This is a genomic window from Kribbella sp. NPDC005582 (assembly GCF_040605415.1).
Taxonomy (GTDB): domain Bacteria; phylum Actinomycetota; class Actinomycetes; order Propionibacteriales; family Kribbellaceae; genus Kribbella.
In genome coordinates this window covers 560,154-783,279 of sequence record NZ_JBEXCU010000001.1, presented here as the reverse complement: position 1 = coordinate 783,279, position 223,126 = coordinate 560,154, and the positions used below count along the sequence as shown (strand labels likewise).

At 68.2% G+C, this 223,126-nt stretch carries 228 protein-coding genes and 3 tRNA genes (1 of these 231 running past the window's edge); 129 read left to right on the top strand and 102 right to left on the bottom strand.

Annotated features, from left to right (window positions below):
* On the bottom strand, positions 1-1,576 hold the 5' portion of the coding sequence (locus ABZS29_RS03895; protein ID WP_355458294.1) for a M4 family metallopeptidase. Its footprint begins 725 nt before the window's first position; the window shows 1,576 of its 2,301 coding nt (coding positions 1-1,576); it begins with the start codon at positions 1,574-1,576; its stop codon lies off the left edge, out of view.
* A gap of 230 nt (positions 1,577-1,806) precedes the next feature.
* Between ABZS29_RS03895 and ABZS29_RS03890 the strand changes: the two genes are divergently transcribed.
* Complete coding sequence (locus ABZS29_RS03890) at positions 1,807-2,607, top strand: alpha/beta hydrolase (protein ID WP_355458293.1); 801 nt, start codon at positions 1,807-1,809, stop codon at positions 2,605-2,607.
* Positions 2,608-2,611: 4 nt separating this feature from the next.
* Here the strand turns inward: ABZS29_RS03890 and ABZS29_RS03885 are convergent, their stop codons facing one another.
* Both ABZS29_RS03885 and ABZS29_RS03880 read right to left on the bottom strand, forming a co-directional pair.
* Positions 2,612-3,211 (bottom strand): superoxide dismutase, encoded by a 600-nt coding sequence (locus ABZS29_RS03885; RefSeq protein ID WP_355458291.1) that lies wholly within the window; start codon positions 3,209-3,211, stop codon positions 2,612-2,614.
* 192 nt (positions 3,212-3,403) lie between these two features.
* A complete protein-coding gene (locus ABZS29_RS03880) occupies positions 3,404-4,348 on the bottom strand; it encodes an NADP-dependent oxidoreductase (protein ID WP_355458289.1) in 945 nt (314 codons plus the stop codon).
* A gap of 63 nt (positions 4,349-4,411) precedes the next feature.
* Here ABZS29_RS03880 and ABZS29_RS03875 point away from each other — a divergent pair, with 63 nt between their 5' ends.
* Positions 4,412-4,771: a helix-turn-helix domain-containing protein gene (locus tag ABZS29_RS03875; protein ID WP_355458287.1), complete on the top strand. Its 360-nt coding sequence runs from the start codon at positions 4,412-4,414 to the stop codon at positions 4,769-4,771.
* Between the two features lie 142 nt (positions 4,772-4,913).
* Here the strand turns inward: ABZS29_RS03875 and ABZS29_RS03870 are convergent, their stop codons facing one another.
* Positions 4,914-5,249 carry an alpha/beta hydrolase gene (locus tag ABZS29_RS03870; protein WP_355458285.1) on the bottom strand — a complete coding sequence of 112 codons (336 nt, stop codon included), beginning with the start codon at positions 5,247-5,249 and terminating at the stop codon, positions 4,914-4,916.
* Entirely contained in the window at positions 5,246-6,163 is a 918-nt protein-coding gene (locus ABZS29_RS03865) for a class I SAM-dependent methyltransferase (RefSeq protein WP_355458283.1), read from the bottom strand. Before ABZS29_RS03865 ends, ABZS29_RS03870 begins: the two co-directional genes overlap by 4 nt.
* A 220-nt stretch (positions 6,164-6,383) precedes the next feature.
* Here ABZS29_RS03865 and ABZS29_RS03860 point away from each other — a divergent pair, with 220 nt between their 5' ends.
* The gene (locus tag ABZS29_RS03860; protein WP_355460816.1) at positions 6,384-9,371 is read left to right on the top strand and encodes a glycine--tRNA ligase; all 2,988 of its coding nucleotides are present in this window, start codon (positions 6,384-6,386) and stop codon (positions 9,369-9,371) included.
* A gap of 179 nt (positions 9,372-9,550) precedes the next feature.
* Here the strand turns inward: ABZS29_RS03860 and ABZS29_RS03855 are convergent, their stop codons facing one another.
* Positions 9,551-10,558, bottom strand: a complete 1,008-nt coding sequence (locus ABZS29_RS03855) for a GDSL-type esterase/lipase family protein (RefSeq protein ID WP_355458281.1) — start codon at positions 10,556-10,558, stop codon at positions 9,551-9,553.
* A gap of 55 nt (positions 10,559-10,613) precedes the next feature.
* Between ABZS29_RS03855 and ABZS29_RS03850 the strand changes: the two genes are divergently transcribed.
* Positions 10,614-11,576 (top strand): pyridoxal-phosphate dependent enzyme, encoded by a 963-nt coding sequence (locus tag ABZS29_RS03850; RefSeq protein WP_355458279.1) that lies wholly within the window; start codon positions 10,614-10,616, stop codon positions 11,574-11,576.
* Complete coding sequence (locus ABZS29_RS03845) at positions 11,573-12,481, top strand: ribonuclease Z (protein WP_355458278.1); 909 nt, start codon at positions 11,573-11,575, stop codon at positions 12,479-12,481. The genes ABZS29_RS03850 and ABZS29_RS03845 overlap by 4 nt, the downstream gene beginning before the upstream one ends.
* A 15-nt stretch (positions 12,482-12,496) precedes the next feature.
* Here ABZS29_RS03845 and ABZS29_RS03840 read toward each other — a convergent pair whose 3' ends face one another.
* Entirely contained in the window at positions 12,497-13,321 is an 825-nt protein-coding gene (locus tag ABZS29_RS03840; protein ID WP_355458276.1) for an alpha/beta hydrolase, read from the bottom strand.
* Positions 13,322-13,337: 16 nt separating this feature from the next.
* The gene (locus tag ABZS29_RS03835) at positions 13,338-14,267 is read right to left on the bottom strand and encodes a YafY family protein (protein WP_355458275.1); all 930 of its coding nucleotides are present in this window, start codon (positions 14,265-14,267) and stop codon (positions 13,338-13,340) included.
* Positions 14,268-14,329: 62 nt separating this feature from the next.
* On the opposite strand from ABZS29_RS03835, the gene ABZS29_RS03830 reads away from it, so the two are divergent.
* Positions 14,330-15,481: an epoxide hydrolase family protein gene (locus ABZS29_RS03830; protein ID WP_355458273.1), complete on the top strand. Its 1,152-nt coding sequence runs from the start codon at positions 14,330-14,332 to the stop codon at positions 15,479-15,481.
* Here ABZS29_RS03830 and ABZS29_RS03825 read toward each other — a convergent pair.
* Positions 15,478-16,308: an oxidoreductase gene (locus tag ABZS29_RS03825; RefSeq protein WP_355458271.1), complete on the bottom strand. Its 831-nt coding sequence runs from the start codon at positions 16,306-16,308 to the stop codon at positions 15,478-15,480. The two genes, ABZS29_RS03830 and ABZS29_RS03825, sit on opposite strands and share 4 nt — an antisense overlap.
* Positions 16,309-16,383: 75 nt before the next feature.
* On the opposite strand from ABZS29_RS03825, the gene ABZS29_RS03820 reads away from it, so the two are divergent.
* From ABZS29_RS03820 to ABZS29_RS03790, 7 genes are all read left to right on the top strand, one after another.
* Positions 16,384-16,941 (top strand): TetR family transcriptional regulator, encoded by a 558-nt coding sequence (locus tag ABZS29_RS03820; RefSeq protein ID WP_355458269.1) that lies wholly within the window; start codon positions 16,384-16,386, stop codon positions 16,939-16,941.
* Positions 16,942-17,023: 82 nt separating this feature from the next.
* Positions 17,024-18,676 carry a trypsin-like peptidase domain-containing protein gene (locus ABZS29_RS03815; RefSeq protein ID WP_355458267.1) on the top strand — a complete coding sequence of 551 codons (1,653 nt, stop codon included), beginning with the start codon at positions 17,024-17,026 and terminating at the stop codon, positions 18,674-18,676.
* Between the two features lie 698 nt (positions 18,677-19,374).
* Positions 19,375-20,703 (top strand): MFS transporter, encoded by a 1,329-nt coding sequence (locus ABZS29_RS03810; RefSeq protein ID WP_355458265.1) that lies wholly within the window; start codon positions 19,375-19,377, stop codon positions 20,701-20,703.
* Entirely contained in the window at positions 20,700-21,233 is a 534-nt protein-coding gene (locus ABZS29_RS03805; RefSeq protein ID WP_355458264.1) for a TetR family transcriptional regulator, read from the top strand. Before ABZS29_RS03810 ends, ABZS29_RS03805 begins: the two co-directional genes overlap by 4 nt.
* 194 nt (positions 21,234-21,427) lie before the next feature.
* On the top strand, positions 21,428-25,033 hold the full coding sequence (gene metH / locus ABZS29_RS03800) for a methionine synthase (RefSeq protein WP_355458262.1): 3,606 nt from the start codon (positions 21,428-21,430) through the stop codon (positions 25,031-25,033).
* A gap of 44 nt (positions 25,034-25,077) precedes the next feature.
* On the top strand, positions 25,078-25,566 hold the full coding sequence (locus ABZS29_RS03795; RefSeq protein ID WP_355458260.1) for a GNAT family N-acetyltransferase: 489 nt from the start codon (positions 25,078-25,080) through the stop codon (positions 25,564-25,566).
* 61 nt (positions 25,567-25,627) lie between these two features.
* A complete protein-coding gene (locus tag ABZS29_RS03790) occupies positions 25,628-26,467 on the top strand; it encodes an HAD family acid phosphatase (protein ID WP_355458258.1) in 840 nt (279 codons plus the stop codon).
* On the opposite strand, the gene ABZS29_RS03785 is transcribed toward ABZS29_RS03790, so the two are convergent.
* The gene (locus tag ABZS29_RS03785; protein WP_355458256.1) at positions 26,455-27,129 is read right to left on the bottom strand and encodes a TetR family transcriptional regulator; all 675 of its coding nucleotides are present in this window, start codon (positions 27,127-27,129) and stop codon (positions 26,455-26,457) included. The genes ABZS29_RS03790 and ABZS29_RS03785 overlap by 13 nt on opposite strands.
* 95 nt (positions 27,130-27,224) lie before the next feature.
* On the opposite strand from ABZS29_RS03785, the gene ABZS29_RS03780 reads away from it, so the two are divergent.
* Entirely contained in the window at positions 27,225-28,157 is a 933-nt protein-coding gene (locus tag ABZS29_RS03780) for an SDR family oxidoreductase (protein ID WP_355458254.1), read from the top strand.
* The gene (locus ABZS29_RS03775; protein ID WP_355458252.1) at positions 28,154-28,915 is read left to right on the top strand and encodes a methyltransferase domain-containing protein; all 762 of its coding nucleotides are present in this window, start codon (positions 28,154-28,156) and stop codon (positions 28,913-28,915) included. Before ABZS29_RS03780 ends, ABZS29_RS03775 begins: the two co-directional genes overlap by 4 nt.
* On the opposite strand, the gene ABZS29_RS03770 is transcribed toward ABZS29_RS03775, so the two are convergent.
* Positions 28,900-29,430: a GNAT family protein gene (locus tag ABZS29_RS03770; protein WP_355458250.1), complete on the bottom strand. Its 531-nt coding sequence runs from the start codon at positions 29,428-29,430 to the stop codon at positions 28,900-28,902. The two genes, ABZS29_RS03775 and ABZS29_RS03770, sit on opposite strands and share 16 nt — an antisense overlap.
* A gap of 60 nt (positions 29,431-29,490) precedes the next feature.
* On the opposite strand from ABZS29_RS03770, the gene ABZS29_RS03765 reads away from it, so the two are divergent.
* On the top strand, positions 29,491-29,784 hold the full coding sequence (locus tag ABZS29_RS03765; RefSeq protein WP_355458248.1) for a hypothetical protein: 294 nt from the start codon (positions 29,491-29,493) through the stop codon (positions 29,782-29,784).
* On the opposite strand, the gene ABZS29_RS03760 is transcribed toward ABZS29_RS03765, so the two are convergent.
* Both ABZS29_RS03760 and ABZS29_RS03755 read right to left on the bottom strand, forming a co-directional pair.
* A complete protein-coding gene (locus ABZS29_RS03760; protein ID WP_355458246.1) occupies positions 29,781-30,314 on the bottom strand; it encodes a dihydrofolate reductase family protein in 534 nt (177 codons plus the stop codon). The genes ABZS29_RS03765 and ABZS29_RS03760 overlap by 4 nt on opposite strands.
* An 8-nt stretch (positions 30,315-30,322) precedes the next feature.
* On the bottom strand, positions 30,323-31,747 hold the full coding sequence (locus ABZS29_RS03755) for a polysaccharide lyase 6 family protein (RefSeq protein WP_355458245.1): 1,425 nt from the start codon (positions 31,745-31,747) through the stop codon (positions 30,323-30,325).
* A 218-nt stretch (positions 31,748-31,965) separates the two neighbouring features.
* Here ABZS29_RS03755 and ABZS29_RS03750 point away from each other — a divergent pair, with 218 nt between their 5' ends.
* From ABZS29_RS03750 to ABZS29_RS03730, 5 genes are all read left to right on the top strand, one after another.
* Entirely contained in the window at positions 31,966-32,793 is an 828-nt protein-coding gene (locus ABZS29_RS03750) for an SAM-dependent methyltransferase (RefSeq protein ID WP_355458243.1), read from the top strand.
* A 174-nt stretch (positions 32,794-32,967) separates the two neighbouring features.
* Positions 32,968-33,741: a hypothetical protein gene (locus tag ABZS29_RS03745; RefSeq protein WP_355458241.1), complete on the top strand. Its 774-nt coding sequence runs from the start codon at positions 32,968-32,970 to the stop codon at positions 33,739-33,741.
* Positions 33,738-34,109: a YciI family protein gene (locus ABZS29_RS03740; protein WP_355458239.1), complete on the top strand. Its 372-nt coding sequence runs from the start codon at positions 33,738-33,740 to the stop codon at positions 34,107-34,109. Before ABZS29_RS03745 ends, ABZS29_RS03740 begins: the two co-directional genes overlap by 4 nt.
* A 103-nt stretch (positions 34,110-34,212) precedes the next feature.
* Positions 34,213-34,794, top strand: a complete 582-nt coding sequence (locus tag ABZS29_RS03735) for an adenylate kinase (protein ID WP_355458237.1) — start codon at positions 34,213-34,215, stop codon at positions 34,792-34,794.
* Between the two features lie 77 nt (positions 34,795-34,871).
* Positions 34,872-35,882, top strand: coding sequence for a biotin/lipoate A/B protein ligase family protein (locus ABZS29_RS03730; protein ID WP_355458235.1), 1,011 nt, complete (start codon positions 34,872-34,874; stop codon positions 35,880-35,882).
* Here ABZS29_RS03730 and ABZS29_RS03725 read toward each other — a convergent pair whose 3' ends face one another.
* From ABZS29_RS03725 to ABZS29_RS03705, 5 genes are all read right to left on the bottom strand, one after another.
* Positions 35,883-36,512: a dihydrofolate reductase family protein gene (locus tag ABZS29_RS03725; RefSeq protein WP_355458233.1), complete on the bottom strand. Its 630-nt coding sequence runs from the start codon at positions 36,510-36,512 to the stop codon at positions 35,883-35,885.
* 67 nt (positions 36,513-36,579) lie between these two features.
* Positions 36,580-37,077, bottom strand: a complete 498-nt coding sequence (locus ABZS29_RS03720) for a DUF1707 domain-containing protein (protein WP_355458231.1) — start codon at positions 37,075-37,077, stop codon at positions 36,580-36,582.
* A complete protein-coding gene (locus tag ABZS29_RS03715; protein WP_355458229.1) occupies positions 37,074-37,742 on the bottom strand; it encodes a PadR family transcriptional regulator in 669 nt (222 codons plus the stop codon). The genes ABZS29_RS03720 and ABZS29_RS03715 overlap by 4 nt, the downstream gene beginning before the upstream one ends.
* Before the next feature lie 130 nt (positions 37,743-37,872).
* Positions 37,873-38,595, bottom strand: coding sequence for a DUF2993 domain-containing protein (locus tag ABZS29_RS03710; RefSeq protein ID WP_355458227.1), 723 nt, complete (start codon positions 38,593-38,595; stop codon positions 37,873-37,875).
* 57 nt (positions 38,596-38,652) lie between these two features.
* A complete protein-coding gene (locus tag ABZS29_RS03705; RefSeq protein WP_355458225.1) occupies positions 38,653-39,594 on the bottom strand; it encodes an NAD-dependent epimerase/dehydratase family protein in 942 nt (313 codons plus the stop codon).
* Positions 39,595-39,673: 79 nt separating this feature from the next.
* Between ABZS29_RS03705 and ABZS29_RS03700 the strand changes: the two genes are divergently transcribed.
* Positions 39,674-40,702: a hypothetical protein gene (locus ABZS29_RS03700; protein WP_355458223.1), complete on the top strand. Its 1,029-nt coding sequence runs from the start codon at positions 39,674-39,676 to the stop codon at positions 40,700-40,702.
* Here the strand turns inward: ABZS29_RS03700 and ABZS29_RS03695 are convergent, their stop codons facing one another.
* From ABZS29_RS03695 to smpB, 3 genes are all read right to left on the bottom strand, one after another.
* Positions 40,703-40,972, bottom strand: a complete 270-nt coding sequence (locus tag ABZS29_RS03695; RefSeq protein WP_355458221.1) for a hypothetical protein — start codon at positions 40,970-40,972, stop codon at positions 40,703-40,705. It abuts the gene before it with no gap.
* Positions 40,965-41,432 carry a DUF5994 family protein gene (locus ABZS29_RS03690; RefSeq protein ID WP_355458219.1) on the bottom strand — a complete coding sequence of 156 codons (468 nt, stop codon included), beginning with the start codon at positions 41,430-41,432 and terminating at the stop codon, positions 40,965-40,967. Before ABZS29_RS03690 ends, ABZS29_RS03695 begins: the two co-directional genes overlap by 8 nt.
* A 163-nt stretch (positions 41,433-41,595) precedes the next feature.
* Complete coding sequence (smpB, locus tag ABZS29_RS03685) at positions 41,596-42,075, bottom strand: SsrA-binding protein SmpB (RefSeq protein ID WP_355458217.1); 480 nt, start codon at positions 42,073-42,075, stop codon at positions 41,596-41,598.
* Between the two features lie 90 nt (positions 42,076-42,165).
* Here smpB and ABZS29_RS03680 point away from each other — a divergent pair, with 90 nt between their 5' ends.
* From ABZS29_RS03680 to ABZS29_RS03670, 3 genes are all read left to right on the top strand, one after another.
* Positions 42,166-42,492, top strand: a complete 327-nt coding sequence (locus ABZS29_RS03680; protein ID WP_355458215.1) for a hypothetical protein — start codon at positions 42,166-42,168, stop codon at positions 42,490-42,492.
* A gap of 103 nt (positions 42,493-42,595) precedes the next feature.
* Positions 42,596-43,075 (top strand): hypothetical protein, encoded by a 480-nt coding sequence (locus ABZS29_RS03675; RefSeq protein ID WP_355458213.1) that lies wholly within the window; start codon positions 42,596-42,598, stop codon positions 43,073-43,075.
* 90 nt (positions 43,076-43,165) lie between these two features.
* On the top strand, positions 43,166-43,837 hold the full coding sequence (locus ABZS29_RS03670; RefSeq protein WP_355458211.1) for a GAF and ANTAR domain-containing protein: 672 nt from the start codon (positions 43,166-43,168) through the stop codon (positions 43,835-43,837).
* 20 nt (positions 43,838-43,857) lie between these two features.
* Here ABZS29_RS03670 and ABZS29_RS03665 read toward each other — a convergent pair whose 3' ends face one another.
* Positions 43,858-44,871, bottom strand: coding sequence for a sigma-70 family RNA polymerase sigma factor (locus ABZS29_RS03665; protein ID WP_355458209.1), 1,014 nt, complete (start codon positions 44,869-44,871; stop codon positions 43,858-43,860).
* A gap of 145 nt (positions 44,872-45,016) precedes the next feature.
* Between ABZS29_RS03665 and ABZS29_RS03660 the strand changes: the two genes are divergently transcribed.
* Positions 45,017-45,724: an SDR family NAD(P)-dependent oxidoreductase gene (locus ABZS29_RS03660; RefSeq protein WP_355458207.1), complete on the top strand. Its 708-nt coding sequence runs from the start codon at positions 45,017-45,019 to the stop codon at positions 45,722-45,724.
* Positions 45,725-45,803: 79 nt separating this feature from the next.
* On the opposite strand, the gene ABZS29_RS03655 is transcribed toward ABZS29_RS03660, so the two are convergent.
* Complete coding sequence (locus tag ABZS29_RS03655) at positions 45,804-47,555, bottom strand: M4 family metallopeptidase (protein ID WP_355458205.1); 1,752 nt, start codon at positions 47,553-47,555, stop codon at positions 45,804-45,806.
* A gap of 193 nt (positions 47,556-47,748) precedes the next feature.
* On the opposite strand from ABZS29_RS03655, the gene ABZS29_RS03650 reads away from it, so the two are divergent.
* On the top strand, positions 47,749-48,726 hold the full coding sequence (locus tag ABZS29_RS03650; RefSeq protein WP_355458203.1) for a LysR family transcriptional regulator: 978 nt from the start codon (positions 47,749-47,751) through the stop codon (positions 48,724-48,726).
* 65 nt (positions 48,727-48,791) lie between these two features.
* Here the strand turns inward: ABZS29_RS03650 and ABZS29_RS03645 are convergent.
* The 5 genes from ABZS29_RS03645 to ABZS29_RS03625 all read right to left on the bottom strand — a co-directional run bounded on the left by ABZS29_RS03645 (position 48,792) and on the right by ABZS29_RS03625 (position 52,202).
* Positions 48,792-48,864: transfer RNA gene (locus ABZS29_RS03645), tRNA-Arg, on the bottom strand.
* Positions 48,865-48,888: 24 nt separating this feature from the next.
* Positions 48,889-50,190 (bottom strand): S1 family peptidase, encoded by a 1,302-nt coding sequence (locus ABZS29_RS03640; protein WP_355458202.1) that lies wholly within the window; start codon positions 50,188-50,190, stop codon positions 48,889-48,891.
* A gap of 92 nt (positions 50,191-50,282) precedes the next feature.
* Positions 50,283-50,894: an META domain-containing protein gene (locus tag ABZS29_RS03635; RefSeq protein WP_355458200.1), complete on the bottom strand. Its 612-nt coding sequence runs from the start codon at positions 50,892-50,894 to the stop codon at positions 50,283-50,285.
* Entirely contained in the window at positions 50,891-51,385 is a 495-nt protein-coding gene (locus ABZS29_RS03630) for a SigE family RNA polymerase sigma factor (protein WP_355458198.1), read from the bottom strand. Before ABZS29_RS03630 ends, ABZS29_RS03635 begins: the two co-directional genes overlap by 4 nt.
* Before the next feature lie 217 nt (positions 51,386-51,602).
* Positions 51,603-52,202 (bottom strand): hypothetical protein, encoded by a 600-nt coding sequence (locus ABZS29_RS03625; RefSeq protein WP_355458196.1) that lies wholly within the window; start codon positions 52,200-52,202, stop codon positions 51,603-51,605.
* A 175-nt stretch (positions 52,203-52,377) separates the two neighbouring features.
* Between ABZS29_RS03625 and ABZS29_RS03620 the strand changes: the two genes are divergently transcribed.
* Genes ABZS29_RS03620 through ABZS29_RS03610 form a run of 3 tightly spaced genes read left to right on the top strand, consistent with a single transcriptional unit; the run spans position 52,378 to position 53,837 of the window.
* Entirely contained in the window at positions 52,378-53,067 is a 690-nt protein-coding gene (locus ABZS29_RS03620; protein WP_355458194.1) for a hypothetical protein, read from the top strand.
* 9 nt (positions 53,068-53,076) lie between these two features.
* On the top strand, positions 53,077-53,217 hold the full coding sequence (locus ABZS29_RS03615; RefSeq protein ID WP_355458192.1) for a hypothetical protein: 141 nt from the start codon (positions 53,077-53,079) through the stop codon (positions 53,215-53,217).
* Positions 53,214-53,837 carry a hypothetical protein gene (locus ABZS29_RS03610; RefSeq protein WP_355458190.1) on the top strand — a complete coding sequence of 208 codons (624 nt, stop codon included), beginning with the start codon at positions 53,214-53,216 and terminating at the stop codon, positions 53,835-53,837. Before ABZS29_RS03615 ends, ABZS29_RS03610 begins: the two co-directional genes overlap by 4 nt.
* On the opposite strand, the gene mscL is transcribed toward ABZS29_RS03610, so the two are convergent.
* From mscL to ABZS29_RS03595, 3 genes are all read right to left on the bottom strand, one after another.
* Positions 53,834-54,235, bottom strand: a complete 402-nt coding sequence (gene mscL / locus ABZS29_RS03605; RefSeq protein ID WP_355458188.1) for a large conductance mechanosensitive channel protein MscL — start codon at positions 54,233-54,235, stop codon at positions 53,834-53,836. The genes ABZS29_RS03610 and mscL overlap by 4 nt on opposite strands.
* A 70-nt stretch (positions 54,236-54,305) precedes the next feature.
* On the bottom strand, positions 54,306-54,917 hold the full coding sequence (locus ABZS29_RS03600; protein ID WP_355458186.1) for a hypothetical protein: 612 nt from the start codon (positions 54,915-54,917) through the stop codon (positions 54,306-54,308).
* Between the two features lie 54 nt (positions 54,918-54,971).
* Entirely contained in the window at positions 54,972-55,313 is a 342-nt protein-coding gene (locus ABZS29_RS03595) for an FmdB family zinc ribbon protein (protein ID WP_355458185.1), read from the bottom strand.
* A gap of 135 nt (positions 55,314-55,448) precedes the next feature.
* Here ABZS29_RS03595 and ABZS29_RS03590 point away from each other — a divergent pair, with 135 nt between their 5' ends.
* Positions 55,449-57,995, top strand: coding sequence for a penicillin acylase family protein (locus ABZS29_RS03590; RefSeq protein ID WP_355458183.1), 2,547 nt, complete (start codon positions 55,449-55,451; stop codon positions 57,993-57,995).
* Here ABZS29_RS03590 and ABZS29_RS03585 read toward each other — a convergent pair.
* Positions 57,992-58,531, bottom strand: a complete 540-nt coding sequence (locus ABZS29_RS03585) for a 5-formyltetrahydrofolate cyclo-ligase (protein WP_355458181.1) — start codon at positions 58,529-58,531, stop codon at positions 57,992-57,994. The genes ABZS29_RS03590 and ABZS29_RS03585 overlap by 4 nt on opposite strands.
* Before the next feature lie 67 nt (positions 58,532-58,598).
* Between ABZS29_RS03585 and ABZS29_RS03580 the strand changes: the two genes are divergently transcribed.
* From ABZS29_RS03580 to ABZS29_RS03535, 10 genes are all read left to right on the top strand, one after another.
* Positions 58,599-59,987 carry a UTP--glucose-1-phosphate uridylyltransferase gene (locus ABZS29_RS03580; RefSeq protein WP_355458180.1) on the top strand — a complete coding sequence of 463 codons (1,389 nt, stop codon included), beginning with the start codon at positions 58,599-58,601 and terminating at the stop codon, positions 59,985-59,987.
* Positions 59,987-60,460 carry a GNAT family N-acetyltransferase gene (locus ABZS29_RS03575; protein WP_355458179.1) on the top strand — a complete coding sequence of 158 codons (474 nt, stop codon included), beginning with the start codon at positions 59,987-59,989 and terminating at the stop codon, positions 60,458-60,460. The genes ABZS29_RS03580 and ABZS29_RS03575 overlap by 1 nt, the downstream gene beginning before the upstream one ends.
* Positions 60,461-60,470: 10 nt before the next feature.
* A complete protein-coding gene (gene glp, locus ABZS29_RS03570; RefSeq protein WP_355458178.1) occupies positions 60,471-61,697 on the top strand; it encodes a gephyrin-like molybdotransferase Glp in 1,227 nt (408 codons plus the stop codon).
* The gene (moaC, locus tag ABZS29_RS03565; RefSeq protein WP_355458177.1) at positions 61,694-62,173 is read left to right on the top strand and encodes a cyclic pyranopterin monophosphate synthase MoaC; all 480 of its coding nucleotides are present in this window, start codon (positions 61,694-61,696) and stop codon (positions 62,171-62,173) included. The genes glp and moaC overlap by 4 nt, the downstream gene beginning before the upstream one ends.
* A complete protein-coding gene (locus tag ABZS29_RS03560) occupies positions 62,170-62,658 on the top strand; it encodes a MogA/MoaB family molybdenum cofactor biosynthesis protein (protein WP_355458175.1) in 489 nt (162 codons plus the stop codon). The genes moaC and ABZS29_RS03560 overlap by 4 nt, the downstream gene beginning before the upstream one ends.
* Positions 62,658-63,275 (top strand): GNAT family protein, encoded by a 618-nt coding sequence (locus tag ABZS29_RS03555; RefSeq protein WP_355458173.1) that lies wholly within the window; start codon positions 62,658-62,660, stop codon positions 63,273-63,275. The genes ABZS29_RS03560 and ABZS29_RS03555 overlap by 1 nt, the downstream gene beginning before the upstream one ends.
* Positions 63,276-63,372: 97 nt before the next feature.
* Positions 63,373-64,185, top strand: coding sequence for a hypothetical protein (locus ABZS29_RS03550; RefSeq protein ID WP_355458172.1), 813 nt, complete (start codon positions 63,373-63,375; stop codon positions 64,183-64,185).
* A gap of 76 nt (positions 64,186-64,261) precedes the next feature.
* Positions 64,262-64,334 (top strand) — tRNA-Ala (locus tag ABZS29_RS03545).
* A 265-nt stretch (positions 64,335-64,599) separates the two neighbouring features.
* The gene (locus tag ABZS29_RS03540) at positions 64,600-65,562 is read left to right on the top strand and encodes an SAM-dependent methyltransferase (RefSeq protein ID WP_355458170.1); all 963 of its coding nucleotides are present in this window, start codon (positions 64,600-64,602) and stop codon (positions 65,560-65,562) included.
* Between the two features lie 109 nt (positions 65,563-65,671).
* On the top strand, positions 65,672-66,109 hold the full coding sequence (locus tag ABZS29_RS03535; RefSeq protein WP_355458168.1) for a DUF6069 family protein: 438 nt from the start codon (positions 65,672-65,674) through the stop codon (positions 66,107-66,109).
* A 2-nt stretch (positions 66,110-66,111) separates the two neighbouring features.
* Here the strand turns inward: ABZS29_RS03535 and ABZS29_RS03530 are convergent, their stop codons facing one another.
* Entirely contained in the window at positions 66,112-66,504 is a 393-nt protein-coding gene (locus ABZS29_RS03530; protein ID WP_355458166.1) for a nuclear transport factor 2 family protein, read from the bottom strand.
* Positions 66,505-66,565: 61 nt separating this feature from the next.
* On the opposite strand from ABZS29_RS03530, the gene ABZS29_RS03525 reads away from it, so the two are divergent.
* Entirely contained in the window at positions 66,566-66,952 is a 387-nt protein-coding gene (locus ABZS29_RS03525; protein ID WP_355458164.1) for a helix-turn-helix domain-containing protein, read from the top strand.
* Here the strand turns inward: ABZS29_RS03525 and ABZS29_RS03520 are convergent.
* Entirely contained in the window at positions 66,949-67,350 is a 402-nt protein-coding gene (locus ABZS29_RS03520) for a GNAT family N-acetyltransferase (protein ID WP_355458162.1), read from the bottom strand. The two genes, ABZS29_RS03525 and ABZS29_RS03520, sit on opposite strands and share 4 nt — an antisense overlap.
* 78 nt (positions 67,351-67,428) lie before the next feature.
* On the opposite strand from ABZS29_RS03520, the gene ABZS29_RS03515 reads away from it, so the two are divergent.
* The 8 genes from ABZS29_RS03515 to ABZS29_RS03480 all read left to right on the top strand — a co-directional run bounded on the left by ABZS29_RS03515 (position 67,429) and on the right by ABZS29_RS03480 (position 78,418).
* Positions 67,429-67,845 (top strand): Fur family transcriptional regulator, encoded by a 417-nt coding sequence (locus ABZS29_RS03515; RefSeq protein ID WP_355458161.1) that lies wholly within the window; start codon positions 67,429-67,431, stop codon positions 67,843-67,845.
* Between the two features lie 57 nt (positions 67,846-67,902).
* Positions 67,903-70,146: a catalase/peroxidase HPI gene (katG, locus tag ABZS29_RS03510; RefSeq protein WP_355458160.1), complete on the top strand. Its 2,244-nt coding sequence runs from the start codon at positions 67,903-67,905 to the stop codon at positions 70,144-70,146.
* Positions 70,147-70,237: 91 nt separating this feature from the next.
* A complete protein-coding gene (locus tag ABZS29_RS03505; protein ID WP_355458158.1) occupies positions 70,238-70,744 on the top strand; it encodes a helix-turn-helix transcriptional regulator in 507 nt (168 codons plus the stop codon).
* Positions 70,741-71,241 (top strand): nucleotidyl transferase AbiEii/AbiGii toxin family protein, encoded by a 501-nt coding sequence (locus ABZS29_RS03500; RefSeq protein WP_355458156.1) that lies wholly within the window; start codon positions 70,741-70,743, stop codon positions 71,239-71,241. The genes ABZS29_RS03505 and ABZS29_RS03500 overlap by 4 nt, the downstream gene beginning before the upstream one ends.
* A gap of 79 nt (positions 71,242-71,320) precedes the next feature.
* Positions 71,321-72,757: a GuaB1 family IMP dehydrogenase-related protein gene (locus tag ABZS29_RS03495; protein ID WP_355458154.1), complete on the top strand. Its 1,437-nt coding sequence runs from the start codon at positions 71,321-71,323 to the stop codon at positions 72,755-72,757.
* A gap of 298 nt (positions 72,758-73,055) precedes the next feature.
* Positions 73,056-73,820: a hypothetical protein gene (locus tag ABZS29_RS03490; RefSeq protein ID WP_355458152.1), complete on the top strand. Its 765-nt coding sequence runs from the start codon at positions 73,056-73,058 to the stop codon at positions 73,818-73,820.
* 32 nt (positions 73,821-73,852) lie between these two features.
* Positions 73,853-74,836, top strand: a complete 984-nt coding sequence (locus ABZS29_RS03485; RefSeq protein WP_355458151.1) for a LuxR C-terminal-related transcriptional regulator — start codon at positions 73,853-73,855, stop codon at positions 74,834-74,836.
* A 78-nt stretch (positions 74,837-74,914) separates the two neighbouring features.
* Complete coding sequence (locus tag ABZS29_RS03480; RefSeq protein ID WP_355458149.1) at positions 74,915-78,418, top strand: discoidin domain-containing protein; 3,504 nt, start codon at positions 74,915-74,917, stop codon at positions 78,416-78,418.
* 187 nt (positions 78,419-78,605) lie between these two features.
* On the opposite strand, the gene proS is transcribed toward ABZS29_RS03480, so the two are convergent.
* From proS to ABZS29_RS03430, 10 genes are all read right to left on the bottom strand, one after another.
* Positions 78,606-80,018 carry a proline--tRNA ligase gene (proS, locus tag ABZS29_RS03475; RefSeq protein WP_355458148.1) on the bottom strand — a complete coding sequence of 471 codons (1,413 nt, stop codon included), beginning with the start codon at positions 80,016-80,018 and terminating at the stop codon, positions 78,606-78,608.
* A 45-nt stretch (positions 80,019-80,063) separates the two neighbouring features.
* Positions 80,064-80,978 (bottom strand): TAXI family TRAP transporter solute-binding subunit, encoded by a 915-nt coding sequence (locus ABZS29_RS03470; RefSeq protein WP_355458147.1) that lies wholly within the window; start codon positions 80,976-80,978, stop codon positions 80,064-80,066.
* A gap of 44 nt (positions 80,979-81,022) precedes the next feature.
* Positions 81,023-82,372, bottom strand: a complete 1,350-nt coding sequence (locus ABZS29_RS03465) for a HAMP domain-containing sensor histidine kinase (protein WP_355458145.1) — start codon at positions 82,370-82,372, stop codon at positions 81,023-81,025.
* Positions 82,369-83,022: a response regulator transcription factor gene (locus tag ABZS29_RS03460; RefSeq protein WP_355458143.1), complete on the bottom strand. Its 654-nt coding sequence runs from the start codon at positions 83,020-83,022 to the stop codon at positions 82,369-82,371. Before ABZS29_RS03460 ends, ABZS29_RS03465 begins: the two co-directional genes overlap by 4 nt.
* 4 nt (positions 83,023-83,026) lie before the next feature.
* Complete coding sequence (locus tag ABZS29_RS03455; protein ID WP_355458142.1) at positions 83,027-84,340, bottom strand: MFS transporter; 1,314 nt, start codon at positions 84,338-84,340, stop codon at positions 83,027-83,029.
* Positions 84,341-84,430: 90 nt separating this feature from the next.
* The gene (locus ABZS29_RS03450; RefSeq protein WP_355458140.1) at positions 84,431-86,647 is read right to left on the bottom strand and encodes an NADP-dependent isocitrate dehydrogenase; all 2,217 of its coding nucleotides are present in this window, start codon (positions 86,645-86,647) and stop codon (positions 84,431-84,433) included.
* A gap of 52 nt (positions 86,648-86,699) precedes the next feature.
* On the bottom strand, positions 86,700-87,371 hold the full coding sequence (locus ABZS29_RS03445; RefSeq protein WP_355458138.1) for a pentapeptide repeat-containing protein: 672 nt from the start codon (positions 87,369-87,371) through the stop codon (positions 86,700-86,702).
* A gap of 175 nt (positions 87,372-87,546) precedes the next feature.
* Complete coding sequence (locus ABZS29_RS03440) at positions 87,547-88,389, bottom strand: ROK family protein (RefSeq protein WP_355458136.1); 843 nt, start codon at positions 88,387-88,389, stop codon at positions 87,547-87,549.
* A gap of 50 nt (positions 88,390-88,439) precedes the next feature.
* Complete coding sequence (locus ABZS29_RS03435) at positions 88,440-89,165, bottom strand: hypothetical protein (RefSeq protein WP_355458134.1); 726 nt, start codon at positions 89,163-89,165, stop codon at positions 88,440-88,442.
* A complete protein-coding gene (locus ABZS29_RS03430; protein WP_355458132.1) occupies positions 89,162-89,695 on the bottom strand; it encodes a SigE family RNA polymerase sigma factor in 534 nt (177 codons plus the stop codon). Before ABZS29_RS03430 ends, ABZS29_RS03435 begins: the two co-directional genes overlap by 4 nt.
* A 74-nt stretch (positions 89,696-89,769) precedes the next feature.
* Between ABZS29_RS03430 and ABZS29_RS03425 the strand changes: the two genes are divergently transcribed.
* From ABZS29_RS03425 to ABZS29_RS03350, 16 genes are all read left to right on the top strand, one after another.
* Complete coding sequence (locus ABZS29_RS03425) at positions 89,770-90,603, top strand: alpha/beta hydrolase (protein ID WP_355458130.1); 834 nt, start codon at positions 89,770-89,772, stop codon at positions 90,601-90,603.
* A 62-nt stretch (positions 90,604-90,665) separates the two neighbouring features.
* Positions 90,666-91,187: a hypothetical protein gene (locus ABZS29_RS03420; RefSeq protein ID WP_355458128.1), complete on the top strand. Its 522-nt coding sequence runs from the start codon at positions 90,666-90,668 to the stop codon at positions 91,185-91,187.
* A 54-nt stretch (positions 91,188-91,241) separates the two neighbouring features.
* Positions 91,242-91,931, top strand: coding sequence for a YcnI family protein (locus ABZS29_RS03415; protein WP_355458126.1), 690 nt, complete (start codon positions 91,242-91,244; stop codon positions 91,929-91,931).
* A gap of 2 nt (positions 91,932-91,933) precedes the next feature.
* Positions 91,934-92,443 carry a copper resistance CopC family protein gene (locus ABZS29_RS03410; RefSeq protein WP_355458124.1) on the top strand — a complete coding sequence of 170 codons (510 nt, stop codon included), beginning with the start codon at positions 91,934-91,936 and terminating at the stop codon, positions 92,441-92,443.
* On the top strand, positions 92,440-93,462 hold the full coding sequence (locus ABZS29_RS03405) for a CopD family protein (protein ID WP_355458122.1): 1,023 nt from the start codon (positions 92,440-92,442) through the stop codon (positions 93,460-93,462). Before ABZS29_RS03410 ends, ABZS29_RS03405 begins: the two co-directional genes overlap by 4 nt.
* Positions 93,463-93,508: 46 nt before the next feature.
* A complete protein-coding gene (locus ABZS29_RS03400; RefSeq protein ID WP_355458120.1) occupies positions 93,509-94,012 on the top strand; it encodes a MarR family winged helix-turn-helix transcriptional regulator in 504 nt (167 codons plus the stop codon).
* 81 nt (positions 94,013-94,093) lie between these two features.
* Positions 94,094-94,663: an NAD(P)H-dependent oxidoreductase gene (locus ABZS29_RS03395; protein WP_355458119.1), complete on the top strand. Its 570-nt coding sequence runs from the start codon at positions 94,094-94,096 to the stop codon at positions 94,661-94,663.
* A gap of 186 nt (positions 94,664-94,849) precedes the next feature.
* Positions 94,850-96,382 (top strand): ABC transporter substrate-binding protein, encoded by a 1,533-nt coding sequence (locus ABZS29_RS03390; RefSeq protein ID WP_355458117.1) that lies wholly within the window; start codon positions 94,850-94,852, stop codon positions 96,380-96,382.
* On the top strand, positions 96,383-97,321 hold the full coding sequence (locus ABZS29_RS03385) for an ABC transporter permease (RefSeq protein WP_355458115.1): 939 nt from the start codon (positions 96,383-96,385) through the stop codon (positions 97,319-97,321).
* Positions 97,318-98,121, top strand: a complete 804-nt coding sequence (locus tag ABZS29_RS03380; protein ID WP_355458113.1) for an ABC transporter permease subunit — start codon at positions 97,318-97,320, stop codon at positions 98,119-98,121. The genes ABZS29_RS03385 and ABZS29_RS03380 overlap by 4 nt, the downstream gene beginning before the upstream one ends.
* Before the next feature lie 98 nt (positions 98,122-98,219).
* The gene (locus ABZS29_RS03375) at positions 98,220-99,707 is read left to right on the top strand and encodes an ATP-binding cassette domain-containing protein (RefSeq protein WP_355458112.1); all 1,488 of its coding nucleotides are present in this window, start codon (positions 98,220-98,222) and stop codon (positions 99,705-99,707) included.
* A complete protein-coding gene (locus tag ABZS29_RS03370; RefSeq protein ID WP_355458110.1) occupies positions 99,704-100,756 on the top strand; it encodes a pyridoxal-phosphate dependent enzyme in 1,053 nt (350 codons plus the stop codon). The genes ABZS29_RS03375 and ABZS29_RS03370 overlap by 4 nt, the downstream gene beginning before the upstream one ends.
* A gap of 10 nt (positions 100,757-100,766) precedes the next feature.
* Positions 100,767-101,522, top strand: a complete 756-nt coding sequence (locus ABZS29_RS03365; RefSeq protein WP_355458109.1) for a phytanoyl-CoA dioxygenase family protein — start codon at positions 100,767-100,769, stop codon at positions 101,520-101,522.
* Entirely contained in the window at positions 101,519-102,322 is an 804-nt protein-coding gene (locus ABZS29_RS03360; RefSeq protein WP_355458107.1) for a DUF364 domain-containing protein, read from the top strand. The genes ABZS29_RS03365 and ABZS29_RS03360 overlap by 4 nt, the downstream gene beginning before the upstream one ends.
* The gene (locus ABZS29_RS03355) at positions 102,319-103,533 is read left to right on the top strand and encodes an MFS transporter (protein WP_355458105.1); all 1,215 of its coding nucleotides are present in this window, start codon (positions 102,319-102,321) and stop codon (positions 103,531-103,533) included. Before ABZS29_RS03360 ends, ABZS29_RS03355 begins: the two co-directional genes overlap by 4 nt.
* Before the next feature lie 20 nt (positions 103,534-103,553).
* Positions 103,554-104,237 carry a DUF1707 domain-containing protein gene (locus ABZS29_RS03350; protein ID WP_355458103.1) on the top strand — a complete coding sequence of 228 codons (684 nt, stop codon included), beginning with the start codon at positions 103,554-103,556 and terminating at the stop codon, positions 104,235-104,237.
* Here ABZS29_RS03350 and ABZS29_RS03345 read toward each other — a convergent pair.
* Positions 104,234-105,922 (bottom strand): phospholipid carrier-dependent glycosyltransferase, encoded by a 1,689-nt coding sequence (locus ABZS29_RS03345; RefSeq protein ID WP_355458101.1) that lies wholly within the window; start codon positions 105,920-105,922, stop codon positions 104,234-104,236. The two genes, ABZS29_RS03350 and ABZS29_RS03345, sit on opposite strands and share 4 nt — an antisense overlap.
* 50 nt (positions 105,923-105,972) lie before the next feature.
* Between ABZS29_RS03345 and rsmI the strand changes: the two genes are divergently transcribed.
* Both rsmI and metG (ABZS29_RS03335) read left to right on the top strand, forming a co-directional pair.
* Positions 105,973-106,827, top strand: coding sequence for a 16S rRNA (cytidine(1402)-2'-O)-methyltransferase (gene rsmI / locus ABZS29_RS03340; RefSeq protein WP_355458099.1), 855 nt, complete (start codon positions 105,973-105,975; stop codon positions 106,825-106,827).
* Positions 106,828-106,855: 28 nt separating this feature from the next.
* The gene (gene metG, locus ABZS29_RS03335) at positions 106,856-108,421 is read left to right on the top strand and encodes a methionine--tRNA ligase (protein ID WP_355458097.1); all 1,566 of its coding nucleotides are present in this window, start codon (positions 106,856-106,858) and stop codon (positions 108,419-108,421) included.
* A gap of 8 nt (positions 108,422-108,429) precedes the next feature.
* Here metG (ABZS29_RS03335) and ABZS29_RS03330 read toward each other — a convergent pair whose 3' ends face one another.
* Together ABZS29_RS03330 and ABZS29_RS03325 are read right to left on the bottom strand one after the other, a co-directional pair.
* Positions 108,430-109,623, bottom strand: coding sequence for an FAD-dependent oxidoreductase (locus ABZS29_RS03330; protein WP_355458096.1), 1,194 nt, complete (start codon positions 109,621-109,623; stop codon positions 108,430-108,432).
* An 86-nt stretch (positions 109,624-109,709) separates the two neighbouring features.
* Positions 109,710-110,654, bottom strand: coding sequence for an RNA polymerase sigma-70 factor (locus ABZS29_RS03325; protein ID WP_355458094.1), 945 nt, complete (start codon positions 110,652-110,654; stop codon positions 109,710-109,712).
* A gap of 96 nt (positions 110,655-110,750) precedes the next feature.
* On the opposite strand from ABZS29_RS03325, the gene ABZS29_RS03320 reads away from it, so the two are divergent.
* The 10 genes from ABZS29_RS03320 (at position 110,751) to ABZS29_RS03275 (ending at position 121,238) form a co-directional block, all read left to right on the top strand.
* Positions 110,751-111,662: an NADP-dependent oxidoreductase gene (locus ABZS29_RS03320; RefSeq protein WP_355460814.1), complete on the top strand. Its 912-nt coding sequence runs from the start codon at positions 110,751-110,753 to the stop codon at positions 111,660-111,662.
* A gap of 41 nt (positions 111,663-111,703) precedes the next feature.
* Positions 111,704-113,458, top strand: coding sequence for a methionine--tRNA ligase (metG, locus tag ABZS29_RS03315; protein ID WP_355458092.1), 1,755 nt, complete (start codon positions 111,704-111,706; stop codon positions 113,456-113,458).
* 24 nt (positions 113,459-113,482) lie between these two features.
* Positions 113,483-113,902, top strand: coding sequence for an SRPBCC domain-containing protein (locus tag ABZS29_RS03310; RefSeq protein ID WP_355458091.1), 420 nt, complete (start codon positions 113,483-113,485; stop codon positions 113,900-113,902).
* A 5-nt stretch (positions 113,903-113,907) separates the two neighbouring features.
* On the top strand, positions 113,908-114,822 hold the full coding sequence (locus ABZS29_RS03305; protein WP_355458090.1) for a TatD family hydrolase: 915 nt from the start codon (positions 113,908-113,910) through the stop codon (positions 114,820-114,822).
* Positions 114,822-115,436 (top strand): nitroreductase family protein, encoded by a 615-nt coding sequence (locus ABZS29_RS03300; protein ID WP_355458089.1) that lies wholly within the window; start codon positions 114,822-114,824, stop codon positions 115,434-115,436. The genes ABZS29_RS03305 and ABZS29_RS03300 overlap by 1 nt, the downstream gene beginning before the upstream one ends.
* A 190-nt stretch (positions 115,437-115,626) precedes the next feature.
* Positions 115,627-116,748 (top strand): transglycosylase family protein, encoded by a 1,122-nt coding sequence (locus tag ABZS29_RS03295; protein ID WP_355458088.1) that lies wholly within the window; start codon positions 115,627-115,629, stop codon positions 116,746-116,748.
* An 80-nt stretch (positions 116,749-116,828) separates the two neighbouring features.
* Positions 116,829-117,662 carry a 16S rRNA (adenine(1518)-N(6)/adenine(1519)-N(6))-dimethyltransferase RsmA gene (gene rsmA / locus ABZS29_RS03290; protein ID WP_355458086.1) on the top strand — a complete coding sequence of 278 codons (834 nt, stop codon included), beginning with the start codon at positions 116,829-116,831 and terminating at the stop codon, positions 117,660-117,662.
* Positions 117,663-117,679: 17 nt separating this feature from the next.
* A complete protein-coding gene (locus tag ABZS29_RS03285) occupies positions 117,680-118,612 on the top strand; it encodes a 4-(cytidine 5'-diphospho)-2-C-methyl-D-erythritol kinase (RefSeq protein ID WP_355458084.1) in 933 nt (310 codons plus the stop codon).
* Between the two features lie 147 nt (positions 118,613-118,759).
* A complete protein-coding gene (locus ABZS29_RS03280) occupies positions 118,760-120,640 on the top strand; it encodes a translation factor GTPase family protein (RefSeq protein WP_355458083.1) in 1,881 nt (626 codons plus the stop codon).
* Between the two features lie 118 nt (positions 120,641-120,758).
* Positions 120,759-121,238 (top strand): DUF2199 domain-containing protein, encoded by a 480-nt coding sequence (locus tag ABZS29_RS03275; protein WP_355458081.1) that lies wholly within the window; start codon positions 120,759-120,761, stop codon positions 121,236-121,238.
* Between the two features lie 2 nt (positions 121,239-121,240).
* Here the strand turns inward: ABZS29_RS03275 and ABZS29_RS03270 are convergent, their stop codons facing one another.
* On the bottom strand, positions 121,241-121,669 hold the full coding sequence (locus ABZS29_RS03270; protein ID WP_355458079.1) for a hypothetical protein: 429 nt from the start codon (positions 121,667-121,669) through the stop codon (positions 121,241-121,243).
* Between the two features lie 264 nt (positions 121,670-121,933).
* On the opposite strand from ABZS29_RS03270, the gene ABZS29_RS03265 reads away from it, so the two are divergent.
* Together ABZS29_RS03265 and ABZS29_RS03260 are read left to right on the top strand one after the other, a co-directional pair.
* Positions 121,934-122,416 carry a DUF4265 domain-containing protein gene (locus tag ABZS29_RS03265; protein ID WP_355458077.1) on the top strand — a complete coding sequence of 161 codons (483 nt, stop codon included), beginning with the start codon at positions 121,934-121,936 and terminating at the stop codon, positions 122,414-122,416.
* Positions 122,417-122,573: 157 nt separating this feature from the next.
* Positions 122,574-124,364, top strand: coding sequence for an ABC-F family ATP-binding cassette domain-containing protein (locus ABZS29_RS03260; RefSeq protein WP_355458075.1), 1,791 nt, complete (start codon positions 122,574-122,576; stop codon positions 124,362-124,364).
* Positions 124,365-124,833: 469 nt separating this feature from the next.
* On the opposite strand, the gene ABZS29_RS03255 is transcribed toward ABZS29_RS03260, so the two are convergent.
* Entirely contained in the window at positions 124,834-125,331 is a 498-nt protein-coding gene (locus ABZS29_RS03255; RefSeq protein ID WP_355458073.1) for a MarR family transcriptional regulator, read from the bottom strand.
* A 101-nt stretch (positions 125,332-125,432) separates the two neighbouring features.
* On the opposite strand from ABZS29_RS03255, the gene ABZS29_RS03250 reads away from it, so the two are divergent.
* Together ABZS29_RS03250 and ABZS29_RS03245 are read left to right on the top strand one after the other, a co-directional pair.
* The gene (locus ABZS29_RS03250) at positions 125,433-126,215 is read left to right on the top strand and encodes a methyltransferase domain-containing protein (protein ID WP_355458071.1); all 783 of its coding nucleotides are present in this window, start codon (positions 125,433-125,435) and stop codon (positions 126,213-126,215) included.
* Positions 126,212-126,559 carry a VOC family protein gene (locus tag ABZS29_RS03245; protein ID WP_355458070.1) on the top strand — a complete coding sequence of 116 codons (348 nt, stop codon included), beginning with the start codon at positions 126,212-126,214 and terminating at the stop codon, positions 126,557-126,559. Before ABZS29_RS03250 ends, ABZS29_RS03245 begins: the two co-directional genes overlap by 4 nt.
* A 46-nt stretch (positions 126,560-126,605) precedes the next feature.
* On the opposite strand, the gene ABZS29_RS03240 is transcribed toward ABZS29_RS03245, so the two are convergent.
* The 8 genes from ABZS29_RS03240 to ABZS29_RS03205 form a co-directional block, all read right to left on the bottom strand.
* The gene (locus ABZS29_RS03240) at positions 126,606-129,029 is read right to left on the bottom strand and encodes an FtsX-like permease family protein (RefSeq protein ID WP_355458068.1); all 2,424 of its coding nucleotides are present in this window, start codon (positions 129,027-129,029) and stop codon (positions 126,606-126,608) included.
* A gap of 37 nt (positions 129,030-129,066) precedes the next feature.
* On the bottom strand, positions 129,067-129,846 hold the full coding sequence (locus ABZS29_RS03235) for an ABC transporter ATP-binding protein (protein WP_355458066.1): 780 nt from the start codon (positions 129,844-129,846) through the stop codon (positions 129,067-129,069).
* 109 nt (positions 129,847-129,955) lie between these two features.
* Positions 129,956-130,627 carry a response regulator transcription factor gene (locus ABZS29_RS03230; protein WP_355458064.1) on the bottom strand — a complete coding sequence of 224 codons (672 nt, stop codon included), beginning with the start codon at positions 130,625-130,627 and terminating at the stop codon, positions 129,956-129,958.
* Positions 130,624-131,808 carry a histidine kinase gene (locus tag ABZS29_RS03225; RefSeq protein ID WP_355458062.1) on the bottom strand — a complete coding sequence of 395 codons (1,185 nt, stop codon included), beginning with the start codon at positions 131,806-131,808 and terminating at the stop codon, positions 130,624-130,626. Before ABZS29_RS03225 ends, ABZS29_RS03230 begins: the two co-directional genes overlap by 4 nt.
* Before the next feature lie 180 nt (positions 131,809-131,988).
* Complete coding sequence (locus ABZS29_RS03220) at positions 131,989-132,630, bottom strand: TetR/AcrR family transcriptional regulator (protein ID WP_355458061.1); 642 nt, start codon at positions 132,628-132,630, stop codon at positions 131,989-131,991.
* A 58-nt stretch (positions 132,631-132,688) separates the two neighbouring features.
* A complete protein-coding gene (locus tag ABZS29_RS03215; protein ID WP_355458059.1) occupies positions 132,689-133,681 on the bottom strand; it encodes an acyl-CoA desaturase in 993 nt (330 codons plus the stop codon).
* Positions 133,682-134,025: 344 nt separating this feature from the next.
* Positions 134,026-134,514, bottom strand: a complete 489-nt coding sequence (locus tag ABZS29_RS03210) for an HIT family protein (RefSeq protein WP_355458057.1) — start codon at positions 134,512-134,514, stop codon at positions 134,026-134,028.
* Positions 134,501-135,040: a GNAT family N-acetyltransferase gene (locus tag ABZS29_RS03205; RefSeq protein WP_355458056.1), complete on the bottom strand. Its 540-nt coding sequence runs from the start codon at positions 135,038-135,040 to the stop codon at positions 134,501-134,503. The genes ABZS29_RS03210 and ABZS29_RS03205 overlap by 14 nt, the downstream gene beginning before the upstream one ends.
* A 90-nt stretch (positions 135,041-135,130) precedes the next feature.
* On the opposite strand from ABZS29_RS03205, the gene ABZS29_RS03200 reads away from it, so the two are divergent.
* On the top strand, positions 135,131-135,784 hold the full coding sequence (locus ABZS29_RS03200) for a class I SAM-dependent methyltransferase (protein ID WP_355458055.1): 654 nt from the start codon (positions 135,131-135,133) through the stop codon (positions 135,782-135,784).
* 19 nt (positions 135,785-135,803) lie between these two features.
* Positions 135,804-137,219, top strand: coding sequence for a serine hydrolase domain-containing protein (locus ABZS29_RS03195; protein ID WP_355458054.1), 1,416 nt, complete (start codon positions 135,804-135,806; stop codon positions 137,217-137,219).
* Here ABZS29_RS03195 and ABZS29_RS03190 read toward each other — a convergent pair.
* Both ABZS29_RS03190 and ABZS29_RS03185 read right to left on the bottom strand, forming a co-directional pair.
* The gene (locus tag ABZS29_RS03190) at positions 137,216-137,455 is read right to left on the bottom strand and encodes a hypothetical protein (RefSeq protein ID WP_355458052.1); all 240 of its coding nucleotides are present in this window, start codon (positions 137,453-137,455) and stop codon (positions 137,216-137,218) included. The genes ABZS29_RS03195 and ABZS29_RS03190 overlap by 4 nt on opposite strands.
* A 12-nt stretch (positions 137,456-137,467) precedes the next feature.
* The gene (locus ABZS29_RS03185) at positions 137,468-137,854 is read right to left on the bottom strand and encodes a VOC family protein (RefSeq protein WP_355458050.1); all 387 of its coding nucleotides are present in this window, start codon (positions 137,852-137,854) and stop codon (positions 137,468-137,470) included.
* A 32-nt stretch (positions 137,855-137,886) separates the two neighbouring features.
* On the opposite strand from ABZS29_RS03185, the gene ABZS29_RS03180 reads away from it, so the two are divergent.
* Complete coding sequence (locus ABZS29_RS03180; protein WP_355458049.1) at positions 137,887-138,201, top strand: hypothetical protein; 315 nt, start codon at positions 137,887-137,889, stop codon at positions 138,199-138,201.
* Here the strand turns inward: ABZS29_RS03180 and ABZS29_RS03175 are convergent.
* The 4 genes from ABZS29_RS03175 to ABZS29_RS03160 form a co-directional block, all read right to left on the bottom strand.
* Positions 138,198-138,800: a muconolactone Delta-isomerase family protein gene (locus ABZS29_RS03175; RefSeq protein WP_355458047.1), complete on the bottom strand. Its 603-nt coding sequence runs from the start codon at positions 138,798-138,800 to the stop codon at positions 138,198-138,200. The two genes, ABZS29_RS03180 and ABZS29_RS03175, sit on opposite strands and share 4 nt — an antisense overlap.
* Positions 138,801-138,941: 141 nt before the next feature.
* Complete coding sequence (locus ABZS29_RS03170) at positions 138,942-139,739, bottom strand: alpha/beta hydrolase (RefSeq protein ID WP_355458045.1); 798 nt, start codon at positions 139,737-139,739, stop codon at positions 138,942-138,944.
* Positions 139,740-139,773: 34 nt separating this feature from the next.
* Entirely contained in the window at positions 139,774-140,073 is a 300-nt protein-coding gene (locus ABZS29_RS03165; protein ID WP_355458043.1) for a hypothetical protein, read from the bottom strand.
* Positions 140,074-140,102: 29 nt separating this feature from the next.
* Positions 140,103-140,435 carry a VOC family protein gene (locus ABZS29_RS03160; RefSeq protein ID WP_355458042.1) on the bottom strand — a complete coding sequence of 111 codons (333 nt, stop codon included), beginning with the start codon at positions 140,433-140,435 and terminating at the stop codon, positions 140,103-140,105.
* 133 nt (positions 140,436-140,568) lie between these two features.
* Between ABZS29_RS03160 and ABZS29_RS03155 the strand changes: the two genes are divergently transcribed.
* From ABZS29_RS03155 to ABZS29_RS03140, 4 genes are all read left to right on the top strand, one after another.
* Positions 140,569-141,810, top strand: coding sequence for a hypothetical protein (locus tag ABZS29_RS03155; RefSeq protein ID WP_355458040.1), 1,242 nt, complete (start codon positions 140,569-140,571; stop codon positions 141,808-141,810).
* Positions 141,811-141,924: 114 nt separating this feature from the next.
* The gene (glmU, locus tag ABZS29_RS03150; protein ID WP_355458039.1) at positions 141,925-143,397 is read left to right on the top strand and encodes a bifunctional UDP-N-acetylglucosamine diphosphorylase/glucosamine-1-phosphate N-acetyltransferase GlmU; all 1,473 of its coding nucleotides are present in this window, start codon (positions 141,925-141,927) and stop codon (positions 143,395-143,397) included.
* A 13-nt stretch (positions 143,398-143,410) separates the two neighbouring features.
* On the top strand, positions 143,411-144,391 hold the full coding sequence (locus tag ABZS29_RS03145; protein WP_355458037.1) for a ribose-phosphate diphosphokinase: 981 nt from the start codon (positions 143,411-143,413) through the stop codon (positions 144,389-144,391).
* Positions 144,392-144,405: 14 nt separating this feature from the next.
* Positions 144,406-145,167 (top strand): DUF1932 domain-containing protein, encoded by a 762-nt coding sequence (locus tag ABZS29_RS03140; protein ID WP_355458035.1) that lies wholly within the window; start codon positions 144,406-144,408, stop codon positions 145,165-145,167.
* Here ABZS29_RS03140 and ABZS29_RS03135 read toward each other — a convergent pair.
* From ABZS29_RS03135 to ABZS29_RS03095, 9 genes are all read right to left on the bottom strand, one after another.
* Positions 145,160-145,762: a hypothetical protein gene (locus tag ABZS29_RS03135; RefSeq protein ID WP_355458034.1), complete on the bottom strand. Its 603-nt coding sequence runs from the start codon at positions 145,760-145,762 to the stop codon at positions 145,160-145,162. The two genes, ABZS29_RS03140 and ABZS29_RS03135, sit on opposite strands and share 8 nt — an antisense overlap.
* Positions 145,759-146,409, bottom strand: a complete 651-nt coding sequence (locus ABZS29_RS03130) for a hypothetical protein (RefSeq protein ID WP_355458032.1) — start codon at positions 146,407-146,409, stop codon at positions 145,759-145,761. Before ABZS29_RS03130 ends, ABZS29_RS03135 begins: the two co-directional genes overlap by 4 nt.
* Before the next feature lie 68 nt (positions 146,410-146,477).
* Entirely contained in the window at positions 146,478-147,119 is a 642-nt protein-coding gene (locus ABZS29_RS03125; RefSeq protein WP_355458030.1) for a choice-of-anchor M domain-containing protein, read from the bottom strand.
* Positions 147,116-147,760 (bottom strand): choice-of-anchor M domain-containing protein, encoded by a 645-nt coding sequence (locus ABZS29_RS03120; protein WP_355458029.1) that lies wholly within the window; start codon positions 147,758-147,760, stop codon positions 147,116-147,118. Before ABZS29_RS03120 ends, ABZS29_RS03125 begins: the two co-directional genes overlap by 4 nt.
* A 16-nt stretch (positions 147,761-147,776) precedes the next feature.
* Positions 147,777-148,637, bottom strand: coding sequence for an anchored repeat-type ABC transporter permease subunit (locus ABZS29_RS03115; RefSeq protein WP_355458027.1), 861 nt, complete (start codon positions 148,635-148,637; stop codon positions 147,777-147,779).
* Positions 148,634-149,380, bottom strand: coding sequence for an anchored repeat-type ABC transporter ATP-binding subunit (locus tag ABZS29_RS03110; RefSeq protein WP_355458026.1), 747 nt, complete (start codon positions 149,378-149,380; stop codon positions 148,634-148,636). Before ABZS29_RS03110 ends, ABZS29_RS03115 begins: the two co-directional genes overlap by 4 nt.
* Complete coding sequence (locus tag ABZS29_RS03105) at positions 149,377-150,123, bottom strand: choice-of-anchor M domain-containing protein (RefSeq protein WP_355458025.1); 747 nt, start codon at positions 150,121-150,123, stop codon at positions 149,377-149,379. The genes ABZS29_RS03110 and ABZS29_RS03105 overlap by 4 nt, the downstream gene beginning before the upstream one ends.
* Positions 150,120-151,658: an anchored repeat ABC transporter, substrate-binding protein gene (locus tag ABZS29_RS03100; RefSeq protein WP_355458023.1), complete on the bottom strand. Its 1,539-nt coding sequence runs from the start codon at positions 151,656-151,658 to the stop codon at positions 150,120-150,122. The genes ABZS29_RS03105 and ABZS29_RS03100 overlap by 4 nt, the downstream gene beginning before the upstream one ends.
* A complete protein-coding gene (locus ABZS29_RS03095; RefSeq protein WP_355458021.1) occupies positions 151,655-154,231 on the bottom strand; it encodes a choice-of-anchor M domain-containing protein in 2,577 nt (858 codons plus the stop codon). Before ABZS29_RS03095 ends, ABZS29_RS03100 begins: the two co-directional genes overlap by 4 nt.
* A gap of 306 nt (positions 154,232-154,537) precedes the next feature.
* Between ABZS29_RS03095 and ABZS29_RS03090 the strand changes: the two genes are divergently transcribed.
* From ABZS29_RS03090 to ABZS29_RS03070, 5 genes are read left to right on the top strand one after another with little or no spacing between them, the layout of a single operon-like run.
* The gene (locus tag ABZS29_RS03090) at positions 154,538-155,161 is read left to right on the top strand and encodes a 50S ribosomal protein L25/general stress protein Ctc (protein WP_355458019.1); all 624 of its coding nucleotides are present in this window, start codon (positions 154,538-154,540) and stop codon (positions 155,159-155,161) included.
* 43 nt (positions 155,162-155,204) lie between these two features.
* Complete coding sequence (gene pth, locus ABZS29_RS03085; protein WP_355458017.1) at positions 155,205-155,780, top strand: aminoacyl-tRNA hydrolase; 576 nt, start codon at positions 155,205-155,207, stop codon at positions 155,778-155,780.
* A gap of 22 nt (positions 155,781-155,802) precedes the next feature.
* Positions 155,803-159,426 carry a transcription-repair coupling factor gene (gene mfd, locus ABZS29_RS03080; protein WP_355458016.1) on the top strand — a complete coding sequence of 1,208 codons (3,624 nt, stop codon included), beginning with the start codon at positions 155,803-155,805 and terminating at the stop codon, positions 159,424-159,426.
* 28 nt (positions 159,427-159,454) lie between these two features.
* Complete coding sequence (locus ABZS29_RS03075) at positions 159,455-160,081, top strand: hypothetical protein (RefSeq protein WP_355458014.1); 627 nt, start codon at positions 159,455-159,457, stop codon at positions 160,079-160,081.
* 8 nt (positions 160,082-160,089) lie between these two features.
* Positions 160,090-161,097 carry a MazG family protein gene (locus ABZS29_RS03070; protein ID WP_355458012.1) on the top strand — a complete coding sequence of 336 codons (1,008 nt, stop codon included), beginning with the start codon at positions 160,090-160,092 and terminating at the stop codon, positions 161,095-161,097.
* An 8-nt stretch (positions 161,098-161,105) separates the two neighbouring features.
* On the opposite strand, the gene ABZS29_RS03065 is transcribed toward ABZS29_RS03070, so the two are convergent.
* Entirely contained in the window at positions 161,106-161,546 is a 441-nt protein-coding gene (locus ABZS29_RS03065; RefSeq protein ID WP_355458010.1) for a hypothetical protein, read from the bottom strand.
* Between the two features lie 69 nt (positions 161,547-161,615).
* On the opposite strand from ABZS29_RS03065, the gene ABZS29_RS03060 reads away from it, so the two are divergent.
* The 10 genes from ABZS29_RS03060 (at position 161,616) to ABZS29_RS03015 (ending at position 171,761) form a co-directional block, all read left to right on the top strand.
* Complete coding sequence (locus tag ABZS29_RS03060) at positions 161,616-162,449, top strand: LysR family transcriptional regulator (protein WP_355458008.1); 834 nt, start codon at positions 161,616-161,618, stop codon at positions 162,447-162,449.
* Entirely contained in the window at positions 162,446-162,985 is a 540-nt protein-coding gene (locus ABZS29_RS03055) for a tRNA 2'-phosphotransferase (protein WP_355458007.1), read from the top strand. The genes ABZS29_RS03060 and ABZS29_RS03055 overlap by 4 nt, the downstream gene beginning before the upstream one ends.
* A 39-nt stretch (positions 162,986-163,024) precedes the next feature.
* Positions 163,025-164,305: a phosphopyruvate hydratase gene (gene eno, locus ABZS29_RS03050; RefSeq protein WP_355458005.1), complete on the top strand. Its 1,281-nt coding sequence runs from the start codon at positions 163,025-163,027 to the stop codon at positions 164,303-164,305.
* 16 nt (positions 164,306-164,321) lie between these two features.
* Positions 164,322-164,927, top strand: coding sequence for a septum formation initiator family protein (locus tag ABZS29_RS03045; RefSeq protein ID WP_355458003.1), 606 nt, complete (start codon positions 164,322-164,324; stop codon positions 164,925-164,927).
* Between the two features lie 4 nt (positions 164,928-164,931).
* Complete coding sequence (locus ABZS29_RS03040; RefSeq protein WP_355458001.1) at positions 164,932-165,414, top strand: DUF501 domain-containing protein; 483 nt, start codon at positions 164,932-164,934, stop codon at positions 165,412-165,414.
* A complete protein-coding gene (locus ABZS29_RS03035) occupies positions 165,407-166,324 on the top strand; it encodes a Ppx/GppA phosphatase family protein (protein ID WP_355457999.1) in 918 nt (305 codons plus the stop codon). Before ABZS29_RS03040 ends, ABZS29_RS03035 begins: the two co-directional genes overlap by 8 nt.
* A 171-nt stretch (positions 166,325-166,495) precedes the next feature.
* Positions 166,496-168,508: an MMPL family transporter gene (locus ABZS29_RS03030; protein ID WP_355457998.1), complete on the top strand. Its 2,013-nt coding sequence runs from the start codon at positions 166,496-166,498 to the stop codon at positions 168,506-168,508.
* Positions 168,505-169,728 carry a histidine kinase gene (locus tag ABZS29_RS03025; protein WP_355457997.1) on the top strand — a complete coding sequence of 408 codons (1,224 nt, stop codon included), beginning with the start codon at positions 168,505-168,507 and terminating at the stop codon, positions 169,726-169,728. Before ABZS29_RS03030 ends, ABZS29_RS03025 begins: the two co-directional genes overlap by 4 nt.
* 41 nt (positions 169,729-169,769) lie before the next feature.
* Entirely contained in the window at positions 169,770-170,936 is a 1,167-nt protein-coding gene (locus ABZS29_RS03020; RefSeq protein ID WP_355457995.1) for an amidohydrolase family protein, read from the top strand.
* A 9-nt stretch (positions 170,937-170,945) separates the two neighbouring features.
* Positions 170,946-171,761, top strand: coding sequence for a uracil-DNA glycosylase (locus ABZS29_RS03015; RefSeq protein WP_355457994.1), 816 nt, complete (start codon positions 170,946-170,948; stop codon positions 171,759-171,761).
* Here the strand turns inward: ABZS29_RS03015 and ABZS29_RS03010 are convergent.
* On the bottom strand, positions 171,758-172,831 hold the full coding sequence (locus ABZS29_RS03010; RefSeq protein WP_355457992.1) for a serine hydrolase domain-containing protein: 1,074 nt from the start codon (positions 172,829-172,831) through the stop codon (positions 171,758-171,760). The genes ABZS29_RS03015 and ABZS29_RS03010 overlap by 4 nt on opposite strands.
* Before the next feature lie 190 nt (positions 172,832-173,021).
* On the opposite strand from ABZS29_RS03010, the gene ABZS29_RS03005 reads away from it, so the two are divergent.
* Entirely contained in the window at positions 173,022-174,845 is a 1,824-nt protein-coding gene (locus tag ABZS29_RS03005; protein WP_355457990.1) for a GTP-binding protein, read from the top strand.
* 5 nt (positions 174,846-174,850) lie between these two features.
* A complete protein-coding gene (locus ABZS29_RS03000) occupies positions 174,851-175,441 on the top strand; it encodes an AAA family ATPase (protein WP_355457988.1) in 591 nt (196 codons plus the stop codon).
* On the opposite strand, the gene ABZS29_RS02995 is transcribed toward ABZS29_RS03000, so the two are convergent.
* The 4 genes from ABZS29_RS02995 to ABZS29_RS02980 all read right to left on the bottom strand — a co-directional run bounded on the left by ABZS29_RS02995 (position 175,431) and on the right by ABZS29_RS02980 (position 177,810).
* Positions 175,431-176,318 carry an aminoglycoside phosphotransferase family protein gene (locus tag ABZS29_RS02995; RefSeq protein ID WP_355457986.1) on the bottom strand — a complete coding sequence of 296 codons (888 nt, stop codon included), beginning with the start codon at positions 176,316-176,318 and terminating at the stop codon, positions 175,431-175,433. The genes ABZS29_RS03000 and ABZS29_RS02995 overlap by 11 nt on opposite strands.
* 325 nt (positions 176,319-176,643) lie before the next feature.
* A tRNA-Leu gene (locus ABZS29_RS02990) sits at positions 176,644-176,724 on the bottom strand.
* Between the two features lie 16 nt (positions 176,725-176,740).
* Positions 176,741-177,307: a peptide deformylase gene (locus ABZS29_RS02985; RefSeq protein ID WP_355457984.1), complete on the bottom strand. Its 567-nt coding sequence runs from the start codon at positions 177,305-177,307 to the stop codon at positions 176,741-176,743.
* A complete protein-coding gene (locus tag ABZS29_RS02980) occupies positions 177,304-177,810 on the bottom strand; it encodes an ACT domain-containing protein (RefSeq protein ID WP_355457982.1) in 507 nt (168 codons plus the stop codon). The genes ABZS29_RS02985 and ABZS29_RS02980 overlap by 4 nt, the downstream gene beginning before the upstream one ends.
* A 105-nt stretch (positions 177,811-177,915) precedes the next feature.
* On the opposite strand from ABZS29_RS02980, the gene ABZS29_RS02975 reads away from it, so the two are divergent.
* Together ABZS29_RS02975 and ABZS29_RS02970 are read left to right on the top strand one after the other, a co-directional pair.
* Complete coding sequence (locus tag ABZS29_RS02975) at positions 177,916-179,028, top strand: histidine kinase (RefSeq protein ID WP_355457981.1); 1,113 nt, start codon at positions 177,916-177,918, stop codon at positions 179,026-179,028.
* The gene (locus ABZS29_RS02970) at positions 179,025-179,681 is read left to right on the top strand and encodes a response regulator transcription factor (protein ID WP_355457979.1); all 657 of its coding nucleotides are present in this window, start codon (positions 179,025-179,027) and stop codon (positions 179,679-179,681) included. The genes ABZS29_RS02975 and ABZS29_RS02970 overlap by 4 nt, the downstream gene beginning before the upstream one ends.
* Before the next feature lie 35 nt (positions 179,682-179,716).
* On the opposite strand, the gene ABZS29_RS02965 is transcribed toward ABZS29_RS02970, so the two are convergent.
* Both ABZS29_RS02965 and ABZS29_RS02960 read right to left on the bottom strand, forming a co-directional pair.
* Complete coding sequence (locus ABZS29_RS02965; RefSeq protein WP_355457977.1) at positions 179,717-181,024, bottom strand: NAD(P)/FAD-dependent oxidoreductase; 1,308 nt, start codon at positions 181,022-181,024, stop codon at positions 179,717-179,719.
* A gap of 283 nt (positions 181,025-181,307) precedes the next feature.
* Complete coding sequence (locus tag ABZS29_RS02960) at positions 181,308-181,784, bottom strand: GNAT family N-acetyltransferase (RefSeq protein WP_355457976.1); 477 nt, start codon at positions 181,782-181,784, stop codon at positions 181,308-181,310.
* A gap of 156 nt (positions 181,785-181,940) precedes the next feature.
* Here ABZS29_RS02960 and ABZS29_RS02955 point away from each other — a divergent pair, with 156 nt between their 5' ends.
* Both ABZS29_RS02955 and ABZS29_RS02950 read left to right on the top strand, forming a co-directional pair.
* Positions 181,941-182,771, top strand: a complete 831-nt coding sequence (locus ABZS29_RS02955; protein WP_355457974.1) for a Bax inhibitor-1/YccA family protein — start codon at positions 181,941-181,943, stop codon at positions 182,769-182,771.
* Positions 182,772-182,848: 77 nt separating this feature from the next.
* Complete coding sequence (locus tag ABZS29_RS02950; RefSeq protein ID WP_355457972.1) at positions 182,849-183,919, top strand: VOC family protein; 1,071 nt, start codon at positions 182,849-182,851, stop codon at positions 183,917-183,919.
* Between the two features lie 65 nt (positions 183,920-183,984).
* Here the strand turns inward: ABZS29_RS02950 and ABZS29_RS02945 are convergent, their stop codons facing one another.
* The 3 genes from ABZS29_RS02945 to ABZS29_RS02935 all read right to left on the bottom strand — a co-directional run bounded on the left by ABZS29_RS02945 (position 183,985) and on the right by ABZS29_RS02935 (position 186,194).
* Complete coding sequence (locus ABZS29_RS02945) at positions 183,985-184,215, bottom strand: DUF4287 domain-containing protein (RefSeq protein WP_355457970.1); 231 nt, start codon at positions 184,213-184,215, stop codon at positions 183,985-183,987.
* 92 nt (positions 184,216-184,307) lie between these two features.
* The gene (locus tag ABZS29_RS02940) at positions 184,308-185,072 is read right to left on the bottom strand and encodes a glycoside hydrolase family 16 protein (protein WP_355457968.1); all 765 of its coding nucleotides are present in this window, start codon (positions 185,070-185,072) and stop codon (positions 184,308-184,310) included.
* 87 nt (positions 185,073-185,159) lie between these two features.
* Positions 185,160-186,194: an SGNH/GDSL hydrolase family protein gene (locus ABZS29_RS02935; protein WP_355457966.1), complete on the bottom strand. Its 1,035-nt coding sequence runs from the start codon at positions 186,192-186,194 to the stop codon at positions 185,160-185,162.
* A gap of 77 nt (positions 186,195-186,271) precedes the next feature.
* Between ABZS29_RS02935 and ABZS29_RS02930 the strand changes: the two genes are divergently transcribed.
* Positions 186,272-187,645 carry a cystathionine beta-synthase gene (locus ABZS29_RS02930; RefSeq protein ID WP_355457964.1) on the top strand — a complete coding sequence of 458 codons (1,374 nt, stop codon included), beginning with the start codon at positions 186,272-186,274 and terminating at the stop codon, positions 187,643-187,645.
* 237 nt (positions 187,646-187,882) lie between these two features.
* On the opposite strand, the gene ABZS29_RS02925 is transcribed toward ABZS29_RS02930, so the two are convergent.
* From ABZS29_RS02925 to ABZS29_RS02915, 3 genes are read right to left on the bottom strand one after another with little or no spacing between them, the layout of a single operon-like run.
* A complete protein-coding gene (locus tag ABZS29_RS02925; protein ID WP_355457963.1) occupies positions 187,883-189,334 on the bottom strand; it encodes an NAD(P)/FAD-dependent oxidoreductase in 1,452 nt (483 codons plus the stop codon).
* Positions 189,335-189,375: 41 nt separating this feature from the next.
* Positions 189,376-190,596, bottom strand: coding sequence for a lactate racemase domain-containing protein (locus ABZS29_RS02920; RefSeq protein WP_355457961.1), 1,221 nt, complete (start codon positions 190,594-190,596; stop codon positions 189,376-189,378).
* On the bottom strand, positions 190,593-191,351 hold the full coding sequence (locus ABZS29_RS02915) for a hypothetical protein (RefSeq protein WP_355457960.1): 759 nt from the start codon (positions 191,349-191,351) through the stop codon (positions 190,593-190,595). The genes ABZS29_RS02920 and ABZS29_RS02915 overlap by 4 nt, the downstream gene beginning before the upstream one ends.
* A 33-nt stretch (positions 191,352-191,384) precedes the next feature.
* On the opposite strand from ABZS29_RS02915, the gene ABZS29_RS02910 reads away from it, so the two are divergent.
* Entirely contained in the window at positions 191,385-191,873 is a 489-nt protein-coding gene (locus ABZS29_RS02910) for an NUDIX domain-containing protein (protein WP_355457958.1), read from the top strand.
* Here the strand turns inward: ABZS29_RS02910 and ABZS29_RS02905 are convergent.
* Together ABZS29_RS02905 and ABZS29_RS02900 are read right to left on the bottom strand one after the other, a co-directional pair.
* Positions 191,861-192,610 (bottom strand): GNAT family N-acetyltransferase, encoded by a 750-nt coding sequence (locus tag ABZS29_RS02905; RefSeq protein WP_355457956.1) that lies wholly within the window; start codon positions 192,608-192,610, stop codon positions 191,861-191,863. The two genes, ABZS29_RS02910 and ABZS29_RS02905, sit on opposite strands and share 13 nt — an antisense overlap.
* Before the next feature lie 52 nt (positions 192,611-192,662).
* Positions 192,663-193,160: a GNAT family N-acetyltransferase gene (locus tag ABZS29_RS02900; protein WP_355457954.1), complete on the bottom strand. Its 498-nt coding sequence runs from the start codon at positions 193,158-193,160 to the stop codon at positions 192,663-192,665.
* A 95-nt stretch (positions 193,161-193,255) separates the two neighbouring features.
* On the opposite strand from ABZS29_RS02900, the gene ABZS29_RS02895 reads away from it, so the two are divergent.
* Complete coding sequence (locus tag ABZS29_RS02895) at positions 193,256-193,753, top strand: DinB family protein (RefSeq protein WP_355457952.1); 498 nt, start codon at positions 193,256-193,258, stop codon at positions 193,751-193,753.
* Between the two features lie 49 nt (positions 193,754-193,802).
* Here ABZS29_RS02895 and ABZS29_RS02890 read toward each other — a convergent pair whose 3' ends face one another.
* Positions 193,803-194,216: a hypothetical protein gene (locus tag ABZS29_RS02890; protein WP_355457951.1), complete on the bottom strand. Its 414-nt coding sequence runs from the start codon at positions 194,214-194,216 to the stop codon at positions 193,803-193,805.
* Positions 194,217-194,458: 242 nt separating this feature from the next.
* Here ABZS29_RS02890 and ABZS29_RS02885 point away from each other — a divergent pair, with 242 nt between their 5' ends.
* Positions 194,459-195,019, top strand: coding sequence for a histidine phosphatase family protein (locus ABZS29_RS02885; RefSeq protein WP_355457949.1), 561 nt, complete (start codon positions 194,459-194,461; stop codon positions 195,017-195,019).
* On the opposite strand, the gene ABZS29_RS02880 is transcribed toward ABZS29_RS02885, so the two are convergent.
* The 3 genes from ABZS29_RS02880 to ABZS29_RS02870 form a co-directional block, all read right to left on the bottom strand.
* Entirely contained in the window at positions 194,997-195,440 is a 444-nt protein-coding gene (locus ABZS29_RS02880) for a hypothetical protein (RefSeq protein WP_355457948.1), read from the bottom strand. The genes ABZS29_RS02885 and ABZS29_RS02880 overlap by 23 nt on opposite strands.
* 153 nt (positions 195,441-195,593) lie before the next feature.
* Positions 195,594-196,232, bottom strand: coding sequence for a peptide-methionine (S)-S-oxide reductase MsrA (gene msrA, locus ABZS29_RS02875; protein WP_355457946.1), 639 nt, complete (start codon positions 196,230-196,232; stop codon positions 195,594-195,596).
* An 87-nt stretch (positions 196,233-196,319) separates the two neighbouring features.
* Entirely contained in the window at positions 196,320-197,762 is a 1,443-nt protein-coding gene (locus ABZS29_RS02870) for a PLP-dependent aminotransferase family protein (RefSeq protein WP_355457944.1), read from the bottom strand.
* 62 nt (positions 197,763-197,824) lie between these two features.
* Between ABZS29_RS02870 and ABZS29_RS02865 the strand changes: the two genes are divergently transcribed.
* On the top strand, positions 197,825-198,493 hold the full coding sequence (locus ABZS29_RS02865; protein WP_355457942.1) for a hypothetical protein: 669 nt from the start codon (positions 197,825-197,827) through the stop codon (positions 198,491-198,493).
* Positions 198,494-198,555: 62 nt separating this feature from the next.
* Here ABZS29_RS02865 and ABZS29_RS02860 read toward each other — a convergent pair whose 3' ends face one another.
* Genes ABZS29_RS02860 through ABZS29_RS02845 form a run of 4 tightly spaced genes read right to left on the bottom strand, consistent with a single transcriptional unit; the run spans position 198,556 to position 202,500 of the window.
* Entirely contained in the window at positions 198,556-199,548 is a 993-nt protein-coding gene (locus ABZS29_RS02860; protein WP_355457940.1) for a hypothetical protein, read from the bottom strand.
* 10 nt (positions 199,549-199,558) lie between these two features.
* On the bottom strand, positions 199,559-200,140 hold the full coding sequence (locus tag ABZS29_RS02855) for a hypothetical protein (protein ID WP_355457938.1): 582 nt from the start codon (positions 200,138-200,140) through the stop codon (positions 199,559-199,561).
* A gap of 33 nt (positions 200,141-200,173) precedes the next feature.
* Entirely contained in the window at positions 200,174-201,910 is a 1,737-nt protein-coding gene (locus tag ABZS29_RS02850; protein WP_355457936.1) for a hypothetical protein, read from the bottom strand.
* Between the two features lie 8 nt (positions 201,911-201,918).
* A complete protein-coding gene (locus ABZS29_RS02845) occupies positions 201,919-202,500 on the bottom strand; it encodes a hypothetical protein (protein ID WP_355457934.1) in 582 nt (193 codons plus the stop codon).
* 215 nt (positions 202,501-202,715) lie between these two features.
* Here ABZS29_RS02845 and ABZS29_RS02840 point away from each other — a divergent pair, with 215 nt between their 5' ends.
* From ABZS29_RS02840 to ABZS29_RS02830, 3 genes are all read left to right on the top strand, one after another.
* Positions 202,716-203,870, top strand: coding sequence for a cystathionine gamma-synthase (locus tag ABZS29_RS02840; protein ID WP_355457932.1), 1,155 nt, complete (start codon positions 202,716-202,718; stop codon positions 203,868-203,870).
* Between the two features lie 168 nt (positions 203,871-204,038).
* Positions 204,039-205,403 (top strand): glutamate mutase L, encoded by a 1,365-nt coding sequence (locus ABZS29_RS02835; RefSeq protein ID WP_355457931.1) that lies wholly within the window; start codon positions 204,039-204,041, stop codon positions 205,401-205,403.
* Between the two features lie 31 nt (positions 205,404-205,434).
* The gene (locus tag ABZS29_RS02830) at positions 205,435-206,688 is read left to right on the top strand and encodes an AI-2E family transporter (RefSeq protein ID WP_355457929.1); all 1,254 of its coding nucleotides are present in this window, start codon (positions 205,435-205,437) and stop codon (positions 206,686-206,688) included.
* 104 nt (positions 206,689-206,792) lie between these two features.
* Here the strand turns inward: ABZS29_RS02830 and ABZS29_RS02825 are convergent, their stop codons facing one another.
* Together ABZS29_RS02825 and ABZS29_RS02820 are read right to left on the bottom strand one after the other, a co-directional pair.
* Positions 206,793-208,412, bottom strand: a complete 1,620-nt coding sequence (locus ABZS29_RS02825; protein WP_355457927.1) for an MDR family MFS transporter — start codon at positions 208,410-208,412, stop codon at positions 206,793-206,795.
* A complete protein-coding gene (locus ABZS29_RS02820; protein ID WP_355457926.1) occupies positions 208,409-208,996 on the bottom strand; it encodes a MarR family transcriptional regulator in 588 nt (195 codons plus the stop codon). Before ABZS29_RS02820 ends, ABZS29_RS02825 begins: the two co-directional genes overlap by 4 nt.
* 184 nt (positions 208,997-209,180) lie before the next feature.
* On the opposite strand from ABZS29_RS02820, the gene ABZS29_RS02815 reads away from it, so the two are divergent.
* The gene (locus ABZS29_RS02815; protein WP_355457924.1) at positions 209,181-209,969 is read left to right on the top strand and encodes a type II CAAX endopeptidase family protein; all 789 of its coding nucleotides are present in this window, start codon (positions 209,181-209,183) and stop codon (positions 209,967-209,969) included.
* Positions 209,966-210,691 (top strand): SDR family oxidoreductase, encoded by a 726-nt coding sequence (locus ABZS29_RS02810; protein WP_355457923.1) that lies wholly within the window; start codon positions 209,966-209,968, stop codon positions 210,689-210,691. The genes ABZS29_RS02815 and ABZS29_RS02810 overlap by 4 nt, the downstream gene beginning before the upstream one ends.
* Here ABZS29_RS02810 and ABZS29_RS02805 read toward each other — a convergent pair.
* Positions 210,688-212,238, bottom strand: coding sequence for an amidohydrolase family protein (locus ABZS29_RS02805; protein WP_355457921.1), 1,551 nt, complete (start codon positions 212,236-212,238; stop codon positions 210,688-210,690). The two genes, ABZS29_RS02810 and ABZS29_RS02805, sit on opposite strands and share 4 nt — an antisense overlap.
* A 56-nt stretch (positions 212,239-212,294) precedes the next feature.
* Here ABZS29_RS02805 and ABZS29_RS02800 point away from each other — a divergent pair, with 56 nt between their 5' ends.
* A complete protein-coding gene (locus tag ABZS29_RS02800; protein ID WP_355457919.1) occupies positions 212,295-213,059 on the top strand; it encodes a MerR family transcriptional regulator in 765 nt (254 codons plus the stop codon).
* Here ABZS29_RS02800 and ABZS29_RS02795 read toward each other — a convergent pair.
* Complete coding sequence (locus ABZS29_RS02795; protein ID WP_355457917.1) at positions 213,056-213,658, bottom strand: DUF642 domain-containing protein; 603 nt, start codon at positions 213,656-213,658, stop codon at positions 213,056-213,058. The two genes, ABZS29_RS02800 and ABZS29_RS02795, sit on opposite strands and share 4 nt — an antisense overlap.
* A 136-nt stretch (positions 213,659-213,794) precedes the next feature.
* On the opposite strand from ABZS29_RS02795, the gene ABZS29_RS02790 reads away from it, so the two are divergent.
* The 4 genes from ABZS29_RS02790 (at position 213,795) to ABZS29_RS02775 (ending at position 217,151) form a co-directional block, all read left to right on the top strand.
* Positions 213,795-214,742: an ATP-binding cassette domain-containing protein gene (locus tag ABZS29_RS02790; protein ID WP_355457915.1), complete on the top strand. Its 948-nt coding sequence runs from the start codon at positions 213,795-213,797 to the stop codon at positions 214,740-214,742.
* Positions 214,742-215,524, top strand: a complete 783-nt coding sequence (locus ABZS29_RS02785) for an ABC transporter permease (protein ID WP_355457914.1) — start codon at positions 214,742-214,744, stop codon at positions 215,522-215,524. The genes ABZS29_RS02790 and ABZS29_RS02785 overlap by 1 nt, the downstream gene beginning before the upstream one ends.
* On the top strand, positions 215,524-216,324 hold the full coding sequence (locus ABZS29_RS02780; RefSeq protein ID WP_355457913.1) for an ABC transporter permease: 801 nt from the start codon (positions 215,524-215,526) through the stop codon (positions 216,322-216,324). Before ABZS29_RS02785 ends, ABZS29_RS02780 begins: the two co-directional genes overlap by 1 nt.
* Positions 216,325-216,398: 74 nt before the next feature.
* Positions 216,399-217,151: a hypothetical protein gene (locus tag ABZS29_RS02775; RefSeq protein WP_355457911.1), complete on the top strand. Its 753-nt coding sequence runs from the start codon at positions 216,399-216,401 to the stop codon at positions 217,149-217,151.
* On the opposite strand, the gene ABZS29_RS02770 is transcribed toward ABZS29_RS02775, so the two are convergent.
* A complete protein-coding gene (locus ABZS29_RS02770; RefSeq protein WP_355457909.1) occupies positions 217,141-218,406 on the bottom strand; it encodes an aminoglycoside phosphotransferase family protein in 1,266 nt (421 codons plus the stop codon). The genes ABZS29_RS02775 and ABZS29_RS02770 overlap by 11 nt on opposite strands.
* Before the next feature lie 61 nt (positions 218,407-218,467).
* Between ABZS29_RS02770 and ilvA the strand changes: the two genes are divergently transcribed.
* From ilvA to ABZS29_RS02750, 4 genes are read left to right on the top strand one after another with little or no spacing between them, the layout of a single operon-like run.
* The gene (ilvA, locus tag ABZS29_RS02765) at positions 218,468-219,670 is read left to right on the top strand and encodes a threonine ammonia-lyase (RefSeq protein WP_355457908.1); all 1,203 of its coding nucleotides are present in this window, start codon (positions 218,468-218,470) and stop codon (positions 219,668-219,670) included.
* Positions 219,671-219,681: 11 nt separating this feature from the next.
* Entirely contained in the window at positions 219,682-220,995 is a 1,314-nt protein-coding gene (locus ABZS29_RS02760) for an extracellular solute-binding protein (RefSeq protein ID WP_355457907.1), read from the top strand.
* Positions 220,992-221,846 carry a sugar ABC transporter permease gene (locus tag ABZS29_RS02755; RefSeq protein WP_355457906.1) on the top strand — a complete coding sequence of 285 codons (855 nt, stop codon included), beginning with the start codon at positions 220,992-220,994 and terminating at the stop codon, positions 221,844-221,846. Before ABZS29_RS02760 ends, ABZS29_RS02755 begins: the two co-directional genes overlap by 4 nt.
* Positions 221,843-222,649 (top strand): carbohydrate ABC transporter permease, encoded by an 807-nt coding sequence (locus ABZS29_RS02750; protein WP_355457904.1) that lies wholly within the window; start codon positions 221,843-221,845, stop codon positions 222,647-222,649. Before ABZS29_RS02755 ends, ABZS29_RS02750 begins: the two co-directional genes overlap by 4 nt.
* Before the next feature lies 1 nt (position 222,650).
* Here ABZS29_RS02750 and ABZS29_RS02745 read toward each other — a convergent pair whose 3' ends face one another.
* The gene (locus ABZS29_RS02745; RefSeq protein ID WP_355457902.1) at positions 222,651-223,082 is read right to left on the bottom strand and encodes a MarR family transcriptional regulator; all 432 of its coding nucleotides are present in this window, start codon (positions 223,080-223,082) and stop codon (positions 222,651-222,653) included.
* Positions 223,083-223,126: the final 44 nt, after the last annotated feature.

Here is a 223,126-nt window from a genome sequence, read left to right as displayed (position 1 = left end):
CACGCAGACCCTCGGCGAGGTCGCCGTAGTCGGCGCCGGTGGTGAGCACCTTCTGGGTCTCGTGCCACAGCACCTCGGAGCGCGCCAGGCCGATGCCGATCAGCTTCTGGCCGTTGAAGCCGCCACCGTCGGCGATCAGGTACGCCGTCTTGTTGCCGACGCCGGAGTTCAGGTGCACGCCGCCGTTGTCCTGGAAGAAGTCGTCGACGAACCAGTTCGGGCTGGTCATCTTGTCCGGGTCGTTGAACTTCGTCGGGTCGGACATGCTGCGGATCGCGCCGAGGCTCGAGCCCTCACCCATCAGCCAGCGGTTCTCCGGGGTGTCGTCCGCGGAGCCGTTGGTCAGGTCGACGAACTCGCCCATGATGTCGGACAGCGACTCGTTGATGGCGCCGGCCTCCCACAGGTAGGCCAGGCCGGAGGTGTGCTGGGTGACGCCGTGGGTCAGCTCGTGGCCGGTGATGTCGTCGGTGCTGACGCCTTCGCCGAACGCCATCTGCTCGCCGTTCCAGAACGCGTTGGCGTAGGGGCAGCCGCCGTCGACGCAGATCCGGACCGTGCCGCGCAGCGCCTTACCCTTGCCGTCGCCGTAGTCGACGCCGATCAGGTTGGTCAGATCGGTACCCAGCGAGGCGTAGGTGTCGGAGGTGTCACCGAAGAACTCGAAGACCTGGTTCACGTCCTGCACGGACGAGGCCGGACCGCCCTCGACGCGCGAAGGCTGGAACACCGTGCCGCAGCGAACGTCCTCGCCGCCGGTCTGGATGATCGCGTGGTCGGCGTCGCAGACGACGCGGTTGATCTTCTCGCTCAGGTCCCAGGCGAGCAGCGCCTGGCCGGACGCGTGCACCATGGCCTGCCAGCGCACGTCGCCGGCGCCGGTGACCTCGTACAGGTAGACCGGGATGGCGACCGATCCGGGCTGCCGGGTCATCAGGCCAAGGTCGAACCACCGCGGGCCGGTCAGCTCCGCCTTCAGCTTCGAGACGTCGAGCTTGCCCTGCTTCGCGACGGCGGCCAGGGCGGCCTCCTGCGCCTTGGCCTTCGCAGCGTCGACCTTGTCGGCCACCGGGAAGGCGCCGTACGTCGCGAGTGCGACCTCACCGTTGGCCGACTCCAGTGCGCCGGTCTTGTCCAGGTTGGTGACGATCTCGCCGCCGTACACCTGGACGCCGTCGATGGTCTGCTGGAAGCGGGTCTGCGAGCCGTACTCCGACATCGAGGTGCCGGTGGCGACCAGGTCGCCCGGACGGGCGCCGAAGTACGGCGCGACCGCGTCGACCTGCGCCTTCGCGACAGCTGCCGAGTCGGACCGACTGGTGGCGGCTTTGGCCGCCTTCGAGGCCACCGACTTCGGGGCCTTCAGGGGAGTGGTCGGGCGGAGCGAGTGGGCGCGGCCGAGGGCGTCGCGCTTGGTGACGATTCCGGCGCCGCCACCCGCGGGGGTGTCGAGCTGGCGGACCGTCGGGCTCTTCGGAGCCGGATCCGCCGTCGGGGCGCCGATGGCGTTGGGTGCAGCCAAAGTCAGAGCTACTGCGCCGGCGGCAAGGCCGGCCAGCCAGGTGCGAGCTTTCACAGAATTCCTCCCGGTTCCGTCTGGCGCCAGGAACGTGACGAGCCCCCAAGCTCGTTCCTGGCCGGAACGCCCAGCCCCGGCCGATCGGCAAGCGGGGCGGACGCTTGTTGACCGCACCCTGTCATCCGGCGACAGCGGGCCGCGACCAGCTGTGACCCATGTCACACTCTGTCGATTGGGCTGGAGGATGTTCGACGCATTGCCAGGACCACCTAGCGGAAGGCAGTGCGATGAACACAACGGTTTCCAAGGACGGTACGACGATTGCCTACGACCAGCGCGGCTCGTCCATCTCTGCAGGGGGCCCGGCGCTGGTCCTCGTCGACGGCGCGCTCTGCAGCCGGGCGCAGGGCCCGATGCCCGAGCTCGCCGAGCTGCTCGCGGATCGCTTCACCGTGTACAACTACGACCGCCGCGGCCGTGGTGACTCCGGCGACGCGGGGGAGTACGCCGTGGAGCGTGAGATCGAGGACCTGGCGGCGATCATCGAGGCCGCGGGCGGATCGGCGTACGTGTACGGAACGTCGTCCGGCGCCGCGCTGGTGCTCCATGCGCTGGCTGCCGGACTGCCGATCGAGAAGGCGGTCGTGTTCGAGGCGCCGTTCGTCGTCGACAGCAGCCGCAAGCAGATTCCGCGCACCTGGGTGGCCGACCTGCAGGCGCTCGAGGCGGGGCCGGCGATCAAGTACTTCATGACGAAGGGGATCGGGCTGCCCGGGTTCGTCGTGTCCATGATGACGCTGATGCCCGCCTGGAGGCAGATGAAGGCGGTCGCTCACACGCTCCCGTACGACGCTCAGCTGCTCGGCGGCAACTGCTTCGGCGACCCGCTGGACGGAACACAGTGGGCGGCGATCGACGTACCGGTGCAGGTGGTGAGCGGTGCGAAGAGCCCGGCGTGGATGAAGACGTCGATGCGCGCGCTCGCGGCCGCCGTACCGGGAGCCGGGCACACCGAGGTGCCGGGGCAGAACCACATGATCAAGGCCGCGGCGATCACTCCCGTGATCACCGCGGCCTTCGATCGCTAGTGCGTCAGCCGCGGGCGGCGTCGAAACGCGCCTGGGCGTCGGCCCAGTTGACGACGTTCCACCAGGCCTTGACGTAGTCCGGCTTCACGTTCTTGTACTGCAGGTAGAAGGCGTGCTCCCACATGTCCAGCATGGCGATCGGAACCTGGCCGGCCGGCAGGTTGCCCTGCTGGTCGTACAGCTGGTGCACGAGCAGCTGGCCACCGAGGGTGTCCCAGCCGAGGATGGCCCAGCCGGAGCCCTGGATCGTGGTGGCGGCGGCGGTGAAGTGCGCCTGGAAGCCGTCGAACGAACCGAACGACTCGTCGATCGCCGCGCCCAGCTCGCCGTCCGGCTTGTCGCCGCCGTCCGGGGACAGGTTCTGCCAGAAGATCGAGTGGTTGACGTGACCGCCGAGGTTGAAGGCCAGCGTCTTCTCGAGGCCGACGATCGCGCCGAAGTCACCCTTGTCGCGGGCCTCGGCCAGCTTCTCGAGGGTGTCGTTCAGACCCTTCACGTAGGTCGCGTGGTGCTTGGAGTGGTGCAGCTCCATGATCTCACCGGCGATGCTCGGTGCCAGTGCGCCGTAGTCGTAGGAAAGATCGGGAAGCGTGTACGTGGTCAACTCTGCTCCTTCGTCGGGGGCCTGGGGGCCGTCTGCCTGTCCAGCTTGAAACTTCAACGACGGTTGAGGTCAAGACGCCACGCGGAAAGACGGGTCCCGGCAGCACCTCGGACCGGTGCCCGATGGCTGCAATTACCAATCACCGGACGCCACCAGCCTTACACATCACCCCGCACGGTCCGACGGTGCGTCTCAGTTCACCTCGAGGACGAGCTTCCCTCGGGTCCGGCCGGACTCCTGAGCCTGGTGCGCCGCGGCGGCCTCGGTCCACGGGAACACCTGCTCGACCTCCACCTGTACGGCGCCGCTCTCGACCAGTTGGGTGATCTCGGTCAGTGCGTGCCCGTCGGGCTCGACCAGGAAGCCGGCCACCCGGACACCGGCCTGTTTCGCGGCCTCGAGCAGCTCGGGGGAGGTGCCGGACGGCACCGCGACGAGGAGTCCGCCCGGCGTGAGGACCTTGATCGACTGGCCAAGTGTCGTCTCGCTACCGATCAGATCGACGACGACGTCGATGTCGCCGGTCGCGTCCTCGATCGCGGTCGCCGTGTAGTCGATGACCTCGTCGGCGCCGAGGTCGCGCAACCACGCGTGCTTGCCGGCGCTCGCCGTACCGATGACGTGGGCGCCGAGCGCCTTGGCGAACTGGACGGCCAGGTGCCCGACACCGCCCGCGGCCGCATGGATCAGCACCCGCTGACGCTGCTGTACGTCGGCCAATGCCGTCAGGATCTGGTACGCCGTCAGTCCGGCGAGGGGAAGCGCGGCCGCCTCGACATGGCTCAGGTTGGCGGGCTTGCGCGCGAAGTGCCGGGACGGCGCGGTCACGTACTCGGCGTAGGCCGAGGCGGCTCGCGGGAACCACGGCATCCCGTAGACCTCGTCGCCCACGTTCAGGGTGTGCACGCCATGACCGACCGCCTCGACGACGCCGGAGACGTCCCATCCGAGGATGAACGGCGGCTCACCGAGGATGCCGGCCACGCCGCTGCCGGCCCGGGTCTTGGCGTCGACCGGGTTCACGCCGGCCGCGTGCACCCGGACCAGGACCTCGGTCGGGAGCGGCTCGGGCCGCTCGACCTCGACCACCTGCAGGACCTCCGGACCACCGAACTCTTTCTGGCTGATAGCTCTCATGGCTCGGACGCTATCTGTGGGGCCCTAGTTTCCCGCAAGGGCTGCTGCTATCTTTTGGGAAGTATGAGTACTGTTTGCGCGACCGGGAAGCACGACAAGCACGACGTCTATGCGGCGCAGTGCCCGTGCCGTGACGTCCTCGACCTGCTCGCGAACAAGTGGGCCGCCCTCGCGATCGGTGCGCTGGAGGACGGCCCGCTGCGGTTCGGTGAGCTGCAACGGCGGCTGCAGGGCATCAGTCCGAAAGTGCTGACCGCGACCCTGCGCCGCCTGGAAGACAACGGCTTCCTGCACCGCGAGATCTACCCCGCAGTGCCCTTGCATGTGGAGTATTCGCTGACCGAGCTCGGCCACAGCGTCTCCGTGCCGCTCGGCGCGCTACGCACCTGGGTGGAGACCAACCTCGACCAACTGACGGCGTAGCGCCGGCTCGAACGACTTCGGGTCGTCGGCGAATCCGGTGTGCCCGCCCGGAAACCGCGTCGGTGTGACACCGAGTAGTTCGGCCAACGCGATCGACGTCCGCTCGCAGAGCTGACCTTGGGAGTCGTCTCCGATTCCTCAATCACTTCTGCGCTCCTGAGTCCTGCACGGACTGCGGATGGTTCTGTGCGAGGGCCAGCACGCTCACGGCTCCACCGCTCGATCCGAACGCGATGGCCGGGCCGCGGTCGACGTACCGGATCAGCCGGGCCAGGTCGTCGGCGCGCTGCTCGGGAGTCGACGTACTGCCTGCCAATCTGCTGCGGTTGATGCCGCGTGGGTCTGTCGTCAGCACGGTGTAGCTGTCCGCCAGGAGGTCGGCCAGCGGTGCGAACGCATCCGCATCCATCGGTGCGCCCACCAGCACGACAAGTGGTCCGGTCCCGCGTACTTCGTAGTAGAGCTCTGTGTTGTTCATGCCTCCTCCACGAACGAGTCGGCCGCGGATGGACGCAGTCGCCACAAAGATGTCGTTTCGTCCGCCCGGGCCCGCCGATGCGTCGGTACGGCGCTGGACCGCCCGACGACCGTGAGCCGGGCCGCCCGAAACTCGGCGAGCATCTCGTCCTGGGATCGAATCCCCATCACCAACCACGCCTCGCCCCTCGGAGTCAGATGCTCGTGGACACCGTGCAGGAATCCGCGCAGCATCCGGCTGTCCTCGTCGTACACGGCGGTGTCGAGCAGTGTCATCGGCCGGCCGGGGATCCACGGCGGGTTGCACACGATGAGGTCCGCGCGGCCCGGCGGGAAGAGGTCCGCCTCAACCACCTCGGCGCCGCCATCATGCGCGGCCAAGTTCTCCCGCGCGCACGCCACCGCTCGTGGATTGTTGTCCGTAGCAACCACCTTGGGGATACCGCGCCGCAGCAGCACGGTCGCGAGCACGCCGGTTCCGGTTCCGATGTCGAACGCAACCTCTGCGGGTGGCAACGGCGTGGCGGCCACCAGGTCGACGTACTCGGATCTGGTGGGGGCGAAAACCCCGTAGTGCGGGTGGATTCTGCCTTTGAGGGCTGGAAGATAGATGCCGCGCTCCCGAAGTTGATGAGCGCCGATCACACCCAGCAATTCGCGCAACGGGATCAATCGCTCGCCGGCGGGTGGACCGTAGGCCTGCAGACAGGCCTGGTAAACATCCGGTGCCCGCCGCAACCGGATCTCATAGTCTTTAGTTGCTATCAGCAACGAATTCAGCTGCTCGACCCGCCGGGTCCGGCGACCGAGCGCCGCGAGCAGTTGTCTCGCATTCTGGAAGTCGCCGGCCCAGTGCAGGGCGCGGCCTTGGCGGATCAGGCGCAGCGCCCGATCCGCGGACATGGTGTCGTCCACGGTGATGAGATTCAAGAGAAAGTCGTCCCTGCCGTCGTCAAGAAGGAGGTGGGCAGCACGGCTCACCCGGAGGCCGGATCGGCGCCGGGGAGCGGACGACGGAACTAGCGGACTACCGCTGCGTGCAGGGGTGAGGTCACCCGGTAATTCTAGAGGGCGAAAACCGAATAGAATCGCGCTCAGGATCCCCGAAGACGGCTTGAGGTTTGCTGTGCTCACCATGCAGGACGCGCTGATCGCGCTGACGAAGTACTGGACCGACCGGGGCTGCATGATCGTGCAGCCGTTCAACACCGAGGTCGGTGCCGGGACGCTGAACCCGGCGACGATCCTGCGCGTGCTCGGTCCCGAGCCGTGGCGGGTCGCCTACGTCGAGCCGAGTGTCCGGCCCGACGACGCCCGGTACGGCGAGAACCCGAACCGGCTGCAGACGCACACCCAGTTCCAGGTCGTGCTCAAGCCGGACCCGGGGAACCCGCAGGAGCTGTTCCTGGACAGCCTGACCGCGCTGGGTGTCGACATCCACGCCCACGACGTCCGGTTCGTCGAGGACAACTGGGCGAACCCGGCGACCGGTTCCTGGGGTCTGGGCTGGGAGGTGTGGCTGGACGGGCTGGAGATCACCCAGTTCACCTATTTCCAGCAGGCCGGCGGGATGACGCTGGACCCGGTGTCGGTGGAGATCACCTACGGCATCGAGCGGATCATGATGGCGCTGCAGGGCGTCTCGCACTTCAAGGACATCGCCTACGCGCCCGGCATCTCGTACGGCGAGGCCTTCGGCCAGGCCGAGTACGAGATGAGCCGGTACTACCTGGACGACGCCGACGTGGAGTCGCAGAAGCGCCTCTTCGAGGAGTACGCGAACGAGGCCCGCCGGCTGCTCGACGCCCGGCTCCCGGTCCCCGCGCACATCCAGGTGCTGCGCTGCTCGCACACCTTCAACGTCCTCGACGCCCGGGGTGCGGTCAGCACGACCGAGCGCGCCAAGGCGTTCTCGCGGATGCGCACACTGGCCCGTGAGGTCGCCCAGCTGTGGGCCGAGCGCCGTACCGAGCTGGAGCACCCGCTCGGCACCGCCGAGCTGCCCCCGGCCGCTCCGGTGCCGACGTCGTTCCCGGTCGCGACCGGGACCCGGCAGCTGACCTTCGAGATCGGCACCGAGGAGATGCCGCCGTCGGAGGTCACCAAGACCGCCGCGGCGGTCAAGGCCGCACTGACCGAGAAGCTGGCCGCGACCCGGCTCGGCCACGGCGCGGTCACGGTCTACGCGACCCCGCGCCGCGTGGTCGCCTTCGTCGCCGAGGTCCAGGCCGGCGAGCCGGACGCCGAGCGGGTCAACCGCGGTCCGAAGAAGGCCGCGGCGTACGACGCCGACGGCAACGTGACCAAGGCCGCCGCCGGGTTCGCCCGCGGCCAGGGCGTCGACGTGAGCGAGCTGCACACCCTCGACGTCGACGGCGTCGAGTACGTCGCGGTCACCAAGCCGGACCCGGGTCGCGGCGCGGCCGAGGTGCTGAGCGGCGTCCTGAGCGAGATCGTCGCCGGACTGCGCTCGGACAAGAACATGCGCTGGAACGACGCCAAGCTGTCCTTCACCCGGCCGGTGCGCTGGCTGGTGGCGCTGCTCGGCGACGAGATCGTGCCGGTCTCCGTGTCGTCGCTGGCCGCCGGCCGGGTCACCCGGGTGCACCGGACCGCGGCCCAGCCGAAGGTCGAGATCGCGTCCGCCGAGGGCTACCTGGACCTGCTCCGGATCCACGGCATCGAGGCCGACCCGGCCCGTCGCCGCCAGCAGATCGTCGAGACCTCCGAGCGGCTCGCCGCCGAGGTCACCGGCAGCATCGACTTCGCGGCCGAGTCCGCGCTGCTCGACCAGATCGTCAACCTGGTCGAGGAGCCGACGCCGATCCTCGGCAACTTCTCGCCTGACTACCTGGAGCTGCCGTCGGAGATCCTCACCACCGTAATGCGCAAGCACCAGCGCTACCTGCCGGTGCGCGGTGCCGACGGCAAGCTGCTTCCGCACTTCGTCGCCGTCGCCAACGGCTCGGTGAACGAAGCAACCGTCCGCAACGGCAACGAGGGCGTGCTCCGCGCCCGGTACGAGGACGCTGCGTTCTTCTGGCGCGCCGACCTCGAGACGCCGCTGGCCGACATGAAGGCCGAGCTCGACAAGCTCGCCTTCGAGGAGAAGCTCGGCTCGATGGCCGACCGCGCCGGTCGCATCGGCCGGATCGCTTTGGCCTTGGCCGCGGTCGCGGGTGTCTCGGACGACGACCTGGCAACGCTGACGCGGGCCGCTGAGTTGGCGAAGTTCGACCTGGGTTCGCAGATGGTGGTCGAGCTGACGTCACTCGCCGGCACGATGGCCCGCGAGTACGCGCGCCGTGCCGGTGAGACCGAAGCCGTCGCCCAGGCTCTGTACGACATGGAGTTGCCGCGCTCGGCCGGCGACCCGGTTCCGTCGACGACTCCGGGTGCGCTCCTCGCGCTCGCGGACCGCTTCGACCTGCTGGCCGGCCTGTTCGGCATCGGCGCCAAGCCGACCGGCAGCTCCGACCCGTTCGCGCTGCGGCGCGCGGCCGGTGGTGTCGTGGCGATCCTCCGCGAGCACCCGGCACTGCGGGCGATCACCCTTCCCGCAGGTCTGCAGGCAGCAGCCGCGGAGATCGGTGCCCAGGGCATCGACGTACCGGCGGAGTCGCTGGACGAGGTGGCCGAGTTCACCGTCCGCCGCTACGAGCAGCAGCTGATCGACCGCGGCGACGACCACCTCCAGGTCGCCGCAGTGTTGCCGCTGGCAACGGCTCCCGCAGTTGCCGACGAGACGTTGTCCAGCCTCCAGAAGCTGGTCGGCAGCACGGACTTCGCCCAGCTGGTCGCCGTCCTGCAGCGCGTCCGCCGCATCGTCCCCGAGGGCACCGCCCCGGCGTACGACGCGGCCAAGCTCACCGAGCCGGCCGAGGTGGTCCTCCACGAAGCAGTCCAGAAGGTCGGCCAAGCGCCCACCACCCTGGGCGACTTCGTCCCCGCCGCTTCGGTCCTGGTCGAGCCCGTCACGAACTTCTTCGAAGAGATCCTCGTGATGGCCGAAGACCCCGAGGTCCGGGCGGCCCGCCTGGGCCTCCTCGCCACCATCGGCGCCCTCGCCGCCCCAGTCCTCGACTGGCAGGCCCTGGGCACCAGCCTCACCCCGACGGAGTAATTTCTTGCACGGGTGGGGGTAGTTCCCCCACCCGTGCCGCAAGCCTGTGGCGCGGGCCGACGCGGGGTGACCGTCGTCTGCTTGCTCAGCTGGCGGCGTACCGACGGACTGTTAATAGTCCCGGTTGGGCGGCGTTGGCCGGCTTCGGTACGGCGTGATCGTCCGGGGCGAGCCGACTACTACCCGTTCGTCCGTACGCCTGCCGCCGCCAGGAGGGGGCTGAGACGTTCGGCGATGAGCCGGTAGCCCTCGGGGCCGGGGTGGAGGCCGTCGGTGTAGAGGGTTCGGGGTTCGTCGCCGACGAGGATGCTGCGGCCGTCGATCACCTGTACGGCGGGGTCTACCCGAGCGCCGAGTTCCACGCAGGCGCGGATGTCCTCCAGTGTGAGGCCTACCGCGTTGGGTTCGACGTCACGATCGGGCACCGGCAGGGGAGTGATGACAACGATCGGCGTGGTTGGGTGGCCCGATCGCACGGTCGCGATGAAGGACTCGACCTGCCCAGGGAGGGTCCGCCCGCTGAACGTCGCGCCACCCTGGATGTTCACCCCGAGGCAGAGCGAGATCAGCCGCGCCGGCGTATCCCGGATCGTCCGCGCAGCCACTGGATCCAGGTGGCATTCGCCTGACAGCCCGAGGCAGCACAGGTCCCAGCCGTGCTGCCGGGCGACCAAGGCCGGCCAGGTTTCGGAGGGTCCGGCTGCGCCGCTGCACTGCGTGATCGAACTGCCGTAGGTGATCCACCGCGGTCCACTCGGCGCCAGAGCCTCGGCTGCGCCGTCGAATTCCAGCCCGCGCACAGCGATCCGCCCGGCCTGCGGCAACCAGATCTCAACGACCCCCGCCGTACCAGGCAGCTCGACGGTTACCCGCTGCTCACCTTCCGTGAGTTCACAACGGCGGTGCAACTCGCCGTCCACCAGCACATCCAGCGGCGCGATCCGCCCGTAGATCCCCTGTGCCGCACGAACCTCGAGCCGCAGCGACGAGGCCGCCGTACGCCAGACACCTCGCACACCAGCCGGTGTCGCGGCGCGCTCCCACAGTCGGTGACCGGGCTTCGACTCGTCGCCGAGCCAGTCGCTCAGCGCGAGGTTCTGACCGCGGGGGTCCAGTCGCCAGTACGTCGACCACCCGTCCGCGTCGATCTCCTCGTACTGGTATCCGCTCCACAATGACTCGGTCACGTGCCCGCCCTCCGGATAGCCTGCAGTCGAGACGCACAGCTTATGAGGAGGCTCCATGCCGGTGACCGCTGCTGAGATCGCGGACCGTTCGCGGGGGATCGCGCCGTCTCTGCACGAGTACCTGCCGCCGACGCCGTTGCTGCCGTTCCACGGCTTCAGCGCGGACCTCGGGGTGGAGGTGCTGGCCAAGTGTGAGCACCTGCAGCGCACGGGGTCGTTCAAGGCGCGGGGTGCGCTGGCGAAGATCCTTACGCTGACCGATGCCGAGCGGGAGGCCGGCGTGGTCACGGCGTCGTCCGGCAACCATGGTCTCGGGGTCGCCAACGCGCTGGCGCTGTTGGGTGGGCGTGCGATCGTCTACCTGCCCGAGAACGCGTCGAGCAGCAAGGTCGCCGCGCTGCGCAGGCTCGGCGCGGAACTCCGGGCCGAAGGCAACGACACCGGAGCCCAGGAGCTCAAGGCCCGCGCGTACGCCGACGAACACGGACTGACCTACGTCTCGCCGTACAACGATGCCGATGTGATCGCGGGCCAAGGCACGATCGGCGTCGAGCTGGTCAAGCAGCTGAAGGGCGAACAGCTCGACGGCGTCGTCGTCGCAGTCGGCGGTGGCGGACTGATCAGCGGGGTCGCGGCCGTGCTCAAGCAGCAACTCCCCGGCATCAAGGTGTACGGCGCTTCACCGTCGGCCGATGCCGCGATGGCCGAGTCGGTCGCCGCCGGCCGGATCGTCACCGTGGACGCGCAGCCCACGTTGTCCGACGGTACGGCGGGCAGCGTCGAACCCGGCTCGATCACGTTCGACCTGTGCCGCGATCTCGTCGACGAATGGATCATGGTCGACGAACCCGCGATCCGCGACGCACTGCGGGCAGTCATCGACACCGAGCACCACCTGATCGAGGGATCCGCCGCGATGGCGTTCGCCGCCGCGCGGACGATCCCGTCGGGTCGCATCGCTGTGGTGTCGTGCGGTGCCAACATCTCGTCGAAGACGCTGGCTGAGGTCCTCGGTTGAGAGAGCTGGTCATCCTCGGCACCGGCAGCCAGGTGCCGTCGCGCGAACGCACGCAGAACGGCTACTTCCTGCGCTGGGACGAGGACGGCTTCCTCTTTGATCCGGGGGAGGGGACCCAACGGCAGATGCTGTACGCCGGGGTCGCCGCCGGCGCGATCACGCGGCTCTGCATCACGCATTTCCACGGCGACCACTGTCTCGGCGTACCGGGAATTGTGCAGCGGTTGTCGCTGGACGACGTACCGCATGCTGTTCGTGCGCACTACCCGGCGTCGGGACAGAAGTACTTCGACCGCCTGCGGTACGCCGCTTCCTTCTACGAGCGCGCGGAGTTGCTGGAGGAGCCGGTCGAGGAGGACGGTCTGCTGGCGGTCGGTCCGTTCGGTCAGTTGTGGGCACGGCGGTTGGAGCATTCGCTCGAGTCGTTCGGCTATCAGTTGATCGAGCCTGATGGTCGCCGGATGCTGCCCGACCAGCTGGCGGCCTACGGCGTCGTTGGTCCCGACATCTCCCGCCTGCAACGGTCCGGCGTCGTCGAGATCGACGGCCGCACGGTGCACCTGGAGCAGGTGAGCGAGCCGCGTCCCGGTCAGCGGTTCGCCTTCATCATGGATACCCGGCTCTGCGAGAACGTGCTGGCTCTTGCTGAGCGCGCCGACCTTCTCGTGATCGAGTCCACCTACTTGTCGGCCGAAGCCGATCTCGCCCGCCGCTTCGGCCACCTCACCGCTCGTCAGGCGGCTCGGGTCGCCCAGGAGTCCGGCGTCCGCAAGCTCGTCCTCACCCACTTCTCCCAGCGCTACCTCGAACCCGAGCGCTTCCACGAGGAAGCCGCCACCGAATTCTCAGGCGAAATCGTCGTCGCCTCCGACCTGAGCCGCACCTCGGTTCCCACCCGCCGCTGACAGGGAGGTCTGCCTTTAGGTGTTGTCGGCGAGGAAATCGTCGATGAGGGCGTTGACCTCGGCGGGGGATTCCAGGGCGGCGAGGTGCGCGGACTGTTCCAGTACGACGAAGCGGGCGCCGGGGATCGAGTCGGCCATCACTTCGGTTTCGGCGACTCCGAAGGTGGCGTCCTCGGCGCCGGCGACGACCAGGACCGGCGTCCGGATCCGGCCGAAGAGCGCACGCTGGTCGGGGCGGCGGGGGACAACGCTGGTGACGGCGTGCATGCCGGACCGAACGTTCACCCGCTGGGCGAGTTGCTTGACCGTGGCAACGACTTCGGGCTTCTCGCGTTTCGCGGTTGGGCCGAGGAAAGCGTCGACCACCGGACCGACCAGCGGGCCGCGGATCCCGCCGAGCAAGCGGGCGGTCGCGGTGAGAGCGCCGTACTCGAGTCGTTGCCGCGCACTGGACGGCGAGGCAGTCGCGTTCATCAACACAGCAACGCCGATCCGGTCGGGGTGCAGGGCGGCGAACGTTCCGCCGATCATGCCGCCCCAACTGTTGCCGATGACATGCACCTTCTCGACGCCCAGCTCGTCGATGATCGCCAGGATCACCTCGGCACACTGCTCGAAACTGAACGGCCCCGCGAGATCCGAGCTGCCGCCGTGCCCCGGTGGATCCACCAGCACCACCTGATATCGGTCGGCGAAGTGTGCGAGCTGCGCGGCCCACAACGTGCCGTCCATCAGCAGACTCGGCCAGAACAGCATCGTTTCCCCGGAACCCCTGATCCGTAACCGGATCTGTCCGAGCACAGTCTCGACGTACCGATCCTCGACCTCGGTCAGCGACATGACCTGACGCTACCGCTCACCCCCTCGGTACGGCGAGAGTCAGCCGCTGCGCGAGGTCGCGGACATGGGTGATCAGCTCGGCCGGGGACTCGATCTCGAAGGGGTGGCCGAGCAGCCCGACGTACAGGGCGAGTTCGTCGAGGGAGTTGGAGCCGGCCTCGACCGCGGTCGTGGTGGCGTCGATCGGGGTGACGATTGCGACGCTGGGGGCGAGCTGGTCGGCGACCACTTCGGCGGGCGCGTGGACGCGGAAGCGGGCTTGGTACCGGTAACCGCCGGACGCGGTCTTCGTCTCGGGGACCTCGCGTGGGGTGAAGCGCGGGCCGGTCGGGATGACCGGCTGCAGGCGGTCGAGGCGGAAGGTTCGCCAGTCGCTGCGATCGAGGTCCCACGCAGTCAGGTACCAGCGGCGACCGGTGTTCACCAGTCGATGCGGCTCCGTCGTACGGCGGGCCTCCGTGCCGTCGTGGTTGCGATAGTCGAACCGCATCCGCTGGTGGTCGCGGCACGCCTCGGCGACCGCGAGCAGCACGTCCGGTCGGACCGGGGCAGCTCCGGAGGGTGTGACCGCGACGGCTTGGAGCAGTCTGACCCGATGCCGGAGACGCGAAGGCAGGACCTGTTCGAGCTTGGTCAGTGCCCGCACCGAGGACTCCTCGATCCCGGCGACCGTGCCGCCGGCCGCGGCCCTCAGGCCAACCGCGACGGCGACTGCCTCCTCGTCGTCCAGCAACAGCGGCGGCAGCGCAGCCCCGGCGCCCAGCCGGTAGCCGGCCACCCCCGGTACGGCGTCGACCGGGTAGCCGAGGTTGCGCAGCTTCTCCACGTCCCGCCGGACGGTCCGGGGACCGACACCGAGCTCGGCGGCCAGCGCGGCGCCACTCCAGTCCCGCGGGGATTGGAGAAGCGAGAGCAGTTTGAGGAGTCGTGCGGAGGTTTCCAGCATGAAGAGAAGTCTTCCGATTGCCTAGGACAGTAGCTGACCTAACTGGTTGGAAGACTACAGACATGACGACGATCAAGCCCTTCCGCATCGAGATCCCGCAGAGCGCTCTGGACGAGCTGGCTGCGAAGTTGGCCGCCGCCCGGCTCCCTACTCCGTTGCCTGGTGACGACTGGACCACCGGCGTACCGGTCGCTTATCTGGCCGAGCTGGTCGAGCACTGGCGGACCAAGTACGACTGGCGGGCCGCGGAGGCCGAGCTGAACGCGTACCCGCAGTTCATGACCGAGATCGAGGGTCAGCAGATCCATTTCCTGCACGTGACCTCGGCCGAGCCGAACGCCCTGCCGCTACTGCTCACGCACGGCTGGCCGGGCTCGGTGGTCGAGTTTCTCGACGTGATCGGCCCGCTGACCGATCCGGTCGCACACGGTGGTGACGCGGCGGATGCCTTCCATGTGGTGATTCCGTCGCTGCCGGGGTTCGGGTTCTCCGGCCCGGTCTCCGAAGGTGGTTGGACCGCGGACCGGATCGGCCGGGTCTGGGCCGAGCTGATGAACCGGCTCGGCTACGACCGGTACGGCGTACAGGGTGGGGACATCGGTGGTTCGGTGTCACCCGGTGTCGCGCGAGCGGCGCGTGACCGGGTGGTTGGCGTCCACACGAACGGCGGGCCGGGCCCGATCCCGCGATTGCCGCTGACCGAGGACGAGATGCGCAGCCTGACCCCGCTGGAGCAGGACCGGGTGGGGCGGATCGGCAAGTTCATGCAGGAAGAGTTCGGCTACATCGCGATCCAGTCGACCCGGCCGCAGACCCTCGGTTACGGGCTCGTCGATTCGCCGGTCGGGCAGTTGGCCTGGATCTTGGACAAGTTCCACGCCTGGACCTACCCGGCCGACACACTGCCCGACGAGATCATCGGCCGGGATCGCCTGCTCACGAACGTCATGCTCTACTGGCTGACCGGTACGGCGAGCTCCGCGGCCTACGTCGGTTATGTGCAAGGGCAGCCGTGGGGTTCCGCGCGCGAGAACACCGGCGTCCCCACCGCGGTCGTGGCCTTCGCCCACGACGTACCGATCCGCAAGTACGTCGAGCAGGAGAACACCGTCACCCGCTGGACCGACGTAGACCGCGGCGGCCACTTCGCCGCCCTGGAAGAACCCGAGCTGCTCGTCGCCGACGTGCGCGAGTTCTTCGCCGATCTGCGTTAGTCGAAGTCGGTGGAGGTGGACAGGTGCGCCCAGGCGTCGGTTTCGGCGGCGCGCTCCTCGGCTCCTTGCTTGGCGCGGGTCAGCGCATCCGTGCCGAGCAGGAGCCGGATCGGGGGATTGTCGGCGGCCACTACCTGGAGGATCGCCTGGGCGGCCTTGGCGGGGTCGCCGGCCTGCTTGCCGTCGACTTCCACGCGGAACCGGTTCATGGCGCCGACGGTCTCGTCGTAGTCGGGGTGGGTGGGAGCGATGGTCATCGAGGAGCCGCCCCAGTCGGTGCGGAAGGCGCCGGGCTCGATGATCGTGACCTTCACACCGAACGGCTTCACCTCGTTGTTCAGCACCTCGGAGAAGCCTTCGACGGCGAACTTCGCGGTCTGGTAGGCGCCCATGCCGGGCGTTCCACCGACGCGGCCGCCGATCGAGGAAAACTGCAGGAAATGTCCGCTCTTCTGCTCGCGGAAGACCGGCAGCGCCGCCTTCGTCACGTTCACCACGCCGAACAGGTTCGTCTCCACCTGCGCGCGGAAGTCGTCGTCCGGCGTCTCCTCGATCGCGGCGCTGTTCGCGTAGCCCGCGTTGTTCGCCACCACGTCGAGTCCGCCGAACTCGTCCACAGCGGTCCGTACGGCGCCGCGCGCGGCCTCCGGGTCCGTCACGTCCAGCGCTACTGCTCGCACCTGATCGCCGTACTTCGTCGCCAGGTCGGCGAGCTGCTCGGGAGTCCGCGCCGTCGCGACGACCCGGTCGCCGGCGGCCAGCACCGCCTCGGCCAGGGCTCGTCCGAGTCCGCGGGAACTTCCGGTGATCAACCACACCTTGCTCATTGTCGGTCCTAACTAACCAAACGGTTGGATACCTCTCCACTGTACAACTAACCGGTTGGTTGTAAAGTGGGCGTCATGCAGCAACGGAATGCCGACCGGACCCGGAGCAGGATCCTGGCCGCCGCCACCGAGGAGTTCGCCGAGCGCGGGATCGCCGGGGCGCGGGTGCAGCGGATCGCCGAGGTCGCCGGGTGCAACAAGGCCATGCTTTACGCGTACTTCGGCAGCAAGGACGGGCTCTTCGACGCGGTGTTCAGTGCCTCCGTCGACGAGTATCTGTCGGTCGTCGGCTTCGACACCGAGGATCTGCCCGCCTACGCCGGGCGCCTGTTCGACTACTTCGAGGACCACCCCGAGCGGCTGCGGCTGACCAACTGGTACCGGCTCGAGCGCGGGAACGCGGAGCCGCTCGAGGCGATAGTCGCCGTGAACCAGTCCCGGCTCGACGAGCTCGATCGCGCGCAGCGGCGGCGTACCGTCACGAAGCAGTTCTCCTCGGTCAGTCTGCTGCCGCTGATCCAGGCGATCGCGACGAGCTGGTCGTCGATGACCCCGGAGTACGGCACGGCTACGCCGAGTCGCGCGTCGCGGCGGAAGGCCGTGGTGGCGGCGGTGGAAAAGATTCTCAGCTGATTCATTGGTTGGCCGGAGTCAGTTCTCAGATCCGCGAGCTCTACTCGTACCAGAAGGAACTGGGCTGAGGAGGGCAACGGCAATGAGCGACGGTGCGGGACAGCAGGACGATCAGCAGAACCACGAGGCCCCGAGGCCGGCGATCCCGCTGCCCCCTGGACCGCAGTACCAGCAGCAGCCCCAACAGCTGCCCCAGCCGCACGGTCAGGACTGGCAGAACCCGGGCTGGCAGTTGCCGGGGGCACCTGTTCAGGGATCGCAGTATCCCCAGTCTGTGCAGCATCCTCAACAGGCGCAGATCCCGGCGCCGTACGGCGGGTGGAACGGCGGCGGCGGTTATCCGCCGGTACCCGGCCAGGTCATTGCCTCCGGGCCGGCCAAGCCGCCGCGGAAGAAGCGCCGGCTGCTCGCCGCCGGTGCGATGAGCATCGCGGCGCTGCTGGTCGCCGGATCGGTTGCCTGGGGCATCGATCAGCAGGTCGACGGTACGCACGGCTCGCAGCTGGCGCAGACACAGTTCGACCCGGCCGCGGTCGCGTCGAAGGTGTCGCCCGGGCTGGTCAACGTCAACACCGTGCTCGGGCTCGAGAACGCCAGGGCGGCTGGTACCGGCATCGTGCTGACCTCGGATGGGGTGATCCTCACCAATCACCACGTGATCGAGGGCGCGACGTCGATCACCGTGACGGACGTCGGCAACGGCAAGACATATGTGGCGAGCGTCGTCGGGTACGACGAGGACCACGACATCGCCGTACTGAAGCTGAAGGACGCGTCCGGGCTGCAGACCGCGAAGATCGGGAACTCCGACGCGGTGAAGGTCGGTGACCAGGTCGTCGGGATCGGCAACGCGGGCGGCAAGGGCGGTACGCCGACGTACGCGGCCGGCAAGATCACCGCGCTGAACCAGGCGATCACCGCGACCGACCAGAACGGTCAGGACCCGGAGAACCTGAAGAACCTGCTGCAGACCGACGCGGACATTCAAGCTGGTCAGTCCGGTGGTCCGCTGGCGAACGCCAACGGTGAGGTGGTCGGCGTCGACACCGCCGGCAACAACGGCGGCAACGGTGGCCAAGGCAACCCCGGCCAGACCTCCGCCACGACCGGCGCCAAGCCGACCGCACAGCTAGCCGCCGACGGCAACGGCTTCCCGACCAACCCGTACGGCGACCAGGGCAACGGCCAGGGTTTCGGCGGCCAGGGCGACGGGAGCCAGGGCTACGGCGACCAGGGCAACGGCCAAGGTTTCGGCGGCCAGGGCGACGGGAGCCAGGGCTACGGCGACCAGGGCAATGGTGGTCAGGGCTACGGCGGTCAAGGGAACGGTGGCCAGGGCAACGGTGGTCAGGGCGGCAACACCACCGGTGCGCAGGGCTACGCGATCCCGATCAACCAGGCGATGGACATCGCGAACAAGATCCGCTCCGGTCAGGAGTCCGCGGACATCCACATCGGCGCCGACCCGCTGCTCGGCGTCTCGATCCTCCCGAACGCCGGCGTACAGGGTGCCGCGATCCAGGACGTGATCCCGCAGGGCAAGGCCGACGACGCCGGAATCACCGCCGGTGATGTCATCACCTCCTTCGACGGCAAGCCGGTCACCTCCCCGGACACGCTGTCCCAGCTGCTCGACCAGCACCACCCCGGCGACAAGGTCGAGGTCGCCTGGACCGACCAGCAAGGCAAGACCCACAAAGCCACCATCGAACTCATCACCGGCCCCGTCCGCTAACCACCGCCGGCCCAGCCGGCACCCTCCCCGCCGGCCCAGCCGGCACCACCCCAATCCGGGTCGGCGAGCGCACCCCCTCGCCAGCCGACCCGCACCGGGCCCGGCGCGTCTCCCCCTCCCCCGAGGCGCCCGGGCCCGCTTCACGTTGTGCACGCATCAACCACGCGGAGCACGCCGAGATGGTTGGTGCGTGCACAAGGTGCCACCCGGTGCATAAAGACCATTCGCTCGGACTTTGTGCACCGCTCGACCCTTCGGGGTGACTTTGTGCACGCATCGACCGCGTGGGATGTGCTGGGGTGGTCGAGGGGTGCTCAAGGTGTCGCGGTGCGCGGTGCGCGGTGCGCGGTGCGCGGTGCGCGAGGGCGGGGAGGGGGCGGGGCGCGGGCACCTTGTGCGCCGTTCGACCATTCGGGGTGACCTTGTGCGCGCATTGACCACGCGAGGCGGTCCGCGGTGGTTGGTGGGTGCTCAAGGTGCCCTTGCGTGCACAAGGACGGCTCGGCCGACCCTTGTGCACCGTTCGAGCATTCGGGGTGACCTTGTGCACGTATCGACCACGCGAGGCGGTCGGCGGTGGTTGGTGGGTGCTCAAGGTGGTGTCCGGTGGGGGAGATGGCGGACGAGCCGGGTGAACGGGCGTTTACTGTGGTGGGGTGAGGGTTCGGGCGGTGTTGGGGGTTCTGGGGTCTTGTGGGGTGCTGGTTTCGGTCAGCCAGACGCTGGTGGTGCCGTTGTTGCCGCTGTTGCCTGGGCTCACGGGGAGTCCGGCGGCTGATGTGAGTTGGCTGCTGACGGTGACGCTGTTGACGGGGGCTGTGTTCACGCCGTTGCTGGGGCGGGCGGGGGACATGTACGGGAAGCGGCGGGTGCTGTTGGTTGCGCTCAGTTCGATGGTGATCGGGTCGCTGTTCTGCGCGCTGAGTTCGAACCTGCCGGTGCTGATCGTCGGGCGGGCGTTCCAGGGGGCCGCGATCGCCGTCGTACCGCTCGGGATCAGCATCTTGCGCGACGAGTTGCCGGCCCGGCGGGTGATTCCGGCGATCGCGTTGATGAGTTCGACGCTGGGCTTCGGGGCGGCGTTCGGCATTCCGGCCGCGACGCTCGTGGTCGAGTACTCGAACTGGCACACGATGTTCTGGATCTGCGTCGGCCTGGGTGTGCTCGACATCGTGCTGGTGCTGCTGGTCGTGCCCGAGTCGGCGATCAGGACCAGCGGCCGGTTCGACGTCCTCGGGGCGCTGGGTCTCGCGGCATTCCTCGTCTGTCTGTTGCTCGCCGTCTCGAAGGGCAGCATCTGGGGAGCCGGTCCGACCATCGCGCTCGCGCTCGGCGCGGCCGCCGTCGTACCGGCTTGGGTCTGGTTCGAGCTGCGGACAATCAGCCCGCTGGTCGACCTGCGCGTCTCGGCGCGACCAGCGGTCCTGTTCACCAACCTGAGTGCGCTACTGATCGGCTTCGCCTTCTACGCCAACTCGTTGTCCACCGCGCAGCTCGTCCAGGAGCCGACCTGGACCGGCTACGGCCTCGGCGCGTCGATCGTGGTCAGCGGGCTCTGCCTGCTGCCCGGCGGCGTCGCGATGGTCCTGCTGTCGCCTGTCTCCGCGCGCATCTCCAACGCCAAAGGTCCGCGGTTCACACTCGCGATCGCGTCCGTGCTGATGGCCGCCGGGTACGTCGTCCGCATCTTCACCAGCCATTCGATTGCCGGCATCGTGGTCGGTGCGACCGTCGTGTCAGCCGGTACGGCGATCGCGTATTCGGCACTCCCGGCCCTGATCATGCATGCTGTGCCCGTGACCGAGACGGCGGCGGCCAACGGCCTCAACACCCTGATGCGAACAGTCGGTACGGCGATCTGCAGCGCGATCGTGGCGACCGTACTGACCACCGTGACCGTCTCGAACGGCGGCCGCGTCGCACCGGCACTGTCGGCGTACCTGATCGTGTTCGTGGTCGCCGGTCTGGCCGCGGCGGTCGCTGCCGGTATGACCGCACTGATCCCCGCACGCAAGGCCGCCTCGTGATCGACCCAGGCCGTACGGCGATCCTCCGGGCAGCCCGGCGTGCGTTCGCCCTGCAGCCGTACGCCGCGGTGACGTTGCGCGGGATCGCGAGTGACGCGAACGTGAGCGCGGCCCTGATCGTGAAGCATTTCGGCAGCAAGGAAGCACTCTTCGAACGGGTCGCCGACTTCAGTGAGGCCGCGGAGCTGCTGCTGGCCGCACCGGATGCCGAGCTCGGCGCCCACGTCGTCCGCACTCTGGTCACCTATCGCCGCGACCACGGTCTGGATCTGCTCGTCCGGGTCATCTTCGCGGCCGGTGGCGGCGACGAGCGCGCTCTGATCCGCGAACACTTCCGCGACCAGGTGACGCGAGCTTTCGCCCAGCGCTTGACCGGTCCGGACACCGAGCTGCGGGCGGAGCTGATCACCGCCCAGCTGCTCGGCCTGAGCGCCGCCATGGCGATCGAGAAGACCGGGTCGATCGCCACCGCGGAGGCCGACGAGATCGTCGAGCTCTACGCCCCGGCCATCCAGGCCCTCATCCACTAGGGTTCGAAATATGAACAGCTGTCTCGTACGCTGGACATTGAGGCAGTCATCCGGGAGTCACGCCGCTAGCATGGTGCGACCAGCTCGAGAGGCGCTGCAACGGATCTGACGATCCGCCACGCTCGGGTGGGGCCTCGGTGGGGAGGCACTGTTGCAAGGGCGCCTCCGGAGCGAATCTGGAGGTGACGCGACGGATGGGTAGCGAGTCCCAGCTGCGGGAGTTGCTGTCGGAGCGAGTGGTGGTCCTCGATGGTGCTTGGGGCACCATGCTGCAGGGTGCCAAGTTGTCGACCGCGGATTATCAGGGCGATCGTTTTCGCGATCACACGCATGACGTCACCGGCGACCCTGACCTACTGATCCTGACGCGTCCGGACCTGATTCTCGACGTCCACCGGCAGTACCTCGCGGCCGGCGCCGACATCACCACCACGAACACCTTCACCGCGACGAGCATCGCCCAGGCCGACTACGGCCTGGAGGCGTACGTGCATGAGATGAACGTGCGGGGTGCCCAGCTCGCCCGGCAGGCCGCCGACGAGTTCGGTGACCGGTTCGTCGCCGGTTCGATCGGCCCGCTGAACGTGACGCTGTCGCTGTCGCCGAAGGTCGAGGATCCGTCGTACCGGGCGGTGACGTTCGAGCAGGTCAAGGCGACGTACGCGGAGCAGATCGCCGGCCTGGCCGAGGGCGGCGTCGACCTGCTGCTGATCGAGACCATCTTCGACACGCTGAACTGTAAGGCCGCGATCGCCGCCGCCCAGGAAGTCGCGCCGCAGCTGCCGCTGTGGATCTCGGTGACGATCGTCGACCTGAGCGGCCGGACCCTGTCCGGGCAGACCGTCGAGGCGTTCTGGAGCTCGGTCGAGCACGCCGAGCCGCTCGTGGTCGGTGTGAACTGTGCGCTCGGTGCGGCCGAGGCACGTCCCCATGTCGCCGATCTGGCCCGCTTCGCCGACACGTTCGTCGCGGCGCACCCGAATGCCGGCCTGCCGAACGCCTTCGGCGGGTACGACGAGACTCCGGACCAGACGGCCGCGTTGCTGCACGAGTTCGCCGAGTCCGGCCTGGTCAACATCGTCGGCGGTTGTTGCGGCACAACGCCGGCGCACATCGCCCAGATCGCGACCGCGGTCAAGGGTCTGCCGCCGCGGCCCGTCGTACCGGCTGATCACACCACGCGCTTCTCCGGTCTGGAGCCGTTCAAGATCGGCGCCGACACCGGCTTCGTGATGATCGGTGAGCGGACCAACGTGACCGGGTCGGCCAAGTTCCGCCGGCTGATCGAGAGCGACAACCACCAGGCCGCGGTCGACGTGGCGCTCGAACAGGTCCGCGGCGGCGCGAACCTGCTGGACGTCAACATGGACGCCGATCTGCTGGACTCCGAGCAGGCGATGACGACGTTCCTGAACCTGATCGCGACCGAGCCTGAGGTGGCCCGGATCCCGATCATGATCGACAGCTCGAAGTGGTCGGTGCTCGAGGCCGGCCTGAAATGCGTGCAGGGCAAGGGCGTGGTCAACTCGATCAGCCTGAAGGAAGGCGAGGAGGAGTTCCTCGACCGGGCCCGCCGGATCATGTCGTACGGCGCGGGCGCCGTGGTGATGGCCTTCGACGAGCAGGGCCAGGCGGACACGGTCGAGCGCAAGGTGTCGATCTGCGGCCGTGCCTACGACCTGCTGACCGGCATCGGTTTCCCGGCCGAGGACATCATCTTCGACCCGAACGTGCTGGCCGTCGCGACCGGCATGTCCGAGCACAACGGCTACGCGAAGAACTTCATCGAAGCGCTGCCGTTGATCAAACAGCGCTGCCCGGGTGTGCACATCAGCGGCGGCATCTCGAACCTGTCGTTCTCGTTCCGTGGCAACGACATCGTCCGCGAGGCGATGCACTCGTCGTTCCTGTACCACGCCGGCAAGGTCGGCCTGGACATGGGCATCGTGAACGCCGGTCAGCTCGCGGTCTACGAGGACATTCCGAAGGACCTGCTGGAGCTGGTCGAGGACGTCATCTTCGACCGCCGCGACGACGCCACCGATCGCCTGGTCGCGTTCGCAGAGAACGTGAAGGGCAAGGGCACCCAGCGCGAAGTCGACCTGAGCTGGCGCGAGGGGCCGGTCGAGGCCCGGCTGTCGCACGCGCTCGTGCACGGGATCGTCGACTACATCGAGGCCGACACCGAGGAGGCCCGGCAGCAGTTCGCGCGGCCGCTCGAGGTGATCGAGGGCCCGTTGATGGACGGGATGAAGGTGGTCGGCGATCTGTTCGGCGCCGGCAAGATGTTCCTGCCGCAGGTGGTGAAGAGCGCGCGCGTGATGAAGCGCTCGGTCGCCTATCTCGAGCCCTACATGGAGGCGGAGAAGGAGCTGGCCCGCCAGGAAGGTCGTACCGAGGACGTCCGCGGGCAGGGCAAGGTCGTGCTGGCGACGGTCAAGGGCGATGTCCACGACATCGGCAAGAACATCGTCGGCGTCGTCCTGGGCTGCAACAACTACGAGGTGATCGACCTCGGTGTGATGGTGCCCGCGGCCAAGATCCTGGACACCGCGATCGCCGAAGGCGCCGATGTGGTCGGGCTGTCCGGCCTGATCACGCCGTCGCTGGACGAGATGGTCGCGGTGGCGAGCGAGATGCAGCGCCGCGGACTCAAGCTGCCGCTGCTGATCGGCGGCGCGACCACGTCGAAACAACACACCGCGGTGCGGATCGCCCCGGCGTACGAGAAGACGACGGTGCACGTGCTGGACGCGTCCCGCGTGGTCGGTGTGGTCTCGGACCTGCTCGACGACGACCGGGCCGAAGCGCTTGCCATCAGCAACGCTACCGAGCAGGAGCGGTTGCGTGAGCAGCACGCCAACAAGCAGCGCGCGCCGCTGCTGACCATCGAGCAGGCGCGGGCGAACGCCGAGCCGGTTGAGCACGGTACGCCGCCGGTGCCGTCGTTCACGGGATTGCGCCGGGTGTCGCCGAGCATCGAGACGCTGCGGGCGATGATCGACTGGCAGTTCTTGTTCCTGGCTTGGGAATTGAAGGGCAAGTATCCGGCGATCCTGGATCAGCCGGTCGCTCGTGAGCTCTTCGACGATGCGAACACGCTGCTCGACGAGATCGTTGCCGATGGCTCCTTTACGGCCGAGGGCGCGTACGGCTTCTGGCCGGCGCACAGCGAGGGTGACGACATCCTGCTGGATGGTCTGGAGGTGTCGTTCCCGATGCTGCGGCAGCAGACCGAGAAGCCGGCCGGCCGGCACAACCGGTGCCTGGCCGACTATGTGGCTCCGGCGAACGACTACCTGGGTGGTTTCGGGGTGGCGATTCATGGCGCCGAGCAGCTGGCGGCGTCGTACGAGGCGAAGAACGACGACTATCGCGCGATCATGGTGAAGGCTTTGGCCGACCGGCTCGCGGAGGCGTTCGCTGAGTGGATTCACTTGGAGGCCCGCAAGGCGTGGTTCGAGCCGGATGCAGAGCCGGTGCTGGAGGATCTGCACGCGGAGCGGTTCCGCGGGATCCGGCCGGCGCTCGGCTACCCGGCCAGCCCGGACCACAGCGAGAAGCAGGAGCTGTTCGACCTGCTCGAGGCGGACAAGCTCGGCCTCGCGCTGACCGAGTCCTTCGCGATGACGCCGGCCGCTGCGGTCTCCGGGCTGATCTTCCAGCACCCGGCGGCTCGCTACTTCAGCGTCGGTCGGCTGGGCAAGGACCAGATCGAGGACTACGCCGCTCGCCGCGGTGAGAGCGTGGAGGAGATCGAGCGCTGGCTGCGCCCGAACCTCGCCTACGACCCAACGTGAGCCCCGACCCGACCTGGCCCCGGGACCGGATTAGCCTGCTTGACATGACCGTGAGCGTGCGTCCAGCAGTCCCCGCCGACTCCGACGCGCTCGCGTCCATCTGGCACCTGGGCTGGGCCGACGGTCACCGCGGCCACGTTCCGGAAGAGCTCGTGGCGATCCGCACCAAGGAGTCCTTCTGGACCCGCGCCGCGGACCGGATCGACGATGCCACCGTCGCGGTCGTGGGTGACGATGTCGCCGGGTTCGTGATGGTCGTCGACGACGAGGTCGAGCAGGTCTATGTCTCGCGTGACCACCGCGGCTCCGGCGTGGCCGGCGTACTGCTCACCGAGGCCGAGCGCCAGGTGCGGGCCAACGGGCACGCGGAAGCCTGGCTCGCGGTCGCCACCGGCAACGCGCGAGCCCGCCGCTTCTACGAACGCTGCGGATGGACCGACAGTGGTCCCTTCGACTACCCAGCGTCAGTGGAGCGCGGCACTCTCCCGGTCCCGTGCCACCGCTACGTGAAAGCAGTGACATCTGTCAGCTGACTTCGGGCCGGTGCGGGTTTAGGTTGCTGGAGCAAGCAAACTCGTTCTGGGAGAGGTCATCATGGGTATCCGCATCTCGCGGCGGACGATCGTCGCCGGTCTGGCGACGGTCGCGTTGACGTCGGTGGCCGGTGGGGTCGCCTACTCGGCCGGGGTGGCGGCACAGCAGCCGGCCATCCAGACGTCGACGCCGCACAGTGAGCGCAACGTCACGAACATCGATGTGCTGCGGCAGCAGTTGCGGAACTACTACGGGGATCCGCTCGGCAGCGGCACGTTCGGTGCCGACAGCAACTATGCGCGCGAGGCGACCTCGGTCGCGAAGGCGGGCACGCGGTGGATCTCGGTGCCGCACCACACCAAGAAGACGAAGGCGATCCTGCTCGACGTCGACGACACGTCGCTCGCCACCTGGAACTACGAGATCGCGAGCAACTGGGCGTACAACCCGACGACCAATGCCGACTACGTGCTGGGTCAGAAGTTCCCCGCCGTACCGGGGATGGTGGATCTGGTGAAGACCGCCGAGCGTGAGGGGTACGCCATCTTCTTCCTGACCGGCCGGGGCGCCGCGCAGGAGCAGGCCACGCTGGGGAACCTGACCGCCGACGGTGTCGGGATCGACGCCGGCTACCCGAAGCCGACGACGCTGCCGAACGGTGAGGACGGCCTGTTCACGAAGCCCGCGCTCGCGAACTACCCGGACTACCTGAAGAAGGCGTGTGCCGCCGACCCGAACGGCGCCTGCACGACGATCCACTACAAGTCCGCCACGCGCGCACACATCGAGTCGCTCGGCTACGACATCGTCGCGAACTTCGGCGACCAGTACTCCGACCTCAAGGGTGGGTACGCCGACCGCACGTTCAAGCTGCCGAACCCGAACTACTACCTGCCCTGACGCGGAAGGGCACCCGCCAGCAGCGTGTGCAGCTGCTCGCGCAAGGTCGGCTCGAACTCCATCCGTAGGGGCGCGAGCGAGGGGTCGGCCTCGAACGCGGCGAGCAAGGCCGGAGTGGGATGGGCGTGATTCCAGACCGCTCCGGCCAGCAGGCTCGCCGGGGGGACGAAGCGTGCGGCGCCCTCGCGCCCGATCTCGGGCAGCGCGATCGTGACGAGCTCGATCAGCCGCTCGAACGCGACCGCCGCCACTCGCTTGAAGGCCAGCGCCGTCTCGGTCGAGATGTTGCGCTCAAGCACCGACGCCTGGGCGCCGATCAGGTCGCAGAGCACCGGCCGTGCGCCGAAGGTGCTGACGAGCAGGTCCACCAGCAGTCCGGAACGCTCCGCCAGCGACGCTTCTGCCGGGATCGCCGCGACGCCGGCGGCCAGGTCGTCGACGTACGCCGTCAGCTCCGCCGCGGACAGCTCCAGCAGCACGGCCTCGCGGGAGTCGAAGTACTTGAGCACGTTCGACTTGGCCAGGCCGACACGGCGGCTCAGCTCGTTCAGGCTGACGTCGTTGACCGGTAGCTCGGTCAGCATCTCCGCGGCCGTGGCCAGGATCGCCTGCCGCCGGACCGCGCGCTGCTCTTCGCTGCGGGCGCGCTGGAAAGTCGTCACGATCACAGTCTACAGACCAACGGTCTGTTGTTATCGAACCAGCGGTCTGATAACGTCGAGCCATAACAGACCATCAGTCTTTTATGGAGGATCCGATGTACGTCGTTCCCGATCAGACCGGCAAGCTCGCCGTCGTCACCGGCGCCAACAGCGGTACCGGCAAGGAAGCCGCCAAGCGGCTGGCCGCGGCCGGCGCCCGGGTCGTGATGGCGGTCCGGACCGTCGCCAAGGGCGAGACCGCCCGCGCCGAGATCCTCGCCGAGGTTCCCGGTGCCCAGCTCGAGATCCGCCGCGTCGACCTGGCCGACCTCGCCTCGGTGCAGGAGTTCGCCGATGCTCTGATCGCGGACGAGCCGCACCTCGACCTGCTGATCAACAACGCCGGCGTGATGAACCCGCCGCAGCGCTTCAGCACTGCCGACGGTTTCGAGCTGCAGTTCGGGTCGAACTTCCTCGGTCCGTTCGCGCTCACGGTGCGCTTGCTGCCGCTGCTCCTGGCCGCACCCGCGCCGCGCGTGGTCACGATGAGCAGTGGCGCGGCCGAGATGGGCCGGATCCACTTCGACGACCTGAACTGGGAACGGCGGTATCGCCCGATATCGGCGTACGCTCAGTCGAAGCTCGCCGACCTGATGATGAGCAACCAGCTGGCCAAGGTCGCCACCGACCGCGGCTGGAACCTGCTCAGCGTCGGCGCACACCCCGGCTACACCCGCACCAACCTGCAGACCGCAGGCGTCTCCCTCGGCAAGCAGTCGCTGTTCCAGCGCTTCATCGAGCCTCTCATGCACGTGGTGCCCTCGCAGGATGTTGTCGCAGGCACCGAACCGCTGCTCGTCGCCGCTACCAGCCCGGACGTCCGGCAGGGCGAGTACTACGGTCCTTCGGGCTGGGGTGGTCTCACCGGCCCCAGCAAGTTGGTCACCCCGACCAAGCGCTCCCGCAACGCGGCCGACAACGCGCGCCTGTGGGCCGCTGCCGAATCTCTCACCGGCGTTCAGCTGCAGGAGCTTAAGCTGCAGAAATGAGCGAGTGGTCGAGTGGTGAGGTCTACGAGTCGTATGTGGGCCGCTGGAGCCGGTTGGTCGCAGAGGAGTTCGTCGGCTGGCTCGAGCAGCCCGACGGACTGCGCTGGCTGGACGTGGGATGCGGCACGGGCGCGCTGACCGGCACCATCCTGCGGACCGCACAGCCTGCGTCCGTCCATGGCATCGACCCGTCCGAAGGCTTCATCCAGTACGCGCGGCAGACGGTTCCGGACGCGACTTTCGACGTACGGGATGCCTCTGACCTGCCCGATGGCCCGTACGATGTCGTGGTCGCGGGACTCGTGCTGAACTTCATCCCCGATCGCCAGGCAGCGCTCCGCCGGATGCGCGAGATCGGTGAAACCGTCGCCGTCTATGTCTGGGACTACGCCGATGGCATGCAGCTCATGCGGCACTTCTGGGATGCGGCAATCGCCCTGCGGCCCCAGGATCACGAGTACGACCAAGGCCAGCGTTTCGCGTTCTGTACGGCGGAGGGGCTCGCCGGACTGTTCACGGAGGCTGGGTTCGACGCGGTCGGGACGCGGGCGATCGACGTACCGACGGAGTTTGCGTCGTTCGACGACTACTGGCAGCCGTTTCTCGGCGGGACGGGCGTCGGACCGGCGTACGTGCGCACGCTGAACGACGCGGAGCGGGACGCGCTGCGTGAGGAGCTGCGGGCAAGGTTGCCGATCGAGACCGACGGTTCGATCCGGCTGACCGCGCGGGCGTGGGCGGCTCAGGCGTCCAGGTAGTCGCTGCGGAGCAGACCGAAGAGCAGGTCGTCGGTCCATTCACCCTTGATCCAGGTGTGCGCCCGGCGCAGGCCTTCGCGCTGGAAGCCGACCCGCTCGAGCAGTCGCGCGGAGGACGTGTTGCGGGCATCGCATTCGGCCGAGACGCGATGCAGCTGCTTCGACGTGAACAGGTGCCGAAGCAGACCATGCACGGCCTCGGTCGCGTACCCCTTGCCCTGGTACGCCGGTGCCAGCGTGAAGCCGAGTTCGGCCTGCATCAGGTTCTCGTCCAGGTGCAACCCGAGGTCCCCGATCAGTACGCCGCCCTGGTCGACGGCGTACTGGAACCAGCCGGGTGCGTCCGGATCGCCGTCCCCGAACCGCGTGACGGTGGCGAGCGCGTCCGCCTCGGTGAGCGGCGTCTCCCAGGACTGGTAGCGCGCGACCTCCGGATCCGATCGGTACGCCGCGAACGCGGCCGCGTCGCCGGGGACGAAACGACGCAGGGTCAGCCGCTCGGTCTGCACGAACATCCGGCCATCATGTCAAACCTGGGCCGGCGGCTCCGATGTCACAGTGAGAGGAGTACGCCGATGAGATTTCTGTTGATCCTGCACGGCGAAAGCCGCGCCGACCTGCCGCGCACCAACTTCGAGCACACCGCCCGCGACGCCGGTGAACTGATCGGCGGCGAGTTGCTGGCGCACCCTCAGCTCGCTGTGACTGTGCCCGATCGTCCCGGCCCCACCGCCATCGACGCGTACTACGTGGTCGACGTCGAGCACCTCGATCGCGCCCTCGAGCTGGCGCGGCTCCTCCCGGACGCCCGCCTCGACGGCCGGTACGTCGAGGTCCGGCCGATCATGCGTCGGTCCGGTGAGCTCTAACGCAGTACGTCGAACCACAGGTTGGTGCCGCCGGTCGCCGAGCGGGGCTGGAGCCGGACGGTGCGGCCACCGGGTACGTCGAACACCCGGGTGCCGGCACCGAGGAACACCGGCGCGACGATCAGCAGCACCTCGTCGATCTCACCGGCCTCGATGCACTGCCGGGCGACGTCGGCGCCGATCACGTTGACGTACTTGTCCCCGGCGGCCGCCTTCGCGGCGGCAATTGCCTTAGGCAACTGATCGACGTACGTGACGCCCGGTTCCGAGGTCTCCGGCAGGCGGTGGGTGACCACGAAGAGCGGTCCGTCCCAGCCGCCGCCGAACGCCTCGCCCTCGCCGGCCTCGCCCTTGTGCGGGTCGTCACCGTCGTGCGAGCGGCGGCCGACGAGGATCGAGCCGATCTTCGGGATCAGCTCGTCGACCTCGGGATTGGGGGCCAGGTAGGGGCGCATCCACTGCATGTCGCCGTTCGGTCCGGCGATGAATCCGTCGGCCGACATCGTCACCGAATAGAGCAGCTTTGCCATAGGTGAGTTTATCGCGAGGCAGGCCCGACATCGGCCGGCGTGAGCGGACGGCGTACCGGGGGAGCGGTGCTGTACTCGTCGGCGCCGATGTCCGCGCGGCCGGAGCGGACGTGACCGTCGACGTCGTGGCTCACCGTCGGGTAGGTGCGGCTCGCGGCGTTGATCGCCGGGCTCCCAGCGCCCAGCCGCCGTACGCCGTCTGGGCCCGTGACGAGCAGGGGGTCCTTGCGGGTGAAGCCCGCGGCCGGGATGTTGCCGTTGCCGGCCGCGCCCCAGAGCAGGTTGCCCGACCAGGTGATGCCCTGCTGGTAAGGCATCGCCACGAGTTGGCCGGAGTCGCCGGTCAGCAGGTTGTCGGCGATCGTGCAGCCCAGCGGTGGCAGGGTGCGCTGCGATTCGCCGCTGATCGCCGTACCGGAGGAGAGGACGGTGTTGAGCGCGATCGTCACCCGATCCGGTGCGTCGTTGCCGCGGCGGCTCTCGGCGGAGTCCTCGGGCTTGTGGTCGCGGACGTTGCCGCTGCCGAGCACGATGCCGGCGCCGCTGACCCGCTCGACATAGTTGTTCACGACCAGGTGGTCGTTGCCGTAGATCCGGATACCGTTGCTTCCGGCAAGGATGAAGTTGCCGTCGACCCGGGTCCGGTTGCCGTGCCGGAGCACGATGCCGCCGAGGCTGGAGCGGACGGTGTTGGCGCGGATGATGTTGCCCGACGACTTGACCGAGATCGCCTCCGGGTCGCCGTTCGCGCGCTCGAACAGGTTCTCCTCGACGATCGCTCCGGCGTCGCTCAGCGAACGGCCGCTGAGGCCGAGGCGGATCGGCTCACCGCCGTTGTCACCGGCGAAGGTGTGGTCGGAGAAGTAGTTCCGGACGATCCGCACGCCGCGGGCCATCCCGGCCGAGCCGGGCCCTTCGACGCCGAGGAAGACGCCGAGCGTGGACTTGCCGTGGAAGTGGTTGCGCTCGATCACGGTGTTGTCGCCGCGGACCAGCAGCCAGTTCAGGCCCTCGACATCCGCGAACTGGAGGTCGTTGCGACTGAGCTTGATGTTCGTGCAGGTAGTCGGGATGTCGAGCGTGGTCCGTTGCCGCAGCCGGAAGCCGCTCAGCACGACGTACGACGAGTCGGCGAGGACGAAACCGCGGTCGCCGGTCAGAGTGGCGCCGCCGGTCGACGCGGCCCGGACGGTGATCGGAGCGCCCGCCGTCCCGCGGCGGCCTTGGATCGCAATGCCCTCGGTCACGTTATAGGTGCCGTCGGCGAGCACGATCTCGGCGCCGGGCTGGGCGGCGGCGATCGCGCGCCGGAGCTCGTCGACGGTCCGGACCTGAACGGCTCGGGTGCCGGCTCGTGCCGAGCTGCTGCCGACGGCAGTGGCGCCGGTCGCGAGGGCGGCGGTCAGGAAGGTACGGCGGCCAAGAGGTGGCATCAGGTTCTCCGGAGGTTCGGGGCGGTGGAGGCGCTCAGTGTGTGGCGGTCTCCACCGCGTTGGCAAGCGCTTACCGACGAAGTGGAGAGAATCTCCCGCGGGGCGGAAGATCCGGAGTCCGAGTTCCGTGACGCGCCCCGTTTTCGGGGCCGTGGCAGGTGCGGGGTAGCCTTCCGGCACGTTGGCTTTTCGGATGGTGGAGCGGGGTGGTCGAGACGATGCCGGAGGGTAGCGTCACGCGCCGGGTCGGGCCCGAGCTCGACCTGAACCGCCCGTCCGACGCCCGCATCTACGACCTGATGCTGGGCGGCAAGAACAACTTCGAGATCGATCGTCAGTTCTTCGCCGAGCTGCTCAAGCTCGCCCCGGAGATCCCGCAGCTGGCCGCTGAGAACCGCCGCTGGATCGCGGCCGCGATCGGCCGGATGGCCGCGGCCGGCGTTCGCCAGTTCATCGATCTCGGCTGTGGGCTGCCGTCCGATCACAACCTGCACGAGGCGGTCCTGGCCGCCGATCCGTCCGGCCGCACGGTGTACGTCGACAACGACGTGACCGCGATCTCGCACGGTCAGGCCCTGCTCGCGGATGACCGCACCACGTTCTTCGCCGCCGCCGACCTGCTCGACCCGGCAATGGTTCTCGAGCATCCGACCGTGGTCGACGCGATCGACCGCGACCGCCCGGTCGGACTGGTCTTCGGCCTGGTGCTGCACACACTGCCCGGCAACGATCAGCTGCGCGGGCTCCTCGACGACTACCTGGCGCCGTTCCCGACTGGTTCGTTCGTGGCGATCACGCATCCGATGAACCCCAACGACGGCAGCCGGCTCGCCTCGTTCGCCACCTCGATCGAGGACAAGTTCCGCGAGTACTTCCCACGCCTGCGCTTCCGCACGCACGACGAGCTCGCCGAATCCCTGGCGGGGCTCGAACTGCTCGACCCCGGCCTGACCGACCTGGCTCGCTGGTGGCCGGCCGACCAGCAGGCGCTGAATCCCACCGGCGCCGCCCGCCTCATCCTCGGAGCTCTCGCGCGCAAGCGCTAAATCGCTGGTGCGGCCGTCGGCAGCGACCGATGATGGCCTACATGTTTCGGTTCGCTTGAGGTTGAGGTCGCGTGTGACGAATCCGGGTTCTCCGGATCGAATCTGCTCGACCCGGTAGCACCGGTCATCACGCATGCCTCCGTCGACCTGACAATTGCCGAGGCGAGCGAGCTTATGAGCGGCATCCGATCCCGGACCGCGCCGGAGTACAAGTCGAATCGGCTCCTGCGGCCCGAGCAACGGCCGGTGCTCAAGCGATTCCTGGCCGAGCTCTCCGGGCGGGCGCACGTTCACGTCATCGACAAGACCTCGTACGTGGCCACTCGGGTGCTCGAGCTGTTCACCGGCGAACCGTCGTACGGCGATGGGACGCGCCTCGGGCGCGATTTTGCAGCGAGTGTCGACGCATTGGTGTCCCGGACAGACTTCCTGGCGTCGTTTCTGGTGCTGACGCGGACGAAGCGGCTACGGCTGCTCGACCACGGAGCGATCGACCGGTTCTTCGCGCTGCTTCCGGCGGAGCTGTCGATTTCGCGGCGCCGGGTCGAGGAGACCTTGCTGCGATTGATCGAGGACGATCCGGCGATTCCGCCGCCGCTCGAACCGTTGGTTCCAGCGCTGGCCGAGACCGCGCTGTTCTGGAGTGGCGGGCGGCGGTCGGTCGCAGTCGTGCACGACGAGCAGAGTGCGTTGACCCCGGGACGCGTGAGCCGATTGGCCGACTATCTCGCGGAAGCCGTCGTACCGGCTCCGCCGCCGCTGACCGGAGTGCGGCAGGTGGATTCGCGCCTGGATCCGCGGGTGCAGGCGGCGGATCTGCTGGCCGGGGTGGCGCGGCGCGCGGCCGAGGTGCCCGGGCTTGAAGAAATTCTTCGCGCAGAATGTCGAGGGCTGATCGGCGGTGCCGACGTCGCGGGTACAGAGCCGAAAACCAGGAGGATGTCGTGAAGTACGTAATTCTGATCCACTCCAACCCGCAGCCGTGGGGTCACCCGACCATCGACTTCACCGAGGTCGGCCGATCGATCCCGGCCGACGAACGGGCGGCGATGGGCAAGGAGTTCGAGCAGTTGCTGACCGATCTGTCGGAGTCCGGTGAGCTGATCTCCGGGCAGGCGCTCGGCCCCGCCGACGGTGCGAAGCTGGTCCGGACCGGCCTGAACGGCCGGGTCACCACCGACGGCCCGTACGCCGAGGCGAAGGAGCACCTGGCCGGCTTCTTCCTGATCGACGTGGCCTCCCAGGAGCGCGCCGAGGAGATCGCCGAGCAGTTCGGCGGCCCGGGCGACACCATCGAGCTGCGCTCCACGATGTGATTTATTCCCTGCCGGCACCGGACCGGACGTGACGTACGCCGTACCGCAACGCGCCTGACTCCCTTAATCTAGGGAAACTTACCGAGAGTCAGGAGGCGACGCAGTGACGACTGTCGTCCTGATGGGCCCGCCCGGTGCCGGCAAGGGCACGCATGCGGGGACGCTGGCCAGCGAGGTCGCCGTCCCGGCGATCTCCACCGGCGACATCTTCCGTGCCCACGTTGCCGCCGGCAGCGAGCTCGGCCGCACCGCACAGCAGTACGTCGACTCCGGAGCGTATGTGCCGGACGAGGTGACCAACGCGATGGTCCGCGAGCGCCTCGCCGAGGAGGACGCCCGCTCCGGCTTCCTGCTCGACGGCTACCCGCGCACGCTCGACCAGGCCGCCGTACTGGATGATCTGCTGGCTACGCAGGGTCGCGAACTGACCGCGGTCATCGTGCTCCAGGTCGACCGCGAGTCCCTGGTTCAGCGTCTCCTCCGCCGCGCCGAGCTCCAAGGCCGCTCCGATGACTCCGAAGACGTCATCCGCCGCCGCCTCGAGATCTATGCCGAGCAGACCGTCCCGCTCGTCACCCTGTACGGCGGCCGCAACCTCGTGCACGAGATCGACGGCAACGGCGATATCGAGGACGTCCGCCGCCGCATCCTCGAAGTCACCTACACCTTCACTCCTGCCGGCTGACCCGGAACAAGCCGCTCGCACCGCGGGTTGTGCTGGGTATGCATGGTGAGTACAAGGTTCCGGGTGGGAAGTTGGTCGTGGCGGATCTGGATGTGGTCGGGGACCACGTCCGGGCAGCGCAGGTGAGTGGGGACTTCTTCCTGGAGCCTGATGATGCGCTCGAGCGGATCAACGGTGCTTTGGCCGGGCTGCCGGTGGTGACGCCTGCGGCTCAGGTAGCTGCTCGCGTCCGCGGGGTGCTCGGCGACGGTGTGGAGATGGTGGGTTTCTCACCGGAGGCCGTAGCCGTTGCGGTACGGCGGGCGCTCACGGGCGCGACCGGGTGGCACGACCACCAGTGGCAGTTCGTGCACGACGTACCGCGCGAGCCGGCGTTGCAGATGGCGCTGGACGAGGTGCTGACCGAGCAAGTGGGGTCGGGGGAGCGGCCGCCCACGCTGCGCGTGTGGGAGTGGGACCGCAACGCCGTCATCATCGGCAGCTTCCAGTCGCTGCGCAACGAGGTCGATCTCGACGGCGCCGCGCAGCACGACGTGACCGTCGTACGGCGGATCTCCGGCGGCGGCGCGATGTTCGTCGAGCCGGGGAACACGATCACGTACTCGCTCTACGTGCCCGAATCACTCGTCTCCGGACTCTCGTTCGTCGAGTCGTACGCGTTCCTCGACGACTGGGTGATCGGCGCCCTCAACGACCTCGGGATCGCGGCGACGTACCAGCCGATCAACGACATCACCTCGCCCGCCGGCAAGATCGCGGGCGCCGCGCAGAAGCGGTTCGCGGGCGGCGCCGTACTGCATCACGTGACGATGGCCTATGACATGGACGCGACCAAGATGCTGCAGGTACTGCGGATCGGTCGCGAGAAGCTGTCCGACAAGGGCACGACCAGCGCCAACAAGCGGGTCGATCCGCTGCGCAGCCAGACCGGTCTCGAGCGCCGCGCGGTGATCGACCGGATGGTCGCGTCCTTCGGCAATCGCTACGGTCTCGCCGAGGGCACGATCGACGCGGACACGATTGCCCGCGCCGAGGCCTTGGTGGCAACGAAGTTCGGCACCGAAGAGTGGCTCAACCGGGTCCAGTGATCACGCCCGGCGCAGCTTGACCAGCGTCGCCTTCGGCACGCCGACCATCGACTCGACGGTGAACTCCGCCATGGCGTCACCGATGTCGTCGAACGGCCGCTCGCCGGCACCGGTGAAGACCGGCGCGATGAACATGTCGACCTCGTCGATCAGTCCGGCCCGGAGGTACTGCCGGACGGTCGACGCGCCGCCGGCGATCACCACGTCCTTGCCGTCGGCAACCTCACGCGCCCGCTCCAGCACGACCTCGATCGGGTCGCTGGTGAAGTGGAACGTCGTACCGCCTTCCATCTTCAGCGACGGCCGCGCGTGGTGGGTAAGGACGAAGGTGTCGTGGTGGTAGGGCGGGTTCTCGCCCCACCAGCCGCGCCAGGACTCATCCGCCCACTCGCCGCGCTCGGGTCCGAACATGTTGCGGCCCATGATGGTGGCGCCGACGCCGTCCTTGAACCGGTCCAGCTGTTCGACCGCCGGGTCGGTCAGGCCCTTCTCCCGGGCCGCCATCGCGAGCTCCATCCACTCGTGCAGCTCGCCGGCCCGGTCGCCGAACGGCGCGTCCAGGCGCTGGTTCGCACCGGATCCGTAGCCGTCCAGGCTGACCGTGAAGTTCGCAACCCGTACCTTGCTCATGACTGGCTCCTTCCGAGGGATTCCTGCTTAACACCCCTCGGTCGGAGCGGTCACGAGCACTTTGACATCAGCTGGAAAAACTTCTTCCCGGACCTCGGTAGTGCCGCCGGCGGCGGTGGAGGCTGCTGAAGATCGCCACCCAGAACACGCCCCACAACAGCCAGGGCGCGGTCAGCGTCACCGCGGTGACGACCAGGCCGACCATCAGGACCGGTGCCAGCATCAGCAACGGCGGCGGCATCATCATCTGCTGCGGCCGGACCGTCCGCTGCAGTTCGCCGGGCTGCGGCAGATCTTCGAAGAGCGGTTCCAGCTCGTCGGCGTACCGGGCTCGGGTCGCCGTCTCGCTCCGCTCCTCGAACTCGTCCTGGGTCAGCCGCCCGGCCACGAAGTGCTCACCGAGCAGCTCCACCGCGCGGTCCCGCTCCGCGTCGCCGATCCGGACCGTACGGCGGCCGGCCCGGGCGCCGGGGGAGTCCCGGTCCTGCCGTCCCGACCGCACCGATCGCAGCGGCCGCTGGCGGCCGTCGTACCAGTCCGGGCCCTGCCATTGCGGCGTGCTCATGGGCGGTCTTGCTCGTCGTCCGTGCGGTCGTCGGCGAGGATGCCGTAGAGCTTGCGCCGCAGCTCGGCGACCGCGTCCTTCGCCTGAGCCTGCTGCTCCGGCGTGCCGGTGGAGATGATCTGCCACATCGCCGTGGCGACCTGGCCGAGCATCGGCTTCAGCCCGCCGTCGTCGCTGTCGGTGGGCGCGCTCATCGCCTCCCAGGGCGCTGCGACCTCGTCGGCGTGCTCGGCGACGTACGCGCGGCCCTCGTCGGTCAGGGTGAACGTCCGCCGCCCGGTCGCGGCGTCGGCCGTCACCAGGCCCTCGTCCTCGAGCTGCTGCAGGGTCGGGTAGATCGAGCCGGGGCTCGGCTTCCACCCGCCACCGCTGCGCTCGGCGATCTCCTGGATGATCTGGTAGCCGTTCATCGGCTGCTCGGCCAGCACCGCGAGGATCGCGGCCCGGACGTCGCCACGCCGCGCCTTCGGCCCGCGCGGACCCTGCGCCCAGGGCGGGCCGAACGGCGGTGCGCCGAACATGCCGAACCCTTGATGATGACCGCGGTGCCCGCGCCGGCCGCTCATCGCGGTGTGCAGGTCGCGTTTGAGATTCTCGAAGAAGTCGTCACAGTTGCGCTCCGCGCGGGCCCAGGGCCAGCCGGCCGCGTACGCCGATCCTGTCATTCCGATCCACCGTCCTTCAGTTCCGATACGTCGACGATATATCGCGAACGATCGGTACCCAACCCCTCGGAAGGACGAAAAACACCCATCGAACCCTTAGGGGTCCGATGGGTGCTGGGGCAGTGCTGGGTCAGGTGGTCAGCTTCAGGTTCGCCGCCGTCGCGATCAGGACGACGGAGCCGCCCTCGACCGCGACCTCCTTGAGCTTGGCGTCGTACGGGAGCTTCGGCAGCGAGATCCCGCGGGCGAGCCGGGACTTCAGCAGTTCGCGTGCGGGGGCCGGGATGTTGTCCGAGATCTGGTCGACGGCCAGCGAGACCCGGCCGTTCTTCGCGGTGGGCGTGACGGCGACATCGACCGCGAACTCACCCAGCGACAGCTTCGCCCGCAGCTTGCCGTCGATCGCGTCCAGTTTCAGCCCGGTGAGCCCGGTCCCGCGGGCGGCGAGCTTCGCGACCTCGGCCGGGGAGAGCGACAGCCGGATGTCGGTGTTGTCGACGGTGACCGCCGCACCATTGCCGCCGGTCATCACGGCTCGCGGCACGTGCACCCCGGTCATCTTCACCTCGAGGTTCTCGCCGGGCACCTCGGAGAAGGTCGGCTTCGTCATCGTCATCGTGACCGACGAGAACTCCTCCCGCGCCACCTGCGGCAGGAACCCGAACCCGCCGATGTCGACGGACGTGTCCTGGGCAGTCAGGTCGTAGCGCGCCGCCTGCTGCTCGGCCATCGTGGCCAGCCGGTTCTCCGCCGCCCACGCGGCTGCCCGGTCGGCTGCCACCAGCAGCACGCCGAGCACGATCACCGTGACCACCAGCCGCCGCACCCAGCGACGTGGTTTCCTCGAACTCATCCCAGCCCTTCCGGCTTCGGTGTCCCCGTCGAACCCGCACAGCTTAGGTGGCCGTACCTAATGCCTGACGCCGGGCGCGGCCGATCGGTTCGAGCCGACCGCGATCATCTCCGCGACGGCATCCGCGATCTTGGCGGGTTTGATGCCGAAGGCAACCATTGCGGCTGCGCTGTCGAGGATGAACGGCTGACGCCATTGGTACTGCGTCTCGACCGAGGCGCGAGCGGTCGCGTTAACCAGCCCGGCCAGCCGCAGTGCGAACTCGGGCATCGTCGAGATCCTGGCCGGCGCGGTACCGGCCAGCTCTGCGGTGAGGGTTGCGAGTGCGCGTAGGGACATCGGTTCCGGGCTCGGTACATGCCAGGCGCGACCCCATGCGGTCTCGTCCTCGGCCACAGCGATCAGCGTGCGCGCGACATCGCCGACGTACGTCCAGCTGTGGAGTGCATCGAGGTCGGCAGGTACCGACGCCGCCTTGTTTTTAAGGATCTTCGGCAGGACGAGCACACTGTACGGCGAGATCGCGCCGACCCCGAGGTAGTCCGAACCGCGGACCTCGGCGGTGCGGATCCGGCCGGCCTCGTGAGCCGTGAGCGCGTCGATCCAGACCTGCTTTCGGACTTCGCCTTTGACGGAGTTCGGGCGCAACGGCAGGTCCTCGCGGATCGGGCCGTCCACTTCGCCGTACGCGTAGAGGTTCCCGGTGGTCACCAGCACGGCCTTGCTCAGCTCGGCCGCTCGCACCAGCCCCGCGCCCAGCGGCGGCCAGTCGGTCGCCCAGCGGGGGTAGGGCGGGCCCGCGCACGAGTAGATGGTCGCGGCGCCTTCGGCGAGGCGTGCCAGTTCGTCGCCGTTCGTTGCATCGGCCGCCACACCTTCGACGCCTTCTGGAGCGCCGCCACGCCTACTGATGAGCCGCACGCGATCACCGCGCTGCACGAGCAGCCGTGCGACCGCCGTACCGACTGGACCTGCTCCGACAACCACCTGCAACGTCATGGCGCCAACCTACTGTGAGCTGTTGTGGTGCAGGTGATCACCGTGCGTCAATTGGGCTCCGCCGGCTGTGAGGACCTTCATGGACAGCTTGATTCTGCAGACCGTCATCGGACTCGTCTTCGCGTTCCTTGCCTTCTCGGCGCTGATCTCGGTGCTGACCGAGGCGGTCGCGCGGTACATCGGGCTGCGTGGTGAATACCTGCTGCGCGGGATTCGATCGCTGGTCGACGGCAAGAGCGATTTCGCGCTGCGGCTGCCCGATCTGGTGCGCCGTACGTCGCAGGAGCCTGCTGTGAAACCAGGTGAGCCGGCACAGCCGATGGTGACGCAGATCGTCGAGCAGCCGATGGTCTCGCGCTCGGCCGACAAGGGCGCGGCACCGGCGAACGCGGGTAATGCGAAGTTGAGTGCCAAGGACCGGCGGAGCCTGCCGTCCTACGTCTCCGGGCGGTCGTTCGCCCGGGCGCTGATCGGCGTACTGGTGCCGGACTCCACCGGTACGACGACGATCGACCAGGTGCGGGCGCGAGTCGATGCTCTTGAAGCCGGCAACCCGCTCAAGCAACCGCTGCTCGGTCTACTCGCCGAGGCGGGTTCAGATGTGGCGAAGTTCCGCACCGGCGTCGAGGAGTGGTACGACGACCACATGGCGCGCGTGTCCGGCTGGTACAAGCGGCACGTCCGCTGGATCTCGCTGGGCCTCGCGTCGATCGTGGTCGTGCTCTTCAACGTGAACGTCATCGAGCTGACCCGCTCGCTCTACACCGACGAGGCGCTCCGTGGCGCCGTGATCGCTCAAGCCACCGTCAAGTCCAACTGCTCCGGCACACCTGCGGAGTGCCTGAACGACGTCCGTCAGCAGATCCGCGACGCCCGCGCCTCCGGACTGCCGATCGGTTGGGGCGTGACCGCCACCTGCTCGCTGCCGGACTCCTCGTGCAACTGGGTGGAGCGTCACGGCATGGCCAGCGTGAGCAGCTTCCTGCTCACGCTGCTCGGCTGGCTTCTGATGGCTCTCGCTACTCTGCCTGGCGCCCGGTTCTGGTTCGACGCCTTGTCTCGTTTGGGCACACTGCGCTCCAGCGGGCCCAAACCGCGTGCAGTCTGACTACGGCAGGGCGCGGCGCAGCCGGAGCTCGTCACGGATCACCGGCGGCACCGGCAGCCCGTACCGCTCCAGGGCCTCTTCGTAGGCGACCAGCGCTGTCATCAGCCGGTCACCGTTGCTGCGGACGCCACCACCCGGCGGTCGCGCGCCACGGCCGAGCCGCTCGGCGACCCGCGCCGACACCACGGCGGCGTACAGGTGGGACAGGTCGTGGTCCGCGTTCGACCGCCGGGAAGCGTCACCCAGTTCGGCGCCGCGCAGCTCACTCACCGTTGGCTGCCTCGATCCCGGAGAGGATGAACTGCGCGGGTACGTCGTTGTCGTCGGCACTGGCCTGGGCCATCGCCTGCTCGGCGACATCCTCCGGCGTACCGGGCGGGATGGTCAGCAGGTCGAGTCGCCAGCCGTAGGAATCGCGCATGGCGATCAGCAGGTTGAGCGGCTGGGTCGTGAAGTACCCGACCGTCACCACGCGACCGTTCACCGTCAGTCGTGCCGGATGCGCACTCCACGACGGCCGGTGCAGCAGCAAGCGGGTGACGATCCCGTCGCCGAGCTCGTCCAGCGCCAGGATCAGACCGGGCAGCTCCGTCACCGGGTCGTCCGACCGCGGCCACCAGGCGCCGTGCAGCGGCAGGTCTTTGTTCGCCGCCTCCCGCAGCCGCACTCGCGGCGTCGTCGGCTCCTGCTCGAACCCTGCCACTCGCGACATCGACTGATTCCCGCTCACGACGCGGACCTGGACTCGAACCGAACCTTCATGGCACATCCCTCGGGCTGGCCGGCGCAACCGGCACCTCGAGGTGGATGTCGTCGACTCCGGATACCCCCACCTTACGCCCTGCGCCCCACCCGTACTCCCGCGACCGCGTGCCCGCCGGGGCCCACGAGGGTCAGTCCGGGCGGCCCTTCAGTCGGCGGTGGAGGGCGCGCTCGGTCTCGCGAGTCGCCTCGCGCTCGGCGAGAGCATGGCGCTTGTCCCACGTCTTCTTACCGCGCGCCAGGGCGATCTCGACCTTGGCGCGACCGTCCTTGAAATACAGGCGGGTCGGCACGATCGTCAGCCCGCTCTCGTTGACCTTCCGATCGATCTTGTCGATCTCGGCCCGGTGCAGCAGCAGCTTCCGCTTGCGCCGCGAACCGCCCTCGAACCAGCGCGCCTGCGAGTACTGCGGAATGTGCACGCCGTGCAGCCAGATCTCCCCGTCCTCGACCTGCGCGAAGCCGCCGACCAACGAAGCCCGCCCGGCCCGGAGCCCCTTGACCTCCATGCCCTGCAAGACGATCCCGGCCTCCCACGACTCACCCAACTCGTACTCGTGGGCCGCCTTGCGGTTGCGCGCGATCACAGGATCGGTCTCCGGCTTCTTCACACGATGATTCTGCCCCGAATGCTGATTTGGTTCCTCTTGTTACGGTGGGTGATTCCCTCCTAGCCGACAATGACTGAAGGGTTCTCCCTCATGGGCATCTTCGACTCGCTCAAGGACAAGGCCACCGAGCTTCTCGCCGGCGCCACCGACAAGGTCACCGAAGCCACCGGCATCGACCTCTCCGGCGCGACCGACAAAATCGCCGAGACCACCGGTGTCGACGTCAGCGGCGTCGCCGACCAGGCCACCCAAGCCGGCGAAGGCCTGACCGACGCCGCCCAAGGCCACGCCGACGCCTTCCAGGACCAGGCCAACGCCTTCGGCGACCAGGTCACCGGAGCCACCGGCGTCGACCTCCCCACCGAAGGCCTCACCGACCAAGCGACCGACAAGTTCAACGAGGCCACCGGCCGCTGACCGGACCGCTTCTTTCTGGAGTATCTCGACCCGGATACTCGACTTATGGTGGGATGACCTCCTCGAAGGGCCGCGCCCGCCGGCCCCTGGGTGAGGAGTTTCGATGCGTCGCACCGCTTCCGTGATCGCGGTCCTGGCGGCCCTCTTCGGAGGGTCGCTGGTCACCGCCCCGACCGCTGCCGCCGCCTACACACGCGAGTGGGATTCCGCCACCTCGGACAACTGGGTGAACGGCAAGGCCTGGTGCATGTGGCGCGTCCCCGACACCCCCGCCGTCGGCTGCTGGTTCCCCCAGGAAGACGACCTCCAGATCGCCGACCTGGCCAGCGACGGCAAACGAGTCGGCCTCCAATGGAAGACCGACTACGGCCGCTTCGGCGTCTGCGTCCAGTCCCACGGCGCCGACAGCTACATGGACGGCGGCGCCCTGCAAGTAGGCAACTACTCCTGCCACGACATCAACATCGCCGAAGACCACACCATCACCTTCCGCGTCGGCACCTGCGACGGCAGCAAAGTCGACTGCGGCGTCCTCGCCAACTGGGGCCAGTGGTCAGCCTGGTCAGAACCCAAACCCACCTGATCCACCTCCGGTGGGGAGCGAGGATCGGAAAGTGGGTACCGGGGCCTGATCAGAATCAGGTTTGCGCCTTGCCCGCGGAGGAGTCTGTAGATGCCCGATCAAGCTGGTGACTTCGGTGAGTTGGCGATGGAGCTGCACAACCGCACCGACGTCCTGGACACGGTCGAAGGGGTCCTGCAGTTCGCGGTCGAAATCCTGCGCTACGACCATGCCTCGGTGCTGCTCATGCAGCGTCAACGCGCTCGCACCTTCGCCGCGACCGATGAGCTGATCACCACTGCGGACCAACTCCAGGTCGAACTCGGGGAGGGGCCCAGTTTGCAGGCCATCACCGAACACGACGACGTACTGGTCGAAGACACCGTCACCGACACCCGCTGGCCGAAGTGGGCGCCGACCGCCGCTGCCAATGGAATCCGCAGCGCGCTGGCGATCCGGCTGTTCACGGGGCACGCCACCCGTGGCGTGCTGAACCTGGTCTCCGCGGAGCCTTTCGTCTTCAACGACGGCGACCGCGAGGCGGCACACCTCCTCGCCCTGCACGCCTCGATCGCGATCTGCTCGGCTCAGGTCGAGGCCAACCTGAACGTGGCCGTCGACTCGCGCAAGGAAGTCGGCGAGGCGGTAGGCCGCTTACGAGAGCGCTACGGCCTCAGCGCCGTGCAGGCTTTCGGCGTACTGCGTCGCTACTCCCAGAACGGCAATATCCGGCTACGAGACGTCGCCCGCCACGTCGTCGACACCGGCATCCTCCCCGATTAGCCCCAGTCCCTCTCGCTCAACTAGCCGCCGGGAAGCGAGCGAGGGAGACCGAACCAGGGCAGGACGCTGTTGTCGAAACGGGTCACGGCGGAGATCCGGTCCCCGGCAAGAGTGAGGACGACAAGCCCGATCCCGTGCCGGATGCCGTCCGTGGGTGCGCGGAGGTAGGTGCCGAAGGCCGGCTGGCCGTTGGCGCGCGTGGGGACCAAGTGGTACTCGCGGTTGGCGCTTATGAGCGCGGTGTAGAACCCGGCGACGGCGTCGCGGCCGAGGTATTCGAGCGGCATCGGTGGCATCGAGACCCGAACGTCGTCGGTGAGCAGGGCAACCAGGCCATCGATGTCACCGGCCTCATACGCGCGGGCGAACTTCGCGACCAGTGCCTGTTCGGCCGGTGAGGCGAGCGTCGGCGATGAAGCGGGGGTTCCGTCCGGCGGGATGCGCCGTTGCAGCGTGGCGCGTGCCCGTTTGAGGGCGCTGGTGACTGATTCGACCGACGAGTCGAGGATCTCGGCGACCTCGGCGGCTGGGTAGCCGAGCACCTCGCGCAGGATCAGCACGGCCCGCTGGCGGGCAGGCAAGATCTGCAGCGCGGTAACGAAGGCCAGCGAGATGGACTCCGTCTGCACGTAGCGTGCTTCCGGGCCGGGCGACGTCGCGATCGCACCGTCGAGGAGCGCGTCGGGGTACGGCTCGAGCCAGACGATTTCGCTGTGCCGGGTCGGCTCCGGCGGTTCGATCTCGGGCACGTCCCACTCCTTTGCCGGGCGGCGACCGGCGGAGCGAATCGCGTTGAGGCACTGATTGGTGGCGATCCGGTACAGCCAGGTGCGGATCGAGGACCGTTCCTCGAACCGATCGAGCCCGCGCCACGCGGCCAGCAGCGTGTCCTGCAGAACGTCCTCGGCGTCCTGGAACGAGCCGAGCATCCGGTAGCAGTGCATGTGCAGCTCCCGGCGATGGAGCTCTGTCAGTTGCCGGAACGCCTCGTCATCCCCGTCCTGCGCCCTCGCGATCAGCTCGCTCGTCAGCACGTGTCATCACCTCGCTTGCTCGCCAGTCTTCCTCAGTTCTGGCACCGGCCGAGCCGAAAACTGGGCGCACCGCGCGCGCCCAGTTTCTCGACGTTGTGCTGTCTCCACTCTCGACAGTTTCGATTCCACCTCACCCGGAGAACACATGACATTCGCGGACAAGACGATCCTGGTAACCGGAGCCGGCCGCGGCCTCGGCAAGGCGCTGGTCGACGAGGCGCTGAGCCGAGGCGCCAAACGGGTCTACGCCGGCACCCGACAGCCCTTGACCCACCCGGATGAGCGCGTCACGCCGCTAACCCTCGACGTAACCGACGCCGTACAGATCGCCGCTGCTGCAGAAACGGTTGGATCACTCGACATCCTGATCAACAACGCAGGCATCTACGGCTATGAAGAGGTGGCCGATCGAGCCGCCCTGGAGCGGCAGCTCGACGTCAACCTGTTCGGCCCGTACGCCGTCATCCAGGCACTCTTGCCTCGACTCGTCGAGTCGCAGGGCGCCATCGTCAACGTGCTGTCGCTCGCAGCCGTGGCGGCGCTGCCGATCAGTCCGGCGTACTCGATCTCGAAGGCAGCGGCGTTCTCGTTGACGCAGTCCCTGCGTGCCACGCTCGCCGGTCACGGCGTGGACGTCCACGCCGTGCTGCCCGGCCCCGTGGACACCGACATGGTGCGCGACCTCGACATCCCGAAGACCTCGCCGCAGTCGGTAGCTCGGGCCATCTTCGACGGGCTGGCCAAGGGAGAAGAAGAGATTTTCCCCGATCCCTTCTCACAGTCGCTTGCCGACAGCTGGAACACCGGTGCGGTCAAGGCCCTCGAGCGCCAGAACGCGGGGCTCGTCCCATGAGCACGAGTTTCTGCTGCATCCACAGGGAAGGGGCGCCCCCGCGATGCGGGAGCGCCCCTGGGAGCCGCTGATCTGTGGCTCAGCGGTTGGCGGCGGTGACGTTGACTGCGGCCCAGGCCTTGTTGACCGTCTGGTACTCGATGCTGGTCGCACCGTAGAGATCGGATGCGGCCTGGAGCGTGGCGACGCGGGCGTCGAGGAAGTCGGTCGTGGAGACCATGTACCGGGTCAGGGCCCGGTAGAAGATCGCCGTGGCCTTGGTGCGGCCGATGCCGGCGACGACCGAGCCGTTGTAGGTCGGTGAGTAGTAGTTGACGCCACCGATCGTCTTGGCGCCACTGCCTTCGGCGAGCAAATAGTAGGCGTGTGAGGAGATGCCGGAACCGGCGTGTACCTCGGTGTCGTAGGCGGCCTTCGACCAGTAGTCGACGGTGCCTTCGAGCCTGTCGAGCGAGGGCCGGTCCAGGCGGCGCAGGAACTTCTGCGCCAGACCGAGCTGCTCGCCGATCAGGTAGTTCGGCGGGATGTTCGGGTTGTTGGTCGCGAACTCGGCGGCGGAGCCGAAGATGTCCGCGAGCGATTCGTTGAGCGCGCCCGGCTCCCCGAACTGGTTGCCGTGTGCATCGACCCGGGTCGGCTCCAGGGCGGCGGTGGCGGCGACGACGCCGTGGCTGAGCTCGTGGCCCGTCACGTCGAACACGACCAGCGGCTTCGTGAACGTCGCGCCATCACCGTCGCCGTACAGCATGCAGTCGCAGTCCGGGTCCCAGTACGCGTTGCCGACGTTCTGGCCGAAGTGGACGAGCGCGTGCGCGCCGGCGCCGTCGTTCTTGATGCCGTTGCGGCCGAAGGTGTTCTGGTAGAAGTCGAAGGTCTTCGCGATGCCGTACTGGGCGTCCACCGCGGGCTTGGTGACATCGTTGAGCCCCCACTTGTTGGTGGTGGAGCTGAAGCTGCTGCCCGCGGTGAAGTCGTTCTTGACGGTGTTGCGAGCGGTGCGGGTCTGGGTGTTACCGCGGGTCGGGTCCTTCAGCAAGTACGACGTCGCCGCCGTCTGGACGGTGTTGAGCGGGACGACACCGGCGAACAGCGACGTACCGGAACCGACCGCGGGTGCCGGGTAGGTGACCGCTGCCAGTGGAGCGGCCGCGGAACCGAGCTTGCGCAGCTTGTCCTGGACCAGCGGCGTGATGAACGAGTCGGTCACAGCGGCATTGCTGATCAGAGCACCGGTGCGAGCGTTGATCAGGACCTCGCGGTCCGGGGACTCCTTGCTGCTGCTGTCCAGGACCCGTACCTGGTAGGCGAGGGTGACGCCCGATGCACCAGTCTTGAGGACGAGCTTCGCGCCGCCTGCGGTGCCCTTGGCCGCATCCGCCGCCTTCTGCTTGGCCTGGGCGACGGTCAGCTTCGGGTCCACGGCGCCGGCCTTGAGGTCCTGCTGGCGATAGGCGCGGGTCACACCGGCCCAACCGGACCTGGCGTCGAGGTGGACGACGAGGTCGCCTCCCAGGACCAACAGCCCTTTGTGGGTCCGGGTGAAGCGCACGTGCTGCTTACCGTCGGGGTCGACCAGCGCGTCAACGGCCGTGAGCTTGTCGTCCTTGCCCAGCCCCGTCGCCGCAGCGTGCGCGAACGCCGCCTTCGTCGCCGCGGTGATGACGCTCTGCGCAGCCTCGACTGTCTGCTTGGCCGGTGCCGAGTTGCTGAGTGGGCGGCCGGCGGGGGCAGCCTGAGTGGCTAGTGCGCTGCCTGCGGTGGTGGCGCTCAAGGCTGCTACAGCAGCAGCCGCAATGGCCATGGAGAGCCGGTGTTTGCGGGGTACGGGCATGACGGTTCCTCACTAGGCGGGCGGGGCGTTCGGCCATCGAACTGCCCATTGGGGGCGTATGCGCCGGTGACTCGGCGGCAGCGCGTTTCAGTTCGAGATGGCCGGGACTTGAACGGCCACGAATCTGTGTGAGAAGAGATTTGCACGGCCGCGTACCGGTAGAGACATCTCAAGGGGGTATAGCCTGCCGCCTATGGAGCTGGAACTCCGCCACCTGCGCGTGATCTGCCGGGTGGCCGAAACAGGCAGCATCTCCAAAGCGGCAGCGTCGCTGCAGGTGTCCCAGCCGTCGCTGACCGCGCAGGTACGCCGGATCGAGGCGCTCATCGGCGGAGAGCTGTTCCAGCGCGACATTCGCGGCGTGACCGCCACACCCCTGGGCCAGCACGTCGTCGGCCGCGCCCGGGCACTCCTGGCCGACCTGGACGACCTGATCAACACCAGCTCCAAGTATCTGTCCGCGGCGAGCCCGCTGCGGCTCGGGTCGGTGAGCACCGTGACCTTCGCCAGCTGGCTGTCGCGGCTCGAGCAGGAACTGACCGGGCGCGAGATCCGGACCCAGGTCGACACGTCCGTCGGACTGTTAACCGACTTGCTCGCCGCTGACGTGCTCGATATCGCCATGCTCCTGCTCGTCGGCGAGGCCTACGCCCCGCCCTGCCCACCTGGCGTTCAGGAACAGAAGATGGTGGACCCCGAGCCGGCCCTGATCCTGCTGGCCGCAGATCACCGTCTGGCCGGCCAGACGCAAGTGAAATTGGCCGAGCTCGCCGAGGAGACCTGGATAGCGCCTCCCGAAGGCCGACGAGATGGCGCGACCGCCGCCCAGCGAGCGGCCTGCGAGGCGGCCGGCTTCACCCCGAACTTCCGGTACGGCGAACTCGGCGAGAACGAGGTCATGCAACTGATCGTCGCCGGCCGCGGCATCGCGACCTGCGCACCGACCATCGACCCGCCACGAGGCACCGTCGTCATCCCGTTGGCCGACCATGGGCTGGAGTTACGCCGAGTCCTCCGCTGGCGACCCGAACGAGTCCCACCCGAGGTCGTGGCCACGGTCCACACCGCCTTCACCGACGCCTACCGTGAAATCCTCGCCACCCGTACCCCGAACTACCCCTGGTGGGAGTCCACTCCCAACGCCCACCCGGCCATCCACGACCCGCTCTGAACGGGCCCGAGGAACCACTGCCGTGCAACCACCACCCGCGGTCTGTGACCTGCGAGTTGGTCGGGTGCCCCCAGCAGGATTCGAACCTGCGACGCACGGTTTAGGAAACCGACGCTCTATCCCCTGAGCTATGGGGGCGCACGGGGGTCAGCTTAGCGGAGGTCAGTTGGTGAGGGCTCGGACGCCTAGGTGGCCGGAGATGGAGGCGTAGCGCTCGGCGTAGAGGGTGGTGCAGCGGGAGGAGGCGCAGCCGGCGCCGGCGAAGACTATGCCGCGGATGGTGGCGGTGGTGGAGGTGGGGCGGCTGTAGAGGGGGCCGCCGGAGTCGCCGCCGATGATGGCGATCTGGCCGCCGCGGGTGGCGCGGATGACGTAGGTGGTGCAGCCGTCGATGTCGCAGTACTTGGCGGAGGTGGAGCGGACGGTGAGGCCGCAGAGTGAGGTGCTGAAGCTGCCGGACTGGCAGACGACGGTGCCTACGCCGGGGTCGGCGCCGCCGGTGACTGTGCGCTTGGCGGCGGAGTCGCCGGGGCCGTCGGTCCAGATGCGGGGGCCGTAGCTGCTGCCGGTGAGCAGGGACTGGTCGTAGTCGGGGTAGTTGGTGCGGACCGCGGTGGTGCCGTAGAAGTTGGTGCCGGACTGCCAGGTGGTGCCGACGCCGCCGCAGTGGCCGGCGGTGACCGAGCCGCGCTTGCCGTCGGAACGCCGTACGACGGAGAAGCCGGCGGAGCAGTTCTTCGAGCTGGACGAGATGCGGGCGCCGCCCCAGTGGCCGCCCTTCGGGGTGTCACTGAGGCGCGAGGTGCGCTCGAGACCACCAGCAATTGCCTGTACGCCGCTCAGTCCGCGCAAGCCGGCCGCGGATTCAGGGGAGGTGCTGGCCTCGTCGTACTCGACGAGGATGTTCTCGGTGACCGGGTCGAGGTCGGCGCCGAACGTTGTGTGCTTGGCGTCGTCGGACCAGGCGCGGGCGCCGACGGTGTTCCAGGCGTCGGCGATGGCCTTGGCGGAGCGACAGCTGTGCTCGAGGCCGACCAGCTGCTTGCCGGCGGCGGGCACGTTCTTGGCGAGGGCGGCCTGGTACTTCTTCTGGTCCAGGACCGTGCTGTCGACCACGACCTTGTAGCCGGTCGATGCGGAACCGATCACGCCGATGACGCCTTGGCTCAGGCCGAACGGCAGGCCGGACTTCGGTCGGCCGGTGGCGTCGAGCGGCTCCAGCGAGCGGACGGCGATCCCGAGGCCCTCACCCATGGTCTCGCCGAGCGGGCGCGGGTCCTTCGTCGAGGTCGGCTGGGAGAGCCGTTTCGCCGCGGCGGCGCTGATGCTCGGGCCGGCGTGGGAACAGGCCGCCGAGGCGACTGCTGCCGCTGGGGGACGCCCCGCCGCAGTGGAGGTGAGGCCGACTGCGAGGAGTGACACCGAGCCAAGGGCCAGCAACGGGACAGTGGCTGAGAGTCGCACAAGGCTCCTTCATCGGTGGACGACCTCGGTCAATCGTCCGCGCAGAGACTCCGCCCAGTCAATAGGTGATCACTGTCCGCAAGCAAATTTGACTACCCTGCGCGAGCGTATCGCGCAAGCTCCTTGCCGTCCGCGGCCGCGAACGTGAGCGTGTCCTCGCTGACCTCGATCCGCTTGGCGGACTGTAAGACACCGGTGTGCGGAACGTTGTCGCAACCGATCAGGTGCTGAGGGCCGATCTTCGCGGCGAACTCACCGCGCTGGCCGATCGTGAACGTGCCCTGCAGCCCGTTGCAGCCGTCCGAACCGGACCAGGTGCCGTCAGCCTTGAAGACCAGGACCGGATCGTCCGGCCGGGCCGACTTCAGCGACTTCATGCCGGTGATCTGGACTGCTCGCCAGGTGCCGGCCAAGGTCTTGGTCGAGAGCGGCTGGACCGCGGCCGTCGCCGGGGCTGTGCTCTGGGGGGCTCCGCCGGCGGCAACCGGTGGCTGCTCCGAGGTGTTGCCGCCGGTGAGAGCAAAGCCGGCGACGGCGACCGCGGCCACCGCGACCGCTGCCGCCCCGGAGATCACCCAGGTACGGCGGCGGGCCTGCTGCGCGTCGGTCGCTGCCCGGTCGGACAGACCGGTCACCGGCGGCACCGAGGCCGCGGCGCGGTCCAGCGTCCCGCGTAGGTCATCCTCGAGATCGGAGTTGCTCACGACAACCTCTCATCAACACGGTTGGACTGCCTGGTCTTGCGAAGGGTGGCCAGCCCGCGGCTGGCCGTCGCCCGGACGGAGGACGGTTTGATGCCGAGCAGCTCGGCGATCGTGCGGTCGTCCAGGTCCTGGTAGTAGCGCAGCACCAGAACGACCCTCTCCCGCGCGGACAACTCCTGCAGTGCGTGCCAGAGGTCGTCGGAATTCACGATGCCGGCGGCCGGATCCGGCACCGTGTGCTGCGGATCGACATCGGCCGTCGGAGCTTCGGTGAACGATCGCCGCCGCGTCATCGCCAGGTACTCGTTGATCAGGATCCGCCGCACGTAGTGGTGCGGATCGTTGGCCTTGCGCACCTTGCGCCAGGACCGGAAGGCCTGCATCAGCGCGATCTGGGCCAGGTCCTCGGCTCGCTGGTAATCGCCGGAGACGGTGAAACCGAGCCGCACCAGTTCCTGCCCGCGCGCGGACACGTACTCCTCGAACTCCACTCGCCACTCCCCGGCTGGGCGTACAACACCTCACATCTATTAGATGCATCGAGATGTCCAAAGCGCTGCACAGCTGCTGCGCTGGTTGCCACACAGTCTGATCTCACCGGGCTGAACTCTCGGCGGAGAACACCGAGCGGTCCAGACCGGCGTGAACCGGTCTGGACCGCGGTGCGACCCGGTCCGGACGGCTTCGGGGGGCGCGTCCGGCGCAGGGTCAGCGCAGGCCGAGCGACTTGATCAGCTCGGGGGTCGCCTGACGCGGTGCGGGAAGAGCGCCGGGCTTGCCCTGGCCCTCCAGCGTGGTCGCGACGAGGCGGCGGCAGCCGAAGGACTCCACCGTGTAGGAGAGCACTCCGCGGTCGTTGTCGGTGAACCGCAGCACCCAGGTCGGTCCGAGCTCCTTGGTGCAGAAACCCGGCTTCTTCGCGACCGTCGGCGCTGCGTTCACGAGCGCGAACAGCTGCGTCGCGTTGGCCGCGTTGCGCTTCGTCGTCACGTTCGCGTAGGTCGCCCCGGTGGCAGCGGCGTCGTACTGGCAGATCGTCACGGAGACCGGCTGGAACAGGGACTTGGCCGGGCCGGTGCCCCAGGTGACCTTGTCCGTGGCGGCCTTGACCGACGCGATGGTGTCCGGGCAGTCCATGCTCGGAGTGCTGCTGGGAGTGCTCGGAGTCGGCGTGCTGGTGGTCGGGGTGGGGGTGGGCTGGGCGGCGGGCGGGGACGAGGCGTTCTCGGAACCGCAGGCGGCGGTCATCCCGAGAATGGCCACGACAAACGTCGCACCGATCAGGCCCCGTGTCCGTAATGCGCTCACGACTGGGTCCTTCCGGTTGGCAAGGCCACCCATGATGCTCGACCGGAGTCTCATAGCGGGCGCCAAAACATCACGGCGGCGCGTCGTTCCGGTCACGCCCGCCGATCGTCGAGCAACCGACGCCGACCTGTAACGCGCACGCGCTGTACGCCTTTCCCGACTACGATGCTGTGCCGTGGCCCGCAACGACAGAGCCGGAACGGCGCAGCGCGAACGCGACGAGTGGCAGCTCGGTATCGACTGGGCGCGCTGGCTGCTGTCCGGGAATCACCCGCAGCCGTTGATGATCTACGGTCTCGTCCTCGAGCCGGGTGAGGTCGCCTACGTGAACACGCCGGCGCACTACGCCCGGCTGTACCGGGGGAGCGGCCGCTACACGACCAGCGGCGGCTTCATCATCGGTCACCCGGCGCTCGTGGTCGGCGCGCTGGCGGCCAACGCTGCCGTCAACGCGAGCCGCAAGGCCGCGGCCAAGCGCAACACCGAGCTGATGTGGCGAGACCTGCAAGAGGTCCCGACGGTCGCGACCAACTACCGGATCCTGTGTCAGCTACCGGGGCGTGGCTGGTTGAGCTTCTACTACAACTCGGTGCAGGAGTTCTATCCCGATCCGGCGAACTGGCGGATCACCTTCGGCTTCCAGAACGCCGAACCGCTGCAGCTCGGCGGTCTCGCCATCCCGACGCTGTCCGTACTGACCGCCTGGTCGGTGCTCGGGAGCGACCGCTGGCACGGCGAACCGGGCATCCAGCCGTTGCTCCAGGCCGCTACCGCCCCGCAGGTCGACCCGTACGCCGTCCAGGGTGAGGTGGTCGCCGAGCAGCCCCGTGAGCTCGGCACCGGCGAGCCCCCGCCGACTAGGTAACCTGGAACCATGACGACCCCCTACGAGGACGACGAGCCGGTGCTGCCCGACCAGACCCGCGACGACGACCCGCGGAGCTGGGGCGAAGGCGACTCCTCCGGCGACGATGACGAGCGCATCCTGCGCGAGGTCCCCCCGCACCACGGATGAGCAGTACGGTTCTGCTCGTCCATGGAGGCCTGTGGGAGCCCATGGACGCCGAAGCCTTCTGGGGTGCGCCGGGTATCACCGCGGCGCTCACAGCGGTCGGCCTGACCGTTGTGGCCCCGGACCGTCCGAAGCGTCCGAGCGATTGGGCGGTTGAGGTCGAAGTGCTTGGTGAACACCTGGCCGACTCCACCGAGCCGGTCACGATCATCGGTGCATCCAACGGATGCACAGCAGCTGCTCGGCTTGCCTTGATCTATCCCGCTCTGGTTGATCGGCTGCTGCTCGCGTGGCCCGCGACCGCCGGTGACGCCGCGGTCGACACGCTCACGCTGGCCGGTCTTCTGGGGCGTGGTTGCAGGGTCGACGACGCCAATCGGCTACTTGCCGGCGACACTCTTCGCGGTACGACGGATGCCGAGCTGGCCGGCCTCGGCCGGGTGCCGGTAGCTGTTCTTCCGTCGTTGCTCGAGAACCCGGTGCATCAGCGCCGTACGGTCGATGCCCTGCTGAAGGTGATTCCGGGAAGCCGGGAGGTGGCCGGTTACCCGGAACCACCGCGGCCCGACTTCCCGCCGTACCTGGATCAGTTCGTGCGGACGATCGTGGAGTTCGTGGACTAGGAGCGCTCGCGCAGGAAGTCCCGGATCTCGGTCAGCAGCTGCTGGTCGGTGGTCAGCGGGTCCGGCTCCGGCTCCTGACCGCGGGCGCGGCGCTCGGCCAGCTTGTTCAGCGGCATGACGATAACGAAGTAGATCGCCGCCGCGACGAACAGGAAGTTGAGAACCGCCTGCAGGATCAGGCCGATCGAGAACTCTGACCTGTTGATGGTGAACGACAGCACGCCGGAGATGTCCGGCTTGCCGAAGATCGCCGCGATCAGTGGGTTGATCAGTCCGTCGACGATTGCCTTGACGACCAGAGCGAACGCTCCGCCGATGACGACCGCGACCGCGAGGTCGACCACGTTGCCGCGCATGATGAATTCTTTGAAGCCCTTGAGCATGAGCACTGCCTCCACGAAGCGGATGTTGTACTCGGGTCAACGTAGGACTGTGCCGCGCGTCACGCGAGGGCCCGCGCCGGAGCGATCAGCTCGTATCCGGCGTCAGGGCGACGCTGATTCTCGAATTCGTGGTGGCCTGCGCCAGTCTGGCGGCGACGGCGGGGGAGACTGCCGTCACGATCAGTGCACCTGTCGACCGTGACGAAGGCAGCGCGATCACGCGGACCGCGTGGGCGACGAGCCCGGCCGCGGCGGTCGCCGTACTGGTCCCGGCGTAGAGGTCGAGGCGGTCGCCGACCCGGAGCAGCGCGCCGACCTCGGCGTCGTCGATGCGGAACGGATAGGCGACGGATCCGGATGGGACGAGGCCTGGGCCCAGGAAGCGGGCATCGGTGAGCGGTTCGCCGGCTCTGACAGGTCCGGCCAGGACGCGACTGGTGAGGTCGGTGCCGGGTCTGAGCGCTCCGGAGGGGACGGACTCGGCGGGGAAGGCGAGCGAGCGTAGGTCGCCGCCGGCAGGCACGGCTCCGCCGGGCAGATCGCGCGCCGCGGCAAGGACGGCGACTGTCGGCGGAGCGGCCGGAGCGAGGGAGGTCAGGCCGAAGTAGACCGCGGCCGCTGCGGCGACACCCGCCAGCAGACGGCGGTGCCAGCGTGCGGCCCGGGAGAGATCGCGGAGGAACGAAAGGCTTGTCATGCCAGAGAAAGTACGAGCTTCTCTGGCGCCTTCTTCAGTTATCCACAGACCAAATCAGGCAGCGCTGGACGAGCTGCCCTTGCTCGACGACGACGATGAAGAAGACGACGACGAGTCCGAAGACTTGGCCGCCGGCTTGCTGTCCGAGGAGGACGAGGAAGACGTCGAAGACGACGAGGAGGAGGTCTCGGCCTTGGCCGGGACCGAGCTCTTACCGCTCGAGCGGCTGTCCGTGCGGTAGAAACCGGAGCCCTTGAAGACGACACCCACCGCGTTGAAGACCTTACGCAGCGTGCCCTGGCACGCGGGGCAGACCGTCAAGGCGTCGTCGGTGAAGCTCTGCCGCACCTCGAGCGCCTCACCGCAGTCGGTGCACTGGTACTGGTACGTGGGCACGGTTGGTTCCCTTCGGGCGTTGGCACTCCTACTACTCGACTGCTAATAATGCGTCAGCGGGCCGAAGTATTCCAAACTTCCGCGTGAACCGGCCCCCATTTGGGGCCTCGGGCCGCATTCTCTACGGTTGGGTCCGTGCGTCGCCTGCTTCGAGCCGTCATCATCTGCGGTATCGCCGTCGCCACGGTCCTCGTGGTGATCGCCGGTACTGCCGTCTTCGTCGTCCGCCACTCCTTCCCGACGTACGACGGGACGGTCGAGCTGGCGGGTCTGGACGCCGATGTCGAGGTGGTCCGGGACAGCAACGGGATCCCGCAGATCTATGCCTCGAACCCGGCCGACCTGTTCGCCGCGCAGGGCTATGTGCACGCGCAGGACCGGTTCTTCGAGATGGACTTCCGCCGGCATGTCACCGCGGGCCGGCTGAGCGAGCTGTTCGGCAAGGACGCGCTGGAGACGGACAAGTTCGTCCGCACGCTGGGCTGGCGGCGGGTCGCGGAGAAGGAGCTCGGCCTGGTCGAGCCGTCCACCCGGCAGTACCTGGACGACTATGCCCGTGGCGTGAACGCGTACCTGGACAAGCACAGCGGTTCCGGGCTCAGCCTCGAGTACGCCGTCCTCGGCCTCGATCCGAACGGTCGCCGTGACTACCGTCCGGAGCCGTGGACCGCAGCCGACTCGCTGGCCTGGCTGAAGGCGATGGCGTGGGACCTCGGCGGCAACATGGACGAGGAGCTCACCCGGACCAAGCTGCTCGCCACGCTGCCTTCCAAGAGTGTCGACTCCCTTTATCCGGCGTACCCCTTCGACCGGAACGAGCCGATCGTCCCAACGGCGTCGGTCGGCGCCGACGGCAAGTTCAGTGCCACGCCCCCGGCCGGCAACGAGATCCGGCGCGGCATGCTGACCGCCGGCCTGCTGAAGTCACTCGACACGGTGGAGAAGGTCGCCAAGGGCCTGCCGCAGCTGCTCGGCCAGGGCGACGGCATCGGTTCGAACTCGTGGGTCGTGTCCGGTGACCACACCGACAGCGGGAAGCCGCTGCTGGCCAACGACCCGCACCTGGGCGCGACCATGCCGGGCATCTGGTCGCAGGTCGGTCTGCACTGCACCAAGCTGAGCCGCACCTGCCCGTACGACGTTTCCGGCTTCAGCTTCTCCGGACTGCCCGGCGTGGTGATCGGCCACAACACGGCGATCTCCTGGGGCTTCACGAACCTCGACCCCGACGTCCAGGACCTGTACCTGGAGCGGATCGAGGGCAACAACGTCCTCTACAACAACCGCTGGAAGCCGCTGACCACGCGTGAGGAGACCTTCCAGGTCGCCGGTCAGGACCAGCCGGTCAAGATCACCGTGCGCGAGTCCCGGCACGGCCCGATCATCTCCGACGTCGGCGCCGACCAGCGCGAGACCGGTGAGCTGGCCGCCCGCCGCGACAAGGCCGCCAAGCCGTACGGTGTCGCGCTGCAGTGGACCGCGCTCCGGCCGGGGAAGACCGCCGATGCGCTGTTCGCGATCAACCGGGCCCAGAACTGGACCGAGTTCCGCGAGGCGGCGAAGCTCTTCCAGGTCCCCTCGCAGAACCTGATCTACGCCGACACCGAGGGCCACATCGGCTACCAGGCGCCCGGGCTGGTGCCGATCCGCAAGGTCGCCAGCGGGAAGTGGCCGGTGGCCGGCTGGGATCCGAAGAACGACTGGACCAAGTACATCCCGTTCGACGCGATGCCGACCGAGTTCGACCCGGCCGACGGGATCATCGTCACCGCGAACCAGGCGGTGGTGCCGAAGACGTACCCGTACTTCCTGAGCGACAGCTGGGACTATGGCTACCGCTCGCAGCAGATCCTCGAGCGGATCAAGTCGGCCGGCACGCTGGACGCGGCCAAGATGGCGTCGATCCAGCTGGACACCAAGAACCGGGCCGCCGAGATGCTGGTGCCGTCGCTGCTCAAGATCGGGATCAACGACGACTTCGACCGGCAGGGGCAGGACACGCTGAAGGACTGGGACTTCACGCAGCCGGCCGACTCCGCACCGGCGGCGTACTTCAACGTCGTCTGGCGCAACCTGCTCGCGCTGACGTTCCACGACCAGCTGCCGAAGGAGGCCTGGCCGGACGGCGGGTCGCGCTGGGTAGAGGTCGTGCACACCCTGCTCACCCAGCCCAACAACAGCTGGTGGGACGACCTGCGGACGCCGCAGGTCGAGAGCCGCGACGACATCCTGCGTGAGGCTCTGGTCGACGCCCGCGAGGAGATCACCAAGAAGATGGCCCGCGAGCCGTCGAACTGGCAGTGGGGCCGGCTGCACAAGCTCACGCTGGAGAACCAGACGCTGGGCACCTCCGGGATCGGAGTGGTCGAGAAGCTGTTCAACCGCGGTCCGTACGAGCTGGGTGGCGGGACGTCGATCGTGGACGCGACCTCCTGGGACGCGTCGGTGGGCTACGAAGTGACCGCGACGCCGTCGATGCGGATGGTGGTCGACCTGTCGGACTTCGACAAGTCCCGCTGGATCAACCTGACCGGTACGTCGGGCCACGCGTTCTCGAAGAACTACACCGACCAGACCGAGCTCTGGGTGAAGGGCGAGACGCTGCCCTGGGCGTTCACTCGTGGTGCGGTCGAGGCGAAGCGCAAGCACACGCTGACGTTCACGGGCAAGCCCGAGCGTTAACCGAGTGGGACGAGCCCGGTCGGCGTGAGCGCTGCGCCGACAAGGTGGTCGTGCGGATCGGACGGCAGTGCCTCCACAACCTCGGAGTCGTAGACGGCTGCCCAGATCGGCGTACCAGGGGTTGTGCGGGTGAGTGCCCGATCGTAGGAGCCGCCGCCGCGCCCCAGCCGTACGCCGTCGCGCGCCACGGCTACGGCCGGACAGATGACGAGTTCCGCCGTACTGATCGCCGCCGGGCCCAGATCGGCCCGGGGCTCCGACAGTCCGAGCCGCCCCGGCACCAGATCGGCCGCTCCAGGTGCCACACCCCAGCCGAGGTCGTTGTCGGCGTACAGGATCGGTAGCAGGACCTCGTGGCCGCCGGCCAGCAGCCAGTCGATCAGTGCGCCCGTCTGCGGCTCCGCGCCCATCGAGACGTACAGGGCGATGCGCTGCGGCATCCGGAGCGAGCGGGCACCTGGCAGCAGGTCCTCAGCGGGCCTTGCGGCGCGGGCGGTGAGGAAGTGCTGCCGCGCAACGGTCTTGGACGCGAACACGGTCCGATCGTAGGTGGGGGTGACGGGGTTAACACTGCGATTGCTCCGTGTCCCCTAGGGTTGTCATATGAGTGAGGCGGGGTTACAGCAGGCTCAGGACAAGATGCGGGCGGCCGGTGCGGCAGAGGTGGCCATCCGCGTCTTCACCCACTACTACCGGCTACTGGAGTCCGGCCAGCAGGGGACGATCCGCGAGGACGACATCGAGCCGGTGGGCGACCTGCCGCATCTGGACCACCTCGACCCGGCTCCGGAGGCGATGCAGGCCGCGCTCGCCGAGACGGTGGTGATCAAGCTCAACGGCGGCCTCGGTACGTCGATGGGCGTCACCGGACCGAAGTCCGCGCTGCCGGTCAAAGACGGGCTGAGCTTCCTGGACATCATCGCCCGGCAGATCCTCAGCACGCGCCGCCAGTACGACGTACCGCTGCCGCTGGTGCTGATGAACTCCTTCCGCACCAGGGAGGAGTCACTCCAGGTCCTGAGCGAGTACGACGGCCTCCCGGTCGACGGCCTGCCGCTGGACTTCCTGCAGAACATGGAACCCAAGCTGCTCGCGGACGACCTCACACCGGCCGAGTGGGAGGCCGATCCCGAGCTGGCGTGGTGCCCGCCGGGTCACGGTGACCTGTTCACCGCTCTGGTCGCCTCCGGCACGCTGGACGCGCTCCGCGAGCACGGCTTCCGGCACGCGTTCATCTCGAACGCCGACAACCTCGGTGCGACCGCGGACCCGCGGATCGCCGCCTGGATGGCCGAGCACGACGTGCCGTTCGGGATGGAGGTCTGCCGGCGGACCCGGTCCGACCGCAAGGGCGGGCACGTGGCGGTCCGCAAGTCCGACGGCCGGCTGATCCTGCGGGACAGCGCGCAGGTCGCCGAGGAGGACACCAAGTACTTCCAGGACGTCACCCGGCACCGCACGTTCAACACCAACAACCTGTGGATCGACCTGGACCGGCTGGCCGAGCTGATGGACGGCCACGACGGCATCCTCGGGCTGCCGATCATGGTGAACCGCAAGACGGTCGACCCGGCCGACCCCAGCTCGCCGAAGGTGATCCAGCTGGAGACGGGGATGGGGACCGCGATCGAGACCTTCGAGGGCTCGCAGGCGGTGATCGTCGACCGCAGCCGGTTCAAGCCGGTCAAGACCACCAACGACCTGCTGGTGCTGCGCTCGGACGTCTACGAGCTCGACGACGCCGGCGACCTCACCACCACGCACGAGGGCGACGAGCCGTACGTCGATCTGGACCCGGAGCACTTCAAGATCCTGGCCGACTTCGACGCGCACTTCGTCGCCGGGCCGCCCTCGCTGGTCCGGGCCGACCGGCTCGAGGTGCGCGGTGACGTGGTGTTCGGCAAGGACGTCACAGTGGTCGGTGACGTCGAGATCGAGGCCCCCGCGGGTGAGCGGCGGCTGATCCCGGACGGGACGGTTCTCGAAGGCTGATGGACGACCTCCTGATCCGGCCGCTGGAACCCTACGACACCGACGAGGCCGCACAGGTCTGGTGGCGCTCCCGGCACGCACCGGGCACACAGCTGCCGCCGGCGATCCACACTGCCGAGCAGGTGGCGACCTGGTTCGCCGACGTGCTCCTACCGGACGCGCAGACCTGGGTGGGGCTCGACGACGGCCGGATCGTCGCCGTACTGACGCTGGACGGAGACGACCTCGACCAGCTGTACGTCGACCCGGAGCTGGCCGGCCGTGGGATCGGATCGACGCTGGTGGACCTGGCCAAGGACCTGCGCCCCGGCGGACTCGCACTGTGGACCTTCCAGAGCAACCTGCGCGCCCAGGCGTTCTACCGCTCACACGGCTTCGTCGAGGTACGGCGTACCGACGGCGCAGCGAACGAGGAGCGCGCACCGGACGTCCGGATGGTGTGGGGTAAGCACCCGGAGCGCACCACCGACTAGGGTCGTTCAGGTGAAGCGCAGTGTTGAGGAGCATCTGGAGGCCGTGCTCGGGCGGGTGACCGCGCTGCCGGCGTTCGACCAACCGCTGATGGAGACGCTCGGCCTGGTGCTCGCCGAGGACATCGTCTCCGGAGTGAACCTGCCGGGCTTCGACAACTCGGCCATGGACGGGTACGCCGTTCGTGCGGAGGACCTGGCCGGTGCGAGCGCCGAAACCGCGGTGACGTTGCCGGTGATCGGTGAGCAGCGTGCTGGGCAGAGTGTGCCGACCATCGTCACGCCCGGTACGTGCATGCGGATCATGACCGGCGCACCGATGCCGCGCGGCGCGGACAGCGTCGTACCGGTGGAGTGGACCGACGGTGGCACGGTCAACGTGCGGATCGAGAAGCAGCCGCCGCTCGGTGGATCGGTACGCCGGTTCGGTGAGGACGTGAAAGCCGGTCAGCAGGTGCTCGAGCGGGACACGCTGCTGGGGCCGCGACAGATCGCCGTACTGGCTGCTGTTGGTCGTGCGCGAGTGAAGGCGCGGCCGCGACCGCGGGTCGTCGTGGTGTCGACCGGCTCGGAGCTACGCGAGCTGGGCGCCGCTCTGGGCGACGGGCAGATCTATGACTCGAACAGCTACACCATGGCTGCGTGTGCGCGAGACGCCGGCGCTGAGGTCTACCGGGTCGGCGTGGTCGACGACGACCCGAAGAAGATCATGGACACCCTGAACGACCAGCTGTCCCGGGCAGACCTGGTCATCACCACCGGTGGTGTCAGCAAGGGCGCATACGACATCGTGAAAGAGGTGCTGTCGAAGACGGGCACCGTGGACTTCCCTGAGGTCGCCATGCAGCCCGGAAAGCCGCAGGGCTTCGGAGTGCTGGGCCCCGACGAGGTACCGATCTTCACGCTGCCCGGGAACCCGGTCTCGGCGTACGTGTCGTTCGAGGTGTTCGTGCGACCGGCGCTACGCAAGCTGATGGGTCAGATGCCGTACCGGCGCGGTCTCGCGCGCGGAGTGTCGCTGGACGGCTTCAGCTCACCGCCCGGGAAGCGACAGTTCGTCCGCGCTGCGGCCAGGTCCGGCGACGAGGGCTGGATGGCCAGTACAGTCGGCGGGCACGGCTCCCACCTGCTCGGCGGGCTGAGCCGGGCGAACGCCCTGATCGTCGTCCCGGAGGACGTGACGTCGGTCCGGGCCGGTGACCAGGTGGAGCTCTTGCTGCTGGACGAGGAGACCGGATGACGCAGGACCGGGGGCTGACCCACGTCGACGAGACGGGGGCGGCGCGGATGGTGGACGTCTCCGCCAAGGACGTCGGTACCCGCCGAGCTGTTGCCTCCGGCAAGGTTCTGGTCTCGGCCGAGGTGGTCGCCGCGCTCCGTGGCGACGGTGTGCCGAAGGGTGACGCGCTGGGCGTCGCACGGATCGCCGGGATCATGGGCGCCAAGCGGACGCCGGACCTGGTCCCGCTCTGCCACCCGATCGCGATCACCGGCGCCAAGGTCGACCTCGAGGTGGCGGACGACGCCGTACTGATCACAGCGGCGGTGAAGACCACCGACCGGACCGGTGTCGAGATGGAGGCGCTCACCGCTGTGGCCGTGGCCGGGCTCGCCGTCATCGACATGGTGAAGGCACTCGACCCGGCTGCCGAGCTGACCGACGTACGGGTCGAGCGCAAAGAGGGTGGCAAGACCGGGCTGTGGGAGCGCTCGTGAAGGCGCTGGTGGTCAGCGTCTCCAATCGGGCCGCGGCCGGCGTCTACACCGACACCACTGGTCCGCTGATCGCGGAGCGGTTGAGTGAGTGGGGTTTCGAGGTGTCCGGGCCGCAGGTCGTGCCAGATGGTGCACCTGTGGGAGGGGCGCTGCGTGCTGCAGTTGCTGCGGCGTACGACGTCGTACTGACGACAGGTGGCACGGGGATATCGCCGACCGACCGCACGCCCGAAGAGACAGCCGTGGTCCTCGACAAGGTCGTGCCGGGTATCGCTGAGGCCATCCGCGCGTACGGCGTCGCCAACGGCGTACCGACTGCTGCACTGTCACGTGGGCTCGCCGGAGTCTCCGGTACGACGGTCATCGTGAACCTGCCGGGGTCGCGTGGCGGCGTGAAGGACGGCCTCGCCGTACTGGAGCCGTTGCTGCGGCATGCGGTCGAGCAGGTGCGTGGCGGCGACCATGTGCGGACGGACACCGACTGATGACGATCGTGCAGTGGCCTGTCGAGCTCCAGCACGGGCAGGTCACACTGCGGCCGCTGCGCGCCGGCGACGGCGGTGAGTGGGCGGCAGCGAGACAGCGCAACATCAGCTGGCTGCGGCCGTGGGATGCGACCCAGCCGCCCGGTGCGGACGACGGTGCGCGCACGTTCCGCGCCATGGCTCGTGACTGGAACCGGCAAGCGCGGTACGGCCGGATGCTCCCGTTCGTCATCACGTACGGCGGCGCCGCCGGTGCAGGCGCCCGGGCGAAGTGGCCGCTGGTCGGCCAGCTCACCGTCTCCGGAATCACCTACGGCTCGGCCCGCTGGGCCAATCTCGGCTACTGGGTCGACGAGCAGTACGCCGGCCGCGGCATCGTGCCGACCGCCGTGGCGCTGGCCGCCGACCACTGCTGGTTCACCCTCGGACTGCACCGCATCGAGGTCGCCATCCGGCCCGAGAACAAGGCCAGCCTGCGCGTCGTCGAGAAGCTCGGCTTCCGCTACGAAGGGGAGCGGCCGCGCTTCCTGCACATCGACGGCGACTGGCGCGACCACCGCATCTTCGCGCTCAACAGCGAGGAAGTCGGGCCGGGTCTCGTCTCCCGATTGGCCTGACTACGCTCCGTACTATTCACATCAGTCACACGAGTCTTCTTGCGACACACCGCGCCACGTACCCCATCTGACGCGCGCTGGGTCTTAGCGTCGTCGCATGGGGACGACAGGATTGATCTATGTGGCGATCGTCGCCGCGTGGGCTGCCTACCTCGTCCCGATGATGCTGAAGCGGAACGACGAGGCCAGGCGCCGCTCGGCGGCGGTGCCCTCGACAGCCGACGCCCGCGTCCTGTCCCGGGACCCCGCCACCACCCGGTACGTCGTCCGTCCGCCGGGCTCGACCGAGACCGCCTCGCCCGACACCGTCGCAGCAGCCGACGACCTGTCACCGCCGAAGCGGTACGTCCCCAACCGAGCCCGCCGGGTGGCCGCTATGCGCCGCCGGCGGGTCCTGTCGATCCTGACCCTTTCACTGCTGTCGGTCACGGCCCTGGCCGGCCTCGGCATCCTGCTGTGGTGGACCGTCGCGATCCCGGCCGGACTGATCGTCGCGTTCGTGGTGCTCACTCGCGTCCAGCTCCGCCGCCAGGCGCGCGAACGCGCTCGCCTCGCGGCAGAACGCCGTACCCGCAAGCAGAACCACCACGACCGCGGCCCCGCCGGTAAGCCCGCACCGTCCCCCGACGACGAGCTCACCATCGAGGTCAAGCTCCCCGCCAACCCCGCCCCGGTCGTCGAGAAGCCCGCCGCGTCCACCGAAGGTCTCTGGGACCCCGTCCCGGTCACCCTGCCGATGTACGTGATGAAGGAGAAGGCGCCGGACCGCACTGTCCGCACCATCTCCCTCACCGACGACGAGGTCTTCTCCAGCGCCCGGACCACCGACCCGGCCGAGCAGCCGCTGATCATCGAATCCCCGCCCGCCCAGGTCGAAGAACCCGAGGTCCGCCGCGCGGTCGGCGACTGAGGAACCGGTTTTAGAACCCGGGCCCGAACGTGTTAGAGTTTCGCGGTCGCCAAGGGAAACCACGGCGGCCCGAATTGGGGCTGTGGCGCAGTTGGTAGCGCGCTTCGTTCGCAACGAAGAGGCCAGGGGTTCGAATCCCCTCAGCTCCACGAAGTCGATGGGCGAGGTGTGCTTGCGGAAGGCGCAAGCCGCCTCGCCTTCGTCGTGTTGTGCGGCTGCGCTTCGCTTGCCGCGGGCGGGGGCTTCGCCACCCGCACCCCCCGAGCCTTCGCTTCGCTCGGCTGCTGGGGTTGGCCGCCGCGCTTGCTTGGTGGCTGGTCGTGTGAGAACTCGGGAGATGTGATGGCTCGGTATGCGTTGTTGGTTCTGCCTTCGACTAATCGGGTTTATGCGGAGTCGTCTGTCGGGTTGACGATGGCGGAGCTGGAGCTGTTCGGGCGGACGGTGCTCGAGGCTGAGGTGTCTGCTGTCGGGGAGACCCGGATCGGCGGGGTGCCGTATGTGACGTTCGAGGCCGATGAGCTGTCTGCGGACGACGCGGCGAAGTTGGCCAACATGGCGTCGATCTACGCGCTCTTCCGGGTGGAGGGGACGATGCTGGAGCCGGTTGAGCTGCGGTCGCTCGACAAGCTCGACAGTGATCTGATCAGCATTCAGAAGTACCAGGGGAAGACGAACGAGCTGTTCACCAAGCTGCTGTTGAACGTGACGATGTTGTCGTCGGCGTTCGCGGGGCAGCTGCTGGAGCGCCGGTTCAGTGTTATCGACCCGCTGTGTGGGCGCGGGACGACGCTGAACCAGGCGTTGATGTACGGGTTCGACGCGGCCGGGGTTGATGTCGACCGCAAGGACTTTGACGCGTATGCGACGTTCTTGCAGACCTGGTTGAAGCGCAAGCGGTTCAAGCACGAGGCCGAGGTGGTGCGGGTTCGGCGCGAGCACCAGGTGGTGGCGCATCGGTTCGACGCGTCGTTCGGGCTTTCCAAGGAGGACTGGAAGGCCGGCTCGAAGCTGAAGGTGTCGGTGGTCAATGCCGATACGACGAAGGCGCTCGAGTTTCACCGCGCCGGCAGCTTCGACCTCGTCGTCACGGACGCGCCGTACGGCGTGCAACACGGCAGCCGTACGGCGGAGAGCGGGCTGCACCGCAGTCCGATCGACCTGCTCAAGGCGGCCGCGCCGGTGTGGGCCGGGTTGCTCCGGTCCGGCGGCGCGCTGGGGATCGCGTGGAACACCAACGTTGCCCGCCGATCGGCCGCCATCGAGATCCTTGCGCAGGCTGGACTCGAGCCGCTGGACGAGGCGCCGTACCAGGACTTCGTGCACCGGGTGGATCAGGCGATCGTCCGCGACATCCTGGTCGCCCGGAAGCCGTAGGCCTCAGCGCTGCCAGGCAATTCGCAGGAAACTCCGAGGGGGTTCGCAGGAGCGAGCGGTTTGCTGGGAGTCAGCCGGTGAGGTGCCGGGTGACGCTCAGGAGGATTCGATGACTACGGCTTCTGCAGTTGACGGAATTCGGTCGCGCGCTCCGGGGCTTGGCCGGCTCGCTGGTGCGGCGCTGGTGGCTGTTGTGGCGGCGAGTGTGGTGAACACCTTGCTGGCGTTGGTCGGTACGGCGGCGCTCGGCGTACCTGATGATTTCAAGGGGTTTCAGCCGGCCGCCTATGTGTCGCTGACGTTCTTCGGGATCGCCGGCGCCTCGGTGGCGTGGTCGCTGATCGCCGCGAGGGCTGCCCTGCCGGTCGAGTTGCTGCGGCGGCTCGCGATGATCATCGTGCCGGTCACGATGATCGCCGATCTCGCGCTGCTGGTGTCCGGGCAGTCGCCGGCCGGGGTGGCCCTGTTGGCGGTCATGCATGTTGTCGTCGGGCTGTCGGCGTACGTCGCGCTGACGCGGCTCGCGCCACCCCGCCCCGTGAGCTGAGATCAGGCCAAGCCCCAGAAGGCGTCTTCGACGGCCTGGTCCTCGCCGATCAGCCAGATCTCGGCGATCTTGTCGCCCTCGACGCGGAAGACGTCCACGCCGTGCTGATCCAGATCCGGTACGCCGTCGCGCTGCGCGCTGAACCGGACCGTGGTGGAGACGAGGTTGCCGCTCTCGGTGGCGGACTCGGTCACCAGGGCGAAGGTGCCGTTGCTGAGCGCGAAGAAGCGGCCGAGGTGCGCGACGATCGCCTCCGGGCCGACGTGGTCGCCGGAGGTCTGGTTGGCGCCCGGCTGGTGCCAGACCGCGTCCGGGTGCAGGGTGGCGGCGAGCGCCTCCAGGTCGCCGGCGGCCGCGGCCGCGCCGTACTTGCCTACGACATCGATAGCTGACATGTCCGTCCTCCGTGGTTAGCTGGGATGCCAGCGTGCCGGAGGAGAGGGTGGTTACTTCAACGTGACCGAAGTCAGCCGTGACTGGACGATCTTCTCGGAGCGGTGCCCGTCGCGAGCCTCGCTGGCGCGGATCGCGAACAAGTGGACCGCGATGATCGTCATCCTCCTCACCGAGGAGCCGCTGCGCTTCGGCGAGCTGCACCGCCGCGTCGAAGGCATCACCAAGAAGGTCCTCGTCGACACCCTCCGAGCCCTCGAGCGCGACGGCATGGTCGAGCGCGTCCAAACCGACGCCGACCACCCGCACTACCAACTCACCGCCCTCGGCCGCACCCTCCGCGAGCCCCTCCAAGCGCTCCGGATCTGGGCCGAGTCCTACGTCGACGACGTACAAGAAGCCCAGGACCGGTACGACGCCGCCGCCGACGCCCGCGTTCTCGGTGGCTAGCCGCTCCGCCGCATCAGAAGCGATCGGCCGACATCGGTGGTGAAGCCCCAGCGCCGGTAGAAGGGGACGAGATCGGGCTGGCAGACCAGTTCGATGCTGCGGACCTGCTGGAGATCTGGGTGCGTGACGATCGCGTCCAGCAGAGTCGCGCCGTGACCGGCGCCGCGGCTGTCCGGGGCGACGACGACATCGAGAATCAAGGCGACGTGGGCGTAGTCGGTGAGAACCCGAGCAAAACCGACCAGCCGCTCAGCGTCGACGACGGCGATGATCACGTCCGACTCGGCCAGGATGCGGGCAGTCTCGTCAGGTGTGCGGTCGGTCAGCCACCAGGCGGAGCGGAAGAGCGCGGCCAGGTCCGGTAGGTGATGTGGTTCGACGCGGTCGACGACTGTCATGACTCCAGTCTGCGGTCTCCGGTCGATGCTGCGACAACTAATCTTGACTGATTCCAGAAAAGGCGGGAGACTGCGGGGGTGCCGAGCGTCGAGGAACTCCAGCAGCTGTTGCGCGGGAGTGAACTGCGGGTGACGCGGCCGCGGGTCGCGGTGCTGCAGGCTGTCTATGCGCATCCGCATGCCGACACGGACTCGTTGATCGGTGCCGTGCGCAACGATCTGCCGGAGGTCTCGCACCAGGCGGTCTACGACTCGCTGCACACGTTGACGGCGGCGGGGCTGGTACGCCGGATCCAGCCGCTCGGCTCGGTCGCGCGGTACGAGTCGAGGGTGGGCGACAACCACCACCACGTGGTGTGCCGCAGCTGCGGTGCGATTGCCGATGTCGACTGTGCGGTCGGGCATGCGCCCTGTCTGCACGCGTCCGACGACCACGGTTTCGTGATCGACGAGGCCGAGGTCATCTACTGGGGGCTCTGCGCGGACTGCGCCTGAACCTCCTTCGAATCCTTGAGCTTCCCGTGAAAAACGTCCAGTCCTGGAAGGATCTGAATGTCCGACAACCATGAGCCGCACGAGCCGCTGCCCGGTGAAGGCAGCACGGAGAGCCGCGGCGAAGACAACGCCCAGGCGACGGGCGGTTGCCCGGTGGCCCACGGTCAGGGTGTGCACCCGACCTCGGGCAGCGCCAACCGGGGCTGGTGGCCGCACCAGCTGAACCTGAAGATCCTGGCCAAGAACCCGGCCGTCTCGAACCCGCTCGGTGCGGACTTCGACTACGCCGCCGAGTTCCAGAGCCTCGACCTGGCCGCGGTGAAGGCGGACATCGCCGAGGTCCTGACGACCTCGCAGGACTGGTGGCCGGCCGACTTCGGCAACTACGGCCCGCTGATGATCCGGATGGCCTGGCACAGCGCCGGCACCTACCGGATCAGCGACGGCCGCGGTGGCGCGGGCGCCGGGCAGCAGCGGTTCGCGCCGCTGAACAGCTGGCCGGACAACGCCAACCTGGACAAGGCCCGCCGGCTGCTCTGGCCGGTGAAGAAGAAGTACGGCCAGAAGATCTCCTGGGCCGACCTGCTGATCCTGACCGGCAACGTGGCGCTCGAGACCATGGGCTTCAAGACCTTCGGGTACGCCGGTGGCCGGGCCGACGTCTGGGAACCCGAGGACGACGTCTACTGGGGTCCGGAGACGGGCTGGCTGGACGACGAGCGGTACAGCGGTGACCGCGAGCTGCAGCAGCCGCTGGGCGCCGTACAGATGGGTCTCATCTACGTGAACCCGGAAGGCCCGAACGGCAACCCGGACCCGATCGCCTCGGCGCGCGACATCCGCGAGACCTTCGGCCGGATGGCGATGAACGACGAGGAGACCGTGGCGCTGATCGCCGGCGGTCACACCTTCGGCAAGACCCACGGTGCCGCGGACGCGGAGAAGTACGTCGGGGTCGAGCCCGAGGGCGCGGACATCGAACACCAGGGCCTGGGCTGGAAGAACACGTACAAGTCGGGCAAGGGCCCGGACACCATCACCAGCGGGCTCGAGGTCACCTGGACCACGACGCCGGCCAAGTGGGGCAACGACTTCTTCGAGATCCTGTTCGGCTACGAGTGGGAGCTCACCAAGAGCCCGGCCGGGGCCAACCAGTGGGTCGCCAAGGACGCGCCGGAGATCATCCCGAACGCGTACGACCCGAACAAGAAGCAGAAGCCGACCATGCTCACCACGGACCTGGCGCTGCGCTTCGACCCGATCTACGAGCCGATCTCGCGCCGGTTCAAGGACCACCCGGACGAGTTCGCGGACGCGTTCGCCCGCGCCTGGTTCAAGCTGACCCACCGCGACATGGGCCCGGTCGTGCGCTACCTCGGCCCGGAGGTTCCGGCCGAGACGCTGATCTGGCAGGACCCGCTGCCGGCCGTCGACCACGAGCTGGTCAGTGCCGACGACATCGACGTACTGAAGGCGCAGATCGCGGCCTCCGGCCTGTCGGTCTCGCAGCTCGTCTCGACCGCGTGGGCGTCGGCCTCGACGTTCCGCGGTAGCGACAAGCGCGGTGGCGCGAACGGCGCCCGGATCCGCCTGCAGCCGCAGTCCGGCTGGGAGGTCAACAACCCCGACCAGCTCGCACAGGTCCTGCGCACGCTCGAGGGCATCCAGCAGTCGTTCCCGAAGCCGATCTCGCTGGCCGACCTGATCGTGCTCGCCGGTGGCGTGGGCGTCGAGGTCGCGGCGAAGAACGCCGGCGTGGACATCGTCGTACCGTTCACTCCGGGCCGCGTGGACGCGACCCTGGAGCAGACCGACGTCGCCTCCTTCGAGGCACTCGAGCCGGTCGCCGACGGTTTCCGCAACTACTACGGCAAGGGCAACCGCCTCCCCGCGGAGTACCTCCTCCTCGACCGGGCGAACCTGCTCACCCTGAGCGCCCCCGAACTGACCGTCCTGGTCGGCGGCCTCCGCGTCCTCGGCACCAACTACGACGGCTCGTCGTACGGCGTCCTCACCGAGAACCCGGGCACGCTCACCAACGACTTCTTCGCGAACCTGCTCGACCTGGGCACCGAGTGGAAGTCGACCGACAAGAGCCAGGAGTTCTTCGAGGCCAAGGGCCCCGACGGCAAGGTCAAGTGGACCGGCACCCGCGCCGACCTCGTCTTCGGCTCGAACTCCGAACTCCGCGCCGTCGCCGAGGTCTACGCCTCCGACGACGCCAAGTCCAAGTTCGTCGCCGACTTCGTCGCCGCCTGGCACAAGGTCATGGAGCTCGACCGCTTCGACCTGCACCGCTGATTCAGCGCAACACGGCCGCCTTCTGCTAGCAGGAGGCGGCCGTTATTTTCTAGCGGTGAGGTATCCTTTTGGATACCTGGAGGTGAGGGCGATGCGACCCGCTGAGTTGTTGTTACGAGCCCGGAAGGCCGCCGGACTGAAGCAGGCCGAGCTTGCTTGCCGCGCCGGTACATCGCGGCCGACACTGTCGGCGTACGAGCACGGCCGGAAGTCGCCGACACTCGAAACCGTCGAACGCTTGCTCGCCGAGACCGGCTACGAGCTGGACATTCGCCGGCAGGTGAGATTTGTCGAGACAGTTACTGGACGTGGCAGAGTCGTGTCGGTGCCGACGCATCTGCCTCACTTGGACGTCAGTGTTGCGTTCGGGACGGTGACGCTGCCGCTGCATCTGAACTGGTCCGACCCTGGGCGACGGTTCAACCTGAGGGACCGAGCCGACCGCGCGAGGGTGTACGAGACAGTGCTGCGTGAGGGCGGTCCGGAGGACATCCTGCAGTACGTCGACGGAGCGCTGCTGATCGATCTCTGGCCGGAGCTGGTCCTGCCGCGTGAAGTTCGTGCAGCCTGGGCGCATCTGATCGAGGACGCCGCATGACGACCGGCACGGCTGCCTCGCAGGGCGGCCTGACTTCGTTTCAGATCGAAGTGGCACAACTGTTCTTCAGTCTGCCCGCCAGCGTTGGGTTCCTGCTGGCCGGTGGCGGAGCCCTGGCGGCGCAACGCCTGACCACGCGACCGACCCAGGATCTCGCCCTCGACTCGGCGCCCAGCCGCCCGGCCACTGTCCGCATCGCCGGGCCTACCTTCGGCCTCGAAGAACTGGCGGGGCGCAAGACGATCGCGTTGTTCGATCGGGCCGAGGCCAGAGACTTTGCCGATGTGTATGTCTTGGCGCAGCGCTACGGGCGGGATCCTTTGCTGGCTTGGGCCGCAGAGGTGGACGCCGGCTTCAGCCTTGATGTCTTTGGTGACATGATCGGTACCTTGGCTCGCTTCAAAGACCGCGACCTGCCGGTCGACGCCGGCGCGGTGGGGCCGCTCCGTGAGTTCTTCGCTTCCTGGCGGAACGAGTTGCAGGCGGCGGGTTCTTAGGCGCCTCGCCCGGAGATGCTTGTGACCGAGCAGGGTGCGTGCAAGGCTGGCGAGGTTTCGCCTGCCTAAGGAGCCTTTTATGCGGTTTCATCTGGATCGGGAGCCTGCGGGGGATCTCACGTTCAGTGATGTGTTTCTGGTGCCGGGGCGGTCTCGGGTGACTTCGCGGCTGGATGTGGATCTGTCGACGGGGGACGGGAGTGGGGCGTCGATTCCGGTGGTGGCGGCGAACATGACCGCGGTGTCGGGGCGGCGGATGGCGGAGACGATTGCGCGGTGTGGTGGGTTGGCGGTGATTCCGCAGGACATTCCGGTGGATGTGGTGGGGGAGGTTGTTGCCTGGGTCAAGGATCGGGATCCGGTGCACGACACGGCGCTGGTGCTGCCGCCGGGTGGGACGGTGGGGGAGGCGCTGAACCTGTTGCCGAAGCGGGGGCATGGGGCGGTGGTGGTCGTTGACGGGGGACGGCCGGTGGGGGTGGTGACGGAGGCGGACTGTGCTGGGGTGGATCGGTTCACGCAGCTGGATGCGGTGATGTCGCGGGAGTTGCTGACGGTGCCGGCGGGGATCGATCCGGAGGCGGCGTTCAATCTGTTGCACGACGGGCGGCATCGGCTGGCGCCGGTGGTGGACGAGGCGGGGACGATCGTGGGGATTCTGACCCGGCAACGCGCTCTCCGGGCGACTTTGTACGAGCCCGCGCTCGATGCTCACAAGCGGCTCAGGGTCGCGGCGGCGATCGGGATCAACGGAGATGTGGAGCAGCGTGCGAAAGCCTTGCTGGCCACGGGAATCGACGTACTGGTGATCGATACCGCGCACGGTCACCAGGAGCGGATGATCGAGGTTGTCAGGACCGTGAAGAGCCTCAGTCCCGAGGTGCCGATTGTCGCGGGCAACGTGGTGACGGCGGAGGGCGTGAGCGATCTCGTTGCCGCGGGCGCGGATATCGTCAAGGTCGGCGTCGGGCCAGGAGCGATGTGTACGACGCGGATGCAGACGGCCGTCGGTCGGCCGCAGTTCTCCGCGGTGCTGGAGTGTGCGACGCGAGCGCGTGAGCTGGGCAAGCACGTGTGGGCGGACGGCGGCGTGCGGCATCCGCGGGATGTCGCGCTGGCGCTGGCCGCGGGAGCGTCGAGCGTGATGATCGGCTCGTGGTTCGCGGGGACGTACGAGTCGCCGGGCGACGCGCATCGCGACAGCGACGGGCGGATCTACAAGGAGAGCTTCGGAATGGCGTCGGCGCGGGCGGTGCGGTCGCGGACCGCCGACGACACACCGTTCCAGCGGGCGCGGAAGGCGATCTTCGAGGAGGGGATCTCGTCGGCGCGGATGTACCTCGATCCGGACAGCCCGAGCGTCGAGGATCTGCTCGACTCGATCGTCTCCGGCGTCCGCAGCTCCTGCACGTACGTCGGCGCCGCGAATCTCGCCGAGTTCCACGAGAGGGCTGTCGTCGGCCTCCAGACCGCCGCCGGCTACGCCGAAGGCAAGCCGATGAACACCAGCTGGTAGTCACCCCTCGGGTGAGGTTGAGTACACAACAACCTCATACGGAGAGCGATTGGCACGCCGGGGGGCCGGTGGCACGCTGTAGTCAGCAGGGGGGAGAGAAGGCCGTAGCACTGCAGGTGGCGTTCGATCTCGCAGGGCGGCGAGATCGAACGGTGCAGGAAGTACGGCGTTCTGGACGTGGTCGCGGGTGTGGATGGGTGTTCGGCCGAGGCTTGGGAGGGCGACTCGGGGACACTGCCCCACCCGCGACTGCCGTCTGTGCGGCAAAAGCGGTTGCGCGCGGTGAGAGAGTCGACATGTGCCGACCACCATCGTCTGTGACGAGTCCGGATATGAGGGCGAGAAGCTCGTCGGTGGCGTCACGGACGTCTTCGCGCACGCGAGCATCCGGCTGGACGAGGAGACCGCGGCGGCGTGTGTCGCCGAGCTGCGTGACCGGATCCGGTCACCCGCGACGATGTACAAGGCCAACCACCTGCTCCGCGCCAAGCATCGCGCCACGCTGCTCTGGTTCCTCGGCCCGGACGGTCCGCTGCCCGGCAACGCCAGCGTGTTCGTGATCGACAAGACCTACTTTCTGATCACCGGCCTGGTCGACCTCCTCGGCGCGCGCCCGGCGACCATCCCGTTCCTGTACGACGCCTATCGCCGTACCGAACAGGCCCGGCGCTTCCTGGACGCGGCCAACGACTTCATCCGCGCCCACGAGACCGGCGTACTGCCTCGACTGGATCCTCTGCTGCCCGCGATCGTCCGCGCGGCCGAGTTCTGGAGCGACGGCACCCCGGTCCTGATCGCCCACGACCGCCAGACCACCCTTTCCCCGGCCCGGATCGCCGCTCTCCGCCAGGCGAGCCCGGCGATCGCCGCCGTCGACCAGCTCGATTCCTTCGTCGACCACCGCGTCCAGATCGCCGATTTCCTGGCCGGAATCACCTACCGGATCGCCTCCGGGCACCTGAACGGGACCGAGGATCCGGAGGTCAGTGCCGCGCTCGCGCCGTACCTGGATCCCCGGTCGCTGTGGATTACACCTTGGCTTTCGGCGGGAGCTTCGGCATGATCAGGAGTTGATCGATAGAGCAGGGGTGGGTCGTGCCGGAAGACGGACCGGCCCCGCTCAGGGTTGACGCCGAGACCGCGATCATCCTGCGCGAGGCCTATCACAAGATCGAGGCGCTGTTCCGCGCCGATCACTACGGGCTGTACGACTACGTGCGGTTCGTGGCGGCGAAGATCGCCCGGGTGGACACGTTCTACGTGGGGTTCCTGCACGGGACCAGCCGGGTGCGCTACCCGTATGGCTACGACGACGGCCGGTACGTCGATCCGGACACGCACCGGTTCGGTCCGAACGGGCAGACGGCGTGGCTGCTGAAGCACCGCCAGACGTACCGGTTCGCCTACGACAACGGGGCCGTGCTGCATGCCGGCGTACCGATCGGTGAGGTAGGGCGGCGGTCGGAAGATGTGGTGACGGTGCCGATCTTCCGGCCGGTGAAGGACGGGCCGGATCAGCTGTTCGGCATGCTGTCGATGCAGAGCTACGAACCGCACAGCTACGACGACAACGCCGTACGGGCGTTTGAGTGGCTTGCTGGCGTGGTCGAGCGGGTGCTGACCCGGGAAGGCGAGGATCGGGACGCGCTGCGGCGGCTGCCGGCGGGCGATGTCGGGCCGGACCTGCTGACCTCGGACCACGTCATGGAGTACCTCGCGCACCGGATCGCGTCGATCCGGGAGATCGCGACGGAGGCGATGGTCGAGGACGGCGTGACCGCGGGCGTGCACGGTCACCTGGTCCGGATCATCGACACCACCGAACACATCCAGTCCGAGCTGATCGAAATGCTGATGGAGACCGACGAAGGCCCGGAACGGCGGTTCGCCGGGCTGACGAAGGCGCAGCAGGGGATCGCGGTGCTGCTCGCGGACGGGCTCGACAACGACCAGCTGGCGGCCGAGCTGGGCATCAGCCTCAACACCGTGAAGACGCACCTCAGTGCGATCCTGCGCAAATACGGCATGGCGCACCGGGCCCAGGTAGCCGACGACGTCCGCAAATACCTCGCCCCGTAGACATACTTCAGCAGTTGAAGTAACTTCCCGGGTGGCTCGTGTTATTTACGAAATTTCCAGTCCGCCCTGGAGGCTCTCGTGGATCCGTTGTCCCGTCGTACGTTCCTGGCCGCGAGCGGTGGGCTGTTGGCGAGCGTGACACTGCCGGTCGCCGCCTCCGAAGCGGCGGCTGCGCCGAAGATCGACCTGGCCCGCTACCGCCCGGTGCGGGCGTCCTCGACCGCGTACGCCGCCACGCCGCCGCAGTTCGCGGTCGACGGGCTGGCGGTCCCGGGCGTCCGGGGCTCGGGCTGGCGGGCGGCAGGCAACGATCCGCAGTGGCTGGTGGTGGACTTGCAGGCGAAGTGCCGGGTGGAGTCCGTGCGCCTGACCTTCGAGGCGACCTCGACCGACCCCGCCTTCGACTTCTCCGGCGGCAACCCGTACGGGAACACGACCGGTCAGGAGCTGCTCTCGAGCTCGCCGTTGGACTTCCGCGTCGACACGTCGACCGACGGTTCCACGTGGCGAACGGTGCACCAGGCGAGCGGCAGCGCCGGCGGCATCGTCGACGTCACCCTCGACAGCCCGGTCACCGCGCAGTACGTCCGGCTGACCGCGAGCCGCCAGGCGAACACGAACGCCCTTGGCCTCAACGGCTTCCAGGTCTACGGTACGACGACCTCCGCCCGACCGCCCGCAACCGGCTGGACCGACTGGGGTCGGCACGCCGACCAGCCGCCGGCGTTGACCAAGGCCGCCGACGGCACCTTCCCGATCGAGTCCGGCTGGACGCTGACCATGGACGCCTTCGCCGGTACGGCGGATGGCGCCGTACTCGCGCAGTCCGGTCAGGACACGTCGACCTGGCTGCCCGCGGTCGTCCCGGGCACTGTGCTCGGGGCGCTGGTGGAGGAAGGGCATTTCCCGGATCCGGTCGAGGGGATGAACAACCTCGAGATCCCGGAGGCACTCAGTCGGCATGCCTGGTGGTACCACCGGAAGTTCGACCGCCCGACCGGCTCGGGGACGCGCGCCTGGCTTGAGTTCGACGGGATCAACCACCAGGCGGATGTCTGGCTGAACGGCGTCTCGGTCGGCACGGTGAAGCATCCGTTCGCCCGCGCAGCCTTCGAGGTGACGGCCGTACTGAAGGCGAAGAACGCGCTCGCCGTGAAGATCAGCCCGATGCCGCACCCTGGCTCGGCCGGTGACAAGGGTGCTGCAGGTCAAGCGTTCGTCCAGGCGGCGACGTTGTACCTCGACTCGCCGACACTGCTCGCCGCGTCCGGCTGGGACTGGATGCCTGCGGTTCGCGACCGCGCCGCCGGGATCTGGAACCACGTCCGCCTGCGCTTCACGGGCGACGCCGTACTGGGTGACGCGCGGGTGGTGACGAAGGTGCCGCGCGCCGACCAGGCCACTGTCACGATCAGTGTGCCGGTCCGGAACGCCGCCGGCAGCGCCAGAACCGTTGTGGTGAAGGCTTCCTTCGACGGACACACGGTGAGCAAGACGGTGACGCTGGAAGCCGGCGCGCGTGCGAACGTCGCCTTCGACACCGTCACGATCGACAACCCGAAGCTCTGGTGGCCCAACGGGTACGGCGATCCCGCGCTGCACGCGCTCACGGTCACCGCGAGCATCGGCAGCACCACGAGCGACAGCCGCACCACCACCTTCGGCATCCGCGAGTTCGGCTACGACTACGAGATCCCGATCAAGATCGACCCGGCGACGAACAGCGCCCTGCAGACCGTCAACATCGCCCAGCAGACCGCGCGCTACCTGAAGATCCAAGGCCGCCGGCGCGCGACCGGCTGGGGCTATTCGCTGTGGACACTGGCGATCAAGGACAGCACCGACCCGTCGGTCGACCTCGCCCGATCCGGTACGGCGACCGCCTCGTCCGACGACGGGAGCCCAGCCCAGAACGCGATCGACGGCAACAACGGCAGTCGCTGGTCCTCGGCGTACAGCGATGACCAGTGGATCCAGGTCGACCTCGGTACGCCGAAGAGTTTCGACCGGATCGAGTTGTTGTGGGAGACGGCGTACGCGTCGTTGTTCGAGGTCCAGGTGTCGGACGACGGCAACGAGTGGCGCACGGTGCAGGAGGTCGACAACGCGCCGGTACCGCTGAAGATCAGCGTGAATGGCGTCCGGATCTTCTGCCGCGGCGGCAACTGGGGCTGGGACGAACTGCTGCGCCGGATGCCCGAAGAGAAGATGCGCGCGGTGATCGGCATGCACCGCGACATGAACTTCACGATGATCCGCAACTGGATCGGCTCCAGCACGCGGGAGGAGTTCTACCAGGCCTGCGACGAGAACGGCATCCTGGTCTGGAACGACTTCTGGGAGGCTGGTCCGTTCACCGACAACCTGCCCGGGTACGTCGAGATCGCCCGCGACACGATCGTCCGGTACCGGACGCATCCGTGCATCGTGATCTGGTGCGGTGCGAACGAGCAGCACCCGCCGGCCGCGATCGACGCCGGGATCGCCGCGGCGGTGCGCGAGGAGGACGACGAGATCCTCTACCTGCCCGACTCGGCGGCCGGGTTCGTCTCCGGGCACGGGCCGTACTACTGGGTCGACCCGGTCAAGTACTTCGACGCGAACACCTACGACACCTTCAACTTCGGCTTCCACACCGAGATCGGGATGCCGACGATCCCGGTCGTGGAGAGCATGCGCAACCTGGTCGGCTCCGAGGATCCAGGCTGGCCGATCGGTACGCCGTGGTACCACCACGACTGGTCGACGCACGGCAACCAGCACCCGGAGACGTACCTCGGCGCGATCGACGAGCGGCTCGGAGCGTCGAGTGGGCTGGAGGAGTTCACCCGCAAGGCGCAGTTCGTGAACTACGAGAACATGCGGGCGATGTTCGAGGCCTGGAACGCGCATCTGTGGACCGACGCGTCGGCGCTGCTGCTGTGGATGTCGCACCCAGCATGGCACTCGACCGTGTGGCAGACCTACGACTACGACCTCGACGTGAACGGCAGCTACTACGGTGCGCGCAAGGGCTGCGAGGCGATCCACGTCCAGGCGAACCAGACCGACTGGACGACGGTCGTCCTCAACCACACCATCACCCCGTTGACCGCCACGGTGACCGCCGAGCTCTACGACCTGAACGGCGTACGGCTCGGGTCCCAGCAGCAGGCTCTGACCGTTGCCGCCAGCAACAAGGCGGACGGCTTCAAGGTGCCGTTCGGCGCGGAACTCCCGGCGCTGCACCTGCTCCGGCTCAAGCTGACTGATGCCGCTGGCAAAGTTCTGTCCGAGAACACGTACTGGCGCTACCGCAAGCCTGCCGACGTCCAGCGTCTCAACGCGCTACCCGCCGCGAAACTCGACGTACGGTCCACTGCCGGTCGCGGCAAGCTCACCGCCACCATCCGCAACACCGGCAAGACGGTAGCGGCGCTCACCCGCCTCTCCCTCCGCGACCGCGCCGGCAACCGCGTCCTCCCCGCGACGTACACCGACAACTACTTCTGGCTCCTCCCCGGCGAAACCCGCACGATCACCGTCACCACCCCAACCCCAACCTCCGCCCTCAAGCTCACCGCCACCCCCTACAACACCTGACCCACCTCGCACCCTCCTCCGCCCCGACCCGCACCCGCACCCGCGCCTCGCCCGAGCGCATTTGAACGGATATCCCCTCAATGTGCTGGTTCTCCCCTCAAATTTGGGGGGAGAAGGGTGCAATTCCGGGGATATCCGCTCAAATTGCGCGAGGGGAGGCGAGGGGAGGCGGGGTGGCGGGGGTGGGTTAGTAGGAGCGGGCTACGAACGCGGTCAAGCCGCGTTCGTTGTCTGCTGCCGGCAGGGTGCCGTCGGGGCGTTGAAGGCAGCGGACGGTGATGCCGGCGGTCGCCAGCCGGTCCTCGCCTTCCTCGCCGACGGCGTCGTACGGGAGGGTGGCCCAGCCGGTGGCGGCTGCTTCGACCGCCTCGTCGACGGTGCTGACCGCTGTGGTGCGCGCGGCGTGGCGAGCGGTCGCTTCGTCCAGCAGCCAAGTCTGGTCGGCGGACAAAGCCTCCGTCACGGTGGTGACCACGTCGGCCATTCCCACGGCCGACTTGGCTGACGCGCGGAGACGTCGTACGACGGTGGCGACGCCCGCGGCGAGGTCGCGCGGACCGATCTCGACGCGGAGCGGGACACCCTTGAGCTCCCAGTTGACCGCACGACGGCCGAAGGGCTGATCCGTGCGGTTGTCCAGGTGTACCCGAACACCGGCCGCCCGAAGTTCGTCGGCGAGCTGACCGGCGGCCGGCAGCGTCTCGTCCTTGACGGCCAGTACGACGACCTGGATCGGCGCGGCCTGCGGCGGAACGCGGAGTCCCGCGTCGTCACCGTGCACCATGATCAGCCCACCGAGCATCCGGGTCGAGCTGCCCCATGACGTCGTCCACGCCAGTTCGCGTTTGCCTTCGCGAGACAGATAGCCGATGTCGAAGGCGCGAGCGAAGTTCTGCCCGAGCTCGTGGGACGTGCCCATCTGCAACGCCTTGCCATCACCCATCATCGCCTCGAGCGCGATCGTGTTCACCGCACCCGCGAACCGCTCCCGCCGCGTCTTGCAGCCGACCACGACCGGAATCGCGAGTGTGTTCTCGACGACCTCGCGGTAGACCTCGACGGCGATCCGGGTCGCGTACGCGCGAGCCTCGGCGGCCGACGCATGTGCCGTATGCCCTTCCTGCCAAAGGAATTCGGTCGTCCGAAGGAAGGTCCTCGGGCGCAGCTCCCAGCGGACCACGTTCGCCCACTGGTTCAGCAGCAGCGGCAGATCGCGGTAGCTCTGGATCCACTTCGCCATCGACTCACCGATGATGGTCTCCGAGGTCGGCCGGATCACCGCGGGCTCCTCGAGTTGCTTGCCGCCGGCATGCGTGACGACCGCGAGCTCGGGGCTGAACCCCTCGACGTGCTCGGCCTCCCGCTGCAGATAGCTCTCCGGAATCAGCAACGGGAAGTAGGCGTTCTCCGCGCCCGCCGCCTTGATTCGCCGGTCCATCGCCGCCTGCAACAGCTCCCAGATCCCGTACGCATACGGTCGGATGACCATGGTCCCCCGCACCGGCCCGTTGTCGGCGAGCTCGGCTTTGGCAATCACGTCCTGGTACCACCGGGGAAAGTCCGTCGCCTGCGCCGCAAGCACGGATCGGGTCGCTGTCATGTCCGCCAGTGTAGGAACGCTTCTCCGTCCACGGCCACGCATTTGCTAGCCGTAGAGGTGCTGGTACTCCGCGGCTGCGCCGGCGTGCAGGGGGATCGGTGTGGTGACGACCAGGGACTGCAGATTCAGGTACTGCGCTCCGACGGCGGACGGTGGGACCAGGAGACGAGCCTGGCGGACCAGGGTGGTGGTGATCTCGCGGGCGACCGCGTTGGGGAGGTCTGGGCGGCAGAGCAGGAAGTTGGGAATGCCCAGTACGGCGACCGCGCCGGGTGCACGGTAGACGCCGGCCGGGACGAGGACGTCTTGGTAGACGGCACCAAAGGTACGGCGGAGTGGGGCGAGCCAGTCGCCGAGCGGCAGCAGGCGGATCGGGGTACTGCGACTGAGCTTGTCCAACGTGGTGGTCGGGACCCCGCCGGACCAGAACATCGCCGCAACTTCCTTGCCTGCAAGGGCGGTGGCGGCCTTCTCCAGCGGGAGGTGGTCCTGCGTGCAGTCGACTCGGGCTGCGGTGAGCAGGCGCGCGGCGGTGACGGCTGCTCCGGATCCCGCGGCGCCGGCGGAGATCGTCGTACCAGCTAGGTCGTGCAGGGACTTGTAAGGGCTGTCCGCGCGGACCACGCACTGCAGATAGTTCTCGTAGACGCGGCCGAGCGCGCGGATGGTCGGTCCCGAGGTGATGGCGTCCGCGAGGCTGAGAGCCAGATCGGTGTCCCGCGAGGCGAGCAGCCGGAGGTTGTCCGTGCTGCCGCCGGTCTTCCGGACCACCACCTCCCGAGCCACGCCGGCCACTCGCAGCTGAATCGCCAGCAACTGAGCGAACTCCAGGTAGAACCCACCAACCTCCCCAGCCGCAATCGTCAGCCGATCCACCGCCGGCCCCCGACCGCAGGAAGCGAGGGGGAGGGCCGCGGCGCCCAGCAGGACCATCCGCCGACTCACCCCCGCCCGACTCACGCCCCGCTCGCTCGGGGCTTCCATCCTCCCCACAACGTCCGACGTCAACATGGTGCCTCCGGCAACTGAATGGTGGCGGTGAGGCCGTGCGGGTCGGTGGCCGACAACTCGAGCCGACCGCCGATGGCCAGGGCAGTTTGTTCGGCGATCGCCAGGCCGAGGCCGGTGCCGACCGTCCTGCTAGGGCCGCGCCAGAAGCGTTGGGTGGCGAGCGCCAGCTCCGACGACGGAATGCCGGGACCGTCGTCGGCGATCTGCACGACAATGCCGTCGGCGCCCCGCAAAGACGAGACGGTGACAGTAGCGCCCGCGCCGGCGTACTTGATGGCATTGTCGAGCAGAACTCCGACCAGCTGGCCGAGGTCATGTTCGTCGACGGCGGCCACCAGCCCGGAAACAGCGTGCAGTTCTAGGGTGATGTCACCAGCCGTCGGTTGCCAGGCGTCGATCTCGTCCTGCAACACCGCCTCGACCAGGCAAGTCGCGGTGCTCGTGTCGGCCCGCCCATCAGTGATCCGGCTCTCGATCGCGGCCAACTTCAGCAACCCCGCCAGCACGTTCTCCAACCGCTCCAGATCGTGCTGCACATGCGCCAGCCCAGCGATCCCGGGGGCCAGAGCGTCCACCCGCAGCCGCAAGGACGCCAACGGATTCCGCAGCTGATGGGACGAGTCGGCAACCATCTGACGCTGTACGTCGATCGACCGCTGAACCGTCGCTCCCATCACCTCCACCGACCGCGCCAACCGCCGCAGCTCAGGCGGTCCACTCGCCTGCAGCGGCTGGTTCCACCCACCCGACCGGCCGAGCTCGACCACCGCGTCCTCCAGCTGACCCACCGGCCGAATCACCCAGCGAGCAGCCTTCGACGCCATGAACAGCAACAACAACTGTGCAGCCACGGCCGCCGCACAGATGACAGCCCAAGACCGCCGTACGTCGCTCAGAGCGGACCGCGCGTCGACCGCCAGCACCACCGCCCCCGCGTGCTCCTGCGGCGAACCGACCGGGGCCGCGATGAGGGTTCGGGACGAGGACCAGGGCCGCAGCGTGTCAATGGTGAGCTGCGGCAGATCCCGGGCCGCCAGCTCCGCAACAGCTCCCACACCAGGCGATGCCATCGTCAACCCGCCCGTCGATACCACGACATGTCCGGAAGCATCGGTGACCAGGACACCCTCGTCGTACAGCTCCTGGTGACGTTCAGCCTCCAGCAGGATTCCGCTGTAGTCGGCCCGCCCAGCCAACCCGGCGAAGCGATTCAGCGCAGTACTCCGGGTGAGCTGCAACTGCTGGGTGCGAGTGTCGGAAACCGAGTCCAGGAAGGGAATCACCAGCGCCGCGAGCAGCACGAACGAGACGACCGCCAGCACGCCCATCAGCCGCGCCCTCATGCTTCGAGCCGATACCCGAAGCGCCGGATCGTGGTGATCACCGGCCGGCCGAGCTTCCCGCGCAACTGGTGCAGATGGACGTCGAGCGCCTTCGACTTGGTGACGAACGCATCACCCCAGACCTCGTCCTGGATCAGTTCGCGGCTGACCGCCGTACCGGCTCGGCGGGCGAGGGCGGCCAGGATGTCGAACTCGATCGGCGTCAGGTGCAACACCGTCCCGTCGACGGTCACCTCCCGCAGTCCGAAGTCGATCCGCAGCCCACCCGCCTCGTACGTCGTACCGTCCGGAGCAGACCGGCGGTACCGGCGGGACGAGGCCTCGATTCGCGCGAGGAGCTCGGCCAGCCGGACCGGCTTGGTCAGATAGTCGTCGGCGCCGAGCCGCAACGCGAGCACGACCGAACGCTCGTCGTCGCGGGCGGTCAGCACGATCACGACCACGTCGTCGACCCGGCGGAGCTTGCGGAGCACCTCGAGACCGTCGATATCCGGCAGGCCCAGGTCGAGCAAAATGACCTGGGCCTCCGCGTGCCGGAGCAGAACGTCCTCGCCGCGGCCGACCAGCGTGACCTCGTGACCGTTGGCGCTCAGCACATCCCGCAGTGAACGACCGAGCGTCTCGTCGTCCTCGGCGATGAGTGTGCGCATTGGGTCATTGTGCCGTTGGTGTCCGCGGCCGGCCCACCGGGCGCGCGCTCGAGTGCTGGGCCTTCATCCGGCCGCGGGTCTCGGTCATGGTCAGGTAGACGATCAGGCTGACCAGCGCACAGCCGCTGACGTAGTAGTAGAACGACGACTCGTGCCCGGCGTCCTTGAGCCACAGCGCGACGTACTCCGCCGTACCGCCGAAAATCGCGACGGTGACGCCGTACGGCATGCCGACGCCGAGCGCGCGGATCGCCGTCGGGAACAGCTCGGCCTTCACGATCGCGTTGATCGAGGTGTACCCGCTGACGATGACGAGTCCGGCGAGCATCAGCAGGAACGCGGTCACCGGTGTCGCATCCTCGAGGGCGGTGAGGATGGGCACGGTGAGCAGCGTCGCGCCGGCGCCGAAGAAGATGAGCAGCGGCCGGCGACCGATCTTGTCCGAGAGCATCCCGCCGACCGGTTGCAGCAGCACGAAGAGCAGCAGGGCAAGGAAGTTGATCCAGGTGACCTGCGACTTCTCCAGCCCGGTCGTGTTCACCATGAACTTCTGCAGGTACGTCGTGAACGTGTAGAACGCGACCGTGCCACCGAGGGTCAGCCCGACGACCGTGAGCACCGCGCGCGGGTGCTTGGCCAGCTCCCGCAGCGAACCCTGCTTGAACGCGCGGTTCTTCGGCTGGGCCTCGAACTCGGCCGACTCGTCCATCGTCCGCCGCAACCAGAACACGATCACCGCGGCCACGGCGCCGATCACGAACGGGATCCGCCAGCCCCAGCTGGCCAGGTCCTGCTTGGACAGCGTCTGCTGCAGCGCGATCTGTACGGCGAGCGCCACCAGCTGACCCGACGCCAGCGTGACGTACTGGAAGCTGGAGAAGAACCCGCGCCGGCTGTCGGTCGCGACCTCGGACATGTACGTCGCCGAGGTGCCGTACTCACCGCCGACCGACAGGCCCTGCAGCAACCGTGCTGTCACCAGCAGCACCGGTGCGGCAGTACCGATGGTCGCGAAACCCGGCGTACAGGCGATCACCAGGGAGCCGGTTGCCATCAGCGTGACCGACAAGGTCAGAGCGGCGCGGCGGCCGTGCCGATCGGCGTACCGGCCGAGCAGGAAGCTGCCGACCGGCCGCATCAGGAACCCGACGGCGAAGACGCCCGCGGTGTTCAGCAGCTGGCTGGTCGCGTCGCCCTTGGGGAAGAACACCGGGGCGAAGTAGAGCGCGAACGCCGTGTAGACGTACCAGTCGTACCACTCGACCAGATTGCCCATCGAGCCTTTGAAGATATTGCTGACGACCCGTCGTGAATCCACGATGCCTCCTCGAACATGAAGTTGCCGCCACTCTCCGGGCAACGGAAAGTGGCGGCAACAGCACTCAAGGCATCCTTAACTCGCCTTAATTTAGAGCGAGGCGAGCGCGTCGTTCCAGGTCTTCGACGGGCGCATGATCGCGGCCGCCTTGGCCGGGTCGGGCTGGTAGTAGCCGCCGAGGTCGGCCGGCGAGCCCTGGACGGCGATCAGCTCGTCGACGATCGTCTGCTCGTTCGCGGCCAGCGTCTCGGCCAGCTTGGTGAACAGGGCGGCGAGCTCGGTGTCGTCGGTCTGCTGGGCCAGCTCCTGCGCCCAGTACAGCGACAGGTAGAAGTGGCTGCCGCGGTTGTCGATGCCGCCGACGCGACGGGTCGGCGACTTGTCCTCGTTCAGGAAGGTCGCGGTGGCCCGGTCCAGGGTGTCGGCGAGGATCTGCGCCTTGGCGTTACCGGTGGCCTGGGCCAGGTGCTCGAAGCTCGCGGCCAGCGCGAAGAACTCGCCCAGGCTGTCCCAGCGCAGGTAGTTCTCCTTGACCAGCTGCTGCACGTGCTTCGGCGCCGAACCGCCCGCGCCGGTCTCGAACAGACCGCCGCCGGCCATCAGCGGGACGACCGACAGCATCTTCGCGCTGGTGCCCAGCTCGAGGATCGGGAACAGGTCGGTCAGGTAGTCGCGCAGCACGTTGCCGGTCACCGAGATGGTGTTCTCGCCGCGACGGATCCGGTCCAGCGACAGCTTGATCGCGTCCACCGGCGCCAGGATTTTCAGGTCCAGGCCCTCGGTGTCGTGCTCGGTCAGGTACTTGGTGACCTTCGCGATGATCTGCGCGTCGTGGGCGCGGGTCTCGTCCAGCCAGAACACCGCCGGGTCGCCGGTCGCCCGGGCCCGCGTGACGGCCAGCTTGACCCAGTCGCGGATCGGGTCGTCCTTGGTCTGGCAGGCGCGGAAGATGTCACCCGGCTCGACATCCTGCTCCAGTACGACGTCTCCGGCGCCGTCGACGAGGCGGACGACGCCCGCGGCCGCGACCTCGAAGGTCTTGTCGTGCGAGCCGTACTCCTCGGCCTTCTGGGCCATCAGGCCGACGTTCGGCACCGAGCCCATGGTGGCCGGGTCGAAGGCGCCGTGCTCACGGCAGTCGTCCAGGACGACCTGGTAGATCCCGGCGTAGCTGCTGTCCGGCAGGACGGCCAGCGTGTCGGCCTCGGCGCCGTCCGGGCCCCACATGTGGCCCGAGCTGCGGATCATGGCCGGCATCGAGGCGTCCACGATCACGTCGGACGGCACGTGCAGGTTGGTGATGCCCTTGTCCGAGTCGACCATCGCGAGCTTCGGCCCGGCGGCGAGCTCGGCGTCGAAGGACGCCTTGATCGCGTCGCCCTCGGGCAGCTTCGCCAGTCCGGCGAGGATGCCGCCGAGACCGTCGTTCGGCGTCAGACCGGCCTTGGCCAGCGTCTCGCCGTACTGGGCGAAGGTGTTCGGGAAGAAGGCGCGGACCGCGTGACCGAAGACGATCGGGTCGGAGACCTTCATCATCGTCGCCTTCAGGTGCAGCGAGAACAGGACGTCGTCCGCCTTCGCCTGGGCGACCTTCGCGGTCAGGAACTCGCGCAGCGCGGCCACGTGCATGACGGAGGAGTCGACGATCTCGCCGGCCAGCACCGGAACGCTCTCGCGCAGGACGGTCGTCGTCCCGTCGGCGGCGACGTGCTCGATCCGCAGGGTGCCGGCGGCCTCGATCACGGTCGACTTCTCGGTCGAGCGGAAGTCGTTCTCACCCATGGTGGCGACGTTGGTCTTGGAGTCCGAGCTCCAGGCGCCCATCCGGTGCGGGTGCGCCTTGGCGTAGTTCTTCACCGAGGCGGGCGCACGGCGGTCCGAGTTGCCCTCGCGCAGCACCGGGTTGACCGCGGAGCCCTTGACCTTGTCGTAGCGCGCCTGGATCTCGCGCTCCTCGTCGGTCTTCGGCTCGTCCGGGTAGTCCGGCAGCGCGTAGCCCTGGGCCTGCAGTTCGGCGACGGCGGCCTTCAGCTGGGGGATCGAGGCGGAGACGTTCGGCAGCTTGATGATGTTGGCTTCCGGCGTCTTGGCCAGTTCACCGAGCTCGGCCAGCGCGTCCGCGATCCGCTGGTCCTCCTTCAGGTACTCCGGAAAGAGGGCGATGATCCGGCCCGCGAGCGAGATGTCGCGGGTCTCGACCCCGACACCGGCCTGCCCGGCGTACGCCTGGATCACGGGAAGGAACGAGTACGTCGCCAGTGCGGGCGCCTCGTCGGTGTGGGTGTAGATGATCGTCGAGTCAGTCACAGCCCCCACCTTAATGGGCCCCTGGTCCCGGCCTGCCCGCACGTGGGCAGGCTCACTCCACGTCGTCGGGGTGGGCGAGTGTGATTCCGGCGGCCATGGTGACCGCGCTGGTGAAGGTCAAGGTGTCGATCGGGGACGAGGCGGCCACCGTGGCACCGGTCAGGGCGGCGAGCCCCTTGGTCCCGTCCCAGGTGCAGTCCACGAACAACGCTCCCGCCGCCTTGACCTGGGAGAACTCCGCGCCGCTCAGATCGCACCGCCGGAAGACCGCCCCAGACAGGTCGGCTCCGACGAAGTCCGCGCTCAGCAACCGGCAGTCGGTGAACTCCACCTTCTGGAACTTCGCGAACCGGAACGACGCGTAGTCCAGCAGAGTGTCCCGCACGGTCGTGTGCTGCAGGCTCATCCCCGGTCCCGCGAACCCGGTCACCCGCGAGGAGACGATCGCCACCCGCGTCACGGCCGCATCCGGCCACCGCGCGTTCGCGACGTCACAGTGCAGCAGCTCGCTGTCGACCAGGCTCAGCTTCTCCAGATCCGACCCCGCCAGCTTGCTCCGGGTCAGCCGGCAGCCGCCGATCTCCAGATGCTCGGCCTCCAGATCACTCAGGTCGATGTCCTCCAGCCCCAGATCCAGCAACCGCGTCTCGTCCTCGATCTCCGCAGGCAGAACCGAGTCCAACTGAGCACGCAGCCGAGGCACAGCAATCTTCCGAGCAGCCATGCGAGAAACCTAACCGCCCCCGCCGACAACCGGATCCGCCTTTGATGGGTTGACCCACGAGGTTGCGGGTTCTGTACTCGCAGGCGGGTGCAGAACCCACAAGCTGATGGGTGAACCCATCAGATGGCGGTTGGTGGGGGCGGCGGTCGCCGGGCGCTTCCGGTGGGGACGTGGGTCAGGGGGTGCGGAGGGAGTGGGCGGCGGCGCCGATGATCGCGGAGTGCTCGGTGTCGGCGGTGGCGACGACGTCGAAGTCGAACACGTCGTGGACCAGGTCGAAGGCGCCGGAGATCGAGCCGCCGAGGACCGTGCGGGTCACCTGGAAGCGGTCGATCCAGGGCCGCAGCGCATCAGCCAGTACGGCGAAGCCCGCGCGAAGAGACTCGGACGCCGCCTGCTCGCCGGCGCGGGCGCGGTCCGCGATCTCCTTGACGCCGATTCCGGGCTCGGCGGATCCGGTGCGGGCGAAATAGCGCTGGAGCAGGGCTCGGCCGGAGATCGAGTCCTCGAGCGGGCGGCCGTCGTACTGGGTCAGGTAGAGCTCGCCGCCGGGCGGGACGTCGCCGCCTTCGCGGACCACCTTGCCGTCGGCGAGGAACGCCGTACCGATGCCGGTGCCGACGGTGACCCCGGCGCAGCGCTCGACGCCGCGGGTCAGGCCGGCGGTCCACTCACCGACGGCGAAGGCCTCCGCGTCGTTGACGAAGACGAGCCGGTCCAGCCCGAGCTCGGTCCGCAGGGCCGCGCCGAGCTCGAAGCCGTAGAGCGCGTCGAACTTGGTCTGCCCCTGGTACCAGCCGACCCCGGTGGTGTAGTCGAACGGCCCCGGTATCGCGATTGCCAGCCCGGTGACGCAGGGCAGCTTGCGAGCCGCTGCCGCTAGCTGCGCGACCACCGCCTCGGCCGCCTGCTGCGAGGCCAGGTCGACCCGCTCCACCACCTCGACCCGCCACCCGTCCGGCGCTACCACCGCCGCGGTGACGTGACTTCCTCCGACCTCCAGAACCGGCACATGCATGCCGCCATCATCCCTGAGATCGGATCACCGACATCGGATCTCTGCCGCGATCACCACGTGCCGGCGATGACCCGGAGTCCGGAAGCTGTGAAGGTGGTCACCGACACCGACGGGCGGTAACCCGGCCACGGCGCGTTCTCGACGGTTCGGTAGAGGTAGTACGTCCCGCCGATCGTGGCGGTGCTCGGGTCCGACGGCGCGCTGAACTCATAGCTCGCGGCGTCCTGCTTGGTGGGGTTCAGGAAGGTCACCACCTTGACGACGACCGTCGCGTCGGGCTGGTACACCCGGCCGTACACCGAGGTCACACTGGTCTTCGCGTCCACCCTGCTCTTGCGGACCAGGATGCCGTTGCGCTGGCCCAGCGGCAGATCACCGGACGGCGGATCCGGCTGGGTGACGCAGTAGGCGACCCGATCCGGGTCATTCGGATCACGCCGCAGGGAGGCCGAGCCGTAGTCGTCGGTCAGATTCACGATCGCCGGCCAGGTCCAGGAGTCCTTGCCCAGCCGGCGTCCGTTCGAGGTGTCGCACTGCTTGTACGCGTCCTGCGACCGCCCCGGCAGGCCGGCCACCGGCGCCTCGTCCTCGGGCAGGAACAGGCCGACCCCAGCGGTCAGTACGACGAGAGCCGTCAGCACGGTGGCGGCGACCCCGAGGTTGCGGACCCGGTTGCGCCGCCGGCCGGCGGCGAGGATCGCGGCCGGGTCGGGGGCGAAGTAGTGGTCGGACCGGTCGCTCTCCTGGTCCATCAGGGCCTTGAGCTCTCGGGTCATGTCAGCCTCCCCGCCCCGGCGAGTTCGGAGAAGTGGGCCAATGCGGGATTCTCGCGCAGCTTCTCCAACGCACGCAGGGTCTGGCTCTTGACCGTTCCGGGACGGCAGTCGAGGGCCAGGGCGGTCTCTTCGACGGACAGTTCGTCGAAGTACCGCAGGACGACACACGCGCGCTGACGAGCCGGAAGGGTGGCGAGGGCCTGGGTGATCACGAGCCGGTTCTCCAGGACTCCGAGAGGATCGGAACTGTCCTGCTCAGCGGTGAAGTAGGTGTCACCGCCGACCACCTCCTGACTCGACTTCCGACGCAGCCCGTCCATGGTGGTCGAGACGACCACCTTCCGGGCGTACGCACTGACACTGCCCTTGCGCTGGATCCGGCTCCAGATCCGGTACAACCTGATCAGCGCCTCCTGGGTCGCGTCCTCGGCCCGTCGCCAGTCTCCGCACAGCAGGTAAGAGGTCCGGCACAGAGCGTTAGCTTGGTGGCGCACGAAGTCGACATAGTCCTGTTCGTCGGAACTTTTCACGCGTCCTCCACCCCTCCCCGCACCAAACGTGCCGCCCCCCGGCTTCGGTTGCACGATGCGGCACACTTTCTTTCGTGGCTGAACTCATGGTCGACGGCGTGCGGGTCACCTACCACGTCCACGGCACCGGACCTGTCTGTATTGCCCATTCGGGCGGACCTGGCATCCACTGGCCCTACCTGCGGATGCCGTACCTCGAGGACCGGCTGACGATGGTCTACCTCGAACCGGTCGGTACCGGGAGCTCCGATCTGCTGCCGGGCGGCGACTACTCGATGGAGGTCTACGCCTCCTTCGTCGCGAAGCTGGCCGAGCACCTGGGGGAGTCCGAGGTCTTCCTGGTCGGGCACTCGCACGGCGGATTCGTCGCGCTGCAGACCGCGCTGGACTTCCCCGAGCGGCTGCGCGGGGTGATCGTCTACGACTCGATGGCGTACAACGGGCCGGAGCTCGGCGCCCAGGCCTTCGCCAACATCGAGAAGTACGTCGCCTCCCGGCCGGCCGGGGACGCGCTCGCCACTCAGGTGCTGGACGCGTGGAACGCCTCGCCGGAGAGCCACGACGAGCAACTCGACGTGCTCGGCCGGCTGTTGCCGGTCTACTTCAAGGATTTCGAGGCGATCGATCCGCAGCTCACCGAGTGGAAGAAGCTCGTCGACATCACCATCGATCCGAACCGCCAGAGCGACCAATGGGACATTCGCCCACGGCTCGCGGAGATCGCCGTACCGACGTTGGTGATCGTGGGCGTCGCCGACTTCATCTGCCCGCCCAACTCGGCGCAGGAGCTGGCCGACGGGATCCCGGGCGCGGAGCTGGTGGTACTGCAGGAGAGCGGTCACTTCGGTCACGTCGAGGAGCCCGAGGTCTTTCGCGACGCGGTTGTGCGGTTCGTCGACACCCACTGAGGAACCGCTCCCCGAGCTGCGATCGTAGAGTTGATGCGATGACTCGGTGAGGGGACGGACACGTGCGCGCGCAAGCCGGTACGACGTCCGCGGTAGCGGCGCTCAGCGTCGTCGTCGCGGTAGCCGGTCACGTGCTTGCGGGTGGCGGTCCGGTCCCGGCGGTCGTGGTTGCGCCGTTGCTGGCGTTGACGGGTGTCTGCTGGTTGCTCGGTGAGTACCTGGCGGACGAGCCGGTGCTGGTGGCCGTCGTACTGGGTGCGGTGCAGCTGTTGGTGCACGTGACTCTGGATTCGGCCCACCACTCGATGGCGATGCCGATGGCGATGGGCGGCAGCGTGGTGATGACGCTGACGCATCTGACCGCCCTGGGCGTCGGGGTGCTGGCGGTTGCCCGCGCGCAGGAGTGGGGCCGGCGGGTGATCGGGATCCTGGCGCGGTTGTGGCCGGTGCTGCCGGTCGTCACGGTGGTTCGGCCGCAGAGCGCCGTACTGGTGGCTGTGTGGCCGACGCAGCCGGTACGGCGGTGGGTCGGGTCGAACGTTTCGCGGCGGGGACCGCCCGGGGTGGATCCAGTGCCGCTCTGACCGGCCGCGTCGTCGCGGTCGGGTTCATCCCGTGTGACCGCGAAAGGTTTCCCCATGTCCAAGAAGCTCTTCCTCCGGGCCGGCGCGATCGCCGCCGCATCCACGCTGGTCCTGGCCAGTGCGGCCGGGTCCGCGTCGGCGCACGTCACGGTGTCGTCGCCCGATGCCAAGCCCGGTGGGTACGCGAAGCTCGTCTTCCGGGTGCCGACCGAATCCGACGACACCTCCACCACCAAACTCGTCGTCTCGCTGCCCAAGGACCACCCGTTCGCCCATGTCGGTGCGCAGGTCAAGGAGGGCTGGAAGGTCGAGAAGACCACCGAGAAGCTCGCCGCTCCGGTGAAGGTCGGCGACGTCACGCTGTCCGAGGCGATCACCACGGTCACCTGGACGGCGCTGAAGGGTGGGATTCCGGCGAACGACTTCGACGAGTTCGCGCTGTCCGTAGGACGGCTGCCGGAGAAGGTGGACGCGCTCAGCTTTCCGGCGATCCAGACCTACAGCGATGGTGAGGTGGTCAAGTGGGATGCGCCTCGGACGGAAGGCGCCGACGAGCCCGAGCATCCGGCCCCGACGCTGAAGCTCGCCGCCGCGATCACTCCGGTTGCCGCGAGTACTCCTGAGAAGGAAAGTTCGTCGGATCCGTTGGCTCGCGGTCTCGGTGGAGCCGGCCTGCTGCTCGGGTTGATCGGGCTCGGCCTCGGTCTGCGCCCGCGCAAGGCTGCCGAGAAGGTGCAGTCGTAATCGTGCGTCGTCTTGTTGCTGTTCTGATGGCGGCGCTGCTGGCCCTGGCGTTCTCCGCCGGGCCGGCGGCGGCGCACGCCAAACTCGAGTCGATGACGCCGGCCGACGGTTCCTCGATGCCCGCCCCGCCCACCAAGGTCGTGCTCACCTTCAACGAGCCGGTCGGCAGCAACGGCACCCAGATCCAAGTGAAGTCCCCGGCGGGCGTGAACGTTGCCACCGGCAATCCCCAGGTCATCGACAACACCGTCACCCAACCGGTCGGCGCGATGATCGAAACCGGCCGCTACCAAGTCGAAGCCCGCGTGGTCTCCGCCGACGGTCACCCCATCACCATCGCCGCCGCCTTTACCATCACCCACGCCGGCCACGCCCCCGACGCACCCGCGGTGGACCCCACCGCCCCACCCCCCAACAACTCCAACACAGTCACAGTCGTGGCGATGTGCCTGGTCATGCTGGTGGTCGTAGCCCTGGCCATCGTCATAGTCCGCCGCCGCCCAGCCCAATGAGCAAGAACGAGAAAGATCCGCAGGTGGCGGGGAGCGAGGCGCACGCGCGATCGCGTGGCGCTCGCCTGTTGGTGGTCGGCGGCGGGATCGCGGCTGTTGTGGTGATGGTGGTCGCGTTGGTGGCTGCCGGCGGAGCACCGGAACGCGCTCCTGACGGTTTGCTCGGAGCTGGATTGCCTTTGTCCTGGGCGGTTCCTGGGTTTCGGTTGGTGGCTGATGGGGCGGCGATCTGGGTTGCCGGCGCTGCACTGACCGGCGCATGGTTGCTTCCAGCAACGGCTTTGAAGGTTTGTCAGGATGCGGCGATCGTGGCCGGCGTATGGGCCGTTGCGAGCATTGGCGGTCTGGTCGCGTCGGCGGTCGTGATTCTCGGGATTCCGCTGTCGCATCTCGGAGAGCATGCCGCGATCGCCGGTGGGCTGACTCAGGTGCGGGCATTGGCCGTCGTCGTCGCACTGACCGCCGTACTGGCTGTTGTGCTCAGTGGAGTCCGCACTGTCCGTGGTGCCCGAGTTGCCTTGGGGTTGACCGCGGTCGCGCTGATTCCACCGTTGCTCACCGGCCACGGCGCGATCGAACGCACGAGCATCTGGTCGGTCACCGCCACCGCCTCACTCGTCCTGCACGTGTTCGCGGCGACCGCCTGGATCGGCGGACTGGCCGGCGTACTGCGGTATGCCCGCGACCGAGCCGCGGTCGAGCGCTTCAGCACCCTCGCCTTGGGCTGCGCGATCGCGATCGGCAGCACCGGCCTGCTCACCGCCGAGATCCACCTCGGCGGTCGCGCCGACGGCTGGGCCCTGATCACCCAATGGGTAACCACCGGGTACGGCGCTCTGGTGTTCGCGAAGGCGGTCGCGTTCGCGGCACTCGTCTACATCGGCTGGCGGCACCGGCGCTCGACGTTGCCCAGGCTCTCGACCGGAAACCCAGCCGCCTTCCGCCGCCTGGCGGCGACCGAGCTGATCCTGATGGCCGCCACCGTCGGCCTCGCCGTGGCACTCTCCCGAACGCCATAACGCGCGTACTCGGTGATATGTCAACAGATGTCCGTACACTGGGTGGATGACGGAACCACGCTGGCTGGACGCGCGCGAGGCGCATCTGTGGCAGGCGTACCGTGACACCCAGCGTGAGCTGACCCGGGTCCTCGAAGGCCGGCTGATCAGCAACTCCGGTCTGTCCGGGGCGGACTACGCCCTTCTGCACCCCCTCTCGAGCGCGGAGGGCGGCGTACTGCGGACGCGCGATCTCGGCCGTTCGGTCGGGTGGGAGCGGAGCCGGTTGTCGCACCAGGTCAGCCGGATGGAGAAGCGCGGGCTGGTCTGCCGTGAGGAATGCGCCGCGGATGCGCGCGGCTCGATGGTCCGGCTGACCGAGCTCGGCCGGAAAGCGATCGAGGCGGCCGCGCCGGACCACGTCGCGGCGGTTCGGACCTACTTCTTCGACCACCTGAGCATCGACGAGCAGAAACAACTCACCGTCCTGCTCGACCGCGTGCTGAGCGGGATCCCCACCCCGGCCTTCCCGGCCGCGGAGTGCGACGACCCCGCCGTCGACTGTACCTGAAAACCATCCTTGGGTTGACATGTCATCCCAACCGGGTATTTTGGTGACGTATCACCAAACTTTCTCTCGTGAAGGAATCTCATGCCCAAGATCGCGATCATCCTCGGCAGCACCCGACCGGGCCGGAACGGCGAAGCCGTCGCCCACTGGGTGCTGGACCGCGCCAAGCAGCGCAGTGACGCCGAGTTCGAGCTGGTCGACATCGCCGAGTACCAGCTGCCGCACCTGGACGAGGCGATGCCGCCGTCGATGGGGCAGTACACCCAGCCGCACACGCTGGCCTGGGCCGAGAAGATCGCGTCGTTCGACGGCTTCGTCTTCGTCACGCCGGAGTACAACCACTCCACCTCGGGCGCGCTCAAGAACGCCATCGACTTCCTCTTCGCGGAATGGAACGACAAGGCGGCCGGCTTCGTCAGCTACGGCGCTGTCGGCGGCGCCCGCGCGGTCGAGCACCTGCGTCTGGTGATGGCCGAGCTCAAGGTCGCCACGGTTCGCGCGCAGGTCACGCTCGCGCTGGCCACCGACTTCGAGAACTACTCGAAGTTCACCCCGCTCCCGCACCAGGAGCCGGCCCTCGATGCCACCCTCGACCAGGTGATCAGCTGGTCCAACGCCCTCGCCACCGTCCGCGAGCCTGCCGCAGCTTGAGGTGAACTGCGCTAGGTGGTGATTTTTCGTCGTGTGGCGCCGAAAAATCACCGCCTAGTGCGGATGGGGAGGAGTGGACACGCCGTTACGGAGAGCAGTCGGCGGGGGCGGCGGAAAGAATGAGGGCGTCCCGTTCAGATGCGCGCTGAATTGACAATCGTTTTCACTAACGTGAGGATGGTGCGCGTGTCCGATGCGCTGAATCGACGAAGTTTTCTAGGGCTCGCCGGTGCGCTGGGGGTGGCGGCGGTGAGTGGTTGTGGTGGCGGCAGTACGGCGTCGTCGCAGCCCAAGGCTGGTGGCCGGCTACGCGCCGTGTACGCCGGCGGCGGGGCGAAGGAGGTGCTCGACCCGCATGTCCAGAGCCTGTTCGTGGACATCGCCCGGCACAAGGCGATCTACGAGAAGCTCGTCGAGCTCGGTCCCGATCTGAAGCCGGTACCGCGGCTCGCGGAGAAGTGGGAGCACGACGGCAAGGCGCTGACCTGGCGGTTCTCGTTGCGGGAGGCAACGTTCCATGACGGCAGCAAGCTGACCGCCGAGGATGTGCTCTACAGCCTCGCCAGGATCGCGGATCCCGCCGTACCGGATCGGGTGGCGCAGTCGTCGCTCGCGACGCTCGACCTGCGCCGGTGCAAGGCGGTCGACCCGCGGACGGTCGAGCTCGTGCTCGCCGCGCCGAATGCTGAGTTTCCGGCGTTGCTGGCTGGGATCGGTACGCAGATCGTGCGGGACGGGTTCAAGGATCCGACCGAGCCGGTTGGCACCGGTGCGTTCAAGTTCGTCTCGTTCGAGGCAGGGCGATCAATGGTCGCCAGCCGGTACGACGACTACTGGGACGGCGCCGCGCGGATCGAGGAACTGCACGTGCTGTCGGCCGATGCCGAAGCACGGGCGAACGCGGTCCAGGGCGGACAAGCGGAGTACGCGAACGACATGACCGCGACCTTCGCGCGGACCGCCGAGGCGGGGAAGTCGGTGCGGATCGTGGCCGCGAAGGCGAGCACGATGCAAGCGTTCGTGATGAAGGTCGACCAGGCGCCGTTCGACAACCCCGATGTCCGGCTGGCGTTCAAGCTGCTGGCTGATCGGCAGCGGCTGGTTGACGTCGTACTGGCCGGGCGCGGCACGGTGGGAAACGACCTGTTCGGCAAGGGATTCCAGTACTACCCGGACGCGCTGCCGCAGCGGGAGCGGGATGTCGCCGAGGCCAAGGCGCTGCTGAAGAAGGCCGGCCTGGTCAACAAGGAGATCGAGATCTTCACCGCCGATGCGTCGGCCGGGTTCGTCGAGGCGGCGACGTTGTTCGCCGAGCAGGTGGCGGAGGCCGGAGTCAAGCTGAAGGTGACCACCGGCAGCCCGCAGACCTACGCGAAGGACCTGCTCACGAAGGGTGCCATCGGCAACCACCGGTCGGGCGCGATGCCGATCCCGCAGTACGTGGTTGACCGGCTGCTGTCGAAGTCGCCGTTCAACGTGACGCACTGGCGCAAGCCGGCCTTCGACGCGGCGTTCGCGGCGGCGCAGGTGCAGACCGACGAAGCGGCCCGATCGGCCAAGTACGGCGAGCTTCAGCGGACCCTGCACGACGAGGGCGGAATACTGGCCTGGGGTCTCCCGGACTACCTGGTCGCAGTCTCGCCGAAGGTCCAGGGGGTGCAGGCGGTGCCGCCGAACACCGTGGACTTCGGCCGGTTCGACAAGGTGTGGCTGGCCTGAATGCGGTCGTACGCCGCTGGACGGGCCGCACTCGCCGTCCTCCAGCTCGCGGTGCTGTCCGTGCTGGTCTTCGTGCTCACCTCGTTGCTACCGGGGGACGCGGCGGACCTGCGATTCACCGAGACGCTCTCACCTGAGCAGGTCGCGCGCTTGCGCGAGCAGCTCGGGCTGGACCAACCTGCACTGGAACGCTTCCTGCACTGGTTCGGTGGCGTGCTGACCGGCGACCTCGGTACGTCGCTCATCAGCGGCGGGCCGGTGAGCGCGATCGTGCGGGACTCGGTCGGGGCGACGCTGGTGTTGACCTTGGCGACGCTCGCCGTGGTGATCCCGCTGGCCGTCGCCCTGGGCATCTTGATGGGGACGCGGGAGAACGGCCGGATCGATCGAGCGATCACCTCGGTGACACTGGCGCTGAGTGCGATCCCGGACTTCGTGATCGCCGTTGTGTTGGTTGCGGTCTTCTCGCTCAAGCTGGGTTGGCTGCCGGCGACGTGGATCGGCAGTTCGCTGCTCAGCTCGCCGGTGCTGCTGGTTCTTCCGGTGTCCGTGCTGTTGGGACGGACCGTTTGCCTGTTGTCGCGGCAAGTTCGCGCCGGCACGATCACGGCGCTGAACGCGGACTACGTCGTACAGGCTCGTCGGCTCGGGGTGCCGCGGGCGCGGTTGCTGTTGCGGCACGTGCTGCCGAATGCCGCCGTACCGGGGGTGCAGGAGCTCGCGCGGACGGGTGACACGCTGCTCGGGGGAGTGCTGGTGGTCGAGGCGATCTTCGCCATTCCCGGCTTCGCCACCGCGCTGGTGGATGGGGTCGAGACCCGCGACATCCCCACCGTCCAGGGCCTCACGCTCGTCCTGGCCGTCGCGGCCTTGCTGATCAACCTGGCGGCCGACCTCGTCTGCAACCGCCTGGTCCCGAGAACCGAGCTCCTCCGATGAGAGCGCGACGGTGGTTGCCGGTGGCGATCCCGGCGGTGCTCGTCCTCGTGCCCCTCCTGGTAGCGATCGTCGGGCCCATGATCTCGCGTCGAACCACGCCGGGGCTGCCGTATTCCGGTGCGGGCGTGCTGGGGACCGACGGGTTGGGGCGGGACGTTCTCGGGTTGTTGCTGGTTGGTGGGCGAACGGCGCTCGGGATGGCGTTCGGCGCGGTGCTGATCGCTTATGCGGTCGGCGGGCTGATCGGCTTGGTGGCCGCGTCGACCCGGCATCGCTGGCTCGATGAGCTGCTGATCCGGCCACTCGACGTACTGCTGCCGTTGCCGTCCCTGCTGGTGATCAGCGTGGTCGCCGTCGGTTGGCAGGCGTCGGCGCCGGCGATCACACTGGCCGTTGCCATGGTCAACGTCCCGACCGTCGCCCGCCTGGTGCGTGCAGCCGCACTGGACGCCGCGAGCTCGCCAGTGGTCGAGGCGCTCCGGATGCAGCGCGAGTCTTGGGCGACCATCCAGCTCGGGTACGTCGGCCGTGCGGTCATCGGGCCGGTCGCAGCCGACCTCGGTACCCGCATCACGCTGGCTGTCTTCCTGGTCGCCTCGGTCAACTTTCTCGGTCTCGGCTTGAGCCCCACCGCTTCGGACTGGGCTGTCAGCGTCTCCCGGAACCGCGAAGGACTCCTCCTGCAACCCTGGTCAGTACTTGCTCCCGCGATCTTGCTGGTCTCCTTCACTCTCGGCTTCAACCTGCTGGCCGACCGCCTCGTCCACCACACCCGCCGCCTGGCGGTGGGTCGCGTATGAGCGAACGCGAAGGTAGTCCGGAGAGAGGCAGCGCGGCTCCTGTCGCTCGCGTTCGGGGGTTGGGGGCTCGTGCCGGGTCCGCGGTGTTGGTGGATGGTGTGAGCTTCGACGTGTTCGCCGGCGGGGTGACCGCGCTGGTGGGCGCATCTGGGTCCGGCAAGACCACCTCGGCGCTCGCTTTGCTGGGGGAGAGTGGGAACGGCGTCCACCTGACGGGCGGCGTGGTTGTCGATGGCGAGACCGTTGTCGACAGCAATGGAGTCACGACTGCAGCCGGACGCCTCCGGGGGCGCGTGGTCGCGTACATGCCGCAGCATCCCGGCAGCGCGCTCAACCCGGCCCGCCGCGTGGGCGCCACTCTGCGCGAGCTGGAACGCCTGCACCATCCCGGTCAAACGGTCGTGCAAGACGCACTCCGCGGAGCTCAGCTCCCCGGAGATCGGGAGACACTCAGACGATTCCCGCATCAGTTCTCCGGCGGACAGCGGCAGCGAGTCGCCTTGGCGCAGGCGTTGACCTGCCGGCCGAAGGTGCTCGTCCTCGACGAACCGAGCACCGGCCTCGACTCGATCACCCGGCTCCAACTCGCCGGCGAACTACGAGAGCTCGCCGAACAAGGCCTCGGGATTCTGTTGCTCAGCCACGACCTGGGCCTGGTCCGCGAGCTCGCCACACACGTCGTCGTACTCAACGCAGGCCGCGTGGTCGCCGCCGGCAGCACCGATGTCCTCCCGCAAAGCTGGGAACCGCATCCCGCGGGAACCACCGCCCCCAGCAAACCGTTGCTCCAGGCAATGAACCTCTCCGCGTCGATCCGGCCACGAGGCCGGATCCCGGTCCTGCACGGGATCGATCTCACCGTCGACACAGGCCGCAGCATCGGCGTCGTCGGCCGCTCCGGCAGTGGCAAGACGACACTCGCCCGCTGCCTGGCCGGCCTGCACGAACGCAGTACCGGCCAGCTCCTGCTCGACGACGAACCACTCCCGGTCCTCCGCAAGCGCACCCGCGAGCAGAACCGCCGCGTCCAATACGTCTGGCAGGAAGTCCGCGGCTCGTTCGACGAGCGCCGCCCGGTCGACCAGCAAGTTGCTCGAACAGCCCAACGCCTCCGGGGACTCGCGCCGGATCGCGCCCAAGTCGAAGCGGTCGCCACCCTGGCTCGCCTGGGCGTCTCCGCGATGACCGCAGCCCGCCCACCCAGCCGCCTTTCCGGCGGCGAACTACAACGCGCGGCCCTGGCGCGAGCGGTCCTGGCCGAGCCCGACGTACTGATCTGCGACGAGATCGCCACCGCACTCGACGACGACGGTACGGCGCTCGTCGTCGACCTGCTCGCCGAGCTGACGACCCGCGGTACGGCGCTGGTCTGGATCGGCCACGATCTCGGGCTGGTCGCGGCGGTCACCGATCACGTGCTGGTGATCGACGACGGCCGGATCGTCGAACAAGGTCCGCCGGCGACGGTGATGACCGATCCACAGCATGAACTGACCCGGCGGCTGGTGAGCGCGGCCCGCCTCGGTCGGACCGAACCTCCGCCCGCGTTGCCCACTGCCGACACAAGGAGCGAACCGCGGCGATGAAGTCTGCGCGACTGCACGACCACCTGGCGGAGGCGATCAAGGACCCGGACCCGATCAGGGTCGGGGACGACCTGATCTGCCTGCGGTTCGAGACCATGAAGGTGTACTCCGCGCTCGGCGCTGTCCGGCATCTGCTGGAGACCGGCGTCGTCCGGCCCGGCGACACGCTGATCGACAGCTCGAGCGGCATCTACGCGCACGCGCTCGCTCTGGCTTGCCATCGGTACGGGATGCGCTGTCACATTGTCGGCTCGACCACGGTCGACCGGACGCTCAAGATCCAGCTGGAGATCCTCGGCGCGACTGTCGAACAGGTCCCGTCGTCGAACAACCTGCACCTGGACCAGAACCTCCGCGTCCGCCGGATCGGCGAGATCCTGCGCGACAACCCGACGTACCACTGGATGCAGCAGTACCACGACGACATCCACTACCTCGGGTACGGCGCTGTGGCCGACCTGGTCGCGGAGCTGGTGCCGGACGGGCCGCTCTGCCTGGTCGGCGGCGTCGGCACGGGCGCGTCGACCGGCGCGATCGCGGAGTATCTGCGCAACCGCGGCCGGGACGTGAACCTGGTCGGCGTCCAGCCGTTCGGGAGTATCACCTTCGGCGCCGGGCACACCCGGGACCCGGAGATGATCATCGCCGGAATCGGCAGCTCGATCGAGTTCCGCAATGTGCGGCACGAGCTCTACGACCGGCTGCACTGGGTGTCGTTCGACTATGCGATGTCGGCGGCGGTCGACCTGCTGCGGACCTCCGGCGTCTTCGCCGGGCTGTCGGCCGGCGCGGCGTACCTGACCGCGCTGTGGGAACACACCTGCGACAGCGGCCGGACGCACGTCTTCCTCGCCGCCGACACGGGCACCCGGTACGTCGAGTCCGCTTTTTCCCGTCATGCCGAGGCGTTGCCGATGGCATCGATGCGGCCCCGCGAGATCGACTCGCTGGACGAGCTGGCCGTGCCGTGGTCGGCAATGTCCTGGGATCGCCGGGAACCGGCCGCGACCCTCCGCGAGGAGCTTCCATCCGCGACCCCGTCGCATTAATGTCGGACAGGTGACGGGGTATGTCCTACTGCAATCGTTGTTCACGGCCGCTGAGGTCGAGCGCCTTCGGGGCGTGGCCGAGCAGGTTCACGCCGAGGTCGTCGCCGCAGCCGAGGCGGGTGAAACCGACGTGACCGTGTGGCCGGACGGACACCGGCTGGAGGCGGTGCGCGGTACGACGATCCACTGGGAGCCGGACGCGGTCGGGAAGGCGGTCCGCAGTCTGTCGCCGGTGTCGCAGCTGCACCCGGCGCTGGACGAACTGTGGGGCGAGCCGCGACTGGTCGAGCCGATGAGTTCGTTGATCGGGGCAACGGTTGGCCCGTTCGTCGCGAAACTCAACTTCAAGCGGGCCGGGGCCGGCTCGGCGTTCGCCTGGCACCAGGACTTTCCGTACTGGTACTGCTGTGCCGGTGATGCCGCCTACGACATCGCCACCGCGATCGTCATGCTCGACGACAACACCATCGCGAACGGCGCCCTGACGCTCATCCCCGGAAGCCCGGCCGAAGGCCCGGCACGTCGCGACCCGCACGATCCGACCGGCCTCCTCGTTGACCCGACGGCGGTCGACGCCACGCGCGCGGTGACTGTCGAGGCTCCGGCCGGTTCGGTTCTCGCGTTCCCCGGCCTGATGGTGCACCGGTCGGCTCCCAACCGCACCGCCACCGATCGTCGATCCCTTCTGTACTGCTTCCAGCCTGCCGGTCGTCCCGAACTGTCGGCCCTCACCTATGACCCCGAGAGATTGGCCCGCCTGCCATGACCGTTTCCGAACTCACCCAATCCGTGCTGGACGGCGCCCACGGACCTGATCCCGCGACGCTGTCCGTGACGAGCGCGTTCTGGTTGCACAACACCACCCGGCTGCCCGGTGTTGACGTCACCTATCGCAACTACTACGTGCTCCTGCGAGTTGGTGAGGTCTTCGGCGCGTGCTCGTTCGAGGCGGGCGAGCTCGAACCGGAGTACTGCGCGGACACGTCCGGTCGCACGCTGGCCGACGTACTGCGGTCCGACGATCCGTTGCCGGTGCGCATCGCCGCACTCGACGCTTATCTGGCCGCGGTCGAACCGCACCACCTGGCAGCGCAGGCCGAGGAGATCATCCTTCCAGCCGGTACGCCGGATGTCCGGGCCCGTGCTCGTGATGCCGCCGTCGCCGGCTTGCTCGATGTTGCCGAGGGCACCAAAGTCGCCTTGATCGGCGTGGTGAACCCACTCGTCGACGCGATCACGGATCGCGGCGGCGTATGTCTACCCTGCGATTTCAACCTGCGCGAGACCGCCTCCGGGCTAAGAGTCACCCGCGACATGCTCGAAGTCGTCGACGCGGCCGACGCCGTGGTCGCCACCGGGATGACGCTGTCCAACGGGTCGTTCGACACTCTGCTCACTCGTTGCCGCGAGCAATCGAAGCCGCTCGCGATCTACGCTCAGACCGGAAGCGCCGTCGCTCGCGCTTTCCTCGGTTCCGGCGTTACCGCTCTTTCTGCCGAACCCTTCCCCTTCTCGCAGTTCTCCGCCCGCCCCACGTCCCTCTACCGTTACAGGACAGAGCTATGAGCACCCCTACGACCTCCCTGCATGTTGACGAAGTGCCGAGCGATTGGCGGATGGCACGGCGGTTGTGGCCGTTCCTGCTCGCCTCGACGGTGAGCCTGATCCCGTTCACCGTGTTCGGCATGTACCTGGTGCCGATCGCGGCGGCGGCCGACGGCAAGGTGGCGGAGATCGGCGGGCTGCGGGGGCTCGGTGGTCTGGCTGCTTTGATCGTCGGGTTCGCGCTCGCGCCGCTGATCGACCGGTTCGCCCGTGAGCTGGTCGCAGCCGGTGGGCTGGCATTGCTCGGCGTCTCCGCGCTATTAGGTGCTATTGGCAACGTGTTTGCGCTGGCCGCGTTCTGCCTGCTGATCGGTGCGTCGACGTCGATCCTGGCGCCGTCGATCGGCGCGGCGGCGGCCGACCGGTTCCGGTCGCCGGCCGCGGCGGGGCGGGCGGCGACGCTGGTCTCCGCGACCACTTCGGCGATGGCGATGCTCGCTGCGCCGGTGCTCGCCGTACCGGGGATGTGGTGGGGCTGGCGGGGCAACCTGATCGCCGCCGCCGTGATCTCGCTGGGTCTGTCGGCGGCGTTCTTCTGGCGCGGTCGCGGGCGGAAGGCGCCACTGCGTGCCGATGGCGCACCGCGGATGAGCTACCTCGCGACGTACCGCGAGCTTGGCCGGATCCGGGGCGCCGTACCGCTGCTGGTCGTCGCGATGCTGCGGACCGCGGCCTTCATGGGGTACCTCGCCTACCTCGCGGCCTTCTACGACGACAAGTTCGACCTGGCGCCCGGCTGGTTCGCGCTGGTCTGGTCGCTGAGCGGCGCCTCGTTCTTCCTCGGCAACCTGCTGTCCGGTCGCTACCTCTCGCTCGACCGTCCGTGGATCGGGCCGGAGCGGATGCTGCTTCTGGGGCTCGGCGTCGCCGTCCTCAGCGTCTCGGCGTTCTACTTCTCGCCGACGCTTCCGCTGACGTTGCTGCTGACCGCGCTGATGGGCGCCAGCCACGCGACGGTCGCGGCGTGCGTCACGACCCTGCTGGTACGGCGAAGTGGTGATCTGCGCGGATCGGCGCTCAGTGTGAACGCCGCCGGGATGAGTCTGGGGACGTTTCTCGGGGCGGGGCTCGGTGGCCTCGGGCTCGGCCTCGGTGGATACCCCGGCGCAGCCCTGATCTTCGCTTCGATCACCCTGGTTGCGGTCGTTTGCGCGCTGCGCGTGCGCCGGTAGGCGATATATCGTTCCGTGTCATGGAGAATCTGCCCGACCGTCCGAACCCGCACGCGCATCTGCGCGCGTCCGACATCGACCGCGACCAGGTCGTCGACGTCCTGCGGGACGCGCTGATGTCGGGCCGGCTCACCCAGGACGAGCATGCGGAGCGGCTCGAGCAGACGCTGCAGGCCCGCACACTCGGCGAGCTGGAGCCGATCACCAGTGATCTGCTCCTTCCCGATGGTCACCAGCCGCTGCTCCCGACGAGCGTGCCGGCCCGGGCGGTCTCGAACAGCCCGGTCCCGATCGAGGAACCGGCCAATCCCGACGACAGCTTCACCACGATGGTCGCGATCTTCGGCGGCGTGGAGCGCAAGGGCAACTGGCGGGTGAAGCGGCGTACGAACGCCTTCGCGGTGTTCGGCGGCCAGGACCTCGACATGACCGACGCCATCTTCGAGGGCCGCGAGGTCACCATCTGGGCGTTCGCGGTCTTCGGCGGGATCGACGTGACTGTGCCGGAGGGCGTCAGCGTTCGCAACGAGGGCATCGGCATCTTCGGAGGCTTCGCCGCCGCCGGCAGCGACACCCCGCACCCCGACGCACCGACCGTCGTGGTGAAGGGTCTCGCCCTCTTCGGCGGCGTCGGCGGCCAGTCAGCCGCCAAACGCCACAAGAAGCGCTTCAAGAACCACGGCGGCCACCAGCTAGGCCACTAGATCCAGGTCTTGAACCACATTCGGCTGAGCCAGTCCGGGTGCGGGAGCACCTGGTCGGTGAGGATCGGCCAGATGTAGGCGAAGTTCAGCACGACGAGTACGACGAAGGCGCCGACGATCGCGCTGCCGATCAGGCGGCGCGGAGCGGCGGCCCCGGAGGCGGTCCGCGCGGGCCCGAGGATCTTGCCGAGGACAAGGGCGACCGCCATCACCGTGAACGGGATCATCGTGACGGCGTAGAAGAAGAAGATCGGCCGGTCGTCGTAGGCGAACCAGGGCACCCAGCAGGTCACCCACCCGATCACCGGTACGCCGAACCGCCAGTCCCGCTGGCCGATCCACAGCACGACCGACGCGAGCAGCGCCAGTGCTCCGGCCCACCACAAGATCGGCGTACCGAGGGCAGAGATCACCGAGAGGCATTTCGTACCGGCCGGTGGGTTGCAGCCGGGAGTGCCGGGCTGGATGTCGTTGACCGCGTCGAAGCCGATCGGCCGGGCAATGATCGGCCAGCCGGCCGGGTTCGAGGCGTACGGGTGGGTGGCCTTCTTGATGTAGTCGCCGGTGTGGAACTCGTAGACCTCTTGGTGGTAGTGCAGCAGTGACCGGAAGTCGTCGGGGACGATCTTCATCACGCCGGTGGCCGGGTTCTTCGAGGCGTAGTCGTGGTCGTAGGCGTTGTCGTGCAGCAGCCAGCCGGTCCAGGTCGCCGTGTAGGTGATGACCGCGACCAGCACGATGCTCAGGAACGCCGGTACGCCGTCGATCAGCACCGACTTCACGAACGTGAACCGGGATCCGAGCGCCCGCCGGGCCCCGAAGTCCCAGGCGAAGACCAGGATGCCGAACGCGGCCAGCACCCAGACCGCCGACCACTTGGTGCCGAGCGCGAGCCCGAAGCAGACACCGGCCAGGATCCGCCACGGCCGGATCAGCAGCCAGCGGCCGAACTTGCGGGGTGCGAAGTCGTCGGTGGCGTCGCGCTTGGCGAGCGAGTCCGCGTGCCGCCGCCGGGTCCAGTCCCGGTCGCAGACCAGGCAGGAGACCGCCGCGACCAGCCAGAACGCCAGGAAGACGTCGAGCAGCGCGACCCGCGACATCACGAAGTGCAGTCCGTCGACGGCCAGCAGCAGCCCGGCGATCGCGCCGATCAGCGTCGAGCGGGTCATCCGTCGTACGGTCCGGATGACCAAGAGAACAGTGAGCGTGCCGAAGAGTGCCGGCATGAACCGCCAGCCGAACGGCGTCATCCCGAACAGCTGCTCACCGGCCGCGATCATCCACTTGCCGACCTCAGGGTGCACGGTCAGGCTCGGGGTGTCCTTGAAGACGTCCAGGTTCCCGGCCAGGATCGCCTTGTCGGCGGCGCCCTCGGGCTGGTCGATGAACTGCCGCGCGTACCCGAACTTGAGCAGGCTGTACGCGTCCTTGGCGTAGTACGTCTCGTCGAAGACGAACTTCACCGGGTTGCTCAGGTTCCAGAACCGCAGGAACCCGGCCAGCGCGGTGATCACCAGCGTCGCGATCCAGCCACCCTCGAAGTCCTTCGGCATCGCTGGATACAGCCGCTCCGGCAACGACGGCAACCGCCGTCCGAGCACATCCCTGCCCAGCGCCTCGCGCTCCTCGGCAGTGTCCCCCCGCCGCGCGGTCCCGTCCTCGATCAAGGCAGTCACGCCCGCCATCGTACGGAGCCCGCAGGAGCACTGTCGCCCCACGGGCGTCCCGGGCTGCGATGATTGCCCCTGTGACCGGGCGATTGGTGTTGGCGGGGACTCCTATTGGGGACGTGTCGGATGCTTCGCCGCGGTTGGCGCGAGTGCTCGGTACGGCGGACGTGGTGGCCGCGGAGGACACGCGGCGGCTCCGGCGGCTGACCAGCGATCTCGCGATCACGCTGAGCGGGCGGGTGGTCAGCTACTTCGAGGGCAACGAGCGGGAGCGGGCGCCTGAGCTGCTCGAGGCGCTGGTGGCCGGGCAGACGGTCGTGGTGGTGACCGACGCCGGGATGCCGAGCGTGTCGGACCCCGGTTACCGGCTGGTCGCGGCGGCGATCGAGGCTGAGATCGAGGTGACCGCCGTACCGGGGCCGTCGGCGGTGCTGACCGCGCTGGCGCTGAGCGGGCTGCCGGTGGACCGGTTCACCTTCGAGGGCTTCCTGCCGCGCAAGCCGGGGGAGCGGTTGCGCCGGCTGACCGAGCTGGCCGACGAGCCTCGCACCATGGTGTTCTTCGAGGCGCCGCATCGGCTCACCCAGTCGCTGGAGGCGATGGCCGAGGCCTTCGGCGCAGATCGTCGTACGGCGGTCTGCCGCGAGCTGACGAAGACCTATGAAGAGGTCAAGCGCGGCCCGGTCGCGGATCTGGTCGCGTGGTCGAAGGACGGCGTACGGGGCGAGATCACGGTCGTCGTCGCCGGCGCCGACCCCGACAAGGTGATGACCGCGGCGGACCTTGCTCGTGAGGTCGCGGCCGACGAGGAGGCGGGCACACCCCGCAAGCAGGCCATCTCCGACGTCGCCAAGCGGTTCAACGTCCCGAAACGGACCGTGTACGACGCCGTACTGGCTGCCCGAGACCCGGGTAAATAGCACTGGCTCGCGGCACTACCCTTGAGCCATGTCCGAGAAGGCCTATTACGTCACCACCCCGATCTACTACGTCACGGCGCCGCCGCACATCGGCAGCGCGTACACGACGGTGGCCGGGGATGTCCTGACTCGTTGGCACGCGCAGCGTGGCGAACAGAAGTGGTACCTGACGGGTACCGACGAGCACGGCGAGAAGGTGATGCGCAGCGCCGAGGCGCAGGGCATGTCGCCGCAGGCGTGGACGGACAAGCTGGTCGAGGAGTCCTGGAAGCCGGCCTGGGTCGACGTCGACATCGCGTACGACGACTTCATCCGGACCACCGAGCAGCGGCACACCGAGCGGGTCCGCGAGTTCTGGCAGAAGCTCTACGACAAGGGCGACGTCTACAAGGGTGAGTACGAGGGGCTGTACTGCGTCGGCTGCGAGGAGTTCAAGCTGCCGACCGACATCCGCACGGACGAGGACGGGACCCAGCGGTGCATGATCCACGGCACCGAGCTGGAGACGGTCTCCGAGACCAACTACTTCTTCCGGCTCTCGGCGTACGGCGACAAGCTGCTCGAGCTGTACGAGTCGCAGCCGGACTTCGTCGCGCCGGCGAGTGCGCGCAACGAGGTGATCGCGTTCGTGAAGCAGGGCCTGCAGGACCTGTCGATCACCCGGTCCACCTTCGACTGGGGCATCCCGGTCCCGTGGGACGAGGACCACGTCCTCTACGTCTGGATCGACGCGCTGCTGAACTACGTGACGGCCGCGGGCTACGGCACCGACCCGAAGCGGTTCGAGGAGCTGTGGCCGGTCGACGTGCACCTGGTCGGCAAGGACATCCTCCGGTTCCACGCGGTGATCTGGCCGGCGATGCTGATGGCCGCCGAGGTCGCGACGCCGAAGCAGGTCTTCGCGCACGGCTGGCTGCTGGTCGGCGGCGAGAAGATGAGCAAGTCGAAGCTGACCGCGATCGCGCCGCACGAGATCACCGACCACTTCGGCTCGGACGCCTTCCGGTACTACTTCCTGCGGACCATTCAGTTCGGTTCCGACGGCTCGTTCTCCTGGGAGCACCTGAGCGCGGTCTACACCTCCGAGCTCGCCAACGGCCTGGGCAACCTGGCCAGCCGGATCGCGGCGATGGTCGGCAAGTACTTCGATGGCGCTCTTCCGGAGGCCACTGACCACGGCCCGGCCGAGCAGGCGCTGGCCGACAAGCTCGCCGAGACCGTCGCGACCGCGGAGAAGGCGATCGAGACCCTCGCGTTCCACGACGCGCTGGCCACGATCAACGATCTGGTCGGTGCGGTCAACGGCTACGTCTCCGAGCAGGAGCCGTGGAAGGTGGCCAAGGACGAGTCCCAGCGGGACCGCCTGGCCACCATCCTGTACTCGTCCGCCGAGGTGTTGCGGGCGGTCGCCGTACTGCACAACCCGACGATGCCGAAGACCTCCGAGAAGCTGTGGCACCTGCTCGGCGCCGAAGCCAAGCTCGGAGCGCTGGCCGACCAGCGGGTCCAGGACGCCGGGACCTGGGGCCAGCTCCCGGCCGGCTCCGTCCTGACCAAGGGCGACCCGCTGTTCCCCCGCCTCGAAGAGGCCTAAGAGCGCGTCTAAGCAACCGTCCGCAGCCGGTCGCGTCCCGCCGACGTGGCCGGCTGCTGGGCGAGGCGGCGACGCCGGGTCGGCATCCACATCGTCGGGTTGGCGACGGCGACGTACGCGCCCCAGCAGATGATCTCCTTGTAGACAGCGGCGGTCCGGCCGTGCAGCGAGGACTTCTTCGTGCGGTCGTCCGCGGTGACGAACTGGATGAGTCCTTCGTTGCGGCCGAGGCTGATGCACTGCTGGAAGTAGCGGATCATCGTGTGCGGCAGCTTCCTGCCGGTCAGCCGCGCGACGATCGCGTCGGCCGCCTGGTACGCCGTGAAGGTTCCCGACGCACACGACATCCGGAGCGGCTGTCCGGTGGAGCCGTTGGCCTGGGCGGCGTCGCCGATGGCGTACACGTCCGGGTGCGAGACCGAGGCCATCATGTCGTCAACAACGATCTGGCCGTTCGCGAGAGTTTCGAGGGTCGTGGCCGCCGCGATCGGGTGGACGGCGAATCCGGTCGTCCAGATCGTGACCGCCGACGGAAGCGTCGTACCGTCCGCGGTGACGACCGCGTCGGCCTCGACCTGAGCGACCTTGGTGTGTTCGTGCACGGTGATGCCGAGATCGGCGAAGACCTTCCGCAGGTGTGCCTGCGCCTTCGGCGAGACCCAGTCGCCCAGACCGCCGGCGGCGACCAAGGAAACGTTGAGGTCCGGGTGCGCCTCGGCGATCTCGGTGACGCCCTCGATCCCGGTCAGCCCGCCCCCGACGACCGTGACGGTTCCGCCGGCCGGCAGCGCGGCTAGGCGATCCCGGACCTTCAAGGCACCGGGCCGGCTGGCGATCTGCTCGGCGTACTCGGCGGCACCCGGTACGCCGTGGTCGTTCCAGCGGCTGCCGAGTGCGTAGACGAGCGTGTCGTAGGCCAGTTCCTCGGCGCTGTCGAGTGTGACGGTCTTGGCGTCGACGTCCACCCCGGTCACCTTCGCGAGCCGCAGCTCGATGCCGGTGCCCTTGAAGACCTCGGTGAGCGGGCGCGGCTTCAGCTCCCGGCCGGCGGCCAGCTCGTGCATGCGGACCCGCTCGACGAAGTCGGGCTCGGCGTTGACCACGGTGATCTGGACGTCGTCGCCGTGCAGCTTCCGGGCCAGCCGGCCCGCCGCGGAGGCTCCGGTGTAGCCGGCGCCGAGAACAACGATGCGGTGCTTCATGTCCGTGCTCCTGTCTGCGTGGTTGTGCCTCCTGAACCGGATGGCCCACGGATTCCTGACAGGTCTGCGATGTGAAGCAGGTCACATCACCAAGCGCGGATCAGCGGCTCCCCGTGATCGGTCGCGTTCCAGTGCGCCGTCGCACGCTCGAGCTTGTCCGGGTTGACCGCGCTGTGGACGGCGGTGATGCCGTCGGCCGTCACCTCGAGGTGCATGATCCCGACCACTTGCCCGGCCACGACGACCACGATCGACGGTTCCCCGTTCGCGACGCCGGCGTACATGTCGGGGCTGCCGCCGACGTACGAGCGCTTGATCTCGGCCGGTTTGAACAGGCCGCGCAGGAACGTCGCCACCGCCTTCGCCCCGACGAACGCGCTCGCCCGGGCCGGCACCTTGCCGCCGCCGTCGCCGAGGGCGATCGCGTCCCCGGTCAACAGTTTCACCAGCGGCTCGGTCCGGCCGCTCATCGCCGCGGCGAGGAACTCCTCGACGATCCGGCGGGCAGTGGCCTCGTCGACCTCGGTCCGGGCCTTGCCGTCGGCCACGTGCTTCTTGGCTCGGTGGAAGATCTGCTGGCAGGCAGCCTCGGAGAGGTCGAGGATCTCGGCCACCTCACGGTGCGAGTAGCCGAACGCCTCTCGCAGGACGTAGACCGCCCGCTCGTTGGGCGTCAGCCGCTCCATCAGCGTGAGCACCGCGATCGAGACCGATTCCCGCTGCTCCGCGGTCTCCAGCGGTCCGAGCATCGGGTCTCCGGCGAGCAATGGCTCCGGCAGCCACTGGCCGACGTACGTCTCGCGCCGGGCGCGGGCCGAAGTGAGCTGGTTGAGGCAAAGGTTGGTCAGCGCCTTCGTCAGCCAGGCCTGCGGGACCTCGATCCGGTCCCGGTCGGCGGCCTGCCAGCGCAGGAAAGTCTCCTGTACGGCGTCCTCCGCCTCGGTGGCCGAGCCGAGCAGGCGGTAGGCGATCGCGCCGAGGCGCGGCCGGGAGGCCTCGAACAGGTCGACGTCAGCGGCGGTCACGGACACCTCGCCAACCCTAATCGGAAACTTCGGCCGATCGGGAATGGAATCCAGCCGCGACAGCTTTATTGAAGCATCAAGCAATCTATGGAGGCTGAAACTATGTACGCGGTGGTGTTCGAGGAGTTCGGCGGTCCCGAGGTGCTGACGGTGCGCGAGGTGCCGGAGCCGCAGGCGGAAGCCGGCCAGGTCCGGATCAAGGTCCATGCGGCCGGCGTGAACCCGCTGGACTACAAGATCCGCCGGGGCTACATGCAGGGCATGTTCGACGTGACCTTCCCGGCGACGCCCGGGCTCGAGGTGGCCGGTGTGGTCGATCAGGCGGGCGAGGGCGCGGGCTTCGCGGTCGGCGACGAGGTCGTCGGTTGGTCCGCCAGCGGCGCGTACGCCGAGTACGCGATCGTCGGCAACGTGACGCTGAAGCCCGCCGGGGTCAGCTGGGAGCAGGCCGTGGGCGTGCCGGTGGCCGGTGAGACCGCGCAGCGAGTGCTCGATCTGCTCGGGGTGAAGTCAGGAGAGACCATTCTGATTCACGGCGCTGCCGGAGCGGTCGGGTCGGTCGCCACGCAGCTCGCCGTCGCTGCCGGCCTGACGGTGATCGGCACCGCCTCGCCGCGCAACCACGACTTCGTCCGCTCGCTCGGCGCGACGCCGGTCGAGTACGGCGATGGTCTGGTCGACCGCGTCCGAGCCGCGGCGCCGCAGGGTGTCGACGCAGCCTTTGACACCGCCGGTAAGGGCGGTCTGAAGGAGTCGATCGAGCTCATCGGTGGCGCCGAGCGGATCGTCACCATCGCGGACTTCGGCGCCGCCGAGCTTGGTGTTCACGTCTCCCCGGCGGGTACGGCCACCCCGGAAGAGGTCCGGGCGGCGCTCGACGCGCAGCTCGCCCTCGTTGCCGAAGGCAAGCTTTCGGTCCGGATCGCCGGCACCTTCGGCCTCGCCGAGGCGGGCAAGGCCCAGGAGATCAGCGAGGGCGGTCACGCCGAAGGCAAGCTGATCGTCCGGCCGTAATCCGCTGGTCGTGCGGCCGACGGTTCCCTACAGTCGGCCGCATGACCAACGTTCTGTCTGCTGTTGCCTGGCCGTATGCCAACGGCCCCCGGCACATCGGCCATGTCTCGGGGTTCGGCGTACCCTCCGACGTGTTCAGCCGGTACTCGCGGATGGCCGGTCACGACGTACTGATGGTGTCGGGGACCGACGAGCACGGGACGCCGATCCTGGTGCAGGCTGAGCAGGAGGGCGTGAGCCCCCGCGAGCTCGCCGACCGGTACAACCGGGTGATCGTCGAGGACCTGCAAGGACTCGGGTTGTCGTACGACCTGTTCACCCGGACCACCACCCGGAATCACTACGCCGTTGCGCAGGAACTGTTCAAAGTCGTTCACCGCAACGGATATCTCGTCCCACGCACGACACAGGGCGCGATCTCGCCGTCCACCGGACGCACGCTGCCGGACCGGTACATCGAAGGTACTTGCCCGATCTGCGGGTACGACGGCGCCCGGGGCGATCAGTGCGACAACTGCGGCAATCAGCTGGATGCGATCGACCTGCGCAATCCGCACAGCCGGATCAACGGCGAGACGCCCGTATTCGTCGAGACCGAGCATCTGTTCCTCGACCTACCCGCGCTCGCCGACCAGCTCGGCGGCTGGCTGCAGACCCGCAGCGGCTGGCGGCCGAACGTGCTCAAGTTCGCGCTCAACCTGCTGACCGACGTACGGCCGCGGGCGATGACTCGCGACATCGACTGGGGAATCCCAGTGCCGCTGCCGGGCTGGGACGGCAAGCGCTTGTACGTCTGGTTCGACGCGGTGATCGGGTATCTCTCGGCCAGCATCGAGTGGGCCCGTCGGACCGGCGACCCGGACGCATGGCGGCGCTGGTGGTGCGATCCGTCGGCCGAGTCGTACTACTTCATGGGCAAGGACAACATCACCTTCCACGCCCAGATCTGGCCGGCCGAGCTGCTCGCTCACAACGCTACGCCGGGGGAGTACGGCGTACTGAATCTGCCGACCGAGGTGGTGAGCAGCGAGTTCCTCACGCAGGAGGGGCGGAAGTTCTCGTCGTCGCGTTCGGTGGTGATCTACGTCCGCGACGTGCTGGCGCGGTACGGGCCGGATCCGCTGCGCTATTTCCTGTCGGTCGCCGGGCCGGAGACCCAGGACACCGACTTCACCTGGTCCGAGTTCGTTCGCCGTACCAATGACGAGCTGGTCGGCACGTGGGGCAATCTGGTGAACCGGACCGCCTCGATGATCAACCGGAACTTCGGTGCCCTGCCCGCCGCAGGGGAGCTGACGGTTGCCGACCAGGACTTGCTTGCCAAGAGCAATCAAGCCTTCGAGGTCGTCGGCGACCTGCTGCGGCAGCATCGCGTGAAGCAGGCTCTGGGCGCGGCGATGGGCAACGCCGCCGATGCGAACCAGTATCTCTCCCAGCAGGCGCCGTGGAAGGAATCGGACCTGGCGCGTCGAGGCACGGTGCTGCACGTCGCGGCGCAGGTCGTAGCCGACACTAACCGCCTCCTCGCGCCGTTCCTGCCGCACTCGGCCGAGCGGGTCCATGCCACGCTCGGCGGGACTGGGGTCTTCGCGCCAGGCCCGGAGGTTCGCGAAGTCGACGACCTGGACGGCGGCCCGGCGTACCCGATCATCACCGGCGACTACGCCGGCCAGCCCCGCTGGGGCTCGGTGCCGATCGTCCCCGGTACGCCGGTCGCCCCGCCGACGCCGATCTTCACCAAACTCGGCCCCGAGGTGGTCGACGAAGAATTGGCGCGTTTGTACAAGCGCGACTGATCGATCCGGTCGTACCGTCGAGACATGACTGAATATCTGGCACGAGCTGAGATCGACATCGAGGCGACTCCGGAGCAGGTCTGGGCGGTACTGACCGATCCGGAGCAGCTGAAGGCGCTGTGGTTCGGGGCGGAGGTGGAGACCGACTGGTCGGTCGGTAGCCCGATCACCTGGAGCGGCGAGTGGGAAGGCAAGCCGTTCCAGGACAAGGGCGAGATCCTCGAGGTCGACCCCGGCCGCGTGCTGCGGTTCACGCACTTCAGTCCGTTGACCGGACAGGACGACGTACCGGAGAACTACCACACGCTGACCTGGACGCTGACCGGTTCGACGCACCTGACACTCACGCAGGACAACAACGCGAGCCAGGACGAAGCCGACCATGCCACCGGCATGTGGGCCACGCTGCTGGAGAAAGTGAAGTCGGCTGCCGAAGTAATCTAGGCGGCATGGGTGCAGATGGTGTGGAGGTCGAACGGCCGACGCGGGAGCGTGCGGCGATCGGTGAGGACGGCCGGTCCCGGGACCGGACCAGGCCGGCGGTGCCGGATCCGTTGCCGATGAGTGTGGTCGACGCCCACTGTCATCTGGATATCGCCGACGGCGAGGACGGGGCCTGGTTGAGCCCGGCCGAGGCGATCAAGCTCGCGGCTTCGGTCGGTGTCACGCGGATCGTGCAGGTCGGTTGCGACCTGCCGGGGTCGGCGTGGGCTGTCGAGGCGGCGACGCAGTACTCGAATCTGATCGCCGGTGTGTCCCTGCACCCGAACGAGGCGCCGAAGCTGAAGGCCGCGGGTGAGCTGGACAGCGCGCTGGCCGAGATCGAGCAGCTCGCGCAGCGTTCGCCGAAGGTTCGGGTGATCGGTGAGACCGGTCTCGACTATTTCCGGACCGGCGAGGACGGCCGCGCGGCGCAGCACGAATCGTTTGCCGCGCACATCGATATGGCCAAGCGTCTGGACAAGACGCTGATGATCCATGACCGCGACGCGCACGACGACATCCTGAAGATCCTGGACCGCGAAGGTGTGCCGGATCGCCTTGTCATGCACTGTTTTTCGGGTGACACCGAGTTCGCGCGCGAGTGCGTCAACCGAGGTGCGTTCCTGAGTTTCGCCGGCGTCGTGACGTTCAAGAACGCCAGCTCGCTGCGCAACGCGCTCGCCGTGACGCCGCTCGACCGGGTGCTGGTCGAGACGGACGCGCCGTACCTGACGCCGTCGCCGCACCGCGGGCAGCCGAACGCGTCGTACCTGATCCCGCACACGGTCCGGAAGATGGCCGGCACCTTGAACATCTCGGTCGCCGAACTGTGCGACGCGCTCAACAAGAACGCCGATCGGGCGTTCGGGGGGACCTGGTAGTGGAGTTCAGTGAGGTCGTCCGCCGGCGCCGGATGGTGCGCAACTACGACCCCGACCGGCCGGTGCCGGACGAGATCCGCGAGCGGATCCTGGAGAACGGCCTGCGGGCTCCTTCCGGCGGTTTCTCGCAGGGCTGGGCGTTCCTGACTTTGGAGGGCGAGGACCGCGAGCGGTACTGGGCGATCGCGGCCTCGGACCCGGATCCGAAGTATGTGGAATGGATCACAGGGCTGCGCCGGGCGCCGCTGCTGATTCTGGCCTTCGCGCACAAGGCCGCGTACCTCGATCGGTACACCGAAGCGGACAAGGGCTGGACCGACCGCGACGAGAGCCGCTGGACGGCGCCGTACTGGTACGTCGACACCGGGATGGCGTCGCTGCTGATGCTGCAGACAGTGGTCGACGAAGGCTTGGGAGCCTGCTTTTTCGGGCCTCCCGCGGAAAAAGTGCCCGCGCTGCTGGCCGAGTTCGGGGTGCCGTCGGGCTTCGACCTGATCGGGCTGATGTCGGTCGGGTACCGAGCCCCCGACAAGCGGTCGCCGTCGCTGAAAAGAGGGCGTCGTACGACGGCCGAAGTGGTGCATCGAGGGCAGTGGGGGAATCACACGGCGTAGTGGCTCCATTACACCTTCTGGGGACTCGCCGACCAGAGGATTGGCGTTAGCGCTACTTCTTCGTTACTGTCCCGTGATGTTGGCCGGGATCGGGGAAGATGCCGGACAGTACGCCCCTCGGCGTCGGAGCACGTGACCGATGCCTGTGCTGTCCCACCTCGTGCTCGGGTAGCCCTACCTGGGAGCTTTAGTGCGTAAGTCCATCATCGCCGCTGTCGGAGCGACAGCTGCGTTCGCCGTCATCGGTGGCTCCGTGGCCTATGCCGCGAAGAGCAAGACGGTCAGCCTCTCGATCGACGGCCAGGTGCAGAAGGTGCACACCTTCGGCTCCACCGTCTCCGACGCCCTGAAGGCCGAGAAGGTTCAGGTCGGTGCCCACGACGTGGTCGCCCCGGCGATGGACTCGAAGCTGCAGGACGGCCAGGAGATCGCGGTGCAGTACGGCCGCCAGCTGACCGTGAACGCCGACGGCGTCAAGAAGGCCTTCTGGACGACGGCCGACACCGTCTCCGAGGCGCTCGCCGACCTGGGCCTGCGGTACGACAGTTCGGCCTTCTTCTCCACCAGCCGTAGCGCGCCGCTCGGGCGCGAGGGGCTGGACCTGGTCGTCAAGACCCCCAAGACCGTCTCGATCGTCCGCCAGGGCAAGGCCGTCACCTCGAAGCTGATGGTCACGACCGTCGGCGAGGCGCTGACCGCCGCGAAGATCGCCTGGGACAAGGACGACAAGATCACCCCGGCGCCGGCGACGGTGCTGAAGTCCGGCGTCAACACGATCGGCTTCGTCAAGGTCGACCTCAAGCAGGTCACCAAGAACGAGAAGATCGCGTTCGGCACCGACAAGACCGAGTCCGCCACGCTGACCGAGGGCACCAAGAAGGTCACCGCGCCGGGCAAGACCGGATCCAAGACGGTCACGTACCTGTACACGTACCTGGACGGCAAGCTGAGCACCACCAAGGTGCTGACCAGCAAGGTCGTCAGCGAGGCCACCGACGAGAAGGTCACCGTCGGCACCAAGCCGAAGCCCGAGGCCGAGACCGAGGCTGGCGACCCGCCGGCGAGCGGTAACACGGGCGCCTGGGACCGGATCGCTGCCTGTGAGTCGGGCGGCAACTGGGCGGCCAACACCGGTAACGGGTACTACGGCGGCCTGCAGTTCAGCCACGGCACCTGGGCCGCCTTCGGTGGCACGGCGTACGCCGAGAACGCCCACCAGGCGAGCAAGGCGCAGCAGATCGCGATCGCCGAGAAGGTTCGCGCGAACCGCGGCAGCTACGCCGACTGGCCGGTCTGCGGCAAGAAGGCCTGACATCCTTCTGCGAGACTGACGAGGTGACCTCGTCTGATTCATCCACTTCCGCCGGACCGAGACTCCTCGGTCCGGCGGAAGTGCGTTCACTGGCCGCCGCGCTCGGCGTCCGCCCGACCAAGCAGCGCGGCCAGAACTTCGTCATCGACCCGAACACCGTCCGCCGGATCGTGCGGGCCGCGGATCTGTCGGCTGACGGTGAGACGGTGCTGGAGGTCGGGCCCGGGCTCGGCTCGCTGACGCTGGCATTGCTTGCCGAGGGCCACCGGGTGACCGCGGTCGAGATCGACCCGGTGCTCGCGACTGCGCTGCCGTCGACGATCGCGACGTACGCGCCCTCGCAAGCCGCCGCCTTTACTGTGGTCGAGGCGGATGCGATGACGGTGACGCCGGCTCAGATCGGCGAACCGACGGCGTGTGTGGCCAACCTGCCGTACAACGTCGCCGTACCGGTCCTGCTGCACTTGCTGCAGGTGTCGCCGTCGCTGCGGCACGGTTTGGTGATGGTGCAGTCCGAGGTCGCCGACCGGCTCGCGGCCGGTCCTGGTTCGCGGACGTACGGCGTACCGTCCGCGAAGGCCGCCTGGTACGCCGAGGTCCGGCGCGCCGGTCCGGTCGGGCGGAACGTGTTCTGGCCGGCTCCGAACGTCGATTCCGGTCTGGTCGCCTTCGCCCGCCGTGAGCCCCCGGCCACCACGGCGACCCGCGAAGAGGTGTTCGCCGTGATCGAGGGCGCGTTCTCGCAGCGCCGCAAGACCATCCGCTCGGCGCTGGCCCGCTGGCTGCCCGACCGCGCCCAGCTCGACGAGGTGTTCCGCGTCACAGGCATCGACCCGGGGCTGCGTGGCGAGATGCTCGGAATCGCCGACTTCGCCGCTCTGGCCGGCGCTCGTCGCTCCGTCTCGGCTTCCTGATGCCCTAGCCTGTCCGCGTGCCACCTTCTGCTGAGGTCACGGTGCGGGCACCGGCCAAGATCAACCTGGGTCTGTCGGTCGGTCCGCCGATGCCGGACGGCTTCCACCCGGTGGCCACGGTCTACCAGGCCGTGGCGCTGTACGACGACGTCACCGCCGTACTGCGGGAGGACGATCCCGCGATCTCGGTCGAGGTCATCGGCGACTTCGCGGCCGAGGTACCGACCGACGACACCAACCTCGCGGTCCGCGCGGCCCGCCTCCTGCAGGCGGAGTACGACGTCGACGAAGGCGTCGAACTGACGATCCGCAAGACGATCCCGGTCGCGGGCGGCATGGCCGGCGGCTCCACCGACGCCGCGGCGACCCTGGTCGCCTGCAACCGCCTGTGGGGCCTGCAGCTGTCGCAGACCGAGCTGCAGACCCACGCTGCTGAGCTCGGCAGCGACGTACCGTTCTGCCTGGTCGGCCACACCGCGCTCGGCCGCGGCCGAGGCGAACAGGTCACCGAAGTGATGTCGCGCGGTGTCTTCCACTGGGTCTTCGCGATCGCCGACGGTGGCCTCTCCACCCCCGCCGTCTACCAGGAGCTCGACCGCCTCCGCCCGCTCCGCCGGGTCGAGCCGCCGCAGGTCCGCCCCGAGCTGATGTCGGCCCTGCTCTCCGGCCGCCCCGAGGCGCTCGCCATTGCCGTCAGCAACGACCTCCAGGCGGCCGCGCTCTCGCTGCGTCCCGAGCTCGGCGACACCCTCCAGTTCGGCCTCGACCAGGGCGCCCTGGCCGCGATGATCTCCGGTTCCGGCCCGACCTGCCTGTTCCTCGCCGCCGACTCCCGCTCCGCCGTGGACCTCGCCGTCGAACTCGCCGAGTCCGGGCTCTGCCGCATGGTCCGCCAGGCCGAAGCCCCGGTCCCCGGCGCCCGCATCCTCCCGGCCTCCGTCAGCCGCTGAAATTAGGTCGCTTTGGCTGCTGGCGCGGTGCTAGGTTCCGTTTGACCCATCGATCGGCAAAGGAGAACGGCATGCGGTGCTCAGTGATCTGCCTGACCAGGACAGTTCACTTCGAAGCACTCGCGAGGACCGTTGAACTCTTTGACGATGGGTATCGTCGCGCATGTCGACGCCGGTAAGACCAGCCTGACCGAGCGGCTCCTGCACGCCGCCGGCATCATCGACCACGTCGGCCGCGTCGACGACGGCACCACCCAAACCGACTCCATGGACCTGGAGCGCCGCCGGGGCATCACCATCCGCTCCGCCGTGGTCTCCTTCACCCTGGGCGACCTCCCGGTCAACCTGATCGACACCCCAGGCCACTCCGACTTCATCGCGGAAGTCGAGCGAGCGCTGTCCGTGCTGGATGGTGCCGTGCTGGTGCTGTCCGCGGTCGAGGGCGTCCAGGCGCAGACCCGGCTGCTGATGCGCACGCTGACGCGGCTGCGGATCCCGACGCTGCTGTTCGTGAACAAGATCGATCGCGTTGGGGCGCGGTATGAGTCGCTGCTGGCGGACATCGAGCGCCTGCTCACGCCGAATGCTCTGCCGCTCACTGCGGTGAATGACCTAGGCACGCGCGCAGCCACGGTCACGGAGTCCTTCGAACTTGGGGAGTTTCTTGCTGAGCGCAACGACGTCTTCCTCCGGCGTTATCTCGACGACGACCTGCATCCCGTCGACTACGAGGACGAGCTTCGCCGACAGGTCGCCGCGGGCCTCGCTCACCCGGTGTACTTCGGCTCCACGATGACCGGCATCGGCGTACCGGAGCTCATCTCCGGCGTCCGCTCCTGGTTGCCCCGAGCATCGTCTTCTGCTGACGATCCCTTGCAGGCAAAGGTGTTCAAGGTCGAACGCGGATCCGCCGGCCAGAAGCTCGCCTCCGCCCGCATCATCGCCGGCACCCTCACCGCCCGCACGTACGTCGACGTGCACCCCGCCGACGGGCCGCCGTACCAGGCCCGTCCCACCGCGATCGACCGGTACGACGCGGGCACCCGTCGTACCGTCAACTCCGCCGAAGCCGGACAGATCGTCGTACTGCGTGGCCTCAAGGACATCCGCATCGGCGACCAACTCGGCGTACCGTCCACCGCCGTCGGCCAGCTCTTCGCCCGCCCCACGCTGGAGACCGTCGTCACCGCCCGCGACCGCGGCAAACTCTTCCAAGCCCTCACCCAACTCGCCGAACAAGACCCGCTCATCCAGGTCCACCAGGCCGAACACGTCACCGTCCGCCTGTACGGCGAGGTCCAGAAGGAGGTCATCGCGTCGCTCCTGGTATCCGAGTACGGCCTCGACGTGACGTTCAGCCAGACCACCCCGATCTACCTCGAACGCCTCAACGGCACCGGCACCGCCTTCCGCGAAATAGGTGCCCCCGGCAACCTCCACGCCGCCGGCCTGGGCTTCCGCGTCTCCCCGCACGACGGCGGCCTGCTCTACCACCTCGACGTGGAACTAGGCGGCCTACCTCGCGCCTTCCACACCGCCATCGAGGAAACAGTCCGCCAAACCCTCCACCAAGGCCTCTACGGCTGGGAAATCCCCAACATCCGCGTAGACCTCACCCACACCGCCTACTTCAGCCCCGTCACCACAGCCGCCGACTTCCGCCGCCTAACCCCACCCCTGCTCCTGGAAGCGATCGCGGCCGCCGGCACCACAGTCCTAGAACCCATCAACCACTTCGACCTGGAAATCCCCGCCGACTCCCTCGCCCGAGTCCTGGCCCTCCTAGCCGAAAACCAAGGCACCCTCGACTCCACCGCCCTAACCCCCACCACCGCCCACCTCACCGGCACCCTCCCCGCCACCACCACCCACACCTTCGAGTCCCACCTCCCCACCCACACCCACGGCGAAGCCCTCCTAACCACCACCGCCACCACCCACCACCCCGCCCTACCCCACCCGCCAGAACGGACGACCATGAAGCCCCTCACCCTGGCCCTCGAGCCTGCGGGCGACGATGGTGCGTAACTGAACACGCGGACGCCAGGGCCATCACAACTGAGCAAGACGCGCCCGCGTGAGCGTGGCGCTGTCCGGAAACCGCACTTGTGATGGCGTGGCGGTCCGCACCTGAGAAGGTAGGGGTATGGCTGTAGAGACTTGTACTTGTGGGCGGACCGTCGACGGCGGGAACCCGAACTTGCGGTTCACCCTGCCCGATCCGGTGTTGGAGCTGCCGGAGAAGGAGCAGACACCAGGCACCTGGATGAGCCACGGCGCCGCGCGTGAGTCCGTGATGATGCAGGTGCCGGGAGCGGGACCGTTCGTCCGCGTGTTGCTGCCCATCCAGCTCGACCAGGGCCACACCCTCACGTACGGCGCGTGGCTGGCGATCAGTCCCGACGACCTCCAGCGCACGTTCGCCATCTGGTGGGAACCCGAGTACGCCGACCTCCGCCTCGAGGGTTTACTGGCGAACGCGATCCAACCCTGGGGCCTGCTCTCGACCCCGGTCACCGCCACGATCCGCAACCCCGACGAGACGCCGTACCTGACGGCGTCCCCGGATCCCCTGATGACCAAGGTCCTCACCGAGACCTGGCCCCACGCCGACGTTGTGGGTTGAGATCACTTCTTGGTGATCTCCAGGTACTGCTGCTTGGTGACGACGCCGGCGACGGCGACGCGGAAGTAGTTCTTGCCGAGGCGCGAGCTCTTCACGTACACCGAGTAGGTGCCCTTCGAGGTGACCTTGGTGGTCGCCGGGAAGTTGACCCACTTCTTGCCGTCGAGCCGCTGCACCTGGACGGTGGTGTTCTTGGCGATCCCCGTGGTCTTGCCGAAGTACCGAACCGGAGAACCGGCCGGGACGATCCAGTCGGTCGCGTCGATCGTCACGCTCTTCTTGACCGCAGCCGTCGAAGCAGCAACCGCAGTCGGCTTCACCTCGGCACTCGCGGACGTAGCGCCAACGATCCCCACCACCGCACCGGCCGCAAGACCGACCCCCGCAGCGGCAGCAGCGACCCGACGAACCAACTGAGAACGAACGCGCATGATAGTGATTTCCCCTCGTATGCAAGGGCTCCCAGCGAGCCCGCCGCAGTTAAAGACGCCACCATCCACCGTTTGGTTGGATCACAGACCAGTCACAAAAGTGGCCTGCAGACGTAGCGAGTAGATGCTGAGGGCAACATCAGTCGTGGATTGGGCCGCCTACTGCAGTCATGACCCGAATGAACGAGAGAGTCGAGGCATGGCGAGGCATTCAGGAGCAGCGGAGGGAAGCACATGGGATACCCGGCGGGAGTTCTGTAGCCGATGAGGGTTGTTGTGCATGAGGATCCGGTGGGGCGGGCCGAGACGAACTGGATCGCGCGGATTGCATTGGAGCCGTTCGGGTTCGAGGGGTTATGGGAGCAGGTTTGGCTCCGGCGGACTGGGGACGACCTGGCGATGATGTGCTGCATTCCGCTGCGTGCGTACGGCGTTGCCCGGGGGGATGTGGTTCGACTCTCTGCTGATGGATCGACGGTGACCGAGGTGGTCGAGCGTTCTGGGCGACGGGTTCTTCGCGCACTTCTGACTGATCAGCGGGACGAAGATGTCGCGGAAATTGCGGCTGAGGTCACTGCGATCGGCGCGAGGACCGGGGTGCCGCTCGAGTGGAGCGAGGTTCGGCTGGTCGCGATCGACGTGTCGCCGGAGGTTGATACGGCCGGTGTACTCGGCTACTTGGCCGGGCTCGCCGAGGCTGGACGGCTGGAGTGGGAGTGGGGCGAGGCCGGGCCGTTCGTGGCGTAGGTGGTGACAAGGCGTACAGACGGACTGGTGATGGGTCATGCCAGGCGCCGGCGGGGAGCCGCGGGTGAGCCTGACCACGGGCTTGGGGTGGTGCGTAGTACCAGTCCTTCTGTACGCCGTCGGGCGGTGTCACCGCGTCGGATAGGGTGGCGAGGTTATGGCTGCCGCTAATTTGGTCAACTTGGAAGCTGTGTCTAAGGGCTTCGGGACTCGTGTGTTGCTGGACTCCGTGAGTCTGGGGGTGGGGCGGGGGGACCGGGTTGGAGTGGTTGGGCGCAACGGCGACGGGAAGTCGACGTTGTTGTCGGTGCTCGCGCGGCGGGAGGAGCCGGACAGCGGGCGGATCACGCATATGCGGGATCTGCGGTTGGGGTATCTGGGGCAGACGGACGAGCTGAACCCGGACGAGACCGTGCTGCACGCGGTGCTGGGGGATGTGGAGACGTACACGTGGGCCGCGGATCCGCGGGCACGGTCGGTGATGGAGCACTTGCTGGGTGAGGTCGACCTGGAGGCCAAGGTCGGCACGCTCAGCGGTGGGGAGCGGCGGCGGGCGTCGTTGGCGCGGTTGCTGATGACCGAGGTCGATCTGCTGGTGCTGGACGAGCCGACGAACCACCTGGACATCGAGGCGGTCAACTGGCTGGCTCAGCATGTGGTGGACCGGGCGGGGGCGTTGATCGTGGTGACCCACGACCGGTGGTTCCTCGACGCGGTGTGCACCAACACGTGGGAGGTACAGGGCGGCAACATCTCCTCGTACGACGGTGGCTACGCCGCGTACGTGCTCGCGAAGGCGGAGCGTTCGAGGAGTGCCCAGGTCAGCGAGGTCAAGCGGCAGAACCTGCTGAAGAAGGAGCTGGCGTGGTTGCGCCGCGGGGCGCCGGCGCGGACGAGCAAGCCGAAGTTCCGGATCGACGCGGCGAACGCGCTGATCGAGAACGAGCCGGAACCGCGGGACAAGCTCGCCCTGTCGAAGCTGGCGACGGCGCGGCTGGGCAAGGACGTGTTCGACGCGGAGGACGTGAGTCTGAAGTTCGGTGATCGGGTGATGCTCGATCACGTGACGTTCCGGCTCGGGCCGGCGGACCGGATCGGACTGCTCGGGCCGAACGGCGCCGGGAAGACGACGTTCCTGAAGGTGCTCACCGGGCTGCTGCCGCCGGACCACGGCAAGGTCAAGCAGGGCAAGACGGTGCGCGTCGCCAACCTGTCGCAGCATCTGGAGGAGGTCGACGGGTCGGTCACCGTCCTCGACCACATCACCTCGATCAAGCGTACGGCGGCGCTCGCGGGCCACGGCGGCGAGATGACGAGCTCGCAGTTGCTGGAGCGGTTCGGGTTCACCGGGGACCGGCTGACGACGCGGATCTCGGACCTGTCGGGTGGTGAGCGGCGGCGGTTGCAGCTGCTGCGGATCCTGCTGGACGAGCCGAACGTGCTGATCCTCGACGAGCCGACCAACGACCTGGATGTCGAGACGCTGACCGTGCTGGAGGACTTCCTCGACAGCTGGCCGGGCGTCGTTGTCACCGTCACCCACGACCGGTACTTCCTGGAGCGGGTCAGCGACATGGTCTACGCGATCATGGGCGACGGCCGGGTCCGGCACCTGCCGCGCGGCGTCGACCAGTACATCGAGGACCTCGACGCCGGCGTCACCCGCCGAACGGATACCAAGCCTACGGAGACGGGCGAAGCCGACCCCGAGCCTCAGCAGGCCCCGGTCGACGCCGCCGCGGCCCGGGCGGCGAAGAAAGACCTGAACCGCATCGAACGGCAGATCGCCAAGATCACCGAGTCCGAGGCGAAGCTGCACGACCAGATCGCGGCCAACGCCAGCAATTACGAGCGTCTGGCCGAGCTCGACACCGAGCTGCGCAAGCTCGGCGACGAGCGCGCCGAGCTGGAGACGCTCTGGTTCGAGGCGGCCGAACGCGCCGAGTAACGACGAAATGCAGAGCCGCGGCGAGCTCTCACCCCCGGAATGCGGGGGCGCCGCGCGGTATTCAGCACGGAATGCATTGTTGAGTTCACCGGAAAAGCTCTGATCAAATCAGCAGGCCAGAAATGAGTTGGCGCGCCCTCCGATCCCCTGTGATTCGGAGGGCGCGCCGCCTTGGGTGAGCGGGCCCCGTGCCGGTCGCCGTTGTCCGGGCCCCGAGCCCCGGACACCACACGACCGCTTTCGGCGAACCACCTCTAGTCGCCGAAGTCACCAAGATTCTAACGTTTTGTAGTCGATTCCCCACCGACAGTAAGGACCCTAGTGCTCTCGGTCACTCAGTGTCGATAGAGGTCCGCTACAACAGCCTCTCGATCTCGTTGCAACTAGCAACGATGCGCGGGAGGCGAAGTGACGCGATCGGGTTCTGCAGAATGACAACGCAATTCTGCGAAACCGTGTATACAAAAAGTCAGTGCTTTTCCAGATCGAACGGCCGCACGAGTTCGCGCAGAACCTGAGCGATGCGGGTCTGGTCCCGCGCACTGATCGAGCCCAGCAGAGTGCGCTCGTGCGCGAGCAGATCGGCCATGGCCGCATCCACCGCGTCGCGGCCGGCGTCGGTCAGCTGCACCAGTACGCCGCGCCGATCGGCCGGGTCTGGCAGGCGCTCGACCAGGCCGCGCGCGGTCAGTCGATCCACCCGGTTCGTCATCGTCCCCGATGTCACCAGCGTCTCCTTCAGGAGCTTCCCCGGCGACAGCTGGTACGGCGATCCCGCCCGCCGCAGCGCCGCCAGTACGTCGAACTCCCACGACTCGAGCCCGTGCGTCTCGAACGCCTGACTGCGTGCCCGGTCCAGGTGCCGCGCGAGCCGGCTGACCCGCGACAGAACCTCCATCGGGCTCACGTCGAGGTCCGGCCGCTCCCGGCGCCAGGCTTCCAGCAGCCGGTCGACCTCGTCTTCCATAGCTGTGAGGGTACGTCATCAAGACTCTTGACATCAAGACATCCCCCGAGGCCTAATGTATCTTGACATCAAGATAAACCCCGGAAAGAAGAGGTGCGACGATGCGCACGTCCCCCGTCTGGAGCCCCGAGCAGTACGGCACGTACGCCGACGAGCGTGGCCGCCCGTTCGCCGACCTGGTACGCCAGATCCGCGCCGACGAGGTCCGCACTGTCGTCGACCTCGGCTGCGGTCCCGGCGCGCTGACCGCGACCCTGCGGAAATCCTGGCCGGAGGCAACGATCACCGGTGTCGACAGCTCGCCGCAGATGATCGAGGCGGCCCAGGAGTTCGCCGACGACCACCTGAGGTTCGAGCTCGGCGACGTCCACGACTGGTCGGTTCCCGAGGGGAGCGTCGACGTGATCGTCACCAACGCGACGCTGCAGTGGATCCCCGATCAGCTCGACCTGCTCCCCGGCTTCGTCAAGGCGCTCCGCCCCGGCGGCTGGCTGGCGATCCAGATCCCCGGCAACGGCAACGCGCCGTCCCACGCGATCCTCCGCGAACTCGCCGCCAAGGACCCGTACGCCGAGTTCGCGCGCGAGCGTTCGCTGCGTCCCGACGTACCGGGTCCGGGCGACTACGTCGACGTACTGAGTGCTGAAGGGTGTGTCGTCGACGCCTGGGAGACGACGTACTTCCACCTCCTGCAAGGCGACAACGCCGTACTGGAGTGGGTGAAGGGGACAGGCGCGCGGCCGGTGCTGCAGTCGCTGCCGGACGACCTGCGGCAGGAATTCGAGGCCGAGTACGGCGCTCGCCTGGCCGAGGCTTATCCGCAGCGCGACTACGGCACGCTGCTGCCGTTCCGCCGCATCTTCGCTGTTGCTCACAAGCGATGAGGCTCGACCACGTGCAGGTCTCCTGCCCGCCAGGTGGCGAAGACATCGCCCGCGCCTTCTATCGCGACGCACTCGGCATGACCGAGGTCGAGAAACCCGAACTGCTCAAGGCCCGCGGTGGTTGCTGGTTCCGCGCCGGCGACGCCGAGATCCACATCGGCGTCGAGCAGGACTTTCGTCCTGCCCGGAGAACCCATCCGGCGCTGAAGGTCGACGACCTCGACACCCTCGCCACGCAGCTCGAGGCCCGCGGCTATCCAGTTGCCTGGGACAACGAAACGATCCCGGGCCGCCGGCGCTTTCATACCGCCGACGGCCACGGGAACCGGATCGAGTTCGTCTGAAACAGCGGCTCGCCCAGCCCCCTCAAGCCAGGCGAGCCGCTAGCTTTTACTCCGTGGCCAGCGCTCCGGCCGGCGCGACCTTCGCCGCCCGGCGAGCGGGCAGGACCGAGGCGAGCAGACCGGCCACGGCGGCGATTGCCGCGATCGCGATCAGCAGTCCGACCGGTACGGCGTACTCGACGGTGCCTTCCTTGACCTGACCGCCCATCAGCGCGCTGGTCCCGGTCCAGCCGTAGACCAGCCCGAGCACGATTCCGAGGCCGGCGGCAACCAGTGCCATCAGCAACGATTCGATCGCGAGCATGCTGCGCAGCTGGCGTCTGGTCAGACCCATTGCCCGCAGCAACGCGTTCTCCCGCGTCCGCTCGAGGACCGACAGGCTGAGGGTGTTCCCCACACCGACCAGCGCGATCAGGACCGAGACTCCGAGCAGGCCGATTCCGACGGCCAGCAGGACATCGAAAATCTTCGTGTACGACGTCCGCTCGGCCAGGCCGCCGCTGACATCCAGCTCCTTCACCGAAGGCAGCGACTGACTCACCGCGTCGATGACCTGGCTGCCGTCCGCCTCCGGATCCGAGGCCAGCCAGAAGCCAGTGACCGGTGCGGTCGGGGCCAGCCTGGCGAGATCCGTGGACGTCAGGTTGAACGGGTCCAGCCCGAGGCCGAGCTGCAGTGTCACGGTGAGCGTGTTCTTCCCGGAGACGAGCGTGACCTTCGAACCCTCCTTCAGCTGCAATCGGTGGAGCGTGTCGTAGTCGACCAGCGCCGTACCGGACTGCAGTTTGCCGACCAGCGTGGGGTTGTGGATGACCGTCCCGGCCGTGGCCGGGTCGATGCCGGTGACCGAGTACTCCTCGCCCTTGGACTTCAGTGTGACCTTGTGGATCGGCACGACCGCGGTGATGCCCTTGATGGCCTTGAGCTGCTGGTCGGCGCCGGCCGGCATCTTCTCGTTGTAGGTCATCACGGTCAGGTCGACCGGGTACTGACCGTCCATCGACACATCGAACGTCTTGCGCACGGAGGCGATTCCGACGCATGTCAGGCTGATCAGCGTCACACCGATGAGCAGTGCGGCGGTGGTGGCCGCCGTACGCTTCGGGTTGCGGACCGCGTTCGCCACCGCGATGCGGGACGGCACGCCGCTGCGTGCCGGCAGCGCACCGAGCACCTTGATCAGCGCCGGCACCAGGAAGGTGCCGACCGCCAGGACGCCGAGGAACGAGACCACGCCGCCACCGACGCCGACGAGCACTTGGTGCGAAGTCGCCGCCAACGCCAGTAGCGCGCCGCCACCGGCTAGCAGCAGGAAGCCGAAGATCAGCCGGAAGACACCGCGCTTGGACGCAACCGCCGGCGCGACGTCGGGCCGAAGTGCGGCCAGCGGCGCGACCTTGGTCGCCCGACGAGCCGGTACGACGGCGGCCGCGATCGTCGCGATTGTCCCGAGCAGCAGCGGCAGGAAGATCGACACCAGGTCGAGGTGCAGCGAGACCGGCGGGATACCCCAGTCGAACTCGCGGGACAGCGCCAGCGCCAGTGCGGACAGCGCGACCCCGAAGACCACACCAATCGCGGAGGCGATCACGCCGACCACGGTCGCCTCGGCGAGCACCGAGGAGAACACCTGGCGGCGGGACGCGCCGACGCAGCGCAGCAACGCCATCTCTCGGGTTCGTTGGGCGATCACGATCGTGAAGGTGTTGCCGATCACCAGACATGCGACGAAGAGTGCGATGACGGCGAACATGCCGAACACGCCGCCCAGGACGTCGATGCCGTTGGTGTAGCTCCTGACCTCGTGCTCGATCCAGGCCTCGCCGGTGAAGACCTCGAATCCGCCCTGGACCGCCGACTGGACGGCAGCAGCCACCTCCTGCTGGCTGGTGCCGGCCTTCCCGGCGACCTCGAGACCCTGGATATAAGCCTCTGGCTCGAAGATCTTCACCGCGGCCGGTGTCGCGACCGCGGCGCCCTGGCCGAACGCACTCTTGTCGTCGATCAGACCGACCACCTTCACGGTCCAGGACTTCTTCTCGTACGACGTCAGCCGCAACGAGTTGCCCAGGGCCACGTTGTACTTCGCCGCGAGCTTGCTTGGTAGCGCGATCTCGTCAGTTGCTGTCGGCAACTTGCCGGATGTCGTAGCGGGAGAGGCGATCTGGGTGGTGGTGTACAGCGCCTCGACCGGCAGCGACAGCGGCCGGACCAGGCCCGGGAACGCGGCCTGCAGGTAGGCGCTCGTTTTCGGGACCACCTCGGCGACCTGCGGCAACGCCTTCACTTTGGCAATCAGTGCCGGCGTGAGCTCGCCTTGCTGGGGGGACGCGTAGGCGTCGACGCCCTTGTACTGCGCGCCGACCGTCTCGTCGATGCCGTGCGAGGCGGAGCTGTGCGCGGTCAGCGCCAGAGAGCCGAAGCCGACCCCCAGCACGATGGCCAGACAGGCGGCGACCAAGCGGCCCATGTGGGCACGCAATGAAGAAAGGAGCGAACGTCGCACGTCAGGCCCCCAGCTGGCGCAGCGCGTCGAGAACGGTCTCGGGCTTCGGGTCGAGCAGTTCGCCGGCCAGCTTGCCGTCGGCAAGCATCACGACGCGATCGGCGTACGAGGCTGCCAGCGGGTCGTGGGTGACCATCACCACGGTCTGGCCGAACTCCCGCACCGAACGGCGGAGGAAGCCAAGGACCTCGGCGCCGGAACGCGAGTCGAGGTTGCCGGTCGGCTCGTCGGCGAAGACGACCTCCGGCCGCCCGACCAGCGCCCGGGCTACGGCGACCCGCTGCTGCTGACCGCCGGACAGCTCCGACGGGCGGTGCGTGAGCCGGTCCTTCAGACCCAGTACGTCGACCAGCGTGGCGAGCCACTGCTGGTCGGGCTTGCGGCTGCCGAGCTCGAGCGGGAGCAGGATGTTGTCCTTCGCGGACAGCATCGGCAGCAGGTTGAAGGACTGGAAAACGAAACCGATCCGGTCCCGCCGGATCTTGGTCAGCGCGGCGTCGGGGAGCTGGGTCAGCTCGGTCTCACCGAGCAGGACCTGACCGCTGGTCGGCGTGTCCAGGCCGGCCAGGCAGTGCATCAGCGTCGACTTCCCCGAGCCCGACGGGCCCATGATCGCGGTGAAGTTGCCGACCGCGAAGTCGACCGACACGCCGTCCAGCGCGGCCACGGCGGTGTCGCCCTGTCCGTAGACCTTGCGCAGCTCGTGCGCGCGGATCGCCGTACGCGGCATCCCGTCCTGCGGCAGCCGCCCTGCCGCAAGCTCACCGGTCTGCAAACTCATGTCACTCCCTGGTTCCACGACAGGCCCGCCCTGTCATGCTCCTCAAGGTAGTGAGAACCGCCGCCCGCTACGTCGTCCCACGGACCGTATTCCGTGTAGTACCTGGGTATTACTTGGTCGGGCGAACGAGCCCGGTCTCGTACCCGAGAACGACGAGTGCGACCCGGTCCCGCAGGCCGGTCTTGGCCAGGATGCGGCCGATATGCGTCTTGACCGTTGCCTCGGACAACGTGAACAGCTGGGCGATCTCGGTGTTCGACAGACCGCGGGCGACCTCGACCAGCACTTCGCGTTCCCGCGCGGTCAGCTGGGCCAGATCGGGACGCTCGACCCCCGAATCGGGCAGGGAGCCGGCGAAGTGCTCGAGCAGGCGCCGCGTCGTGCTGGGGGAGACCACGGCGTCGCCGGAGTGCACCTGGCGGATCGCCGACAGCAGGTCCGCCGGCGGCGTGTTCTTGAGCAGGAAGCCGGCCGCACCGGCCTTGATCGCGGCGAAGGCGTACTCGTCCAGGTCGAACGTGGTCAGCACGATCACCTTCGGGGCCTGGGGCAACGACTGGAGCCGGTTGGTGGCCTCGACGCCGTCGAGGCGCGGCATCCGGACGTCCATCAGTACGACGTCGCATGCGGTCACCGAGATCTTCTCGACCGCCTCGCCGCCGTCCCCGGCCTGTCCGACCACCCGCATGTCGGGCTGCGAGTCCACCAGCATCGTGAAGCCGGCCCGGACCAGCTCCTGGTCGTCCACCAGGAACACCCGGATCACATCTTCTTCACTCACTGCTGTACTCCTCCTGGCAGGTGGTACGGGAGCTTGGCGATCACCTCGTAACCGCCGCCCGCCTTCGGTCCGGCGCTCACCGTACCGCCCGAGACCGAGGCGCGCTGATGCATCCCCACCAGGCCGTGACCTGGTTCCGTACTCGGGGCGACGCCGCCGCCACGGCCGTCGTCGGTGACCACCACGGTCAGCATCTCGCGCCCGAAGTCCAGAGCGACGGAGGTGCGCGCCCCCGGCCCGGCGTGTTTGAGCGTGTTGGTCAGACCCTCCTGCACGATCCGGTACGCCGTCAGTCCGAGCAGCGCGGGCAGATCGCGCGGGGTGCCGGTGACCTGGTAGTCGACCGCCAGGCCTGCCTCGCGGACGTTCTCGATAAGTTCGGGGAGGCTGGAGACGCCCGGCTGGGGGCGTGGCTGGTTCGGGTCGAGTTCGCGCTGCTCGTCGGCCTTGAGCAGGCCGAGCATCTTGCGCATCTCGGTCAGGCTCGCCCGCCCGGTGTCGCCGATCGTGGCCAGCGCCTTCTTCGCCGCCTCGGGGGACTGGTCGGCGGCGTACAGACCGCCGTCGGCCTGGACGATCATGATCGACAGGCCGTGCGCGACCACGTCGTGGATCTCGCGGGCGATCCGGGTCCGCTCCGCCGAGACCGCGAGCTTCGACTCGCGGTCGCGATCACGCTCGGCTTGGACAGCGCGTTCCTCGAGCTGAGCGACGTACAGGCCTCTGGTCCGGCGGCGTTCGCCGAACGCCCAGACGCCGAAGACGAGCGCGCCGAGGGCGACCATCATCGTCACCTGCTGGCGCCAGTCGGAGTTCGACCAGTAGCGGGAGGTCGCCATCAGTACGCCGAGACCGCCGACGCCGAGCGCGATCCGGCTGAAGCGGACATCGCCGTACACGGAGATCGCGTAGAGGGCGACGAGCAGGCCGACGTTGCCGGGCTGGAGCTCGACCGCGGCCAGCCACTGCAGGACGGCGATCCCCGAGACGAAGAAGAACGTCGCCTCCGGATGCGTGCGGCGCCAGATCAGCGGGCCGATCATCGCCAGCCCGACGACTCCGCCGACCCCTGCCTGTGCGAGCCCCAGGAAGCCGGCCGACACGAACAGGGCACCGGCCAGCAGCAGGTCGAACGCCTTGCTGCGCGCAGGCAGCGGCCGCGCGGTCAGAAACCCCGTCATGCGGGCCAGCGTACGGCGGAGACCGCGGGTGGCGGGTCAACCCACAGTCGGATGTCGCCGTACGACCGTGGTGGGGGCGGACCCCAGCCACTCACCAACTCGGCGCGGCCGGCTGGGCTCTCGCTCAGACGAGCTTCCGCTGGCCGGCTTTCTGAAGGTTGGTGAGTGGGGGCGGTCCGCCTACTTGTGCGGCCGGGTCGACAGCACCGGCTTCGGCTCCAGGCCCGACAGGCCGTTCCAGGCGAGGTTGACCAGGTGGGCGGCGACGTCCTGCTTGCGCGGGCGGCGCGCATCGAGCCACCACTGGCCGGTCAGCGCGACCATGCCGACCAGCATCTGCGCGTACATCGGGGCGTTGTTCGGGTCCAGGCCGCGGCGCTTGAAGTTCTCCGCCAGGATGTGCTCGACCCGGGTGCCGACATCGCTCAGGATCGAGATGAACGACCCCGTCGCCGAGCCGACCGGCGAGTCCCGGACCAGGATCCGGAAGCCGTCGGAGTTGTTCTCGATGTAGTCCAGCAACGCCAGCGCCGCCTGCTCGACCAGCTCGTGCGCGCGGCCGGCGGTCAACGACTGGGTGACACCGTCGAGCAGTTTCCGCACCTCGCGGTCCACGACCACGGCGTACAGGCCTTCTTTGCCGCCGAAGTGTTCGTACACGACAGGCTTCGAAACCTCGGACCGCGCCGCGATCTCCTCCACCGACGTGCCCTCGTACCCACGCTGCGCGAAGAGCGCGCGGGCGACCGCGATCAGCTGCTCGCGACGCTCGGCACTGGTCATCCGGATCCGCCCGGAGCGGCGCGGTTTGGGTTCCGTCACGTCGAGATCACGTCAGCATCATGCCGTACTCGGGGTGGCGCCGGTGGGAGTTTTACGGTCAGGCCGCTTTCAGAGTACGGCGTGCGTCGTCCACGCGGCGGGCTTCCAGCCGTTCCTTGACCGGCCAGCGAACGTCGCTCACCCAGCCCATCTTCTCGAAGAACCAGATGGTCCGGGCCGACGTGTCGAGCTGCCCCCTCAGTACGCCGTGCCGCGCGCACGTCGGGTCCGAGTGATGCAGGTTGTGCCACGACTCGCCCTGGCTCAGGATCGCCAGCCACCACACGTTGCCCGACTTGTCCCGGCTCTTGAACGGCCGGTCGCCGATGGTGTGACAGATCGAGTTGATCGACCACGTCACGTGGTGCAGCAGCGCGATCCGGACCAGGCTCGCCCAGAAGAACGCCGTCAGCGCACCCTGCCACGACCACGACCACAGCCCGCCGATCACAGCCGGCAGGAACAGCGACACCAGCACCAGTATCGGGAACATCCGCGAGACCCGGACGATGTCCTTGTCCTTCAGCAGATCCGGCGCGTACTGCCGTTGCGGAGTCTGCTCGGTGTCGAACAACCACCCGACATGCGCGTGGAAGAACCCCTTGGTCAACGCGCCCAGCGTGTTCCCGTACTTCCAGGGGCTGTGCGGGTCGCCGTCGCGGTCCGAGAACTTGTGATGCTTGCGATGATCAGCCACCCACCGCACCACCGGCCCCTCGATCGCCAGCGACCCCGCGATCGCCAACGCGTACTTCAGCGGCCGGTTCGGCTTGAACGACTTGTGCGTGAACAACCGGTGAAACCCGATCGAGATCCCATGCCCCGACAACGTGTAGAACACCACCGCGATCACAACATCCCGCCACCCCAGGAACCCGCCCCACGCCAGCGGTACCGCAGCCAGCACCGCCAGGAACGGAATCCCGATGAACAGCGCCAGCGCGACCTGCTCCCACACGTTCTTCTGCTCACCCCCGCGCGTCCCCGTCTCGACGTCGTACGCATCGTCCTGAGCCCGCGCCTCCGGCGCGGCAACGGCGGGTGGAGTCATCGCTGTCTCCCCTGGGTCAGAGGGTGGTTACCTACGCAACCGTAACCTACGCCCGCGTAGGTAAGGAACCCCTCAAAGCGCCGTCCACCCCACTCATGGCACACTGTCTCGGCAACCACGATCCCCCGTGGGGTACTCGGCAGCCCGCGAGACTTTGAATCTCGAAGACCTGGATCGAAACCAGGCGGGGGAGCAACGAACCCCCAGGTCAGACCACCTCTGACCTCGGGGGTTCCTTCATGTCCGGGCGCCTTTGCTAACGCTTGCACGGTCTCGTCCGGTGCTGCGGCAGCTGTACGACGGTCAGCAACCGTTGGCGGAGAGCTTCAGGGGCACGGCTTCGTTCATACCGGCGATTCTGTACCGCGACCCGTCAGCCGGAGGTGACGACGGAGTTTCTCGGCGTACGGCTCGCGCTCGGCGCGGGTGGCGGGGTTTGGCAGGTGCCTGGTGTTGTACAGGTTGTCGCCGGGGTAGCGCGGGAAGACGTGAACGTGGTGGTGCCAGGCGTCCTGGTTGCCGGCCGGTTCGTTGTGCTGGCGGGTAGAGATGCCTGCGCAGCCGTAGGTGGTGCGGATGCCGATGGCGATCGCGCGGACGGCGTCGTGCACCGCATAACCGTCCAGCGCCGGTAGGTCATACAGGTTCTCGTAGTGAGCATTCGGTACGACGAGCACGTGGCCGAGGTTGTTCGGCCACCACCGGGAGGCGACGAAGGCCGTGGCCCGCTCAGTACGCAGTACGACGTCCTCCTGGCTCGTCAGTTCGTCTTCGCCGCCGGATGCGACCAGACACAGCGGGCATTCGTAGCCCGGAGGCTCATGATTGAACATGGTCAGACCAGGTGGCGAGGCATTGTTCAGCGCCGTACGCGTGGTAGCGGGTCAGCTCGGTGAAGCCTAGTTTCGTCGCTAGGCGCAGGGAGCGGTCGTTGGCGGTCTGGGTGCAGAGCGCGACTGACTCGCCGGGGTGCGTGGTGGCGAACCACGTGAGAGCTGCGGCGCAGGCTTCGGCGGCGTAGCCGCGGCCCCAAGCGTGCGGAAGGAACAGGTAGCCGAGCTCGACCTTCCCGGCCTCCGGGTAACCCGTACTCTCCGCACTGCGCGCATCGAGCGTGACCGTCCCGATGGCCGCCCCCTCCAGCTCCACAACGAAGAACCCAGGCCGCTGCCCAGGCACCTCGGGCAGCGTGCGCTCCAGCTCACCACGGTCCCGCGCACCACCGACGTACGCGCCCACCTCCGCCGAGGCCAGCAACTCGATGACAGCATCGCGATCACGCGCCTCGGACGGCCGCAGTACCAGCCGCTCAGTCCTGATCGCCCCAGCCGGCCACCCAACAACCCCAAACTCACTCACCCCACGCAACCTACTAGCGCCGAGGTCCCATCCGCGGAGCAAGAGCTGATATTCGCAAGCCTGTCACGAGATACGCGCCTACGGTGGGGTGTGCGTTATTACGAGGTGGAGCCGCGGGAGGTTTATCGGCGGGTGGTGGCGGAGGGGTGGTCTCAGTGGAACGAGGTTTTTGAGGGCGGGGGAGGGTTTGGGGACTTTCCTAATCGGGGGTTTCTGGAGGGGGTGCTGCCTGGGTTGGGTGGGGCGGTTTTGGAGTATGGATGTGGGACTGGGCCGGCGGCTTGTTTCATGGCGGGGCGGGGGTTTCGGGTTGATGCGGTCGACCTGATTCCGGAGGCTGTTGAGTTGGCTCGGGGGTTTGCGGCTGAGCTGGGGGTTCAGGTTCAGTTCTGGGTGCAGGATGTTTGCCGGTGGCCTGCGGTGGTGGAGAAGCAGTACGAGGTCATCGTGGACAGCTACTGCTTGCAGAACATCGTGTTGGACGAGGACCGGTCTGCGCTGTTCCGCGGAGTGCGGGATCGGATGTTGCCGGGTGGGCGGTACCTGATCTCGACGGCCTTGTACGACGTGGATCGCGTGTACGGCGACGACTTCCGGTACGACGCGGTGACGGGGATCTGCTATCGCGGCGAACTGCCGTATCGGCGGCACCTCACGCCGTCGGCGTTGCGGGCGGAGTTGAGCGGTGCGGGGTTCGAGGTGCTGTCGTTCGGCGGGAATAATTTGGCGTGCGCGCGAGCGTAGTCGCGGATACGGTGCGGGGATGCCCGCCTTATTGCCGCGCTCGACGCCTGCTGCCGCGGGGATATCGTCCCGCGCGATCATCGCGCTGCTCGATCGGATCGAAGCCGAATCCGTCGAACTTCACTCGATCATGGTCGTACGCCGGGGGCACGTCGTCGCGGAAGGCTGGTGGGCGCCGTACTCGGCGGATCGGCCGCATCTCCTGTATTCGTTGACAAAGTCGTTCACCTCGATCGCCGTGGGGCTGGTGATCGCGGACGGGTTGCTGTCGCTGGACGATCGCTTGGTGGACGTCTTGCCGGAGCATGTTCCGGACGACGTGTCGGAGCAGGGGCGGCGGATCACCGTGCATCACCTGCTGTCGATGACGGTCGGGCATCCGGTGGACAGCCTCACTGAGGCTTGGGAGTTGGAGCCGGGCGACCTGGTGAAGGGCTTTCTGCGGGTGCCGTTCACCGATCCAGAGGGGACGCGTCACACGTACGACAACGCGACGACGTTCATCCTGGCGCGAATGGTGGAGCGGGTTACCGGTCAGGGGTTGCCGGAGTTTCTCGATGAGCGGTTGTTCGGGCCGATGGAGATCGAGCATGCCGAGTGGGACCGAGTGGCGAGTGGGCTCGCGTTCGGGTTCCACGGATTGCATCTGACGACCGAGGCGATCGCGGCCTTCGGGGAGCTGCTGCGGAGCGGCGGGCGCTGGGGGGACCGTCAGCTCGTACCGCGGGAGTGGATCGAGCTCGCGACCAGTCGGCACATCGAGACGCTGCAGCTCGAGGACGGGTCGGCTGCGGAGGACTTCTTGTGCGGATACGGCTATCAGTTCTGGCGGTCGCGCCACGGCTACTACGGGAACGGCGCCTTCGGTCAGCAGTGCTTGGTCGTTCCGGAGCACGAGCTCGTCATCGCGGTGACGTCTGCGCTCGATGAGCGTCAGCCGATTCCCGGCATGTTTTGGGACTACCTGCTGCCTGGTCTCGACGAGCCGGGAAATGCGGAGGACGACGAGCTCCTCGCCGAGCGGCTGCGGCAGCTGGCGATCCCGCCGGTGGCTGGGGCGGCCGGGCGTTCTGCCAAGGCGACGGTCGACGCGTCCGCCGAGAACTCCGCGCTGCCAGACGGTACGCCGGTGGTCGTGGAGTCGGTCGACGGTGGATGGCAGCTGCGGTTCGGCTCCTGGCCGAGCATCGAGGCCGGCCACGGTGAATGGCGAGAAAGCGCACCACTCGGCCGCTCGGTCGTCGCCTCCGCTGCCTGGCAGGACGACACCTTCATCGCTGACCTACAGATCATCTCCACCCCACACCGAGTCCGCCTGGAACTCGACGCCGCCGCGGGAACAGCGGTCGCCACCTGGAACGGCGTACCCCTGACCGGCCCCAAGCTCGAGCTCCACCTGACCGCACCCCTGATGACCCGCCCCGACGTCGCCTAGGCGGTCTGCTCTGCCCCGCCCGTCGGGTCGGAGAACACGATGGTGAAAGAGCCACGCGTGATCGCGTCGAACCCGATCTCGGTCTCGAAGCCGATCGTGATCAGATCGTCCATGCTGATGGCGTCGTGCTCGCCCAGCGTTTTCGCGACGTGCTGGAACAAAGCGGTCAGAGACTGATCCTCAGCCGCGTCCGGCAGGCCGATCGAGAAGTGCTTGCACGGGTATCCGAGGCTCATGAGCGGAGGGTGTCACGCGGTTGGTGTGGGGAGCCAGCAGAGGCAGAAGGGGTGGCCGGCGGGGTCGGCGTAGACGTTGGTGCCTCGGGCAGCCGTGGGGTCGCCGGTTTTGAGGAGGCGGGCGCCTAGGGAGAGGGCTTTGGTGTGGGCCTCGGCGTGGGCTGCGGGGCCTTCGAAGTAGAGGTCGAGGTGGATTTGCTGGGGGGTGCCGTCGGGCCAGTCGGGTGGGGTGTGGTTGGGGGCGTGCTGTACGCCGAGGGCCCAGCCGCCGTCGACCCAGATGGCGTGCCAGCGGTTGCTCCACTTCTCGACGGTGCCGTCGAGGAAGGCGGCCCAGAAAGTGCTCTCGGCGTCCAGGTCGGCGGCGTCGAAGACGATCATTCGGTGCTTGATCTCCATGGGGAGAGTCTGGCCTACGGCATGATGGAGCGGTGGAGTTCCCGATAGTGGAGGACGACCTGGTCCAGGTCGAGTTGCGGCGGTCCGGGTTTGTGGACTGGAACTATTTCGAGGGCGGCGCCGATGGGCTCATCGAGATCGCCGTCGCGCTCGTCGCGTGGATGGGCAACTGGATCGTGCACTGGGTGCTGTTCTGGGGTGGGTGGACGCTGCGCATCTGGGAGGTCGGCGAGGATGACAAGGTCCGGCTGATCCGCAAGATCCGGTACCGCCGCAAGCGGTATGCGCTGGCCGATGTCGAGCGTCAGTTTCAGGAAGGCCGAGCCGCCGTGGAGCGTCGTACCTAGGCCGGGTCGCTCGGGTGGCGGGACAGCGGGACGGTGTCGATGTGCATCCAGGGCTTGAGGGGGAGCGAGTCCAGGATGGCGGACAGCTCCCCGGCGGTGGCGGTTTGCCAGAGGCCGAAGCCTTGGTTGGTCGGGAGCTTCCAGAGGCGGACCAAGTGCCCGGCGGCGGCTTGGGCGGCGGCTGTGTCTGCCTCGGCGGCATAGGTGGCCTGGACCGTGGCGTCGTCGATGCCGTCGGGGATCGTGAGGGTGAAGGTGGTGAAGAACTCGTGAGCGTCAGGGTCGTGTGGCGTGGACGGTGCGGGGTTGTTGGGATGGGCTCCCAGTGGCGTGACCTTGTCGTGGCGCCAGACGCGGAGCGGCATCGAGGCGAGCAACTCCTCCAGCGCCTCGGCGTCCGAGGTTGCGAAGAGACCGAAGGTGCGCCACTCACCGGGCTGCAGTGGCGGTCGCCAGAGTCGCAGCAGGTTGCCATCAGCAATGAGCTCGCGGGCACGCGCAGCCTCGCGGGTACGCATGCTGTCCACCTCCGCCTCGGACGTGCCGGCCGGAACCTCGGTCGTCATCTCGACCAGGAACTCCATCGCGCTCGCCTCCATAGGTGCTCTCGCAGACTCTCAGCGGTCTCCCGGCCGAAGATATTCCGGACCGTCAGGCCATCACAATTGCGGTCGCGACGGCGGCTGGAGCGGGGGAAAGTGCGCTGGCGGACAGTTGTGATGGGCTTGGGGTCCGGCATCTCACTCCAGGAACTCGTGCAGGTGCTGGGCCCAGAGGTCCGGCTGCTCGAAGTGGCACATGTGGGCGGCGTCGGGGATGACGGCGAGCTGACTGTTCGGTACGGCGGAGTGCAGTCGCTCGGCCAGTTGGACGGGGAAGCCCATGTCCTTGGCGCCATGCAGGATCAGAATGGGTTTGGCGAAGTCACGCAGGATCGTCTCGGGGTCGCCGGGGCACCACGGGTGCATGAGACCGGCCATGGCGCGCTCGTAGCTCCAGTCGCCCTCGTCGCCAAGGCTCTCCAACAGTTCGAGGTACGCCGGCGCTTTGGCGAGGTCCCAGACGAAGATCGTCGAGTTGCGGTCCTCCGGCTTCGCCAGTCGTTGCCGTCGCTGGTACTCCGGCCAATCGTTCAGATACACCTCGGCCGCGCGAGCGTCGTACGCGGAGGTTGACGCCAGCACCAACCGCCGTACGAGCGAAGGGTGTTTGTCCGCGAACTGCATTGCCGCCCGCCCGCCGGTGGAGAAGCCGAGTAGGTCGACCTGGCCCAGGCCGAGCTCGGCGATCAGCCGTCGGGTGTCCTCCACGACGTACTCGGGTTGTAGGCGGTCCTCGGGCAGGCCGCGGGTGCTACGCCCGCAGCCGCGGAAGTCGAACAGCACCACATGCCGGTCGACTGCCGCGAAGCCTGGGACGAGGTACCCATGCCCGACATCTGGTCCGCCGTGGATCACCACCAGCGAAGGCTCGTCGGTGCGTTCGCCCAGCTCTCGCACGAAGAGCTCGACCTCGCCCACGTCCACCCTGCGTTCCATCTCTGCAGCCTGCCAGCCTTCGCCGACAGTCTGCCTAGCTGGTGATGGGGATGCCGACATCTTGAACCTCGCGGATCTGGCAGGGGTAGGGGAGGAGTTCGGTGAGGTTCGCGCTGGTGGATTCGTCGGGCAGGTCGACGAGGTAGGCGCCGTGGAGGTCGGAGGGTGGGGTGGACGGGAGAAGGGGGAGGACGGCGTGCAGGGTGCCGTGGGCGCGGACGGCGCTGGCGAAGGCTCCCATGGCATCGAGGATCTGCTCTTGGCCGGCCGGTCCGGCGGCGGCCCAGCGTGTGTCGTGGTCGGTCTCGGTCATCAGGATCAGGAACTTGGGCACGGAGGACCTTTCAAAGCGGGTGCGGCTGGTCAGGGCTCGATGAGGCAGAAGAGGGTGCCGTCGGGGGCTTTCAGGACGGTGAAGTCCGCGTCTTCGGGGTAGATCCAGTCGTCGACCAGTTGGGCGCCGAGGGCTTCGAGGCGGGCGACTTCGGCGGCGACTGTGGAGTCGGGGCTGACCCAGAGGTCGAGGTGGGTGCGGTCGGTGCTGTCGAGGTGCAGGCGGGTGGCGGGGCGGTCGGGCGGGAGGAGGAAGTCGGGATTGCCGGCCTGGGGCGTGTAGTCGAGGACCTGGCTCCAGAAGGTGGCGGCCGCGGTCGTGTCGGGGACGTTGAGGACGATCGCGCCGAGGGTGAGGCCCATGAATTCTCCCGGGGTGGGTGAGGTTTTCGCCTGGATGCCATGGTGTCGTACGCCGCCGACAAAACCCGATTGATTGCCTAAGGCAACTGAATTGACCTATGACTTTCGGGGTGGGTAGGTCGTTGGGGTGTGCATGAGGCGGGTCGGGTGGTTCGTGGTGGGAGGCGTGCTGGCGGCGGGGTTGGTGGTGACGCCGCCGCGGGTTGCGGTGCTGCCGGTGGCGGCTGAGGTGGGTTTGCCTTCGGCGGGGGATGGACGAGTGAGTCCGCTGGTGGGCCACGCGGTGGACGTGGCGCTGGCACGGCAGGCGGTGGCGTTTCGGCGGGGCGATGAGCGTGGGTTCCTGCAGGAGGTGGCTCCGGGGGCGGTGGAGCGACAGGCGCGGATGTTTCGTGGGCTGCGCGCGCTGGAGGCGCAGGTGGGCTTCCGGCGGCGCGAGGTGTGGGTGGATCCCGGGGCAGTACGCCGGTACGGCGCTGGTGCGGTGACATTGCGAGTGAGCATGCGGTACGCCGTGACGGACCTGAAGCCGGCGGTCGAGGACCTCGGGTACACGTATGTGATTCGAGACGGTGTGGCGCGGCTGGTGGATGCGACTCGGCTGGACGCTGTTCTGAGGAGCAACCGGCAGCCGTGGGACGTGGCCGAGCTGGAGGTCGTACGGCGGGCTGGCGTGGTTGTGCTCGTGGATCGGGGCGAGCGGGCGCGGGGCGAGCAGATTGCCGCGGTGACCGCCCAGGCGGCCAAGGTGGTGGACAAGCTCTGGTCCGGACCGCTCCAGAAGATCCCTCTGGTGGTCGCCCTGAAGGACCCCGACGTGCTGACGGACCTCCCCGCGACGCTGCCGGGGCAGGAACCGATCCGTATCCAGCCGATGCACAGCGCGGCCCCGGATGGTCGCCCAGTCGGCGGCTGGATAGTCCTCGCGCCGGGAGCTGCCGAGGCGGTCGGTGCGCAGCCGAGGGTGGTGCCGAGCCTGGCCGAGATGGTGCACGGGCTGATGCATCTGATGCCGGTGAAGATGGGTGACGAGGCGCCTCGGTGGTTGGCGGAAGGACTCGCCGCCTACGCCGCGAACCTCGTCCGACCCGCACCGGATGTGGCGAGAGAGCGTGCAGCAGTGGCCGACGCAGTCCGCGGGCGGATCGACCGGCTGCCGAGCGACGACGAGTTCACGACTACAGACAGTTACCGGACGAGCTGGCTGGCGGTGGACCTGATGGCCCGGGCTGTCGGTGTGGGATCGGTCACGCGGTTCTACCTCCAGGTCGCCAGGCGGGGGTACAGCGAGTTCGCGCGGGCGCGGATGATGCGGGAGTACGCCGGAATCACTGCCGGCGACCTCGTGGCGAACCTGAGGGGGCCGGCCGCCTAGCAGGTGGATGCGTAACTCCTCGCGAAGAGCAAGTAGGCTTGCGCGGGCACTGAATCGGGTGCCTGTGCAGATACTTGTTCCAGAAACTCGCAGGGAACTCGAGGAGAAGACCGCGTGACTTCCCATCGCCCCGCGGCGGTCGTGATCATGGCCGCCGGGCTCGGAACCCGGATGAAATCGTCGACCCCGAAGGTGCTGCACGAGATCGGCGGGCGCAGCCTTGTCGGTCATGCGGTGGTTACCGCGCGTGCGCTTGCCCCCGAGCACCTGGTGGTCGTGGTCGGCAACGGCCGCGAGCTGGTCGAGGCTCATCTGACCGCGCTGGACCCGGACGTGAAGACCGCCGTCCAGGAGCAGCAGCTCGGGACCGGCGACGCGGTCCGGTCCGGACTGACCGCCGTACCGGCTGGGTTCGAGGGGTCGATCATCGTCACGTCGGGTGACGTGCCGCTGCTGCAGGCTGAGACGCTGCACGAGCTGGTCGCCGAGCATGACAAGCAGGGCAACGCCGTCACCGTGCTGACCGCGCGGGTCGCCGACCCGACGGGCTACGGGCGGATCGTTCCGGGCGCGGACGGGACGGTCGCCGCGATCGTCGAGCACAAGGACGCCACGCCTGAGCAGCGTCAGATCGACGAGATCAACGCTGGGATCTACGTCTTCGACGCGGCCACGCTGCGCGACGGGCTGAGCCGGCTCACCACGGACAACGCGCAGGGCGAGCTGTACCTGACCGACGTACTGTCGATCGCCCGCAGCGACGGCAAGCGGGTCGGTGCCTACGTCACCGACGACGCGATGCAGACCGAGGGCGTGAACGACCGCGTTCAGCTGGCCACGCTGCGGGCCGAGCTGAACCGCCGCAACCTCGACAAGCTGATGCGCGCCGGCGTCACCGTCGTCGACCCGAACACCACCTGGGTGGACAGCACCGTCGAGCTCGCCCAGGACGTCACCCTGCTCCCGAACACCCAGCTGCACGGCGCCACCACAGCCGGCAGCGGTACGACGATCGGTCCGGACACGACCCTGACCGACGTACAGATCGGCGCGGACGCGACCATCATCCGCACCCACGGGTCGAGCGCGGTGCTCGGCGACGGCGCGAGTGTCGGGCCGTTCGCCTACCTGCGCCCGGGCACCACGGTCGGCGTCAAGGGCAAGATCGGCACCTTCGTCGAGACCAAGAACACCAGCATCGGCGACGGCGCCAAGGTGCCGCACCTGACGTACGCCGGGGACGCGACGATCGGCGAGGGCGCGAACATCGGCGCCGGCACGATCTTCGCGAACTACGACGGCGTCAAGAAGTACCCGACCTTCATCGGCAAGCACTCGTTCATCGGGAGCAACTCGGTGATCGTCGCCCCGCGCACGGTCGCGGACGGCGCCTACCTGGCCGCCGGTACCGCTCTGACCGAGGACGTCGGTCCGGGCGAGATCGCGGTGGCCCGGGGCCGGCAACGCAACATCAAGGGCTGGGTCGAGCGCAAGCGCGCCGGCACCAAGACTGCCGCGGCCGCCGCGGAGGCACTCGCGAAGAGTGCGGACGAGGCGACCCCGAGCGACACTGGCGAGAAAGCGTAACGGGAGGCCGGCCATGAGCGGGATGAAGCGAACCACCGAGAAGAACCTGATGGTGTTCTCCGGCAGAGCCCATCCCGGGCTGGCCAACGAAGTGGCCGAGCAGCTGGGGTCGGGCCTGGTGCCGACCTCGGCGTACGACTTCGCCAACGGCGAGATCTACGTCCGGTTCGAGGAGTCGGTGCGCGGCAGCGACGCCTTCGTGATCCAGAGTCACACCTCGCCGATCAACGAGTGGATCATGGAGCAGCTGATCATGGTCGACGCGCTCAAGCGCGCCTCGGCCAAGCGGATCACCGTCGTGCTCCCGTTCTACGGCTACGCCCGGCAGGACAAGAAGCACCGCGGCCGGGAGCCGATCTCGGCCCGGCTGATGGCCGACCTGTTCAAGACCGCGGGCGCGAACCGCCTGATCTGCGTCGATCTGCACACCTCGCAGATCCAGGGCTTCTTCGACGGCCCGGTCGACCACCTGATGGCGCTGCCGATCCTGAGCGACTACGTCCGCGACAAGTACGGCGACCAGCAGCTGGCCGTGGTCTCGCCGGACGCCGGCCGGATCAAGGTCGCCGAGCAGTGGTCCGCGCGGCTGAACAACGCCCCGCTGGCGTTCATCCACAAGACCCGCGACATCGACCGGCCGAACGAGACGGTCGCGAACCGCGTCGTCGGTGAGGTCAAGGGCCGGGTCTGCATCCTGGTCGACGACATGATCGACACCGGCGGCACGATCACCAAGGCCGCCGACGCGCTGATCGCCGAGGGCGCCGCCGGGGTGGTGATCGCCGCCACCCACGCGATCCTGTCCGGTCCGGCGGTCGACCGGCTGAAGAACTGCCAGGCCAGCGAGGTGATCGTCACCAACACGCTGCCGATCGCGGAGGACCGCCGCTTCGACAAGCTCACCGAGCTGTCGATCGCGCCGCTGATCAGCCGGGCCATCCGTGAGGTCTTCGAGGACGGCTCGGTGACCAGCCTCTTCGACGGTCGCGCCTAAGCACACCGCGAGCCATGCGGATCACCGTCTTTCACCCGGGTGCCATGGGGTCGCGGCTCGCCGGGGAGCTGGCCAGTGCCGGTCATGCGGTGAGCTGGGTCCCCGACGGGCGTAGCCAGGCGACCGTTGAGCGTGCGGAGGTAGCCGGGCTGGTCGGTCTGCCGTTTGCCGAGGCGCTGGCCGGTGCTGAGGTGGTGCTGTGCTCGTGTGCGCCGCAGGGGGCAGTGGAGATCGCCAGACAGGTCGGAAGCGCCGGATTCACCGGCCTGTACGTCGAGGCGAATCCGCTCTCGCCGGCGTCGTTGCGTGCAGCGCAGGACGCCGTACCGGGGGCAACGTTTGTGGATGCTGGTGTGGTGGGACCGCCGCCGAGTGGCGGGTCGAGTCCGACGCACCTGATGCTATCCGGAGCTGCTGCTGACGACGTCGCCGAGCTCTGGGCCGATACGGCGGTCACTCCGCGTGTGGTCGGCGCGGAACCGGGCGCAGCCAGCGCAGCCAAGTCGGCGTACGCGTTGTACAACAAGGGCAAGGCGGCCCTTGCCGTGCTGGCGTTCCAGCTGGCCGAGAAGCACGGAGTGACTGATGCGTTGGTCGCTCAGCAGGTGCGCGCGGACGCGGGCTCACTGCGCGATCCGCAACTGCCGGAGCAGCTGCGGAGCGTGGCCTGGCGCTGGGGCCCAGAGTTCGACGAGCTGGCCGAGACACTGGACGATGCTGGTCTCGAGGGCGACGCTGCTCGGGCGCTGCGTCAGGTGTGGACCAAGCTCAGCTGAAGTCCTTGAACACGTAGGGATCGATTCGTTCCAGCAGACCGTCGAAGGCGGCGGCTGTGTGCTTGACGGCGTCGGCGGTCCAGTAGCCGGCGTTCCACGCGAGCAGTACGCCGCCGTCGATCCGCCACTGCAGCTTCGGATAGTTGAGCAACCACTCCAGCACTCGTGGGTTGAGCAGAGCGCTCGCGTAGCGCCGGTCCGAGCACTCGACGGAGAAAGTCCGGTTGAACGCTGCGCTCTCGAACTCCAGCGTGTCCGGCAGCATCGGGTTCTTCGGGACCACCGCCAGGGGTGGCAGTGCGGTCGGTAGTGCCATCGCGATCACGTGACATTTCGCGGCGGTCGACGTACGGGTTGCTAGGTAGGTGAAGTCGCACGCCCACAGCCGCTGGTCGCGAACCATCCGCTCCGCGTTCCCCTGTACGCCGAACGCGCGGTTGGCCGCGTCAGCGAGCCATGGTTCGACCGGAGCCGGTGTGAGCCCGACAGCAGTCACTCTGTCGGCAAAGAAGGTGCGCTGCCGTTGCTGCACTCGCAGATAGAGCGCTCCGAGCCCCACCGCCAGAACCGCGAGTACGACGACCGTGGCGATCATGCGCCGTAGTCGCGGAGGACGAAGGGCGGGATGCGGTCGATGACGCCGACCATGGCTTCCAGCCGCGCCAGTACGTCGTGAGCCGTGAACTGGCCGACACCCCAGGACACCAGGGCGTTGCCGGCGAGCTGCCACTCCAGACCGGGGTTGGCGAGCATCCACTCCATCAGCTGGGGATGCAGGACCGCTGACGCGTACCGCTGGTCGGCACAGTCGATGCGGAAGGTGTCGTTGAACAGCTTGCTCTCCAGCTCGATGTCGTTGCCGAAGGCCCGTCGTAGCGCGGAGTCCTTCGAGACGGTGAGCGGCGGGAGAGCGGCGGGCAGGTTGAGTGCCACCAGGTGTACCTGGTGAGTCTGCGTGGTCTTGCCGTTGCTGGTTGTGTAGGTGTAGTCCAGCGCGCACATACCGCGGCCGCGGTAGTCACCGGCGAACATCTCACCCGGTCGACCGCGGGTGAACAGCGCTGCAGCAACGTCCGCCAGCCAGGGGTTCGGGGGAGCGAGGTACCAGCCGTTGCGAGCCATGGCGTCGGCGCGCTGCCGCATCGCGATCCGCTGGCGTTTCTGGAGCCCAATGATCAGCAGCGTCAGGCCAACGATCACCACTGTGCCGACAAGCAGCAGAAGCACCATGAACGCGGTCACCACGGCAACTTAGCGTTCCTGAGGTGCAGGGGGCTCGGCGCCGAGCCCCCTGCGGATTCTCGGTGCTGTTACGGCTGGACGGTGAAGGTGTAGCTCTTCTGGCCGGTGCTGATGGCAGTGCCGCCACTGGTGGTGGCGGTGACCTCGAAGACGAGGGTGTAGGTGCCGGCGGCCTCGAAGGCCCAGTTGGCGTGGGCGTGCGTGTTGATGGCGATAGAACGGCTGTCCGGCAGGCCGTTGCCGCTGTCGAACCAGACTGTCGGCGTACCGAGCGAGCTGGTCGTGTAGAGGGCGACGTCGTCCGGTCCACTGACCGAGACCAGCTTCACGGAGACGGTGTTGCCCGACAGGACGCCGCTCGGGACGCCCTCGGTGTTGAAGCCGGGCCACACGATGTTGCTCGCCTGCGTCTGCGGCAGGATCCAGACCGGGTCACCCGGCGCGCCCAGGAACGAGTACGCCGAGCTCGACGGCACCGTCGTCTTGCTGGCCGACACAGCGTTCAGTACGACGTCCGCCGGGGCGCGGTCGACCGAGGGGGTCACCGTGCCATCGCGGAGATCGAGTGTGAGCGCGGAGCCGGTCCAGTCCACGTCGATGGCGTCGACGTGACCCGATGAGATCGTGGTGAGGGCGAAGGCCGGCGTCACCGCCAGGACAGTCGCAGCGAGACCGGCGATCAGGGCGCCGGCCACCCCACGGGCCTTCATGCCTGCACCGTGAAGGTGTAGGTGGCGATGGCCGAGCTGACGGTCTTGCCGGTGGCGGCGAGGGTGCCGCACACCTTGAACTTCACCTTGTACGTACCGGCCGCTTCGAACGCCCAGTTGGCGTGCAGGTGACCGCCGGCCGTCGTACTGATCGTGTCCGGCAGTCCGTTACCGCTGTCGGCCAGCCGGGTCGGCGTACCGAACGCGTCGGTGGTGAAGATGCTGAAGTCGGCCGGGCCGGTGACGCCGACCAGGACGACCTTCAGGCTGTCGTTGGTGAACACACCCGGACCGATCTCCTCGGCGCCGATACCCGGCCAGAGCAGATCGGCGTCCTGCACCTGGGGCAGTACCCAGGCCGGGCTTCCCGGCGTACCGAGGAAGCTGTACGCCGCGTCATCCGGTACGGCGATCTGCGAACCAGGCTTGGCGACGAGCTGCACCTCGGCCGGGCTGTACTCGGTGTCGGTCTCCTCGTCGTGGACGTGCACATTGAAGGCGTTGTCCTCCCAGGCGATGCCGACGACGTCGACATGCCCTTGGTCGAGGACGACCGAGGGGGTAGCGGTCGCCGGGACAGCGACTGCGGTGAGCGCGAGGACTGTCGCAGCGGACAGTACGACGCGATGGAGCTTGCGCATGCGGTTCCTTTCAGGGTTAGGCGGAAACCCGAGCCGTCGCACGAGTGGTACGACGGGAGATGAGGCCGTGCCGGGGCGCGAACACCCAGCACGCGATGAACACCGCGGTGGCGGTGAGGACGATCAACCCGCCGGCGGCCAGGTTGAAGGCGTAGGACAGGTAGAGACCGGTCAGTCCGGAGAGAGCACCGATCACCGGCGCGATCACCATCATCACGCCGATCCGATCGGTCAGTAGGCGGGCGCAGGCGGCCGGGGTGATCATCAGCGCCAGCACGAGAATGTTGCCGACGGCCTGGATCGAGATCACGATCGCGACCGTCACCATCGCGTACATGGCCAGGTCCAGCCAGAAGATCGGCAGGCCGACCGACCGCGCGGTCTCGCGGTCCAGGCCGACCGTGACGAACTCCTTGTGCAGCGCCGCGGTGACCACCAGCAGTACGGCGCCGCCGACGGCGACGGTAATCACGTCCGCGTTCCCGATGCCGAGCACTGATCCGAACAGGAACGACTCCAGCGAACCGCCGTACCCGGGCGCCGTACTCATCACGACGATGCCGAGGCCGAACGCGCCGGCGAAGAAGACGCCGATCACGGTGTCCTCCTTGAGCCGCCGGTTCTGCGAGAACACGGCCACCGCCAGCGCGGTGATCAGCCCGGCCACGATGCCGCCGAGGACCAGGCTGGTCTTCAGCACGAACGCGATCGCGATCCCGGGAAACACCGCATGCGCAACCGCATCGCCGATGAACGCCATCCCGCGCAGCGCGACGTGGGTGCCGATCACGCCGCAGACCACGCCGGACATCAGCACGACGAGGAACGCGCGCTGCATGAACACGTGAGTCCACGGCTCGGTGAAGAAGTCGATCATCGGGTCACTCCCAGGCTGTGCACGAGCTGCTCGGACCGCGCGACTCCGAAGGCCCGCAGCCAGATCGCCGGGTCCCGCAGCTCATCCGGCGTACCGTCCGCGACGACCGTGCCGTTCAGCAGACAGAGCCGGTGGCAGGTGTCGGCCGCGGCCGGAAGGTCGTGCGTGGTCATCAGGATTGCGGTGTTCTCGGCGGTCAGTTCCTTGAACAGCCGGGTGAGGATCTCCTGCGTCGGTACGTCGAGGCCGGTGAACGGCTCGTCGAGCAACAGCAAACTCGGCTTCAGTGCGAGCGCGCGGGCGACCAGAACTCGTTGCCGTTGGCCACCAGACAGCTCGCCGATCGGGCGATCTGCGAGGTCGGTCAGGTCTACACGTTCCAGGGCTTCCTGTACGGCGTCCCGGTCGGCCTGGCCTGGTCTGCGCAGCCAGCCGATGCGGTGCGTGCGGCCGGTCATCACCGCGGTTCGGACCTGGACGGGATAGTCCCAGACGAACTCGTGGCGCTGCGGGACATAGCCGATCGAGCCCCGGGCCTCGGTCGGTGTCTTCCCGTCGATGGTGATGCTGCCGGCGGTGATCGGGAGGAGGCCGAGCAGCGAGCGGAGGAGCGTGGTCTTGCCGGCGCCGTTCGGGCCGATCAGGCCGACGTGCTCGCGAGCGGCGATCGTGAGTGAGACGTCGCTGAGGACTTCGCGGCCGCCGAGTTCGACGGCTAATCCGGTGATAGCGAGGACGGTCATCGGCGTTTCCTCACCACGACGAAGCCGGCCGTGGCGAGGACGAGGACGGCGGCGCCGGCGACGAACCACCACAGTTCAATGCGTTGACCTTCGGGCTCCGGTACGGCGGCCGCCGGCGTGGCGAACGCCGTACGGGGGTCTCCGTCGCCGGCGTAGATGCGGAGGGTCCGGCGGTCGGAGACGGAACTGCCGTCGATCAGCTTGGCCGTCATCACGACGTCCAGCAGATAGGTGCCTTCAGCATCGAACGTCCAGTTGCCGTGAACATGGGTGTTGACGTCGATGCCGGTCTGCTGCGGGAGCGGCTTGCGGCTGTCGAACACAGGTTGCGGCTTGCCGAAGTCCGAGTTGAGGAACAGCGTGAACGCGCCCGGACCGCGGACACCTTCGAGCGACCACGTCACCTCGCGATCGACCTTGGTGGCGACCTCGGTGTCCTGCGTGTTCCAGCCCGGCCAGACGATTCCGTCCTGCTGCACCTGCGGGATCACCCAGACCTGCCGCCCTGGTGTCCCGAGAAACGAGTACGCCGGATCCCGCGGTACGGCGATCTTCGCCCTGCTGGTCGCGTGCAGGACAACCGTGTCCAGGTCACGCCAGGTGGCAGGATCGGTGGTGTCGTCGCGCAGTTGCACGGTCCAGTGGCCGTCGACGAACCTGGGTCCGAGGTCGACGTGACCGTTGTCGATGGCAACTGGATTGACCGGGGCGACGGCGAGCAGCAGAGCGGCGAGCAGCTTCATCGGTGGTCCCCCAGACAGCGCTTCAGCTCGTCGGCGTTGTGGCGCATCATGTCGACATATGTCCTTGCGTGGTCGTCGAAGGAATCGCCGTACAGCGAGCAGACCTGCACGCCCTGGTCGCGGGCGACCTGGATCAGGACGGACGCGCGCTGGGCGAGGTTGGGCTCGGTGAAGACGGCCGGTACGTGCAAGTTGCGGATCGTGTCGGACAGCTTGCGGACCTGCTCGACACTCGGCTCCTGTGCCGGGTTCGGGACCACGAAACCGGCCATGGTCATCTCGTACGCCGATGCCAGGTACCCGAACGCGTCGTGCGTGGTGATCAGCTGGCGGCGGTCTTTCGGGATGGTGGCGAGCGTCGTACGGACGTAGGTGTCGAGCTCGTCGAGTCTGCTCAGGTAGGCGGTGGTGTTGGCTTCGTAGGTCTGTTTGCCGTCCGGGTCGGTCGAGATGAGGGTGTCGCGCATCAACTGCACGTAGGCCTTGGCATTGGCGACGTCTTCCCAGAGGTGCGGGTCGATCTCGCCGTGTACGTGCCTGCCGAGGACCGCCTGCGGGAGCTGGTGGATCTGGGTGGCGGGCTTGCCGAGGAAGGCGAATCTCGGGTCGTCGGGGATGGCGACCAGCGCCTTGTTCGGTACGTCGATCACGACGTTGCCGGCGGGCACCTGAGTTTGGGCGGCGCCGACCTTCTTGGCGTCGGCGTACGCGTAGACCTGGCCGGAGTCGAGGTCGACGGTGAGGTCGGTATGGCCGTCGTCCAGGACTGTCGCCTTGGTGCCGTCGGCTGGTTTGACGGTGTGGGGTTCGACGCCGACGGCGAAGGTAAAGGTGCCTTGACCGAGCGGTTTGAGTTTGCCGTCGTTGTTGTCGAGGCTGCCTTGGAGCGTGAGGCGGTAGACGCCTGGCTTGGTGAACGCCCAGTTGAGATGCGTGTGGGCGGCCGGCGGGAGCGTCGTACTGTCGGATTTGTCGAGGCCGTCGGTGGAGTCGAAGTAGCGGTCCGGCTGGCCGAGGGACTCGGTGAGGTAGGCAACGAGTTGGCCTGGGCCTTCGAGTTTGGTGGCGGCTAGTTGGACGGATGAGGTTCTGGTTGCGCCGCGTTGGTTGCCGTTGCCTCTGACGCGTAGGCCGAGCCAGAGGACGTCGAGGCCGATGTTTTCGACGAGGGGGATGACGTGGGCGCCGTACGATTCGGCCGCTTCGGCGAGTGAGACGTTCGGGGCGTCTTTGTCGGCGTTGGCGTCGATGGTCTTGATGAGGCTCTGAGGTTCGAGGAGCAAGTGGTTCGTCAACGTGACGTCTGCTTTGGCTACGCGCTTCGCGTCGGCGGGGGTCGGTTCGTAGGAATGCGGGTCGCCGCCGGCCGGCACGAGTGAGCTCGCGGTGACGCGGTCGCCGCCGATCTGTTGCACGAGGTCGGCGAGGATCTCGGTCGTCGTGACGACGTTGAGCTTGCCGTCGCTCGCTCCGGCCGTGGACGTGCATCCGGTGAGGAGCGTCAGGCAGACAGCTGCTGCGATCGCGCGCTTCACTTGGTGCCCCGCTTCGAGACCACGAGCAGCGTCGTACCGAGCAGGATGAACAACCCAGCCGCCACAAACCACCCCACCGGTACGTCGGCCCCGGTCGCCGCAAGCCTGCAGCCGGACCCGTCACCGGCAGCTCGCACCACCTCGCCCACACCTTGTGCACCCATCAACCGTTTCCCGCCACTTTGAGCACCCATCAACCACGGTTCGGCCGATGGCGTGGTCGAACCGTGCTCAAGGCCGGGGGAGCTGGCGTCGGTGTTCGCGGCGGCACTTTGTGCACCCATCGACCGTTCGGCGGCACCTTGGGCACCGGTCGACCACTTTGTGTGGGCGCGAGTGGTTGAGGGGTGCTCAAGGTTGAGGGAGCGGGCGCCGCCGGTGGGGGCTACGACCACTCTGAGGGTGGAGGTGGTGTGGGAGGTGGGGGTGGAGTGGGTGAAGGTGAGGTTGTAGGTGCCTGGCTTGGTGAAGGACCAGTTGCCGTGGGCGTGGGTGCCGATGGGGATTTGGTAGGTGTCGGGGAGGCCGTCGGCGGAGCTGAAGATGACTTGGGGCTGGCCGAAGGAGTTGAACTCGAAGACGGAGACGCGGCCGGGGCCGGTGACCTTGTCGAGGCGCCAGGTGACGGCGTTGCCGGGGATCTGGCCGGGTTTGAGTTCTTCGGTGTTCCAGCCGAGCCAGATGACGCCGGGCTTCTGGGTCTGGGGGATCTGCCAGACCGGTGTGCCCTTGGGGCCTAGGAAGCCAAAGGCGCCGCCGGGGGAGGTGGTGCCGGCTGCTGAGGTGAGGCGGATCGTGACCGCGGCGGGGTCGCGCCAGACCGGCGTACCGGGTTGGGTGCCGTCCTTGATGCGGGCCTGCAGGGCACCGGCTACCAGTCGTACGGCGTAGTCCGCGTGACCGTTCGACAACGTGGTGCTCGCGGTCGCGGGCGGGGTGGCGGACGGGGGTGCCGTGGTCGGCGCGCTCTGCGACGGGCTGGTCGTCGAGGGCTGCGTGGTGGGGACGGGGGTGGTGATGCAGGGCTTCGGGGTGCTGGACCCCGGCGGGGTGGTCGGTGCGGTGCCGGAGTGCTCGGCCGGGGAGGTGGGGGGTGAGGTGGGCGTGCCCGGGTGACCCGGGGGCGGGGTGGTCGGGGCCGGCGTGGTCGGACGCGGAGTGGTCGGGCGGCCAGGTGGCGGGGCGGTCGTGGGCGGGGTGCTCGGGGGAGTGGTGGGTGGTGAAGAAGGCGAGCTGGTGGGAGGTGAAGCCGGTGGTGTGGACGGTGGGGTGGTGGGAGGTGACGTCGGCGGGGTGGTGGGTGGGGTGGGGCAGAGGGGCGTGAGGTCGTTGCCTACTACGACCGGGAGCGTGGCGGTGTCCGTGAGGTGCTGGCCGGCCTTCGTGGTGGCGGAGTAGGTGAACTTGAGTCGGTAGAGGCCTTGTTTGGTGAAGGCCCAGTTGCCGTGGGCGTGCGTGGGCGCCGCCAGGGCGATCGACTGCGGAAGCTTCTTGTCGCTGTCGAACGCGATCAGCGGAGCGCCGAACTGGTCGAACTGGAAGACCGCGAGCTTCCCCGGACCTTCGACCTGGTCGAGTGACCAGTGGACTGGTCCGGAGAGTTTGCTGTAGTCGACGGACTCGGTGTTCCAGCCGACCCAGAGCAGGTTCTCGGCCTGCGTCTGCGGGATCTGCCAGATCGTCGCACCGGGCGCACCGAGGAACCGGTACTGCGGATCTGCCGGAACGATCTCGTCACCCTCAGGCCTCACCTGGAACGCGACCGCGCCCGGATCGCGCCAGACCGGCGTACCGCTAGTGCCGTCCTTCACCTGGAACCGCAGGCGATCACCGACCGTGCGAGCCGCCACATCCACATGCCCGACGGAGAGAACCGTGGTGACGCAAGGCGTGGGCGTCGCCACCTCGTACGGACCGACCACCCACGTGTACGTGACAGGACCCGAGCTGACCTCCGCACCGGCCGCGGTGACCGCAGTGGCCTGGAAGGTCAGCTGATACGTGCCCAGCGCCGCGAACGACCAGTTCGCGTGCACATGCCGACCAACCGGCTGGTGCAACGTCTTGTACGCCGGGTCCACCGAACTGAAGATCCGCGGCACCACACCGGTGAACTCGTCGTAGTTCGCGAAGACCTCAACGGCCCCGGGCCCGACCGCGCTCACCAGCGTGAGATCGACCGAGTCGTCACGCAGCGCACCCGCGGGAATCGTCTCCGTGTCCCACCCGGGCCAGATCAGCTCCGGATCCTGTGACTCGGGCGCCATCCACACCGTGCTGCCCGGCGTACCCAAGAAAGCGAAGGCCGGGACGTCAGGAAGTTCGACCCGGGCCGACGCAGCGTCCTCCAGGTTGAAGATCAGCCCGGCCGGATCGACCTCGCGATACGTCCCAGTCCCCACTCGCGTGCCCAGCTTGAGCGCGCTCCCGTCGTACGTCGTGTGCAGGACGTCGGTGTGGACGGCGCGCAGCACCTCGGGTGCGGGAGAAGCACCCGCGGTCAGGCAGAGGAGGCCGAGCGTGAGGCTCAGCAGGGCGGACAGGAGCGCGGGACGGGAGTGAGTGGCGGTCACAGCCGCGGACTTTATCTGAATCGACAATCATTTTCATTAGGGTCCAGAGTTTCCTGCCCGGATGACGCCCAAAAGTCGTGTCGAAGTACCGGCCGGAGCTGATTTCTCGTCTGGCCGTGGTGGTGGGTAGACTGTTGAGGTTGCCTCGGCGAGGGACGCCCCCCGAGAACTGATGGGCGCGGCTCCGTGATCGACGCGGTGGTTCGTTGCTTGATGCCTTCTCGGTGTCAGCAGGCGCCCGCTGAGGCCGCAGCCGAGTTTCAGCCAGTCAACAGATCACCGCAACGCATCTGAGGAGTACATCTCGTGGCCGAGGTCAAGATCCAAGCCGAATCGCGCACGGAGTTCGGCAAGGGTGCTGCCCGCCGAATCCGCCGGGACAACAAGGTGCCCGCCGTTCTCTACGGCCACGGCACCGACCCGGTTCACATCACGCTGCCGGGTCACGACACCATGCTGGCGCTGAAGACCGCCAACGCCCTGCTGCTGATCGAGGTCGTCGGCAGCGAGAGCCTGCTGGCGCTGCCGAAGCAGGTCCAGCGCGACCCGCTGAAGGGCACCATCGAGCACGTCGACCTGGTCATCGTGAAGCGGGGCGAGAAGGTCGAGGTCGAGATCGCCGTGCACGTCGAGGGCGACGCCGCCGGCGGCACGCTGGTCGTGCTGGAGAACGCCTCCGTCCTGGTCGAGGCCGAGGCGACCCACATCCCCGACGGTGTGGTGCTGAACATCGAGGGCCTCGAGGCCGGTACGGCGATCCACGCCTCCGACCTGAAGCTCCCGACCGGTACGACGCTGGCCGTCGACCCGGAGACCCTGATCGTCAACATCACCACCGCGAGCACCGCGGAGCAGGTCGACGCCGAGATGGCCGAGGCTGAGGCCGGGGCGGGCGTCGTCCGCGACGAGCCGACCGCCGCTCCCGCCTGACGGTAAGCAGCAGTACGTAGAGACACCAGGAGGGCCGGGATCCGTGGCGGACGACGTGTGGTTGGTCGTCGGGCTGGGGAATCCCGGCCCTACCTATGCCCGGACCCGGCACAACATCGGCCACCTGGTGGCCGACGAGCTGGCGGCCCGGACCGGCAGTTCGTTCAAGCAGCACAAGCAGGTCAAGGCCGAGGTGATCGAGACCCGGATCAACGGCCTGCGCACGATCCTGGCCAAGCCTCGCTCCTACATGAACGAGTCTGGCGGGCCGGTGTCGGGCCTGCTGAAGTTCTTCAAGGTGGATCCGGCCAACCTGATCGCCGTCCACGACGAGCTGGACATCGACTTCGGCGTTCTGCGGTGCAAGTTCGGCGGCGGCGACAACGGGCACAACGGCCTCAAGTCGCTGCGGAAATCACTTGGCACCGGTGAGTACTATCGAGTGCGGTTCGGTGTGGGTCGTCCACCGGGCCGGCAGAGTCCCGCCGATTTCGTCCTCAACGAGTTCTCCGCGGCCGAGCGCAAGGATCTCCCGTTCGCCGTGGACCGGACCGCGGACGCGGTCGAGTCGCTGATGACGGCCGGCCTCGAAACAACCCAAGGCCTGTACAACACCTGACAATGCTAGGAATGGGCGCCTCGTGAAACTCAGCGGTCTGATCGACACCCTGGTCACCGATCCGGTCGTGGCCGAGGCCGTTCGGGACGCCCGCGGGGAGGTCGTCACGGCCCTCGACCTGGCCGCGCCCGGCCCGATCCGCCCGGTCCTGCTGGCCGCGCTGGCCGCCGAGCGAGGCGCGAACCGCCCGGTGCTCGCCGTCACCGCGACGTTCCGCGAGGCCGAGGAGCTGACCGAGGCACTGCAATGCCTGGTCGAGCCTGGTTCGGTCGCCTACTACCCGGCCTGGGAGACGCTGCCGCACGAGCGCCTTTCACCCCGGTCGGACACGGTCGGCCGGCGGCTCGCCGTACTGCGGCGACTCGCGCACCCGGATCCGTCGGACGAGACGACCGGGCCGATCAAGATCCTGGTCGCGCCGGTGCGGTCGGTCCTGCAGCCGCAGGTCGCCGGACTGGCCGACCTCAAGCCCGTGCAGCTGCATGTCGGCGACACGGTCGAACTGGCCGATGTCACCGAGCGGCTGGCCGCGGCGGCGTACCACCGGGTGGACCTGGTCGAGCGGCGCGGCGAGTTCGCGGTCCGCGGCGGCATCATCGACGTCTTCCCGCCGACCGAGGAGCACCCGCTGCGGGTCGACTTCTTCGGTGACGACGTGGAAGAGATCCGATACTTCGCAGTCGCCGACCAGCGCTCGCTGGAGATCGCGGAGCACGGTTTGTGGGCGCCGCCGTGCCGCGAGCTGCTGCTGACCGACGAGGTGCGGGCGCGCGCCGCCGTACTGGCCAAGGAGCACCCGACGCTGGCGGAGCTGTTCGAGAAGCTCGCCGAGGGGCATGCGGTCGAGGGCATGGAGTCGTTGGCTCCGGTGCTGGTCGACCACATGGAGCTGCTGGTCGATCTGATGCCGGCCGGGACGCACGTCGTGGTCAGCGATCCGGAGCGGGTGCGGGCGCGGGCGCACGACCTGGTCGCGACAAGCCAGGAGTTCCTGGAGGCGTCCTGGGCGGCCGCAGCCGGTGGCGGTGAGGCGCCGATCGATCTGGGCGCCGCGGCGTACGTGTCGCTGGGTGATGTCCGGTCGCATGCTCTGAGCAAGGGCTTGGCCTGGTGGAGCCTGTCGCCGTTCACGGCGGCGCCGACCGATGCGCCGGAGCTGCGCGACTCGATGGGTGCACGAGTCTCCCTGGACGTTGACACCGACGCGGGCGCGGTCCGCAGCCGCGTGATCGCGGCGCACGAGGTCGATCCGTACCGCGGTGAGACAGCGGCTGCGGTCGAGGACATCCGGGGCTGGCTCCGCGACGGCTGGCGAGTCGTCTGCGTGACCGAGGGACATGGTCCGGCACAGCGACTGGCTGAGCTGCTGTCCGAGGCGGAGGTCCCGGCGCGAGCGGTCGAAGGCATCGACTCGGTTCCCGAGCCGGGCGTCGTACTGATCTCGCAGGGCGCGCTCGATCACGGCTTCGTTGCTGAGGGCATCAAATTCGCCGTACTGACCGAGAACGATCTGGCCGGTCAGCGCTCCGCGGCCGAACGCCGTTCCCAGCAACGGATGCCGAGCCGCCGGAAGAAGGCCGTCGACCCGCTCGAGCTGCAGCCCGGCGACTTCGTCGTCCACGAACAGCACGGCGTCGGCCGGTACGTCGAGATGATGCAGCGCACCGTCGGGACGGGCACGCAGAAGGCCACCCGCGAGTACGTCGTGATCGAGTTCGCGCCGAGCAAGCGCGGCCAACCGGGCGACCGGCTGTACGTGCCGACCGACCAGCTCGACCAGGTCACGCGGTACGTCGGCGGTGAGCAGCCGAGCCTGGACAAGATGGGCGGCGGCGACTGGGCCAAGCGCAAGGGCCGCGCCCGCAAGGCGGTCAAGCAGATCGCCGGCGAGCTGATCAAGCTGTACGCCGCGCGCCAGGCGACCAAGGGACACGCGTTCGCCAAGGACACCCCGTGGCAGCGTGAGCTCGAGGACGCGTTCCCGTTCGTGGAGACGCCCGACCAGCTGGCCACCATCGACGACGTGAAGCGCGACATGGAGCGCGTCATGCCGATGGACCGGATCGTCTGCGGTGACGTCGGGTACGGCAAGACGGAGATCGCCGTACGGGCTGCGTTCAAGGCGGTCCAGGACGGCAAGCAGGTCGCCGTACTGGTGCCGACGACGCTGCTCGTGCAGCAGCACTACGCGACCTTCGCGGAGCGGTATGCGGCCTTCCCGGTCAACGTGGCGCCGCTGTCACGGTTCCAGACCGACAAGGAGGCCAAGGCGACGCTGGACGGCCTGGCCGACGGTTCGGTCGACGTCGTGATCGGCACGCACCGGTTGCTGTCCGGCGAGGTGGCGTTCAAGGACCTCGGCCTCGTCATCGTCGATGAGGAGCAGCGGTTCGGCGTCGAGGCCAAGGAGCAGCTCAAGCGGCTGCGGACCGCGGTCGACGTACTGACGATGTCGGCGACGCCGATCCCGCGCACGCTGGAGATGTCGATCACCGGCATCCGGGAGATGTCGACGATCGCGACCCCGCCCGAGGAGCGGCACCCGGTGCTGACCTTCGTCGGCGCCTACGAAGAGGGCCAGGTGACCGCGGCGATCCGGCGCGAGTTGCTGCGTGAGGGCCAGGTCTTCGTGGTGCACAACCGGGTGAACACGATCGAGAAGGCGGCCGCGCGGATCCGCCAGCTCGTGCCCGAGGCGCGGGTCTCGGTGGCGCACGGCCAGATGAACGAGCACACCCTGGAACAGGTGATCCAGGGCTTCTGGGAGAAGCAGTCCGACGTCATCGTCTGTACGACGATCGTCGAGTCCGGTATCGACATCTCGAACGCCAACACGATGATCGTCGAGCGCGCCGACCTGCTCGGCCTGTCGCAGCTGCACCAGCTGCGCGGCCGCGTCGGCCGTGGTCGCGAGCGGGCCTACGCGTACTTCTTCTTCCCGCCGGAGAAGCCGCTGACCGAGACGGCGCACGACCGGCTGGCGACCATCGCCCAGCACGCCGATCTCGGCGGCGGTATGGCGGTCGCGATGAAGGACCTGGAGATCCGCGGCGCCGGCAACCTGCTCGGCGGCGAGCAGTCCGGGCACATCGCCGATGTCGGCTTCGACCTGTACGTGCGACTCGTCGGCGAGGCGGTCGCGGAGTACAAGGGCGACACCCCGGCCGAGGAGCCCGAGGTCAAGATCGAGCTGCCGATCGACGCGCACCTTCCGCACGACTACGTCCCGTCGCAGCGGCTCCGCCTCGAGATGTACCAGCGCCTGGCCGCCGTCCGCGACGCCGACGGGATCGCCGAGCTGGTCGAGGAGCTGCACGACCGGTACGGCGACATCCCGCAGCCCGTGCTGAACCTGATCGAGGTGGCGAAGTTCCGCAACCACGCCCGGCAGGCGGGGCTGCAGGACGTCACCCTGCAGGGCAACCTGGTCCGGTTCGGGCCGGTGGATCTGGCCGATTCGAAGGTGCTGCGCCTCAACAGGCTGTACCCGAAGAGTCTGGTCAAGCCGCAACTGCGTACGATCCTGGTGCCGAGACCTGCCACCCGGCAGATCGGCGGCCAGCCGCTCCGTGACCAGGAGCTGCTGCAATGGTGTACCCGGTTGATCGACGACGTGATCGCCGAACCGATCGTGGTACCGGCGTGACTTCGACTGGAGATGCGAGGAGATTTCGGTGAGCAGAGCGCTTAAGGCTCTCGGTGTGGTTGCGGCCACGGTGCTGCTGGCGAGCGGCTGCGCGGCCGGTACGCACCCGGGTGCGGCGGCCGTGGTCGGCAACACCGAGATCAGCATCGGCGAGGTCGACAAGGTCTCCCGGGCGGTGTCCGACGCGCTCGGCCAGCCGTTCGAGACCAAGGTGACGCTCGGCGAGCTGGTCAACAACGCCCTCGTCCGGCAGGTCCGCGACCAGCGGTCGGTGACCGTCAGCGACGCCGAGACCGCGGCCGCGATGAAGCTCGTGGTCCGCGACCCGGCGGCGTACAGCAAGTTCGAGGCCGACCCGGTGGCGAAGGACTTCCTGGCCCAGGTCGCCTCGACCGCGGTGGCGACGATCAAGCTCGGCGGCGGCACCGGCGTGACCGACCCGCAGGTGCAGCAGGCCCAGAAGGCCGGCCTCACGATCGTCAAGGACGTCTCGAAGAACATCACCGTCGACATCTCGCCGCGGTTCGGCAAGTGGACCGACGGCGCGATCGACGGCGCGATCTCCGGTTCGCTGTCCGAGGAGTCCGCGCAGGCCAAGGCCAAGCGCGAGGCCGCCGAGAAGGCGCAGCAGCAACAGCAGCAGCCGCAGGGCTGAGGTAGCTGATGTCCGGAGCCCCCGGTGGGTCGATCACGGTTGTCCTGACCAGCCCCCGGGTCGCTCCGGGGCTGCTCACCCGGGTCGCCTGGACGGCGTTGTCGTCCGCCGATCTGATCGGAGCCGGCAGCGCGGTGGCCGCCGGTGACGACGGTACGGACGCGCACCGGCTCAGGCCGGACGTGCAGGCGATCGCCGGGTCGGGGTTCGTGGTCACGCCGGTCGACGGCGCTGACGCCCAGCACTGGGCTTGGCTGGCAGACGCCGCGACCGCCGGGCAACGCGTTGCCTGGCTGGTCGGTGAGGATGGCGAGCCTGGCTTGCTCCGGATCGTCGCCGAACAACTCAGCAGCGAGCCGAGGCCGCCGTACGAGGTGGAGATCCTGCACGGCTCGTACGACGTCCCAGGCGCCCGCCTGATCGACCTCGTCCGCGTGATGGACCGCCTCCGCCGGAACTGCCCCTGGGACCAGGAGCAGACCCACGAGAGCCTCGCGAAGTACCTGCTCGAGGAGACCTACGAAACCCTCGAAGCCATCGACACCGGCGACCGCACGCACCTGCGCGAAGAGCTCGGCGACCTCCTGCTCCAGGTCGTCTTCCACTCCCGCGTCGCCGAGGACGACAACGTCTTCACGATCGACGACGTCGCCGGCGGCATCGTCGAGAAGCTGATCCGCCGCCACCCACACGTCTTCGGCGACGTCAACGCCGCCGACGCCGCCGCGGTCGAAGCCAACTGGGAAACCATCAAAGCCGCCGAGAAACAACGTTCCTCGGTCCTCGAAGGCATCCCGACTGCACTTCCCGCCCTGGCCCTCGCCGACAAGATCCTCGGCCGCTCCGCCAAGGTCCCCGCCGAACTCCCCGCCCCCACCGACGACCAGTCCCGCATCGGCGCTCAGCTCCTAGACCTCGTCCGCGAAGCCCGCACCCTCGGTGTCGACGCCGAACAAGCCCTCCGCACCACCCTGACCCAGCTCACCGCCGAGATCCGCGCCGCCGAAACGCCCTGACCCGAGCCTCAGCTCAGCGACTTCAGGATCGCGGCTTCGGTGGTGGGCCAGTTCTTGAAGAGGTAGGCGTGCTGGACGACGGGTTGTACGGCGGCGATCACGTCGGGCTTGTCGTCGACGAAGTGCGTCAACCCGAGATCCGCGCAGTGGATGGCCTTCTCGGGCCGACGCAGGCAGAACCGCACGTTGCCCTCGGGGATGCCGGTCTGCGCGAAGAAGTCGTGGTGCCGCAACCATTCCAGTGACCTCGCCTGGATCCGCGGACCGCACTTGGAGACCAGCCAGGTCTCGGCGAACCGCGGAACCAGACGGGCGATGGTGTCGAACGCCTCCGGTACGGCGGGAGTCCGCAGCATCGCCGCGGTGTCGCCGGCGAAGAACGACGTGTCGCCAGGACCTGACGTGCCGTTGATGATCACCCGCCCGATGTCGATTCCGAGTTTGTTCATGGATTCAGCGTGGCCGCGCGAGGACTTCAGCAGAACTAGTAATTGTCGATAGAGCTATAGTTTGTGGTGATGACTCTGGTGGCTGAGGATCTGCGGGTGTTCGCGGTATTTGCGCGGCACCGGAATTTCACGCGGGCCGCAGTGGAGCTCCATGTGAGTCAGCCCGCGTTGCACACAAGGATTCGCAAGCTGCAGGAGCGGCTGGGGCACGAGCTGTATGTGAAGCGCGGACGCCTGTTGCACCTCACCGATGCCGGCGAGCGGCTTGCGTTGTTCGCCAACGAAGAGGCAGACCGGGCGACCGACTTCCTCCGCACGCTCGGTGCCGCGCCGCCACGACCGACCGTGCTGATGGCAGGTTCCGGCGCCTACCTCTACGTGCTCGGCGAGCCGATCCGCCGGTACGTTGGCAAGGGCCGCGAGCTGCGATTGCTCACCGGCGACGCGACTCGCACCCTGGAAGCGCTGCGAGACGGTACGGCGGACGTCGGCGTGACCGCCCTGGGTGTTCCACCGGATGACCTCGACTGTGAGCTGCTGGGACAGTTTCCGCAGACCCTGATCACGCGGTCCGATCACCATCTCGCGAAGCGGCGGACGGTTCGGCTCAAGGACCTGCAGGACGAGGCGCTCGTCGTACCGCCGAAGGGACGTCCGCATCGGGATCAGTTGGAGCGGGCACTGCTCGATCAGGGCGTGCGGTGGTCGGTCGCGGTCGAGGCGGAGGGATGGGAGTTGCTGGTCCACTTCGTGCGGCTCGGGATCGGGCCGGCGGTCGTCAACGGCTCGGTCCGTACGTCGGGCGCCCTGCGGAGGATCCCCGTCAAAGACCTCCCGCCGATCCGGTACTACGTGATCACCCGCGGCGAGCGTGGTGACGAGTTGAAGAAGTTGCTGCTGTGAGCGCCGACAGCAGGGCGTTGTCCAGGTTGCTGAGGCACACCGCGGGGGAGCGCGGGCTCGCGATGACCGCGGACGGGTGGGCGGCGATCGCCGACGTACAGAAGCTCCTCGGGATGAAACGCGAGGACCTCGACCGTGCCGTCGAGGAGAACGACAAGCAGCGTCTGCAGGTGGACGGAGAGCTGGTCCGGGCGTGTCAGGGGCACTCGCTCGCCGGGATGCCGGTGACCCGTGAAGCTTTGGAGAACAGTTGGGAGCGCGTTCACCCTGATCACCTGTTGTGGCATGGGACTACGCAGAGTGCGGTCCCGGTGATTAGGCGTGAGGGCTTGAAGCCGGGGCGGCGTACCCATGTCCATCTGGCGCCTGCGCAGGACAGCCTGGTGGGGCGGCGGACCAAGGTCGACGTGTTACTGGCTGTGAATCCTGAGAATTTGCCCGTGTATCGGGCGCCCAACGGGGTGTTGCTGGTTCGGGAGGTCCCCGCGGATGCGATCGTGGACGCGGTCCACCCTGCCGGGTGGTCTCACCGCTAGGCTCGGAGCCGATTCGTCATCGAAACCTGGGAGTCAATTGTGGCCACCATCGAGGCCGTCGGCGCCCGCGAGATTCTCGACTCGCGCGGCAACCCCACTGTCGAGGTCGAGGTTCTCCTCGACGACGACACCGTTGCCCGGGCCGCAGTGCCGTCGGGTGCCTCCACCGGTCAGTTCGAGGCCGTCGAGCTCCGTGACGGCGACAAGGCCCGGTACGGCGGCAAGGGTGTCCTGAAGGCCGTCACGGCCATCCTCGAGGACATCGACAAGGAGATCGTCGGGTACGACGTCCACGAGCAGCGGCTGATCGACCACGCGCTGCTCGACCTGGACGGGACCCCGAACAAGGCCAAGCTGGGCGCGAACGCCATCCTCGGCGTCAGCCTGGCGGTCGCGAAGGCCGCGGCGGAGAGCTCCGGCCTGCCGCTGTTCCGGTACGTCGGCGGCCCGAACGCGCACGTCCTGCCGGTCCCGATGATGAACATCCTGAACGGCGGCTCGCACGCGGACAGCAATGTCGACGTGCAGGAGTTCATGATCGCCCCGATCGGCGCCTCGACCTACGCCGAGGCCCTGATGCAGGGTGCGAGCGTCTACCACGCGCTGAAGGCGGTCCTGAAGGAGCGCGGCCTGTCCACCGGGCTGGGTGACGAGGGCGGCTTCGCGCCGAACCTGGCCAGCAACCGCGAGGCGCTCGACCTGATCGCGGTCGCGGTCGAGAAGACCGGCCTGAAGCTCGGCACCGACATCGCGCTCGCGATGGACGTGGCGGCCAGCGAGTTCCACACCGACGGCGTCTACGCCTTCGAGGGCGGCAAGAAGTCGGGCGACGAGATGATCGCCTACTACGCCGACCTGGTCGCGTCGTACCCGATCGTCTCGATCGAGGACCCGCTGAACGAGGAGGACTGGGAGGGCTGGAAGAACCTCACCGGCCAGCTCGGCGACAAGATCCAGATCGTCGGCGACGACCTGTTCGTCACCAACGTCGAGCGGCTGCAGCGCGGTATCACCGAGAAGTCCGCGAACAGCCTGCTGGTCAAGGTGAACCAGATCGGTTCGCTGACCGAGACCCTGGACGCGGTCGACCTGGCCCACCGCAACGGCTTCACCTGCATGATGAGCCACCGCTCCGGCGAGACCGAGGACACCACGATCGCCGACCTCGCGGTCGCGACCAACTGCGGTCAGATCAAGTCCGGCGCCCCGGCCCGGTCCGACCGGACCGCGAAGTACAACCAGCTGCTCCGGATCGAGGAGGAGCTCGACGACGCGGCGGTCTACGCCGGTCGTTCGGCCTTCCCCCGCTACCAGGGCTGATTCAGGGAGTTTGCGCATGTCGTCCCGACGGGAGTCCGGTGCACGTCCTGGTTCACGGCCGTCCAGCCGTACCCAGACGCGGCCACCGTCCCGCCGGGGCGACCAGCCCAAACGCCGGCCGGCGGTCTCCGCCGGGGCCGGCCCGGTCCGGACCAGGGGATCCCGCAACCTGACCGGGCGGGCGGCCGTCGTGCTGCTCGTGCTCGGTGCGCTGATCGTGTCGTACGCGCAGAGCTTGCGGGTGTGGTTCGACCAGCACCAGCAGATCACCGCGCTGAACCAGGAGATCCACGACCGGCAGAAGCGGGTCAAGGAGCTGAACGACGAGATCGCCCGCTGGGACGACGACGCGTTCGTGAAGGCGCAGGCGCGGCAACGGCTCGGCTGGGTGATGCCGGGCGAGGTCGGCTACCGGGTGATCGGTGCCGACGGCAAGCCGATCGGCGCGCCGCCGGAGCCGGGGGCGCCGGTGGAACCCGGCGACGAAGCCACCCAGAAGCCGGTTTGGTACACGAAGTTGTGGGGGAGTGTCGAGGGCGCCGGAAAGCCACCGGCGGCACCGACGAAGCGGCCGGTCACACCGACGCCGAAACCGATCCTGACCCCCTCGCCCGAAAGGTGATCCGTTGAGCGTCAGCCCCGACGACATCGAGGCCGTCGGCAAGCAGCTCGGCCGGACCGCGCGTGGTATCCGATCCATCGCGCACCGTTGCAGCTGCGGCCTGCCGGACGTGGTCGAGACCGAACCCCGGTTGCCGGACGGTACGCCGTTCCCGACGACGTACTACGTGACGTGCCCGCGGCTCGCTTCGGCGATCGGCACCCTCGAGGCCGAGGGGGTCATGAAGGACATGACCGACCGGCTCGGTGAGGACCCTGCGCTGGCCGAGGCTTATCGGGCCGCGCACGAGTCTTATCTCGCGCACCGCGAGTCGATCGAGCACGTCGACGAGATCGACGGGATCAGCGCCGGCGGGATGCCGACGCGGGTGAAGTGTCTGCACGTGCTGGCCGGTCACTCGCTGGCGGCCGGCCGTGGCGTGAACCCGCTCGGCGACGAGGCCCTGGACATGCTTCAGGACTGGGGACGCCGGGGGCCCTGTGTCTGACCGGGTGGCCGCGATCGACTGCGGCACGAACTCGATTCGCCTGCTGATCGCCTCGGCGGGCCCGGACGGTCTGGTGCAGCTCGACCGGCGGATGCAGATCGTCCGGCTCGGACAGGGCGTCGACGCGACCGGGCGGTTCGCTCCGGAGGCGCTCGCGCGGGTTTTCGCTGCCGCTGAGGAGTACGCCGAACTGATCCGCGCGGCCGGTGTCGGGCGGATCCGGTTCGTGGCGACCTCGGCAGCGCGGGATGTGAGCAACCGCGACGAGTTCTTTGCCGGGATCGTCCAGCGGCTCGGCGTTCAGCCGGAGATCATCTCTGGTGCGGAAGAGGCTGAGCTGAGCTTCCGCGGCGCCACGGGTGGGTTGGGGGCGCTCGCCGTACCGGGGCCTTATCTGGTCGCGGACATCGGTGGTGGGTCGACCGAGCTCATCCTCGGGGACGCGTCCGGGGTGATCGCGGCGGAGTCGCTGAACGTGGGGTCGGTGCGGATGACCGAGCGCCACATCAAGACCGACCCGTCGACGGCCGCCGAACTGGCGGCGGCGGGTAAGGACATCGACGCGATCCTGGCCACGACCTCGGTGCCGATCACGGCTGCGCGGGCGTTGATCGGAGTCGCCGGGACGGTCACCACGGTAGCCGCGGTCGTCGGGAAGCTGACCGAGTACGACTCGGCGCGGATCCACCACGCCCGGATCTCGGGACCGCAGTTGCGTGAGACGACGTACTGGCTGACGCGGTCGACCAAGGCCGAGCGCGTCACGAACCCGGCGATCCACCCCGGCCGGGTCGACGTGATCGGCGCCGGCGCACTGATCCTGCAGCGCCTCTACGACCGGATGGCGGTCGGCGAAGTGATCGTCTCCGAGCACGACATCCTCGACGGGGTCGCTCTCTCGCTGCTGTAGGTCCGTCGTACTCCGTACGGAGTACTGGGAAGTGTCTGCTGTGGCCGGACGCGTCGGCTCCGCTGGATTGGGAGCCTGATGACCATGACGACTGACCTACGGGCACCTAGCCCCACGAGATTCGATAACGGACCAAGGAGATCACGGCCCAAGACCGCGCTGCCGTGGCTCATGCTGGCGGTGTGGATCGGGCTGGTGGTCGGTGGTCTCTCGCTGGCCGGCAAGCTCGACTCGGTGACTCGCGACAACCAGGCCGACTATCTGCCGGCCAGCGCTCAATCGACCAAGGTGCTCCTGGCCGAGGCCGGCCTGCCCGACGGTGGGGATGGCCTGCTCGTGGTCGTGTACGAACGAGCCGCCGGCATCCAACCGGGTGATCGGGCGGCGGCCGAACGCGACTACACCGAGCTGGCGAAGCGATTCGGCAACAGTGCCGACGCACCTCCGGAGATCGTCGAATCGAGCCACGGTACGGCGCTGATGCTCGGGCTACCGCTGGACCACAAGTGGATCACCGATGAGGCCGAGGCCACAACGGTGGCAGATGCTCGTGCCCTTCTCGCCGACCGGCCGGCCGGTCTGAACGCCTATGTCACCGGTCCGTCCGCGATCGGGGCCGATATGGACGAGATCTTCGATGCCGTGGACGCGAGGTTGCTGCTCGCCACGGCAGTGGTGGTGGCGCTCCTGCTGATCCTGACCTACCGCAGTCCGCTGCTGTGGCTGGTACCACTCGTCTCGGTCGGGGTCGCGGCGGTCACGTCGATGGGTGCCGTGTATGCGCTCACCCAGGTCTTCGACTTCACCATCACGAGCATGAGCTCGGCGCTGCTGATCGTGCTGGTCTTCGGCGCAGGCACCGACTATGCCTTGCTCCTGGTGTCTCGCTACCGCGAGGAACTGCACCACCACGAGCGCCCGATCGACGCGATGCTCGCGGCGCTGCGTGGGGCCGGCCCGGCCATCGCCGCTTCGGCGGGGACGGTAACAGCAGGTCTGCTGTGCCTGCTGGTCGCGGATCTCAACAGCACCAGCGGTCTCGGCCCGGTGGGTGCGGCGGGCATCGCGGCCTCGTTGCTGGTCATGCTGACGTTCTTCCCGGCCCTGCTGGTGGTGCTCGGGCGCAGGGTCTTCTGGCCGTTCGTGCCGCGATTTGGGGCTGAGGTACGCCGGTCTGGATCGCGTTGGGCCAGGCTCGGCGAGCTGGTCGATCGTCGACGTGTGGTCAGTTGGGCCGCGCCGCTGGTGATCCTGGGAGCTCTCGCGCTGGGCTTGGTGGGTGCGAACGGTGCGCTTCCGCAGCTGGACCAGTTCGCCCGTTCCATTCCGGACTCGGTGACGGGTGCCAAGCTGATCGACGAGCGCTTCCCCGGTCAAGGCGGGCAGCCGGTCACGGTGATGAGCCGGCCGGACAAGAGCAAGGAGGTCCTGGCTGCCGTCCGAAGCACGTCCGGGGTTGCCGGCGCCGAGACCGGTCGGGCCAGCAAGGACTGGGTAGAGATCGAAGCAATCCCGGTCGATTCGCCGGAGAGCGCGGGCGAGACGGCCACGATCAAGCGGCTGCGGGACACCGTCCAGAAGGTGGCCGGTGACGCCGCGCTGGTCGGCGGATCGAGTGCCGAGCTGCTGGACACGGACGAGACGAACAAGAGTGACCGCGATCGGGTGATGCCGTTGATCCTGCTGGTAGTGCTCGTCATCCTGGGACTGCTGCTGCGGGCGGTCGTGGCTCCGCTGGTGCTGGTGGCAACCGTCGTGGTGTCGTTCTTCGGAGCCCTTGGACTGTGCAACCTGTTGTTCGACCGGGTGCTCGGGTTCGGCGGCTGGGAGTCGTCGGTGCCTCTGATCGGGTTCCTCTTCCTGGTCGCGCTCGGTGTCGACTACAACATCTTCTTGATGAGCCGGGTCCGTGAGGAAGCCGTCCGGCACGGGACCGTAGCGGGCGCCAAGCGCGGCCTCGCGGTGACCGGCGGCGTGATCACCTCGGCCGGCGTCGTACTGGCGGCGACGTTCGCGGTGCTCGCCTCGCTGCCGCTCGTCCTGCTGATCGAGATCGGGATCCTGGTCGCCGTCGGTGTGCTCATCGACACCCTGCTGGTGCGCTCCATCGTGGTTCCCGCACTGACGATGTCGCTGGGCTCGCGGATCTGGTGGCCCGGCAAACTCTCGAACAAGGGACAATGACGGCGCTCCGCCCGCCAGTAGCCGACCGGCTGCTGGCGGCGGGGTCGTTCGTGCTCGGCGTCGCCGTGGCGATCATGCTCGAGACGGTCGACTTCGACGGCGAGCGCCGGGTGGACGTGTGGGCGGTCCTGCTGCTGGGCGCGATGGCGGTGCCGTTGCTGGCCCGCCGGCGCCGGCCGATCCTCGCCGTCGTCGCGGTCCTGGTCGTGTCGACGCCGTACCACGTCTTCGACTACCCCCACGAGGCCGCGATGCCGGCCTCACTCGTGGCGGCGTTTGCTGCGGCACGCTATAGCGAGCCGCAGCGGCGGCCCCTCGCTGCCCTGGTAGCGGTGGCCGCAGTGACCGTGCCTGTTCTTGCCGACGAGGCGTCCGGGGCCCTGAGCGATGCTCTGCTCGGCGTGGGCTGGCTGTTCATGGCCTTCTTCGCTGGCCTGGCGGTCCGCTTCCGTGAAAACTGGAAAGCCGCCGTCACCGCGCGGGTCGAGCAGGAGCGTGCCGACGAGGTTGAGCGGCGGGTTGCCGAGGAGCGAGTCCTGATTGCCGCCGAGCTGCACGACGTACTGGCGCACAGCCTCGCCGTTGCGAACGTCCAGGCATCCGTCGCCGCGCACCTGATCGACCAGCTGCCGAGGCGCGGTGATGCGTCGCTGCAGGAGCTGTCCAGCACGCTGCACAGCCTGTCGGACACGAGCCGCGCGACGCTCCAGGAGCTGCGTGCCGTTCTGGACGTCCTGCATGGGGGCGAGGCGGAGCCAACCGAGCCTGCGCCCCACCTCGGCGAGCTGCAGCGCCTGGTGGAGATGGCCGAGGCCGCCGATGTCCGGGTCGACCTGGAGGCCGCCGGGCTGCCGGACCAGCTGCCTTCGACAGTGTCCGTCGTGGCCTACCGAATCATCCAGGAGTCACTCACCAACGTCATTCGGCACTCGACGGCCAAGCACGCGACCGTCCGACTCGACCAAGACGGCCACCGGCTGCAGATCACAGTCGCCGATCACGGGCCCGCACGATCGAGCTCACTGGTGACGCCAGCCGGGTTCGGGATTGCCGGGATGACAGGGCGAGCACGGGCCGTCGGCGGCGAGCTGTCCGCCGGCCCGGGTGAGTCCGGAGGGTTCGAGGTGCGGGCCAGCCTGCCGCTGCCGGTACTCCGTGCGGAGTACCGGGAGGTGTCTTCTGTGGGCGGACGATTCGGGCGGGCAGACCTGGGACCGTAATTCGCACGGCCAAGGAAACCCACCGAAGGAGCACAGACAGAATGGAACCGCTTCAGCAAGAACCACCGCGACGGTTGCTCGGGCGCCGCGGGTTTGTCGCCGGTGCGGCCGCACTCGGCGCCGGCGTCGGAATGTCCGCGACGGCACTCGCGACACGCGACGGCGGCCCGAAGGATCCGCAGATCTCGCACACCGAGAAAGACATCATGCTTCGTGACCAAGATCTGAAGTTCCTCGGCGCGGAAGAGACTTTCTCGACTCCCGAGCTGATGAAGCTGAACTCCCTCAACAAGGATCACATCGCGTTCCTCACGGACATCGGTCTTGCGGATCTGGGCGCCCGCCGCATCCGCGACATGGATCAGGGAGGACTCAACGTTCAAATCCTCTCCGCGCATACGCCGTCCGTGCAAAATGTCCCTGGGAAGAAGGGGATCGACTTTGCCCATCGCCTCAATCGGATGCTTGTCGAGGGGCCGATGGCCAGGTACCCGGGCCGCTTCCAGGCCTTCGCCACCTTGCCCTTGCAGACCCCGGAGGCGGCGGCGGACGAACTGGAACGATCAGTGCGCGAAGACGGCTTCCTGGGCGCACTGACCAACGGGCACATCAGCAAGAAGTACCTCGATCATCCCGATTTCGAACCCGTGCTGGCGCGTGCCGAAGCTCTCGATGTGCCGATCTATCTGCATCCCGGGTATCCGGCCGACGAGATCTACGACATCTACTACCGCACGACGCGGCCGGAATACACGAAGGAGTTCCAGGACTACATCTTCAGTGGGTCCGGACTTGGCTGGCACCAAGAGGTGCTGATCCAGTGCGTCCGAATGATCACGTACGGGATGTTCGACAGATTCCCCAAACTGAAGATCATCGTCGGCCATATGGGCGAAGGCCTTCCGTTCTACTACGAGCGGATCGTCAACGACATGGGCGAGCCCACCGAGAACTCGCTCGAGAAGCCCTTCGAGCAGTACTTCCAGGACAACTTCTGGTTCACCACCAGCGCATTCTTCCAGGACGAGCTGCTCCATCTCCTGCTGAAACACATCAGTGTGGATCGAGTGATGTTCGCCACCGACTATCCCTTCATCGACAGCATCAAAGAAGGGACCGACTGGTTCCGGGCAGTCGATCTTCCGCGGGCGGACAAGGAAAAGATCGCGTTCCGCAACGCCGAGAAGCTGTTCCGCATCAAGGTCTAGTCTGGAGGGGTGAAGTTGCCGCATCCGTTGACCGGGAAGCTGTTCGAGAGTCCGGTCCCGCCGGGGACCGGATGGCCGGAGGACCCGGCAGCGCCCGGTACGCCGGTCGCTCGGTCGGCATCCGAGGTGCATGAGCTGGCGCTGGCTGACCTCGCTGAGATCGAGGCGCGGGTCTCGGTCTGCCGGGCGTGCGACCGGCTGGTGGAATGGCGCGAAGAGGTTGCCCACAGCAAGCGTGCGTCGTTCGCGGACCAGCCGTACTGGGGTCGGCCGATCCCCGGCTGGGGCGCCGCCGAGCCGCGGATCCTGATCGCCGGCCTGGCCCCGGCCGCGAACGGCGGCAACCGCACCGGCCGCGTCTTCACCGGCGACCGCTCCGGCGACTGGCTCTTCGCCGCCCTGCACCGGGTGGGATTGGCCAACCAGCCGACTTCGCTCCATGCCGGGGACGGCTTGCGGTTGCACGCCACCCGCATGATCGCCGCCGTTCGCTGCGCCCCGCCCGCCAACAAACCCACCCCGCTCGAGCGCGACACCTGCTCCCCATGGTTCCGCCGCGAACTCGAGCTCGTGCTGCCGACCACCCGAGTCATCATCTGCCTCGGCAAGTTCGGGTACGACGCCTTGCTGGCCGGACTCGCTTCGCTCGGGATCGCCGTACCGAAGCCCCGGCCGAAGTTCGGTCACGCCGTAGAACACCAACTCGGCGGCGTGACCGTCATCGGCTGCTTCCACCCCAGTCAGCAGAACACCTTCACCGGCAAGCTCACCGAAGCCATGACCGACGCCGTCCTGCTCCGAGCCCGCGAACTCGCCGACGTCTAGCCGCAGAAGGCCTTGTCCAGGAAGGGATCCAGGACGTCGTCGGAGTCGGTCGTGAAGTTCGGGGTGAGGACCAGGCTGACTCGCTTGTGGAGGTCCTCGGTGCTGAACGACCAGCTCTGGTAGGCAAGCGCGTCACCATCGTTGCCGTAGACACGCATCTTGCAGGTCTCCAGGTCGCGCCAGGCGAGGCCTAGGCCGTAGTGACCGCCTTCAATGCCAGGCGTCTTCATCTGCGCGAGCAGGTACGGCGGCAGTAGCTCCCCGCCGAGCAGCGCGGTCATGAAGCGATCGAGGTCGTGCGTGGTCGAGATCATCTCGCCGGCCGCGCCGAACAGCGACGGGTTCATCGTCGTGAAGTCTCGCAGCGTGCGGTCCGGGTTCGGTACGTATCCCTGCGCGTGCGGTCCCGGAATCCACGGCTTCGTGCCCGGCACGCTCGTCTGCTCGAGCTTGAGCGGCTTGAGGATGCGGCGCTCGATCTGCCGGGCGTACGAACGTCCACTGACCTTCTCGACGATCTCACCGAGCAGGAGGTAGTTGGTGTTGGAGTAGTTGTACTTCTCGCCGGGCTCACCCGTCGGCGGGTTCGCGAGCGCCCGCTGGATCAGCTCGTCCGCGGTCCACGTCCGGTAGCGGTTCGCGTAGAACTCCGGCTGCGGCGGTCGGGGGAGCGTATACAGCACGTCGTACAGGCCGCTGGTGTGGTTCAGCAGTTGCCGCACGGTGACGCCTTCGATCTCCGGATACCACTTCGAGACCGGATCATCGAGCTTCAGCCGCTTCTCGGCCGCCAGCTGCAGCACCAGGGTCGCCAGGAACGTCTTGGTGATACTCCCGATCCGGAACCGGCCGTTCAGCGGCACCGGGCGCGTCGTACCGACCTCGGCGACACCGCTCCGCCCGCGCCAGACCCGGTTCCCGTCCCGCACGTCCACCTGCGCGCCGACACCCGCCGTACGGACGACTTCGTCGAGCCCGGGCTGCAGGTCGTTCGGCGCGGCCTCGGCCCGCAACGGCGCCGCGATCAGCGCGATCGCGGCCATCCCCACCACTGCAATGCGTCTTCTCATTGCTCAACCCTCGCCGCGCGGATAGCGCCGCGAGTACCCGGGAAGGCCCCGGCGTCTCCCCGGTCCTAAATCGATTGACACCCAGGGGGCGGTCGAACATCGTGGGCCTTTCAGCCATTCGAAAGGGAAACCGACCCATGCGCCAACTCGTGAGCACACTGCCCCACTCCAACTGCTCACGAGGACTTTCATGGATCGAACCACTCTTGCCCCTGCAGTACCGCGCCGCTGGCTGAACCTGGGCGTCCTCGCCCACGTCGACGCCGGCAAGACGAGCCTGACCGAGGCGCTGCTGCAGCTCGGTGGCGCCGTCGCGCAGCGCGGCCGGGTCGACGACGGTACGACGCAGACCGACACGCTCGCGATGGAGCGCCGGCGCGGAATCACGATCCGGGCCGCGGTCGCGACGTTCCACGCGGCGGACGTCGGGGTCAACATCGTCGATACTCCGGGACACCCTGATTTCATCGCTGAGGTGGACCGGTCCCTGTCGGTCTTGGACGGCGCCGTACTGGTGGTGTCTGCCGTCGAAGGCATTCAGGCGCAGACGATCGTCCTGCATCGTGCGCTGCGCCGTCTCAACGTGCCGACGATCTTCTTCGTCAACAAGGTCGACCGGATGGGTGCGGACGTCGAGCGGACGGTGCGGAACATCCGGCGGCACCTCACGGAATCCGTTGTCACGCTGGGATCCCGCTCGCAACTCTGCTCCGATCTCGCGTCGTACGACGATGTGTTGCTGCAGGAATGGATCGACGGCGGACTGCCGTCGTGGGACCGGCTCTGGCGGAGTCTGCGGGAGTTGACGTCCGGATGTGCCGTGTCGCCGGTGTTTTCCGGGTCCGCTCGTACGCTCGCCGGGGTTGAGGAGTTGACTTCCGCGATCCTGCGGCTGTTTCCCACCTCGAATGGCGACGTTGGCGGACCAGTTGCCGGGCAGGTGTTCAAGATCGAGCGGACCTCGAAGCGGGCCCGCCTCTGTTCGATCCGCCTTCGCGCGGGCTCCCTCGCCGTACGGGATCATGTTGCCCAAGGCACCGTTACAGCGCTGCAGGTGCATCAGCCGGGCGGCGCCGTACCGGCTGCGCGGGCGACCGCCGGGCAGATCGTCCAGGTCGAGGGGCTCGACCAAGCGCGCATCGGCGACTGGATCGGTACCCGGCCGACCGGCGTACCGACGCCGAACTTCCGTCCGCCCGCGCTGCAGTCCACCATCACCGCCAAGGACCCCGCCCGCCAGAACGACCTCCACCAAGCCCTCACCGAGCTCGCGGACATCGACCCGCTGATCACCCTGCGCGTCCAGAACGACGAACTCCACGTCAGCCTCTACGGCAAGGTCCAGCAGGAAGTCATCGCCGAATCCCTCGCCACCGACTACGGCATCGAGGTCGCCCTCGGCCGCCCTACGGTCATCTGCATCGAGCGCCCCACCGGTTTTGGCTACGCCGCTCTCCGGTACGGCGAACACCAGTACCCGGTCACGCTCGGCCTCACCGTGGAGCCTGGCCCACCCGGCAGCGGCGTCTCGCTGGAGATCACCGCCGAGCATGGCTCGCTGCCCCTTCACGTTTACGGCACGACCGAAGCCTTCCGCGAGGCTGTGCTGGGATATCTGGCCGACCCGCTGTCCGCCGGCCCGCACGGCTGGCCAGTCACCGACCTCCGCGTGACCCTCACCGAATCCGGCTATCCGCCGGCTGCGCCCCACCCTGCCGACGTCCGCGCCACCGCCGCGCTCGTGATAGCTGAGGCGTTGCGCGCCGCTGGTACGACGGTCTGCGAACCTGTCGACCGTTTGCGCGTGGAGTTCCCCAGCGACAGCATGTCGGAGGTCCTCAAGGTGTTGGGGCGGCACGGCGCAGTACCGGAATCCACCACGACCACCGTGGTCGAGTCGCTGCTGCGCACTGGCGCGGTTGACGCCGTACGGCATGAGCTAGTAGGCGCCGCCCACGGTCTCGCCGTGGTAGACGCTTCGCTGAGCCACTACGCGCCGCTTCGCCTAGGGTGAGCCGCATGTTCCTGCTGCAGATGTCGGGCCTCCCCGGTGCCGGAAAGTCCACCGTCGCCGCGTACGTCGCGGCGACGTTCGGTGCGATCTCCGTCGACTACGACGTCATCAAGACCGCTGTCCTCGACGCCGGCTTCGACGTCCCTGCCAGCTCCAAGGCGGCCTACGAGGTCATGTACGGGCAGGCGGGCCACATCCTCGCGCAAGGGCACGACGTGGTCATGGACAGCCCATGCTTCTACCCCAGGATCCTGACCCGAGGCCTGGAGATCGCCCAGCAGCACAACGCCACTTACCGCTACATCGAATGCCAGGTCAACGACCTGCAACTCCTCGACGACCGCCTCACCCAGCGCCCACGCCTCCGCAGCCACCGCCGCAGCATCAACCAGCCGCCGCCCGACCTCGGCGATGAACTTGTCGATGGCGAGACCTCCTTCCGAGACTGGGCAGACCGAGTCCAACGCCCGCCGGCCGACTACCTCCAGCTAGACATGCAGCGCCCACTGACCGACGTCCTCCCCGAGGTCGACGCCTACATCGCAGCCGGCCGGGCCGACCTGACTGTGACCCGCGGCGCCGCCACTACGCCGTGAGACGATCGGCTTCGGCCAGCAGTTGATGGCCGAAGGGCTGAAAGCCGATGCTGCAGGCGTAAACGCCGCTGACAACTCGGTGGATGGTTCCCCAATCCCAGATGGCGTTGGCATCCACGCCCGTGCGAGCGGCCAGCCACTCGGTCCGCTTTCGGAGATCATCGCCGAGGCCCGGGTTGCACCGCAGGATGGTGCCCAGATCGCACGCCGGCTCGGCCCACAGCCCGCTCGGATCAATGAGCTTGTAGCTGCCGTGACTCGCTTGCAGCGCATTCATCTCGTGGATATCACCGTGCACGAGAACCGCAGTCCGGTCGTCATGGGCGCGGCGACGACGGTTCATGCACTCCAGCGCGTCCGCCACGGTGGCCGGCGTACAAGGTCTGCCCGCGTGCTCCCACAGCTCAGGCAGCCGATCGGCGTACCGCTTAGCCAACATCGCGCCGGTCGGAAGGTCAGCATCGCGACCGACCGGCCGCCACAGCCGAACCGCCACATCGCACAACAGCTCGTGGCGTCTTACAGGATCGGCCACGAGGTCATACATCGGAGCTCCAAGCCGCTCCAGCAACAGCGCCTGCCGACTCACGTCCTCCCGCAACAGCCTGGCGCACCCCTCCCCGTCCGCCAGTCGCAGCAACGCCGCCTCCGGCCCGACGTCCCGCCCCGGCACCCCGACCTTGAGAACCGCCGCGGTCCCGTCAACCAGCGTCACCCCGACAACCAACGCTGCATGCCCACCCGCCAAGCTCGCCCCGACCGTCAGCCCCCACTCCCGCGCCAACGAGTCGACCACGCCGGGCACCTCATCCAGCCAGTGCTCGTTCCCATCGGCCATGACCGTCCTACGCACCTGCTCAGGAATCTCAAGGCTCACCCGGCCAACCTAGAGCGCCCGCACCGGACCTGTACCACTCATTAACCCGCCCCAGACTCACCCGAACAGCCCGTCCTGAGCGTGAACCAGGCAGGCTGCGCGGACTTAGTCAGTGCTGGCGGTCCGCCCCACCGGAGGAACTTCCAGTGCGAGGCTCATGATCTGGCTCCCGACGAGCGCCGCGCCCAGCTCCGGCTCGAAGACCACCCCTCGGGTCAACCAGCCGCCGATCAACCACCGCACCTGACGACCACCCCGAGCGCGGTGAGGAGCGGAGCGACGAAGGTAGCGGCTGCGGAGCGCGCGGGGCTGGTCGTCGTACAGGTGCCCGGGACGGGATTCGAACCCGTACGCCTTTCGGCTGCGAGGTTTAAGCTCGCTGCGTCTGCCGTTCCGCCACCCGGGCGCGGGTCGAGGGTACGTTATTTGTAGACCTTGCGGGGGTGTACGGCGTGCGCTCCGGCGACTCGGTCGAGGAAGAGTTTGCCGGTGCAGTGGTCGATCTCGTGCTGGAGGGCGCGGGCTTCGAAGGCGTCGGTGCTGATGGTGACCTGGTCGGTGGTGCCGGGGAGGACGCCGGTGACGGTGAGGCGGGTGGCGCGTTTGACGTCGCCGGTGAAGTCGGGGACGGACATGCAGCCTTCGCGGGCTTTTTCCTGGCGGGTGGCTTCGGTGACGACGGCGTTGCAGAGGACGAAGACGCCGTGGCAGGTGCGGGTCTTGGGGTGGCCGGTGACGTCGAGGGCGAACATCTGGACGGAGATGCCGACCTGGGGGGCGGCAAGGCCGACGCAGCCGGGGGAGACGCGCATGGTGGCGACCAGGTCGGCGGCGAGGGCGACCATGGTGGGGTCGAGGGGGTCCACGGTGGCGCCAACGGTGGCGAGCACGGGGTGCGGGGCGCGGACCACTTCGAGGACGTCGCCGACGAGGCCGAGCTGGGCGGGGCTCCAGGCGGCGAGGGTCTGGTTGAGGTGGGCGACGCTCACAGGTCGTCGCTCTCCGCCGGGCTCAGGGTGACGCCGACGCCGAGCTCTTCGGCGGTGATCTCGAGGGCGCGTTCGAGGGTTTCGAGGTCGGCGTCCAGCGGCAGCTCGACCTCGGCGGTCAGGACGTAGAGGTCGCCGCTCAGCCGGGTGGCGAGGTCGGTGATGGTGCCGCCGACGGCGGCGACCATCCGGGTGACGGCCGCGACGATGCCGGGGCGGTCGGCGCCGTGCACGCTCAGCAGGTACGACGGCCCGATCGCGGCATGCTCGTTCTCCGGGCCCATCTCGCGGACCGTGATGACCAGCTCACCGCGCAGTGGCTCGACCGCCGCCTTCACCTCGGACAGGGACCCCGAGCAGACGATCATCATCGCGAAGTGACCGCGCAGGAGCGTCATCGTGGAGTCCTCGAGGTTGACGCCGGTCCCGGCGAGGGCCTCGGTGACGTCCGCGATGATGCCCGGGCGGTCCGGGCCGATGACGGTGACTGCGAGCTGACTCATGCCCGGGAACCTACCGTCAACCAAAGGACCGGATCACCTCGACTTCGGTATCCGGACAGCTCCGAACCCCCGGGAGCGCGCTCGAGCGGCGGTACCGTCGTGTTCATGGACCGGCCAGGACGCAGTACCCGCGACTGGATCGTGGACAGCGTCGTGTTCGTGTTCGCGATCGGGTTCGGCCTGATCGTGTTCGACGACAGCGCCAAGCCGCCGGGCGGCGAGGTGATGGCCGCGCTGGACCTGATCTCGGGGCTGGCCTTGGCCCTGACCTTGTGGTTCCGCAGGCGCTGGCCGGTGCAGTTGGCGCTGATCGCCTCGGTGGTCTCGGTGTTCTCCGAGACGGCCAGCGGGCCGACGCTGATCCTGATTCTGTCCGTGGCGGTCTACCGGCCGCTGCGGATCACGCTGCTCGTGTTCGGGGTCAACGCCCTGTCGCTGATGGCGTACCTGGAGGTCAAGAAGCAGGCGGACGGCGTCGCGGTGGCGGTCGCGGCGATCTCGATCTACGTCGCGGTCGCCGGCTGGGGCCTGTACATCCGCTCCCGGCGCCAGCTCGTGCAAACGCTCCGGGACCGCGCCGACCGAGCTGAGACCGTGGCCAGGCTGCAGGCTGAGCAGGGCCAACTCCGGGCTCGCGAGGAGATTGCGCGCGAGATGCACGACGTACTCGGGCATCGGTTGTCGTTGCTGAGCGTGCATGCGGGAGCGCTCGCCTACCGGTCCGACGCGTCCACCGAGGAGGTCGCCGAGGCGGCCGAGGTGATCCGCGCCAGCGCGCATCAGGCGCTGCAGGACTTGCGCGAGGTGATCGGCGTACTGCGGGCTCCGGTCGGGGAGCTGCCGCAGCCGACGTTCGCGGATCTTCCGGCATTGGTCGAGGCGTCGCAGGCGGCTGGCGTACCGGTCGAGCTGTCGCTGGAGGTTGCCGGGACACTGCCTGACCACGTCGGCCGTACGGCGTACCGGATCGTCCAGGAAGGCCTCACCAACGCGATGAAGCACGCACCGGGCGAGCGGGTCACGATCGGCGTGATCGGTGCCGCAGGCAACGGCTTGGCGGTCGAGGTGCGCAACCCGGCACCCGACTCGCGCCGCGGTGACGGCCAGGGGCTGCTCGGCCTGGCCGAGCGCGCGGCCCTGGTGGAAGGCCGGCTCGACCACGGGCGCACCCCCGACGGCGACTTCCGGCTCGCCGCCTGGCTACCGTGGCCGGCATGATCCGGGTACTGATCGTCGACGACGACCCGCTGCTGCGCGCCGGCCTGAAGCTGATGCTGGGCGGCGCACCGGACATCCGTGTGGTCGGCGAGGCCGGCGACGGGACCGGGGTCACCGGCCTGATCGAGCGACTCGCGCCGGACGTCGTACTGATGGACATCCGGATGCCGAACACCGACGGCCTCACCGCCACCGAGACCGTACGCCGTCGCCCGGGCGCACCCGAGATCATCATCCTGACCACGTTCGACGCCGACGAGCACGTACTGCGCGCCTTGCGGGCAGGGGCCGCGGGATTCGTGCTGAAGGACACCCCGCCGGCCGAGATCGTCGAGTCCGTACGCCGAGTTGCCGGCGGCCAGCCCGTGCTGTCGCCAGCGGTGACCAAGCGACTGATCACCCGAGTCGCCGCCTCCGGCCAGGACCAGCGCAAGGCCAAGGCGATGAGCCGACTGGCTGGGCTGAACGAGCGCGAGCGCGATATCGCCGTCGCGGTCGGCGAAGGAAAATCGAACGCGGAAATCGGCGCGACCCTCTATCTGAGCGTCCCGACGGTCAAAACGCATGTCTCGCGGATTCTCACCAAACTCGACCTCAACAACCGCGTCCAGATCGCTTTGCTGGTTCACGACGCGGGCCTGCTGCACGAGTAGGAGCGGCGGCCGGTGCCACCGCTCCCGTTGACCGGCTAGGACTGCGCGGCGCGGCGGAACTCGTCGTTGGGAGTCTGCAGCGTCCCCAGCGAGGTGACCTCGCGGCGGAAGAACAGGGCCAGCGTCCAGTCGAGGATGACGCGGGCCTTCCGGTTGAAGGTGGGGACGCGGGAGACGTGGTACGTCCGGTGCAGGAACCAGGCCGGCCAGCCCTTGATCTTGATGCCGAACAGCTGCGCCACACCCTTGTGCAGGCCGAGGCTGGCAACCGAGCCGACGTACTTGTGCTCGTAGTCCTGCGGCGGCTGGCCATCGACGGTGCGAAGGATGTTTGCGGCGAGCCTCGCAGCCTGGCGGACGGCGTGCTGGGCGTTCGGTGCGCAGTACGCGCCGGTGTCGGACGTCAGGTCCGGTACGGCGGCGTTGTCACCGGCGGACCAGGCGTCGTTGACACCCTCGATCCGCAGGTTGGCCAGGCACTTGACCCGGCCACGCTCGTCGAGCGGGAAGTCGGTCGCGGCCAGGGCCGGGTTCGCCTTCACACCGGCGGTCCAGACGATCGTGTCGGCGTCGAACTCCTCGCCGTCGCTGAGCACGACGCGGCCCTTCTCGCAGGACTCCAGCCGGGTCTCCAGCTTGATGTCCATGTTCCGCTTGCGGAGCTGGTCGACCGTGTACTTGCCCAGGTCCGGGCCCACCTCGGGCAGGATCCGGTTGGTCGCCTCGACGAGCACCCAGCGCATGTCCTCGGGCTTGATGTTGTCGTAGTACCGGGTGGCGTAGCGGGCCATGTCCTCGAGCTCGGCGAACGCCTCGACCCCGGCGTACCCACCGCCGACGAAGACGAAGGTCAGCGCGGACTTGCGCAGTACCGGGTCGGGCTGCGAGCTCGCCACGTCCAGGCGGTCCAGCACCTTGTTGCGCAGCGCGATCGCCTCTTCGACGTTCTTGAAGCCGGTGGCCTTCTCGGCCAGCCCGGGGATCGGCAGCGTGCGGGCGATCGAGCCGAGCGCGACCACGACCTGGTCGTAGGCCAGCTCGTACTCCGGGCCCTCCTCGGGCATCACCTTCGCGACCTTGTGCGCGTGGTCGATGCCGGTCACCCGGCCGGTCACCACCCGGCAGCCCTTGAGCGTCTTGCGCAGCGGCACCACCACGTGCCGCGGCTCCACCGACCCGGCCGCCGCCTCCGGCAGGAACGGCTGGTAGGTCATCACCGACCGCGGGTCGACCACGGTGACCCGGATCTTGCCTTTCCGGGCCGCGCGACGCAGTCCGTACGCGGTGTACATCCCGACGTAACCGCCTCCGACGACGAGGATGTGCGGCACCTGGGCTGTCATGCGGTTCACTCTCCCTGAGTGGTTCTACGACTTCATGTCTACTTCAGGTTATCCGTTCGTGAAAACTTTCACAAACCCTCCCGGGAGTGATCTCACCCACCGGGATCCCGCGCGCGAGTGAGCACCCACGGCCCTATCGTCACCCGGTTCCCCACGGCCGCCGAGGTATCCGCGACACCGTCACAGAACCGCAAGGGATGCGTACGGACGAACTGTTAGTAGTGGCGCACGGGGCGTGTTCCGCGCCCGCGCTGAGCGTGGCCGCGGGCGGATCGAGGGACTATTAACAGTTCGTCGGTACGCCGTCACGGGACCAGCGAAGCTTGGCCTCGGTGTCGTCCTCCGCGTACTTGACGAAGCCGAGGCGCTCGTAGAGGCGACGGGCGTTCGGGTTGTCGTGCTCGACGCCGAGATCGAGCGGTACGCCGTGTTCCGCCGCTTCCCGCTGCAGTGCGCGGATGATCGCCGTACCGATGCCTTGTCTCTGTACGGCGGGGAGTAATTGGAGACCGCACAGCTCGACCGAGCCCGGATGACGCGCAACGCGAAGCCGTCCGACCGGTCGTCCGTCGACCTCGACAACGCTGGTGACGGACGGATCGTCGGGGTCGGCCAGCACTCGACGCGTCCAGTCGGCGTACCCCTCCCGCCAGTCCGGATCAGCCTCCGGCGAAGGTCGCCCCTGGTCCCGAGTCGCCTCCAGTACGACGTCCATCAGAAAGTCGACGTCGTCCACCATCGCCGGCCGCAGCGTGTACATAGCTCGCACCCTAGACGGCCATTTCCATTAGCGGCCGATTGAAATTACCGCGACGGATTTCGGTTGGGGAACGAGAGACGGATTCTCAGATGTTGTTAAGGGTGGGAACGTAGTATTTCGGCACGGCCCCAGGTGTGGGTCACCAGGAGGAATGTCATGCAGAGCAGTAACCCGGTCCTGAACCGGTCGAGTGCGTTCGCGCCTGGCCATGGCCAGGCTTATCCGGGGGCCGCTCCGTACGGTCACCAGCCCGGTCAGTACGGCGGGCCGGGTGTGCCGCCCCAGCAGTACCAGGGTGCACCGGCCGGCAGCCGCCCCATGACGCTGGACGATGTGATCGTCAAGACGGCGATCACGCTGGGTGTTGTGGCCGCTGTCGGTGCCGTGTCGTGGATCGCGGTGCCGGACCGGCTGGTCCTGCCGGCCTTCCTCGGCGGTGCGTTGCTGGCCTTCGCGATCGCGATGGTGCTGTCGTTCTCGCGCAAGATCAACCCCGCGCTGGTGATGGTCTACGCGGCGCTCGAGGGTGTTTTCCTCGGTGTCGGCAGCAAGGTCATCGTCAACCTGTTCGCCAAGGGTGACGCGAGTATCGTCGCGCAGGCGATCCTGGCGACGCTGGTGACCGCAGCGCTGACGCTGGGTGCGTACAAGTACTTCGCTATCAAGGTGACGCCGCGGTTCCAGAAGATGGTCATCCTCGCGACGATGGGCTTCGCGGGCGTGCTGCTGGTCAACCTCGTGCTGGGGCTGTTCGGCATCACCACCGGGATCGGCGGGATGGGCCCGATGGGCCTGCTGTTCGCCGCGCTCGGTGTCGGCCTGGCGGTCTTCAACCTGATCCTCGACTTCGACATGGTGGAGCAGGGCGTCCGCGCCGGCGCCCCGCAGAACGAGGCCTGGCGCGCGGCCTTCGGCCTGACCGTCACGCTGGTCTGGCTGTACTGGAACATGCTGCGCATCCTCGCGATCCTGCGTGGCGGCGACTAGTCACCACGCACCACAGCAGTTTCGAAGGGCCGGCCCAATCGGGCCGGCCCTTCGGCTTTTCGTCCTACTGTGAGGACATGACAGAGCTAGGGCAGTGGTTGGACGCGCCGTCATTGAGCGCGGGAGCCGTCATCACGGCCGGGCTGGTCGACGACGGTCAGCTCCCTGACATCGACCTGCGACAGACGGGCCTGCGGATCAGGCCAGGTGGCCCGGGGACAGTCCAGGAGCTACGCATCGTCCTGGACGCCGTCAACCCAACAGCAGTTCAAGAATTCTGGCGTACGGCGCTTGGCTACCGAACGCTCGGCGATCACCGGCTCGTGGACCCGCTGCACCGCGATCCGGACCTGATCATCCAGCCGACCGACGACGTACGCCCACTGCGGAATCGCTTCCACATCGACGTCGTACGGCCGGCCCACGTCGTCGAGGCGGTCCGCAACGGCCGCACGCCAACAGGTGCCTGGGGAGTGATGCTCGCCGACCTCGAAGGCAATGAACTGGACCTGGTCCCGGGCGCACCACTCGCAGCCGACGCCGAGGACTGGGAAACGTTGTTCACGGCAATGACTTTCTACCCGACCGCATCAGCACAACAAGCGATCGACCTCGTGACGGCCGTCGCCGAGCTGGCCGACGCGGCCGGGATCCCTGTTGGACTGGACGTTCGCCCCGAAGGCGTCGTCATCGACCACGGCAAAGACCTGTGGGAGCAAGCCGGAGAACCTTTCGTCGAGCTCGCGACGCGAATCCAGGCCGCCGCCCGCGCGCGCGGATTGACCGCACAGAAGGACCAGCTCCGCTTCGTCCAGCTGGGCATCGACGCGGTCGACGTACCGGCCGTTCAGGCCTTCTGGACAACGACTCTCGGCTACACCCAGGAACCACAGGCCGGCGACAGCTTCGACCCGCGCCGGCTCAACCCGTTGCTGATCTTCCAGCAGTTGGACGCAACTGAAACCGAACGACGCCGGCAGCGCAATCGCCTGCGGCTCGAGCTCGAGGTGGCGTCCGACCAGTTCGGGGCGCGCGTCGAGCAGGCGCTGACCGCCGGGGGACAGGTGCATGCGGAGCAACCGGATCGTTGCTCGATCACCGACCCCGAGGGCAACGAGCTCGACATCATCGCCGCAAAGCCCTTGTAGAACAGGAAAGGCCCGCCCCTCCACCTGTAGGGGCAGGCCTTCCTAAATCTTCTCCTGTTCGGCTGTCAACCCATTCGCCGGTGCGCCTTGACCAAGTCGTACTCGTGCACGATGGCGGTTGCGTGCCCATGCGCGAGTTCGTACTCGCCGGAGAGCCACCGCACTCTGTCGTCGAAGCGCAGGAACGACGGTCCGTCGTTCATCAGCTGGAACCACTCGGTCATCTCGCGTCCGGTGCAGCTGGGCACCTTCTCCACCAAACGCTGGTGCGTTTCCTCGGAGTGGTTCAAGCCCATCGTCGCCTCCCGTCATCGGGGTATCGCGGTTGTTATCGACTGTGCACCACGAAGACGCCTACAGGCAAGGCCTTCGCCATGAATGTCCGGACTCAGTACTTTGTGTAGCGCGCCGAGTCGTAGGTGGCGTTGAGCGCCGAGCCGGGGTAGTTGAACGGGCCGAGCCAGCCGTCGACGCCGATGCCCGGCCAGAGGTTCATCATGATGCGCATCGGATGGGTCGGCAGCGGGCCGCGGGACCCGTTCTCCTGGTGCACCAGCCGGCCGTCGACGAACCAGTTGATGGTGCCGCCGTTCCACCATTCGATCGCGTAGTCGTGGTAGCCGGAGGCCGCGTCGAAGCCGAGGTTGATGATCTTCTCGTGCCCGCCGGCGCCGTTGGTGAAGTAGTTGGTCTGCATCTGGGTGGTGTTCTTGCCGAGGATCTCGATGTCGATCTCGTCCCAGGGCTGGTTGTCGCTCGGACCCGTGTAGGTGAAGAACGACGTGACCGTGCCGGACGCCTTGACCGCCTTCATCCGAGTCTCGAACCGGCCGTAGGAGTACAGGTCGTTGGTCCGGTACTCACCGGAGGCATACGGCTTGCCCGAACAGCCGCTCGGACAGGACGCCGTGTCCAGCTTCAAACCCAGTACGCCGCCGCTGAACCAGACATGGTCAGCACGCCAGCCGACGTTGAACATGCTGCCGTTGCTCCAGCCGTCGGACTTCGACCAGCGGCTGGTCTGTCCGTCGAAGCCGTCCGAGAAGCTGCCGCCGATCGCGGTGGTGGCGGCCTGGCTGGCGGGTGGAGTCAGTACGGCGCTCAGCAGGGTGAGCGCCGCGACGGCGAGCAGGGCGGGGCGGAACCTCTTCATGGTGAACCTCCGGAGGAGTGGGGGCGGAGGTCCACCGTGGATTTGGAAGCGCTCCCAGTCAACGCCCCACCGGTTCCGGAACTTGATTCAGATGTTGATCAAAGTCCCGGACTCCGGCTCCGGCTCGGCGGTGTCGACCCGGTCGACCTCGGCCTTCGGGTGCCGGCGACGGTGCCGCAGGGCGGCCCAGCGACCACTCGGCCCGCGCTCGCGGCCGGCCACCTCGGTCGCCGCGACCTCGGTACCCGCCGTCCGGGCAGCCTGTACGGCGGCCTCCGCGATCGGCAGGATCGCCTCGCCACGGAACGATTCGGGGTGCACGAACGACTCCGGCCCGACGCCCATCGCGGCCGCGACCGAAGGCAACAGCGCCGCGGAGGCGGCCGTGTACCCGATCGCGGACGGGTGGAAGTTGTCCCGGCCCCACATCGTCGGATCGGCTCGGAAAGCAGGTCCGAGCAACGAGCCGAGCGAGACCGTCCGGCCGCCGGCCTCGACCACGGCGATGGTCTGCGCGGCGGCGAGCCGGTGGCTCCAGGCGCGCGCGACCTGACGCAGCGGCGGCATGATCGTGCGCACGGCCCCGAGGTCCGGGCAGGTACCGACCACGACCTCACAGTTCGCCGCGCGCAACCGCCGTACGGCAGCGGACAGCAATCTGACGGAGACCGATGGCGACATCTGGGCCTTGACGTCGTTGGCGCCGATCAGGATGACCGCGACATGCGGACCAGCCTGCAGTGCGGCGTCGACCTGCTGCGCCAGGTCGGTCGACTTGGCGCCCGTCTTGGAGACGTCGACCAGCCGGACCGGGCGCTCGGCCAGGTCGGTGAGCCCGGAGGCGAGCAGCACGCCCGGAGTCTCGTCGGGCGAATCCGTGCCGTAGCCGGCCGCGCTGGAGTCGCCGAGCATGGCGAACGTGATCGGTAGTCCTGGATATCGGCCGTACAGACCGCTCCCCGGAGTGGGGTAGTACCGCATCGGTCCGATCACGCGTTTCGCGTACTCCGCTTCCGCGGTCAGTACGCCGTACAACGTGGCGCCGATGAGTCCGAGTCCCCCGCCCCCGAAGGCCGCGGCCTGGGCGAGCCGCTTGGCAGCCCTGGCTTTGCCTTTACTCATGGGTACAAGGATTACACGCTGTCACGGACAAGCAAGTGAAATAGGGGAAACGACACGAGGATCACTACAGTGAAGCTGTGCGCTACGCAGAATCTCTCCTGGACCTCGTCGGCAACACCCCGCTCGTGAAGCTGGGCAAGACCACGGACGGGGCGACACCGCTCGTCCTGGCCAAGGTCGAGTACTTCAACCCGGGCGGCTCGGTGAAGGACCGGATCGCGGTCCGGATGATCGAGGCCGCGGAGGCTTCCGGTGAGCTGAAGCCCGGCGGCACGATCGTCGAGCCGACCTCCGGCAACACCGGGGTCGGGCTGGCGATGGTCGCGCAGCAGAAGGGCTACAAGTGCGTCTTCGTCTGCCCGGACAAGGTGAGCGAGGACAAGCGCAACGTGCTCAAGGCGTACGGCGCCGAGGTCGTGGTCTGCCCGACCGCGGTCGCGCCGGAGCACCCGGACTCGTACTACAACGTCTCCGACCGCCTGGTCCGTGAGATCGAGGGCGCCTGGAAGCCGAACCAGTACGCGAACCAGAACAACCCGCGCTCGCACTACGAGACCACGGGCCCCGAGCTCTGGGAGCAGACCGAGGGCAAGATCACCCACTTCGTGGCGGGCGTCGGGACCGGCGGCACGATCACCGGCACCGGCAAGTACCTCAAGGAGGTCTCCGGCGGTCGCGTCCAGATCATCGGCGCGGACCCCGAGGGCTCGGTCTACTCCGGCGGAACCGGCCGGCCGTACCTGGTCGAGGGCGTCGGCGAGGACTTCTGGCCCGAGACCTACGACCGCGACATCTGCGACCGGATCATCGAGGTCTCGGACGCGGACTCGTTCGCGCTGACTCGTCGCCTGGCGCGCGAAGAGGCGATGCTGGTCGGCGGCTCCGCGGGCATGGCGGCCGCGGCGGCGATCCGGCTCGCGCACGAGATCGACGACCCCGAGGCCGTGATCGTGGTGCTGCTGCCCGACGGCGGCCGCGGCTACCTGACGAAGGTCTTCAACGACGACTGGCTCGCGCAGTACGGCTTCCTCGGGCACGCCCGGCAGGGGACGACGCTCGGCGACGTACTGGCCGGCAAGGACGGCAGCCTGCCGCCGCTGGTGCACACCCACCCGCACGAGACGATCGCCGAAGCGGTCGCCATCCTGCGCGAGTACGGCGTCTCCCAGATGCCGGTGGTCCGCGCGGAACCACCGGTGATGGCGGCCGAGGTGGCCGGCGCGGTGTCGGAGCGGACGCTGATGGACGCGTTGTACTCCGGCAAGGCGCGACTGGCCGACATGGTCGAGCTGCACATGGATCCGGCACTGCCGTCGCTGGGCGCCGGCGAAGCCGTCACCAAGGCGGTCGAACTGCTGGAAGGCCGGGACGCCCTGATGGTGCTGGACGACGGCAAGCCGGTGGGCGTACTGACCCGGCAGGACCTGCTGGTCCATCTGTCCGCCGACTGAGCGCTCGCAAGCGCCCTTGGGTGGTTATCGGTCGACGACCGAAGGCACGATGGCGAGCAGGGCCATCACGACGATGCCAATGACGATGGCCGCTGCTCCCGCGATCTGAAGGATTTCCATGTCTCAAGAGTCCTCCGGAAACCGCGGTCAGGCATCGGCCACCGGCATGGTCTTGCGTTCATCCCAAGGTCGTACGTTTGACCCTGAGTGGTCATCCTTCAGGAGTGCGGGTTCCCCTTACCTGACCAGCACGAAGTCCGACGGATCGAGCTTGCGGGTGCGACGCCAGTAGGAGACGGTGAACTCGGGCCAGATCACCGAGTTCCGGCCCTCCGCGTCCAGATACCAACTGGTGCACCCAGTCGCCCAGACGGTCTCACCGAGCTCGCCCTGCACCCCCGCGACGAACTGCTGCTGCGCGTCGTCGCGGACCTCGACGTACGTCGCCCGCCGGCTGCGCAGCAGATCGAGCGCCTGCATCACGTAGCGGACCTGCGCCTCGATCATGAAGATCATCGAGGAGTGGCCGAGCAGCGTGTTCGGGCCGGTCAGCAGGAACAGGTTCGGGATGCCGGCGACCGTGATGCCGAGGTGGGCGCCGACGCCCTCGCGCTTCCAGTGGTCGGCCAGATCGACGCCGTCCTTGCCGAGGATCGGCATCCGGGTCAGGTTCGCCGAGACCGCGAAGCCTGTCCCGAGCACGATCGTGTCGCAAGGCCGCTCGATCCCGTCCGCGGTCACGACGGCCTCCGGCGTCACCCGGGTGATCGGCGTGGTGACGAGGTCGACGTTCGACCGGCTGAAGGTCGGGTAGTAGTCGTTCGAGATCAGCACGCGCTTGCAGCCGATCTGGTAGTCCGGGGTCAGCCGGGCGCGCAGGTCCGGGTCCGGGACCTGCTTGCGCAGATGCCGTTTCGCCTGCAGTTCAAGGCCTTTCATCAGCTTCGGGTTGCCCGCGAAGCCGAGGCCGCGACCCTCGAGACCCCAGTAGATGACGTTGCGGATCGCTCGCTGCCCGGCCGGGAAGCGTTCGTGCAGCCGGCGTTCCCAACTGCCGATCGCGCGGTCCGGCTTCGGCGTGACCCACGGCGCGGTCCGCTGGTAGACGTCCAGGTGCGCCGCCTGCTCCGCGATTTTCGGGACGAACTGGATCGCCGACGCGCCGGTCCCGATCACCGCGACCCGGCGGCCGGTCAGGTCGTGGGTGTGATCCCACTGCGCCGAGTGGAACGTCGTACCGGCGAAGGAGTCGAGGCCGGGCAGGTCGGGTCGCTTGGGTTCGTGCAGGCTGCCGACTCCGGCGACCAGGGCCTGGGTCTCGATCGTCTCGTCGCCGTTGACGGTCACCGTCCACTGGCCGCTCGCTTCGTCGAAGGCCGCTTCGGTGACCTCGGCGCCGTACCGGATGTGGTCGGTCAGACCGTACTTCTCGGCGCAGTGCTCGAGGTACTCGAGGATCTCGTCCCAGCCGGCGAACATCCGCGTCCAGTGCGGATTCTGCTCGAACGAGAACGAGTACAGGTACGACGGGATGTCGCACGCGCACCCGGGATAGGTGTTGTCGCGCCAGGTGCCGCCGAGGCGGTCGGCCTTCTCCAGGATGACGAAGTCCTCGCATCCGGCCTGCTTCAGCTTGATCCCCATGCACAAACCGGCGAATCCGGACCCGATGATCACGACCTCTGTCATAGGGCCCGAGGTTACCGGCGAGTCACCGTTGTGGGAACCGTCTACTTCAGGCGGTGCAGAACCTCACCGGCATTGGGTACGACGAGCGTGTCCGGATCGGCGGCGTACGCGTCGAGATCGACGGTCGCCGGGTCGAGGTAGTTCAGGTTGGCCCGCCGTACGACGTCCTCCGGAATGCCGGTCGCGAGCGTGACCTGGACGCGGAGGTGCTCGCCGGTGACCGGGTCCCAGGTGCCGGCGCCGCGCAGATGGGTCGAGTGCGCGAGCACGCCCCAGTGGACGTCGCGGAACTTCTCCCACTGGCCGACGAAATAGTCGCGGCAGTGGTAGCCGATCTCCTCGATCTCCGGGTGCATCGCGGCGATCTGGGTGACGTGCGGGGCGTAGAGGATGACCTCGCCGCCGTCGGCGACCACGGGTTCGAGCTTGTAGAAGCCTTTGGCCGCGGTCCAGATGTCGGCGTACTTCTCGGGCATGACCGAGACGACCCGGCGTACGGGCTGGTCGAGGTAGGTGACGTGGGTCTGGGCGGAGACCTCGGCGGCGGCCTGCCAGGCGTCGACGGTGTTCCCGAAAGCGATGGCGTGCAAGGCGTTCGTGCCGGACTGGGCGACCACGGCGAGCGCGAGCTTCTCGGCAGGAATCAGGGCAGCGGCCTCGTTGATCAGGGCGCGGACCGGCGTGGTGCCGAGCGTGCCGATGATGCTCGCGCTGGTGATCAGGGCGCCGAGCCAGTGCGAGACGTCGATGACCTCCTGGCCGGCGACACCGGGGAAGAAGTACTTGTTGCCGCCGGAGAAGCCGACCACCTCGTGCGGGAAGACCGGGCCGACCACCAGCGCCACATCGTGCTCGACGACCGCCCGGTTGAGGCGGACCGGCACCTCTTCACGCAGCAGGCCTTGGGAGATCTCGCTGACCCGCTCGGCGCTGATCGTGCCGAGGTCGGCGAAGGTCTCCGGCTTCCACCACTCGTGGTTGAGGACGCCGTCGTACTCGGCGCCGAGGTGTTTGCGCAGCTCGTCCGGGCTCATCTCGGCATGGGTGCCGAGGGCAATCAAAATGGTGAGCTTGCTGACCTTGTCCTGCAGAGCCTGGTGGACCGCCCGGATCAGCAGGGGGAGCGGGCAGCTGCGGGTCGCGTCCGGGACGATCACGCAGACGCTGCGGCCCTCCAGGCCGGCGCCGGCCAAGGCGTCGCCGACGAACGTCGTCACCTGGTCCTCGCTGAGGACCTGACCCGCGCCACCGATGATGCTCACGGATCAGACCTTACGTCGTTGAGCTCCCGGGGTGCGGCCTTGGTCCACTGGGTGTGCACAACGACGATGTAGGTCACGGCGGCCAGTGGCGCCGTCCAGAGCTGGAAGAACGGGAGCTGGCCGGCGAGCGCGGTCGCCGCGAAGATCACGCCGAACACGATCGCGCCGGTCGCGGCTCCCCGGCGGCGGCCGGCGAGCGCCGTACTGGGGAGTGGGCCGGTGTGCCGGTCGAGCGCGGTCGCGAGCGCGCCGAGACCGGCGATGGCGGCGATGACGAACAGGATGCCGCCGATGATCTCGCCGAAGACGATCGCCGCCACGTTGAGCGCGGTCAGGATCGCGACCACGACCAGTACGTCGAGAGCGCCGTACAGGAGGTGGTTGCGGTGCCTGCGTTTCAGGTCGACGTCATCGGGTGTTCTGGTCGGGCCAGGATCGCCTGCGAGTCTCTTGAGTGTCAGTACGACGCCGACCGCGGTCAGGGCCAGCACCAGAAGGCCGGTGATCGAGAGAAGCACAGTCTGCGTCGTACTCAGGTAGTTGCGGACGTCACCGCCGCCGAAGTCGCACGTCGCCGTCGGCGGAAACCAGCTGGTGTGCGTGATCGCGTCCGGGCTGTTGACCTTGGGGCCGAGCTTCTCGAAGCACGACTTGCTCGGATCCCACCAGCTCGGCATCGACGCCGAGGCGACGCAGGCCCAGACCAGCCCGAGAATCAGCCCACCCGTCAGTGCCCACCGCTTCAACGCCGCCACACGTCCCACCCTCTCATCTGATCGAATGCGGTCATGACGTATGAAGGCTCGTACCTGTGGGAAGTTCGGCAGCAGGTTGGATCGCGGCTACTGCTGACACCTGGAGCGCAGGTTCTGGCGGTCGACGGGGACTCCCGGATCCTGTTTCAGCGGAGCCGCGACTCCGGGTTGTGGGAGCTCCCGGCTGGGGCATCGGAGCCGGGGGACAGCTTCCGGACGACCGCGGCGCGGGAGCTCTTGGAGGAGACGGGGCTCGTCGTCTCGCCGGAGTCGCTCGTGCCGTTCGCGTCGCTGTCGCGGGGTGACCTGCACACCGTGACCTATCCGAACGGCGACGTACTGCAGTGCTTTTCGCTGTGCTTCGAGGCTCGTTCGTGGAGCGGAACGCTGCAGGCCGAGGCCGCCGAGGTGCTGGAGTTGGCCTTCTTCGCCGAACCGCCCGAGGACTTGCATCCACCAACCCGCTTCGTGCTCGGCCTGTACGACGCGTTTCTGTCGTCCGGGAACTTTCAGAGCTCGTAGCAACGTTTGGTGCCGTAGGCAACGAAGCCGATCCGGCGCAGCGTGGGTGCGCTGGTCTCGGTGCGGGCGGTCACGAGTGCGAGGTCCGCGCCGGCCGCTCGGGCTGCGTTGCAGCGCGCCGCGATCAGGGCCCGGTAGACGCCGCGACCACGCGCCTTCTCCAGCACGCTCGCACCCCAGAGGCCAACCACGTCGCCCAGCATCGTGAAGCCCGCCGCGCCTACGATCTCACCGTCGAGCTCCGCCACGAACCGCAGCGGCGACCGCTCGCCCCGCTCAATCGCGGCGATCTCGTGATCGAGCTCAACCCAGCTCGGCGCCGACCAACCGAACACCTCCGAGTCAACCGCCGCTGCCCGCTCGATGTCGTCCGCGGTCAACGCCGGCCGCACCAAGACATCACTCGGTACGTCGAGTCGCTCGGCAAGGTCGTCGGTGAGCTCCTGCGCGAGGATCTCGAGCACCTCGACCTCGCGGAACCCGTGCTTCTGCAGGACCTCCGCGGTATCCGCCGGCCGCGTCCGCGCATCCACCCACCAGCGCACCTTGGAATCTTCCGGAGCCCTGTCCCGGATCTCCGCGATCACCTCGTCCAGCGGTCGCTCGGTCGCAGACCACTGCACCGAAGGCCCGCGATGCCCGTAAATGATCATCCGGTACTCCGGCGTGACCACGTCCTTGGCCTCCGGCGGCACCCACGTCCAGTTGGCCGCAGCCTTCAGCACTCGCTCTTTCATGCGCCGCCTCCATCGTCCAGTGCGGCGTACCGCAGCACCATCGGGAAATCCTTCAGTGCTTGAGGGTTTTGGTGAACATCAGGGTGAGGTCGTCGTCGTTGCAGACCATCGCGATCGGTTCGACCTGGCGGCCGGCGTAGATGAGACCGCGGCCGTCGGGGATGTAGCCGCGGCGGACGTACATGCGCTGGGCGCTGCCGTAGTGGGAGTACAGGCCGACGCCGATGCCGACGACGTCGGAGCGGGTGGCGACGAGCGCCTCGGCGGCGTCCATCAACGAGCTCCCGATGCCCTGGCGGCGGAGCTTGGGCAGGACGTTGAAGTCCTGGATCTCCGGGATGCCGTTGAACGGCTCGTACGGCGACTCCCAGCGGACCGTGACGTAACCGGCGAACTCGCCGTCGACCCAGGCCACCAGCACGTCGCGGGTGCCGTCGCGCTGCTCCTGGAGATAGCGCTCGTACTGGGAGACCGGCTTGTTCCAGCCGATCTCGTCGAAGGCGGCCCCGATCACCGGCGGATCCTCGGGCTGCAGCGGGCGGATGTCCATCTGGGGAGCTTAGGTTTCGGGTTGCTGGAAAGTCTTCTGGTTTTCCCGCGCGGTAGCGGACACTCTCTGGCCGCTACCTCTCCTAGAGTCGGAGCATGACGACGAACGAGCGGGACGACATCCTCGACTTCCTGGGCAAGCACCGGCACTTCCTGCGGCACACCGCGCAGGGCCTGACCGACGAGCAGGCCAGCACCCGGAGCACGATCAGCGAGCTCACGGTCGGCGGCCTGATCAAGCACGTCACCGCGGTGGAGAAGAACTGGCAGGACTTCGCCCAGGGCAAGGACACGACGAAGGAGTACACCCCGGAGGTGATGGCCGAATGGGCCGACAACTTCCGGCTCGTCGACGGTGAGACGCTGGCCGACGTACTGGCGGCGTACGAGAAGGTCGCGGCGGTCACCGACGACCTGGTCCGCACCCTCGACCTCAACGCCAGCTACGAACTCCCCGCCGCCCCCTGGCAGCCGCCCGGCGTCTTCTGGTCCGTACGCCGGGTCTTCCTGCACATCACCGCCGAGACCGCCCAGCACGCGGGCCACGCGGACATCATCCGCGAAGCGATCGACGGCCAGAAGTCGATGGGCTGACGGTGAAACCTGAGGTAGCCCCGATCCTGGCTACCTCAGGTCCCCGGCGTCAGATCAGCGTGGTCCAGATCTTGACGCTCTTCTCGTTGCCCACGAACGGCTTGTTGACGGCCCACAGCAGGCCTTCGCGGTTCTCCGGTACGTCGAAGTCGCACACCACCCAGCCGCCGGCTTCACCACGGGTGTTGAAGCACTCGCGGTACCAGTCCGACCCGGAGTCGGTGTTGTAGATCGTTCCCGCGGCGGAATCGCCGTTCGCCACGGTGTCCTTCACCCACACCTTGTCGGCGGCCTCACCGAAGCACGCCTTCGCCCCAGCGGTCGAAACACACGTAACCCCGAACCCCGACGGCGGCGGTCCACTCGGCTTCCCAGTCGCCGCGAACGCCGCGACTGTCGTTCCCGCGGAGATCAAAACCACCGCTGCCGGAATCCCGACCAACGCCCGAACCAGCTTGCCCACAAGAGCTCCTCACATTGTTGCCTCGCCCCCCGACCTACGAAATTCAATCACGGGCCCAAGGCAACAGCCGCCGCCGGGGTTCAGAGCGGATCGGTCAATGTCTGCCTTCGAAGCCGCTCGGCTCGCGAAAAACGCCGTCGTACGCGCCTCGAAGCTTCGTCGCAGTCGCCGGCTTGAACATCAGGCCGGCAGCCCGGTCAATTTCACCGAACCGGCAGTCGTCGGCGGGCGTCCATCACTGCATGAGCAGACTCCTGTACGTCGCCAGGCATGCCGAGGCGTTGCCCGACGAGACCGGACTGACTGACCGCGGACGGCACCAGGCCGTTCTGCTCGGCCAGCGGCTGCGCGATGTGTCCTTCACAACCATCCACCACAGCCCGCTCCCACGAGCCGCCGAGACCGCCGGCCTGGTGCACCAGCAGCTAACCGTCCCACCCCCGCTCACGGCCTCCGAGCTAGCAGGTGACTACGTTCCTTACGTGCCGTCCGAGACCGAGATGTTCCCTGGGGCGGCCGAATTCCTCCAGCAGTTCACGGCCGAAGAGCTCGCCCAAGGCCCTCATCTGGCCCGTCAAGCTCTCGCCAAGTTCACCGACCCGACAGCTGGCGAACAACACCACCTACTGATCACCCACAACTTCCTCGTCGCCTGGCTCATCCGCGACGCCCTCGACGCCCAACCGTCCCGCGGAACTCCTGACCCACAACGACCTGAGCCACCTCCCACAAGACCTCCGCTGGACCGGCTTCCCGCAGAAGCCGTACCTCTGATCGAGATCATTCAGCCTCTTGCAGGATGAGCTCGTCCCCGTCGTACCAGCCGACCGTGTCGACCTGCGTCAGTACGCCGGGCGACCGCTCGAGGAAGGTGATGAGCTGGTTGGCCGCCAGGACGGAATCGTCGTACCGCGACATCAGAACCTGCATACCCACCACGGCCGACGCATTCTCAAGGTGTGCCTTCACCTTCTGCTGTGCCGCAACGGATCCCTCGTGGTCGCTCAGGAATTCCGTCAGCTCCGCCAACTCCTCGCGTACTTCGTTCCCGAGGGTGAGATCCGCAGCCAGGACCGCCACTCCGCGCAAATCTTGGATCTCGAAGTCGGCCCAGTCACCGCCACTGACCGTGAACCCCTCGTCCTGCTCGCGGAGAAACGCCACCAGATCACCAAGCTCGTGCTCCGGCCAATCGCGGATCACTGCACGCATGTAAAGGCTCATACAGCGCATGGTGGCACGGTGGCGTGCGAGAACCTGCGCCCTCCGCATGGGAAGCATCGGCTGAGTTCGTCGTCGAGGCGGACAGGCACCTGAAACACACAGGCCCCGCGCGATGCGAGGTTGATCGCGTCACGCGGGGCCGGAGGTTAAACGTCAGCTGGGGAACTTGGCGCCGGTGTTGCTGTGGCAGCGGTAGCCGTTGGGGTTTTTGTGGAGGTACTGCTGGTGGTAGGCCTCGGCGTAGTAGTGGGCGCCTAGGGGGGCGATCTCGGTGGTGATGTCGCCGTAGCCGAGGGGCTTGATGACGGGGGCGTAGAGGTCGCGGGTGCGTTCGGCCTCGGCGCGCTGGGCGTCCGTCGTGTAGTAGACGGCGGAGCGGTACTGGGAGCCGAGGTCGTTGCCCTGGCGCATGCCCTGGGTCGGGTCGTGGGTCTCCCAGAAGACCTTCAGGAGGTTGGTGAAGGTGGTCTTGGTGGGGTCGTAGACGACGCGGACTGCTTCGGTGTGGCCGGTGCCGCCGGTGCAGACTTCCTCGTACGTCGGGTTGGGGGAGTAGCCGCCGGCGTACCCGACTGCGGTGGTGTAGACGCCGGGCTGCTGCCAGAAGATCTCTTCGGTGCCCCAGAAGCAGCCGGTGCCGAACCAGACCTCCTCGAACCCCTCAGGGGCCGGTGCGGTCTGCGGGGTGCCCAGCACGATGTTCTCGGCCGGGACGGTGTAGCCGGGGGTGGGCCGGCCGGGCAGTGCGGCCTCGGGCTCGACCAGGGCTGTGTTCCGCTTGAAGAACGACATTCTCACGCCTCTCGCAGTTGACTCTCATAGTCTCTCAACACGACCACCGGGGCGAACCTTCCCCGGCCCCCTTACGGGACGGTGACGTCAGGCGATCATCGCGGGAGTGAAGCTGGAGTTGCCCCGGGCGCCGGTGAGAGACCGGTACGACGCGGCCAGTTGGCGTACGCCGTCACGCAGCGCATCCGGCTCGAGTGTGTAGGGGAGGCGGATGAAGGACTCGAGACCGCCGTCGGGGGAGAATCGGGAACCGGCCACGAGCAGTACGCCGTTCCGCTGGGCCACTCCGACCAGCGTGGAGCCGACGGGCTCGGGGAGCTCGCACCACAGCGAGAGCCCGCCGCCGGGGAGCTCGAAGCGCCAGTCGGGGAGCTCTGCGGACACGGCCTCCGCCAGCGCGTCTCGTCGTCGGGCGAGCTCGGCCCGGCGCTCCGGAAGCAGGGTGGCGCGGTCGCGCAGCAGTTGAGCGACAACCAGCTGGTCGAGGACAGGGGCGCCCAGGTCGAGTGACGCGCGGGCGTCGAGGACGCGGGCGACCAGCGACGACGGGACGCGCATCCACCCGATCCGCAGACCGCCCCAGTACGACTTGCTGACCGAACCGACCGTGATCACGCCCTCCGGGTGGTACGACGCGAACGGCGGCGGCATCTCCTGCCCGTCCAGCCACAGGTCGGCCAGCGTTTCGTCGATGATCGCGGTCGTCCGGCTGCGGGCGAACGCGATCGCGAGCCGTTGCCGGTCCGCCGCCGGAAGTAACCAACCGGTTGGATTGTGGAAATCGACCACCATCCAGGCGGCACGCGGCGCTGTCTGCCGGATGGTTGCCTCAAGCAACGGTAGATCCCAGCCGCCCGGACTCATCGGTGCAGCGACGACCCGGCAGCCGCTGCGCCGGATCGCGTCCACCGAGTTCGGGTGCGTCGGACTCTCGGTCAGGACGCGATCGCCGATCTGCAGGAAGGCCCGGACCGCGATCGAGGTCGCGGCCAGCGCCCCGGCGGTGACGATGATCTGATCCGGCGACGTCGGCAGCCCGCGGTCGTTGTACGTCGCTGCGATCTCGGCCCGCAACTCCGGCAGTCCCTGCGGGTGGTACCCCGGCGTCGCGAGGTGCCTCGGCAAATCCACCGCCGCCGCGGCAACCGCCGTACTGATGCCCGGTACGGCGCCCGGCGCCGCGCACGTGAAGTCGTACAACCCGTCCGTGTCGATCCCCGGCGCGTGGTGCCGCCCGAGCTCCGGCCCGACCTTCGTCGGCAGCGCGGTCACACTCCCGGATCCGCGGCGGCTCACGAGGTAGCCGTTGTCGCGCAACTCCCGGTACGCCGATGCCACCGTCGTACGGCTGACTCCGAGTGCTTCGGTCAGTTCGCGCTCGCTCGGCAGCCGTGCTCCAGGCATGATTCGCCCGTCCGCGATCAGCAGCCGGAGCCGCTCCGCCAACACCCGGTACGCCGGTCCCGCGTCCGCGGACCAGGACTCGAGCAGGCCACTGAGGGTGCTCGCAGGAAGCTGCTGACCAGTCATGCAGTCCACTATTGCGCAATTGGCTATCGATCACCAGGCCAGTCGCTGCGCACACTGAGAATGTGACCGCCACTTCCGCAGCCCCACCCCGCCAACTCGCCGCGCTCAACCCGATCCAGCAGCTCAAAGCAGGCCACCTGCCGCGCCGCCTCGTGCAGCTGTACGTCGGTCTGATCCTGTACGGCGCCTCGATGGGCCTGATGATCCAGGGCAACCTCGGCCTGGACCCGTGGGATGTGCTGCACTCGGGCATCATCAAGCACGTCCCGCTGAGCTTCGGGACCGTCGTCATCGTGATGAGCTTCGTCGTACTGCTGGCCTGGATCCCGCTCCGCCAGTGGCCCGGCCTCGGCACCGTGAGCAACGCGATCGTGATCGGCCTGGCCACCGACCTCACCCTGGCGACGGTCGACCGGCCGGACGCGCTGTGGCTGCGGATCGTCTTCATGCTGGCCGGAGTGGTCGTCAACGCACTGGCCGGCGCGCTGTACATCGGCGCGCAGTTCGGCCCCGGTCCGCGGGACGGCCTGATGACCGGCCTGGTACGCCGTACCGGGTTGAGCGTCCGCCTGGTGCGGACCACGCTCGAGATCACCGTGGTCGCCGTCGGCTTCCTGCTCGGCGGCGTGATCGGCATCGGCACTGTTGTCTATGCACTGTCGATCGGTCCGCTCCTGCACCTCCTGCTGCCCCTGTTCACGGTCCGCCTCAACACCGAGCCGACCGACTGAGACGGCAACGGGATCCCGGACCAGGGGGCCCGGGATCCCGTTGCTTCAACCAAATGCGGTGACTACTTGCCCAGCTCGGGACCCTTGCCGGGCTGATTCTGGGTACCGCGACCGTCCGGCGCCTGGGTGGGAGTGGCGTTGACCGCACCCGCCGCCGGCGCCTGACCGGAGCTGATCAGCGCGGCCATCAACATCGCCTGGTTGTCCTTGTCCATCGACCCGACCAGCGAGTTCAGCGCCGCCTGCCGATCCGCCTGCGACTGAGCAGTCGCAAACGCGTGCACCTGGGAGGCCACACCGGTGATCGCGGTTGCCGAAAGCTGCGGACTGCCCGGGGCCGGCGCCGACTGGGCGTTCAGGTCGGGTGCGCTGAACTCCTTCATCGCGTGGAAGCCGGCGGCCGCTCGGCCGGTCGTGTTGCTGACCTTCTCCTGGAACCAGCGGGACACCCGGCCCGCCGCAGCGGCGATCCCTTGACCAGCGCGAACGCTCGCGCGACCGGTGGCCTGAGCCGCGGAGACGGCCGCGTCGCGGGTCGCGGTAGCGCCCGAGACGACGGCATCGCGGGTTGCCGCCGCGCCGGAAGTCACTGCATCTCGCGTGGTGGTGGCGCCGGTGACAACGGCTCCGCGGGTCGCGGCTGCGCCGGTGGCGATGGCGCGGCCGGCGCTGTCGAGACCGTCACTCACCCGAGTGGCGGCCACCTCTGCCGTGACGCCTGCCCGGTCGCGCAGGTCCGCAGCACGATCGGCGAGATCCGCTCCGGTCCGGCCGGCCCAGGCGGCCGCGTCACGCCCGTACTGCTGGGTCTGCGAGACGAGCGCCTGCGCGCCCTCGCTGAGGCTCCGGCCGGTACGGCGGGTGAACTCGATCGAGCGGTTGACGGCGTTGTAGATCGGGGCCAGCGAACGCTGCGTCTGCATCGAGCGGCGCAACGCCACCTGATCCGCCTGATCGAGGCTGGCGAGCCAGCGAACAGCCGCGTCCATGTCACCCTGCTGCCACATCCCCGAGCCCTGCCCGGGTCCTTGCGGTCCTTGGTACGGCGTGGTCATGGTCGAGCTCCTAATCGATGAAGACCGCGTAGCCGACGTTCACCGTGCGCGTCAGCGGGTCGGGGGTCGGCTGGTCACTGAACAGCTGGATCTGGGCGCCGGGACGCAGCCAGACGGCGACATGGCGCCTGGGGCCGAATCCGCTCGGCGTCCACTGCTGAAGGAAACGCCGGTCGGTGTGGTCGCCGAGGTGGTCGGGTTCGCCCCAGTGCTTGCGGGCCAACGCGAGGTGATCCGGCCACGCCGCATCGATTCCGGCTTCCGCCTCGGCCATGTCCTCCGGACGCACCTCGTACCCGACCCAGCCGCTGTTCCGGGTGTCGGGGAACACCAGGCCGTCGTACGCGACCAGAGTGCTGCCGCGCTTGGTGGTGAAGGCCCACGAGGACATCGTCGCGTCGATCTCCTCACGCGGTTGCAGCGGAACTGGTTGCCAGCCGGTCGCTCTGCTCACTCGGTCGACCAGCGCGCGCACTAGCGCCGGGCCGGCGGCGTCGGTGTCCGGACCGCCGACCGGGGTCCAGTCGGCGATCTCCGCCAGGTCGGCCATGGCCAGGTCGTCGTCGTCGAGCGGCCTGTCCGCTGTCTTCATCCGGTCGTCCTCCTGTGTGCTTCGGTACGCCGCTCAGCGGGCGCCACGGCCGTTGGGGTCGTTCTTCTGTGCGGCGGAGTGTCCGGCGCCGCGGTCCGCCCGCTTGTTCGGGTCGGACTCTGCCGTCTTGGCGGCCTGCTCACGTGTGCCGGCTCGAGGGCTGGCAGTTCCGTCGTACGTCGCCGCGGCCGCGCGCGCGATCTCCGCCTTGCGGATCGACTCGTTCGGCTGCTCACCCGCCGCTTGGAACACGGGCTGCTCGACGGACGGTCGCTGGGGCTGACCCGGTCGCGTCGTCGGCTGCTCACCCGCTGCCTGGAACACCGGCTGCGCCGTACCGCGCGGCTGCTGCTGGCCGGGCCGCTCCTGTGCCTGCTGCGCCTGGGCTTGCTGAGCGGCGAGCCATTGCTGAGCTTCGGCGCGGTCGGCCGGCACTGCCTGGTGCTGGCCGACGTTCTGCGCGGAGTCAGCCCGCTGAGCCTCCGGTGTCTGAGCCTGGGCTGCCGGTTGCTGCACCTGTGGCTGCTGGCCGGGCTGCTGTGCGGCGGGCTGGTTCTCGCCAGTGTTGGCGGCGACCCACTGCTGAGCTTCGGCGCGGTCGGCTGGCACTGCCTGGTGCTGGCCGACGTTCTGTGCCGAGTCAGCCCGCTGAGCCTCCGGTGTCTGCACCTCGGGCTGCTGGACGTCGGGCTGCTGTACCTGTGGCGACTGTGCTTCCGGCTGCTGAGTCTGCGCCGACTGTCCCTCGGCCGACTGAGCAGTTGGCTGCTGCGCTTCCGGTGTTTGAGCCTCGGGCGTCTGGACCTCGGGCTGCTGTGCCCGTGGCGACTGTGCTTCCGGCTGCTGGCTCTGCGTCGACTGTCCCTCGGCGGTCTGAGCAGTTGGCTGCTGCGCTTCCGGCGTCTGGACCTCCGGCTGCTGAGCTTCGGGCGACTGCACCTCGGACGTCTGGACCTCGGGCGACTGCGCTTCGGGCGTCTGGGCTTCGGGGCTCTCCACCTCCGGCGTTTCCAGCTCTGGTGCCTCGACCTCCGGGGTCTCCAGCTCCGCCTGCTCGGCTTCCAGCTGAGCGACCTGCTGCTCGAGCAGTGCGATCTGCTCGCGCAGCTGCCGGATCTCGCCGCGCAGCATGTCCAGCCGGCCCGCGTCGACCTGCTGGATCGGCCCTCGCGAGGCATTCTCCCGGGACTGGATCATGTTGTTCTGAAGCTGCGGTTGCGGGGCCTGCTGACCCGGGCGGACCTCGAAGTCACCCGGCGAGCGGAAGGCTTGGGCGAAGTTCCGTTGCGCGAGGTGGGCCAGGTCGGTCCGCGTCATGGTGCTGTGGCCGAGTTGGGCGCGGATGAGCGGGTCGATCGTCTTGGCGTCTTTGGCGGTCAGGGCACCGGCGGCCTTCATCAGCTTGGCGCCGCGGCGGGCGTCGCGCCAGCGGGATACCGCGTTGGCCACCATGCCGCCGAGCGTCGGGTTCTCGACGCGGGGTGCTCGGACGCGCCCTTGCGCGGCCTGACCGAGCGCGGCGAGCTCAGAACGCGCCTGCGCGTTCTGCGTGCCCGTGATGCTGCGCTGCATCATCGCGCTCAGGTCGGCCGGAGTCAGGTTCGACCGGCCGACCGCTTCGAGCACGCCCCGGTCGAACTGCCGGAGGTCGCGGTTCCGCAGTGTCGCGGCCGCCTTCACGTCCTTCGTGCCCTGCTTGACGTTCCGCTTGTACTCGCGGTTCAGCCGCCGCCGCTGCGACCCGGTGAACTCTGGAGGGTTCTGGCTCATCAGCTCTCCTAGTCGAGGTACATGGCGTAGCCGACGCCGACAGCGGTGGTCAACGGGTCCTTGGACGGCCGGATGCTGTACAGCCGCAACTCCGCGCCCGGGCGCATCCAGACGGCCAGGTGGCGGTGGTCGGCACCCGCACCGGGCGCCCACTCGTCGTCGAAGCCGGGGCGGCTGTCGTCACCGAGGTAGTCGGGCTGACCGAAGTGTCTGGTGACGAGAGCGAGGTGATCGGGCCAGTGCGCGTCCAGACCGGCCTCGGCCGCGCCGATGTCGTCAGGACCGATCTCGTACGCCGACCAGCCGCTGTCCGGGCAGTCCGCGAACACCAGGCCGTCGAACACGATCAACGTCGTACCGCGCGGGGTGACGAAGCCCCAGGAGACCATCTCCGGAGCGATCGTCTCGCCGGGCTGCAGCGGCCAGGGCTGCCACCGGGTCCGCGCCATCACGCGATGCACGAGCGCACGGACCACCTCGGGGCCGGACTCGTCGTCGTCCGGACCGGCCAGCACGGTCCAGTCCGGGATCTCGGCGAGATCGGCCAGCGCCAGGTCGTCCTGGTCGAGCGGCCTGTCCTGCGTCTTCATCCCCAGATCCCATCTCTCTGCGTGCGGCGTCGATCGCGGCCGGTGACCGGCGTACGGGTCGGCGGCTACTGCCCGCAACGGTAGGCCGCGGCGTGGGTCACGTGCCAGGGGGTTCGACGGATCTGTGGACAACTTGGATCCCGTCGTACGGAACTGTTGTCTCAGGCCCGGAACCGCGGTTCGGAGCACGGCAGACCAGGCCGTACGCTGGTCCGGTGAATTCCGAACACCGCTACGGCTTCGAGACGCTCGCCATCCACGCCGGGAACGAGCCTGACCCGACCACTGGCGCAGTGGTCCCGCCGATCTACGCGACCAGCACCTACAAGCAGGACGGCGTCGGCGGTCTGCGGAACGGGTACGAGTACTCCCGGTCCGCGAACCCGACCCGGACCGCGCTCGAGGAGTGTCTGGCCGCGGTCGAGGCGGGGACGCGCGGGTTCGCGTTCGCCAGCGGCCTGGCCGCCGAGGACACGCTGATCCGGTCGCTGTGCGTGCCCGGTGACCACGTGGTGTTCCCCGACGACGCGTACGGCGGCACCTTCCGGCTGTTCTCCAAGGTGCTGGGCGCCTGGGGCGTCGAGATGACCCCGGCCGCGGTCACCGACCCGGAGGCGATCCGCGCCGCGATCCGCCCGGGCAAGACCAAGGTGGTCTGGCTGGAGACGCCGACCAACCCGCTGCTGAACGTTGCGGACATCGCCATCGTGGCGCAGATCGCGCATGCGGCCGGTGCGTTGCTGGTGGTCGACAACACGTTCGCCTCGCCGTACCTGCAGCAGCCGCTGGAGCTGGGCGCGGACGTGGTCGTGCACTCGACCACGAAGTACATGGGCGGGCACTCCGACGTGGTCGGCGGCGCACTGATCGTTCGGGACGCCGAGCTGGCCGACAAGATCGCCTTCCACCAGAACGCGATCGGCGCCGTCGCCGGCCCGTTCGACTCGTTCCTGGTGCTGCGCGGCATCAAGACGCTCGGCGTGCGGATGGACCGGCACAGCGACAACGCGGAGAAGGTCGTCGAGTTCCTGCAGCGGCACAAGTCCGTCAGCCAGGTGCTCTACCCGGGCGTCGAGGGTCACCCCGGCCACGACACCGCCGCCAAGCAGATGAAGCGGTACGGCGGCATCGTGTCGTTCCGGGTCACCGGTGGCGAGGCGCAGGCGCTGGACATCTGCAACAAGGCCGAGGTCTTCACCCTGGGTGAGTCGCTGGGCGGCGTGGAGTCGCTGATCGAGCACCCGGGCAAGATGACGCACGCCTCGGTCGCCGGTACGCCGCTCGAGGTCCCCGCCGACCTGATCCGGCTGAGCGTCGGCATCGAGACGGTGGAGGACCTCCTCGAGGACCTCGACCGCGCCATGTCCTGACGCCTCCTGACTGCACCATCTGATGGGTTAACCCATCAGATGGTGGGTTCTGCACCCGCATGCGATGGGGGAACCCACAACCTCGTGGGGGAACCCATCAGATGGTGGAGCGCGCAGTGGTGGGTGTGATGAGTGGGGCGGGGAGCAGACGAGGCGGGGGTGAGTGCGGTGGGGCTGGTGGTGGCGGTCGACTTCGGGTCGACGTTTACCAAGGCGATCGCGGTTGATGCCGGTTCGGGTGAGCTGGTGGCCCGGGCCGAGCACCGTACGACGATCGACACCGATGTGATGGACGGCTGGCACGCGTGCCGGACCGCCATGCTGGAGGTCGATCGCGGGGTGGAGCGCGCCGAGGTGCTGGCGTGTTCCAGCGCGGGCGGTGGGCTGCGGATCGCTGTGGTCGGCAACGAAGAGCTGGTGACCGCGGAGGCGGGCAAGCGGGTCGCCTTGTCGAGTGGTGGACGCGTGGTCGCCGTGGTGAGCGGTGGGCTGACGCCGACGTCGCTGCGGGAGCTGCGCAAGGACCGGCCGGACGTCGTGCTGCTGTCCGGTGGTACCGACGGCGGCAACTCCGCCGTACTGCTGAAGGCTGCGAAGACGCTGGCGACCTACAAGTGGCGGCGGCCGGTCGTTGTCGCAGGCAACGTTGATGCGCAGGCCGAGATCGCCGACATCCTGGCCGAGGTCCCGCATGTGCTCGCGGACAACGTCGTACCGGAGATCGGGGTGTTCGCGCCGGACAGCGCGCGCTCCGCGATCCGCGAGATGTTCCTGGCCCATGTGATCGGCGGCAAGAACCTGTCCCGCGATCCCGCCTTCGCGCGGATGGTGCGCGCGGCCACGCCCGACGTCGTACTGCGTGGTGTCGAGGTGCTGGCCGGGTTGCACGGCGATGTCGCGGTTGTGGACATCGGCGGCGCGACCACTGACGTCCATTCGGTCATCGAGCTCGACCCGGAGGACGCGAACCTCGGTCGCGAGGTCGTCGCCACCCACCCGGTCACTCGCACGGTCGAAGGCGACCTCGGGATGCGCTGGAGCGCCGTACCGGTTGTTGCCGCAGGCATCGAGTCCGGCCTTGTCCCCGACGACGACCTACTCCGTACGGCGGCCGCCCGGCGGCACGACGACCCGGCGTACCTGCCTGACTCGCCGGCCGAGGCGCAGTACGACGAAGTCCTGGCGACGGTAGCTGCGACCGTGGCGTTGCGGCGGCACGCGGGTCGGCAGCGGATCGTGTTCGGCCCGGGTGGCCGAGTGGTCGAGCGGTCCGGGAAGGACCTGCGCGAGGTGGACCTGCTGGTCGGGTCCGGCGGTGTCCTGCGGCACAACGGGCCGGAGGTGGCCGAGCGGATTCTGGGAGCGGTCGCGGTCAACGCGCGCGAGGAAGGCTGGCTGGTACCGGACGGCGCTGAGATCTGCGTCGACCAGGACTATGTTCTCGCCGGCGCGGGGCTGCTGGCCGACCACAATCCGCAGGCCGCCGAGGGCCTCGCCGCGCACATTCATAGAACTGTCTCCAGCGGGCACTAGTCTCTGCAGCAAGCAAAGCTGCGGAGGTTCGATGAGCGAAGACGCCAAGGCGCAGGACGAGAGTCCGGTCGCCGACAACGATGTGGTCGACGAGAGCGCCGCCTCGGTGCCGACCGATCACGTGCTGGCGGCCTCGAGCCGGGGCCGCATCGACACCGGGGTGACGCCGGGGATGCAGATCGCGAGTGCCTGGGCCTGGCGGTTCCTGGTGGTCGTGGCCGCGATCGTCGTGCTCGGGTACGCGATGCAGTACCTGTCCGAGGTCGTCGTACCGGTGACTGTCGGCATCCTGCTCACCGCGTTGCTCGTGCCGGTCACCAACGGCCTGCAGCGGCTCCGCGTGCCGCGCGGCCCGGCGGCCGGGATCACGGTGATCTCGACGATCGTGCTCGTCGCCGGTCTGCTGACGCTCGTCGGGACGCAGATCGCCGGGCAGTTCGAGAGCCTGTCGACGCAGGTCGGCGAAGGTGTGCAGAAGCTGCGCGAGCTGGCCCGCCTCAACTTCGGGCTGACCGACAAGGACATCACCGACGCCTTCAAACAGCTCCAGGACACGATCACCTCCGGCGGCGCGCTCGGCCAACGCGCGGCCGAGGTCGGCACGACCGCCACCCACGTGGTCGCCGGCCTGTTCATCTCGCTGTTCTGCCTGTTCTTCTTCCTCTACCAGGGCGACAAGATCTGGGCCTGGCTGGTCCGGCTCTTCCCGCGCCAGGCCCGCGACAAGGCCGACTCCTCCGGCCGCAAGGCCTGGGTCTCGCTGACCGCCTTCGTCCGCGCCACCATCATCGTCGCCGCCGTCGACGCGGTCGGCATCTCACTGGGCGCAGCCATCCTCGGCCTCCCGCTGGTGAGCGCGATCGGCATCCTGGTCTTCGTCGGCGCCTTCATCCCGGTCGTTGGTGCGTTGGTGAGCGGCATCGTCGCCGTCCTCGTCGCGCTGGTCGCCAAGGGCCCGATCGTCGCCATCGTCATGCTGGCGGTCGTGATCGGCGTCCAGCAGCTCGAAGCGCACGTCCTGCAGCCGTTCCTGCTCGGCCGCGCAGTCAGCGTCCACCCCCTCGCCGTCATCCTCGCCATCGCCACCGGCGTCGTCATCGCGGGGATCGTCGGCGCCCTGGTCGCCGTACCGACTGCTGCGGTCCTGAATACCATCGTCAACCACCTGGCCGGCAACGACGTAGACCCCGAACCACCCCGCCGCCCCCTCCCCAGACGAAAACCCCAGCCGGCCCAGGTTGCCGAGGGCACCTCGGTCACCGACCCCCGGCAAGACCTGGAGTGATCGCGCGCCCGCTACTGGCGCAGCTCGTCCAGGGGGACATCCTCGCGGAGACGCAGAACGACCGGTCCCTCAGCTGAGGGACCGGTCGTCGGACTGCTAGGTGCTCAGTGCATGGCGCCGGCGGCGGAGGCCTCGAGGGAGGCGTCGTCGTCGGACTTGGGGGCGTCGCGGCCGGCCAGGCGCTGTTCCGGGGTGATGATCGCGAGGACGAGGGCGATCGCCAGGAATGGGAGGGCGACGAGGAAGACGTCGCCCATGGCGTCGACCAGGCCGTGCAGGGCCCAGCCCTTCATCGGCTCCTTGAGGGCGTGCAGCATCGGGACGCTGTTGGCGGCCTGGCTGAGCTTCTCGAGCATGTCGGGAGTCGCGTTCGGGACCAGGTCGGCCAGGTGGTCCTTGAGGCGGCTGGTCAGCACGGTGCCGAAGATCGCCGTACCGATGGCGCCACCCATCGAGCGGAAGAAGGTCATCGTCGAGGTCGCGGTGCCCATGTGCTGGCGGGGGACGCTGTTCTGTGCGGCGGTGACGGTGATCTGCATCGAGAGGCCGAGACCGGCGCCCATGACGAACATGTACAGCGCGAGGTGCCAGTACGGCGTGGTCATGCTCAGCGTGGACAGCAGGAGCATCGCTCCGGCGACCAGGATCGCGGACAGGATCGGGTAGATCTTGTAGCGACCGCTCTTGCTCATCAGCTGACCGCTGGAGATCGAGGCGGTGAAGATGCCGACGATCATCGGCAGCAGTGCCAGGCCCGAGCGGGTCGGGGACATGTCCTTGACCGCCTGCAGGTAGAGCGGCAGGAAGATCAGCGCACCGAACATCGCGACACCGAGCAGGAACGCGAAACCGGCGTACCCGGAGAAGATCCGGCCCTTGAACAGGTCCATCGGGATGATCGGCTCGGCGACCCGCAGCTCGACGAAGACGAACGCGACGGCGAGGACGACGGAGGCGGCCAGCAGCGCGATCGTGGTGGTGGTACCCCAGCCGTTGGTCGGGCCGCTCCACGAGATGGCCAGCAGCAGCGTGGTGACGGCGGCGGTGACGACCGCGGCGCCGACGTAGTCGATCTTGTGCGAGCGCTTCACGTGCGGCAACCGGAGGACGGCGGCCACGACACCCAGGGCGACCAGGCCGATCGGCAGGTTGATCCAGAAGATCCAGCGCCAGCCGGGACCGTCGGTCAGCAGACCGCCGAGCAGCGGGCCGGCCACGGAGGACAGGCCGAAGACGGCGCCGAAGTAGCCCATGTACTTGCCGCGCTCACGCGGCGGGATCACGTCGCCGATGGTGGCGAACGCGAGCGACATCAGACCACCGGCACCCAGACCCTGGACGGCCCGGAAGCCGATCAGCATCTCGATGTTCTGCGACATCGCGGCCAGCACGGAGCCGGCCAGGAAGGTGACGATCGCCGCGATGAACAGCGGGCGGCGGCCGTAGAGGTCGGAGATCTTGCCCCACAACGGGGTGGAGGCGGTCGAGGTCAGCAGGTACGCCGTGACCACCCAGGACAGCTTGTCCAGGCTGTTGAACTCACTGACGATCTGCGGCAGCGCGGTCCCGACGATGCTCTGGTCGAGTGCGGCCAGGAACATGCCGGCCATCAGGCCGCCGAGAACGACGAGGATCTGCTTGTGGGACAGGTACTGCGGGGCGTTGTCACCCGGCCCTGACGCGGGCGCGGCGCCGCCGGCAGTGGCGGGCTCGGTGGTGCTCATGTGGTGCTCTCCAGGTTCTTCTCGGTGTTCTCGCGGGCGGCGTCGTCGACGTCGGGCGCGAAGTCTTCGGTACGGCGGGCGGCCAGGCGCGGGCCGACGGCGGCCCAGCCCTTGTCGGCCCAGGCGGCCTGCGGCACGTCCTCGGTGCGGGCGGTGACGGCGTCGGCGAACCGGGTCATCAACTGCCCGAAGGTCGTGACGTCTTCTTCCGACCAGCCCTCGAGTGCGGTGCTGAGCAGCTCCATCCGGCGGCGGGCGTTCTCCTCCCACTGCTCGACGCCCTGCTCGGTCAGCTCGACGCGGAAGGCGCGGCCGTCGGCAGGGTCGGGGGAGCGGCGGACCAGTCCGAGCTGCTCCAGCGCGCGGACGTGGCGGCTCGTGGTCGACGCGTCCAGCTCCATCCGGGCGGCCAGCTCGGACAGTCGCAGGGCGCCGCTGCAGCGCAGCACGAACAGCGCGATGTGGGCGCTGTGGTCGATGGTGTCACCGGGCTGCTTGGCCTTCAGCCGGCGACCGATCCGGGTGAACGCGTGCATGACGCCCTCGATGGGGGTCTGTGGGGTGTACGCGTCGTTTACTTGCATGGTGCAAGCATATACATAGTTGTATTACGCACGCAAATAGTTTCCGTTACCAACGAGTGAGCCGCCACTCATTTGCTCAGAGTGCTGAACTGGTCACTCAATGGAGTCGGGGTAGGCCTGGCACCACCATTGACGGTGGTTCAGGCCCCTGGTTGCTACGCAGCGTGGCCGTCACGCTGAGCGGGTGACGACAATCGCGGTGGAGAGCAAGACGACGACGAGACGCCGATTGATCGAGTTCGGCGTGATCTGTGCGGTGCTGACCTGGGTGCCGTACCTGTTTCTGGGCGTACTGAAGGTTGATCTGGACGAGCCGGTGGGCCGGCTCGTCTTCGGTTTGGCGGCTTCGGGACCGTCGCTGGCCGCGCTGGTGATGTGGCTGTGGCATCGCGAGCGGCGCCGGGGCGTCTGGTGGTCGGCAAGCTGGCCGATCGCCGCCGTCGTACTGGGTGCTGCCGCGCCGCTGGTGGCGACCGCGCTGATCGGCAACCTGCCCGAACTGCCCGGCCACGCGAGCTCGGTGATCGCGGGCGCCGGCGGGATCCTGGGGGCGGCCGTCTACACGCTGCTGGCCGGGCCGATCGCTGAGGAGTTCGGCTGGCGAGGCTACGTCCAGCCGCGGCTGCGCCAGTACTACGGTCTGCGCGCGACCACCGTGATTCTCGGTACGGCGTGGTGGCTGTGGCACGTACCGCTGTTCTTCCTGCCCGGCACCGGCCAGCACGATGACGGGTTCTTCACGCAGCAGGGGCTGGTGTTCTTCCTCGAGATTTTCCCGCTGACCTTCCTGATGCTGTTCGTCACCGAGAAGCTTCGGGGCGGGGTGCCGGCAGCGATCCTGCTGCACGCGGCGTGGAACCTGACGACCGAGCTGGTGCCGCCGCTGGGCAACGCGGTCTGGCTGGAGTTCGTCGCGGTGACCGCCGTGGCGGGTGCGGCCGGTTGGTACTGGCGGCGTACTTTGCCTGCATGAATCAGGTGGCAGTGGTGACGGGTGGCGGGTCCGGGCTCGGGCGTGAGATGGCACTGGCGCTGGCGGAAGCCGGGTACGACGTACTGGTGACCGGGCGGACCAGGGCGAGCCTTCAGGACACCGTCGCGATGGGCAAGGTCAAGGGGTACGGCGAACTCGACGTCACCGATGGCGAACAGGTGCGGGCGTTCTTCGGCGAGCTGGACCGGATCGATGTGCTCGTGAACAACGCCGGGACCGGGGCGCCTGCGGCCGCCGTACCGGATGTTGCGGAGGAGGACTGGCGGCGGGTGATCGACACCAACCTGACCGGGTCGTTCCTGTGTGCGCAGGCGGCGTTCGCGTTGATGCTGAAGCAGGATCCGAAGGGTGGGCGGATCATCAACAACGGCTCGATCTCCGCGCATGTACCGCGGCCGCAGAGCATCGCCTACACGGCCAGCAAACACGCCATCACCGGACTGACCAAGCAGCTCGAACTGGACGGTCGGCCGCACGGGATCACGGCCTGCCAGATCGACATCGGGAACGCCGCGACCGCGATGACCGAGCGGATGGAGCAGGGCGCGCTCCAGCCGGACGGGTCGATCGCGGTCGAGCCGACGTTCGATCCGAAGATCGTGGCGGACTTCGTGGTGCGGATCTCGCAGCTGCCGACGTCGGTCGCCGTACCGCATCTGATGGTGATGGCGGCGGGGATGCCGTACGCCGGTCGCGGTTAGAAGAGTTTGAGGTCGACGTCGGTCAGTGGGTACCACTGGCCGGCCGGCGGCTGGTCGAGCATCGGGTCCTTCCAACGGAGCCGGACGCCATCGGGCTGCGCTTCGACAATGGTCGCCTCCTGCCAGTCGCCGTCGGTGCGCGCCAGCCAGGTCTCGCCGAGGCTGGCCAGGCCCTGCTGCTCGAGGAGTTCGACGGCTGTGTCGCGATCGCTGAGGGGACCGAGCGCTGCGCCGAAGACGGTGGTCGGGAGCCAGCCGCCGGTCATCGGTACGACGCGGCCGAGCAGTTCGCCGTCTTCGCGATGCGCGTCCTCCGGTGCCGGGAATCCGGGCCACATCTCCTTGAGTGCAGTGATGATTCGGTCGGTGGTCTCGCCGAGATAGTGGATCCCGGCCAGCTCGGTCTTCTCGCTCATCGGTACGGCGACCTCCCCGGCCACCCAGGTACGGCGAATCCGCTGCGTGGCGGTGATATCGGTCAACGGGTCGCCGTCCACGAGCAGTAGATCGGCTCGCGCGCCGACCGCCAACCGTCCACGGTCGCTCAACTCGAATACCTCAGCCGGAGCCGCCGTTGCCGCGATGACCGCCTCCGCCGGAGTGAGCCCCGCCTGCACGAGATGCCACAACTCGCGATGCAGCGACGCCCCGAACACGAGTCCCGGATTAGGTGCGTCAGTCCCAGCAAGCACCCGTACGCCGGCCTGGTGGAGCGCGAGCGTGTTCGCACTGGCGATCGCGTTGGTCGGTGCGACCGGAGGCATCCACCGCCGCGACTGCTTGTCCAGCACCCGCCGCCACCGAGCCGGCATCCGCGCCATCAGTTCCGTTTCGTCCAACAGGTTCATGCCGAAGCCGTCGACGATGTCGAGGGTGGCGATCACCGCGACACCTGCGGACGCGACCACTTGTATTTGGGCGGGGGCCATGAGATCGGAGGGGGCGTGGGCCAGGATGTCGACGCCGCATTCACCGACGATGACAGCACCGGCGGCGGTGGAGACGTGGGCGACGACCTTCAGGCCGTGGGTGTGGGCGGCGGTTACGAGGGCCCGGACGGTGGGCTCGTCGAGCGTGGGGATGTTCATCGCGGCGCCGGAACCGTCGTCGTAGATCAGCTTGAGGTGGTCGGCGCCTTCGGCGAGGCGGTCGGCGACGAACCGGTCGGCGTCGGCCGGGCCCTCGGCGTACGGGAAGGGGGCGAAGGCGAGGGTCGGATGACCGCCGGGGGCGGTGGCGCCGATGGAGGAGGTGCGGAAGTCGGCGCCGGCGGCCCGTTCGGCGGCGATCAGCTCAGGCTGGCTGAACTGGTCGATCAACGTGGTGACCCCGTACGTCGCGGCCAGCTGGGAGGCGCCCGGGATCAGGTGAACATGGGCGTCGATGAGACCGGGGAGCAGCGTGCCGCCGTGAACGAGCTCGTCGTCGGGCTGCGCGATGCCGGCGTCGCCGATCGCGGTGATGCGGCCGTCGGCGACCCGCAGGCAGTCGGCGGCCAGCAGCTCGCCGCGGTCGACGAGGCGGGTGTGCAGGAAGGTGATTGCCATGGTCCGGACGCTAAAGGCTGACGTAACGTCACCCTCCAGCGATTAAAGTCAGCCGCATGGAACGCACGGTCAGCGAGGTCGCGCGACTGGCCGGAATCTCGGTCCGGACGTTGCGGCACTACGACGCGATCGGGCTCCTGCCGCCGGGACACGTCGCGCCCAACGGCTACCGGTACTACGGTCGCGCGGAGCTGCTGCGGTTGCAGCGCATCCTGCTGTTGCGGGAGCTCGACGTACCGCTGCAGGCGATCGGCCGGATTCTGGCCCAGCAGGACGACGAAATCACTGCCCTCCGGGATCACCGGGAGCAGCTCGTGCAGGAACGTCGGCGGCTCGACGCGGTCATCGGTTCGGTGGACCGGACGCTGGAGAGCTTGTCCGGTGACGACAGTGTTGGCGACGACGAGTTCTTCGCCGGGTTGTCGGCCGGGCGGTCGAGGTTGCAGCTCGATCTGACCGAGCGGTTCGGTCCGGAGGTCGGGGCGTCGTTCGAGGCCGCCGTACGGGCGACGGACGGGTGGACGCGCGAGGACTACGAGCGGATGGGTGACGAGGGACGCCGCTTGCTGTTGCGGCTATCCGCTGCCAGGACACGCGGCGTACCGCCGGACTCGCCCGAGGCGCTCGAACTGATGGAGCTGCACTACCAAGGTGTGTACGACCTCTGGCAGGCCGATGCCACCGGCTACTACCGCCTGGGCGACGTCCTCGTGGAGAACGCCGACCAGCGCGCGATGATCGCTACCGTCGACCCCGACCTGCCCCCGTGGCTGTCGGCCGCCGTCAAGGCCTACGCGGTCCGGAAGCTCGGCTACCGCTAGTGGATTCGGTTGACGGTGGAGGCAGAGGCCGGGCAGAGAATCAGCAAGCAGCTCTCGACCTTCACATCATCGATCGCCGGACCCCAGTTGCCGCCCGACGTACCGCTGAACTGAAGGACCGACGAGCTCGACAGCAGGTTGGTGAAGTAGAAACTGCGATAGACCCAGCCCATCGACGTGGGGCTCTTCCCGACGATGCTGAAGGTGAAGGTGTCGACCTCCTGGCCGTTGACCTCGACCTTGCCGCTCTTCACAGCAGGCGGTCCCTCCGGGTTGCCGGCCACGGCGAACGTCACCTTGTACGTCGTGAGCAGCTGCGACGGCAGCGTCCGGGCGACCGAGCCGTTCACGGCGCCGTTCAGGTCGAGGGACTGCCTGCCTTCGGCGTCCTGCCAGCTCGCGACCAGGTCGACCCCACCGGCGGTCACCGTCCAGCCGTCGAACTGCTGACCGGCCCCGAAGGAGCTGAAGTACGCCGGCACGCGCGGGTTCTCGAAGCCGTTGGCGAAGACCGCCGCGGCCGAGGCCGGCGATGCGGTCAGACCAACGAGCAGTGTGGACAGAGCGAGCAGGAACGTCGTACGGCGGAGCTTCGGCATGGCAGTGCCTCCCCAGGCAGACGGACGGAGCCTCCGAATCAGCCTACGGGCGGGACACGGGGCGGGTATCGGCCAACGGTGTCGGGAGCCGCGAAGCCACGAAGAAATGTCGGGGCGTGCGGTTAGGGTCTGAAAGGTGGATGAGCAGCGGGAGTCCTTGGTGCATGTGCGCGGCCTGAAGAAGTCGTACGGCGACTTCGAGGCGGTGCGCGGGATCGACCTGGACGTGTGGAAGGGCGAGGCGTTCGGCTTCCTCGGACCGAACGGCGCCGGCAAGTCGTCGACCATGCGGATGATCGGCGCGGTCTCGCCGACCAGCGGCGGCACACTGCGGATCCTCGGGATGGACCCGGCCACGGAGGGTCCGGCGATCCGGGCCCGGCTCGGCGTCTGCCCGCAGGACGACACGCTCGACACCGAGCTCTCGGTTCGCGAGAACCTGACGATCTACGGCCGGTACTTCGGGCTCAGCCGAGCCGAGTGCCGGGAGCGGGCCGACGAGCTGCTGGAGTTCGTCGCGCTGACCGAGAAGGCGAAGGTCAAAGTCGATGAGCTCTCGGGCGGTATGAAGCGGCGACTGACGATCGCCCGCTCGCTGGTCAGCAAACCCGACCTGCTGCTGCTCGACGAGCCGACGACCGGCCTCGATCCGCAGGCCAGGCATCTGTTGTGGGACAAGCTTTTCCGGCTCAAGCAGGCGGGTGTCACGCTCATCATTACCACCCACTACATGGACGAGGCCGAGCAATTGTGCGACCGGCTGGTCGTGATGGACGGCGGCCTGATCGCGGCCGAGGGATCACCGGCGGAGCTGATCCGGGACTACTCGACCCGCGAGGTGACCGAGCTGCGGTTCGGGCCCGAGGTGATGATGTCCGACCACGATGCCCTGGCAGGCAAGGTGTCTGACCTCGCGCAGCGGATCGAGGTGCTGCCGGATCGTCTGCTGCTCTACACCGACGACGGGGAGCGCGCGGTCGCCGCCGTCCACGAGCGCGGCCTCAGCCCGGCCGCAGTCCTGGTTCGGCGCTCCACGCTCGAGGACGTCTTCCTCAGACTGACCGGCCGGACGTTGGTGGACTGATGTCGATCGCCCTGGAAAACAGTCGCCGCCAGTTCGACTACTGGCTGACGGTCTACAAGCGGACCTGGAAGGGCACGCTGATCAGCAGCTTCCTGCTGCCGATGCTCTACTTGGCCGCGATGGGGATCGGCCTAGGCTCGTTCGTCGACAGCAACGGGACCGATGCCTTGGGCGGTGTGAGCTATCTGCAGTTCATCGCGCCCGGGCTGCTCGCTTCGACCGCACTGCAGATCGCCGTCGGTGAGGCGACGTACCCGGTGTTGAGTGGGTTGAAGTGGCAGAAGTTCTACCACTCGATGATCGCGACGCCACTGCGTCCGGCCGACGTGGTCTACGGGCAGCTTGCGTTCATCGCGTTCCGGGTCGCGAGCACCTGCGTGGTGTTCCTGGCGATCATCGCGTTGTTCGGCGGACTGCACTCAGCCCTTGGTGTGCTCGCGTTGCCGGTCGTGGTGCTGGTCGGGATGGCGGCGGCCGCACCCGTGGTCGCCTTCGCGAGCACGTTGCAGAACGACTCGGGGCTGGCAATGGTGTTTCGGTTCGGCGTGGTCCCGGCGTTCCTCTTCAGCGGCGCGTTCTTCCCCGTCTCCCAGCTGCCGAACTGGATCGAGTGGCTGGCCTACCTGAGTCCGTTGTGGCACGGCGTCCAGCTGTCCCGCGATCTCAGCCTCGGCACGCTGCACCCCTGGCTCGTGCTGCTCAATCTCGCCTACCTGGCGGCCTGGTTCGCGATCGGCACCAAGCTCGCCGTGCGCGGCTTCACGAGGAAGTTGATCAGCTGATGGCGACCTTGACCGCCCGGGTCGTCCCGGTCCCGATGCGGCTCGGCGGCCGGCACATCATCGAGCGCAACTTCCTGCTCTACAAGCGATCCTGGGTCGTCTTCCTGTCCGGCTTCACCGAACCCGTCTTCTACCTGCTCTCGATCGGCATCGGCGTCGCCCAGCTGGTCGGCGACTTCACCCTCGCCGACGGCACCACGATCGGGTACGCCGCGTTCGTCGCGCCGGCGATGCTCGCCAGTTCGGCGATGAACGGCGCGATCTTCGATTCGACGTACAACATCTTCTTCCGGATGAAGTACGCCAAGCTCTACGACTCGATGCTCGCCACACCGTTGCGGCCCTGGGACATCGCCACCGGCGAAGTGACCTGGGCGCTACTGCGCGGTGCCTGCTACTCGGCGATGTTCGTGCTGGTGATGCTCGTGCTCGGCCTGGTGACGTCGTGGTGGGCGGTCGTCGCGCTACCGGCCTCGATCCTGATCGGCTTCGCGTTCGCCGGAGCAGGGATGGCGCTGACGACCTTCATGCGCAGCTGGCAAGACTTCGAGTTCGTCCAACTCGCGACGATCCCGATGTTCCTGTTCTCTGCCACCTTCTACCCGATCGAGACCTACCCCGGCGCGATCCGCTGGCTGGTCGAGATCACCCCGCTCTACCAAGGCGTCCACCTCGAGCGCGCCCTCACCACCGGCACCGTGAGTTGGTCCCTGCTGATCAACGCCGCCTACCTCACCGCGATGGGCGCCACCGGCATGTACATCGCCTCACGTCGCCTCGGGAAACTCCTGCTCAAGTAACGGGATGTCAGTGAGTTGCTACGGAAAGGAACCAGAGAGGTTTGCGGCGGCGTCGAACAGGAATGATGCGGCGCGTGAGGAATCCGATGGGGGCGTTGCGGCGCGAGCAGCAGTTGCGAGCTCGGTTGAAGTTGCCGCGGGAGCGGTTGGCGGGCGGCCGGCGGCGGTGGATCCGGTCGTCGATGGACTGGCTGGTGGGGGAGTTCGGGCGCGAGGTCGTGCTGCGGCCGATCGTGCTGCAGGAGGAAGTCATTCCAGCGTCGTACGACGGTTCGCTCGCGGATGCCGAGGACGTGTGTGCACGGGTCGCGGAGCGAATGGGGTTGGCACCGGGGCAGTGCGCGTTGACCTTCGGTCTCGTCTCGGAGGGGGTGCGGCGGTCGCCGTATCGCGGGACGGTGAAGGAACAGGCGGGCCGGTGGGTTCGGTCCGCAGCAGGGAACGAGATTCAGTTGGCTCCGAACCTGGCGACCGATCCGGTTGCGCTGGTGGCGATCTACGCGCACGAGGTCGGCCACGAGCTACTGCTGGGGACGGGCCGGATCACGTTCGCGCACTGGCCCGACCATGAGTCGCTGACCGACCTGCTGACGGTGTTCCACGGCCTCGGCATCTTCACGGCCAACGCGGCGTACGAGCGTCGCCCGCGTCCGAACGGGCGCGGCAAGCAGCCGCTGGCCCGGGGCTACCTGCGCGAGACAGGGCTGGCCGAGGCGCTTGCCTACTACGCCTGGCTACGCGGCGAACGCCACCCGACCTGGGACCGGTACCTGGACGCACCGGTCCGCCGGGTCATGCGCAACCAGCTCAACGTGCTCACTGCTTGAGGAGCTTCTTCAACCACCAGACCGCGCCGTTGATCATGTTGCCGCCCCGATGCGGGCGAAGGTGATCGGCGAGGTACAGCGAGGTCATCACCTGGTGCAGAGCACCGAGCTCTTCGGCCAGGCTGAGCGCGCGGCGCAGGCCGGCGGGCGACGCGTACTCGGCCCATTCCGCCAGGTAGGCGTCCGTCAGGCGCGGATCCTGCGAGATGGGCAGCTTCTCCTGGATGAAGGTGACGAGGTCGAGGAACGGGTGACCGATCGCGGCGTCCGTCCAGTCGAAAGCCAGCGCCACTCCGTCGCGGATCGCGACGTTCCCCGGATGCAGATCCCCGTGCTGCAGCGTCTCCGGTACGCCGATCGCGGCCAGCTCGATGATGGCCGCCCGCAGCTCGTCGGCGCGCTGCGGCAGTTGTGCGCGCAACTCTGGTTCGAGCTTGTCGGTCGCGGCGTTCTGGCCCAGCAGATCGTCGATAGCCGCGTCCAGGACGGCCAGCCGCCGGTCGACGCAGCCGGCTTCGAGCAACCGCTCCGGGCGGTCGACGTAGCTGCGCTGCAAGACCGCGTGCCCGCGAACGGCATCGAGCCAGACGTCGATCTCGGTCTGCTCGGCCAGCGGCGTACCGAGGTCCGCGAGGAGCATCCAGCCACGCGGCTCGTCGATCGCCAGCGGCGCGGCCACCGCGCCGGGCTGGTCGGCGGAGAGCGTCGCCATGAAATGCGGCTCGTGGACGAACAGCAAGGGATATGCGTCCGGCCGAATCGGCGTGATCGTGCTGGAATGCCCAACTGCCTTGAAGTACACCGCACCGGTCGCTGTCTGGATGCGCAGGACGTTCGACAGCCCCCAGCTCCGCACCTGGACATGTCGGCCGGTCCGAGGCGAGGGGAGGTGCTCCTCGATCCACGGCAACGCTGCGGCGTACCAGTCCGGCTTGGTCCACGGCGGTGTCACGGGGGCGCCGGGCGGGAGAGCGAGATGCTCGCGAGCTTGCTCTGCCGCCGGATGGTCCTGCACCCAGCGCGCGTCCGGAGGAACCGCGCCGGCCGACAGCATCAGGTACGTCGTTTCGTCTGGTGGACCGTCGAGCAGCGTCAGCACGTACGCCTCGATCCCCAGCTGCTCCTGCAACGCTTGCAGCGGCTTCTCGACGTCGGCGTAGAAGAAGTCTTTGGCGAACTCGACCTCCGGCAGTCCACTGGGAAGAACGAGAATCGCGTTGTCCGCCGGGCGCACGACGACTGCCTTGACCTTCACCGGTGCAGAGTAGTTGACGCAATTCCCGGGCGCAGGCGGTTTTCGTGCGTAGGGTGAGGACGTGATCGATGCCAAGGACATCGCGCGGGCCGCGGACCTGTTGCACGACGTGGTCGCGCCGACGCCGTTGGAGTATTCGCGGTGGCTCAGCGAACTGGTCGGTGGGGACGTTTTCCTCAAGTGCGAGAACCTGCAGCGCACCGGATCCTTCAAGCTCCGGGGCGCCTATGTGCGGATGGCGCGGCTGTCGAAGGCCGAGCGGTCGCGCGGCGTGGTCGCGGCGAGCGCCGGGAATCACGCGCAGGGTGTGGCGCTGGCGGCGCAGCTGCTCGGGATCAAGGCGACCGTGTTCATGCCGCACGGAGCGCCGATCCCCAAGGAGAAGGCGACCCGCGCGTACGGCGCGGAGATCCGGTTCGCCGGGACATCGATCGACGACTGTCTGCGTGAGGCGCTGAAGTTCGAGGCGGAGACCGGCGCGGTGCTGATCCACCCGTTCGATCACCCGGACATCGTCGCTGGTCAGGCGACCGCCGGGCTGGAGATCGTCGAGCAGTGCCCGCAGGTCCGGACGGTCGTCGTACCGACCGGTGGCGGTGGTCTGGTCGCCGGGATCGCGACCGCGATGCAGCGCGACGGCATGCCGATCGGCGTCGTCGGTGTGCAGGCGGCCGGCGCGGCGGCGTATCCGGCTTCGCTGGCGGCCGGCGTACCGGTCCAGCTTGCGGGGATGAGCACGATGGCCGACGGAATCGCGGTCGGGCTGCCGGGCAAGGTGCCGTTCGAAGCCGTCCAGCAGTACGTCGGGGACATCCGCACCGTGACCGAGAGTTCGTTGTCGAAGGCCCTCTTGCTGGTGCTGGAGCGGGCCAAACTCGTGGTCGAACCGGCCGGGGCCGCGGCGGTGGCCGCCGTACTGGACGATCCGAAGGCGTTCAAACCGCCGGTCGTGGTGGTGCTGTCCGGCGGCAACATCGATCCGCTGCTGCTGATGCGGGTGATCCGCAACGGCATGGCCGCGGCCGGGCGCTACCTGTCGCTGCGGGTGCGGATCCCGGACAACCCGGGCGGCCTGGCCACGCTGCTCACCCAGCTGGCCCAGCTGGACGCGAACATCATCGAGGTCGTGCACGAGCGCATCTCGGAGTCACTGAGCCTGGACGAGGTCGAGGTCGCGCTGCAGCTCGAGCTGCGGGGTGAGGACCACCGTGAGCGGGTATTGGCCGGACTGACCGGCAACGGGTACACGTACATGCTGAACTGAGGAGCCCGAACGTGAAGAAGACGATCATCGCGGCTGTCGCCCTGGCGCTCACCGCAGCTGCCTGTACGCCGGGATCGGACAGCCCGAGTGGCGGTGCGAGCGCGCCGAGCACGGTCAAGACGGATGCCGCGGCCCTCGGCCAGGTCGAGCTGACGGTCTGGGACCAGGAGGTCCGGGGCGGGCAGGCGGCCCAGATGGCCGAGCAGATCAAGGGCTTCGAGGCGAAGTACCCGAACATCAAGATCAAGCGGGTCTCGCGGTCGTTCGACGACCTCAAGACGACCCTGCGGCTGGCGCTGTCGGGCAACGACGCGCCCGACGTCGTACAGGCGAACAACGGCCGGTCGGACATGGGTGAGTTCGTGAAGGCCGGGCAACTGGTGCCGCTGGACAAGTGGGCCGAGGCGTACAAGTGGGGCGACCGCTATCCGGCCTCGGTGCTGCAGTACTCGAAGTACTCCGCGGACGGCAAGACGTTCGGCGAGGGCAACCTGTACGGGATGCCGCAGGTCGGTGAGGTCGTCGGGCTCTACTACAACAAGTCGAAGGTCGCCGAGCCGCCGAAGACCTGGGCCGACTTCGAGGCCGCACTCGCCAAGGCGAAGGCAGCAGGTGACGTGCCGCTGCAGTTCGGCAACCTGGACAAGTGGCCGGCCATCCATGTCTTCGGCACGCTGCAGGACCAGTCCGTGCCGGCGGACCAGATCACCAAGCTGGCGTTCGGCCGGCCGGGTGCGTCGTGGAAGACGCCGGAGAACCAGAAGGCCGCCGAAACGCTGGTCTCCTGGGTGGACAAGGGCTACTTCAACAGCGGCTTCAACGGGCAGGGCTACGACCCCGCCTGGCAGGACTTCGGCAAGGGCAAGGGCACGTTCCTGATCGCCGGGACCTGGCTGCAGGCCGATCTGCAGAAGGCGCTCGGTGACAAGGTCGGCTTCATGTTGCCGCCCGGCGCACCCGCCGTAACCGGCGGCACCGGACTGCCGTTCGGCATCACGAACAAGTCGAAGAACCCGGACGCGGCCGCGGCGTACATCAACTACATCACCAGCCCGGACGCGATGAAGGTGCTGACCTCGACCGGCAACCTGCCGATCGCCGACACCGCCGCACAGCAGGCTCCGGCCGGGCTCGCGGGCGATATCTTCACGAGCTTCGGTACGGCGGTCAGCGAGAGCAAGCTGGTCCCGTACCTCGACTACGCGACCCCGACCATGTACGACACGCTCGGTGCCGCGCTGCAGGACCTGCTGGCGAAGAAGGCGACCCCGGCGCAGTTCCTGGACAAGCTCGAGGCCGACTACAGCAAGTTCGCCGGCAAGTGAGTTCACCACCGGGAGAGCCGCGCCGGATCGGATACCTGTACATTCTTCCGGCGCTGCTCGTGTACGGCGCGTTCCTGCTCTACCCGTTGATCCGTGCCGTCCACCTGTCGTTGTTCGAGTGGAATGGCATCACGCTGGGCAAGTTCGTTGGCCTGAGCAACTATGTGGACGTGGTCCGGGATGCCGGACTGCGAGCCGCCTTCGGGCACGCGCTGGTGCTGATCGTCTTCTATGCCGTGCTTCCGGTCGTGATCGGGCTGGCGCTAGCGACGGTGTTGCAGCGGGCAAGGGTTCGCGGGCTGGCGTTCTTCCGGACGATCGTGTTCCTGCCCCAGGTCGTGGCGATGGTCGTGGTGGCCGTTGCCTGGCGCCACATCTACTCGCCGGACGGCCCGCTGAACGACGTACTGGGTGGGTCGCGGGGATGGCTGGGTGACTACACGTTCGCGTTGCCTGCGGTCGGGGTGATCGGGACGTGGTTCGAGACCGGGCTGGTGACGGTGTTGTTGCTGGCGGGGATGGCGCGGATTCCGGCAGAGCGTTACGAAGCCGCGCGGCTTGATGGCGCCGGACCAGTGGCCGAGTTCTTCGCGGTCGTGCTGCCCGCGGTGCGCGGCGAGATCGCGGTCGCGGTGACGTTGACCGTGATCGCGGCGCTGCGGACCTTCGACCTGGTCTACGTGACCACCAGCGGCGGACCTGGTACGTCGACGAGCGTGCCGTCGTACGAGGTGTATCACCGGGCGTTCGAGCTCGGGCAGGTCGGATCGGCAGCGGCGATCGGGGTGTGCCTCACGGCGCTGATCTTCCTGATCACCCTGGGAGTCAACCGGATTGCGGAGCGGGCATGAGAGCGTCGCTGGCCGAGCGGATCGGCAACTACACGCTGCTGATCGTCTTCGGGTTGTTCGCGCTCGGGCCGATCGTCACGATCGTCGCGGCCGCGCTCGGTCCTGATGACGCCGGTGGTGGCACCAGCGGTTTCGGCAACTTCGGCAAGGCCTGGGAGATCGGCCACTTCGGAACCTACCTGCGGATGAGCGTCGCGGTGTCGGTCACCGTCGTCGTGGTCAGCGTCCTGTTCTCGATCCTGTCCGGCTACGCCTTCGGCACCATGCGGTTCCGCGGCGCCTCGGCGCTGTTCTACCTGTTCCTGATCGGGATCATGATGCCGACCGAAGCGATCGTCGTACCGCTGTACTTCGATCTGCGCACCCTCGGCCTGACCGACACCTTCTGGGCCGTCGTGCTCCCGCAGATCGCCCAATCCGTTGCCTTCGGCACCTTCTGGATGCGGGCCTACTTCCGCTCGTCGTCCCGCTCGCTCGTCGAAGCCGCCCGCCTCGACGGCGCCGGCCACTGGCGAACCCTCTGGCTGATCCTCGTCCCCCCGGCCCGCCCGGCCCTGGTCACCCTGATCGTCCTGATCTTCATGTGGACCTGGAACGAGTTCCTGATCCCGCTCGTCATGGTCACCAGCGAATCACTCCGCACCGCACCCCTGGGCCTGGCCTTCTTCTCCGGCCAGTACACCTCCGGCTTCACCCTGCTGGCCGCCGGCGCCGTCATCGTCGGCACGCCCGTCGTCCTCGTCTACGCCTTCCTCCAACGCCACTTCATCGCCGGCATGCTCGAGGGCGCAGTCAGGGAGTAGCTCAGTCGGTGAGGTCGCAGCCCTTGACGAGTGGGGCGTGCAGGCGCTCGGCGAGGACGTCGCGGTGGGTGGCGCGGGCCTCGTGCTGGCGGAGGAGGCCTTCGTCGGTCAGGCAGACGATGACGGCGCGGCGGTCCTGGGTGCAGACGTCGCGGGTGACCAGGCCGTCGGACTCGAGGCGGGCGATCACGCGGGAGAGTGCGCTCTGGCTCAGGTGGACGGACTTCGCGACGACGGCGATCTTCGCCGAGTGGTCGGGCAGCTCGGCCAGTCGCTCGAGAACCTCGTACTCACTCATGCCGAGGGAGTGGCCGGTCTGGAGGGCGCGGTCGAGGGCGCAGGTGATATCGGCGTGGCGGGCGAGCAGCTCGCGCCAGGCGCGGACATCGGCGCTGATCTCACCAGTCTCAGCGCTGACCTTCGTGGCGGTCATGTCGCCGACCATAGCATGCACACGCATCCTATGCAAATGCATTT

Coding starts and splice junctions, on each gene's coding strand:
- ABZS29_RS02945 (WP_355457970.1), bottom strand. CDS start 184,215: ATGGGCTTGAACCACTCCGAGGAAACGCACCAGCGTTTGGTGGAGAAG.
- ABZS29_RS02975 (WP_355457981.1), top strand. CDS start 177,916: ATGGACCGGCCAGGACGCAGTACCCGCGACTGGATCGTGGACAGCGTC.
- ABZS29_RS03870 (WP_355458285.1), bottom strand. CDS start 5,249: ATGAACAACACAGAGCTCTACTACGAAGTACGCGGGACCGGACCACTT.
- ABZS29_RS03370 (WP_355458110.1), top strand. CDS start 99,704: ATGAAGTCTGCGCGACTGCACGACCACCTGGCGGAGGCGATCAAGGAC.
- ABZS29_RS03540 (WP_355458170.1), top strand. CDS start 64,600: ATGGCGGAGCTGGAGCTGTTCGGGCGGACGGTGCTCGAGGCTGAGGTG.
- ABZS29_RS03395 (WP_355458119.1), top strand. CDS start 94,094: ATGCCCAAGATCGCGATCATCCTCGGCAGCACCCGACCGGGCCGGAAC.
- ABZS29_RS03655 (WP_355458205.1), bottom strand. CDS start 47,555: ATGCCCGTACCCCGCAAACACCGGCTCTCCATGGCCATTGCGGCTGCT.
- ABZS29_RS03790 (WP_355458258.1), top strand. CDS start 25,628: ATGGGTATCCGCATCTCGCGGCGGACGATCGTCGCCGGTCTGGCGACG.
- ABZS29_RS03030 (WP_355457998.1), top strand. CDS start 166,496: ATGCTGGCGGTGTGGATCGGGCTGGTGGTCGGTGGTCTCTCGCTGGCC.
- ABZS29_RS02935 (WP_355457966.1), bottom strand. CDS start 186,194: ATGAGTAAAGGCAAAGCCAGGGCTGCCAAGCGGCTCGCCCAGGCCGCG.
- ABZS29_RS03140 (WP_355458035.1), top strand. CDS start 144,406: ATGCGGATCACCGTCTTTCACCCGGGTGCCATGGGGTCGCGGCTCGCC.
- ABZS29_RS03415 (WP_355458126.1), top strand. CDS start 91,242: ATGTCCAAGAAGCTCTTCCTCCGGGCCGGCGCGATCGCCGCCGCATCC.
- ABZS29_RS02980 (WP_355457982.1), bottom strand. CDS start 177,810: ATGAGTCAGCTCGCAGTCACCGTCATCGGCCCGGACCGCCCGGGCATC.
- ABZS29_RS03550 (WP_355458172.1), top strand. CDS start 63,373: ATGGGGACGACAGGATTGATCTATGTGGCGATCGTCGCCGCGTGGGCT.
- ABZS29_RS03310 (WP_355458091.1), top strand. CDS start 113,483: ATGACTGAATATCTGGCACGAGCTGAGATCGACATCGAGGCGACTCCG.
- ABZS29_RS03775 (WP_355458252.1), top strand. CDS start 28,154: ATGAGCGAGTGGTCGAGTGGTGAGGTCTACGAGTCGTATGTGGGCCGC.
- rsmI (WP_355458099.1), top strand. CDS start 105,973: ATGATTGCCCCTGTGACCGGGCGATTGGTGTTGGCGGGGACTCCTATT.
- ABZS29_RS03850 (WP_355458279.1), top strand. CDS start 10,614: ATGCCGGTGACCGCTGCTGAGATCGCGGACCGTTCGCGGGGGATCGCG.
- ABZS29_RS03615 (WP_355458192.1), top strand. CDS start 53,077: ATGACGACCCCCTACGAGGACGACGAGCCGGTGCTGCCCGACCAGACC.
- ABZS29_RS03575 (WP_355458179.1), top strand. CDS start 59,987: ATGGACGACCTCCTGATCCGGCCGCTGGAACCCTACGACACCGACGAG.
- ABZS29_RS03680 (WP_355458215.1), top strand. CDS start 42,166: ATGGGCATCTTCGACTCGCTCAAGGACAAGGCCACCGAGCTTCTCGCC.
- msrA (WP_355457946.1), bottom strand. CDS start 196,232: ATGTCGTTCTTCAAGCGGAACACAGCCCTGGTCGAGCCCGAGGCCGCA.
- ABZS29_RS03345 (WP_355458101.1), bottom strand. CDS start 105,922: ATGGCGGGCGTGACTGCCTTGATCGAGGACGGGACCGCGCGGCGGGGG.
- ABZS29_RS03500 (WP_355458156.1), top strand. CDS start 70,741: ATGACGACCGGCACGGCTGCCTCGCAGGGCGGCCTGACTTCGTTTCAG.
- ABZS29_RS03825 (WP_355458271.1), bottom strand. CDS start 16,308: ATGAGCAAGGTGTGGTTGATCACCGGAAGTTCCCGCGGACTCGGACGA.
- ABZS29_RS02785 (WP_355457914.1), top strand. CDS start 214,742: ATGTCGATCGCCCTGGAAAACAGTCGCCGCCAGTTCGACTACTGGCTG.
- ABZS29_RS03580 (WP_355458180.1), top strand. CDS start 58,599: ATGAGTGAGGCGGGGTTACAGCAGGCTCAGGACAAGATGCGGGCGGCC.
- ABZS29_RS03250 (WP_355458071.1), top strand. CDS start 125,433: ATGCGCACGTCCCCCGTCTGGAGCCCCGAGCAGTACGGCACGTACGCC.
- ABZS29_RS03745 (WP_355458241.1), top strand. CDS start 32,968: ATGAGCGGCATCCGATCCCGGACCGCGCCGGAGTACAAGTCGAATCGG.
- ABZS29_RS03835 (WP_355458275.1), bottom strand. CDS start 14,267: ATGCTGGAAACCTCCGCACGACTCCTCAAACTGCTCTCGCTTCTCCAA.
- ABZS29_RS03215 (WP_355458059.1), bottom strand. CDS start 133,681: ATGACTCCACCCGCCGTTGCCGCGCCGGAGGCGCGGGCTCAGGACGAT.
- ABZS29_RS02800 (WP_355457919.1), top strand. CDS start 212,295: ATGGAACGCACGGTCAGCGAGGTCGCGCGACTGGCCGGAATCTCGGTC.
- metG (WP_355458092.1), top strand. CDS start 111,704: ATGACCAACGTTCTGTCTGCTGTTGCCTGGCCGTATGCCAACGGCCCC.
- ABZS29_RS03400 (WP_355458120.1), top strand. CDS start 93,509: ATGACGGAACCACGCTGGCTGGACGCGCGCGAGGCGCATCTGTGGCAG.
- metH (WP_355458262.1), top strand. CDS start 21,428: ATGGGTAGCGAGTCCCAGCTGCGGGAGTTGCTGTCGGAGCGAGTGGTG.
- ABZS29_RS03530 (WP_355458166.1), bottom strand. CDS start 66,504: ATGTCAGCTATCGATGTCGTAGGCAAGTACGGCGCGGCCGCGGCCGCC.
- ABZS29_RS03125 (WP_355458030.1), bottom strand. CDS start 147,119: ATGAAGGCCCGTGGGGTGGCCGGCGCCCTGATCGCCGGTCTCGCTGCG.
- ABZS29_RS03195 (WP_355458054.1), top strand. CDS start 135,804: ATGCCCGCCTTATTGCCGCGCTCGACGCCTGCTGCCGCGGGGATATCG.
- ABZS29_RS02780 (WP_355457913.1), top strand. CDS start 215,524: ATGGCGACCTTGACCGCCCGGGTCGTCCCGGTCCCGATGCGGCTCGGC.
- ABZS29_RS03115 (WP_355458027.1), bottom strand. CDS start 148,637: ATGATCGACTTCTTCACCGAGCCGTGGACTCACGTGTTCATGCAGCGC.
- ABZS29_RS02750 (WP_355457904.1), top strand. CDS start 221,843: ATGAGAGCGTCGCTGGCCGAGCGGATCGGCAACTACACGCTGCTGATC.
- ABZS29_RS03270 (WP_355458079.1), bottom strand. CDS start 121,669: ATGCGCGTTCGTTCTCAGTTGGTTCGTCGGGTCGCTGCTGCCGCTGCG.
- ABZS29_RS02960 (WP_355457976.1), bottom strand. CDS start 181,784: ATGTACACGCTGCGGCCGGCGATGGTGGACGACGTCGACTTTCTGATG.
- ABZS29_RS03265 (WP_355458077.1), top strand. CDS start 121,934: ATGAGGGTTGTTGTGCATGAGGATCCGGTGGGGCGGGCCGAGACGAAC.
- ABZS29_RS03820 (WP_355458269.1), top strand. CDS start 16,384: ATGCAGCAACGGAATGCCGACCGGACCCGGAGCAGGATCCTGGCCGCC.
- ABZS29_RS02885 (WP_355457949.1), top strand. CDS start 194,459: ATGAGCAGACTCCTGTACGTCGCCAGGCATGCCGAGGCGTTGCCCGAC.
- ABZS29_RS02850 (WP_355457936.1), bottom strand. CDS start 201,910: ATGAGCCAGAACCCTCCAGAGTTCACCGGGTCGCAGCGGCGGCGGCTG.
- ABZS29_RS03190 (WP_355458052.1), bottom strand. CDS start 137,455: ATGAGCCTCGGATACCCGTGCAAGCACTTCTCGATCGGCCTGCCGGAC.
- ABZS29_RS03305 (WP_355458090.1), top strand. CDS start 113,908: ATGGGTGCAGATGGTGTGGAGGTCGAACGGCCGACGCGGGAGCGTGCG.
- ABZS29_RS03890 (WP_355458293.1), top strand. CDS start 1,807: ATGAACACAACGGTTTCCAAGGACGGTACGACGATTGCCTACGACCAG.
- ABZS29_RS03755 (WP_355458245.1), bottom strand. CDS start 31,747: ATGCCACCTCTTGGCCGCCGTACCTTCCTGACCGCCGCCCTCGCGACC.
- ABZS29_RS03780 (WP_355458254.1), top strand. CDS start 27,225: ATGTACGTCGTTCCCGATCAGACCGGCAAGCTCGCCGTCGTCACCGGC.
- ABZS29_RS03705 (WP_355458225.1), bottom strand. CDS start 39,594: ATGACGTTGCAGGTGGTTGTCGGAGCAGGTCCAGTCGGTACGGCGGTC.
- ABZS29_RS03045 (WP_355458003.1), top strand. CDS start 164,322: ATGTCGTCCCGACGGGAGTCCGGTGCACGTCCTGGTTCACGGCCGTCC.
- ABZS29_RS03245 (WP_355458070.1), top strand. CDS start 126,212: ATGAGGCTCGACCACGTGCAGGTCTCCTGCCCGCCAGGTGGCGAAGAC.
- ABZS29_RS03880 (WP_355458289.1), bottom strand. CDS start 4,348: ATGAGAGCTATCAGCCAGAAAGAGTTCGGTGGTCCGGAGGTCCTGCAG.
- ABZS29_RS02745 (WP_355457902.1), bottom strand. CDS start 223,082: ATGACCGCCACGAAGGTCAGCGCTGAGACTGGTGAGATCAGCGCCGAT.
- ABZS29_RS03445 (WP_355458138.1), bottom strand. CDS start 87,371: ATGGCTGCTCGGAAGATTGCTGTGCCTCGGCTGCGTGCTCAGTTGGAC.
- ABZS29_RS03875 (WP_355458287.1), top strand. CDS start 4,412: ATGAGTACTGTTTGCGCGACCGGGAAGCACGACAAGCACGACGTCTAT.
- ABZS29_RS02925 (WP_355457963.1), bottom strand. CDS start 189,334: ATGACAGAGGTCGTGATCATCGGGTCCGGATTCGCCGGTTTGTGCATG.
- ABZS29_RS03505 (WP_355458158.1), top strand. CDS start 70,238: ATGCGACCCGCTGAGTTGTTGTTACGAGCCCGGAAGGCCGCCGGACTG.
- ABZS29_RS03405 (WP_355458122.1), top strand. CDS start 92,440: ATGAGCAAGAACGAGAAAGATCCGCAGGTGGCGGGGAGCGAGGCGCAC.
- ABZS29_RS03815 (WP_355458267.1), top strand. CDS start 17,024: ATGAGCGACGGTGCGGGACAGCAGGACGATCAGCAGAACCACGAGGCC.
- ABZS29_RS03145 (WP_355458037.1), top strand. CDS start 143,411: ATGAGCGGGATGAAGCGAACCACCGAGAAGAACCTGATGGTGTTCTCC.
- ABZS29_RS03535 (WP_355458168.1), top strand. CDS start 65,672: ATGACTACGGCTTCTGCAGTTGACGGAATTCGGTCGCGCGCTCCGGGG.
- ABZS29_RS02825 (WP_355457927.1), bottom strand. CDS start 208,412: ATGAGCACCACCGAGCCCGCCACTGCCGGCGGCGCCGCGCCCGCGTCA.
- ABZS29_RS03725 (WP_355458233.1), bottom strand. CDS start 36,512: ATGAGCAAGGTACGGGTTGCGAACTTCACGGTCAGCCTGGACGGCTAC.
- ABZS29_RS02940 (WP_355457968.1), bottom strand. CDS start 185,072: ATGAAGAGGTTCCGCCCCGCCCTGCTCGCCGTCGCGGCGCTCACCCTG.
- ABZS29_RS02895 (WP_355457952.1), top strand. CDS start 193,256: ATGACGACGAACGAGCGGGACGACATCCTCGACTTCCTGGGCAAGCAC.
- ABZS29_RS03795 (WP_355458260.1), top strand. CDS start 25,078: ATGACCGTGAGCGTGCGTCCAGCAGTCCCCGCCGACTCCGACGCGCTC.
- ABZS29_RS03155 (WP_355458040.1), top strand. CDS start 140,569: ATGAGGCGGGTCGGGTGGTTCGTGGTGGGAGGCGTGCTGGCGGCGGGG.
- ABZS29_RS02905 (WP_355457956.1), bottom strand. CDS start 192,610: ATGAAAGAGCGAGTGCTGAAGGCTGCGGCCAACTGGACGTGGGTGCCG.
- ABZS29_RS02830 (WP_355457929.1), top strand. CDS start 205,435: ATGAGCGAAGACGCCAAGGCGCAGGACGAGAGTCCGGTCGCCGACAAC.
- ABZS29_RS03380 (WP_355458113.1), top strand. CDS start 97,318: ATGAGAGCGCGACGGTGGTTGCCGGTGGCGATCCCGGCGGTGCTCGTC.
- ABZS29_RS03320 (WP_355460814.1), top strand. CDS start 110,751: ATGTACGCGGTGGTGTTCGAGGAGTTCGGCGGTCCCGAGGTGCTGACG.
- ABZS29_RS03185 (WP_355458050.1), bottom strand. CDS start 137,854: ATGGAGATCAAGCACCGAATGATCGTCTTCGACGCCGCCGACCTGGAC.
- ABZS29_RS03105 (WP_355458025.1), bottom strand. CDS start 150,123: ATGAAGCTGCTCGCCGCTCTGCTGCTCGCCGTCGCCCCGGTCAATCCA.
- ABZS29_RS02795 (WP_355457917.1), bottom strand. CDS start 213,658: ATGCCGAAGCTCCGCCGTACGACGTTCCTGCTCGCTCTGTCCACACTG.
- ABZS29_RS03495 (WP_355458154.1), top strand. CDS start 71,321: ATGCGGTTTCATCTGGATCGGGAGCCTGCGGGGGATCTCACGTTCAGT.
- ABZS29_RS03070 (WP_355458012.1), top strand. CDS start 160,090: ATGTCCGGAGCCCCCGGTGGGTCGATCACGGTTGTCCTGACCAGCCCC.
- ABZS29_RS03840 (WP_355458276.1), bottom strand. CDS start 13,321: ATGTCGCTGACCGAGGTCGAGGATCGGTACGTCGAGACTGTGCTCGGA.
- ABZS29_RS03110 (WP_355458026.1), bottom strand. CDS start 149,380: ATGACCGTCCTCGCTATCACCGGATTAGCCGTCGAACTCGGCGGCCGC.
- ABZS29_RS03025 (WP_355457997.1), top strand. CDS start 168,505: ATGACGGCGCTCCGCCCGCCAGTAGCCGACCGGCTGCTGGCGGCGGGG.
- ABZS29_RS03440 (WP_355458136.1), bottom strand. CDS start 88,389: ATGCATGTGCCGGTTCTGGAGGTCGGAGGAAGTCACGTCACCGCGGCG.
- ABZS29_RS03135 (WP_355458034.1), bottom strand. CDS start 145,762: ATGATCGCCACGGTCGTCGTACTCGCGGTTCTGGCGGTGGGGCTCGGA.
- ABZS29_RS02805 (WP_355457921.1), bottom strand. CDS start 212,238: ATGGCAATCACCTTCCTGCACACCCGCCTCGTCGACCGCGGCGAGCTG.
- ABZS29_RS03610 (WP_355458190.1), top strand. CDS start 53,214: ATGAGCAGTACGGTTCTGCTCGTCCATGGAGGCCTGTGGGAGCCCATG.
- ABZS29_RS03005 (WP_355457990.1), top strand. CDS start 173,022: ATGGATCGAACCACTCTTGCCCCTGCAGTACCGCGCCGCTGGCTGAAC.
- ABZS29_RS02955 (WP_355457974.1), top strand. CDS start 181,941: ATGCAGAGCAGTAACCCGGTCCTGAACCGGTCGAGTGCGTTCGCGCCT.
- ABZS29_RS03465 (WP_355458145.1), bottom strand. CDS start 82,372: ATGAGGGCGCGGCTGATGGGCGTGCTGGCGGTCGTCTCGTTCGTGCTG.
- ABZS29_RS02820 (WP_355457926.1), bottom strand. CDS start 208,996: ATGCAAGTAAACGACGCGTACACCCCACAGACCCCCATCGAGGGCGTC.
- ABZS29_RS02810 (WP_355457923.1), top strand. CDS start 209,966: ATGAATCAGGTGGCAGTGGTGACGGGTGGCGGGTCCGGGCTCGGGCGT.
- ABZS29_RS03765 (WP_355458248.1), top strand. CDS start 29,491: ATGAGATTTCTGTTGATCCTGCACGGCGAAAGCCGCGCCGACCTGCCG.
- ABZS29_RS03660 (WP_355458207.1), top strand. CDS start 45,017: ATGACATTCGCGGACAAGACGATCCTGGTAACCGGAGCCGGCCGCGGC.
- katG (WP_355458160.1), top strand. CDS start 67,903: ATGTCCGACAACCATGAGCCGCACGAGCCGCTGCCCGGTGAAGGCAGC.
- ABZS29_RS03170 (WP_355458045.1), bottom strand. CDS start 139,739: ATGGAACGCAGGGTGGACGTGGGCGAGGTCGAGCTCTTCGTGCGAGAG.
- ABZS29_RS03670 (WP_355458211.1), top strand. CDS start 43,166: ATGCCCGATCAAGCTGGTGACTTCGGTGAGTTGGCGATGGAGCTGCAC.
- ABZS29_RS03750 (WP_355458243.1), top strand. CDS start 31,966: ATGCCGGAGGGTAGCGTCACGCGCCGGGTCGGGCCCGAGCTCGACCTG.
- ABZS29_RS03350 (WP_355458103.1), top strand. CDS start 103,554: ATGGAGAATCTGCCCGACCGTCCGAACCCGCACGCGCATCTGCGCGCG.
- ABZS29_RS03210 (WP_355458057.1), bottom strand. CDS start 134,514: ATGTTCAATCATGAGCCTCCGGGCTACGAATGCCCGCTGTGTCTGGTC.
- ABZS29_RS02970 (WP_355457979.1), top strand. CDS start 179,025: ATGATCCGGGTACTGATCGTCGACGACGACCCGCTGCTGCGCGCCGGC.
- ABZS29_RS03435 (WP_355458134.1), bottom strand. CDS start 89,165: ATGACCCGAGAGCTCAAGGCCCTGATGGACCAGGAGAGCGACCGGTCC.
- ABZS29_RS02880 (WP_355457948.1), bottom strand. CDS start 195,440: ATGAGCCTTTACATGCGTGCAGTGATCCGCGATTGGCCGGAGCACGAG.
- ABZS29_RS03520 (WP_355458162.1), bottom strand. CDS start 67,350: ATGACAGTCGTCGACCGCGTCGAACCACATCACCTACCGGACCTGGCC.
- ABZS29_RS03860 (WP_355460816.1), top strand. CDS start 6,384: ATGCAGGACGCGCTGATCGCGCTGACGAAGTACTGGACCGACCGGGGC.
- ABZS29_RS03225 (WP_355458062.1), bottom strand. CDS start 131,808: ATGACGGGGTTTCTGACCGCGCGGCCGCTGCCTGCGCGCAGCAAGGCG.
- ABZS29_RS02870 (WP_355457944.1), bottom strand. CDS start 197,762: ATGACTGGTCAGCAGCTTCCTGCGAGCACCCTCAGTGGCCTGCTCGAG.
- ABZS29_RS03010 (WP_355457992.1), bottom strand. CDS start 172,831: ATGAGAAGACGCATTGCAGTGGTGGGGATGGCCGCGATCGCGCTGATC.
- ABZS29_RS03355 (WP_355458105.1), top strand. CDS start 102,319: ATGAGCACCCCTACGACCTCCCTGCATGTTGACGAAGTGCCGAGCGAT.
- ABZS29_RS03060 (WP_355458008.1), top strand. CDS start 161,616: ATGACTCTGGTGGCTGAGGATCTGCGGGTGTTCGCGGTATTTGCGCGG.
- ABZS29_RS03675 (WP_355458213.1), top strand. CDS start 42,596: ATGCGTCGCACCGCTTCCGTGATCGCGGTCCTGGCGGCCCTCTTCGGA.
- ABZS29_RS03710 (WP_355458227.1), bottom strand. CDS start 38,595: ATGAGTTCGAGGAAACCACGTCGCTGGGTGCGGCGGCTGGTGGTCACG.
- ABZS29_RS03555 (WP_355458173.1), top strand. CDS start 62,658: ATGACGATCGTGCAGTGGCCTGTCGAGCTCCAGCACGGGCAGGTCACA.
- ABZS29_RS03385 (WP_355458115.1), top strand. CDS start 96,383: ATGCGGTCGTACGCCGCTGGACGGGCCGCACTCGCCGTCCTCCAGCTC.
- ABZS29_RS03275 (WP_355458081.1), top strand. CDS start 120,759: ATGGCTGTAGAGACTTGTACTTGTGGGCGGACCGTCGACGGCGGGAAC.
- ABZS29_RS03065 (WP_355458010.1), bottom strand. CDS start 161,546: ATGAACAAACTCGGAATCGACATCGGGCGGGTGATCATCAACGGCACG.
- ABZS29_RS03020 (WP_355457995.1), top strand. CDS start 169,770: ATGGAACCGCTTCAGCAAGAACCACCGCGACGGTTGCTCGGGCGCCGC.
- ABZS29_RS03240 (WP_355458068.1), bottom strand. CDS start 129,029: ATGGGCCGCTTGGTCGCCGCCTGTCTGGCCATCGTGCTGGGGGTCGGC.
- ABZS29_RS02900 (WP_355457954.1), bottom strand. CDS start 193,160: ATGGACATCCGCCCGCTGCAGCCCGAGGATCCGCCGGTGATCGGGGCC.
- ABZS29_RS02845 (WP_355457934.1), bottom strand. CDS start 202,500: ATGAAGACGCAGGACAGGCCGCTCGACCAGGACGACCTGGCGCTGGCC.
- ABZS29_RS03260 (WP_355458075.1), top strand. CDS start 122,574: ATGGCTGCCGCTAATTTGGTCAACTTGGAAGCTGTGTCTAAGGGCTTC.
- ABZS29_RS02965 (WP_355457977.1), bottom strand. CDS start 181,024: ATGACAGCCCAGGTGCCGCACATCCTCGTCGTCGGAGGCGGTTACGTC.
- ABZS29_RS03175 (WP_355458047.1), bottom strand. CDS start 138,800: ATGGAGGCGAGCGCGATGGAGTTCCTGGTCGAGATGACGACCGAGGTT.
- ABZS29_RS03770 (WP_355458250.1), bottom strand. CDS start 29,430: ATGTTCGTGCAGACCGAGCGGCTGACCCTGCGTCGTTTCGTCCCCGGC.
- metG (WP_355458097.1), top strand. CDS start 106,856: ATGTCCGAGAAGGCCTATTACGTCACCACCCCGATCTACTACGTCACG.
- moaC (WP_355458177.1), top strand. CDS start 61,694: ATGACGCAGGACCGGGGGCTGACCCACGTCGACGAGACGGGGGCGGCG.
- ABZS29_RS02855 (WP_355457938.1), bottom strand. CDS start 200,140: ATGAAGACAGCGGACAGGCCGCTCGACGACGACGACCTGGCCATGGCC.
- proS (WP_355458148.1), bottom strand. CDS start 80,018: ATGACAGCGACCCGATCCGTGCTTGCGGCGCAGGCGACGGACTTTCCC.
- ABZS29_RS03160 (WP_355458042.1), bottom strand. CDS start 140,435: ATGGGCCTCACCCTCGGCGCGATCGTCCTCAACGTCCCCGACACGACC.
- ABZS29_RS03280 (WP_355458083.1), top strand. CDS start 118,760: ATGGGTATCGTCGCGCATGTCGACGCCGGTAAGACCAGCCTGACCGAG.
- ABZS29_RS03000 (WP_355457988.1), top strand. CDS start 174,851: ATGTTCCTGCTGCAGATGTCGGGCCTCCCCGGTGCCGGAAAGTCCACC.
- ABZS29_RS03760 (WP_355458246.1), bottom strand. CDS start 30,314: ATGGCAAAGCTGCTCTATTCGGTGACGATGTCGGCCGACGGATTCATC.
- ABZS29_RS02860 (WP_355457940.1), bottom strand. CDS start 199,548: ATGACCACGCCGTACCAAGGACCGCAAGGACCCGGGCAGGGCTCGGGG.
- ABZS29_RS03650 (WP_355458203.1), top strand. CDS start 47,749: ATGGAGCTGGAACTCCGCCACCTGCGCGTGATCTGCCGGGTGGCCGAA.
- ABZS29_RS02950 (WP_355457972.1), top strand. CDS start 182,849: ATGACAGAGCTAGGGCAGTGGTTGGACGCGCCGTCATTGAGCGCGGGA.
- ABZS29_RS02910 (WP_355457958.1), top strand. CDS start 191,385: ATGACGTATGAAGGCTCGTACCTGTGGGAAGTTCGGCAGCAGGTTGGA.
- ABZS29_RS03600 (WP_355458186.1), bottom strand. CDS start 54,917: ATGACAAGCCTTTCGTTCCTCCGCGATCTCTCCCGGGCCGCACGCTGG.
- ABZS29_RS03330 (WP_355458096.1), bottom strand. CDS start 109,623: ATGAAGCACCGCATCGTTGTTCTCGGCGCCGGCTACACCGGAGCCTCC.
- ABZS29_RS03120 (WP_355458029.1), bottom strand. CDS start 147,760: ATGCGCAAGCTCCATCGCGTCGTACTGTCCGCTGCGACAGTCCTCGCG.
- ABZS29_RS03700 (WP_355458223.1), top strand. CDS start 39,674: ATGGACAGCTTGATTCTGCAGACCGTCATCGGACTCGTCTTCGCGTTC.
- ABZS29_RS03360 (WP_355458107.1), top strand. CDS start 101,519: ATGACCGTTTCCGAACTCACCCAATCCGTGCTGGACGGCGCCCACGGA.
- ABZS29_RS03715 (WP_355458229.1), bottom strand. CDS start 37,742: ATGACAGGATCGGCGTACGCGGCCGGCTGGCCCTGGGCCCGCGCGGAG.
- ABZS29_RS03255 (WP_355458073.1), bottom strand. CDS start 125,331: ATGGAAGACGAGGTCGACCGGCTGCTGGAAGCCTGGCGCCGGGAGCGG.
- ABZS29_RS03235 (WP_355458066.1), bottom strand. CDS start 129,846: ATGAGTTTGCAGACCGGTGAGCTTGCGGCAGGGCGGCTGCCGCAGGAC.
- ABZS29_RS03830 (WP_355458273.1), top strand. CDS start 14,330: ATGACGACGATCAAGCCCTTCCGCATCGAGATCCCGCAGAGCGCTCTG.
- ABZS29_RS03460 (WP_355458143.1), bottom strand. CDS start 83,022: ATGCGCACACTCATCGCCGAGGACGACGAGACGCTCGGTCGTTCACTG.
- ABZS29_RS03720 (WP_355458231.1), bottom strand. CDS start 37,077: ATGAGCACGCCGCAATGGCAGGGCCCGGACTGGTACGACGGCCGCCAG.